Source organism: Herpetosiphon geysericola (assembly GCF_001306135.1).
Classification (GTDB): Bacteria; Chloroflexota; Chloroflexia; order Chloroflexales; family Herpetosiphonaceae; genus Herpetosiphon; species Herpetosiphon geysericola.
In genome coordinates, this window is the sequence record NZ_LGKP01000040.1 from 111,884 (window position 1) to 281,525 (window position 169,642).

Annotated in this window: 167 protein-coding genes, 6 tRNA genes and 2 pseudogenes (1 of these 175 only partly in view); 99 read left to right on the forward strand and 76 right to left on the reverse strand. The window is 50.8% G+C overall.

Annotated elements, in window-relative coordinates; all coding sequences use genetic code 11:
• From SE18_RS24475 to SE18_RS24535, 13 genes are all read left to right on the forward strand, one after another.
• A protein-coding gene (locus SE18_RS24475) for a terminase large subunit domain-containing protein (RefSeq protein WP_160319549.1) crosses the window boundary here: on the forward strand, positions 1-730 show its 3' portion. The gene continues 653 nt to the left of window position 1, outside the view; 730 of the gene's 1,383 nt are visible here — the last part of the coding sequence; its start codon lies off the left edge, out of view; its stop codon occupies positions 728-730.
• Positions 730-2,763: a phage portal protein gene (locus tag SE18_RS24480; RefSeq protein ID WP_083470142.1), complete on the forward strand. Its 2,034-nt coding sequence runs from the start codon at positions 730-732 to the stop codon at positions 2,761-2,763. Before SE18_RS24475 ends, SE18_RS24480 begins: the two co-directional genes overlap by 1 nt.
• Positions 2,760-3,206: a hypothetical protein gene (locus SE18_RS24485; protein ID WP_054537114.1), complete on the forward strand. Its 447-nt coding sequence runs from the start codon at positions 2,760-2,762 to the stop codon at positions 3,204-3,206. Before SE18_RS24480 ends, SE18_RS24485 begins: the two co-directional genes overlap by 4 nt.
• Positions 3,207-3,215: 9 nt before the next feature.
• A complete protein-coding gene (locus SE18_RS24490; RefSeq protein ID WP_054537115.1) occupies positions 3,216-5,342 on the forward strand; it encodes a phage major capsid protein in 2,127 nt (708 codons plus the stop codon).
• A gap of 61 nt (positions 5,343-5,403) precedes the next feature.
• Entirely contained in the window at positions 5,404-5,844 is a 441-nt protein-coding gene (locus SE18_RS24495; protein ID WP_054537116.1) for a hypothetical protein, read from the forward strand.
• A gap of 15 nt (positions 5,845-5,859) precedes the next feature.
• Positions 5,860-6,441 (forward strand): hypothetical protein, encoded by a 582-nt coding sequence (locus SE18_RS24500; protein ID WP_054537117.1) that lies wholly within the window; start codon positions 5,860-5,862, stop codon positions 6,439-6,441.
• The gene (locus SE18_RS24505) at positions 6,442-6,882 is read left to right on the forward strand and encodes a hypothetical protein (RefSeq protein WP_054537118.1); all 441 of its coding nucleotides are present in this window, start codon (positions 6,442-6,444) and stop codon (positions 6,880-6,882) included.
• Complete coding sequence (locus tag SE18_RS27865; protein ID WP_054537119.1) at positions 6,879-7,226, forward strand: hypothetical protein; 348 nt, start codon at positions 6,879-6,881, stop codon at positions 7,224-7,226. Before SE18_RS24505 ends, SE18_RS27865 begins: the two co-directional genes overlap by 4 nt.
• A gap of 3 nt (positions 7,227-7,229) precedes the next feature.
• The gene (locus SE18_RS24515) at positions 7,230-8,216 is read left to right on the forward strand and encodes a hypothetical protein (protein WP_054537120.1); all 987 of its coding nucleotides are present in this window, start codon (positions 7,230-7,232) and stop codon (positions 8,214-8,216) included.
• A gap of 13 nt (positions 8,217-8,229) precedes the next feature.
• Complete coding sequence (locus tag SE18_RS24520; protein ID WP_054537121.1) at positions 8,230-8,730, forward strand: hypothetical protein; 501 nt, start codon at positions 8,230-8,232, stop codon at positions 8,728-8,730.
• Positions 8,731-8,907: 177 nt separating this feature from the next.
• Positions 8,908-12,093 (forward strand): phage tail tape measure protein, encoded by a 3,186-nt coding sequence (locus SE18_RS24525; protein ID WP_054537122.1) that lies wholly within the window; start codon positions 8,908-8,910, stop codon positions 12,091-12,093.
• A 116-nt stretch (positions 12,094-12,209) separates the two neighbouring features.
• A complete protein-coding gene (locus SE18_RS24530; RefSeq protein WP_152976751.1) occupies positions 12,210-13,985 on the forward strand; it encodes a hypothetical protein in 1,776 nt (591 codons plus the stop codon).
• Positions 13,986-13,990: 5 nt separating this feature from the next.
• On the forward strand, positions 13,991-15,715 hold the full coding sequence (locus tag SE18_RS24535) for a hypothetical protein (protein ID WP_054537124.1): 1,725 nt from the start codon (positions 13,991-13,993) through the stop codon (positions 15,713-15,715).
• A 61-nt stretch (positions 15,716-15,776) separates the two neighbouring features.
• Here SE18_RS24535 and SE18_RS24540 read toward each other — a convergent pair whose 3' ends face one another.
• The 7 genes from SE18_RS24540 to SE18_RS24570 form a co-directional block, all read right to left on the reverse strand.
• Positions 15,777-16,202: a hypothetical protein gene (locus SE18_RS24540; RefSeq protein ID WP_054537125.1), complete on the reverse strand. Its 426-nt coding sequence runs from the start codon at positions 16,200-16,202 to the stop codon at positions 15,777-15,779.
• Positions 16,203-16,307: 105 nt separating this feature from the next.
• The gene (locus SE18_RS24545; protein WP_054537126.1) at positions 16,308-17,849 is read right to left on the reverse strand and encodes a DNA cytosine methyltransferase; all 1,542 of its coding nucleotides are present in this window, start codon (positions 17,847-17,849) and stop codon (positions 16,308-16,310) included.
• A gap of 85 nt (positions 17,850-17,934) precedes the next feature.
• Positions 17,935-18,291: a hypothetical protein gene (locus SE18_RS24550; protein WP_054537127.1), complete on the reverse strand. Its 357-nt coding sequence runs from the start codon at positions 18,289-18,291 to the stop codon at positions 17,935-17,937.
• 207 nt (positions 18,292-18,498) lie between these two features.
• The gene (locus SE18_RS24555; protein WP_152976752.1) at positions 18,499-18,729 is read right to left on the reverse strand and encodes a hypothetical protein; all 231 of its coding nucleotides are present in this window, start codon (positions 18,727-18,729) and stop codon (positions 18,499-18,501) included.
• 56 nt (positions 18,730-18,785) lie between these two features.
• Positions 18,786-19,145, reverse strand: coding sequence for a hypothetical protein (locus SE18_RS24560; RefSeq protein ID WP_152976753.1), 360 nt, complete (start codon positions 19,143-19,145; stop codon positions 18,786-18,788).
• A 71-nt stretch (positions 19,146-19,216) separates the two neighbouring features.
• The gene (locus SE18_RS24565; RefSeq protein ID WP_054537130.1) at positions 19,217-19,924 is read right to left on the reverse strand and encodes a hypothetical protein; all 708 of its coding nucleotides are present in this window, start codon (positions 19,922-19,924) and stop codon (positions 19,217-19,219) included.
• The gene (locus SE18_RS24570; RefSeq protein ID WP_054537131.1) at positions 19,921-20,136 is read right to left on the reverse strand and encodes a hypothetical protein; all 216 of its coding nucleotides are present in this window, start codon (positions 20,134-20,136) and stop codon (positions 19,921-19,923) included. Before SE18_RS24570 ends, SE18_RS24565 begins: the two co-directional genes overlap by 4 nt.
• Before the next feature lie 140 nt (positions 20,137-20,276).
• Here SE18_RS24570 and SE18_RS28210 point away from each other — a divergent pair.
• From SE18_RS28210 to lon, 4 genes and pseudogenes are all read left to right on the forward strand, one after another.
• Positions 20,277-20,393: pseudogene (locus SE18_RS28210) on the forward strand (ATP-binding protein); the annotation flags it as partial.
• 21 nt (positions 20,394-20,414) lie between these two features.
• Positions 20,415-20,732 carry a magnesium chelatase subunit ChlI family protein gene (locus SE18_RS24575; protein ID WP_269083568.1) on the forward strand — a complete coding sequence of 106 codons (318 nt, stop codon included), beginning with the start codon at positions 20,415-20,417 and terminating at the stop codon, positions 20,730-20,732.
• Between the two features lie 166 nt (positions 20,733-20,898).
• Positions 20,899-22,695 carry an ABC transporter ATP-binding protein gene (locus SE18_RS24580; RefSeq protein WP_054537133.1) on the forward strand — a complete coding sequence of 599 codons (1,797 nt, stop codon included), beginning with the start codon at positions 20,899-20,901 and terminating at the stop codon, positions 22,693-22,695.
• Positions 22,696-22,834: 139 nt separating this feature from the next.
• The gene (gene lon / locus SE18_RS24585; RefSeq protein ID WP_054537134.1) at positions 22,835-25,267 is read left to right on the forward strand and encodes an endopeptidase La; all 2,433 of its coding nucleotides are present in this window, start codon (positions 22,835-22,837) and stop codon (positions 25,265-25,267) included.
• Between the two features lie 603 nt (positions 25,268-25,870).
• Here the strand turns inward: lon and SE18_RS24590 are convergent.
• From SE18_RS24590 to zigA, 7 genes are all read right to left on the reverse strand, one after another.
• The gene (locus tag SE18_RS24590; RefSeq protein WP_054537135.1) at positions 25,871-27,346 is read right to left on the reverse strand and encodes an NADH-quinone oxidoreductase subunit N; all 1,476 of its coding nucleotides are present in this window, start codon (positions 27,344-27,346) and stop codon (positions 25,871-25,873) included.
• A gap of 18 nt (positions 27,347-27,364) precedes the next feature.
• Entirely contained in the window at positions 27,365-28,918 is a 1,554-nt protein-coding gene (locus SE18_RS24595; protein ID WP_054537136.1) for a complex I subunit 4 family protein, read from the reverse strand.
• 46 nt (positions 28,919-28,964) lie between these two features.
• Positions 28,965-31,016: an NADH-quinone oxidoreductase subunit L gene (gene nuoL / locus SE18_RS24600; RefSeq protein ID WP_054537137.1), complete on the reverse strand. Its 2,052-nt coding sequence runs from the start codon at positions 31,014-31,016 to the stop codon at positions 28,965-28,967.
• A gap of 42 nt (positions 31,017-31,058) precedes the next feature.
• On the reverse strand, positions 31,059-31,361 hold the full coding sequence (gene nuoK / locus SE18_RS24605; protein WP_054537138.1) for an NADH-quinone oxidoreductase subunit NuoK: 303 nt from the start codon (positions 31,359-31,361) through the stop codon (positions 31,059-31,061).
• On the reverse strand, positions 31,358-31,882 hold the full coding sequence (locus SE18_RS24610; protein ID WP_054537139.1) for an NADH-quinone oxidoreductase subunit J family protein: 525 nt from the start codon (positions 31,880-31,882) through the stop codon (positions 31,358-31,360). Before SE18_RS24610 ends, nuoK begins: the two co-directional genes overlap by 4 nt.
• A 179-nt stretch (positions 31,883-32,061) precedes the next feature.
• Positions 32,062-32,568: an NADH-quinone oxidoreductase subunit NuoI gene (gene nuoI, locus SE18_RS24615; protein WP_054537140.1), complete on the reverse strand. Its 507-nt coding sequence runs from the start codon at positions 32,566-32,568 to the stop codon at positions 32,062-32,064.
• 398 nt (positions 32,569-32,966) lie between these two features.
• The gene (gene zigA / locus SE18_RS24620; protein WP_054537141.1) at positions 32,967-34,175 is read right to left on the reverse strand and encodes a zinc metallochaperone GTPase ZigA; all 1,209 of its coding nucleotides are present in this window, start codon (positions 34,173-34,175) and stop codon (positions 32,967-32,969) included.
• Positions 34,176-34,323: 148 nt separating this feature from the next.
• On the opposite strand from zigA, the gene SE18_RS24625 reads away from it, so the two are divergent.
• A tRNA-Asn gene (locus tag SE18_RS24625) sits at positions 34,324-34,399 on the forward strand.
• Between the two features lie 21 nt (positions 34,400-34,420).
• Positions 34,421-34,496: transfer RNA gene (locus SE18_RS24630), tRNA-Asn, on the forward strand.
• A 332-nt stretch (positions 34,497-34,828) separates the two neighbouring features.
• Here the strand turns inward: SE18_RS24630 and SE18_RS24635 are convergent.
• The 4 genes from SE18_RS24635 to SE18_RS24650 all read right to left on the reverse strand — a co-directional run bounded on the left by SE18_RS24635 (position 34,829) and on the right by SE18_RS24650 (position 36,083).
• Positions 34,829-35,092 carry a helix-turn-helix domain-containing protein gene (locus SE18_RS24635; RefSeq protein ID WP_054537142.1) on the reverse strand — a complete coding sequence of 88 codons (264 nt, stop codon included), beginning with the start codon at positions 35,090-35,092 and terminating at the stop codon, positions 34,829-34,831.
• Positions 35,093-35,166: 74 nt separating this feature from the next.
• Complete coding sequence (locus SE18_RS24640) at positions 35,167-35,382, reverse strand: helix-turn-helix domain-containing protein (RefSeq protein WP_160319550.1); 216 nt, start codon at positions 35,380-35,382, stop codon at positions 35,167-35,169.
• A 39-nt stretch (positions 35,383-35,421) separates the two neighbouring features.
• Positions 35,422-35,850: a helix-turn-helix domain-containing protein gene (locus tag SE18_RS24645; protein ID WP_054537144.1), complete on the reverse strand. Its 429-nt coding sequence runs from the start codon at positions 35,848-35,850 to the stop codon at positions 35,422-35,424.
• 11 nt (positions 35,851-35,861) lie between these two features.
• The gene (locus SE18_RS24650) at positions 35,862-36,083 is read right to left on the reverse strand and encodes a helix-turn-helix domain-containing protein (RefSeq protein ID WP_054537145.1); all 222 of its coding nucleotides are present in this window, start codon (positions 36,081-36,083) and stop codon (positions 35,862-35,864) included.
• Between the two features lie 146 nt (positions 36,084-36,229).
• On the opposite strand from SE18_RS24650, the gene SE18_RS24655 reads away from it, so the two are divergent.
• The 29 genes from SE18_RS24655 to SE18_RS24785 all read left to right on the forward strand — a co-directional run bounded on the left by SE18_RS24655 (position 36,230) and on the right by SE18_RS24785 (position 62,569).
• Positions 36,230-36,778 (forward strand): hypothetical protein, encoded by a 549-nt coding sequence (locus tag SE18_RS24655; RefSeq protein WP_054537146.1) that lies wholly within the window; start codon positions 36,230-36,232, stop codon positions 36,776-36,778.
• A 93-nt stretch (positions 36,779-36,871) separates the two neighbouring features.
• A complete protein-coding gene (locus SE18_RS24660; RefSeq protein WP_054537147.1) occupies positions 36,872-37,183 on the forward strand; it encodes a hypothetical protein in 312 nt (103 codons plus the stop codon).
• A gap of 21 nt (positions 37,184-37,204) precedes the next feature.
• Positions 37,205-37,555: a hypothetical protein gene (locus SE18_RS24665; protein ID WP_054537148.1), complete on the forward strand. Its 351-nt coding sequence runs from the start codon at positions 37,205-37,207 to the stop codon at positions 37,553-37,555.
• Positions 37,556-37,565: 10 nt separating this feature from the next.
• On the forward strand, positions 37,566-37,796 hold the full coding sequence (locus SE18_RS24670) for a hypothetical protein (protein ID WP_054537149.1): 231 nt from the start codon (positions 37,566-37,568) through the stop codon (positions 37,794-37,796).
• A gap of 109 nt (positions 37,797-37,905) precedes the next feature.
• Positions 37,906-38,898: a tyrosine-type recombinase/integrase gene (locus SE18_RS24675; protein WP_054537150.1), complete on the forward strand. Its 993-nt coding sequence runs from the start codon at positions 37,906-37,908 to the stop codon at positions 38,896-38,898.
• A gap of 72 nt (positions 38,899-38,970) precedes the next feature.
• The gene (locus tag SE18_RS24680; protein WP_054537151.1) at positions 38,971-40,242 is read left to right on the forward strand and encodes an AAA family ATPase; all 1,272 of its coding nucleotides are present in this window, start codon (positions 38,971-38,973) and stop codon (positions 40,240-40,242) included.
• Positions 40,243-40,264: 22 nt separating this feature from the next.
• Positions 40,265-41,215: a DUF4435 domain-containing protein gene (locus SE18_RS24685; RefSeq protein ID WP_160319551.1), complete on the forward strand. Its 951-nt coding sequence runs from the start codon at positions 40,265-40,267 to the stop codon at positions 41,213-41,215.
• Between the two features lie 148 nt (positions 41,216-41,363).
• Positions 41,364-41,738 (forward strand): hypothetical protein, encoded by a 375-nt coding sequence (locus SE18_RS24690; RefSeq protein WP_054537153.1) that lies wholly within the window; start codon positions 41,364-41,366, stop codon positions 41,736-41,738.
• Between the two features lie 117 nt (positions 41,739-41,855).
• Positions 41,856-42,218: a hypothetical protein gene (locus SE18_RS24695; RefSeq protein ID WP_054537154.1), complete on the forward strand. Its 363-nt coding sequence runs from the start codon at positions 41,856-41,858 to the stop codon at positions 42,216-42,218.
• Positions 42,215-42,583: a hypothetical protein gene (locus tag SE18_RS24700; protein ID WP_054537155.1), complete on the forward strand. Its 369-nt coding sequence runs from the start codon at positions 42,215-42,217 to the stop codon at positions 42,581-42,583. The genes SE18_RS24695 and SE18_RS24700 overlap by 4 nt, the downstream gene beginning before the upstream one ends.
• Positions 42,580-43,332, forward strand: a complete 753-nt coding sequence (locus SE18_RS24705) for a peptidoglycan recognition protein family protein (protein WP_054537156.1) — start codon at positions 42,580-42,582, stop codon at positions 43,330-43,332. Before SE18_RS24700 ends, SE18_RS24705 begins: the two co-directional genes overlap by 4 nt.
• 109 nt (positions 43,333-43,441) lie before the next feature.
• A complete protein-coding gene (locus SE18_RS24710; RefSeq protein WP_054537157.1) occupies positions 43,442-43,744 on the forward strand; it encodes a hypothetical protein in 303 nt (100 codons plus the stop codon).
• Between the two features lie 41 nt (positions 43,745-43,785).
• Positions 43,786-44,313 carry a helix-turn-helix domain-containing protein gene (locus tag SE18_RS24715; RefSeq protein ID WP_054537158.1) on the forward strand — a complete coding sequence of 176 codons (528 nt, stop codon included), beginning with the start codon at positions 43,786-43,788 and terminating at the stop codon, positions 44,311-44,313.
• The gene (locus tag SE18_RS24720; protein WP_236706988.1) at positions 44,237-45,757 is read left to right on the forward strand and encodes a hypothetical protein; all 1,521 of its coding nucleotides are present in this window, start codon (positions 44,237-44,239) and stop codon (positions 45,755-45,757) included. The genes SE18_RS24715 and SE18_RS24720 overlap by 77 nt, the downstream gene beginning before the upstream one ends.
• Positions 45,758-45,776: 19 nt before the next feature.
• Positions 45,777-47,144, forward strand: coding sequence for a phage portal protein (locus SE18_RS24725; RefSeq protein ID WP_054537159.1), 1,368 nt, complete (start codon positions 45,777-45,779; stop codon positions 47,142-47,144).
• Complete coding sequence (locus tag SE18_RS24730; RefSeq protein WP_054537160.1) at positions 47,101-47,682, forward strand: hypothetical protein; 582 nt, start codon at positions 47,101-47,103, stop codon at positions 47,680-47,682. The genes SE18_RS24725 and SE18_RS24730 overlap by 44 nt, the downstream gene beginning before the upstream one ends.
• Before the next feature lie 39 nt (positions 47,683-47,721).
• Entirely contained in the window at positions 47,722-48,573 is an 852-nt protein-coding gene (locus SE18_RS24735) for a P22 phage major capsid protein family protein (RefSeq protein ID WP_054537161.1), read from the forward strand.
• A 33-nt stretch (positions 48,574-48,606) separates the two neighbouring features.
• Positions 48,607-48,765, forward strand: a complete 159-nt coding sequence (locus SE18_RS27750; protein WP_170206290.1) for a hypothetical protein — start codon at positions 48,607-48,609, stop codon at positions 48,763-48,765.
• Positions 48,766-48,777: 12 nt separating this feature from the next.
• The gene (locus tag SE18_RS24740) at positions 48,778-49,365 is read left to right on the forward strand and encodes a hypothetical protein (protein WP_054537162.1); all 588 of its coding nucleotides are present in this window, start codon (positions 48,778-48,780) and stop codon (positions 49,363-49,365) included.
• A gap of 11 nt (positions 49,366-49,376) precedes the next feature.
• Positions 49,377-49,826, forward strand: a complete 450-nt coding sequence (locus SE18_RS24745) for a hypothetical protein (protein WP_054537163.1) — start codon at positions 49,377-49,379, stop codon at positions 49,824-49,826.
• Positions 49,823-50,272 carry a hypothetical protein gene (locus tag SE18_RS24750; RefSeq protein WP_054537164.1) on the forward strand — a complete coding sequence of 150 codons (450 nt, stop codon included), beginning with the start codon at positions 49,823-49,825 and terminating at the stop codon, positions 50,270-50,272. Before SE18_RS24745 ends, SE18_RS24750 begins: the two co-directional genes overlap by 4 nt.
• A complete protein-coding gene (locus tag SE18_RS27640; RefSeq protein ID WP_054537165.1) occupies positions 50,269-50,637 on the forward strand; it encodes a hypothetical protein in 369 nt (122 codons plus the stop codon). Before SE18_RS24750 ends, SE18_RS27640 begins: the two co-directional genes overlap by 4 nt.
• Positions 50,634-51,650: a hypothetical protein gene (locus tag SE18_RS24760; protein WP_054537166.1), complete on the forward strand. Its 1,017-nt coding sequence runs from the start codon at positions 50,634-50,636 to the stop codon at positions 51,648-51,650. The genes SE18_RS27640 and SE18_RS24760 overlap by 4 nt, the downstream gene beginning before the upstream one ends.
• A 53-nt stretch (positions 51,651-51,703) precedes the next feature.
• On the forward strand, positions 51,704-52,087 hold the full coding sequence (locus tag SE18_RS24765) for a hypothetical protein (RefSeq protein WP_054537167.1): 384 nt from the start codon (positions 51,704-51,706) through the stop codon (positions 52,085-52,087).
• A gap of 53 nt (positions 52,088-52,140) precedes the next feature.
• Positions 52,141-52,272, forward strand: coding sequence for a hypothetical protein (locus SE18_RS28215; protein ID WP_269083567.1), 132 nt, complete (start codon positions 52,141-52,143; stop codon positions 52,270-52,272).
• Positions 52,253-55,642 carry a coiled-coil domain-containing protein gene (locus SE18_RS24770; protein WP_054537168.1) on the forward strand — a complete coding sequence of 1,130 codons (3,390 nt, stop codon included), beginning with the start codon at positions 52,253-52,255 and terminating at the stop codon, positions 55,640-55,642. Before SE18_RS28215 ends, SE18_RS24770 begins: the two co-directional genes overlap by 20 nt.
• Before the next feature lie 7 nt (positions 55,643-55,649).
• Positions 55,650-57,017 (forward strand): hypothetical protein, encoded by a 1,368-nt coding sequence (locus SE18_RS24775; protein ID WP_054537169.1) that lies wholly within the window; start codon positions 55,650-55,652, stop codon positions 57,015-57,017.
• 11 nt (positions 57,018-57,028) lie between these two features.
• Positions 57,029-58,792 (forward strand): hypothetical protein, encoded by a 1,764-nt coding sequence (locus SE18_RS24780; RefSeq protein WP_054537170.1) that lies wholly within the window; start codon positions 57,029-57,031, stop codon positions 58,790-58,792.
• Between the two features lie 543 nt (positions 58,793-59,335).
• Complete coding sequence (locus tag SE18_RS24785) at positions 59,336-62,569, forward strand: type ISP restriction/modification enzyme (protein ID WP_054537171.1); 3,234 nt, start codon at positions 59,336-59,338, stop codon at positions 62,567-62,569.
• A gap of 172 nt (positions 62,570-62,741) precedes the next feature.
• Here SE18_RS24785 and SE18_RS24790 read toward each other — a convergent pair whose 3' ends face one another.
• The 11 genes from SE18_RS24790 to SE18_RS24840 form a co-directional block, all read right to left on the reverse strand.
• Positions 62,742-63,680 carry a replication-relaxation family protein gene (locus SE18_RS24790; RefSeq protein ID WP_054537172.1) on the reverse strand — a complete coding sequence of 313 codons (939 nt, stop codon included), beginning with the start codon at positions 63,678-63,680 and terminating at the stop codon, positions 62,742-62,744.
• A 21-nt stretch (positions 63,681-63,701) separates the two neighbouring features.
• Positions 63,702-64,697: a hypothetical protein gene (locus tag SE18_RS24795; protein WP_054537173.1), complete on the reverse strand. Its 996-nt coding sequence runs from the start codon at positions 64,695-64,697 to the stop codon at positions 63,702-63,704.
• A 311-nt stretch (positions 64,698-65,008) separates the two neighbouring features.
• The gene (locus SE18_RS24800) at positions 65,009-65,548 is read right to left on the reverse strand and encodes a hypothetical protein (RefSeq protein WP_054537174.1); all 540 of its coding nucleotides are present in this window, start codon (positions 65,546-65,548) and stop codon (positions 65,009-65,011) included.
• 19 nt (positions 65,549-65,567) lie between these two features.
• On the reverse strand, positions 65,568-66,677 hold the full coding sequence (locus SE18_RS24805) for a hypothetical protein (protein ID WP_054537175.1): 1,110 nt from the start codon (positions 66,675-66,677) through the stop codon (positions 65,568-65,570).
• A complete protein-coding gene (locus SE18_RS24810) occupies positions 66,667-67,116 on the reverse strand; it encodes a hypothetical protein (protein ID WP_054537176.1) in 450 nt (149 codons plus the stop codon). The genes SE18_RS24805 and SE18_RS24810 overlap by 11 nt, the downstream gene beginning before the upstream one ends.
• Before the next feature lie 112 nt (positions 67,117-67,228).
• On the reverse strand, positions 67,229-67,621 hold the full coding sequence (locus SE18_RS24815; RefSeq protein ID WP_054537177.1) for a hypothetical protein: 393 nt from the start codon (positions 67,619-67,621) through the stop codon (positions 67,229-67,231).
• Positions 67,618-68,607 (reverse strand): ParM/StbA family protein, encoded by a 990-nt coding sequence (locus SE18_RS24820; RefSeq protein ID WP_054537178.1) that lies wholly within the window; start codon positions 68,605-68,607, stop codon positions 67,618-67,620. The genes SE18_RS24815 and SE18_RS24820 overlap by 4 nt, the downstream gene beginning before the upstream one ends.
• A gap of 76 nt (positions 68,608-68,683) precedes the next feature.
• Complete coding sequence (locus SE18_RS24825) at positions 68,684-69,823, reverse strand: primase-helicase zinc-binding domain-containing protein (protein WP_054537179.1); 1,140 nt, start codon at positions 69,821-69,823, stop codon at positions 68,684-68,686.
• A gap of 285 nt (positions 69,824-70,108) precedes the next feature.
• Positions 70,109-71,704, reverse strand: coding sequence for a DUF3987 domain-containing protein (locus tag SE18_RS24830; protein WP_054537180.1), 1,596 nt, complete (start codon positions 71,702-71,704; stop codon positions 70,109-70,111).
• Positions 71,705-71,854: 150 nt separating this feature from the next.
• A complete protein-coding gene (locus tag SE18_RS24835; protein WP_054537181.1) occupies positions 71,855-72,421 on the reverse strand; it encodes a hypothetical protein in 567 nt (188 codons plus the stop codon).
• A 96-nt stretch (positions 72,422-72,517) separates the two neighbouring features.
• The gene (locus SE18_RS24840; protein ID WP_054537182.1) at positions 72,518-73,381 is read right to left on the reverse strand and encodes a tyrosine-type recombinase/integrase; all 864 of its coding nucleotides are present in this window, start codon (positions 73,379-73,381) and stop codon (positions 72,518-72,520) included.
• A 988-nt stretch (positions 73,382-74,369) separates the two neighbouring features.
• On the opposite strand from SE18_RS24840, the gene SE18_RS24845 reads away from it, so the two are divergent.
• Positions 74,370-74,445: transfer RNA gene (locus SE18_RS24845), tRNA-Asn, on the forward strand.
• A 233-nt stretch (positions 74,446-74,678) separates the two neighbouring features.
• A complete protein-coding gene (locus SE18_RS24850) occupies positions 74,679-75,596 on the forward strand; it encodes a DMT family transporter (protein WP_054537183.1) in 918 nt (305 codons plus the stop codon).
• Between the two features lie 125 nt (positions 75,597-75,721).
• Here the strand turns inward: SE18_RS24850 and SE18_RS24855 are convergent, their stop codons facing one another.
• Positions 75,722-76,948, reverse strand: coding sequence for a hypothetical protein (locus SE18_RS24855; protein ID WP_054537184.1), 1,227 nt, complete (start codon positions 76,946-76,948; stop codon positions 75,722-75,724).
• A 281-nt stretch (positions 76,949-77,229) separates the two neighbouring features.
• Between SE18_RS24855 and SE18_RS24860 the strand changes: the two genes are divergently transcribed.
• The 4 genes from SE18_RS24860 (at position 77,230) to SE18_RS24875 (ending at position 80,708) form a co-directional block, all read left to right on the forward strand.
• On the forward strand, positions 77,230-79,011 hold the full coding sequence (locus SE18_RS24860; protein ID WP_054537185.1) for an ATP-dependent nuclease: 1,782 nt from the start codon (positions 77,230-77,232) through the stop codon (positions 79,009-79,011).
• A gap of 12 nt (positions 79,012-79,023) precedes the next feature.
• Positions 79,024-79,560: an NUDIX hydrolase gene (locus SE18_RS24865; RefSeq protein WP_054537186.1), complete on the forward strand. Its 537-nt coding sequence runs from the start codon at positions 79,024-79,026 to the stop codon at positions 79,558-79,560.
• Between the two features lie 349 nt (positions 79,561-79,909).
• Positions 79,910-80,320, forward strand: coding sequence for a MerR family DNA-binding transcriptional regulator (locus SE18_RS24870; RefSeq protein WP_054537187.1), 411 nt, complete (start codon positions 79,910-79,912; stop codon positions 80,318-80,320).
• Positions 80,313-80,708, forward strand: a complete 396-nt coding sequence (locus SE18_RS24875) for a hypothetical protein (protein ID WP_054537188.1) — start codon at positions 80,313-80,315, stop codon at positions 80,706-80,708. The genes SE18_RS24870 and SE18_RS24875 overlap by 8 nt, the downstream gene beginning before the upstream one ends.
• Before the next feature lie 5 nt (positions 80,709-80,713).
• On the opposite strand, the gene SE18_RS24880 is transcribed toward SE18_RS24875, so the two are convergent.
• The 6 genes from SE18_RS24880 to SE18_RS24905 form a co-directional block, all read right to left on the reverse strand.
• Positions 80,714-81,976: a glutamate-5-semialdehyde dehydrogenase gene (locus SE18_RS24880; RefSeq protein WP_054537189.1), complete on the reverse strand. Its 1,263-nt coding sequence runs from the start codon at positions 81,974-81,976 to the stop codon at positions 80,714-80,716.
• A 24-nt stretch (positions 81,977-82,000) separates the two neighbouring features.
• Positions 82,001-82,696 carry a histidine phosphatase family protein gene (locus tag SE18_RS24885; RefSeq protein ID WP_054537190.1) on the reverse strand — a complete coding sequence of 232 codons (696 nt, stop codon included), beginning with the start codon at positions 82,694-82,696 and terminating at the stop codon, positions 82,001-82,003.
• Positions 82,697-82,914: 218 nt separating this feature from the next.
• Positions 82,915-84,009, reverse strand: a complete 1,095-nt coding sequence (proB, locus tag SE18_RS24890) for a glutamate 5-kinase (protein ID WP_054537191.1) — start codon at positions 84,007-84,009, stop codon at positions 82,915-82,917.
• Positions 84,010-84,453: 444 nt separating this feature from the next.
• Positions 84,454-87,552, reverse strand: coding sequence for a preprotein translocase subunit SecA (secA, locus tag SE18_RS24895; RefSeq protein WP_054537192.1), 3,099 nt, complete (start codon positions 87,550-87,552; stop codon positions 84,454-84,456).
• Positions 87,553-87,656: 104 nt separating this feature from the next.
• Entirely contained in the window at positions 87,657-88,232 is a 576-nt protein-coding gene (locus SE18_RS24900) for an NUDIX hydrolase (protein ID WP_054537193.1), read from the reverse strand.
• 315 nt (positions 88,233-88,547) lie between these two features.
• The gene (locus tag SE18_RS24905) at positions 88,548-89,135 is read right to left on the reverse strand and encodes a TetR/AcrR family transcriptional regulator (protein ID WP_054537194.1); all 588 of its coding nucleotides are present in this window, start codon (positions 89,133-89,135) and stop codon (positions 88,548-88,550) included.
• A gap of 143 nt (positions 89,136-89,278) precedes the next feature.
• Here SE18_RS24905 and SE18_RS24910 point away from each other — a divergent pair, with 143 nt between their 5' ends.
• Positions 89,279-90,163 carry an NmrA family NAD(P)-binding protein gene (locus SE18_RS24910; protein WP_054537195.1) on the forward strand — a complete coding sequence of 295 codons (885 nt, stop codon included), beginning with the start codon at positions 89,279-89,281 and terminating at the stop codon, positions 90,161-90,163.
• A 210-nt stretch (positions 90,164-90,373) separates the two neighbouring features.
• On the opposite strand, the gene SE18_RS24915 is transcribed toward SE18_RS24910, so the two are convergent.
• From SE18_RS24915 to SE18_RS24960, 10 genes are all read right to left on the reverse strand, one after another.
• Positions 90,374-91,264: a sulfurtransferase gene (locus SE18_RS24915; protein ID WP_054537196.1), complete on the reverse strand. Its 891-nt coding sequence runs from the start codon at positions 91,262-91,264 to the stop codon at positions 90,374-90,376.
• A 27-nt stretch (positions 91,265-91,291) separates the two neighbouring features.
• Positions 91,292-91,603 carry a Rieske (2Fe-2S) protein gene (locus tag SE18_RS24920; RefSeq protein WP_054537197.1) on the reverse strand — a complete coding sequence of 104 codons (312 nt, stop codon included), beginning with the start codon at positions 91,601-91,603 and terminating at the stop codon, positions 91,292-91,294.
• Between the two features lie 98 nt (positions 91,604-91,701).
• Entirely contained in the window at positions 91,702-93,120 is a 1,419-nt protein-coding gene (gene sufB / locus SE18_RS24925) for a Fe-S cluster assembly protein SufB (RefSeq protein ID WP_054537198.1), read from the reverse strand.
• Between the two features lie 250 nt (positions 93,121-93,370).
• The gene (gene sufU / locus SE18_RS24930; RefSeq protein WP_012187967.1) at positions 93,371-93,766 is read right to left on the reverse strand and encodes a Fe-S cluster assembly sulfur transfer protein SufU; all 396 of its coding nucleotides are present in this window, start codon (positions 93,764-93,766) and stop codon (positions 93,371-93,373) included.
• Between the two features lie 6 nt (positions 93,767-93,772).
• Positions 93,773-95,011 carry a cysteine desulfurase gene (locus tag SE18_RS24935; RefSeq protein WP_054537199.1) on the reverse strand — a complete coding sequence of 413 codons (1,239 nt, stop codon included), beginning with the start codon at positions 95,009-95,011 and terminating at the stop codon, positions 93,773-93,775.
• A gap of 95 nt (positions 95,012-95,106) precedes the next feature.
• The gene (locus tag SE18_RS24940) at positions 95,107-95,493 is read right to left on the reverse strand and encodes a GxxExxY protein (RefSeq protein WP_054537200.1); all 387 of its coding nucleotides are present in this window, start codon (positions 95,491-95,493) and stop codon (positions 95,107-95,109) included.
• A gap of 161 nt (positions 95,494-95,654) precedes the next feature.
• Complete coding sequence (gene sufD / locus SE18_RS24945) at positions 95,655-96,845, reverse strand: Fe-S cluster assembly protein SufD (RefSeq protein WP_054537201.1); 1,191 nt, start codon at positions 96,843-96,845, stop codon at positions 95,655-95,657.
• Complete coding sequence (gene sufC / locus SE18_RS24950) at positions 96,835-97,626, reverse strand: Fe-S cluster assembly ATPase SufC (protein ID WP_054537202.1); 792 nt, start codon at positions 97,624-97,626, stop codon at positions 96,835-96,837. The genes sufD and sufC overlap by 11 nt, the downstream gene beginning before the upstream one ends.
• A 72-nt stretch (positions 97,627-97,698) precedes the next feature.
• On the reverse strand, positions 97,699-98,361 hold the full coding sequence (locus tag SE18_RS24955) for a helix-turn-helix transcriptional regulator (protein ID WP_054537203.1): 663 nt from the start codon (positions 98,359-98,361) through the stop codon (positions 97,699-97,701).
• A gap of 231 nt (positions 98,362-98,592) precedes the next feature.
• On the reverse strand, positions 98,593-98,988 hold the full coding sequence (locus SE18_RS24960; protein ID WP_054537204.1) for a hypothetical protein: 396 nt from the start codon (positions 98,986-98,988) through the stop codon (positions 98,593-98,595).
• A 136-nt stretch (positions 98,989-99,124) separates the two neighbouring features.
• On the opposite strand from SE18_RS24960, the gene SE18_RS24965 reads away from it, so the two are divergent.
• Positions 99,125-100,537, forward strand: coding sequence for a hypothetical protein (locus tag SE18_RS24965; RefSeq protein ID WP_054537205.1), 1,413 nt, complete (start codon positions 99,125-99,127; stop codon positions 100,535-100,537).
• Between the two features lie 41 nt (positions 100,538-100,578).
• Here the strand turns inward: SE18_RS24965 and SE18_RS24970 are convergent.
• From SE18_RS24970 to SE18_RS24990, 5 genes are all read right to left on the reverse strand, one after another.
• Positions 100,579-100,654: transfer RNA gene (locus SE18_RS24970), tRNA-Phe, on the reverse strand.
• Positions 100,655-100,656: 2 nt separating this feature from the next.
• Positions 100,657-100,732, reverse strand: a tRNA-Val gene (locus SE18_RS24975).
• 19 nt (positions 100,733-100,751) lie between these two features.
• Positions 100,752-100,838 (reverse strand) — tRNA-Leu (locus SE18_RS24980).
• Positions 100,839-100,977: 139 nt separating this feature from the next.
• Positions 100,978-101,409 carry a GNAT family N-acetyltransferase gene (locus SE18_RS24985; RefSeq protein ID WP_054537206.1) on the reverse strand — a complete coding sequence of 144 codons (432 nt, stop codon included), beginning with the start codon at positions 101,407-101,409 and terminating at the stop codon, positions 100,978-100,980.
• A 67-nt stretch (positions 101,410-101,476) separates the two neighbouring features.
• The gene (locus SE18_RS24990; RefSeq protein ID WP_152976755.1) at positions 101,477-103,123 is read right to left on the reverse strand and encodes a right-handed parallel beta-helix repeat-containing protein; all 1,647 of its coding nucleotides are present in this window, start codon (positions 103,121-103,123) and stop codon (positions 101,477-101,479) included.
• A 248-nt stretch (positions 103,124-103,371) separates the two neighbouring features.
• Between SE18_RS24990 and SE18_RS27035 the strand changes: the two genes are divergently transcribed.
• From SE18_RS27035 to SE18_RS25040, 10 genes are all read left to right on the forward strand, one after another.
• Positions 103,372-106,524 (forward strand): ExeM/NucH family extracellular endonuclease, encoded by a 3,153-nt coding sequence (locus tag SE18_RS27035; RefSeq protein ID WP_083470148.1) that lies wholly within the window; start codon positions 103,372-103,374, stop codon positions 106,522-106,524.
• A gap of 137 nt (positions 106,525-106,661) precedes the next feature.
• Positions 106,662-107,126: a hypothetical protein gene (locus SE18_RS25000; RefSeq protein ID WP_054537208.1), complete on the forward strand. Its 465-nt coding sequence runs from the start codon at positions 106,662-106,664 to the stop codon at positions 107,124-107,126.
• A gap of 88 nt (positions 107,127-107,214) precedes the next feature.
• Positions 107,215-108,306 carry a PQQ-dependent sugar dehydrogenase gene (locus SE18_RS25005; protein WP_054537209.1) on the forward strand — a complete coding sequence of 364 codons (1,092 nt, stop codon included), beginning with the start codon at positions 107,215-107,217 and terminating at the stop codon, positions 108,304-108,306.
• 21 nt (positions 108,307-108,327) lie between these two features.
• Complete coding sequence (locus SE18_RS25010) at positions 108,328-108,810, forward strand: hypothetical protein (protein WP_054537210.1); 483 nt, start codon at positions 108,328-108,330, stop codon at positions 108,808-108,810.
• A gap of 22 nt (positions 108,811-108,832) precedes the next feature.
• Positions 108,833-109,315 (forward strand): hypothetical protein, encoded by a 483-nt coding sequence (locus SE18_RS25015; protein WP_054537211.1) that lies wholly within the window; start codon positions 108,833-108,835, stop codon positions 109,313-109,315.
• Between the two features lie 19 nt (positions 109,316-109,334).
• Positions 109,335-109,826: a hypothetical protein gene (locus SE18_RS25020; protein WP_054537212.1), complete on the forward strand. Its 492-nt coding sequence runs from the start codon at positions 109,335-109,337 to the stop codon at positions 109,824-109,826.
• A 35-nt stretch (positions 109,827-109,861) separates the two neighbouring features.
• Positions 109,862-110,590 (forward strand): hypothetical protein, encoded by a 729-nt coding sequence (locus SE18_RS25025; protein WP_054537213.1) that lies wholly within the window; start codon positions 109,862-109,864, stop codon positions 110,588-110,590.
• Positions 110,591-110,726: 136 nt separating this feature from the next.
• Positions 110,727-113,039 carry a hypothetical protein gene (locus tag SE18_RS25030; protein WP_054537214.1) on the forward strand — a complete coding sequence of 771 codons (2,313 nt, stop codon included), beginning with the start codon at positions 110,727-110,729 and terminating at the stop codon, positions 113,037-113,039.
• Positions 113,036-113,989 carry an ABC transporter ATP-binding protein gene (locus SE18_RS25035; protein WP_054537215.1) on the forward strand — a complete coding sequence of 318 codons (954 nt, stop codon included), beginning with the start codon at positions 113,036-113,038 and terminating at the stop codon, positions 113,987-113,989. Before SE18_RS25030 ends, SE18_RS25035 begins: the two co-directional genes overlap by 4 nt.
• Positions 113,986-115,074, forward strand: a complete 1,089-nt coding sequence (locus tag SE18_RS25040; protein WP_054537216.1) for an ABC transporter permease — start codon at positions 113,986-113,988, stop codon at positions 115,072-115,074. Before SE18_RS25035 ends, SE18_RS25040 begins: the two co-directional genes overlap by 4 nt.
• A gap of 97 nt (positions 115,075-115,171) precedes the next feature.
• On the opposite strand, the gene SE18_RS25045 is transcribed toward SE18_RS25040, so the two are convergent.
• Entirely contained in the window at positions 115,172-116,419 is a 1,248-nt protein-coding gene (locus tag SE18_RS25045) for a Stp1/IreP family PP2C-type Ser/Thr phosphatase (RefSeq protein ID WP_054537217.1), read from the reverse strand.
• A 227-nt stretch (positions 116,420-116,646) separates the two neighbouring features.
• On the opposite strand from SE18_RS25045, the gene SE18_RS25050 reads away from it, so the two are divergent.
• The 3 genes from SE18_RS25050 (at position 116,647) to lepA (ending at position 120,482) form a co-directional block, all read left to right on the forward strand.
• On the forward strand, positions 116,647-117,603 hold the full coding sequence (locus tag SE18_RS25050) for an ROK family protein (protein WP_054537218.1): 957 nt from the start codon (positions 116,647-116,649) through the stop codon (positions 117,601-117,603).
• A gap of 90 nt (positions 117,604-117,693) precedes the next feature.
• Positions 117,694-118,593, forward strand: coding sequence for an HpcH/HpaI aldolase/citrate lyase family protein (locus SE18_RS25055; RefSeq protein WP_054537219.1), 900 nt, complete (start codon positions 117,694-117,696; stop codon positions 118,591-118,593).
• 86 nt (positions 118,594-118,679) lie between these two features.
• A complete protein-coding gene (gene lepA / locus SE18_RS25060) occupies positions 118,680-120,482 on the forward strand; it encodes a translation elongation factor 4 (RefSeq protein WP_054537220.1) in 1,803 nt (600 codons plus the stop codon).
• A 130-nt stretch (positions 120,483-120,612) separates the two neighbouring features.
• Here lepA and SE18_RS25065 read toward each other — a convergent pair whose 3' ends face one another.
• Both SE18_RS25065 and SE18_RS25070 read right to left on the reverse strand, forming a co-directional pair.
• Positions 120,613-121,218, reverse strand: coding sequence for a VanZ family protein (locus tag SE18_RS25065; RefSeq protein ID WP_054537221.1), 606 nt, complete (start codon positions 121,216-121,218; stop codon positions 120,613-120,615).
• A 91-nt stretch (positions 121,219-121,309) separates the two neighbouring features.
• Positions 121,310-122,086: a hypothetical protein gene (locus tag SE18_RS25070; protein WP_054537222.1), complete on the reverse strand. Its 777-nt coding sequence runs from the start codon at positions 122,084-122,086 to the stop codon at positions 121,310-121,312.
• A 12-nt stretch (positions 122,087-122,098) separates the two neighbouring features.
• Between SE18_RS25070 and SE18_RS25075 the strand changes: the two genes are divergently transcribed.
• A complete protein-coding gene (locus SE18_RS25075; protein ID WP_054537223.1) occupies positions 122,099-122,485 on the forward strand; it encodes a thiol-disulfide oxidoreductase DCC family protein in 387 nt (128 codons plus the stop codon).
• On the opposite strand, the gene SE18_RS25080 is transcribed toward SE18_RS25075, so the two are convergent.
• The 3 genes from SE18_RS25080 to SE18_RS28395 form a co-directional block, all read right to left on the reverse strand.
• A complete protein-coding gene (locus SE18_RS25080) occupies positions 122,482-122,952 on the reverse strand; it encodes a CinA family protein (protein ID WP_054537224.1) in 471 nt (156 codons plus the stop codon). The genes SE18_RS25075 and SE18_RS25080 overlap by 4 nt on opposite strands.
• 4 nt (positions 122,953-122,956) lie before the next feature.
• Positions 122,957-123,112 carry a hypothetical protein gene (locus tag SE18_RS27645; RefSeq protein ID WP_160319552.1) on the reverse strand — a complete coding sequence of 52 codons (156 nt, stop codon included), beginning with the start codon at positions 123,110-123,112 and terminating at the stop codon, positions 122,957-122,959.
• 207 nt (positions 123,113-123,319) lie between these two features.
• Positions 123,320-123,550 (reverse strand): helix-turn-helix domain-containing protein, encoded by a 231-nt coding sequence (locus SE18_RS28395; protein ID WP_083470149.1) that lies wholly within the window; start codon positions 123,548-123,550, stop codon positions 123,320-123,322.
• A 132-nt stretch (positions 123,551-123,682) separates the two neighbouring features.
• Here SE18_RS28395 and SE18_RS25090 point away from each other — a divergent pair, with 132 nt between their 5' ends.
• From SE18_RS25090 to SE18_RS28075, 4 genes and pseudogenes are all read left to right on the forward strand, one after another.
• On the forward strand, positions 123,683-124,255 hold the full coding sequence (locus SE18_RS25090) for a hypothetical protein (RefSeq protein WP_054537226.1): 573 nt from the start codon (positions 123,683-123,685) through the stop codon (positions 124,253-124,255).
• Positions 124,224-124,631: pseudogene (tnpA, locus tag SE18_RS28400) on the forward strand (IS200/IS605 family transposase). The gene SE18_RS25090 and the pseudogene tnpA overlap by 32 nt, the downstream one beginning before the upstream one ends.
• A gap of 2 nt (positions 124,632-124,633) precedes the next feature.
• On the forward strand, positions 124,634-125,140 hold the full coding sequence (locus tag SE18_RS28070) for an RNA-guided endonuclease InsQ/TnpB family protein (RefSeq protein ID WP_236706990.1): 507 nt from the start codon (positions 124,634-124,636) through the stop codon (positions 125,138-125,140).
• Positions 125,121-125,801 carry an RNA-guided endonuclease InsQ/TnpB family protein gene (locus tag SE18_RS28075; RefSeq protein WP_236706992.1) on the forward strand — a complete coding sequence of 227 codons (681 nt, stop codon included), beginning with the start codon at positions 125,121-125,123 and terminating at the stop codon, positions 125,799-125,801. Before SE18_RS28070 ends, SE18_RS28075 begins: the two co-directional genes overlap by 20 nt.
• 34 nt (positions 125,802-125,835) lie before the next feature.
• On the opposite strand, the gene SE18_RS25105 is transcribed toward SE18_RS28075, so the two are convergent.
• From SE18_RS25105 to SE18_RS25115, 3 genes are all read right to left on the reverse strand, one after another.
• Positions 125,836-126,114: an Lrp/AsnC family transcriptional regulator gene (locus SE18_RS25105; RefSeq protein ID WP_012190730.1), complete on the reverse strand. Its 279-nt coding sequence runs from the start codon at positions 126,112-126,114 to the stop codon at positions 125,836-125,838.
• Between the two features lie 107 nt (positions 126,115-126,221).
• Entirely contained in the window at positions 126,222-128,132 is a 1,911-nt protein-coding gene (locus SE18_RS25110; protein WP_054537227.1) for a hypothetical protein, read from the reverse strand.
• 83 nt (positions 128,133-128,215) lie between these two features.
• A complete protein-coding gene (locus SE18_RS25115) occupies positions 128,216-130,483 on the reverse strand; it encodes a S8 family serine peptidase (protein WP_160319553.1) in 2,268 nt (755 codons plus the stop codon).
• Positions 130,484-130,596: 113 nt separating this feature from the next.
• Here SE18_RS25115 and SE18_RS25120 point away from each other — a divergent pair, with 113 nt between their 5' ends.
• From SE18_RS25120 to SE18_RS25135, 4 genes are all read left to right on the forward strand, one after another.
• Positions 130,597-131,583 (forward strand): hypothetical protein, encoded by a 987-nt coding sequence (locus tag SE18_RS25120; protein WP_054537229.1) that lies wholly within the window; start codon positions 130,597-130,599, stop codon positions 131,581-131,583.
• A gap of 234 nt (positions 131,584-131,817) precedes the next feature.
• Positions 131,818-132,909, forward strand: a complete 1,092-nt coding sequence (locus SE18_RS25125; RefSeq protein ID WP_054537230.1) for an oxygenase MpaB family protein — start codon at positions 131,818-131,820, stop codon at positions 132,907-132,909.
• A 143-nt stretch (positions 132,910-133,052) separates the two neighbouring features.
• Positions 133,053-133,751 carry a TetR/AcrR family transcriptional regulator gene (locus tag SE18_RS25130; protein WP_054537231.1) on the forward strand — a complete coding sequence of 233 codons (699 nt, stop codon included), beginning with the start codon at positions 133,053-133,055 and terminating at the stop codon, positions 133,749-133,751.
• Positions 133,752-133,835: 84 nt separating this feature from the next.
• Positions 133,836-134,759, forward strand: a complete 924-nt coding sequence (locus SE18_RS25135; protein WP_054537232.1) for an NAD-dependent epimerase/dehydratase family protein — start codon at positions 133,836-133,838, stop codon at positions 134,757-134,759.
• A 16-nt stretch (positions 134,760-134,775) separates the two neighbouring features.
• On the opposite strand, the gene aat is transcribed toward SE18_RS25135, so the two are convergent.
• Positions 134,776-135,351, reverse strand: coding sequence for a leucyl/phenylalanyl-tRNA--protein transferase (gene aat / locus SE18_RS25140; protein ID WP_054537233.1), 576 nt, complete (start codon positions 135,349-135,351; stop codon positions 134,776-134,778).
• A gap of 36 nt (positions 135,352-135,387) precedes the next feature.
• Here aat and SE18_RS25145 point away from each other — a divergent pair, with 36 nt between their 5' ends.
• Positions 135,388-135,729 carry an ATP-dependent Clp protease adaptor ClpS gene (locus tag SE18_RS25145; RefSeq protein ID WP_083470152.1) on the forward strand — a complete coding sequence of 114 codons (342 nt, stop codon included), beginning with the start codon at positions 135,388-135,390 and terminating at the stop codon, positions 135,727-135,729.
• A gap of 419 nt (positions 135,730-136,148) precedes the next feature.
• Positions 136,149-137,537, forward strand: a complete 1,389-nt coding sequence (locus SE18_RS25150; protein WP_054537234.1) for an SPFH domain-containing protein — start codon at positions 136,149-136,151, stop codon at positions 137,535-137,537.
• 503 nt (positions 137,538-138,040) lie between these two features.
• Here SE18_RS25150 and SE18_RS25155 read toward each other — a convergent pair.
• The 4 genes from SE18_RS25155 to SE18_RS25170 form a co-directional block, all read right to left on the reverse strand.
• Entirely contained in the window at positions 138,041-139,234 is a 1,194-nt protein-coding gene (locus SE18_RS25155; RefSeq protein ID WP_054537235.1) for a glycosyltransferase family 2 protein, read from the reverse strand.
• Positions 139,227-140,393 (reverse strand): glycosyltransferase, encoded by a 1,167-nt coding sequence (locus SE18_RS25160; RefSeq protein WP_054537236.1) that lies wholly within the window; start codon positions 140,391-140,393, stop codon positions 139,227-139,229. Before SE18_RS25160 ends, SE18_RS25155 begins: the two co-directional genes overlap by 8 nt.
• Complete coding sequence (locus tag SE18_RS25165) at positions 140,393-141,244, reverse strand: alpha/beta fold hydrolase (protein ID WP_152976756.1); 852 nt, start codon at positions 141,242-141,244, stop codon at positions 140,393-140,395. Before SE18_RS25165 ends, SE18_RS25160 begins: the two co-directional genes overlap by 1 nt.
• Before the next feature lie 359 nt (positions 141,245-141,603).
• A complete protein-coding gene (locus tag SE18_RS25170; protein ID WP_160319554.1) occupies positions 141,604-142,989 on the reverse strand; it encodes a sensor histidine kinase in 1,386 nt (461 codons plus the stop codon).
• 111 nt (positions 142,990-143,100) lie between these two features.
• Here SE18_RS25170 and SE18_RS25175 point away from each other — a divergent pair, with 111 nt between their 5' ends.
• The 4 genes from SE18_RS25175 (at position 143,101) to SE18_RS25190 (ending at position 147,407) form a co-directional block, all read left to right on the forward strand.
• Entirely contained in the window at positions 143,101-144,843 is a 1,743-nt protein-coding gene (locus tag SE18_RS25175; RefSeq protein WP_054537239.1) for a VWA domain-containing protein, read from the forward strand.
• A gap of 116 nt (positions 144,844-144,959) precedes the next feature.
• Positions 144,960-145,862, forward strand: coding sequence for a LysR family transcriptional regulator (locus tag SE18_RS25180; RefSeq protein ID WP_054537240.1), 903 nt, complete (start codon positions 144,960-144,962; stop codon positions 145,860-145,862).
• An 84-nt stretch (positions 145,863-145,946) separates the two neighbouring features.
• On the forward strand, positions 145,947-146,534 hold the full coding sequence (locus SE18_RS25185) for a sigma-70 family RNA polymerase sigma factor (protein WP_054537241.1): 588 nt from the start codon (positions 145,947-145,949) through the stop codon (positions 146,532-146,534).
• 30 nt (positions 146,535-146,564) lie between these two features.
• Positions 146,565-147,407, forward strand: coding sequence for an anti-sigma factor family protein (locus SE18_RS25190; protein WP_054537242.1), 843 nt, complete (start codon positions 146,565-146,567; stop codon positions 147,405-147,407).
• 2 nt (positions 147,408-147,409) lie between these two features.
• Here SE18_RS25190 and SE18_RS25195 read toward each other — a convergent pair whose 3' ends face one another.
• Entirely contained in the window at positions 147,410-148,012 is a 603-nt protein-coding gene (locus tag SE18_RS25195; RefSeq protein WP_054537243.1) for an HD domain-containing protein, read from the reverse strand.
• A gap of 225 nt (positions 148,013-148,237) precedes the next feature.
• Here SE18_RS25195 and SE18_RS25200 point away from each other — a divergent pair, with 225 nt between their 5' ends.
• Genes SE18_RS25200 through SE18_RS25210 form a run of 3 tightly spaced genes read left to right on the forward strand, consistent with a single transcriptional unit; the run spans position 148,238 to position 150,401 of the window.
• Positions 148,238-149,059: an alpha/beta fold hydrolase gene (locus SE18_RS25200; protein WP_054537244.1), complete on the forward strand. Its 822-nt coding sequence runs from the start codon at positions 148,238-148,240 to the stop codon at positions 149,057-149,059.
• A 17-nt stretch (positions 149,060-149,076) separates the two neighbouring features.
• Positions 149,077-149,364, forward strand: a complete 288-nt coding sequence (locus tag SE18_RS25205) for a metal-sensitive transcriptional regulator (protein ID WP_054537245.1) — start codon at positions 149,077-149,079, stop codon at positions 149,362-149,364.
• Positions 149,365-149,372: 8 nt separating this feature from the next.
• The gene (locus SE18_RS25210; protein WP_054537246.1) at positions 149,373-150,401 is read left to right on the forward strand and encodes an ATP-binding protein; all 1,029 of its coding nucleotides are present in this window, start codon (positions 149,373-149,375) and stop codon (positions 150,399-150,401) included.
• On the opposite strand, the gene SE18_RS25215 is transcribed toward SE18_RS25210, so the two are convergent.
• The 6 genes from SE18_RS25215 to SE18_RS25240 form a co-directional block, all read right to left on the reverse strand.
• Entirely contained in the window at positions 150,398-150,793 is a 396-nt protein-coding gene (locus tag SE18_RS25215) for a hypothetical protein (RefSeq protein ID WP_054537247.1), read from the reverse strand. The two genes, SE18_RS25210 and SE18_RS25215, sit on opposite strands and share 4 nt — an antisense overlap.
• A gap of 13 nt (positions 150,794-150,806) precedes the next feature.
• Positions 150,807-152,027 (reverse strand): phospholipase D-like domain-containing protein, encoded by a 1,221-nt coding sequence (locus tag SE18_RS25220; protein ID WP_054537248.1) that lies wholly within the window; start codon positions 152,025-152,027, stop codon positions 150,807-150,809.
• Between the two features lie 17 nt (positions 152,028-152,044).
• Positions 152,045-153,280, reverse strand: a complete 1,236-nt coding sequence (locus SE18_RS25225) for a molybdopterin molybdotransferase MoeA (RefSeq protein WP_160319555.1) — start codon at positions 153,278-153,280, stop codon at positions 152,045-152,047.
• 57 nt (positions 153,281-153,337) lie between these two features.
• On the reverse strand, positions 153,338-153,715 hold the full coding sequence (gene panD, locus SE18_RS25230) for an aspartate 1-decarboxylase (RefSeq protein WP_054537250.1): 378 nt from the start codon (positions 153,713-153,715) through the stop codon (positions 153,338-153,340).
• A 299-nt stretch (positions 153,716-154,014) separates the two neighbouring features.
• Positions 154,015-154,236, reverse strand: coding sequence for a hypothetical protein (locus SE18_RS25235; RefSeq protein WP_054537251.1), 222 nt, complete (start codon positions 154,234-154,236; stop codon positions 154,015-154,017).
• 38 nt (positions 154,237-154,274) lie between these two features.
• Positions 154,275-154,946 (reverse strand): HAD family hydrolase, encoded by a 672-nt coding sequence (locus SE18_RS25240; RefSeq protein WP_054537252.1) that lies wholly within the window; start codon positions 154,944-154,946, stop codon positions 154,275-154,277.
• A gap of 208 nt (positions 154,947-155,154) precedes the next feature.
• Here SE18_RS25240 and SE18_RS25245 point away from each other — a divergent pair, with 208 nt between their 5' ends.
• Both SE18_RS25245 and SE18_RS25250 read left to right on the forward strand, forming a co-directional pair.
• A complete protein-coding gene (locus SE18_RS25245; protein ID WP_054537253.1) occupies positions 155,155-156,036 on the forward strand; it encodes an apurinic/apyrimidinic endonuclease family protein in 882 nt (293 codons plus the stop codon).
• A 3-nt stretch (positions 156,037-156,039) separates the two neighbouring features.
• Positions 156,040-156,678 carry a hypothetical protein gene (locus tag SE18_RS25250; protein WP_054537254.1) on the forward strand — a complete coding sequence of 213 codons (639 nt, stop codon included), beginning with the start codon at positions 156,040-156,042 and terminating at the stop codon, positions 156,676-156,678.
• A gap of 12 nt (positions 156,679-156,690) precedes the next feature.
• Here the strand turns inward: SE18_RS25250 and SE18_RS25255 are convergent, their stop codons facing one another.
• The 4 genes from SE18_RS25255 to SE18_RS25270 are packed head-to-tail and all read right to left on the reverse strand — an operon-like array spanning position 156,691 to position 158,904.
• A complete protein-coding gene (locus SE18_RS25255) occupies positions 156,691-157,236 on the reverse strand; it encodes a protoglobin domain-containing protein (protein WP_054537255.1) in 546 nt (181 codons plus the stop codon).
• A 15-nt stretch (positions 157,237-157,251) separates the two neighbouring features.
• Complete coding sequence (locus SE18_RS25260) at positions 157,252-157,629, reverse strand: roadblock/LC7 domain-containing protein (RefSeq protein ID WP_054537256.1); 378 nt, start codon at positions 157,627-157,629, stop codon at positions 157,252-157,254.
• The gene (locus tag SE18_RS25265) at positions 157,622-158,197 is read right to left on the reverse strand and encodes a GTP-binding protein (RefSeq protein ID WP_054537257.1); all 576 of its coding nucleotides are present in this window, start codon (positions 158,195-158,197) and stop codon (positions 157,622-157,624) included. The genes SE18_RS25260 and SE18_RS25265 overlap by 8 nt, the downstream gene beginning before the upstream one ends.
• A gap of 8 nt (positions 158,198-158,205) precedes the next feature.
• Entirely contained in the window at positions 158,206-158,904 is a 699-nt protein-coding gene (locus SE18_RS25270; protein WP_054537258.1) for a DUF4388 domain-containing protein, read from the reverse strand.
• A gap of 361 nt (positions 158,905-159,265) precedes the next feature.
• Here SE18_RS25270 and upp point away from each other — a divergent pair, with 361 nt between their 5' ends.
• From upp to SE18_RS25320, 10 genes are all read left to right on the forward strand, one after another.
• On the forward strand, positions 159,266-159,886 hold the full coding sequence (gene upp / locus SE18_RS25275; protein WP_054537274.1) for a uracil phosphoribosyltransferase: 621 nt from the start codon (positions 159,266-159,268) through the stop codon (positions 159,884-159,886).
• 6 nt (positions 159,887-159,892) lie between these two features.
• On the forward strand, positions 159,893-160,873 hold the full coding sequence (locus tag SE18_RS25280; protein ID WP_054537259.1) for an NAD-dependent epimerase/dehydratase family protein: 981 nt from the start codon (positions 159,893-159,895) through the stop codon (positions 160,871-160,873).
• Entirely contained in the window at positions 160,874-161,689 is an 816-nt protein-coding gene (locus tag SE18_RS25285) for an MBL fold metallo-hydrolase (RefSeq protein ID WP_054537260.1), read from the forward strand.
• Positions 161,686-162,987, forward strand: coding sequence for a F390 synthetase-related protein (locus SE18_RS25290; RefSeq protein WP_054537261.1), 1,302 nt, complete (start codon positions 161,686-161,688; stop codon positions 162,985-162,987). Before SE18_RS25285 ends, SE18_RS25290 begins: the two co-directional genes overlap by 4 nt.
• Complete coding sequence (locus SE18_RS25295) at positions 162,984-164,237, forward strand: glycosyltransferase (RefSeq protein WP_054537262.1); 1,254 nt, start codon at positions 162,984-162,986, stop codon at positions 164,235-164,237. Before SE18_RS25290 ends, SE18_RS25295 begins: the two co-directional genes overlap by 4 nt.
• Positions 164,238-164,261: 24 nt before the next feature.
• Entirely contained in the window at positions 164,262-165,248 is a 987-nt protein-coding gene (locus tag SE18_RS25300) for a 3-oxoacyl-ACP synthase III family protein (protein ID WP_054537263.1), read from the forward strand.
• A gap of 9 nt (positions 165,249-165,257) precedes the next feature.
• Positions 165,258-166,004: an SDR family NAD(P)-dependent oxidoreductase gene (locus SE18_RS25305; RefSeq protein WP_054537264.1), complete on the forward strand. Its 747-nt coding sequence runs from the start codon at positions 165,258-165,260 to the stop codon at positions 166,002-166,004.
• Positions 166,005-166,093: 89 nt separating this feature from the next.
• Positions 166,094-167,647, forward strand: coding sequence for an ABC transporter substrate-binding protein (locus SE18_RS25310; protein WP_054537265.1), 1,554 nt, complete (start codon positions 166,094-166,096; stop codon positions 167,645-167,647).
• Positions 167,644-168,594 carry an ABC transporter permease gene (locus SE18_RS25315; RefSeq protein ID WP_054537266.1) on the forward strand — a complete coding sequence of 317 codons (951 nt, stop codon included), beginning with the start codon at positions 167,644-167,646 and terminating at the stop codon, positions 168,592-168,594. The genes SE18_RS25310 and SE18_RS25315 overlap by 4 nt, the downstream gene beginning before the upstream one ends.
• On the forward strand, positions 168,518-169,426 hold the full coding sequence (locus SE18_RS25320; protein ID WP_054537267.1) for an ABC transporter permease: 909 nt from the start codon (positions 168,518-168,520) through the stop codon (positions 169,424-169,426). Before SE18_RS25315 ends, SE18_RS25320 begins: the two co-directional genes overlap by 77 nt.
• The last annotated feature ends 216 nt before the right edge of the window (positions 169,427-169,642 follow it).

Genomic DNA, 169,642 nt, shown 5'->3' on the forward strand with positions numbered 1-169,642 from the left:
GGCCACGGCTGATGATAATGCCTTCAATAATCCTGAGTATCGCGCAATCTTGGACAGTCTTACGGGGTGGCGGTTACGGGCATGGCGCTATGGCGATTGGGATATTGCCGCTGGCCAATTCTTTACCAACTTTCGCCGTGAGCTGCACGTTATCAAACCGTTTGTTATCCCTGATGACTGGACGGTCTGGGGTGCAATGGACTATGGGTTTCATCACTACACCATGGCCTACCTACTTGCCGAAGATGGCGATGGCAACATCTATCACGTTGCTGAGCATGGGGAGCGTGGGTGGTTGATTCCCGACAATGCTGCCAGTATCAATGCCATGTTCGAACGGCATGGGGTGACTGCAAATCGGTTGAAAACGTTTGTTGCTGGGACGGATGTGTTTGCCAAGAAAGAAGATGGCATCACCATCGCTGACAAATATCGCGCTCATAGCATTGTGCTGAAGCCAGCAACAACCAATCGGATCAATGGCGCAGCGGAGTATCTGGCACGACTAGGCAACCCTGATGCAGGCCGAGCACCACGCATGTTTATGTTCGATACCTGCACACGATTGATTAACTGTATTCCATCGCTGCAAGTTGATCCCAATCGCCCAGAGGATGTGCGCAAGGTCAATGTTGATGATGATGGCCGGGGTGGTGATGACCCGTATGACGCATCACGGTACGGAATTATGGCGGCCACAACGGCCAACTTAATGTGGAGCTTCGGCTAATGGGATTACTAGACCAACTGCGCAACTTACTTGGCATCAAGGCTACACCAGCCGTGGGGGAGTTTTACCCCATGGAGCGGAGCAGTGGCGGTGGCATGATCCCAACCTATCCCATGACCTTCCCAGGCTGGACGGATATGGGCGCGGATGGTGCGAATCCGCCCAAGCTTACGCCGGAGGCCCGTGCTCGGCTGGCCATGCAATCAGCCTGGGTGTTTAGCAATGTGCAAGTGATTGCGCAGGAATTGACCACCGCAACGCTGCGGGTTAGTGAAGCGTTGAGCAATACCGAAGAGCCACAACAGGTCATCAATCATGCGTTCGAGTTGCTGTGGAATACTCCCAATCCGTTCTTTAGCCGATCGCTCTTGATGCAAGTTTGGGCATGGTTTCTGTGCCTCAAAGGTGAAGCCTATCTTTACTTTGCGCCCGATGCCAGCAATGGCGATCTGATTGAAATCTGGCCCTTGCCAGCGTGGGCATGCCGTCCCGTGCCACACCCAACCAACTTCATCGAAAAATATGCCTTGCAACTGCGACCAGATGCCAAGCCCATCTACATTGATGCGGCCTACATCTGTTATAGCCGGCTGCCCAATCCGTTTGATCTGCGCCGTGGCTTATCCCCACTCGAAGCAGCCAGCTTGGCCCTGCAAACCGACGATGCGCAGAAGCGATGGAATTGGCGGTTTTTTGACAAAGAAAATGCCATGCCAACCAACGTCGTGAGCTTGCCACAGGAGACCAGCAACACCGACTTTGAACGCTTCCGTGCTGAGTTGTTCGACTTCTATGGGTCAGGCCAACGGCGCACGATGGTGGCGCGGGGTGGGCAGATTGATTTCAAGGCCTTAGCGGTGAGCCAGCGGGAAATGGATTTCATCACTTCACGCAGCTTTACCCGTGATGAGATTGACCGTGCGTTTGGCTTTCCCGGTGGCTACTGGACAGCCAACGCCACTGAGGCTAACCAACGCGGTGCGAAGGCCGTGGTCATTGAAAACGCGGTCTGGCCCAAGGCTGTGCTGCTGGCTGAAGACTTGACCACGCAGATTGTGCGCTTGTGGTATGGGCCAACGTATCGCGCCAGCTTCGATGATATCCGGCCACGCAATATTGAGTTGGATATTCGCGAGCGCCAAGCAAACGAAAGCACATGGACAGTCAACGAACTGCGCGAAGCCCAAGGTAAAGCGCCGCTCGACGACAACCCACTATGGGACACCGTGCCTGCGAAGGTCGCCTTGCAAAGCTATACCGTGAAGTCTGCCGAGCCTGCTGAACCTGAAGAGCAAGCCGAGCCAGTAGCACGAGAAGACAGCCTTGAGGATACCGATGAGGTTGAAGACCAGCAGGAGCCAGAGGAAGCCAAGGCCTATAAGAGCCGCTTGCTGCCCTATGAAGAGGCCTTAGCCAAGGCGTTGCACCCGTTGTTTGGCGCAATGACCAAGCAGATCGTCACGGCGATCACGGCAGGCGAAACCATGAACTGGGATCTGCTGTCGCTCCAACTGGGCACTGCGATGCATCCCGAATTGGTAAAGCATGCTATCTCAGGAATTATGGCGCTCACCGAGGAATTTGGCATTGCCATTGACCTACCCCAGGTCACGATCGGGCTGAATGCATGGGCTGATTCTGAAGTGCCGCAATTACTCGAGCGGATTCTCAAGCCAGCCAAAGACTTGGTAGAGCAAGTGACGCGGCGCTATCAGGTCACGCCGGGCATGACCCGTGGGCAACTTGAAACGGCCTTGAGCAGCTTAGCAGCACCTTATCGGGTTGAAATGGTAACCGTGAACGCAATCACGAAATCAGCATCACGGGCCACGCTGGAGTATCAATCGATCTTGGCTGGCTTTGAAATCAAGACCAAGCGCATTTGGCGCACGAGCAATGATGACAAGGTATGCAGAGTTTGCAGCCCGATGAACGGTAAGCCGGAAGAAGACTGGAAGGATCGCTTTCCTGCTGGCCCAGGCGCACACGACTTCTGCCGTTGCTTCACGACGCTGAAGGTGGTGCAGGAATGAGCTATACGATCAATTGCAATGCGAACGATGTAGCCCAGTGGCTGCGCAGCGACATTACACCAGCCTTCCAAGCCATTGGCTTGGGCGTGACTGAGGCCATTCGCAATGAGATTAGCCCCTATCCGGCACAGCCCGCAAAGCCCGTTGATCACTGGTATGAGCGCGGCTATGGGCAGCGATGGAAGCGCAAAGACGGCTCAATCGGTGGGCGCAAAACATCGCAGACATTAGGGCGGCGATGGATGATTGCGAGCCGTGGGCGCATGGTCATGGTGCTCATGAACACCAGCACCTACTCACCGTTTGTGCATCGGGCTGAAGACCAGACGGCGGCTCATGCCAATACGGGCTGGGTTACGGATACCGAAGCAATCAGCCGCGTGGTTGATTCGCCCTTGATTGATGGCCTTGTGGGCACGGCCTTAGGAACGATTTTACGCTAGGAGTAGCCAATGGCTTTAGCCCTTGATCAACAAGTAGAAGCAGTGCGGAGTGCCTTGTGGCGTTGCCGCGTTGCACTGCGCCCAAGCCGTGATGACGATTATGACGGTCGCATCTTCAGCATTGAAGCCGTGTATGCCACGCATGCGGTGATTCGATTGGGTAACACGTTCTACGAAATCGACTACACCGTTGATGCTGACTGTGTGACCTTAGCCGAGCGTGCCCAGTGGCGCGCTGTGGAGCTGACGTGGACACCAAGCCTTGAAGTGAAGTCACTCGGTGATGGTCGCGTGGGAGCCTACCTCGTGTTGTTTGGCTCAGCTGAGCAGCACGACTTGAGCGATGCTCGTGATTATTTCACCAAGTCTACCGACTTCTGGCTTGATCGATGGCCCACGATTCCCATGCTCTATGACCACACCCTTGGCCTACCCGCTGATTTTGAGCCAGTGGTTGGAGCATGGACAACCAAAACGATCGATAGCATCGGCGTTTGGGCTGAAGGTGAGCTTGAGAAAGCCCACAAATACAAGGCCATGATTCAGCGATTGATTGATGAGGGCAAACTCAAAACGTCCTCGGATAGTGCACCGCATCTGGTTCGCCGGAAACGTGCTGCCAAGAATACTCATGAAGTTGTTCGCTGGCCCTTGCTTGCAGGATCGTTGACCACAACGCCTGCTGAGCCACGGCTGCTGCCGGTTGCCACCATCAAGAGCGCCTACAAAGCGCTTGGCCTACCCGAACCATTAAAGGAGACTACCCCGATGACCCTACAAGAATTACTCGCTGCGGCCAAAACGGCAATCGCGAAAGGCGATCTTGACGAGGCTGCGCAACTGACCGCCCAAGCCGAAGCGTTGGAAAAAGTTCAAGCCTTGGAAGTGAAGAGCGCTGGCAACGTGCCTGCTGCTCAGCCAGTTCGGCCACCCTTCGCTGGTGATCAGCCAACAGGTGATGAGCCAGCTGAATTAAGTGCCAGCGTGAAAATGTTCGCCATCAAGCGCTTTGGCGAAATTGATAGCGCCTGCAAGCAAGTTTCACGCGAGTTATACGGCCAAGACTATGAACAAATCGCCTACGACAAAAATCGCGACTTCCGACGCTATATCAAAACAGGCCAATGCGATGCCAAGCTCTCACGCACGCTGTTGTTGACCCCTGCCCAAATCGCTGAAGGTGCCGAAGACTATACGGTATCTGAAGTCAAAGCCACGATGGTAGAAGCCTCGGATGAACTGGGCGGCTACTTAGTCCCTGAAGACCGTCGCCAAGAAATGATTGAGCGCTTGCCTGGTATGACGGCAATTCGGCCAAAAGCCACGGTGATTAATACCGTGCGTGATCGGGTGACCGCAATTCGCCCAACGGGTGGCAATACCCGCTATAAGGGCGCAACCCGCGTGAAGTGGGTCAATGAAAAACCAACTGCTGGCACTGCTCAAAGCAACATGACCTTTGAAGAAATTGGCATTCCCATTCACACCGTGATGGTCGAAGTCTTCTTGAGCCGCAACCTCTTGGAAGATGCCGGAGCCAATTTAACTGAGATGTTGATGAGCGAAATCACCACCGCCAACGCGCTCGATGAAGATGAGCAATTCTTGACTGGGAATGGCGTGGGCAAGCCTCGCGGGATTTTGAATGGCACGGGTGCGAATGGTGCACCATTCGATAGCGATATTGCCATCGTCAATAGTGGCAATGCAACCGTGCTCACCGCTGATGGCTTGGTCAATGTGCCATTTCAAATTGCCGCCCAATATCGCCAATCGGGCTGTAGCTGGATTTTCAACCGTTTAACCTTGAAAGATATTGCCTTGTTGAAGGATAGCCAAAACCGTTACCTCTTCACCGATAACAATAACCAACTTGCCAGTTCCCACGGCAGCAAGCTGCTCGGCTATGACTATGACGAAGTGGAAGTCATGCCCAGCATTGCCGCCAACAAATACCCTGTCTTGTTTGGCAATTGGAAGGGTTACACCATCGCTGATCGCATCGGCTTAGCCATTGAACGCTACTTGGATAGCTCAACCGCCCGCGAAAACACTGTACTGTTTATTGCCCGCCGCCGCTTGGGTGGTGATGTGACCGCTGGCTGGCAAATCGCTGCGCAAAAAGTCGCTGCCTAATTAATGTTGTTGCATGGGCCTAGACTTCACTAGGCCCATCCTGAAATAAAGGAATGCACCCATGCTTCATAACCTAACCCAAGATGTTCGCATCGATCAAGCCTTACCACCTGCTAGCCGTGCTGCTGGCACCGTCACCAGCACCTACCTCAGTATGGATGGTCACGAGATGGTTACCGCATTGTTGAGTGTTGGGGCCATCACAGCCTCTGGCACCATTGACATGAAACTGGTTCAGGCCACTGATACCAGTGGCACTGGCTCGAAGGATATTGCTGGCGCATCACTGGTACAAATCGCTGATACGGGTGGGGCCAAGATGTATGCAATTGATTTCCGCGGTGACTTGCTCGACCACACCAATGGCTTCACCTGCGTGGCGGTGGTGCTGACCACGGCAGCAGCGGCCAACGTGAGTAGCGTTACCTTCTTGCGCTATCGGGGTCGCCGTGGCAGTAATGCCAGTGGCTTGACCCAACGTGTGCTCAAAGTTACCCAATAAGCTGAGGTACTGGTCATGGCCTACGCAACAAAAGATGAGTTTCGCGCTTATAAGCTTCAACCCAATGGTGGCACAACACCGATTCCAACCACCGATGACCTGCTGATCACGCGTTTGCTTGGCGTGGCCCAAGCAGAGATTGATCTGTATTGTCACCGTTCGTTTGAGGCCGTGACCACCACGCGCTTTTATGATGAAGCCAATGCGCGGATGGTGGGCCAGCGCTTATACCTTGATACCGAGTTGTTGACCGTGACCAGCCTCATGAATGGTGATGGGCGGGAGATCCCGTTGACTGGCTTCCGATTGGAGCCGCGCAACGAACCGCCCTACACCATGATCACGCTCAAATCATCGTGGGTCTGGTTTCTGAACCTTGATGCTGAAATCGCGATCACGGGTACTTGGGGCTACAGCGCGACAGCACCAGCGCCGATTCAACAGGCCACGCTTGAGTTGACTGCCTACTTGTATGACCTGCGCAAGCAGCAAAACTACGATGTCACGGCGATGCCAGAGCTGGGCCAAGTCGTGATTCCAGGGGGCATGCCCAAGCACGTCAAGAACTTGATGGCTGAATACCGGAGGAAATGGTAGATGCTGACCGACATCATTGATGCCATGCAAACCATTCATCGGGCTGTAACGGGGGTGGTTACCGCGCCACCCTTAGCCGAATACCCCGATAGTCTTGAGCCAATGCAATGTCCGTTTGTTATGACGTGGGTTGGTGGTGGCTCGTGGGATGAAGCGGCCATGGGCTTACATAAAGACGAAACCACGTTCCGCGTGCTTGTGCTGATTGCGCCCGTTGCGCTTGGCATTATCGGGTCATTGCTCAGTAGTAGCACCCAGTTGCTTGATGCGTTTCGCCATCTCTATTTGGACTATGAAAACATTCAAACGCTTGGCGGCACGGTGGAGCAATGCGGAACCATCACGCACGAAGGCTTGCAAATCATCACCTATGCGGGTGTGGAGTGGCGTGGGTTTATGCTCACGATCCCCACGATCCTGAAGGAAATCAAAACACCATGATTGAATTTATTGGCGGTGATCACTCCTATTGGCGTGTTCCAGCCCGCGACTTAACGCCTGAGGAATATGCACAGGCAACTGAAGGTTTGAATGAAGAGGAATTGGCGTTAGTGGCAACGCTCTATGCAGCAACTGACGATCAATCCGAGCCAGAGCCAGAACCGGAACCAGAAGAGCCTGCGCCGGAGCCAGAGCCAGAAGAGCCTGCGCCGGAGCCAGAGCCAGAAGAGCCTGCGCCGGAGCCAGAGCCAGAACCGGAGCCAGAGCCAGAACCGGAGCCGATTGACCCTGAGCCTAGCCCTGAACCAGACCCTGATCCTGAAGAACCAGAACCGGAGGGATAACCAATGGCAATTACTCCAACAGGCAAAGCCTATAAATTGCGCCAGCTGCAAGCTGGCAAACAAACCGCATGGGATACCGCTGTTGCGGCCACCATTAAGTTGATGGAACTCACCGATGCAACCTTGACCATTGAAGCGGAAACTGAGATGCAGCAAGCCATGGGCACGTTAGCCCCTGCTACCTCTGCTGATATTGTGGGCGTTTCTGGGAAGGTCACCATTGAAGGCAGTTGGACATTTGAAGATGCGCCAATCTATTTGCAAGCCTTGTTTGGTGCCGTCGCGCCAAGCGGCGCTGGCCCCTATGTCCGCGCCTACACCAGCCCACACCAAGCCGCTTACAGTGCCGAGGCTTATACCTTCGAGTTTGGGATGGCTGGTGGCTTGTACCAAGCAATTAATTGCGTGCTGAGCATGCTTGAAATCAAGATCGTCAAGAAGAAAACCACCACCTTCAAGGCGGAATTCTTGTGCTCAAACATCCAAGTCTTGCCGAGCTTGACGGTGCTATCCGATCGCAATGTAACTCGTGTGCGCGCACGCGATACCGTCATCAGTCTGGACCCATGGGGCGGCACGATTGGCACCACTCCACTCACTGGCACCGTGCTAGAAGCAACGATCAAGATTCAATCTAATGCCCACTTGAAGGAATTTGTCGGGGCCTTATATGCCACTGGCTACGGTATTGATGCATGGTCAGGTGATATTGAAGTCAAAGCCGAATTTACTACGGTAATTAAAGCCGAAATTGATGCCATCTTGGCAGCCAATACCGTGCAACGCTTGCTGCAATTCAAGTCCACGCGTGGCACCCAGATCGACCAGTCCAATATCACAGCAGTGCTTGATGGCAGCGGCCAAGTGCTCTATGACGATAACGATGGCAACGTGGGTGTGACGATGAAATACAAGCCCATGCACAACATCGCGCTGGCCTATTGGCTTCAAATGACCAACACTAATACGGTTGCGGTCTTAGCGGTATAAGGATGATTTTCTGATGACCAAGATTTTGTTTCCAGACATCGACCCCAATGCACGTGGGTCATACACCAAAGACGCTGAGCGCCAAGCCATCCGCGCTGCCTACCAAGAAGCCGTGACCGAATTTAATGAAGCCGTGGATAGCTTCAATGCAGCTCGTGAAGCTGCTTCTATCAGTGCTGTGCAAGATGCTCAAGCTTTGCTTGAGCGGGCCATAGCCGCCAACGATGAAGAGGTCATTGCATCGGCCAAGCAATCCTTGATCGACTTGAACGAAGCGATTACCGCCGAGGCCGTGACGGCGCTGCAAGAGGCAACCAATGCCCTTGGTTTCGCGCGCAAAGACTTGAATGCCAAGCGTGCTGCATGGGAAGCCTATGTGCATGCCCATCTTGTCACTGATGATGGCAGTGACTTGAGCGCAGCGCTGAACGAGATCACGATCAACGAAATGAATGATCTGATTTATGGCGCTGCCAAAGAGGTAACAATCCCAAACTTGAACGGCGGCAACTGATTGGCTGGTTAGAAGGCTATGAAGATGAGCCGCCGCTCTGGGTGATTTATGCGCTGATGGCGGAGGACTATCACACCACGCCATGGCAGATTGAAGCAGAGGCTTCAGCGCTGTGGGTTGCACGCTGGCGCACGTTGAATTTTGAGCGATCACAGTATCGGAAACGGCAGGCAGGCGATGAGTGACAAAATTGTAACCGTCACAATTAAAGGGGACGATCAGCTCACGCCTGCAATGCGCGACGGCGCTGATGGTTTAGAGGCATTGCAAAAGGCTGCTGATGAGGCAGCCAAAGCCCAGCGCGAGCTTGAGCAAGAATCTAATAAGCAACGGCAGCAGCAGGAAAAAAGTACGGCAGCGGTGCGTTATACCCGTGGGGAGCTAGAGCAAGCAGGCGCTTCGACACTCAAATTTGAGGGGTCGGTCACCAAACTCTCGGATAAGTTGCAACGTGAAGTGCGCGAACTGGGCATCTTGACCAAAGAGTTAAACCAGCTGCAACAGGCCGAGAATGCTAGTGCTTCTGCCGTTGCGCGCAAGGAATTAGCCGTTGATAAAATGACGGCTGAATTGCAACAGGCGATTCAAAAAGAACGCGAATTAGCAACCGTTACTAAAGACACAGCAACGGCAACCCAAGATTCAGCCAGTAAGCTCGATGGCTTAGTTGATGGTATCAATAAGCTCAGCGGTGCAATGGCTGCTGTGCAAACAGGCAAACAAATCTTAGACTTTACCAAGGAAGGGGCTGCGGCGCTTGGCATATCGAAGTCCTTCGATGGCTTGTCCGCATCCGTGGGCAAGACCAGTGATACCTTCCTGAATGAATTGCGCACGGCCAGCAACGGCTATATCAAGGATACCCAGCTGATGCAGACCGCTAACAAGGCGGTGCTGCTCGGTGGGCAAGATATGGCCACGGCGCTGCCAACGTTGCTCAAGATTGCAGGTGCTTCAGCGCGTGCTACGGGCGAAGACTTTCAGTTTATCTTCGATAGCTTGGTCACTGGGATTAGTCGTGGCAGTGTTGAAATCTTAGATAACGCAGGCCTCACGATTAACCTAGCCAAGGTACAAGATGACTATGCCAAGTCACTGGGTAAAACTACTGATCAACTCACCGATGTAGAGAAGAAGCAAGCGCTGTTGAATGAGGTGATTGGCAAGGGCGAAGGATTCGTTGAGAAGATTGGCCCGAGCAGCGATGCTGCTGGTGGCGCATTGCAACGGCTTGAAACGCGTTTCCAAAACCTTGGCGATAAGATCAAGGCTCTCTCAGCGATTGGGCTAGAGAATTTCCTAACCGGTGGGCAGTTTGAGCGCGATCAAACTCAAAAAATCCTAGCTACTGGCCAAACCTACGAAAAATACATGCAAGGGGTTGATGCTGCTAACAAGGCGGCCAAACCTGGGCTTGTTGAAAATATGGCCCTTACCGGGCAATTTGGTGAGGCAGTTCGACAACTCACCATGACATATGGTGGTTTAGGCCAACAAGTTACGGCGTTAACTCCTCAGCAATGGGAGCTTAGCCAAACCTTCCAAGCCAATGGCATGAGCACCTTACAGGCTGATGCTGCTGCGCGCCAATTGGCAAGTGGTTCATCAGAGTTGAGTGGCGTGCTTAATCAATTGGTGGCTGAAGGCGACTTGACCAAGCAAACCATGGAAGTCATGGAGGAACGCATTACAGGGCTTGCTGTTGCGCACCCAGAACTGATTGACCAAATAAGCAATCTTATTACTCAGTTTCAGGATGGCACAATCTCAAGTGATGAATTTCGTATCAAGCTTGATGAGCTAACCAACAGCAATATGACGGCAGCGCCTGCAACGCAAGAGCAAGCTCTGGCAATGGGCTTCCTCAAGAGTGAAACCGATGCAGTAACAGCCAGTGTCTTTTTGCTTGATAGTGCCACCTATGAAAATACTGAACGCCAGTTTGCAGCTGCTGTTGCAGCCCAAGAGCAAGCAATGTGGCAACGCGATTTGCAATATGCGCTTGACCTTGCAGCAGAAAGTAGCGATGGACAGTCAGCAGCGGTTGCCTATCTCGTGAATGCCTATGGGATTGAAGAGTCTAAAGTTATTAGTCTCATCAATCTCTATGGTCGCCTGAACCAACTTAAAGGTGGCAAGGTTGCACGCGATATGGCTGACGTGCCGCGTGCTGAACAAAAAGTCTATGTACCACCACCCAAGAAAGTCAGCGGCGGTTCAGGCCGGAGCAAAGGCGCTGGCAGCAACGGCAAATCCGAGGCGGTGCGCGAAGCCGAGCGCGAAGCCAAAGAGCTAGAGAAAGTCCAAGATCGACTTAACAAGGAATTCGACAAGGCTAACAAGCAACGCGAGAAGATGGATCAATCGCACGTTGCTGAAGTCAAGAAGATTTGGGATCGCTGGCGTGCCGAGGAATTGGCCGCAACCGAGAAATTCAACACTGACAAGTTTCAAGATCGCGTGGCTAATGCCAAGTCATTGGTTGATGTTGACCAAGACCTCTGGGACGAAGCCCAGAAAATGCAAGTGGAATTCTGGGATAAGTCACAAAAGATTGCCCAAGAAGGTGATGCCCAAAAGGCTGACGAATTCCTAAAAGCTGCCAATGAGTACACGGCGATGAAAACGCAGCATGCCCAAGAGCTACGCGATCTCGATGCCAAGATTGCCGCTGAAGAGGATGCTGCCGAGAAGCAAAAGCTGCAACAAAAGCAACAACGGCTCAAGGACATCTACGCCGAAGAGGAAAAACTGGCAGGCGAAAATCTCGACAAGATTCTCCTTGGCCAAGAAGAGATCGACAAGGCGCGTGATGATGCGTTGGCCAAGGAGAATGCCGATTACACCAAGGCCCAACAAGACTTAGCAACTTCATTTGCTGAGAATGTGCAAGAGGTTGTGAAGTCAAGTGATAAGGTCAAAGACTCGATTAGCGGCTTAGCCGATCATTTGATTAGCGAGTTTGCTCGCATCAGCGCAGCGGCGGCAATGCCCGTGGCTGGCCCTGCTGCTGAGCCAGCGGTTGATGGGTCGCATGCCTTGGGCTTGAAGCGCGTGCCGTTCGATAACTACATTGCACGACTGCACAAAGATGAACGCATCTTGACCCGTGATGAGGCCAAGGCTCACGATCAGATGGTAGCAGGCAATCAGCAAAGCAAGCGCGTGCCGCTGACACCGAGCCGCTCGTCAATGCCAGTTGGCTCGTCAGTCAACATGAGCATGCCGCTGATCTTCAATGGCAATAAGCCAGCAGCGGCACCAGCGTTGACCACGATGCAACGGGAGCTTGAAGCTGCCGTGAAACCAATCGTTGATCGCTATATCGAACAAGACCGAAAACGCAAGATTATGCGAGGATAACCATGGGAGCAAGCGAACCCTTATACGTTGCGTTGCGCACGGCTGATAATCTCAAGAGCGTCAACCTAACGGATTCAACCAAATACTTCTGGCCCAAAGAGGGAGAATGGATACCTATGGTTGGGCTATCCAATAGCGACGGCTACAGCGATGTTACCGAGTCAATCCCGTTGCAGGCGATTGGCGCGACTGGCGCCATTGTGGCAGCGAACGTGCGCGCCGTGGTAGAGTTGCTGCATCAGGCCCAGCGTTGGAAGGATGGCGATGATGTAAGCCCCGTGATTATGGACATCATCATGCCTGGCTCGAACCCAGCGAAAATCTTGAGTCAGATCATCAAAGACTGGGATGGCAGTCTCTTTGGTGATACAACCTTTGATCATATCAACGTGCGCAAACAAGCCAACATGACCTTGAATCTCACACGAGCTGGTGTGTGGTATCACACCAGCTACCGCTATTCAAACCTGTGGACAGAAACCGATTTTGGCACCGTGGCACCAACCACGGTTAATAATGGCGTAACGGCTTCAGTAATCGCTATGTCTGGCTTCTATGGTGGCCGTGCCTACTTGCAGCTGACCAAAGCAAGCGTGGCAGCAGCCAATAGTTATCCCAGTAGTCTTGGCTATCCCGTTACCGCTGGCCAAACCTATACCTTGGTGTTTAGTCATAGCCATACCAATATCACGAGCGCAGACGTACAACTCGTGCGTGCTGGCCCTGTTGGCGTTTCTGGCGCACCAGTAACGATTAGTTTATCGACGACTGCCATTGATACTGATCCCCGGCGATTTGCGGCCACCTTTGTGAGCAGTTTTACGGGCACGGTCTACCCCTATTTTCAGTTTTCAGGGCCAAGTGGAGCAACCTTTCGCATTGCGGAAATAATGCTCTTGACTGGCTCACAACTCACTGAGCTGTGGCATCCCCAATATGGTGAATTGGTTAATGCAATCGCCTCAGCATCAAGCACGTCGCCAGACCTTGGGAATTTGCAATGGCGTTGGTCACATGCTGCTTATTCGCCCGTAGAAATGACCATACAGCGCACAAACGGACAGCTTGATTATCGTCACCCTGCCCAATTCCTAATATTTAGTGATAAGCAAACAGGGCTTACGCCTGGCTACAGTGTTGAATACACCTCATATACTGGCACCTATGGCGCGCCATTTACGCAGGCCTTAGAAGGTGATGCATTTGGCGGTGCCGTTTTGCGCTATACCCCAGTTGGGACAGCGGTGGCCAAGTCAGCATGGGCATGGCTACCCAATGCCTCTGGTGGATTCTCGGCATGGAATGGCCTGCTGAATATCCTTGCTGGCCTTCGCAACAATTCACCAAGCACCACCTTCACAGTATGGATAGAAATTGCAGACTATACCGATATTGTGATTGCAGAAACGCCCAAGCGCGTCATTGCTGCCAACGCAACAACCCCAACGTGGTACCTGCTCGGCGTGGCAAGTGTGGCACGGCGACGCACGGCGGCCAAATGGCGCTGGTGTGTACAAGCAAGCGCAGCAAGCGGCACGATTGATCTGAATCCAGCATTGTTTGCGAAGATTCAGCCAGGTGCAAAAGTCGTTCAAACCGATGTGCTTGACCTTGGATCAACCAAAAACTTTACCAAGATCGTCATCGATCACCAGCTGCTGGCTGATCGTGGGCCATCAGTCAGTACGTACAACGATGGCGTATCGCCTGTTATCGATACGCCATTTAGCTGGTGGACAAATCCAATGATTCAGATGACGGGCGATAAGCTCTATGGCTATATGTTGGCCATGAACGGCGCGAAGTGGAAGACCTATCTGACTGGCGGCTCAACCGTGCAAACATGGCAGATGACCGCGCGCCGCCTGCCAGCCTATCCAACAGCGGAGTAAGCGCCATGCAGCATTTTTCAGTTTTGATTTTCGATTTGCCAACATCCAAAGGTGGGCGCTTACTTGCTGATTATTCAAGTCGCTGTCAGCCAGTCTTTACCACGTCAGAAAAAGGCTTCGAGACCTGTACCTTCGAGCTGTCGATCGCTGAAGATGAGCAGTTGTTTTGGTATCGCCGCCGCCTGGCATGGTTGCGGATTGAAGCATTTGGGCTGGTCGTGTGGGAGGGGCAAATACGCGAGCCAAATGTTTCTCGGCGCTATCTCTCAGTTACCGCCTATGGCAGCGCCATTAGCTATACCGATATTCCATACACCGCACTGTGGAGCAGCACACGGTATAGTGATTGGCAACCAGTCACGCGGCAAATGGTTAATTCGCGCAACGATACGCGGTATAGCATTGATACCACCGATCGGCTCTACATTGCTGCCAATGGTGGCGATGGGATTGATTCATCGAATATTGGATCGCTGTATTTGAAAACACCTGATGGTGGCTCAAAGCCAATCATCGCTATCACAGCCGATTATGAAGTGCTCGGCAAGACCAACATATGGACAGCATCACTGTCTCGGTTTGATGCCAACTTCAATTTTCTATCAACGATCTGGACAGTCACCGGAACCGGAGCAGTAGCCACTGGCAACATCAACTTGTCTGGCCTTACACCATGTGACATGCTGATGTTTAATTTCTACTTGAATCGGCCAAGCACAACGCTTGGCACGACCATCATTGCAGGCACGCGCACGGTCACGCCGGGCAGTATGACTGGGATTGTGGTTGGCTCAAAACTCTCGATCGGTGGGGCTAATCCTGAGGAGGTCACCGTTACAGCGATAACAGGCACGACCTTCACCGCTATCTTCCAGTATGCCCATGCCAATACTGATGGCGTTTCGTTTATCTGGGAAGGTGAAACCGATGATTGCTATCTCAAGCTGACCAACGTGCGCGTGAAGACCACGAGTAGCACCAACTTGTACCCAGACGAGATCATCAGGGATATGATCGCCGCAACCGCAGCGCTGAACCCAAATTGGTGCAACACCAATGCCATGCTGATTAGCAGCTCGGCAATTGAAATGCGGGACGTGCTCTATGAAGATCAATATCCACTCGACATTGCAGACCAACTGATTGGCCTTGGTGATACAACCGGCAACAGTTGGGAATTCGCTGTGTGGGAGGACATGCAGGTTACGTATGGGCGGCGTGGGGTGAGAGGCCGGATTTGGTATGTTGATCAAACACCGGAGATTAGCAGAGCACTTGATCGGCTGTATAACTCTGCCTATGCCACCTATACCGATAGCGCGGGCATCGTTCGTCGCACAGCGATCAGCACCAACGCTGGTAACGTGGCAGCTTATGGCATCACACGGCGGGCAGCGGTACAGGCTGATACTGATAATAGTGTGGTTGCGGGACAAATTCGCGATACTGCGCTTGGGGATACGCTCGATGCAGGGGCGTATGGCGATGTGCCGATCATGGGGTTGTTTGATATTTATGGCAGCTATTATCCGCTCTGGATGTGCCGAGCTGGCGATACTGTGGTTATGAGAGGTGGGCCATTCGGCTACACATCAGCCAGCGACAAATCACGGGCCTTCATCATTGCGGCTACCAGCTATGATGCTGCTAGTGGGGAGCTGCATGTATCACCCGAAGCACGTGGGCCGAGGCTAGCGGGGTATGAGGCGCGGCGGCAGTTGGTTAAATGACAAAAAAGATAGCTTGATCTGATCAAGCTATCTTTTTTGTACAAATTCTAGCTATAAATAACTAGAAAAACATAGTCAAAATAAAATCTATAATTGGAGCTACAAATAGTCTTACTATCCAAAAACCTACCATCCCAAAGCCAAATCCCAGAATCACCGATAAAGGAAACTCAATATCTTTTGAACCCGTGCCATTTCCATAGTTTAATAAGCTAACAATAATAACAAACGCCCAATAAACTATGAATATAAATCCATCAATTTTATCTTCTCTCGTCCAAGAACTCGATGAAACAGAATTTCCCGTACTAAAGGATTCATAAGAAGTTGGTTTAGAATTTGATGACCCACTGCTATTTCTGCGCTCGTTCATTCCTTCCTGCAATCCCTCATAATATGCCTTTGAGTGAACAAAAGGAATTCCTGATTTACCATCTCGACCTGCAATTCTTCCTTCAATTCGATCTTGTTCTGTAAACTTTGACATAATTCCTCCAGGGGCGAGGTGAAGATTGGTAATCTATCCTATCATGCACGTCAAGCTAAATAGTGATGCAGCCCTAGCCAATCACGGCTAGGGCTGCATCACTATTTAGCTTAACGATGCCATCACCTGCCCAACCAGCCACTGCATGACTGGCGGCGTGACGGCATTACCGTATTGCTTCACCTGCTCACGCGCATTGCCCAGCACCACATACTCGCGCGGGAATGCCATTGCTGCGCCCACTTCATGCGGCTGCAACATGCGGAATCCACAATCATCAACACTAGGCGTTTGCGGCTGCGCCAAGTAATGCACGGCCATGCCAGGTACTGTTGGCAGCGCTTTGCCCAAGTCATTGGTACGATGATCGCCATCACCACCATAGTATGAAACCGTGAAGGGTGGCACCACAACAGCATGGCGATCGCGGGTTGTCACCGTGCCAAGGGCATCGCTCTGATGATTGGTTGTATCGTTGCCATAGTAACTGGTGATGAAGGGCATGACTAAACCCCGATTCCACCCTGCTGTCTGCGTGGGCATGGCATCAAGCACATTGGTTGCGCGTAAATCGCTGTGATTCGGACTCACCATAAACGGCGGGATACACAAGCCAAGCTCCTGCCGTGTGCTCTGCGTTGGCAATGGCTCGCCACTGGTTGTACTGCGCCGATCATGGGCTTCATGGGTGTAGCCCATCGGAATAAGCAAACTATGGTGGTCGCTCGTGGTGATTGCGCCTGTTGGCTCGGTCACTGGTTTGCAATAGCCTGGCGAATAGTTCATCATCAACAGGGCGTTTGGTGCAAAAGGATGATTGGCATATTTCTCTAACCCATAGCGAATACGCGCCATGGTCTTCTCTTTGAGTGGGCGCTTCCGATCCGCAATGCGCGTGATGGGCAATGACCAATCAATGGCGTTGGCTGCGCAGAAATAAAAGGGCTGCACGGCACTGGCACACTGTGGGCACAAGTAGCGATATTGGGCTTTGTATTTGCCAAAAGGCTTGGCCGGATTCTTCCACACTTGCACCGCTCGCACGTTCGTGACGCATTTTTCACAGCGTGCCACAGGGTGATAATCAAGCACCGGCGCTCGGTTGCCTTTGCGCCAAAACACCACGTACATACGATCCCGCGATTGCGGCGTGGGCCACACAAACATCGAATTCAAAAAGACTTCTTTGTGCGCATAGCCAAGGTCGTGCATGGCCTTGAGCCACGCATCATAGAGAATCCATGAGCGCGCATCGGGCACGTTCTCAACAATCACCACCTTATATTGATGATGCTCGGTGAAGCGCACTACGTCCCACATGGTGGCCCTGCTTCGCTCTGCCGATGGGTCAGGCTGGCCATTATCAAGCAATGAAATCTGGCGCGTTGGGCGCTTCACACCCTTGGCCAACGAATGATTGGTACATTCCGGCGATGCAATTAAGATGGTGGTTCGTGGGTAGCGGCGTGGATCGCAAGCCTGAATATCAGTGCAATCGTGGTCGGTGTCAGGGTGATTGGTGTTATGGGTTTCGATTGCGAGTTTCCAATGGTTCAACGCCATGCGCACGTTGGCCCCAGCGTTGACTGCGCCAGTTGAACTACCACCAGCTCCACAAAACAAGTCCGTAACAGTAATATCACTCATTGGCTGATTACTCCTAAAAACAAAACCGCGCCTCTGAGTGAAGCGCGGTTGCCACTAATTTATTGAGTGTTGCCACCAAGTGCCACTAGAGTTCTAGTAGATCATCAGGGGTATCAATTCCATCGAAGTGATGCCCAAGCTCGTGGCGTAGGTGGATAAACACATCGGCAATTGATGGTGGCGGGGTGGGTGTGCCATCCTCGAGGATTTCAATCCACCATAGCATCAAGGCAAAGTTGGCAATATCGGCCATTTGCTTAGCGCTCTGCGTATCTTTGGATAAATGCTCTTGCAGCAGGTTGCGAAACAGGATCTTGTTTTCGGGATTATTCCACCCACGAAAACCAGCGACTGCCTTGGCATGCAGCTTCTCGCGCATCGCAGCAACAAATCGAATAAGCGCAGCATCGATAGCAATGAGTTCTGTTGATAAATCACTCATGCCACCACCTCACGCCGTTGATTGTCCAATGGTGGTACATCATCAATTGGTGGCACTTCGTTGTGCCGTGTGTTGAATCGTTCAGCCGCTGATACAGACGACCCCACAAAGGTAAAGCTTGCGCTACACGGTGGGTTAGTACAATTGAATTGGGTGTAGTAGTAGCATATAAATTCTTGTACCACGCCACCACAAAACGGGCAGGGTTTAAGCTTCATATCGAAATGCCTCATCAATTAATAATTTGTAGCCAAGTCCAAGCCCTGCTAATCCAATCCATAACTGACCCAGTGCAGAGCCGATCATCAACGTTGCGAGGGCGATACTAGGGGCAATGAATCCAATGGGCTTAGGTGCCGTGAAGCGATCAACGTGCGCAACCCATGCCGATAAAATCGCCAGCACCACATAGAGAAAGATGCAGAGTTCAAGCATCATTCGCCGCCTTCACAACATCGCGCACGGCAAACCGCACGCCATCTAAATACACCCCATCAAGCTGAAGCAGTAAGCCCGCCTTGCTCATGCGGTAGTGCGCTTGCACTCCGCTCAGTTGCAGGTAGGCTAGGGCTGATCGCAGCATCTCCAACGCCTCGGTTTGCGTCACGGGTTTGAGTTGTCGTGCGCTTGCGTTTGTTCGCTTCGTAGGCCGCTTTGCGCTCGGTGCTGAGCTGGTCGAAGGTTCCACCGTAGCGGCTGGTGCGGTTGCTGCCGCTGCCTTTGCGCCATTGCCAATACTGCCCATTTTCTTTCACCTCGGTGCGCCAATCGAGGGGATTGAACGCATCTACTAAAAGAGGAAGTTGTAGGAACGTGCCACCATCATCAAGGTCATCTGCCACCAGTGGTGGCACCGTGTCCGCCAAGTCGTGCGTTGGTGGCAACGGTGGTAGCTCGGCACTACCACCAGTTGCACTGCTTGGCGTTAGGGGTTTGGGTTGGTAGCCGGTGGTGGTGTGATTGGTGGCAACACGGTGGGCAGCGCTGGTGGCACACTTGGTTGCTCATTGCCAAGGCGCATGGTTTCAAACGTCGCTTTCAACATGGCGATGGTTTGCCGTTGAATCTCAGCATCCACCAGTTCCTTGTATGCGGGACTATCAATGTTGCGCCGCACACCTTCTAAAGTGCTGAGCCGTAGCTCGGTTTCAATCTCCGCTTTCGTGATAGCCTCGGCAGTTCTGGCCTCATGCTTAGCCCGCTCCGCTTGGTCAATCGGGTCAAATAACCAAATGAGCAGGAAGCCCGCTGCCACGATGATCGGCGTAGCAGGGGCGATGTAGGTGGCATACACGGTTAGGAATTGGTCAGCCGCTGCCATATCACCAGCAGCCTCAGCAAACGCCACCACGGTATTCAAGATCATCAGGCCAAATTCGACCATCAGCACCGCGATCGCGATGCTTCGTTGCTGGCCATCTTTGATGTCGCCATTCTTGAGCTTGAGCGGCAGCATAATCACGCTGGCCCCAAGGGCGAATGCACCGCCCAAGGCCAGCAACGCAAGTAGGCCATCCACCACATTCCACACGAGCTGCACATACATCACATCGGCGAACAGCACCGCCAATACAAACACAAGCCATGTGACCTTGCTGGTGAGCGATGGCCCAGTGGTAAGAAATCGTTTCATGCTGCCACCTTCTTCAATTTCATCGTCACAATGGTGGTGGCACGCTGCCACATCGCAACGATGGGCAATTCAATCAACGCACCTGGGCGTGCCTGCGGGTAATGCGTTTCACCGGTAGTAGCATGAGTGGCCTTATGCGCTTTGTAATCCTCAATGGTGGCAGCGATATAACAGCAGTTGCTGCAATACCATTTGGCGGTTTTTTCTTTCATCGGTTGGTTGCTCCTAAACTGAACAGTGCCACCAATTGGTGGCACTGGGTTGATGGTTGGTCTATTCCTTGCTAACTAGGTTGATCGTCCCACAGGTATTTTGTCTGTGAGAATTAGGGTATACACGTCCTTGTGGCTATTTTAGCGACCCAACCCGCCAATGCGTCTGCCCACCAGCCGCAATTGCCCGCTATCAAAAACGCATCTCTGGGCCATTACTCGATCGCATCGATATTCATATTGAGGTGCCACGGCTTGAATATGAAAAGCTTGCGAGTGTGCGTAGTAGCGAATCATCGGAGCAAATTCGCGAGCGCGTCGTGTTAGCACGTCAACGGCAAGCAGAACGCTTTTGCAAGCAGCCAATTTTGACCAATAGCGATATGGGGCCAGCCCAATTGCGCCAAGCCTGCGAGCTTGATGCTGCCAGCCAAAGCCTGATGAAGGCGGCCATGCGCCAATTACAGCTTTCAGCCCGTAGTTATCATCGGGTGCTCAAATTGGCCCGTACCATTGCCGATTTGGCCAATCTTGAGCAAATTCAACCAGCGCATTTGGCTGAAGCGCTGCAATATCGACCCCGCAGAACCGAATAACGGCTGGTGGTAACATCTGCTAACCAACACAGCGATTGACATCACCCATCAGCCACGTACAATCATCATGAAACCGATCGATTGATCAATACGGCGCTTGCTGGTTGCTGGGCAAGCGTGTATATACGTGCCAATGATGCTATTTGTTGGCTGAAGGATGGACACGATGCTGGCACAAGCCCCGAAACAATTAAGTAACTTGCGTCATTTAGAATTACGACGCATGTTTCAGTATGTATATCCCTATCGCTGGCGCTTAGCCGTGGCGCTGCTCTGTTTGGCAATTTCAAGTGGCATCGGCCTGATTATGCCGCTGGCAATTCGCAATTTGGTCGAAACAGTCAAAGATGCTTCTAGCACCAGCGCCTTGGATAAGGTTGCGCTGGGCTTAATGGGTGTGTTTATCGCCCAAATGGTCTTTAACTATATTCAAGGCTATTTTCTGACCTACGTTGGCGAACGGGCGGTTGCTGATTTGCGCATTGAGGTTTATTCGCACTTACAGCGGCTCTCGTTGGCCTTTTTTAGCGAACGCCGCGTTGGCGAATTAACCTCGCGCGTCACCAACGATGTAACGGTGATTCAAGGCATCGGCACGAATGCGGTCGCAGCCTTTCTGCAAAATGGCATTACCTTCATCGGCAGCTTCATTATGATGATCAATCTCAGTTGGCAGCTGACCGCAATCACGCTGCTGCTGATTCCATTAATGATTGTGCTGGCGATTATTTATGGTCGCCGGATTCGCAATATGTCAACTGAAGTACAAGATCGCATGGCTGAAGCCTCGTCAGTGCTTGAAGAAACCATCTCCGGCGTGCGGATTGTGCAATCATTTGCCCGCGAACCCTATGAAGTTGAGCGATTTAGCGGCGCAATTGAACATGCCTTTTCAGCATCGATGCGGCGCACCAAAACTCGCGCTCAGTTTGTGCCAATTGTTTCATTTTCGGGCTTTGGAGCCTTAGTGTTTGTGCTGTGGTTTGGTGGCCGCCAAGTCTTAAATGGCACGATGCAGCTTGGCGATTTGATCGCCTTCTTGTTGTATGCTGCCGTGATTGCTGGCTCACTCGGCACGTTTACCAGCCTGTATAGCCAATTGCAAGAGGCGCTTGGCTCGACCGCGCGAGTATTTGGCATTTTGGATACCGCGCCTTCAATCGCCAGCAAAACCAACGCCATCACTTTGCCACCAATCGAAGGTGAGATTTATTTAGAGGATGTATCATTTAACTATGGTGAGAGTAATACTCCGGTTTTAAGCAATATCACTCTCAAAGTTGAACCAGGCGAAGTGATGGCGATTGTCGGGCCAAGTGGCTCTGGCAAATCGACCTTGGTCAACTTAATTCCGCGTTTTTATGATGTTACCAAAGGGCGAATTACGGTTGATGGCTTTGACATTCGCGATGTTGATTTGCCATCATTGCGCTCGCAAATTGGGATTGTGCCCCAAGAAACCTTGCTATTTAGCGGCACGATTGCCGATAATATTCGTTATGGCAACCTCGATGCGCCGATGGAAGCAGTCATCGAAGCGGCCAAAGCAGCCAATGCTCACGACTTTATCAGCAATTTCGAGGGTGGCTACGAATCAATCGTTGGCGAACGCGGGATCAAACTCTCCGGTGGTCAACGCCAGCGGGTTGCGATTGCCCGCGCCTTGCTCAAAAACCCACGCATCCTTATTTTGGATGAAGCGACCTCGGCAATGGATAGCGAATCGGAAGGCTTGGTACAAGAAGCCTTAGAACGCTTGATGCAAGACCGCACGACCTTCGTGATTGCCCATCGGCTTTCGACCGTCAAAAATGCCACCAGAATTGCCGTGATTGAGCATGGCCGCGTGACTGAACTTGGCAGCCATAGCGAACTTTTAGCTAAAGCAGGGACCTACGCTCGGTTGTATCATTTGCAATTTGAAACCAACGAAGCAGCCGCAACTGTGCTAACAGAGTATTAAAATTAAAAGGATTAGCGTAAAACAGGACGATCGAGGCTTGCCGTTAAGATAAGTTAGCGTATACTATAAAGACGTATTATGCTGCTTTTAACCCACTCTGTGTGGCCATTCTGCCACAGCGAAATGAGGGATTTTTGATATGACCCGAGAAAAAGACCGCCCTCGTACAGGAACCGAGCGCACTTTACCACTGGTGGTATTGGGCGAAATTGTGATCATGCCGCACATGACTGTGCCGCTCCAGGTTGGGCAGGGCAAGTCTTATCGGGCCATGGAACAAGCGATGGAAGATGATCAACACGTTTTGTTGATCTTTGTTTCCGAGGCCGAAATTGAAGCCTACAAAGGCCACGAACCCCAACAATTACCCAAAGTTGGCGTGGTCGCGCGCTTGGAAGATTTCTCCCAATTGCCCGATGGCACGGTAAAAATTGTCCTCGAAGGGATTACCCGCGCTGAGATTGTTGATTGTGTTCAGAGCGATCCCTTCTATCGCGTAGCCTGCCGCTACTTGCCAGACCAAGAACCAAAAGGCATCGAAGTCGATGCATTAATGGATACAGTCAAACAGCAAATTACTGAATTTGTCGATTATTTAGGCGAAATTCCCCAAGAAGCTGTTGCTTTTGTGCATCGCATTAACACGCCTGGCCACTTGGCCGACCTTGTGACCTACGGCCCTGCCTTCTCGTTCCAAGATCGCTTGGAATTGTTGAATGAGGCCGAGCCATTGGCTCGCTTGAATCGAGTCCAAGTTATTTTGGCCCGTCAATTAGAACTCTTGCGCCTGCGCGCCAAAATTCAATCCGACACCAAAGAAGTGCTCGATCAAGGCCAAAAAGAGTATTTCTTGCGCGAACAAATGCGCGTTATCCGCCGTGAACTCGGCGAAGATGACGATGGCGATGATCCAATTGATGAATTGCGCCGCAAAGTCAATGAACTGAATGCACCGCAATATGTCAAAGATCAAGCCTTGCACGAAATTAAGCGCTTGGCCCAACAAGGTATGAATTCGCCAGAAGCAGGCGTGATTCGCACCTATCTCGATTGGATTATTGCCCTGCCTTGGAATGCCGATCAAGTTGCGGCAATTTCATTGGTGCAATCGCGCCAAGTGCTCGACGAAGATCATTATGGCTTGGAAAAAGTCAAAGAGCGGATTTTGGAATATCTGGCGGTGCGCAAGCTCGCTGGGAGCAAAATGCGTTCGCCAATCTTGTGCTTCGTTGGCCCTCCAGGCGTTGGTAAAACCAGCCTTGGCCGCTCAATTGCCCGCGCCTTGGATCGGCCATTCGTGCGCCAATCATTGGGTGGCGTGCACGATGAAGCCGAAATTCGCGGCCACCGTCGCACATACATTGGCGCAATGCCAGGGCGAATTATTCAGGGCATGAAAACCGCCAAATCGCGCCAAGCTGTCTTTATGCTGGACGAAATCGACAAGATTGGCAATGACTTCCGTGGCGACCCAACTTCGGCCTTGCTAGAAGTGCTTGATCCTGAGCAAAACAACACCTTCTCAGATCACTATTTGGAAATTCCGTTTGATCTGAGCCAAGTGGTGTTTGTGGCAACCGCCAACCAACTTGAGCCAATTCCAGCACCGCTACGCGACCGCATGGAAATTATCGAGATTGGCGGCTATACCGAGGATGAAAAACTGGCGATTGCCCAAGGCTTCTTGTTGCCGAAGCAACGCGAGTTCCATGGCCTCGAAACCAGCCAATTAGAAGTGACCGATGCTGCAATCTTGAAGCTGATTCGCGAATATACCCGCGAAGCTGGCGTGCGTAACCTTGAGCGCGAAGTTGCAGCGTTATGTCGCAAAATTGCCCGCAAGGTTGCCGAATCGCAGGACGAGGAAGCACCACAAGAAGGTAAGAAACGGCGTAAGAAGGCTAAAAAAGCTGAGCCAATTAAATTCTTAATTGATGCTGCCGACGTGCCAACCTACCTTGGCCCCGAACACTTTAGCTTTGGCATGGCCGAAGCTGCAGATCAAGTTGGGGTTGCGACTGGGGTTGCTTGGACACCAACCGGTGGCGATATTCTCTCATTCGAAGTCCTGCCATTGACTGGAAAAGGCGAATTACGCCTAACTGGTCAATTGGGCGATGTGATGAAAGAATCGGCGCAAGCAGCAATGTCGTATGTGCGCTATCGAGCCAAAGAATTGGGTATTGAGCCAAATTACTTTGACGAGCACTCAATTCACATTCACGTTCCCGAAGGTGCAGTGCCCAAGGATGGCCCATCGGCAGGGATCACCTTAACGATCGCATTGATTTCGGCCATGACTGGGCGAGCGGTACGCCGTGATGTTGCCATGACTGGCGAAGTTACGCTGCGTGGCCGAGTTCTGCCAATTGGTGGCTTGAAAGAAAAAACCTTGGCAGCTCATCGGGCTGGGATCAAAACCTTCATTTTGCCCAAGGAAAATGCCAAAGATATTGTTGATCTGCCAGAAAAAGTGCGCCAAGATCTGCAATTGATTCCGGTCGAAACCATGGACGAAGTGCTAACAATTGCCCTAATGCCGTTTATTCGCCAAGACGTGATCGCCAGCTAAATAGGTTGATGTTTCACTCAACGCCCCTTTCCTTATCCTGAGGAGAGGGGTGTTTTTTGTAAAGTCAAAAATCAAAAGTCAAAAGTCAAAATAGCCGCTGAAACCACGAAGAACGCGAAGGGCACGAAAGTTCAGTTTTTAGCCACAGATTGCACAGATTGTTTGGATTCTGTTCCCACAAGCCCAGAGCCAATAGCCATATCTTCTCTGCGCCTCTGCGTTAAATGCCGATCCACGAAACATACAAAGGCTTTTATTTTTTCGCCACAGATTACCCAGATTAGCTAGATTATATTCTCCAATAGCCCAACGCCTAGAGCCAATAGCAATATCTTCTCTGCGCCTCTGCGTTAAATGCCGATCCACGAAACATACGAAGGCTTTTATTTTTTAGCCACAGATTGCACAGATTGTTTTGATTCTCTTCCCATAGCCTAATCCCTTTTTTGCCTTCTGCCTTTTAATTTTTGACCTCATCCCTATGTTCTATGCTCTTCGCTCTATGTTCTTCTTCATCCTTCATCCCTCATATTTCATCCTTTAAAAAACGCTTCCCCCACAAACCGATAGGTTCATGAGGGAAGCAAAACCAAGCAATAAACGTTATTGGGCGACGGTCAAGACCAAAGCTTTGGCCAAATCGGTGAAGATGTTTGGCAACAAGCCAACCGCGACGATCCCAATCACTGCGACGAGTACGCCCAAGGAGAGCGAGGCCGTGGCATAGGTTGGTTGTGGCTCAGTGGCTTCTGCATCGCGCATCCACATCGTCACAATCACCCGCAAGTAGAAGAAGGCTGAAACGACGCTGGTGATCACCCCGATAATCGCCAGATAATCGAGGTTCGCATCCCAGGCAGCGCGGAAAATGCCAAACTTGCTGGCAAAGCCTGCTGTTGGTGGCACGCCAGCCAACGAGAACATAAACACGGTCATCGCCAGCGCCAAGAGTGGGCTACGTTTGCCCAAGCCACGCAGATCCTTCAGTTCAAATACGGGCATGCCGCGATTTTCCAAAGCAATCAACACAGCAAACGCGCCGAGGTTGGTCAAGGTATAGGCCAAAAGATAAACCGTGAAGGCGCTGATGCCTTTTTCGCTGGCAGCCAACACGCCAAGCAACATATAGCCAGCGTGCGCAATCGACGAATAGGCCAACATGCGCTTGAGGTTGCTTTGGGCAACTGCCACGATATTGCCATACACCATGGTTGCCGCTGCAAACAAACCAAATAGCAATTGCCACTCTGGCTTGAGCGCAGGGAAGGCCACGTTCAAGAAGCGCAACATGGCGGCGAACGCAGCACCCTTGGTGGCAACCGACATATAGGCGGTTACTGGCGTGGGCGCGCCTTCATACACGTCAGGCGTCCAAGCGTGGAAGGGAAACATTGAAACCTTGAAGCCCAAGGCAATCAAGACAAAGCCCACTCCAGCCAACAAAATTGGATCATCAAGTGCTTTGCCTGTGCTTTGCCAGGTGCTCAATTCGGTGGCAATTTGGGCTAAGTTGGTTTTGCCAGTCATGCCATAGATTAAGGCGATGCCATAGACCAAAAAGCCCGCCGCAAAACCGCCAAGCAACAGATATTTAATCGCTGCTTCGCCCGATTTGAACTGGGGTACGGCAAAGCCGGTCAGCACATACAAGGCAATCGAAAGCGTTTCAACCCCAATAAAGATCGTTACAAGGTCGGTTGCTTGAACCAAGAACAACATCCCAGAGGTTGCAAACAACACCAAGGGATAAAACTCGCCTTGGTTGAGATTTTGGCGTGGCATGTAATCAAAGGCAATCAGCAAGGTCAATGCTGTACCTGCCAGCAAAATCCAATTTACTAACACCCCAAACTTATCAAACACCAACATGTCTGAAAAGCCTGAGACAGTTAAGCCATAATCCAGCGCACCAAGCGCCGCAGTCACGCCCAGCCCAATCAGGCATAGCGTGATCAGAACCCGCCGATCCGAGGTAAACATATCGACAATCAAGACCAACATCGCCCAAATCATCAGGAATGCTGGCATGCCTAAGACTGTCCAGTTAATCTCCGGCGTGATAAATGTTAAATCATTCATTCGAACTCACGCTCCGTCTTATTGGCCAGCAATCAGTGGCGCAGCATTAGCAACGAAGGCTTCAAGCGCCTTGATCGTTGTTTCCATTGGGCGAGTAAAGTATGGCGAGTAGAGACCAATTACCAACATCAGGATACAGAGTGGCAACAAAATCGCTACTTCGCGGCGAGTCAAATCGCTCAGGTGCGGCGTGCGGCGTTCGCTAAATGGCCCCGAAGCAATGCCTTGGAACATTTTGAGCAAATAGACCGCTGCCAAAATTACGCCAACTGCGGCAAACGCGGTAAACGTCCAGCCGATTGGCGAATCGAATGCGCCGAGCATAATCAAGAATTCGCCAACGAAGCCGTTCAAGCCAGGCAAGCCGACCGAGGCCATGGTGGCAAACAACAGAAAGTAGACAAACACAGGCACAACTTTCCACAAACCGCCGTAATCGGCCAGCTCGCGGGTGTGAGTGCGTTCGTAAACCATCCCAATCAGCAAGAACAATGCGCCAGTGCTCAACCCGTGGTTGATCATTTGCAACACTGCACCTTGCAAACCAACTTCATTCAGCGCGAAAATCCCCAACACGATAAAGCCCATGTGGCTGACTGATGAATAAGCCACCAGCTTTTTAATATCGCTTTGGGCATATGAAAGCACTGCGCCATAGATGATCCCAATCACTGCCAGCAAGGCAATTGGCCGTGCCCATTCTTGGGCAACTTGCGGGAACAACTGCACGCAGAAGCGAATCATGCCGTAGCCGCCCATTTTCAGCAGCACCGCTGCCAGAATTACCGAGCCAGCGGTTGGGGCTTCAACGTGGGCATCGGGCAACCATGTGTGGACAGGCCACAATGGAACTTTGACCGCAAACGCCACGAAGAATGAGAGGAACAGCAGTTTCAATTGGGTATCCGACAAGCCAAATTGATTAATATTGGCCATCAAGGTTTGCACTTGGAAGGCCGTATCAGTTGGCAAGCCTTGTTGCGCCAAATACTTGTAATTGAGCAAGCCCAAGGCAATAATGCCGATCAACATAAACACCGAGGCAGCGAAGGTATACAAGAAGAACTTCACTGTGGCATAAATGCGGCGCTTGCCACCCCAAATCCCAATCAAGAAATACATTGGAATCAGGGTAAATTCCCAGAAGATATAGAACAAGAACAGGTCTTGGGCGAGAAACACGCCCAACATGCCCGTTTCTTGCAACAGAATTAGCATCAAGAAGTTGTTGGTTTTGTCTTCAACATTCCAGGCACTCCAAATTGCCAATGGCGTGACGAAGGTTGTCAGCAGCACCAACCACAAACTAATGCCATCAAGACCCAGCTCGTAGCGCACGCCCCAATCAGGAATCCAGTTGAAATATTCGTAGAACTGAAGACCAGCGGCATCGTGCTTGAAATTGAACAAAAGTGGCAATGACACGGCGAAAACGAGTGTGCTCCAGCCCAAGGCAAAAATTCGGGCTGCTCCGCGTTGGCCGCGCATAAACGCCAGGATGATCGCACCGACGGCGGGTAAAAACACCACCAGCGATAAGATCGTAAAACCTAAGTCGTTTGTATTCGTCAAGGGTTACTCCTTGTGAAGAAACAAGCCGGAGCCTGCGCTTCACGTCCTAGCGCAACGCAAAGAAGCCAAGCACGATCACCACACCGATCACAAACATCAGTGCATACGAGCGTACATAGCCCGATTGGAACGTTCGCAAGCCGCGACCCGACAAGCCGACAAGCTCTGCCGTGCCATTAACGATGCCATCAATGATTTTGACATCGAAGAACTTACCAAAGAAGCTGGCCAAAGCCTTATATGGCTTGACTAACACCGCGTTATACAAGGCATCAAAGCCCCATTTTTCCTCAAGGATGGCGTAGAAATCGCCGCCCCAGTGGTGCAACAGGTCGCGTTGGTTGGGCTTGATGCGCTTGTGCTTGGCTGCCCAATTATAGAGATAGAAGCCAGCTGCAAAGGCAAGCAAACCTAAGATCGTCACAATTGCGGCGATGTTGAGGTGGAACTTGGCAGCTTCTTCTTCGACGATTGGCTCAAGCCAAGTGGTCAGTGGATGCCAGCCAGGTACGTTGATCAAACCACTGGCAAGCGTCAACAAGGCCAAGGCGATCAACGGGGCAGTCATCCAACGGCTGCTCTCGTGAGCGTGAATGTGTTGATCGCGTTGTTCGCCAAAGAAGACCATTGAGATTTGGCGACCCATGTAGAACGAGGTCAAAACCGCGCCCACAATCAACAATATGCCAACCGTGCGATGATCGTGATCGAAGGCATGGCCAATAATTTCATCTTTCGACCAGAAACCTGAAACCAACGGGAAGCCAATCAAGCCCATCGTCCCGACGATATACGTCCAGAAGGTGGTGGGCATTTTCTTGCGCAACCCACCCATTTTACGCATATCTTGCTCGTTGCCAAAGCCGTGAATCACCGAGCCAGAGCCAAGGAACAAGAGCGCTTTGAAAATCCCGTGGGTCAGCAGGTGGAACATCGCGGCAACGTATGCTCCCATACCCACTGCCGCCACCATAAAGCCCAATTGCGAAACAGTCGAGAAGGCCAACACCTTCTTGATGTCGTATTGACCAAGCGCAATCGAAGCAGCGACCAACGCCGTTGCAACCCCAATAAAGGTTACGGTGCTTTGAACAGATGGCGCTAATTCAAAGATGGGGTGGGTGCGGATCATCAAGTACACGCCAGCAGTAACCATCGTTGCGGCGTGAATCAAGGCAGAAACCGGGGTTGGGCCAGCCATTGCATCGGGCAACCAGACAAACAGCGGAATTTGCGCCGATTTCCCAGTTACGCCAAGCAACAGCATAAAGGCAATCGCCCCAGCTGCCGTGTATTGCGTGCCCAGAAAGAAAGTGCTGTATTGTTGCAGCGAGAAGACCGTGCCTTGATCCAAGACTTCGCGGAAGATCAATGAATGCAAAAACGTGCCATCGGGCTTACGCGCCAAGGCATAAATTGCAAACATTGCCATCAACAAGCCAAAGTCGCCAACCCGGTTGGTAACAAACGCTTTGACCGAAGCCCATGGTGGGTCGCGTTGTTCAAACCAGAAGCCAATCAGCAAGAACGAACACAAGCCCACGCCTTCCCAACCCAAGAACAGCATCACAAAGTTGTTGCCCATCACGAGCATCAACATTGCCACAATAAACAGGTTGAGGTAGACGAAGAAACGGGTCGGGCGTTCGTCGTGGCTCATATAGCCAATCGCATAGAGGTGAATCAACGTCCCTACGCCAGTGACCAAGAGCATCATGGTGACTGAAAGTTGGTCGATCAAAAACCCGAAGGGGATTTTCAAATCGCCAAAAGCCATCCAGTTCCAATAAGTTACGTCAAACCAACGGTTATTTTCGCCCAACGTGGTTGGGGCAGGCATGCCCAGCAACTCAACGAGGGTTACGAGGGTCAGCACAAAGCCCAAACCAACCATCAGGCTCGCGATCAAGCCAGAGCGTTTTGCTCTTGGGTTATCGCTGTGGCCGTGGTGCGCGTCAGCGTGGCCATGCCCGTGATCATGCCCATGGTCGTGGTGAGCGTTGGCACGGCTACGCCGCAAATCGTTCAACCCCAACAGGGTATTGATCACGACACCGAGCAGTGGCAGCAACGGCACAAGCCAAATTAATTCCGCCATAAGTTCTCCAGTAGACACTTCGGCAAGGTGCAAGGCCGTTGCCTAGCCCTTGAGCGTATTCACGTCATCGATATTGGTGGTCTTTTTGGCACGGAAAATCGACACCAACAGCGCCAAACCAACTGCGACTTCTGCCGCAGCGACTGCAATCACGAAAAATGTCATAATTTGGCCATCGCTTTCAGCACGTGCACGGCTAAACGCAATTAACGCCAAATTGGCCGAATTGAGCATCAACTCAACCGACATAAACATGATGATTACATTGCGGCGCACCAAGACCCCAACAACCCCAATCGTAAACAGAATTGCACTCAGCAATACATAGGCATTGGTTGAAATCACGATTGGCGCTCCTCGCGGGCAACCACCCGCCGACGGGTCAGCACAACTGTCCCGACTACTGCAATCAAGAGCAGAATAGAAATGACTTCAAAGGGCAAGAGATAGGTGCTGAAAAGCTTGGCACTGATCGTGGTTGGCGCGCCAATATTGGTCGCATCGGCCACAGGGGCGTCGATCAACTTGGTGCCGCGATAGGCCACATAGCCAATCTCAGCCAACAATGCGACCCCAAGGATCAGGCCAGCTGGTTTTTGCCAACCAATCTTCTCCTCGCCGAGCTCAGCATTTTCAGCGCCCAAAAGCATGATCACGAACAGGAAGAGCACCATAATCGCGCCAGCATAAACCGTCACTTGAACTGCACCGAGAAACGGCGCGCGCAGCAAAAAATATAAAATGGCGACCGAGCAGAAATTCAAAATCAAAAACAGCGCACTATGCACTGCATTGCTGCTCAGCACCATTGCCAAGGCTGCCCCCACCGCCACAATGGCCGTGGTGATAAACAAAAATGTTTCCATGGACACTCCCAGATAAAGGATGAAGGATGAGGGATGAAATTCAAACCCCGTTGGCACGCCCTTCACACTTTGAACCGTTGGCTACCCTAAGCTATAAAGTAGAAGCTTGGGCCCAGAGGAAGCAAATTCAGCCTCAATTAGCCCATCCTTCATACTTCGTCCTTCATACTTCATACCTTTTATAGGTCTATTTGGGCCGGTGGGTTAAGTTGTTTGCCAGTTTGTTGCAAGACTGGTGGCACTTCGCCGTGGCCTTTATCGACCGGCACCAACAACATATCTTGGGTATAGATCGAGGCGCGGCGATCGTAGAAGGCTAATTCATATTGGTGCTCAAGCACAATTGCGTTGGTCGGGCATGCATCTTCGCAGTAGCCACAAAAAATACAGCGCAACATATTAATTTCATACACCGCCGCATGACGCTCGCCTGCTGAGCGTGGATTCGCCGGATCGTTCTGGCCAGGCACCACATAAATTGCATCTGCCGGACAAGCAGCAGCACACAGCGAACACCCAATACACCGCTCTAAACCATTAGCAAAACGCTTCAGTTCATGCCGCCCTCGGAAGCGCTCGCGGACAGGCCGTTTGACCTCAGGATATTCAACGGTCACAGGCTTTTTGAAGAGATATTTCGCCGTGGTTTTGAGACCCTTAAAATAGGCCATCGTTCCTTTCAGCATTGGCGATTCCTTTCTCGGTGCGTGACTCCCATGGCGTTCACGCCAAAACCGCCACTGTGCGTCAAGCGGCGGTGCAATGTTTTTCGAATCGGTGCCGTCGCGGGCGTGTTTATTTTATCACAATCTCTTGATAAGCCAAACAGGATGAGAAAAGGATGAAAGATGAAGTATGAGGGAGGAAAAGAAGAACAAAGAGCATAGGAAAGGATGAGGGATGAAGGATGAAGAATGAAATACCAAATCAAAGGTCAAAGGTCAAAACTCAAAAGCGAGATCAAAAGGCTACTGGCTATCGGAACGTTTTCTCGTATGACACTCATTCGCGATAGCCAAAAGCCTGTAGCCTGTAGCCTTTCGTCACAGCTTCGTGGCCCTTCGTGTCCTTCGTGGATCAAAACCTAGCCAACAACTTCTTGCTCATTCCAGCCTGCAAACGGATCATCGATGTGCCAACATTCAGCTGGTTGCTGCCACTCTTGATCTGTCAGTAAACAAGCATCTAATTGCTGTTGCAACCAAGCCTGATCAAAAGCTTGGCCAATAAAGACTAATTCTTGGCGCCGATCGCCAACCTGTTCATTCCACAAGGCCTCGATTTCAGCCCGTTCCTCGGCGGTTTCCGGCCACTCGCTTTGATCGCTATCAGCCCACCATTCGCCAGCAGGCTCGACCCGACAATTTTGTCCCGCCTGCGAAAGCAAACCAGCAGTTGTTGGCTGCGAAATCACCCAAAAGAAACCTTTGGCCCGAATCACGCCATGCCAATCGCTATTCACAAATTCCCAAAAGCGTTGGGCAGAAAATGGTCGGCGTGCCCGATAAACCCAGCTACGAATGCCATATTCCTCAGTTTCGGGCGTGTGCTCGCCGCGTAATTCGGCCAGCCAGCCAGGCGCAGCACTCGCTTGATCAAAATCAAACAAGCCAGTATGCAGAATTTCGCTGAGCGGCACTTGACCATGTTGAGCATGAATAATCTTGGCCTGCGGGTTGAGTTTATTCAGCAATTCGTGTAAATGGGTTAATTGTTCGGCACTAACCAAATCAGTTTTATTAATGATCAACACATTGCAAAACTCAATCTGATCGATCAATAAATCGACCAGTGTCCGCTCATCGGCTTCGTCAATCGCCAAATCACGGTCGCGCAAATCGTGAGCAGCATTGAAATCGTGCAAAAAATTAAGTGCATCAACCACCGTCACTAGCGTATCGAGCTTGGCAATTTCAGCCAAACTAACGCCAGATTCATCCTCGAAGGTAAAGGTTTCAGCCACAGGCAAGGGTTCGGAGATGCCTGTTGATTCGATCAGCAGATAATCGAACCGCCCAGCGCGGGCCAATTTACCAACTTCAAGTAGCAAATCTTCGCGCAATGTACAGCAAATACAGCCATTGCTGAGTTCGATCAATTGTTCTTCAACCCGATTGAGCGCCAGATCGCCGTGGCCCACCAAGCGCGCATCGATATTTACTTCGCTCATATCATTAACGATCACTGCGACCCGCAGCCCATCGCGATTGGCCAAAATATGATTGAGTAAGGTGGTTTTTCCAGCCCCGAGAAAGCCCGAAAGTACAGTAACCGGAAGCGGCAACTTCGCCATTGAGTATAATCCTTGCTTATTTATTGATACCATGTATCATTATAATCGATTTTCAAATTCGTCAAGCAGCATTTGACAAAAGCGCCAAATTAGGCTATACTTCAGCACTGTTGAACGGCAAAATTGCCGAAAGCAGACAAACAAATAATCCCTGATAGCTCAGTTGGTAGAGCAATTGACTGTTAATCAATGGGTCCTAGGTTCGAGTCCTAGTCAGGGAGCCACTTTCTTTTACAAATTGATAATCCCTGATAGCTCAGTTGGTAGAGCGGTTGACTGTTAATCAGCATGTCCTAGGTTCGAGTCCTAGTCAGGGAGCCACAATCGACAAGCGTCCATCTGAGCAATCATTTGGGCGTTTGTCAATTAAGCACAAAAAATAAAGCACTGCGTGAAACACAGTCGCTTGGTATCAATAAATAATCAGGGATAACCACCTTATTCCTGATTGGTGCAACTGGCAGCGGTAGCATGAATAGCTACCATTCATAAAACTGTCTCAGTTTGCCAAGAATCTTGTCCCCTTTATCTATTCAATTGGTAAGGTGCGTTGCTCTTATAGGGGTAACTAGCTTATCGTGGTAAGACTGGTGAGCGTCGGCAAAACAACTTCAGTTTTTACCACAAATAGAACTAGCTCATCTTGCAGGTTTTTAGGCTGCTGTAAGATGAGCTAGTTCTATTTTAGATTCTGGATTTTCCTCAATTTCAACCAAGTCACCAAAATCGGCCAGCGAGATCCCTAAAGCCTCACAAAAACGAGCAATCGTATCGCTTGTTAGATTGATATAGGGATTGTTTTTGATAGCCGATATTCGAGATTGAGAGATATTTGTAAGCTTGGACAAATCGGTGACTTGAATTTTTCTCCGCCACATAATTTCATCCAAGTTGTTGCGAAATATCCGTTTGCTCATGGCTACCCCCTAATGGAATAGCTGAGATGATAGACTATAGTTGAGATATTGTCAATATAATGGATGAATAGTTACTATGAAAGGCCGTCAATAACTTCTACAAGTTCATCAGGTTTCACACCTAAAACTCTACCAATAGCAAGCAAGGTTGAGTAATTTGCATCATGGCGATCATTGTTCCAGAGAGAGTACGCAGTTGCTTGGCCAATCTTTGCCTCGCGAGCCAGCTCGGCAGCCGTTTTGATACCTTGTTGCTGGGCTAATTCATGAATTTTAAATCGTAATAGCATTAGCATTCTTCTCGTATAAATAATGATGTAAACAATTTCTTATTCATAGATGATTAAATCATCAATCTTAACACCTAATACATCAGCTATTGCTATTAAGGTATCGATATTTGGTTGATATGTTGATCCGTCCCATAACTTATACGCAGTTGTTTGACCTATTTTAGCCTCACGGGCTAATTCTGCGGCAGTTGTTATGCCATGTTGCTGTGCAAGCTCTTTGATTCTCAACTTTGCCATAGTTTGATACCCTGCATGTATGTCATCATCGGCTATCTGAGTTAATAGATCTCCTGGAGAAACCCCGAGGATTGTGCAAACCTTATCCAAAATAGGAAGATCTATGCGTGTTGTATAGCCACGATAGAGACCTTTGGCAGTGTTATAGGAAATCTCAGCTTTATCCGCGAGATCTTGGATTGATAATCCCTTAGATTTAGCCAATATTCCTATATTCAATATAATCATTCAATCCTCCGCTACTCTACAGGCTCCTTCGTTCTTGGCTCGCGTACAAAAACTTCACCAGGCTCTATACCCAACGCTTCGCAAATACTATCAAGGGTTTTTAAGTCTATTCTGTTTATTCTACCTTTATATAAGCCATATGCTGTCGGATAAGATAGATGAGTTTCATCAGCAAATCGTTGTATATTCCATCCTCGTTCATCAACAATCTCTCCAATACGCAAATAAATCATTGCTACTCCTGAATGTGTAAATCGTTATCTTGACTGTATAAAATATACCATATACTACGCAATCAATAAAAATAGTAATCTATTATATTGACATTCTATAAAGCTAGATTTATAATATTATATAAATCATCAAGGAGGTTAAATCAATGGCACACACAAAATCGGTCACCTACAACTTCAAGAATCGGGATTTCGATGCTTATGTGAACGGCGAATATGTTGGCTCATTCCCCACCGATCTGGATGCACGTATGGTCTGCAATCGCTTGGTATTGGAATTGATTGAACTGGATAATCGGGCCGTTGAGGAAGCTGAAGCAGTAATGGCCGTTACTGCTGTTCAATCAGCCACCGAAGCCAATGCTGATGCTGGTGAGGAATCGACTACCTTTTTAATGGATGAAGAAGCGCGCGCTGGAGTTGCTTCTTTCGAAGTCGTCGATTTGATTCCCATGCCTGTGGTCACGGCTACCACCTATGTGAATACGCCAATTGATGCACTTGCTCGCACCATGGTGATTTTGAGCCGCAACTGGCAACGCGCTATTCGCGCAGGCCGCTATGCTGATGCCGAACGTATCGAGGCCCATGAACAGGCCGTCCGCAGCCAATTCCGTTCCCTCTCCTGTCCCTCGCTCCCAATAACACTTGCTGCTCAGCAGCGGACAACGACCAGCCGCCGGATTAACTATTAAACCCTTTACTGCTCGTCAAAGCAGCAAAGGGCCACATATGACCGAGGTACAGATTCGACCCCTATGCCTCGGTCACGAAAAGGATGATAGCTGATGGCACAGAACTATGTCAATTCCGATCGCTGCCAACGCTTGGCTCGCGCCAGCGCTATTGTGCAGCTCGCGACCATTATTCAGGAAGAAGAAGGCATCGACGATAACACAGCCTACACCTTGGCCGAGCAAGAGCTGGATGCAATCGTTGCCACCGAAGCAGCATGGCGTGAACCGCAAGCTGTCGCAACGCTCCGCATGCTACCAACGACCTGGGGTGTCGTGCTCGTGCGCAACTGCTCGCGCTTGGTTGTCCATCGTGCTGATGTTCCGGCTATTCTGGAAACCTTGACCCGTTGGGTTGCATCCTAATTAATAGAGAGGATTATCGTTATGGCTGATACCGCTCCAACCCAGGCAACCATTAAAGTTGAGCACCAGATTCACTTCACGCTTGATGGCTTTCCCTGCACAACCTCGGTCGCCGGTGCAACTGCCGATCAACTAAAGGTGGTTATTGATCGGTTAAAAGCGATCGGTGCGCAACCACCAACTGCGCATACGCTTCAACCAGCCACAGCCGCTGCGCAACCCAGTGCTCCTGCACAACGAACATGCCCAACGCATGGGACAGCTTTGCAGCTGCGCCAAGGAACGCGGCGTGGCGGCAAGCCCTACAAATTTTGGAGCTGCAACCATACCGATGCTGATGGCAACTGGTGCGATCATACTGAGAAGCCCTAGCGGAGGATCTATGGAATTAACCGCTGCGGCGATTCGTCGCTATGTGGCCACCCGCTTGGCCGCGCACATTGCTGACATACACGCGTTCCCTGGTCCACATCCTGAATGGGATGCTGGCTATCTTGATGGCTATGGGACGGCCTTGACCGATCTGACAGAATGGATACGAGAAACTCTTGGTGAAGTTCTCCCGCCACTCGTTGATCGCGAAGCCGATGGACTCGATATCGCGATTGACTGACCGATGATGGATGACCCGCCAGCAGTTCAAATCAGGCTGTTGGCGGATGTTTTTTTAGCGCGAAACGGTTATGATAATGCACATTATACAAACCGCTGGAGAGTCGAGCATGAACGATGATTTTTCACTCGCCTTAACCACCCTTGCCACAACTACACCAACGGCAATCCAATCAACAACGAATCCTTTCATTGCCTATATTGCCAGTCTGCAAAGTGCCAATAGTCAACGCACCATGGAGAAGCAGCTGCATAGTTTGGCAACAATGATGGGCTTTACCGATGCGCATGTGGTTCCATGGGCGCAGCTGCGGGTTGAACATACCCAAGCCTTGTGGGCCAAGCTCGCCAGTAGCAAATCAGCAGCAACCGCCAACCTCATGCTCTCGGCATTACGCGGGGTGCTGAAAATGGCGTGGCGCATGGGTTTAATAAGTGGCGAGGACTACACCCGAGCGGTCGATCTTAAAACGGTTAAAGGCAATACCCCTGATGCCGCAGCGGGCCGATCGCTGACCGCTGCCGAACTCCGTGCCTTGTTCGCAGCGTGTGCTGCTGATTCATCACCGGTTGGGCGGCGTGACGCAGCGATTCTAGCATTGGCCTATGCAGCTGGAGGTTTGCGGCGCGCCGAGATCGTCAATCTCGATCTGGCAGACTTCAATCCTGAAACGGCGATGCTGACTATTCGTGGCAAGGGGAACAAGGTTCGAACAGCATATGTACGCGGTGGTGCGCGTGATGCCCTCGACGAGTGGCTGGCAGTACGCGGCGATGAATCAGGGCCACTGTTTTGGCGCTTACAAGCTGGTGGTGTGGCAGGCCAGATGTATGAGCGCCTTAGTGATCAGGCGATTTATATCTTGTGCCAGCGGCGGGGCAAGGAAGCGAATATCCGGCATTTCAGCCCACACGATATTCGGCGAACCTTTATTAGCGATCAACTCGATGCCGGAACCGATGTCTTGACCGTGGCTCGGCTCGCTGGCCATAGCAATGCCAACACCACCAGTCGCTATGATCGGCGGGGTGAGCGCGCAAAGCAAGCGGCGGCTGATGCATTGCATGTACCGTTTGTTTCCCTTATTGGTGATAATATATAACTGATTAAAGTATGTCTATCTATTGAGAGTCACTGGATCTCGAGAAATTTGTATTTATTAGGAGATAACAATATGTCGGTATATATTACTCAAATCGAAGCATATAATATTCATGATAGATTTACAATTAAACAGTCTTTTCAATCAGGGCTTAATATCATTTATGGAAATAATGGATCAGGAAAGACCACTTTATTGCATATAATAGCAAATATTCTTACAGGAGATCTTAGAAGATTGAAATATATTCAATTTTCTAGAATATTAATTGAATTCAGTAATTATAATCATATTATGATTTTGAATAATGAAAATTCTATTGATGTTTATATTAATAGCGATGATTTTATTAAGTTATCAAAAAGAGGAAGCAATATTAATTCAGAATTAATAAATAAATTATTATTCAACAATCTATTATTTGATGTAGGGTATTTTCCTGCATTTCGTACAATGATAGATGCATGGTTTTTTATGAATTTATCAGGAAATAATGAAAATAATAATAGTTCAAATTCAATAACAAAATTAGCAAGAGAAACTTTTAGCAATTTTATTCCCAATATAGATTATGTTTCTCCTATTGAAATCCAAGAAAAAATAAATGATGAAATAAAATCAGCAAGATTATCAATTTCTGATATAGAAAATGAATTATTAGTAAATGCATTTTATAAAATGATTGATTTAGTGGCTAATAAAGATATAAAATCCTTGGAAGGTAAAAATAAAATAATTATGGATATACTTAGAATTATTAATCATGATAATAAATCCGTACTTAGAAGTTCTTTTTATCCAGAAAAAATCACTAATAAACTTCGTAATATATCAGATATAATTAATTCAGAATATGATGAAAAAACGGATACAATAAATACAATTATACTTAGTATTTTCAGAGATATACTTAAGGATAGATCTAAGAAACAAACATTATTTTTACGACACATAGAAAATTATTTAAGTTCTGTCAATGAATTCTTTGAAGATAAAAAGTTAGAATTTATCATATCAAGCAATAAAGATGGTCATGATGAGTATAAGATATCTGTTACATCTAATAATAAAGTATATAATAATTTCCAATCTTTATCTTCAGGGGAGCGTCAAATTATTACTCTTCTATATACTGCAACATATATGAGTTCTAAAGAAATAATACTAATAGATGAACCTGAGATATCCTTACATGTTGACTGGCAAAGACTTTTGCTAAAGAAATTAATGAGTCAAATAAAGGATAAACGGCCAAAAAATAAACAGTTAATAGTATGTACACATTCTCCGTTTATATCTGCCGATCATATGGATCATATGAAAAAACTTGAAGTTGAAGGTTAATTATATGCAAAGAGATATAAGAATGGATATGGATGTATATTTAACGTATATTACAATGAGTAACAAGAAACATATCTTAGTTGAAGGAAATAGTGATCAAGAGATGATCTCTAAGTTTACCGAACGATTAGTTGAAAAATATAGTAATTTTTTAGGTAATATAGATATTGATATTGTTGGAGAACTTCTAAGGTCTTGTATAGAAAATGTTAGAGAAAGAGTGTTATTTATAAGTGATTTTGTTAATTATAAAATAAAACCAAAAAATTTTTTAAGTTTTATTGATCGTGAATTTTGGGGGTTTATTATTGAACCAAATATAGTTGATATTATCTCAAATCATAATGTTGATGGATTAACGATTTGTTCTAGAGGACATTCCATAGAAAATTATTTATTCAATTCTACTATATTAGGAGAAGTATTTTACAATCTCTCAAGTCTTAATAATAATCAAAAAAACATGGCGATTATATTATTCAAGAAAATATTTATTGATTCATTAAAAACAGCTTGCGCTATAAGTATAACAGCATTTCTTTTTAATAAAATCAATAAAATTAACAAAGACCCATTTCATAAATATATAGAAATAAATGATGATTTTTCATTCAATCTAGATAATTGGATTTTCTTTATTAAAAATAAATTCCAATTAGAAGATAAAGTTATTAATGAAATGAGTGAAAAATTTTTATATATTTATAGAAAGGTTTCAATTTTAGACGTTGATAAAATTCAATGGATTTGTCATGGTCATATAGGTTTACAATTCTTATGGGATACATTTAGTAAATGTGTTTATAGTATTACAAATGGATTATCTGAAGATAAAAGGCAGAAAGCATTTCAGAATTCACGCAAATTTGATACTAATACTATATTTAGTATTGGTACAATTATCTGGTCTTATCGGTATCTTAATAATCAAGAAGTATTCTGTGACGATGTTGTCAATTTCTGCTTACAATAACTATCTAAACTAATATATACTTATCAATAGAGCTACTTGACAATCGCTCATGACTACTGGTATAGTATTCGTACCGTAAGGACGGATGACCGCCTACGATGTGTGCAACACATCGGGGCGTTTTTTATTTCCCCACTGAGGAGGGGATATGCTTCCAGAGACGCTACGCACCATCTATGGCGATCCGGATGCGGATGCAACGGAATTTGGCACCAAGTACTTTGTCTGGGGAACACCGCTCGACACCAATCCAGCAACACCCAGCACACCCACGCAGCGGCGGCTCTGCGGCGCACGCTTCACCTATCGGATTCGCCCAGGCGAAAGCAATCATGAATTTGAAGCCCGAATCGATGCCGTAGCGTTGAAATTCCTGAGCGGCAGCGGGACGCTGTACATCGAAGGCGAGATGACCTTTAGTCGCCATCGCTATACCGAAGCAGCCCTGATGCTCTATCATCCGCCCATTGTTGCGCCGATCGAGGTGCCAAAAATGCTCCGTCGTCCATCCGCTGCGGCCTGAAGCGCCTCAGTCGGAACAATAGAATCATATGGATAGTCAGTAGTTACGAGACGCGGCTATCAACCCTCACCTGAGGGTTGGTGGCCGCTTTTTTTATGCCCGTTGGAGGAATCACCCATGACCGAAGGAGACTTGCTCAAACTCTATGGCCCCAGCCTCTTTTTGGTGGGGTGGTTCCTCTACCGCGAAGTCTGGCCATTACTCAAAGAACGGCTGCGCCCCGACCTCGTGGCCCAACGCCGCAAGGCCGAAGCCCAAGCCGAAGCCAAGGTCTTGACCGCCTTTATCGACAACACCGTCGCCATGACCGGGCTGAAGCACACCTTGGAAGTCGTGTCGGATGAAATGAGTCGCCTGCGCGCAGGCCAAGAAGTCCATACCCAGTTGTTAGCCGAGCTGTTTGGCTTTTTACGTCATCCACGCCCAAGTCCGAAACCCAGTACCCAACGCCAACCTAGCAAAAAAGGAGAGACCGTATGACCACCGCTGTTTCACCATCCCTCGTGACCACTCTCGTGCAGCTGCTCCTCGCCGTGCTCGTCCCGCTGGCGCTCGCCGTCGCCGCGCGGATCGGTCGCCGCATTGCCCGCGCGCTCGAAGATAAAGCCACGGCCCTGCTCAGTCACGAAGAGCGTGACACGCTCTATGGGGCAATTAAGGTTGGCTTGCGGGTAGCCCAAAGCTATGGCATTACGCCCGAGGGCGTGCGCCACCAGATCGAAGAAAAGGGTGTGGATGCGGCACGCCGCTACTTAGGCGAGCTGGGCCTGCGCTTTGATCCAAAGTTTCTCGTTGACTTGTTGCATGCCGAATATCAGAAGCAATTTGGAGCACCCACCTCATGACCTTCGTGATCGATTTGCGCTGGCGGAAGCATTATCGCCCAATTGGAACGGGCTGGGACTATCGTCCGAAAGGCATCAAGCCCAGTTCCGTCGTGATTCACACGACCAATGGCAATCGCGGCAGCAGCTTTGACGGCGAAGCCGACTACTTGGAAACCAGTAGCGGCGTGGGTGCGCACTATCTGGTTGGCCAACGCGGCCAGATTGCTGAGATTCTGCCGCCGATCTATCGGGCCTGGCATGCGGGAGCGGCGAAGGATGACTGGATCAACAGTCGCTCGATTGGAATCGAATGCCATCATGCGGTCGGCGAAGCATGGACACCGGAACAACGCGCCGCGCTCGCGTGGCTTTGCCAACGCCTGATGGCTGACTGGTCGATCGTGCTTGGCGCGATTGAAACCCATCGCTTTGTCGCCCTCCCTGCCGGACGCAAGCCCGATCCGTCCGACTGGACTGATCGCAGCTTCTATGCCTGGCGTGATAGCCTCATCGATCCGGTGCAACCAGCCGGAACCTATCCGGTGGCCCTAGAACTCAAGGTGGCATGGCAAACCAGTGGTGGGCTGTGGCATCCCTCGCAGTTCGCACCCGGCTATGCGTTGACTCCCTTCTTTCGCCATCCCGATGGCCAGCAGTATCAACTCTTCGAGCGCAGCGGCGCACGCTTTACGGCGCAGGGCACGATCGAATGGTTGTTTACCGAGGAAGTGGAACGCTTTAAACAGTGGTGGCGAACCCACCCATAATGTCGCTTTGGCGACGATCAGCGGCGGTGCGGCTGCGCCGTGGGCGGGGCTAGAGCAGCAACTTGGCTGTGTTCCCCCGCCCCACCGCATCATTTTTCAAGGAGTGTTCATGCCACGTCGCCTTCCAGCTGACCAACTCACGCTGTTTTGGCAGGCCTACGATGCCAGTGGCAATGCAAGTGCAGCGGGGCGCATTGCGGGCCTGAGCAAAGATCAAGCCCATCGCCTGCTCAAAAAACGGGGTGAGCGCCCCATGGCCACGGTCACGCGCGCGCAGCTCGAAGCGGTGCTTCAACAGGTCGACACACTCGCGACCGATGTGCAGACCGTCCGCCAACGGCTGCTGCGGTTGGTGGCCCTCGTGCCCGCAGCACCACTATCAGGTCACACATCCAATACATCGAATCACTAACGCATCATTTCGAATCAATTTCGGATCACCCTGAGGCTGCCATGGGACGCAAAAGCACGATTACCGATGACCTTGCCAACCAGCTGCTCGCCGCTGCCAAAGCGGGATCAAGCCAACGCCAAATCGCGCGGGACTTCGGCTTATCGGTCAGTACCGTGCAGCGTTTTTTCGAATCACTGCCGACGGCAACCGCGCCGACGCTCGTGCAGCATGCGGCGGTCGTCGAGCGGGCTGGCTCATCGCTCTGGGATAGTCGCTCAGCATTAAGTGAGAACTACCAACGGGTGCTCGATCTGGTGAGCAAGCTTGACGCGGGGATTGTCGAAGTCGATGGCGAGTACACCAGTCGCACGCCCATTGCCGTGCATGTCGCGGCGCTGCGGGAAGTGCGCGAGCACATCAAAACCAGCCTGGCCATTCTCAAGTTATTGATCGATGTCGACGAAGTACGGCGGTTTCAGCAAGCAGTGATCGATGCCATTGGAGAGGCGGATGAATCGACCAAACAACGCATCCTTGCCATCCTCCAGGCGCGACACGCTCTGGAATTCACTCTTTTCCGATCTTAGTCTGGCCTTTGGCGGCAAACGCACCGTCTTGCCCTATGCCCATGATCCCGTGGCCTATGCCCGCGAGGTGTTAGGGGAAGTCTGGTGGACAAAGCAGGAACTGATCGCGCGGTCGTTGCTCACGCCGCCGTATCGCACGTTGGTCAAAGCCTGCCATAAGGTTGGCAAAACCCACCTCGGTGGTGGCTTAGTCAACTGGTGGTACGACAGTTTTGATCCCGGGCTGGTGCTCACCACCGCGCCCACCGATCGCCAAGTGCGTGACCTGCTCTGGAAAGAAGTGCGGATGCAGCGGCGCGGACGATCGGGCTTTACCGGACCCAAGTCGCCGCGTTTGGAAAGTAGCCCTGATCACTTTGCCTATGGCTTCACGGCCAAAGATGGCGATTCGTTTCAAGGCCATCACTCGCCGCATACGCTGTTCATCTTTGACGAAGCCGTTGGCGTGGCCAGTGTATTTTGGGAAACCGCCGAATCGATGTTCAACGAAGGCGGCGCATGGCTGGCGATTTTCAATCCGACCGACACCAGCTCGCAAGCCTATGCTGAGGAATTGAGTGGCGGCTGGCATGTCATTTCGATGAGCGTGCTGGAACATCCCAACATTCTGGCCGAATTGCAGGGCTTCCCGCCGCCGTTTCCCTCGGCGATTCGCCTGAGCCGCGTCGATACCTTGCTCAAGAAGTGGTGTCGGGCACTCAGTCCCGAAGAGCCAAAACGGGCCACGGATATTTTATGGCGCGATGCCTGGTATCGCCCTGGACCGATCGCCGAAGCGCGGCTCTTGGGGCGCTGGCCATCGCAGGCCACAAACAATGTCTGGAGTGATGGCGCGTTTCAGGTAGCGGAAAGCCTGATCTTGCCCACCAATGACGAGCCATGCGAACTGGGCTGTGATGTGGCCCGCTATGGCGATGACTATACCGAGATTCATGTGCGCCGTGGTGGCCACAGTCTCTATCACGAAGCAGCCAATGGCTGGAGTACGGTCGAAACCGCTGGCCGCTTGAAACAGTTGGCCAACGAATATGGACGGCTATGTGGGGTCGATGGACGCGCCATCGCGGTCAAAATCGACGATGACGGCATCGGCGGCGGCGTGGTCGATCTCGCCGACGGCTACACCTTCCTTGGGGTAAGTGGGGCACGCACGGCCTACGATCCCGAGAAGTATCCGAATCGCCGGAGCGAGTTGTGGTTCAGCGTGGCCGATCGGGCCATGGAGCAGCGCCTCAGTTTCGTCGCACTTGATGCGGAGACGCGCCGCGAGTTACGGCGCCAAGCGATGGCTCCCACGTGGAAGCAGGATAGTCAGGGACGGCGGGTCGTCGAGCCAAAAGCCGATACAAAGAAACGGATTAAGCGCAGTCCCGATGGCATGGATGCCGTCAATCTGGCCTATGCACCAGCACCGATTGTCAGTTTTGGCCCAACGTTATGGTAAGAAAGCAGCAGGAACGGGTATGTTTCCACCAACCGCCACCAGTAGCATCATTAGCCAGCATCTGCATGGGCAGCGTTTGGCGGATGATTTTCAGCGCCTCCAGCAGTTTCGCGCGGCGTGGGAAGCCTATCGCAAACAGGATACCCCACCGCTGCCGATTGAAGCGGGGCGGCCCAACGACAACGTGCGGGTCAACCTGATTAAGCTGATTGTCCAAACCTCGGTCTCGTTCTTGTTTGGCGATCAGGTTGCCTTTACCGTGCCGGATGCCCAGCCGGATGATGCCCGTATCCAGTATCTTGAGCGTGTTTGGACTGCCGCGAAAAAGATGACCTGGCTCTATAAGCAAGGCATCAATGGCTGCTTATGCGGCCACATCTTTGCCCGCATCTACCCCGATCAGCCCACTCCACGCATTGTGATTCTCGATCCGGCGACCGTGACCGTGCGCTGGGCGGCGGACGATCTGGATCGGGTGGAATGCTACCTGATTGACTACACCGCCTACGAATGGCAGGGCAACCGCGAAGTGCTGGTCAGCATTCGCCAACGCATCGAGCGCACCGACACCGACTGGCGCATTCTTGACCAACGGAGTCAGCCGGATAAGCAGGCCTTTGATACCCTGCATGAAGCGCCATGGCCCTATCCCTTCCCGCCGATCGTCGATAGCCAGAACCTCGCCGCCCCGAATGAATACTGGGGTGAGGCGGATATCACGCCTGACCTGATTGCCCTGGTCAATGCCGGTGATTTCACCTTATCCAACCAACAACGGATTGTGCGCTTCTATGCCCAGCCGCTCACCGTGGCCAAGGGCATGGACCCCGCCCAACTCAAGCATGGGCGTGACCGCACGGTCTTCATTCCAGCGAATGCCGATTTAGGCATTGTCGAGATGCAAAGCGAGTTAGCGGGCAGCCTTGAGCATCATAGCCGAATCAAAAGCAGTATTCACGAGGTGGCCCAAACGCCCGAGATTGCCACCGGCAAGGTCGATGATTTGGGCAATCTGAGTGGCTTAGCCTTGAACATCCTCTATGGCCCCTTGCTGCAAAAGACCGTGCAAAAGCGCATGCTCTATGGCGATTTCCTGAGCGAACTCAATCGTCGCCTACTGATCATTGGTGGGTTTGCTGAGACCACCACCACCGTGGTATGGGATTCCATGCTGCCAACCGACCCACAGGCCGAACGCGCCGTTGCGCAGGCCGATCGTGCGCTCGGCGTGAGTGAGGCCACAATCTTGACCCAGCTCGGCTATGACCCCGCCCATGAACGTGAACAACGCCAGGCCGAAACGCCAGCGGACAACGACCCAATAACAAACCAAGGAGATGATGATGCGACGAATCCTGATTCCGAATCGCCTGCTGAACGCGGATGATGGCGGCGGCGATGGTGGTGATCCCACACCACCCGCTGCACCGCCAAGTCCCGCGCCAGCACCAGCACCGGTGCCTGCTCCAGCGCCCCAACCTGCCGCTGCACCCGCGCCGGTTGCACCGCCGGCTGCGGATACCGGGGTCGCAACCCTGCAAGCGCGCTTGGCCACGTTGGAAACACAACTCGAAGCCGACCGCGCGGCGTTGCGCACCGAGCGCGGCGCACGCCTGATTGAGCAAACCGCTGCGGCCCATGGGCTGGATTCTGAGTTATTAGCTCGCCTCGTTAAGGTGGAATTTGATGAGCATGGCCAACCGAAACCGCTTGATACGGCGATCGCCAGATTGCTCACAACCTATCCCTACTTGGCCAAGCAATCAGGCCCGGGTGGCGCGGCGGCACCAGCATCGATAGGAACCAGTCCCGCCAATCCGGCGCGGCCACCGGCGTTGACCAAGGCCGCGATTGAACGCATGACTCCTGAACAAATCAATACCAACTGGGAGGCGATTCAAGCCTTCTTAGCCCGCCAAAGCTAGGCACGAACTGCACGCACTGCGTGCCAGAAAGGAATCAGTATGGCCCTGAGTAATTTCATTCCTGTCGTCTGGAGTGCGCGGATTCTCTCAAATCTGCATCGCGCCCATGTGTATGGGCAAGCAGGCGTGGTCAATCGCGATTATGAAGGCGAGATTCGCGATGTCGGTGATACCGTCAAGATCAATAGCATTGGCCCGGTCACGATCGGGAATTACACCAAGAATACCAATATTGGTGATCCCGAAACCTTGACCGATGCCCAAATGACTTTGCTGATCAACCAAGCCAAATACTTCAACTTCCAAGTCGACGATATCGATCGTGCGCAACAAAAGCCCAGTGTGATGGATGAAGCCATGAAGGAAGCCAGCTATGGCTTGCGCGATGTCAGCGATACCTTCATCGCCTCGCTGTATACCGGCGTGGCCGCTGGCAATGTGATTGGCAATGACACCACCCCGGTCACACCCACCAGTGCTAATGCCTATGATTATCTGGTCGATTTGGGCACGCTGCTCGATGAAGCCAATGTCCCAACCGAAGGCCGCTGGTCGATTGTCCCGCCATGGTTTCACGGCTTATTGCTTAAAGATGATCGCTTCGTCGGTGTTGGCTCGGCGAGCAGCGATCAGGTGTTGCGCAATGGCGAAATTGGCACCGCAGCGGGCTTTCGCGTGTTGAAGTCGAATAGTGTGCCCAACGTGGCCGGAGCCAAATACAAGATTATGGCCGGTCACCCGATGGCCATCTCGTTTGCCGAACAAATCGTCAAGGTCGAAGGCTATCGCCCAGAAAAGCGGTTTGCCGATGCCGTGAAGGGTTTGCATGTCTATGGGGCCAAGGTCGTGCGGCCCACTGCCTTCGCCGTCATGACCGCAAATCGCAGCTAGCTACGCGCACGTGCGCAGCCCAAGGGGGTTTGAATGTGGGTCTTAAATACCGAAACTGGTGTGACTTGGGAAGTCGAAGGTGAACTGGCCGAGCGGCTCGCCGCCGATCCGGTCTATCGCGTCGTCGATGCGCCGATCGATCAGGCCGCTGCGGACGATGGGAAGCAGACCAAGAAAGCTTCCACCAAATAAGGATAGGCTGCCATGCTGTATGTGAGCGTTGCTGAAGTTCAAGCCCAATTAGACGATGCACCCGCCGATCCCGACCTTATTGAACCCTACGTGGTGCGGGCCTCGGATATTGTGCGCTCGGCATTGCGGGCGTTGCTGCGTGATCCATCGTTTGAGTTTGTCCCGAATCCGGTCACCACGATGCGCGTCGTGACCGGCCTCCCATTGCCCACCTTGACGCTCGAGGCGCATGTCATTGGCAGTATTAGCCTGATCGAGCAACGACTCCATGGGGCATGGCAGCCACTGCCCGTTGCTGCATGGCTCGAAGATGCACGCGGCATGCTGCACGCGGAATCCGTGTGGGATGGCTACTGGGCCATCAGTTGGACCGATCATGCACTCTATCGCATTACCGCAATCTGGGGCTATGGCGATGTTCCGCCAGCGGTGGCCGATGTGGCGCTGCAGCTAACAATTAATCTCTATCGCTCGCGCTCGACCGGCGGCATGATCGACAGCGTTGGGGTGCAGGGGCTGGGCATGACCCGCGTGGTTGCCGGCCTGACCAAGCAACAACTGGCGATTCTGGAGAGTGTGGTTGCCCCATGGCGAGCCTAAGAACCGTCGCCATGGCCCTCCAGCGCGGCGTGCCATCGGTTTGGCGCGCCGAAGTGTTGCAACGGGTGGTGCTCACGGTCAAAAGCGCGATCGAGCAGGCGACTCCCATCAAGGATGGACATCTCAAGGCTAATACGCGCCACGAGATTCTGACCACCGGGGTCAAGGGCCGGATTTACAACCGCACGCCCTATGCCGTGTTTGTCCACGAGGGCACCAAGCCGCACGTGATTTTGCCCAAATTCACCTCGCGCGATGCCGCACGCACGATCGGGGGCGGCGCGGCGCTGCTGGCTTTTCAGATTGGCGGGCGCTGGGTGCGCACCCCCATGGTTCGCCACCCCGGCACACGGGCCAACCCGTTCATGCGGCGCGGTTTGACGGAGGCACGGCCCAGTTTGTCCTTGCTGTTGAAGCTCGCCGCTGCCGACTTAATAAGCGAGTTACGAGGTCACGCATGACGATCACCTATCAAGCCATTATTGACCAGCTGCACCAGCGCTTTGCTACCCTGCCAAGTTTAGTGCGCCTGAATGCCAGTGGCCAGAATGTCGCGTTGTTGACTGAGGAACCCAAGACGATCAGCCAGTGCCCAACGCTCTACAGTTTGCTCGAGCACGTGACCTATGCGCCAAGCACCCCCGTGACGATCAGCGATGTCGTGATTCTCTCGCGACTGGTGGTTGCTGATGCAGGCAGCGATCGCTGTGAAGCAGCCTTGATGCCCTATGTCTTTGACCTGCCTGCCACCATCAACGGTTCATCCGAAGGGCGGCGCTTGGGCAACTGGAGTGCCATGCGGCGGGGGATAGCGACCGTCGAACGGGCGGAAGCGGTATGGGTGGCGATTGGGGGTAAGCAGCTCTATCGTGCCCTCGATGTGTATACAAGGATTACTCTGCAATGACTGTGATCTATTTTACCTATGTGGCCACGCCGGATGCCGGCTTTTTGCCTGGCATTCCCTTGGCCGATTTGACTGCAACTCACTGTGTGCAGATGGCGGATTGGCAGCTGCGCAGTGTGGCCGCCGCGCCGATGTATCAGCCAACGCCTGCGGGTGTCGCCTATGTGGCAGAACGCTTGCCCGAACCGGAGCCAGAACCAGAGCCACCCGTGGAGCCAGAACCACCGGCTGAGCCACCCGTTGACCCGGAGCCACCGGCTGAGCCACCCAGCGAGCCAGAGCCACCCGTGGAGCCAAAACCACCGAGTGAACCCGAGCCAACGCCGACGGCGACGACCGTGCGTCGCAAAGGAGGTGCTGCATGACCATTGCCCAACAAATTGCCTTTGAATCATTCGCCATGGCGCGGGAAGCCACCGCTGGCACACCCGCCAGTGCGCCAACTCATTATGTCACCGCCAAAGGACAAGTCGATCCTGAAATCACGCACGACGAGCCAGAAGAATCGCGCGGCACGTTGGCCAAAATCTACCGCTCGGCGGTGGTGAATCGCCAATCCAAGTGGAAAGCCAGTGGCGGTCTCGATCTCGATCTGATGCCGTTTCTGATGCAAATGCTGCACAACGGATCGCTCACTGCGCCAACAACTCCTGCTGGGGCAACGCTCGCACGGTTGTGGGAGTCCACCCGCGTGATGACCAGTGCCAATACCAAATTTGCCACGCTCTGGTTTGGTGATCCCAATGTCCAAACGTTTCGTGCTGCCTTTGGAGGGCTGAACAATTGCAAGCTCACGAGCAATGTGGTAGGGAATGCGGCCACCAAGTTCGACCTCGATGGCTTTGCCCAATTTATGGAGGCGGTCAGCACGCCCGCCTTGCCACCGCAAACCGCTGGCGATTTGGTAATTCCGAGTGACTTGGAATGCTGGATTGACCAAGGCAGCGATGCCATTGGGACCACTCCGGCAACCTTCCGCGTGATTCAGGTCGAGCACACCTTTCAACCAGGACTCGAACCCGATAAGTCGGCCAGCGGTCCGAGTGGCAACCGCACCTGGAATCGGGTCAATGTCGGCGTGAGTTCGCCGCAAACCATCCTGACCCTCTATTTTGATGACCTGATCGATTACGACCGCTGGCGCAACGGCGTGCGTTGTAAGGTGCGCGTGCGCCATAACGGCACCTTCATCGAGACCGTGGCGGGCAATCCCAGCTATCGCTATCTCGAAGTCGATGGCTATGGCGTGCTCAAAGCCATGACCTGGGGGGCGCAGAAGAACGCCCGCACCATCAAGCTCACCCTTGACCATGCCTATGAACCAACGATTGGCAGCGATTTGCGCATGGCCTGCCAGAATACCAAAACGACCGTCTAAGCCACGGTTTCGTAGCCAAGCTGAATCTTTTTATTCCGCGAAAGGATAGCCCCATGAGCCGTTTTACCCCAACCACCACCATCGCCCTGACCGATGCTGACGACACCATCACCATGCGCACCGGTTTGACCTATGGCCAACGGGCCGACTATGCCGATGCCTTGATGCAGATCGAAGGCGAGTATGTCACCACTTATCGCCGCCAGTTGCTGATGCTCGAAGCCACGATCGAGGACTGGTCAGGCCCATCGTTTGATGCCATGCCGATCACGCGCACCAGCATTGCGGCGCTCGATCCCCGTGATCCGTTGGTGCAACGTGCGGTTGCCCATGCGGAGGCGGTGATTTACCCAAAGGCCGCACCATTAACGGGCGACACCAGCAGCACACCATCAGCCACGCCGACCAGCTCTATTGGGGATGGTACAGCCAGCTAAGTGGTGGAGGGGCCGCACGAATCGGCGATTACGATGCTGAGGTCGCCTTGACCATGCGCTTTGGCTGGACCTATGAGCAAATTCGCCAGCAACCGGCTGGCTTTATCGATGAATTAATCGCGCGTGCCAATGCGGAAAGCGACTGGCATGCCGAGGAGCAGGGCCGTGGCGGAAGAAACCCTTGATCTGATTCTCTCCCTGCGCGATGAGGCCACCAGCAAACTCGCCGCTGCTGGTGGCCAGCTTGCGTCCCTGAACGAGCAATCGACCCGCGCCGCCGCGACCGTGCAGACCTTGGCGGATAAATATCGGTTAGCGGGACAATCCCAAGACCTCGTGGCCAAGTCCGTAACCGATCTCACGGGCAAGCAGGCCAAACTCGAAAGCACCATCGAGGCAACCACCCGCGCGCTGGAGCAGGAACGATCCAAAGCGGATAGCAATGCCACCACCATTGCCACCTTAGAACGATCGTTGGAAAAGCTCCAACAGCAAGCCCGCTCCACCAGTGATGCAATCGAGCGCAAGGTCATCAGTATTGAGAAGGCCAGCGTGAGCATGCGCCAGCTGGAGCAGCGCACCCTGACCGCCGCCGATGCCATGCGCCACGAAGACTCCGCCATGAGCGAAGCGAAAGGCTCGATGGGCGGTCTCGCTGATGGACTCATGGGCGTGGCCAAGGCCTATGTGGGGGTGGAAGCCGTCCGCAAAGCGGTGCAGTGGGGCAAAGAAGGGGCGGCAATCGAAGGGGTTGAAGAAGCCTTCGAGAACCTTGCCCGCAAATCGGGCATGTCCAGTACTACCTATCTCGCCGCCCTCAAAGACGCGAGTGCGGGCACGATTAGCGAAACCAATCTGATGATTGGGGCCAATAAGGCGGTGCTGCTCGCCGGTGATCGCCTGGCGAAAGATGTGCCGCAGCTTTTGGAAATTGCCCGGGCTGCGTCGAAAGCCACCGGCGAAGATATCAACTTCATGTTCGATTCGCTGGTGACGGGCCTCGCCCGCAACAGCAAGATGATCATCGATAACCTAGGGATCACGGTCGATGTGGCCAAGGCCAATGAGACCTACGCCGCATCGATTGGGAAAACTGCCGATGCCCTGAACGATCAAGAAAAGGCGCTGGCTTTCCAACAAGCGGTCATGCAGAGCGGCCAGCAGATGATCAACGATGTTGGGGTCGATGTTGACTCCAACGCCGCCAAGATTGCCCGCGCGGAAGCCCATTTGGAGAACTTTGGCAACAAATTGAAAGTCTTGGCTGGCGATATTGTGGGCTTCTTTGCTGAGGGCATTGATGTGCTGGATCGCCTCACCAGCCAAAACTTCACGGTCGCGCAGCGGCTGCATGAGGTCGACTATCTCGCTATCCAATCGGGCAAGAGCTTTGCCACCTATGAGCAGTCGCTTAAGGATCTGGATGCCACCGAGGGCATGGTCACCGAGCGTCAGTACCATTTGGCCGAAGCCTTCCTCAAAACGGGCATGGATGCCCAAACCGCCATGGATCGGGTGCGCAGCTTAGGCGATGCGTTTGTGCGCAAAGCCGAGGCGGTGGGACTCTCCAGTACCGCGATTGCCGATCTCGCGGTGCGCGCGGATACGCTGTCAGAAAAAAGTGAGCGGGCACGCGGGGCCGTCGAAGCCACCACCTTTGCCTTCAGTGCTGGATCAATCGATGCGACGATGTACCGCGATGCGCTCGATGCCATTGAGCAGCAAGTGGTACAGGATGAACTTGAGCTGACGCGCCTCGAATCGGCGACGTTGCTGGTCGCGGACAGCACGCGCGAGGCAACCGCCAGCACCGATGAGTTTACGGCGGCGGTTGAAGCCCATACCGATAGCCTCTATGCCAAAATCGATGCCACGATCGAAGCCAGCATGGAGCAAGAAACCCTTGCCCTCTTGACCCAAAACGCGCGCTTGGCCGCTGATGATCATATTGGCGCGCTGGCTGCCGAAACTGGCAGTCTTTATGACTTGGCCGCAGCGGCCCAAACCGCCGGCGATGCGCTCGCTTATAAAGCCTTGATGGAAGGGGCGGCCCAGCTGCCGCGCAATACCACCGCCGCCCGCAACGAACTGCGCGCCGAGGGGATCGACCCCCGTGATCAGCGCCAATACAAAGATGCGGTCGTTGATCGCTCACAGGATTTGGTCAATCCGGCAGGGGCCGCAGCGCGCCAACGGGAAGCCGAACGCCAAGCGGATGACTTCAATCGCCAAAACGCTGATCGTATCCGCACGACACGCGGCACGACGCGGCGGAGCAGTGGCGGCGGTGGGAGCCGTGGGAGTGGCGGCAGCCGTAGCAGTGGCAAAACTGCCAGCGAGCGCGAAGCCGAACAGCGCATCAAACAGGCCGAGCAAACCGAAGCCAAGATTGCCAAGGCGAAGGAGGATTTTCAGGAGAAGGCCGAACGCCTCACCCGTGATCACCATGCCGCCGTGCGCAAGATTGAGGATGACTACCACCGTAAGGCACTGGCTGCCGAACAATCTTTCAATCGTCAGAAGTTTGCCGGTCAAGCCGATTTCTTGGAATCCGTTGCTGGGATGAACAAAGCCGATCGGGCAGAGGCGCTGCGCAAGCAAACCGAGGCATGGGACAAAGCCCAGGTGATGGCCCAAGCCGGGCGTGCCAAAGAAGCCGATGCCTACCTCAAAGCAGCGGAAGAAGAAATTGAAGCGGATCAGCAACGCACCGATCGCATGCGCCAGCTGCGCCAACAGTTGTCCGATGACACGGCGGAATTGACCGCTGCCGATCGTGCCGATCTGGAAGAACAACTGCGGCTCTTGGATAAAGCCGACCAAATCAAAGATGACCTTGCCGCCAAACGCCTGAGCGACTTGGAAACGGCCAATGATAGCCTGAAAGCCGAGCGCGATGAAGCCTTGGCCAGTGAGAACGCCGACTATACCGAAGCCCAGGCCAAGCTGCGTGATGACTTTGCCGACACCATGCGCGGGATTGTCGACAAACAAACCGAGCAGTTGCACGCCCATCAAACGTGGGCCGATGCCACGATCGCCTTGTATGGCTTGGTGGCTTCAGCGGCAAGCAACGCCGCGAACGCCGCTAGTCGTGTCCCAAGTGGCACGTCTGCACCTGGTGATGACGCAATCTACACCACGCAGGATAAAGTCGAAGCCAGTTACGCCCTTGGCACCGGTGATCGGGGCTTGGCGCGCGATATGATCGTCCAAGCCCACGCCCGCGAAATTATTGTTGACCCAACCCGCTCCGATGTGATTCGCAAAGCCGGCGGGATTGATTATCTGATCAAATTGGGTGAAACCGAACGAGTCAATCGGTCGCGCCCCGATCGGCTGCCCACCGTCACGCCCGCGCCGCTGGTGCAACCAGCTCCACGTGACTATCCCCCAACAGCGGCTGCAGCTGGGCCAACCAGCGTGGCCATTCAGGCAGGCGGGTTGACCCTTGCCCAAGTCGAAGCACTTATGCGCCGGATTCTGGCCCAAAACAATCAAGGCATGGGGCAACAGAGCCAGGTCCGGCAACGTCTCGCCAGCCCCCGAAAGTGAGGATCGCATGCCAACTACCCAACGTACCTGTTCGTTGATTGCCGGAACTGATACCTTTACGATTGGCGACCCCAGCACGGGAGCCGATGCCACCTTTGTCTTGGGCGGCGGGGCCATTCCCAGCACCCACGATGATCGCCCGGTCGAAACCCAATGGCTGATTAATATTGTGGGGAGCACGGCAGCGGATGCCATGAGTCGGCTGCAAAAACTGGGGCGGATTCTGACCGCTGCCACCTACTACCGCACCGCCCCTGAGCTGTATGAAACGCTGCGGCCACGGGTGCTGTTTCAGCCCTTCGGCAGTAATCGCAGCACGCCGCTTGTGCGTAGCCTGCTTGATGCCGCAGTGCCTGATGTGCCCGCTGGCATGATTGATACCGATTTACAAGCCATTCCCCCAGGCATTAATGGCGTGGCCATCAGCTTCCAGTCGGGCGGCTGGTGGTTGCCCAGTGAATTGAATGACTACGATCGGGTGACTTCGAGCAGTGTGGCCAATGGCAATGTGATGACGCTGAACTTTGGCGCAACCATCCATGCCATTCCCTCGCCAGCCCGGGTTGTCGTTGCGGGCAATTTTCCACCCACTAGCAGTGGCTTTCTGAACATGCCGCTCTCGGCGTTGCTAATCAGCAAACAAGGTGGGGTTCAGATTGTCGCTGGCAATAGCTGGAGCAACGATGCGACGTGGATCAACAACAACCAGTCTGCCCAAAAAGCGCGTGATACAAACGTCTTGCGCGGGACGCTGAGTACCGGCATAACCAGCATCACCCCACAGCACAGCGGCAGCTTCACCGTCAGTGGGCGACAAACCGTGGTCACCAAGATTGCCGTGCGCACGGCGGGGGTGAGCGTGCGGATTGCGGCAGTCTTGGAGAATCTCGAGAATGGCCAAAGTCTCGTCTCGCCAGAAGAAGTGGTGAGTGGCGGCACGACCACCAATCCTCAGATCGTCATCTTTCGCGAGATTGCGATTAATAGTGTCAGCACGCGCTTGCGCTATCGGGTCACCGCCAGCGCTGCGGCGATCATGGATATTGAAACCAGCTACCTCGTCGATACCACGCGCACCGAGTATGGGGTGCGCATCCTTGAACCGTTTACCATTAATAGCAGCCCCACCGGCTTTGTGCTCGACTTCCAACCCACCTACCGCCCACGGGTTGCCATCACGGGCAAGTTTGTCGGCGCGCGGGGTCGCTTACCGGTGCAGGTGCCGGCCCAAACCGTTGCCGGAGCGGATGCCAATCTCGATGCCGTCTATGTCGGCACCTATAGCACCAACTGGCGGGTCGTCGACGCGGCCAGCGCAGTGACCAATTATGTCCTGACCCTTGACCGCTATCGGGCCTACCGGATTCCAGAGTAAGCGAGGCACCCATGCTTGATCCCCAATTCCAGATTCTGATTCAGGATCTGACGAGTAATCAAATCCTTGATATTTCCGATCGAGTGATCGCCGCCACGTGGCGCTATACCGAGCAAGGGTGTGGTGATTTGAATGTCACCATGCCCTGCACCATTGCCGAAGCCTATTGGTTCAAAACCGTGCCGTTTATCTATGTGAAAGTGTTCAACCGCTGCTCAAAGCGCATCTGGTGGGGCCGCGCGGCGGGCGATGATGTGGCGATTACCCGCACGGCGGATCGGGCCGTGTCAATCCAAATCGTGGCCTTGGGCTTAGTCAAAGCGCTCGAAGATATGCCGCATACCGGCTGGTGGAGCAGCACCCGCTATGGCGATTGGCAGGAAGTGACGACGGATCTGATTCCAAGCCGAACGCCCGAGCGCTATAGCATGGAAACCGAACGCCGCTTGCGGATTGCGCCATCGGGCGGCAATGGTTTTACCAGCAGTAGCATTGGCATGCTCTCGATTGCCCAGCCCGCTGCGGCGACTGTCCAATGGCAAACCATTGAGGCAGCCTACACCCTCAAAGCCCCGGCAGGTTGGCGTGCCAGCTTGAGCCGCTATGATGGCATCACCTTTTTGTCGTCGCTCTGGACGCTCGATGGGATTGGCACTGGCTCGACCGGTATGACCACCCAAAGCGGCACGCTGAGCTTCCTGAGCGGGGTCGGCTGCTCGCGATTAGGCTTCAATCTGTTCTGTACCCGTGCGGCCACCACGCTGCATACCGCCGCAATCACCGCTGGCACGCGGGTGGTCACGCCAGGAACGATGGCAGGAATTACCGTCAATGCCAAGCTGGCCATTGGCGGCGCGGAGCCAGAAGAAGTCGTCGTGACGGCCACGACCGCGACGACCTTTACCGCCGTGTTTCGCAATCCCCACCTGGGGAGCGATCTCGTTGAACCCATCTGGGATGGCAATGATGGCGATATTGAATTGATCATCACCAACTTGCGCGTGAAAGCGGTAACTCTGTCAACGGTCACGCTCGACCAAGTGGCGAAGTATGCGTTGGGCGACGTGCTGGCGGTGAATCCTTGGGCCATCGTCAATAGCGATGGCAAGGTGCAAAGTCCGCTCGTCGATCTTGCCAATCTGCTCGCCGAAGATCAGCCGTGGGCCACCATCTTGAGTGAGCAGGTGCAGCTGGGCGATACCGCCAACCGACCATGGGTGTGGGGGGTCGATGAGGACGGGGTGCTGTTCGTGCGGCCCCGTCAGTCCGGGCGGGTGTGGTATCTCAGCACTGAACAATGTAGCTATACCCAAGGCGGGAACAGCGATGGGCGCTGGACGAGTGGCTATGGGGTCTATGAAGATGAGCAAGGCCTACGCCAGCGCACACCCATCCAAACCGATGCCCAAGCCTTGGCGAATAGCGGCCTGGTGCGGCGCACGGCACTCGTAGTTGATAGTGGCACGCTTGCGGTGGCGACGCAGCGGACGAGCGTGTTTCTGGGTGATGCGGCCAAGGGTGAAGCCGCTGCGGGCGTGACCTGTGCCGTGCTCGAAACCGTGGATGGCATGGTCTATCCAGCTACTGAGGCCCGACCTGGCGACATGCTACTCTTTCGTGATGTGCTGCCGACCAGCAGCGCCGTGGCCAATCGCCTGAATGGCTTTGTATTGGCCGAAGTCCAGGTCGATGGATTCAATCTGGCGGCAGTGCAGCTCGTGCCGGAGGAGCCGCTGCCGCTACTGGAGATGGTGGTGGCGAAAGCTAAGCTATAAGTCCGGCAAGAGAACCGCTTCATTAATGAGGCGGTTCTCTTGTGTTCAAGATAAATGTCTATAGTCATGTGAGGGGATTCTTGCTATACTCATATGGTGCAGGTGATAAATAAGAGAATAAGACTACCTCGAGCTAAGTTTTGTCTTAATAATTCAGCCCAGTAACTATACCAATGTAAATCTAAATTACCTGTTGAATAATCACGACATGAACGAATCCGAGATAGCTCGGAATGAATTTTCAAGCTGAGTAGTGAGCAAACAGTAGCATTTCATATAAGCAAATAGATATCACTGATATACGAGTAAATCACGCTTGTAGTCATAGCTGTTTAGGCGATCAACTTGGAATTTATCCCTCTCTTGAAGTATTAGGAATCACTGGATGATCACGTCGGCTTCTGGTTAGTAAGAGGAGGGCCATCGACAAAACTGCACATCCATCAATTCATGGTGTCTATGCCCACCTTCTCCCTAACTACCGACCATAAAATTACTAGACAGAGCCTATTATTAGAAGCTATTTGGTTGTGAGGATCTTATATGTCAATTTCAACATTTTTAAAGAAGGTCGAAGAATTACTCCAGACTGGCGTTGCCACAGAACATAGCTATCGATCAGCACTAGAGGCACTTTTTCTTTCGATGAATCATGACATCACAGTTATTAATGAAGCAAAACGCGTATCTCAGGGATCACCTGATCTTATAATCATGAGACAGAATATCTTGATTGGTCATATAGAGGCGAAGGATGTTGGAAGAAATTTACATAGATTCATAAAAGATAGCGAGCGCTTATCGCCTAAAACATCAGAAGGATTACAACTTAATAGATATCGTAATGGATTTTCAAATTTACTTTATACAGATGGACTTTCATGGTATTGGTTTATTGATGGAAACTTACAAAATGATGAACCTATTACTATAGGAAAATGGGACGATAAGCAAAAGAAAATTACTATATTCTCAGATAAATTCACGCAACTTGAAGCTATTATAAAACATTTTCTGGAAAATACTATAGTTATTTCAAGTCCTAAGCATTTAGCACATCGACTTGCATCAATTACTCATTGGCTAAAAGATATTATTGAAAAAGAGGTTAAATTACAAAATTCTCAAGGAGATTTACGTCAACAATTAGAAGCATTTAAAAAAACACTTTTACCAAAACTAGAGCCAGAAGAATTTGCTGATATGTATGCTCAAACCATAGCATATGGCCTTTTTGCAGCACGTGCTGCCCAGCCTGAAAATAATTCATTTACACGATTCTATGCAGCACAATCAATACCAAAAACAAATCCTTTTTTACGTTCTTTATTTCAACAAATAGCTGGATACGATCTAGATGAATCAATTGCATGGTTAGTAGATGAGTGTGCTTCATTACTTGCACAAACCAATATGATCGAAGTAATGCATGATTTTGGAAAATCAACACGTCAAGAAGACCCAGTAATCCATTTCTATGAAACATTTCTACAATCATATGATCCTGCCTTAAAAGAAAAACGAGGAGTTTACTATACACCTGAACCAGTTGTTAATTTCATTGTTCGGTCAGTTAATTCAATACTCCAAACAGATTTTAATCGTACTATGGGTTTAGCAGATGATAATACAATAATTCTTGATCCTGCCACAGGTACTGCTACTTTTCTGTATAGTGCTATTCAACACATCTATCAAGAATTAGTATCTCATGGGTTGCAAGGATCATGGAATAGATATATTAGTGAAAATCTGTTTCCTAGAATCTTTGGATTTGAACTATTGATGGCTCCTTACACCATTGCACATTTAAAGTTAGGTATTTTACTTAAAGATTTAGGATACGATTTTGAAACATCTAATAGATTAGGAGTTTATCTTACAAATACCCTTGCCGATGCACCAGATTTACAATCATCATTTGCATTTGCTAATAAGATTGCAGAAGAGGGAGAGTCTGCCAATGAAGTAAAACATATGAAAAATGTTATGGTCATTTTAGGAAATCCACCTTATTCTGGACATTCGAGTAATAAGGGGGTATGGATCAATAATCTTCTTCACGGAAAACTTGCTGATGGAACATTAACGGAAAATTATTATCAATTTGAAGGAAAACGTCTCGCTGAACGAAATTCTAAGTGGCTTCAAGATGATTATGTTAAGTTTATTCGTTTTGGTGAATGGCGAATAAGCAAAACTGGAGAGGGTATACTTGCATACATCTGTAACAATTCCTTTCTGGATAATCGAACATTTCGTGGTATGAGAGAAAGTTTACTCAATGATTTTGATAAAATATATATTCTTAATCTACATGGTAACAGTAAAAAACGTGAAAAAACACCAGAAAGAAAAGTTGATGAAAATGTCTTTGACATACAACAAGGCGTTGCAATAAGTATTTTTATAAAGAAAAGAAGTTCTAGTAAGAATCGTGCAACCGTATACTATGCTGATGTTTGGGGTAAAAGTGAAGAAAAATACAATTTTCTTGATGAAACAAATTTTGATGATATCAATTGGATAGAAATAGATATGGATAAAAATAAAAAATCATATTGGTTTATACCAAGAAACTTTAATAATCAAAAAGAATATAATTTAATGACTTCCATATTAGAAATAATGAAAAACAGTGTTGTTGGTTTTCAGACTCATAGGGATAAATTAGCAATATCATTTAGTCAATCAGAAATGAAAGAGCGAATGAAAAGATTAATGGATGTTTCCATTAATGATAGTATCTTATTTGATGAGTTTAAATTAAGTAAAAAAAGTCCATGGAGTTTATCAGATGCAAGAATGAGAATAATAGAAAATTATGATGAAGGTGATATCATTCCTTGTTTATATAGACCATTTGATATAAGGTTTATATATTTCAATGATTATATTGTTGATCGCCCAAGAACAGAATTAAAAAAACATGTTAAAGATAAAGAAAATTTATGCTTGTTAGTAGCAAATCAAATGCAAGACGATATGGCTTATACTCATTTTTTTGTTTCAGAATTGGTTACCATAGATCGAACCTTCAGATGTTCGCGTGGTGCGGCAATAGTACTACCCCTTTATAACTATGAAAATCCCAGTAAGCCAAATGAAGTCTCAATGTTTGACAAAACTCGAAAATCTTCTTTCAAGCTTGATTACATAAATATCGTATGTCAGAAACTGAGATTAACATGGATTGATGATGGAAAAGGTGATCAAGATGCAACCCTTGGACCAGAAGATCTATTCCACTATATTTATGCCATATTCCATAGTGCAATATACCGTGATCGTTATATCGAATTTCTGGAGACTGATTACCCTCATATTCCACTAACAACTAATAAAACTTTATTTTTTTCTCTAATTCAGTTAGGTTCTGAATTGGTAGATTATCATCTTTTGAGACTTCCTGGTTCAGGAGGTGTTGGTGGAAATGGTGGATCAAAAAAACTAGCTCGTCCAAAAAGCGAAGGATTAAGCTTTCCTATTGATGGGAATAATGAGGTTGATGTTATTAGATATAATGCATCGAATGATGAAGAATTAGGCGAGGTATGGATTAATTCAAATCAAAAATTTATTGGAATCGATCAGGAAACATGGGATATGGAAATAGCAGGATATCATCCATTAGAGAACTGGCTTAAAGAACGAGAAAATCGTACTTTATCAATGAATGATATAGTCCATTTTATGCGAATGGTGATTTCCTTAAAAGAAACACGTCGTATTATAGATGAAATAGACGCAGCAATACCCAATTGGCCAATCGAATAACATCTCTATTGAAAGGTAATATACTGCGCAAGCAAGGAAATAATATACATTAGTTATCTTCTACACCACAAGCGCATCCCACAATCTAACCTATTGTGGTGTAGAGGATAATATTTGGCTTAATCAAATTAGCGAATTCAAAGTTGACTATTTTATACATTTAATATCTTGCTTATGCCAAAACCTTTTCAAACCATCCTCCCCGGAAAAAACGATGCGGCTGCTGAATTCGTTGGCCTTGCTTCGTATACTGCGTTGTCCAGATCGGCGCAAGCACGCCCGATTCGCGCACGTCGTCGATGGTCGCAATGAGGAGTTGACTGCCGGGCCAGCCGATTTCCCATGCATCGAGCACAGCGCGTTTCCGCCGTTCGTTCGGCACCGTAAAAGCAATCAATGGCCAGCTATAGCGCCCTTCCCAATAGCGTGATCGATATAATTCACGATACGAGTTGGCTTTGCCAGTAATGATACTCAGTTCCTCGGTGCCCCGATCGATTTCAATGGCATAGAGTTGATCGATCTGTCCTGGCTGTTGGCCAAGACCGAGCCATGGATACAACGATGACCGCTCACAATCGGGCAGTGTCGCATCAGCCCAGCGCCGCACCACGATAATGCCGTCGGCGCGTGGCCGCGCGGTTGGACCCAAATCCATCTCAATATAACTACTCATCCCCACAATTCCAGGAACATACGGTAGCGATTGAATCAAGCTGGTGATGACCTCGGCATATTCAATCTGGTGCTCAGCTTGATGTTGGGGATTGAACATCGTTGGAGCCAATCGTTCGCTCCCTTCTTCCAACAACGGAAAGGCCTGCTTGACGATTTCCCAGCCAAGCGGGGTGAGGCTATACAACCGGCCATGGCGCGTCCAGCCAATTGCACCACGCGGATCATAGCCATGCGATTGAAAGTGCTCACAGTAGGTCAGCAGCTTGGCATCAACCAGTTTGGCCAACGTGCGATTGACCGTTTGAATCGTCACGGTAAACGGATGGCCCCAGGCCGTGCGGAGGTGGCGCGAGAGCAATCGCCCGAGCCGAGCAATGAGTACAAGCACGTGCATCTCGATGGGATTCAAGCCAACGGGTGTATGGATAGTCATTCAATCACTCCTCACGACAAATTACGAAAGAACAAGCTTTTCTAAAAGTTTTTTCTTCTCAATTATTTCTAATTGTCGCTGTTGGAGGTGTACACGAATAGCATTTTGGGTCGATGAAGCAACGAAGGCTCGATAATATACGGATACACCAAACATTATTCCACTACCAAATAAGAAAGCAATAATACTGATGGTAAGAACGCTAGTTACTCCAACTGGTGATTGCTCTACAATACTGAAAAAAGAGAATATTTTATCGCCTGCGGCAAGAACACCAGCACCCATGGAAACAAGAATGCCCACAAGCGCAGCAACCGTCATTATTAGGCTAATGATGCTCACACTATGCATACGAGTTTCTCTTCGCTGAATGAGGAGATCTAAGGTTTGTTCCAACTGTATTGTCTCTATCGGATTCAATATTTCATTTAATTCGTCCTGCAAAAAAGTATAAATTTTTTCAACTGAATAATTATTTTTATTACTATTCATTTCAGCAATAGTAACAAAAATAAAATCCATACTTGTTATAAAGTATATACATATACTAATAAGTAATGAGACTATAAAACTTGATATTTCTATAAATATCAAACTAAATATTATAGGATTCATATTTTGAATGTTTATCAAAGAAAAACTGATAGACATTATGTAGAATAAATATAACTCTATAAGAAGAAATGATTTTATTGCTAATGATCTTTTTATAAAAGAGAAAATATGGTCTCTATAGTGTATAGGCTTGAATACCTTAAAGAAAGCTATTCCTATAGACACAAAGAAAAAGGTACCCACAAGTATATCTATATTAAAATTCTTGAAAATAGCTACAAATGAGGTTTGACGTGCTATTGAAAATGCCGAGAGTATCATTGCAATTACAAAAATCAAGGTATATATAATAATGAAATTACGCCCCTGACGAATTCCTCCTTTCCAGTCCTCATACATTTTTGAAATACCTTTTTCTACTTCGTTTTGAAACTGAATACAGAGTTCAAGATTTGTCGCCATAACGTCCTGCCCTTCATAAAACTATAGCGATCATACGCATGCGCTAATACATCGTTACACGCTTAATAGGTCTATCCTCTATTCAAAGCATCAAAGGTAGCTGCGCAGCCTGTTAAAGAATGTCGGCACGACCAAATAGCCAGTTTAGGCCATTCTAGTGGGCTATTTTCTACGTGGCGGTTTGTAGACCATCTGAACGCGATATGAATACGGTTTGAACACGATATGAATGGGCAAGAATGCCGCAAACATGCCGATCACTAAATGGCCGTGGCAGCGATATTAAGCAAGCCACGGCCTCGAATACTCGATTAAAGTCCACTGAGCCAGTATTCATCGGTTCGCACTGGTTCAGGTGGAACAGGACGCTGCCAGTCAGCTAACCGCCTAGCAAGAACACCATCACCCTCACCCATATATTCCCACCACGACGGCGCTCTAGGGGTGGAAAAGGCATGAATAAACACGGGGATGTGCGGTAAAACGAGCGCTGGCGGAACGGCCATGAGCGCAACCGTCCACAACTGGTGGGATTGTCCGTTAGCATCGACGACCGTTTCCGCAAGCAAGGTTTCGAGCGGCGTACTTTGGGGCACACGCAGATACAAACCAAGAAACGGGCAGACCAGCACACTACACAGTGCGCCGCACAGATAACGCGGTGGTTGCTGGACACGAATCAGAGCAGCATCCAGTTGCTGAAAAAGCGTCATCGTGGCGTGTTGGAGCAAGGGTGCAAGGTCGTGGGGCTGCATGCTGGGTGGCGACAGCGTAATTTGCACAGTATGCTGGCCGTTATTGGGCAAAGCCAACGTTTCGGTCAAGGTAATGGTCATGGGTATCGTGGTCATGAGCGAGATTCCTTTCTGCTTAAGCACCGAGATCAAGCACCTGCTTGACCTGGCGAATTTGAGTTAAACGGCGCGTGCGTTTGCCACCCAAGCTGTCAATAATTTCGTTGCCACTTTTGCCTGCAAGAACGAGCTTGGTAATCAGGATGACATCGGTCAGCATGGCCTCGTCAACCAGGTTCTCATCGCTAGTTCCCATGGTTCCAAGCGGGGAATCACCGGCTATATCGCCCATGGAATCGGGAACTTGCCAGAGGCGGCGCGGGTCAATCGGGCGAGTGGACAACATCCACGCGGGTTCACGATCGCACCAAAACCATTGACAATTCCATTCAATCGCTGCGGGCCACGGAGCGAGCAACGGCGACTTCATTTTCTCCAACGCTCGATCGCCAATGGCAATCCACAGCAGGTTATCGAGCGCTTCGCTATCGCCTTCAATGCCCAGCGGTTTGACCAAGGTGGTTTGGGTTACCAGAATCAGATGCATCCGATACTTAGCTGCTTGGCGCAGCATTTCGCCCACAAAGCGTTGGGCCACCGGCACTTTGGGTTTCGCTGCCGAGCCATCTTCACCATGCACCTTGCTCATCACATCGGGCGCTTCTTCCAACACCACCGTGATGGGGTCAAACGTTTCGACACCCGTGGCCGCAGCGGCCTTGCGTCGCCCCAGTTCGGCGAGCAGTGCTTTCATCACGCGATTGATCGCAGGATAGTCATAGACTTGCGGCAAACCACCATAGTCATTGGGTCGCGCATGGGAATTGAGAATCACCAGCTGGTGGCCCTCCAGGGCGCGTAAATAGGTCAACGCCATGCTCAGCACCGACTTACCTTGCCGCGAAGGGCCAGCAATCCCGATATGCGGACGCTTGGCCAAGGTGTCGAGCAACATGGGCCACGAATAGGTTGGCAAGTGTGCAACATCGGGTTCAACTGGTTCATCAACCACCGGTCGCGCCACGACCACTGTCCGCGCCGCAGCCGCAGAACGCGGGGCAGCGGGGGCAGCGGCAGGGCGGCGTTCGCTGGCCGGTGTGCGCGCGTGCCACCAGAGAAACGTCCCAACAAAACTACACGCAAAGAGAAAAATCAGCGGATATAGCCAAGGCGAATTAATATCCATGGGGATGCTCCTGTGGAGTGCGGCCAAAGGCCAAATATTCTGGCCACCGCGCCGAGACAATACCAAGGATGAGACCGGCTCCCCATGCCAGGGCAATGGCTGGCATGCCAGATGTCAGTTTGTAGGCGATGGGATAAAACAACCATTCGCACCACTTGTAGGCCGTAATCATGGCATCGGGAGCGAGGAAACACCCATAGCCCCACGCGGTTCGGCGCAAGGTATAGAGTTGGCCAAGGAAAAGAAAGAGCGCCAGCCCAAGACCCGCGAGGATGCCACGATAATCGCGAATACCCCAGAGCCAGTGTTGAAAGTCACTCAGCGTCGAGACCGTGGTGACAATGCTATTGCCCCAGCCCAACGTGCAGGCGATTCCTTTGACCAATTTGCGACTCGGTTCAAGGCGGCGAAGATCAAATAACACATTCGATGTGGTCATCGTGTTCTCCTTTGGTATACTAGCGCTGCATCACTTTCGTGTTCTCCGGTGATGCACGCCGCCGATGCTGATTTCATCGGCGGTTTGTGTGTCAAAAGAAGCGTGGTGGTTCCTAGACATCTTGATACTCGGGATCAGGCGGCAAATCGAGCGAATCGGGCAGCGGAACCGGAGTTTGTTCAACTGGTGGTGTACCACGGTTCAACCCATGGTCAACAACGGGTGCACTGCGGTTCAACCCATGGTCAACACTAGGGGAACGACTGTGCAACGCGTGTTCAACAGGTTTCATCAGGACTGCGAGTAAGGTGTCCCGCACGACGTGATCATCAAGCCGCGCAACGCTGGCCAACGCATCGGCAGTGAACAACTGGATGTCTTTGCCACAGGTATGCAGACCGATAATCACGAGGGCGCGGAGCACGGCAGACTCGTTGCCTAGGCTGGCAATCATCGCACTGAGCACGCTCGAGCTGCGGGTCGTCAGTCGTTCATCAAAACTCATTGGCCAAACTCCTCGTAGCGCCGCGCACGGCGGGCATAACCACGCGCGATCGCGGTTTGCGGATTGGGGGCAACGATCGTTTGGCGAAAACGCTGTTGAATCGCCTGAACCAGCATGGGCATTTCCGCACCACCCCCAGCCACGATAATCGCCGCCAGCTTCGCACCGCTGCCCCACGCCCGAACTAGCGCATCGGCGACTTGGTGGCCATTGGCCAACCATGGCCGATCCCAGCCGGTTGGCAGATCGCATTCCTCACCCGCGACCTCCACATAGCCAGCACGCACCGCGCGATCGACTTCGTGTAAGGTCAGATCAAGGTTGTAACGCCCACTAATTTTGGTTTGCAGCTGCTGGAGTGGATTGGCGCTTCCGAGTTCAAAGCTAATCGCACTTTCCGGCACAACATTCATCGCTTGCACAATGCAGGCATCGACGGTGTTATGGCCCAAGTCAATCACGCCAACGCGACTCAGCTCATAGCCGCTGCGGGCAATGGCTCCGCTCGGGTCGAGCAAGACCCCATACAACGCGCCGAGCGGTTCACTAATCACCCGAATACCGGTTTTGAGCGTCGTCCCGTGGTAATACTGGGTCACAACCGCATCCCGCAGCCGCGACCCCAAGGCCACCGCTAAGTCGCGTTCGCCGGACCAGGCGGCGGGCAGTCCGGTAACACATGCACCACCGCAGGGCTGCTTGAGGCGCTGTAAGGCTCCTTTGACGAGCGCAGGGATAATGTGGCGATCGTAGAGTCGTTGTTGCGAGCGGAGCGAGATCGGTGCGGGATGCAGCAAGGCATCCTCGCCCGTCCACCACAGCGTGCCGTGGACTTCAACCGTGGGCACATCGTGCAGATTGCCATCGGTGCTACTGGCCGGAGCCACCAGCGCAGGAAAGATAATGGTTTCTTCGTGATCGCCGGTATTGATCGTATATTTCACATAGCCATGGCCAATATTGGCCCCATGGGCAATAGCAGTCATAGAACACTCCTCTACGATGGATGGGCGTTGAATCCCATCCATCAAGAACACATCAGTGAATCGACCCGACGCAGCCTTAAGCAACCGATTGGATGGCACTGGTGGTGAGATCATGCGTCCACCAGTGATCAAGGTGCGTCGCAATCCACGACCGCAAATCCACGCCACACTGCACGGCCATCGTGCCAAAGTCGTGGGGATCGGGCCGCATGCGGGCAACCTCTTTGCCTTTGAAAATATCGAGCCAATACGCAGCGGCTTTATCACCGGCTGCATCGGCATCGGTTGCAATGAAGAGTGGCTGGCAGAGGCTGTACTGAACGAGCCAGCGAAAGCCACGACCTTGGGTGGTTCCAATCGCTGCCACCCCGCTGAGCGGCTGGCCATGGCGTTCAAATTGGCCAAGGGCTTGTTGGGCCACCAACGCATCGATGGGGCCTTCCACCAGAATGCCAGGGCGACCAGCGTGGAAGGTATCGATGCCATACGGCACATTGCTGCTTCCAGCAATCGTCACGTATTTCATACCCTCATCGCGGGGCGTGGTTTGGCGAATCGAGAGCTTCCAGAGCTGGCCATCACAAAACCATGGGATGACATAGCCAGCGGGCAACCACACGCCATCTTTATCGGGATCAGTCAATCCCCACTTGTGCAGTGGACGGTAGAGCGGCTTGGGGTTATAGCCAATTGCAGCGGTGCGAAGCGTGTGATCGGTCAGGCCACGCTGGTGTAAGTAGCTGCGTGGCGAGGACTGACTATCCCCATCCTTCCACAACATATCAACCGAGTAGCCAAGGAAACTCAGAGCGGCCTGCTGCCACGTCGCTGAGGGCGGCTCACAGGCATTCGGTGGCTCAGGATCAGGGACTGCTGCTGTAAGCGAAGTCGATTGGGTCAGCGTCAGCCCCAGTGTTGTAAAGACCCCTTTGATCAAGTTCTTCCAATCAGGATGATCCTTGGTAGGAATGCTGCCGTGGTCGCGCAGGAAAACAAAATCAACATCAGAGGCCCATGGCTGGCCATCGCGACAACTGCGACACCACCAGCGGCCACCATTGCTATCCCCATGTGGTTGCACCCGAAAGCGATCCTTGCCACCACAGAGCGGACAGGCTCCAGCCCATTCACCGCCATTGGTCGCGGCCACTTTGCGCAGGGCGGTGCGCTGGCCAACCAACGAAAGAAACGCATCGCCCGAAAGATGTTCAATCATTGAAACCTCCCAAGAGAAGTGTCATGAAGTGTCATAGAAGTGTCATGCTGCCTAAACTGTCGGTTTAGGGCTTTCCAATGGGATAAAACGGAGAAGTGTCATAGTGTCATAAGTGTCATGTATTTTTTCAGTCGTGTGGGTTCTCTCCAGCCTCGCGTACATGTTCCATATTAAATTGGACATGTCCCCTTATGACACTATGACACTTCTCAAGAAAGGCGCTCTGGGAGTGGATTTTTAGCGTCATAAACCGTTTATGACACTTCATGACACTTCTGACACTTCTCATGCGCTATATCTCCACAATTGCATCGTTCGACCATTGGCGGCTTTGGTCTCAAGCACGTCAATTTGGCCAGCGAGGCGTAAGACTTCTAAGATTTCGGTGATTTCTTTTTTGGATTGATTGGTCTGGCGACACAGATCGCGCACCGTCAATCCCGAAAGCGACTCTTTCAGAACGGCCAGCAGCTTATCGCCCAGCTTGGTTTCTTCACTCTGAATCCCATCGCTCCAAATGCGGTGCAAGTCGCTGCGCCAGCGCTCGACAATCGTGATCGCACGTTTGAGATGATCGAGCTGCATCACCACCGGTAATTCGGGGCAGTCCATCGCGGCCAGAATCATGGCCACCCGCAGGACGTGCCCAGGGAAACGGGCATAACTGGCATAGAGCGTGTCAGGTAGCCCATTGTTCGGCAGATCAAAGCGCAACACCTTGTCATAGCGCTTCCACAACGTCATCACGCCAGGCGCGAGCCGAATCGAACTGGGCGGATGCTCGTTATAAATCCGCACAAAGCGCTTGATATTCTCTTCCGGCACATCATCGACCAATTCGGCCTCTGGCTTCGGAAAGAGCGCATCGAGCGCCTGCAAGTCCTGAATCAAGCGTTCAGGCATCACCAGCTCGTCAGGAAACTCGGCATAGCATGGTGGGGCATCGGGAATCAGAATCGCGAAGCGACTCCACAACCCTTCGTCCCACAGCTTTTCGCTGCGCAAGTGATCTTCGATATTCTTGGGCGTGGTTGCGCCCAGAAACGAGAGACTGGCATCGCGAATCGTGGTGCGGCCATGGGTGATCGTTTCATGGGCCAAATACTCAGGGTTATCAAACAACTTGAGTAACAGCGAGAGCAGCTCGGCCATATACTCTTTTTTCATATCGCTGAACAAGAACCCTGCTTCGTCGAGTAGCCATGCCCGTTGAGCCGCTTGGGCACGGGCAAGCAGCCATTGCTCACGGTCATAATCACTGTAGCTGTCCAGCTTATCGGGAATGACGGTCGAAAACTGCTGAAGCAGCGACTGGGGCGTGCTTTTGTCGGGTAAGAGCAAGTGGCCAAGGCCAGCGCGCCGTAGCACCCGCTCGACAACCTTCATCGCGGTCGATTTGGCATAGCGCCCTGGTGGGGCAACAAATAGCGCATAAATATTCGGGTAATAGTAAGTTTCACCAATTTGGAGATACAACCGCCGCGCGATCACGGTGGCGGCAAGGAAGAGACCCGCCGCCTCATGGAAAATCGGTGGCGTGACCGGACTCGCTTGGCTGGCATAGTCGATAAATGTATCAAGCCACTGCCCACATACGCCCTGCTGCCGGATGGTTTTCGTAAGTTCACTCGGCAGCGGCGGCATAGTTCGTAAGACGGTTGGGGCAGGCTGGTCAACGAGCAAGGCCGCCACCCGACTATCCACCCGAATCGCGGTTTCCAGTGCGGTTTGCACGGCAGGCGCACCGCCATGCTCAAAGGCATACACTAAACTTTGCATCATGGCTAACCATTCGCCCCAATCACGGGTCAGGTCAATCGTCTGGCCTGCGAGCAACTGCTGCAGCGCAGTGCGCACCTGCACATAGAGTGGAGTTGTCATGTATCTATCCTCGGTGCTGCGGGAGGATACTCACCACAGCACACTACACTTACAAAACTGGGAAGGACTAGGATGCTGCCCCAATCACCGGCGGCGATTGGGGCACCTGATTACGTCGACTCTGGCGCTTTGTCTTCGCCTTGCGCTGCATCAATCAAGAGGCGTTGAATTCGTTCCTGGTTGGCCTCGATCTCTGCGAGCAGCAGGGCGATCTTGGTCAGGATAAGTTCGACGGCTTCGGGATTGTTCAAGTGGTAGCGTTGATGCACCACTTGGTTGAGCAACTCTTTGGCTCGGATAGCTTGCTTCGACGATTGCGCGGCGTTCGCCAGCGCTTCGAGTCGATGTTCGTTCACCACGTTCGGCCAACGCAGTCGTCGCCGTGGCATCCACATCCCTTTCTTGGTGGTCGCCATTCACGAGGTCAAAGACAACCGCACGGGTTTGCTGGCGACGTTTGATCATGCGCCAGACTTGCCACGTAATAATGACCCCACCACCAATGCCAAAGCTGGCGATGATCTGCTGCTCATACTGGGGCCAGCTGGCGTTCGGCGTAAGGCGGATGGCGATCCCTGCGGCAGTCACGCACAACAGGGTTCCGACAACCACTTCAATCCACGTCCAATCTGGTTCCAAGTAGTGCTTGTAATGCTCAAGCATCACGGCATACAGCATCGTGGCCATGGCCAAACCGATACCAATATTGATGGGCATAGATCCCCCTATCAGCAGGTTTTTTGTCAAAAACCTGCTGACTTTCTGTACACTTTTTCCCTTGTTTCTACCGGGATAGGTGGGCATACTGGAGGCTTATAAGCATGACTCCACCTTCTCGAGGAGGTTCACGCCTTGCCGATTTTGGGTCGCCTCATGGGATGAGAGTTGTGCATAGTGCAGAGACATTTGAATCGTTTCATGGCCCATCAATACCCGTAGACTTTCTGCATCAAGGCCTTTCTTGATCAGTTCGCGGGCGAAGGTGGCACGAAAGGAGTGAATCAAACGCCGCACATCATTGCGGATTTCCGCGTCGGAGGCTAAGCGATCGAAGCTCTGGTGTACGCCGCTAATCGTCAGCGTTTTTTGCTGGCGATGGCTGACAAACAACGCAGGGTTCGTATCCGTCCGACTGGCGATGTAGGTTCGAAGGACTTCTTGGGTCACGGATGAAATCCAGATATATCGATCCTTGCTGCCTTTGCCAAGAATCATGGCGCAGCCTTCCGAGTCAAAGCTGGTCCGACGGAGTTGAATCAGTTCACTGACCCGAACGCCGGTATCCAGTAAGACACAGAGCATGGCTTTTTCACGAAGCTCGGCAACCAGCAGGAGGCGCTTAATTTGATCCATCGTGTAATGGGCAGGTAAGCGCTTGGGTAATCGGGGTTTGAGTTTATCGGTATTTACTGGCTGAATATAGCCTTCTTCAGCAAGCCAGCGCACGAGGATGAGTGCATCGTTGAGATAGCTATAGTGGCTGGCAATGCTTAAGTTTTGTTGGGCTAAGTACGCACTGTAGGCCCGCAATAACGCCCGACTGAGCACCTGATTCGGTTGCTCAAGCACCCAAGCGCCAAAGCGTCCTAACCGAATTCGGTAGGTGGTGATGGTTGCAGGGCTGCGGCGTTCGGCGACTTTTGCGGACAAATATTCTTCAATCCATTGGCTAATCATACGAAATGACCTCGATCTATCGCGTTATCCCCGAAGGGATAGCGTGTGCGTTCGCAAATACTCGACTCGAGGCCGCGCGGAGCGGAAAGAGTATGTGATGGGATACCTCTGCAGGTGGTGCTAAAGGGGTATCTCATTACAGGTCTTCAGACACACTGCGTTAAGGGGTGCTTGCACAACCAGCAATGGCGGTCGCCATTTTTTGGGTATAGCAAAGCAACCTACACGTTTGGTATTGGCAAATGGCTTTGGCTAGGTTGATCTTCCAGAATTGGAAGCAACACAAAGCCAACCGTCATTCACCAATCGGTGTGAGGAAGACAGGAAACACACTGAGTCAAGGTCATTGGTATAACACTCATCCATCGTAACCTTGCTTTGTGTCGATGGAGAGTGATGATCGTCAATCTCCGAACGATCATCTTTATGTATTAGGAAATGCCGGAGCGCGTTAATGGTTGAAGGCCGCAAGCGGCGTTCAGGAATAGGGAAGTCGGTGGGCAGGATTCCCAAGACGACATATGGTAAGCTTCGTGGATTCAATGATCCTGAATGCCCATGAAGCGTGGTAGATAAGCAGCGTGTCTTTGCATCAGTCCTGCTTATCTAACAAGTGGCGTGTCTAGCATCAACCACTTGTATTGGGTTTCTAGCAACGAGTGCATGCCAGATCCAAGGGAAGGCTATTGCTTTAATAAAGCACCCGATAACAATAGCCATGTTGGAAAGCTCGATGTGTCGAGTCAAGTTCGGGGTTAGCGTACCATATGCCAACCATGCAGAACGTTAACGCTGTATAAGAAAATGCTTTTGTAGTGACAGTGCATTGCAGCAATGTGGTGTTGCTGGCGAGCAGAAGCCAATAATCCTCCTTCAAAGCAGCCTGGTGAAACAGGGTGCTTGCTTTGCATTTTAGGCAAACCTGTTAATCAATGGGTCCTAGGTTCGAGTCCTAGTCAGGGAGCCACTTCTTTTTACAACTTGATATTCCCTGATAGCTCAGTTGGTAGAGCGGTTGACTGTTAATCAGCATGTCCTAGGTTCGAGTCCTAGTCAGGGAGCCAAAAAGATCAACGCCCGCCTGAAATTTCAGCTGGGCGTTGATGATTTAAACCCATATGGTATCACTTAATAACTTCGCCACATCGCTGAACACCAATTAGCCAGCTGCCGATTGCGGTACACTATAACCCAGCATTATGCCCAATGATCAAAGATGCTAGGTTTTGCTGACGAGCGCTTAAAACCCTTGCTTCGCTGCATGGGCAATCGTCGGCTCGTACCAAGAAAGGATGTTATGAAGCAGGCTGTTGGTGATTCAGCTATTTCTACGCCGCCGCATCAAGCCGACCCATCGGCTCGCCGTCAACGTTGGTTTGGGATTGCGGCCATGCTGCTTTCGGCAACCGCCTTTGGCTGGCTCGGCGTATTTGCGCGGCTGGCCTACCAGGCTGGAGCCGAGCCGATTACGGTGTTATGTATGCGGTTTAGTATCGCCGCACTTGTTATGTTTGGGATTCTGCACGTGCGGGGCCAACGGCTGCCCCGTGGGAAAGTCCTCATTGGATTAATCCTCTTGGGAGGGATTGGCTATGTAGCTCAATCCATGGCCTATTTTGTGGCGCTTACCATGGCCTCGGCTGGCTTAGTCGCAGTCTTGCTGTATTTGTATCCAGGGCTTGTTACCTTATTGGCAGTCGTCTTTTTCAAGGAACGCCTGACTCCACGCATGGTTCTGGCCTTAGTGCTGGCCCTCATAGGCTCGGCTTTGGCAATTGGCCCAATTGGCGGCGGCAAGCCACTCGGCATCATTCTCGCCATCAGTGGAGCGGTGATCTATGCCATTTATATCACCGCTGGGAGCCAAATTACCGCTCGCGCTGGAGCAATCCCTTCATCGACCGTGATTATGAGTGCAGCAGCGGTCGTATATACAGGCATTATGCTGGCTCGCGGCCCGGTTTGGCCAGCGACCACAGGCGGTTGGCTGGCAATTGTGGGCATTGCTCTTGTTTCAACGGTGTTGGCAATTGTGATGTTCTTTGTGGGGATGGAACGGATTGGCCCAACCGCCGCCTCGACCATCTCGGCGTTGGAGCCGTTAGTCTCGGTTGGGGCGGCAGTTGTTGTGCTCCACGAGCCAATTAGCATTTGGCAACTTGCTGGTGGCCTGCTGATACTCACGGCAGTTGTGTTGTTAGCCCGAAGTTCATAGCGAGCACTGCTCCATACCTAAACCTTCAAGTATCAATGTTCTCAATAGGTTAAATGGCGAGCGATCGATAGCGAACCATCGATCGCTCTAGCAGTCATTTTAGAGCAGCATTATGCGCTAAGCTGCTACTGCACGTCACGCCCGACAAGCGGCAAATAGAGTTTCCAACTTGGCGGCGTTGTGGTTGGCGATGTGATGGTTACGGTTGTTGTTGGAGTGCTGGTTGGAGTGGTGGTAGTGGGCGTGGTTGATGGTGGAGTGCTGGTTGGAGTGGTGGTGGTTGGAGTCACGCTTGGTGGAGTGGTTGCTGTTGGCGTGATGGTTGCTGTCGGCGTAATTGTTACAATTGGCGTAATCGTTGCCGTTGGCGTGACGGTTGCTGTAATCGTTGCTGTTGGCGTAATTGTCACAATTGGCGTGACCGTTGCCGTTGGTGTAACAGTCGCCGTTGGTGTAACCGTTGCGGTTGGCGTGACGGTTGCGGTTGGTGTAATCGTTGCCGTTGGCGTGACGGTTGCCGTCGGTATGATCGTTGCGCTTGGCGTGACGGTTGCCGTTGGCACAGGAATGTCAGCAAACAAGATCATGTATAAGGCGCTATTGTCTCCAACTTGGCGTAAATCGTTTGCCAGGAAATTGAAGTCGGTTTGCCCATTAACATTGCGATAATAGCCATAAGTTGGAGCGCCTAACGGTACAGAACCAGCAGCAAAGGCAGGAGCACCTGTACCGCCACGAATTGCTGTAGTCAGGTTCGTCGTATCAACAAGGCCAGCACCGCTATCGCCACGAATATTAATCGTCACACCATGATTGCTGAGGCCACTCAGGGTCAGCGGGTTGGTCAACGGAATTGAGATATCGTAAAGTCCTCCCGCTACGAGGCTGCGACTCCCAAAATCAAAGCTTAGTAAGCCGCCAACAGGGCTTGTAAACACTGTTGTATTAGTAGCATTGAAACTATCCCAGAATTGAATCCGAACTTGGATATTGGTATAGGTAGTTGTGGAGAGCGAAACCAACCCAAACTGCAATGCAGTAATATCGCTTGCTGTTGCCAAATTGAATGGTTGCCCCATATAGGTATGGGGTGCGTTTGCAAAAGTAATAAAATCATCTGCCCCAGTGATTGTATCGAATATTGGAGTGATTACCTGCGGCAAACGAGCATTCGTCAGTAACGTGCCACTAGGCTTGAGTTGGCCCAGTGATGTGTCGAGCGCAGCTTCAGGCAAGCCTTGAGCTTGACGTGTAGCACTGGTTGTCGTTGGCGAAACTGCCAAGCTGGCAAGCAACGCTAACAGACACCCAACAGCACTCAGAATTCCCAACTGGCGATTGATTCGATCCATGGATACCTCCTGCATGTTACCTAGCTTCAACTGAAGCCACGTAACTAATTAGCAATGATGAGGCCATAGAGTCAATAGCATATGCGCAGCATAGACCATAAGTCCTTCTAGGAGGGCATCAATCCAACCAATTGGGCTGCTCGCGCTGAAGGTAAATCGATTCAAAATGATGATATGGTGCAATTGCAGTAGCCTTTACGATTACAATTTACCTAGTTGACATCCTATGTATGCCCCAATATAGTTAATAGTCAACATCCTTCAAGCTTTGGGGTAAATTTATGTATCAAATTGAAACCTTATATTTGCCAGATTCAATCAAAAGCAGTTATCAAAATGTCGAAAGTCAGCCACTTACTCAACTCGATAGCCTTTCAAGGGTTAATATTTTAGTTGGCGAAAATAATGCAGGTAAAAGTCGGTTTATGCGGTTATTGGCCGAAGAGTCTAATTTTAAACTAAAACATACTAAAATTAATGAATTCAACTACAAAATTGAACAAGAAATTAATAGATTAATTGATATATTTGATATTCATGAAGTTGATAGAATTGAGGCAATAACAAGGATTAATATAGAGAATTGTATTCATTATCTGAAGGAAATAAATAGTATTTATACAAATCCGAAATATACAACATACAATAATATTTTTAATATTATTGAGACCATAAAAAACGATAATAGAATATCTTCTATTGCAAATATAATTATAAATCTACTTAATCAAGTACAGATTAAGTTTAATAAAAATATATATATACCTACTCTTCGTAGTTTACGCCCTTTAGATAGTGAATATACGGATTTTTATCAAAATCAAACTATTGAGAGTTATTTTAAATCCGCAATTCATAAACCAGAAATTTATACAGGTTTAGGGATATATGCCAAACTAAGAATTTATCTACTTGGGGATAATGTAAAACGTAAAAAAATCAGAGAATATCAAGAATTTATTTCACATACTTTATTCGAAGACAAAGAAGTAACTTTGATTCCGAGAGATGAAGAAAAACATATTTTTGTAAAAATTGGTAATGAAAAAGAACGACCAATTTATGATCTTGGTGATGGAATTCAATCAGCAATCATTTTAACCTTTTTGCCATTTGTGAGCCTTGAAAATTGTATTTTCTTTATCGAAGAGCCAGAGCTTTTTCTACACCCAAGTATGCAGCGCAAAATTCTGGAGTTCTATCACTCGTTGGATCGTCATTTATTTTTTATGACAACTCACTCGAATCACTTGCTTGATATTACGATTGATATTCCTGAGATTTCAATCTATAACTTTCGAAAATCACTTACTAGTAGTGATGATGATGAAACACCTCATTTCATTGTTGAAAATGTTGATAACAATCAAACTAGTTCATTAGAATTATTGGGAGTACGAAATTCATCAGTCTTATTAGTCAATGCCACAATCTGGGTTGAAGGAATAACCGACCGTTGGTATTTACGTGAGATGCTCCAAATGTATATGGAGAGTCAAAAAGATTTGAAACAGTTTGTTGAAGATATGCATTATATGTTTGTTGAGTATGGCGGTGGAAATATTACTCATTTCTCATTTGTAGATATGGAAGATAAACTTATTACAATAGAACGACTATGTGCGAAAGCCTTTGTTATCATTGACCAAGATGGCGATGCTAAATTAAAACGTAAAGAAGAGCTTAAAGCTAAACTTGGCGATACTTTACTTATTTTACCTTGTCGGGAAATTGAAAATAGCCTACCATCCGAGGTCATTCGCTCAGTTGTAATTGAATATGAGACATCTATACAAAACCCAAACCCCGAAACAAATTCTTTTGTGTATGAGGATTACCAAAATGAATCGTTAGGGGAATTTATCGAAGATCATGTTATAAAAGGTGAGAAACATCGTCGAGGTTCTTATAAAGCTGATTCAGGAACTATTACCGATAAACTTGGTTTTTGTACAAAAGCCTTAGCATATTTGAAAAATCTTACATTCGATCAACTACCTTCTACAATTCAAAAAGAAATAGAGGGCATATATAAGTTTATTGCAAAGCTGAATCCTAGCTAAAGGTCTCACACTATGCAGCAACCTACGTGGCAGATTAATACTTATCAACAAAGATGGCATGTGCGTTGGCACCCAGCCGATAGCGAGCCAGCAGGCAAAGCTCATGGCTCAGCTGGTATTTGCCTCACGCCTGAACGCCACATTGTAGTGGTGAGCCAAAATGGGCGTGATTGGGATGTACCAGCTGGCCGCAGCGAGGCGGGCGAATCGTGGGCAGCAACCTTGCAGCGTGAGGTGGCCGAAGAAGCATGTGCGATAGTTCAAAGTGCCAGCTTATTGGGCTTTTGCCAAAGCCAATGTTTGGACGGGGCAGAACAAGGGCTAATCTTAGTGCGCGCATTTTGGTTGGCCCACGTTACAATCCAAGCATGGCAGCCTCAATTCGAAATGATCGAACGCCGGATTATTGCTCCAAGCCAAATTTGGAGCTACCTACCGCAGGCCTATCTACCAATCTATCGCCATGTATTGCAACTCGCCGCAGAATTCAGCTCGGCAACACAACAATCGCGAAGCTTATTTTCTAGCCCCGAAGCCCACAAAGGATAGGAACCGCGAAGAGCGCTAAGGACACGAAGATTATTTTCGCCACGAATTCCACGAATTGCACGAATCTATGATCACTAACCCAAAGCCACATTCCTCTACACCTCTGCTTAACATTGATCTATGAAGGCTCAGTTTTTAGCCACAGATTGTCACAGATTGTTTTGATTGCTGTTTCCCTAGCCCATAGCCCAGCCCCCAACAACCGATCCCCATCCCTTCTGACTTCTGACTTCTGACTTTTGATTTGGCATTTCATCCTTCATCCCTCATCCTTCATCCTTTCAAAATTGCCGCTTGACTCTATAGCATAGTATAGGGTTTATCCTAGGCAACAGAAAGGAATTGAGCGATGCAAATTGGCCAAGTAGCCCGCCGCTGTGGAGTAAGTGTCCAAACAGTCCGTTTGTATGAACGCATGAGCTTGATCGAAACCGCCCAACGCCGTGAATCAGGCTATCGCGATTATTCGAGCACAGTCATTGCGCGAATTTTGGCGATCAAGCAGGGCCAAGCGCTTGGCTTTAGCCTACGCGAGATGGGCATGTTTCTGCAACTCAGCCCACAAACCACAGATCAGCAGTTGATTGAGCAATTTGTTGGGCAAAAAATTAAGCAAATTGACCAGACGGTTCAACAATTTCAACGCTTGCGCTTGGCGCTCGAAGAATTTGCCACTCGTTCTGCCGATGACCCGGGTGAATGCCCAGTTATTTATGCCTTGGCCGAGATGGCCTGTGTACAAGGAGTTTCTGATGCGTAGAACAACGCAAAGTTTACGTTGGTTTGGGTGGTATGCGGTTAGTACAGGCTTGTTGGCGGCGCTCGCGCCAAATCTCATTTTGGGGCTTTTTGGCTTGCCAGCAACCAGCGAAGTTTGGCCACGGGTGGCGGGCATGCTGATTGGCTTTATCGGCATATTGCACATGAATGTTAGCCCAATCAATCTGCAACGCTATGCCTTAGCGACGGTGGTGTTAAGACTTAGCGTGCCATTGATCTTTGGTTGGTGGGTGCTGAGCGGGCTTGGCCCATGGCAGCTACTCTTTTTTGCTGGTGCTGATGTAGTTGGAGCGCTGGCGACGTTGTGGGGCTTGCGGGTTGATCAACAAACGGGCAATCCACGCCAAACTAGCGCAATTGCCCGCTAAAAAAGCTAATCGCGCACGTGACCAGCGCCACGCACAATCCATTTATACGAGGTCAATTCGCGCAAGGCCATCGGGCCACGAGCATGCAATTTTTGGGTGCTGATCGCAATTTCAGCGCCCAAACCCAATTGCGAGCCATCGGTGAAACGAGTTGAAGAATTGGCATAGACCACCGCCGAATCAACTTCATTCAAAAAGCGCTCGATTGCCATTGGATCTTGCGACAAAATCGTTTCTGAATGGTCGGTTCCATACTGATCAATATGCTCAAGCGCTTGATCAAGCCCATCAACTACCCGCACGGCCAAGATTAATGCAGAAAACTCTTGGCCAAAATCATCAGGCTGGGCCGCGACTAAATGCCACTCGCTGTTGCCAGCCTCGCGCAAAATCGCCAACGACTCGGGATCGCAGCGCAATTCGACCTTATGCTCTTGCAAGGCAGCACCCAAGCGCGGCAAGAGTTTGGCGGCAGCACTGCGTTCAATCAACAAGGTTTCAAGCGAATTGCAGACGCTTGGGCGTTGCACCTTCGCATTAACAATGATTGGCACAACTTGATCGAGCGGCGCAGTATGGTCAACATAGGCATGGCACACGCCAATCCCGCCAGTAATTACCGGAATCGTAGCAGTTTGGCGGCAAAACGCGTGCAAGCCCGAGCCACCACGCGGAATAATCATATCGACATAACGATCCAAGGTCAGCAAACCACGCACCAATTCACGATCAGGGTTATCGATCAATTGCAAGGCATCGGCGGGCAAATCGACGCGTTCTAAGGCGCGACGCAAGGCCTGCACCAACGCTGCTGCAGAACGGGTAATTTCCTTGCCACCACGCAAAATCACCGCGCTGCCAGCTTTGATGCACAAGGCGGCCACATCAGCGGTAACATTGGGCCGCGCCTCGTAGATGACGCCGACCACGCCCAGCGGCACACGGCGCTTTTCAATGCGCAAGCCATTGGGCAGCACGCCTTGCTCAAAAACCTCGCCAACAGGATCGGGTAACACCGCCACCGTGCGCACATCGTTGGCAATTGCTTCGAGCCGTTGTTCATTGAGTAATAAACGGTCAAGCAAAGCCGGAGTTAAGCCAGCCTCGCGCCCCAGCCGCATATCAGCAGCGTTAGCCGAAAGAATCGATTCGCGATCAAGGCTTAGTTCTTCGGCCATCGCCTCGACGGCTGCATTGCGTTGGGCCGTAGTTGTGCGGGCCAATAATCGGGCTGCCAGCTTTGCGCGCTGACCCATTGCCTCAAGCATTGTACACTCCTCATTGACTAGCCATCATAACTCGCCGAGTGGTGCTGCTGGATGATCTTCGCCTTCGAGATCGCCTTCGAGTTGCCAGCGAACTGCTGCATGCAAATGTACAGCATCGTTGTAGCCACCCAAAAACCAGCGCACCTGCCCACCCCGCTGATGCTGATACCAATGAGTCAAGGATGTATTGGTCACTTCTAGGTCAACATTCGGTTGCTCGCTGCGGGTATGTGGCCAAAAATAGCTTAATGATGATTCTATCACCCAACCATGGCAAACAATTACAATCGTTGCATCAGGATTTGCCTTCAGCACTCGTTCGAAATTGGTGTGAGTTCGTAGGCAAAAGCTTTGCCATGTCTCGCCACCTGGTGATAAGGGCTTACGCAAATCAAAATCAAATTTGCCATAGCGTTGATTATATTCTTTCCAGCTTAGGCCATCGGCCTCGCCAACATTGAACTCGCAAAATGTCTCATCATAAATCAAGGGTTGGGCAAACGCAGGCGCAATAATCTCGGCGGTTTGCATTGCCCGTGGCATCGTACTACAAATAAACAGATCGGGCACGATTTCGCGGGTCGCAATCAGCCGATCGCGCAAATGTTCAGCTTGTTGCACGCCCAAATCGGTCAAGCCCCGATCGCCTTTGATGCCACCAATAATTGGCTCGACATTCACCACAGCCTGCCCATGGCGTATCAAATACAGTTTAGCCATAAAACCCCACATAGAAAGGCAGAAGTCAAAAATCAAAAGTCAAAATGGCCTTTGCTATTAAACATAAAGCCAATCAGCATCCCAAATGAACTCAGAAGTCAAAAATCAAAAGTCAAAATAACGTATCGGTTGCTATTCAGTTAGCGGTAATCCTATCAACATTTTGAGAAATATCAAAGGACTAAGCATTTTTGCCTTTTGATTTCTGCCCTTTGACTTTAAAAGGCTACCATATCATCGCGGTGAATCACTTCATCGCCGTAGGAATAGCCGAGAATATGTTCGATGTCGCTGGTACGTGAGCCTTTGATTTGAGCAACTTCATGGGCGGCATATTGGCATAAACCACAGGCAATCGCCTGCCCATCGGGCGCGACAATCGCCACGGTCTGGCCACGGCGCCACTCGCCCTCGACCGCCACAATTCCTGCTGGCAACAGGCTGCGGCCTTGCTGAGTGAGGGCTTGCACCGCCCCAGCATCAACCGCAATATGCGCTTGGCGCACGCGCTCGGCCATAATCCAACGCTTGCGGCTCTCTAGGCGCGTACTCACAGGCCGAAAGCGCGTGCCAACATTCTCGCCAGCAGCTAAGCGCAACAGCACATCAGGCTCGTTGCCAGCAGCAATGATCATGCTTGTGCCAGCCCTGGTGGCCAATTCGGCAGCCTGAATTTTGGTAGCCATGCCACCAGTGCCTCGATGCGAGCCAGCCGCCCCAGCCAAGGCATAGATTTGTTCAGTAACCGCCGCCACATCGTCAATTAACTGGGCTTCGGGGTTATGGCGCGGATCAGCGCTATACAAGCCAGCAATATCGCTCAAAATAACCAAAAGCTGAGCGTCGACCAAATTTGCCACCAACGCTGAAAGTGTATCATTATCGCCAACCCGAATCTCATCAACCGCCACCGCATCGTTTTCGTTGATAATCGGCAGCACGCCAATTTCCAAGCAGGTTAATAAGGTTGCTCGGGCATTGAGGTAGCGCACCCGATCGCGCAAATCAGCGCGGGTCAGCAGGGTTTGGGCAACTGGCACATCGTAAATTTCAAATAATTGGCCATAAATGTGCATTAATCGGCCTTGCCCAACCGCCGCCAAGGCCTGTTTGTGGGTCAATTCGCGTCGCCGTTTGGGAAAACCCAAGCGCTCCCAGCCAGCCAAAACCGCCCCCGAGGAAACCAACACAACGTCGTGGCCAGCAGCGCGCAATTGGGCCATCTGGCGCGCCAAATCGACCATGCGCGGGCGATGCAAACGGTCGGTGCCATCGGTCAAAACGCTGGTGCCAAGTTTAATTACAATTCGCATAGCAAGCTCTATTCATCAAGATACCTATAAAAGCTATTTTAACGCCTAGCGTCAAATTGATTTTCACCAAACCCTAAAAAAAGCTGCATTTTGAAACCACGAAGCGCACGAAGGATAAGTTTTTAGCCACGAATTCCACGAATTCCACAAATGATCATTCTTTGAGCCACAGATTGCACAGATTATATTAATTCACTTCTTGCTCGCCCTAAGCCAAGAGCCCAAAGCTATATTTTTAGCCACAGATTGCACAGATTTGCTTGATTATATTTCGATATTCAATCATTTCATCGCTCATAATGCATCCTTCATCTTTGGTTTCTGCCTTTTGATTTTTGACTTCTGAATTTGCTCTATGCTCTATGTTCTATGTTCTTAAACGTTTGTAGGCCGTGGAGCATCAACACTCCACAGCCTACAAACGTTTACAGTTATGTCAAATGATTATTTTTTACCAACAGCTTGGGCATGGGTATGTTTGACCGCCAAAATTGCTTCAAGCTCGGCTTCTTTGCCTGGCAAGCCATGGCATGCTTTGAACTTCTTGCCGCTATCGCACGGGCAAGGGTCATTGCGTCCGATTTTGATAATAATTCGGCGGGCGGGAGCAGCTTGACCAGCAGCATTGCTGACGCGGCGTGCAGCGCCACCAACACCCCGTTTGGCTGGCTTGGGTGCTTCTTCAGTGGCGTTTTCTGAGCCACCAGCAGTTTGGGCCATTGCCAAACGAGCTTCCATTTCTAGCTCAACTTGGCGCAAGCGCACTTGCCAGTTGGCAGCATCGGTGAAGAAGTTGTAGACAATCCGGTTTTGAATATTGCCTTTGAGTTCATCGAACATCTTATAGGCTTCGCGTTTGAAGGCCACCAACGGATCTTGTTGGGCAATCGCGACGTTGCCAATCCCTTGGCGCAATTCATCAACCGCCGTCAGATAATCGATCCATTCGCGATCGATTGCGCCGAGCATTTCTTGGCGCTCGAAGTGGGCAAAGAAGGCTTCTGGGCCGCTAACCCCAGGAATTGGCTGCACGCCACGTTGCAACAAACCAGTGTATTGAGTTGCTAACTCTTGACCTAAGCGATTGTAGGCTTCTTCAACAACTTCGGTGGCAATTTCGCCAATTTCATCAGCTTGGCGGCCTTTGAAACGAGCAGCCAATTCAGCTTCTTGAGCCTTGAGTTGGGGCACAATCGCATACAACTGGCGCAAGAAGCCTTCCATATCTGGCTGATCAAGCTCTTTGTTATCAAGGAAGTCTTCGACATGGGCTTCGATTTCATCAACCACCATTTCAAGGATGCGGTCGCCCATATCTTCGCCACCAAGGATTGCATGGCGATCGGCGTAGATAACTTCGCGTTGTTTGTTCACCACGTCGTCGTATTCGACCACATGTTTACGGACATCGAAGTTATAGCCTTCAACCCGCGTTTGCGCGCTTTCGATTGCTTTATCGAGCAAGCCCGATTCGAGTGGCAATTCTTCCTCGCCATCAGACATGCGTTCCATTAAGCGCTTGATTGTGTCGATGCGTCCGAAGCGGGTCATCAACTCGTCTTCAAGCGAGATGAAGAAGCGCGATGAGCCAGGGTCGCCTTGACGGCCAGCTCGACCACGCAACTGATTGTCAATCCGGCGGGCTTCGTGGCGCTCAGTACCGATGATATGCAAGCCGCCAGCATCCATCACCGCTTTGCGTTCTGCTTCCACATCAGCTTTGGCTTTGGCAGTTGCTTCGGCTAATTGCTCAGGCGTAGCTTCGGTGATGGTTGTGCCAAGCGCTTTAAGATGCTCCTCGACCAAACCATCGGGATTGCCACCAAGCAAAATGTCGGTACCGCGACCAGCCATATTCGTTGCAATCGTAATTGCGCCAGTGCGGCCAGCTTGGGCCACAATATACGCTTCACGTTCGTGTTGCTTAGCGTTCAAGAGATAATGTTCAAGCCCTGATTGATTCAGCAAATTGCTGACAATTTCTGAGCTTTCAACCGAGGTTGTACCTACCAAGACTGGACGGCCAAGCTCGTGCATCTCTTTGATTTCGCGCAACACGGCGTTATATTTGGCTTTTTGGCTAGCATAAATATGGTCGCGATAATCTTCACGAATGACTTGGCGGTTGGTTGGGATAATCACCACTTCCAAATTGTAGATTTTGCTAAATTCTTCTGCTTCGGTGATTGCCGTCCCCGTCATACCGCCAAGTTTGTTGTACATGCGGAAGTAGTTTTGAAAGGTAATCGTTGCCAAGGTGACGTTTTCGCGCCGTACCTCGACCGATTCTTTGGCCTCAACCGCTTGGTGCAAGCCATCCGACCAGCGCCGACCAGGCATCGTCCGGCCAGTAAACTCATCGACAATCACGACTTCGCCATTTTGCACCACATAATCAACATCACGGTGGAAAACGTATTCGGCTTTGAGCGCGTTTTCCAAGTAGTGGGTTAATTCGAAGTTTTTGGCATCGTACATGTTCTCGCCTTCGGGCAAGTTGAGGCGTTTTTCCATCACCTCTAAGCCCGATTCGGTTAAGGTAATTGAGCGCGATTTTTCGTCGATCCAGTAATCGCCGTCGAAATCGTCTTTCAAGCCTTTGCGCACTTCATCAGGCGAGATGCTTGAGCGCTTGAGGCCACGCACCAATGAAGAAAAACGGCGATAGTTATCGCTGGATTCTTGGGCTGGGCCGGAGATAATCAACGGAGTTCGGGCTTCGTCGATCAAAATATTATCAACTTCGTCGACAATCGCATAGTGCAATTCACGCTGCACACATTGATCTTTGTGCTGCACCATGTTATCGCGCAGATAATCGAAGCCATATTCGTTGTTCGTGCCGTAGGTCATATCGGCCATATAGGCTTCGCGACGTGAGCAAGGCCGCCAGTGGACCAAACGGCTATCATCTTGCTTGGCGTTGGGATCGATATAATTGGGGTCGTAAATTGCTGAATAATCGTGGGCGATATAGCCAGTGCTCATGCCAAGGCTATGGAAAATTGGCCCCATCCAACCACCACCAACTTTGGCGAGGTAGTCGTTGACCGTGACTAAGTGTGCGCCACGGCCTGGAATTGCATTGAGAAACAAGGGCAAGGAAGCCACAAGGGTTTTACCTTCACCAGTTTTCATTTCCGCAATTCGGCCTTCGTGCAGCACAATCCCGCCGATCATCTGGACATCGTAGTGACGTTGGCCAATGACCCTGCTTGAGGCTTCGCGCACGAGGGCAAACGCTTCGGGCAACAATTCATCAAGTGCTGAATCTTCGATAATCCGTAATTCTTTTTGATACTCTTTTTCGACGGTTGAATCGTGGCGATTTTCGTCAGCGTAGCGATCGTCGAGCGCTTCACGATCCGCTTTGGTAAGCTCTGCGAACCGTGTGCGTAATTCAGCCGTTTTTTCACGGAGTTGTTCATCGCTAAGAGCCTTGAATGTTGGCTCAAGGGCATTAATTTCATCTAAGGTTGGCTGCATTTTCTTCACAACCTTAGCGTTGGGGTCGCCCAGTAGTTTCCCAAGCCATTTAAACATGTGGTACCTCGTGGTGTCTGAATATCGGCAGCACGGCTGCATCGCTAGATTATACCACGCAGCTTTGGCGCTTTGAATGGCTTAAAAGCTGCTTAAACGAAATGTTAACGCACTGCCAATAATCGTCGATCTTCGCGATTAAGCAGCTGTTGAAACTTACCAAGAAAGCGTCCGAGCTGGGGATCGCTGCGTTCCAACGGTACGTCAGCAAGCGCAAACCAACGAATTTGGGCGAATTCAGCCTGATCGTAATGCAATGCTTGTTGCGAATCGGCCTGCACCACATACCACAACGAAACATCAATATGGCCTGCGGTCAGGCCAACGGTTTCAGTTACGGTAATAAAGCATGGCTCCGGCCAATAAAACTGCGCTTCAATCCCCAATTCTTCGTAGATTTCGCGGCTGACGGTGCTGGCTGGATGTTCATCTGGCTCAACATGACCACCGCAAGGCAACCACAACTGAGCATTACGATGATCAACCAATAATATCTGGGCGGTCGCAGGATCATAGACCACAATATAAGAAACTAAGTGCATCGAGGGCGTAGCAGGCTTGGCGGTTCGAAACAACGGCGCATCACTATCGATCCAGGCCAAGGTTTCGTTACAATCTGCTTGCTCGCGTAAATCCAAGGGGGCAATTTGGGTCACTAAACTACGAATCGTCGAACGCATAACTTCCTCCAACTATCAATTCTCGGTTTGAACCACGAACGACACGAAGAACGGAAACCACGAAGGACACGAAGAGCATGAAGACTGTTTTTAGCCGCAGATGCTTATGTTCTCAGCTCTCTGTTCTTGAATTCATCCCTCATAATTCATAATCCATCCTTCGGTTGCTCTGCGCCTCTGCGTTAAAATCCGATCCCCAATTTTTAGCCACAGATTGCACAGATTGGCTCACATTATTATGTTCCCATAGCCAATAGCCAACAGCCCATAGCCATCCTTTTCTATGTTCTCTGCTCTCTGTTCTATGTTCTCGTTTCATCCTTTCAAGGCTTCGATGCTACCAACCAGCAAGGGTACGCTATCGTTGATAAAACTTTCGAGGTTTTGGCAGCGGTCGCTATAGAGCCAGCGGGCGGCCAAGGCATACACCGACCAACTGAGCATGGTCGCCAAAAGTTGGCGTTGCATGGCAGGCACGCTGCGCAAGGGCGAATAATGATCAAGCCATGTTTGAATGTGTTGCTCTAACATGCGTTTAATCTGGTTTTCAGCCAACGAATCAAAAAAGCGATGATACTGATTGCACTGGCCATGGACCATAGCCCAATGGTCAGCGATTGCCCACAGCAAGGCCTGCATATAGCGGGTTGGCGTGTCGGGATAATGCTGCATGCGCCGATCAAGGAACATCATAAAGCCATCGCGAATTAATTCATCAACCAAGGCATATTTATCGCTGAAATGGGCATAGAAGGTTGCCCGATTAATCGTCGCCGCTTCGGCAATCTCATTAACTGTTACTTCCTCGAAGGTACGGGTGCGCAAGAGCTGAATCAAGGCATCAAGAATTAATTTGCGGGTGCGTTTGGCGCGCGGGTCAATTTTTACAGCGTTTCCCAACATTTTAGCTCCTTATGTTGCCTAAGCAACACATTTTCGTTTTTGCTGGTTGACACTATAGCACGAGTTCTCTATGCTATTCAACAGATGTCAATTAAACAACGAGTGTTGTTTAGCTTTCAATCAAATTAGTGAGGTTTTTAATCATGGCTCATACTCAAGGTTTGGTCGCGATCACCGGTGCAGCAGGTCAATTAGGGCGCTTAGTGTTGCAACATGTGCTCGAACACGTTGGGGCACATCAAGTTGTGGCAATCACCCGTGATCCAGCCAAATTAGCCGATGTTGCCGCCCAAGGCGTCAAAGTTGCCGCTGGCGATTTCAACGATCCAGCAAGTTTGACTGCTGCCTTGGCCGGAGTCGAACGAGTGTTGCTTATCAGCATCGATGTTGTTGGCAGCGAACGGGTACGTTTGCAAAACGATGCGGTCAAGGCAATCGCCGAGGCTGGCGTAAAACACATCGTCTATACTTCGGCAATTAATCCAGCAGAAGCCCCAATGGAGTTCATTCGCGAACACGCTGCGACCGAGGAAGCAATTAAGGCCAGTGGTTTGAGCTACAGCTTCTTGCGCAATAACTTCTATTTTGAGACGATCACCGATAAGGTGAAAGGTGCCTTGGCAAGTGGCGCCATTGCTGCCGCCGCAGGCGATGCTGCTGCTGGCTTAGTTGCCCGCGCCGATTGTGCCGCTGCCGCCGCTGCCGCCTTGGTCAGCGCTAGCACCGCTTCAGAAGTGTACAACATTACTGGCCCAGTGAGCTTAACCCACAAAGCAATCGCCGAAACCGTCGCCGAATTCGCAGGCCGCGAGGTGGTTTATCAGCCAATCGATGCAGCCAGTGCCCAACAACAACTTGAGCACTATGGCCTGCCAGCGCCAGTTGCCGGTTTTGTCGTCGCCATCGATCACGATTTGATCGGCTCAAGCGCGTTGGATGTTGTGAGCAACGACGTTGAGCGCTTGACTGGCAAGCCAGCTCAATCGTTGGCCGAATATCTTAACGCGAATCGCGCGTTGTTTAGCTAAGATTAGATTATTCCCTAGCCATAGTTGGGTCACAGTATCCGGAAGGATGGTTAATCACCACCCTTCCGTCCCGCCTCAAGGCGGGAGACGCAGGGGGTTTTCATCCCCCTGCACCCCCTAAAATCGGATATATAGATTGCCTAAATTCTTTCTATATCCCGCTACATATTTACCAACAGGTTCACCCACCATACTGAGCAAACAAATTAGCTATTTACTAGTGGTTGGGTTATGAATTGGCAAGCCAACGACGTTGCCCCACTCAGTCCATGAGCCGTCGTAATTGCGCACGTTTTTGTAGCCTAGCAATTCGTGCAGCACAAACCACGTTAGCGATGAGCGCTCGCCAATTCTGCAATAAACCACGGTATCGCTTTCGGGCGTAACCCCAACCTCGCCATACAATTGGCGAATTTCGTCGGCGCTCTTGAAGGTGCCATCGTCGTTAACTGCTTTGGCCCAAGGCACATTGACCGCGCCTGGAATATGGCCGCCGCGCACAGCACCCTCTTGGGGATATTCGGGCATGTGCAATTTTTTGCCAGTAAATTCATCGGGCGAACGCACATCGACCAAACTATGGCCAGCTGGCAAGTCAATTGCGGTTTGGCGAGCATTTGGGCGGCCAATATGGGCCAATACATCATCGCGGAAAGCACGAATTTCGGGCTTTGGTTCGCCCACAACATACTGAGTTGGCTCGAAGCTTGGCACAACCCGCGTCAATTCGCGGCCTTCGTCAATCCATTTTTTGCGGCCACCGTTCATAATTTTGAGCTTTTCGTGGCCAAGCAATTGGAAAACCCAATAGGCATAGCAGGCCCACCAATTATTTTTATCGCCATAAAAAACGATCGTCGTGTCATTACTAATGCCAAAACGGCTCATCAGCGCAGCAAAGGCATCGCCATCAATATAATCGCGAATCTGCACATCATTTAAATCATCTTGCCAATTGATTTTGACCGCGTTGGCGATATGGCCCATTTCGTAGAGCAAAATATCTTCATCAGACTCAACCAAGCGCACATCTGCATCGTTCAAATGTTCGGCAACCCAATCTGTGCTCACCAAGACCTCAGGATTCACATAATCGCTCATCGATTGCTCCTTTATTGAGATTAATATTTAAGCTTCAAGCAAAATTTGATCGCCTTCAATTTTAAGGCTATAGACCTTCAATGGTTCGGTCGCTGGCAACGATCGCGGGCGACCACTAGCCAAATCAAAACGTGCGCCATGCAACGGACATTCGATTGTGCAATCATCAACATCCAACTCGCCCTCGTGCAATTCGGCATAGGCATGGGTGCAAATGTTGCTGGTGGCAAAATATTGGCTGCCACAGCGAAAAATCCCAACTTGCTCGCCAGCAAAATCAATTTGAATCGCTGGCGTGTCGGCCAAATCGTGCAGCGTTGCAACAACGTGAAAGCTCATCATTATTCCTTAATTTATTAACTAAATTGATTAACAATAATCTGACATAGAAAACGCCGAGGACGCAGTGGTTGCGCCTCGGCGTTGGTAGGCCAAGCCTAGCCGACCGAACCTTCCATTTCCATTTGGATCAAGCGGTTCAATTCGACCGCGTATTCCATGGGCAATTCGCGGGTAAATGGCTCCATAAAGCCCAGCACAATCATCGAAAGTGCTTCGGCTTCGTCGAGGCCACGGCTCATCAGATAGAACAATTGCTCTTCACCGATTTTGCCGACGGTTGCTTCGTGGGCCACGGTCGCTGAATCTTCCTCGATCTCGATGTACGGAATCGTATCCGAGGCTGAGCGATCGTCGAGAATCAAGGCATCACAGACCACATTGATTTTGGCGTTGTGGGCGCCGCGTTGAACTTTGGCCAAGCCACGATAGGTCGTGCGACCGCCGTTCTTCGAGACTGATTTGTTGGTGATGCGGCTGGTGGTGTCGGGAGCGCCGTGCACCATTTTGGCCCCAGCATCTTGATGTTGGCCTTCGCCAGCATAAGCGACTGAAAGCACCTCGCCCTTTGCGCCGCGACCCATCATATAAACTGCGGGATACTTCATGGTCAACTTCGAGCCAATGTTACCATCGACCCATTCCATTGAGGCATCTTCGTAGGCAACAGCGCGTTTGGTCACCAAATTGAAAATATTATTGGCCCAGTTTTGAATCGTGGTATAGCGGCATTTGCCACCTTTTTTGATGATAATTTCAACGACTGCTGAGTGCAGCGAGTTGGTGCTGTAAACTGGCGCAGTACAACCTTCGATATAGTGAACTTCTGCGCCTTCGTCGACGATAATCAAGGTGCGTTCGAACTGGCCCATGTTTTCAGCGTTGATGCGGAAATAGGCTTGCAATGGAATATCGACCTTGACACCCTTGGGCACGTACACGAACGAGCCACCAGACCAAACTGCTGTGTTCAAGGCAGCAAATTTGTTATCTGCTGAAGGAATGATCGTGCCGAAATATTCCTTGAACAACTCTGGATACTCTTTCAAACCAGTGTCGGTATCAAGGAAGATCACGCCCAGTTTTTCCCACTCTTCGCGCAATGAGTGGTAGACAACTTCTGATTCGTATTGAGCGCCAACGCCAGCCAAGAACTTGCGTTCAGCTTCAGGAATACCCAATTTTTCAAAGGTATTCTTGATATTTTCTGGCACATCGTCCCAGCTATTTTCGGCGCGTTCGCCAGGCCGCACATAGTAGTGAATATCTTGGAAATCCAACTCAGCCAAGCGTGGGTTGGCCCACACGCCACTGACTGGCAGTGGTTTTTTATGGAAAATTTCCAGCGCCTTCAAGCGGCGTTGCAACATCCATTCAGGTTCGCCCTTCATTTCCGAGATCGTGCGCACAATATCGGCATTCAGACCTTTTGAAGATTTGAATGTATAGTTCTCTTCGTCGCGAAAGCCGTACTTCGAGTAATCAAACTCGATCTCGTTTTGTGCAGGGTTGGACATGCCCTGAGCCTCCTATAGTGTGATCACGAATAAGTGATGAGATTACTTGATTCAGAATCTTGCAATTCTGTTTCTAAATGCTGCCATTCGTTAGCAGAAAATTCAGCTAGTGCCGTAGCAATTGATTGTTCATAGCGCTGCTTACGCAATCGTTCGAACAAGGCATAGATTGCCCAGAAAGCGAATCCGACTCCATCCAACTTAATCAATCGGATAATACTAATTAGTGCTGGATGTCGAACAGACTTGATCAAAGGCTATCCTCATCGTCGTCAACCAGATTGACCCCGTAGAGCCCAGCTTTGAGTGTTTTGAGCGAGAGCAAGGCACACTTGAGCCGCACAGGCCCAATCGGTATCCCCAATAAATCGAGGATGGTTTGTTTATCAAAAGCTTTGGCTTCATCAACGCTTTTGCCAGCAAGTTCTTCGCTGAGCATCGAGGCTGAAGCTTGGCTGATTGCGCAGCCTTTGCCTTTAAATTTTACATCAACAATCCGCTCATTTTCGACCAACAAATAAATGCTGAGTTGATCGCCACACAACGGATTGTGTTCGTGTTGCACAATCGTTGCTTGCTCGATCTCGCCGTAATTTCGCGGATGACGATAATGATCTAATATATTTTCACGATATAAATCGTCCACAAGGCCTCACAGTTGGAAGGTATCGCGAGCCAAAACCAAGGCTTCGGCCAAACGATCAATTTCTTCCTCAAGCGTGTATAGGTAGAATGATGCGCGTACCGTTGCTGGCACGCCAAAAATATCGTGCAACGGATGGGTACAATGATGCCCAGCCCGCACTGCAATCCCTTGGGTATCGAGAATCGCCGCCACATCATGGGCATGCACGCCTGCAAGGGTAAAGCTCAACAAGCCACCGCGCTCAGCAGCAGGCGGACCAAAAATAGTCAGCCCATCGATGGCACTGAGTTTATCCCAAGCGTAATGGGTCAACTGGCGTTCGCGCTCGTGAATCGCCTGCATCCCAAGTTCATTCAAGAAGTCAATCGCCGCGCCAAGGCCAATCGCCTCGGCAATCGCTGGCGTGCCTGCCTCGAATTTCCATGGAAGATCGTTCCATGAGCTTTCGCGTAGCCCGACCCGTTTGATCATATCGCCGCCACCCATAAACGGCGGCATGGCTTCAAGCAATTCGCGCCGCGCCCAGAGCACGCCAATGCCAGTAGGGCCGCACATTTTATGCCCCGAGAAGGCCAGGAAATCGCAGCCAAGCGCTTGCACATTGATGGGAAGATGTGGCACACTTTGCGCCCCATCCAGCAGTACCAAGGCTCCAACCTGCTTGGCCGCCGCAATCACCTGTTCAACCGGATTGATCGTGCCCAGTACATTCGACATGTGGGTCATGGCAACCAATTTGGTGCGTTTAGTCAATAGTTGATCAAGGTTGCCGAGATCAAGTCGGCCTTGCGCATCAAGCTCGATAAAATCAAGCTCCACACCAATTTGGGCTGCTAGCAATTGCCATGGCACTAAATTCGAATGATGTTCGCTGACTGTGAGCAAAATTCGATCGCCCGCTTGCAAATTAGCACGGCCCCAGCTTTGGGCAACCAAGTTAATCGCTTCGGTCGCGTTGCGAGTAAAAATAATTTCTTTAGTCGATTTAGCGCCGATAAAGCGGCCAATCGTGCGGCGCGTGCCTTCATAGGCTTCGGTGGCGGCTTCGCTAATCTGATACACACCTCGATGAACATTCGCATTAATCGTGCGATAATAGCGATCCATCGCGTCAAGCACTGCTAGCGGCTTTTGGGCAGTTGCGGTGCTATCCAAGTAGGCTAGGCGATGGCCGTTAATCGATTGATCCAAGAGCGGAAATTGCTCGCGAATGGCGTTAACATCAAGGGTTGTTTGTACAGACATAACTCACCAATATCCGATCGACAAAGAATTGCTTTTTGATCCACGAAGGACACGAAGAGCACGAAGAATAGAAACCGCGAAGGACGCGAAGATCGCTAAGTATCGTTACTCAAAATTAAGCGTTTCCATTCCAGTGTTGGCCGACTATGAAAATTCATTAAGATCCCTAGCGGTTTATGCGTCGCCTTGAGATAATTTAATAATTGAGCATGTTCAACCGATGTTAATTGTTGAATTGCCTTTATTTCAACAATAATCTGGTCGAAGCAAACCAAATCGGCAATATAGAGTTTATTTAAGATCGTTTGTTTATAGCGAATTGGCAATGGCTGTTGACGTATAAAAGGAATTTGACGTTGAGTGAATTCGAATTCAAGTGCCTCTTGATAGACAGCTTCTAGAAATCCGCTACCCAACTCACGATGTACTTCAATCGCCGCTCCAACTACTGCGAATGCTTCATCAGCTAACAATAAAGGCATAATTGTTTCTCCAAAATGAGTCAATGGATATCATTAGATACCTTTGTTATTCATTTTTGGCGAATCAATTCTGATCTTATAACTTATCAACCTTAGCGTTCTTCGTGCTCTTCGTGGTTTCAATCTTATACATTGACTGAAACCACGAAGATTTTTGATACTTAGACTTTTTCGGCGACGATGGTTTCGACCCGTTCGCGCACAGCTTCATCAGGAATCATATCGATGATTTCGCCGACAAAGCCCAAGACGATTGTTCGTTTGGCTTCAGCAAACGGCAAACCGCGCGATTGCAGATAGAACAACTGCTCTTCGTCGATTTGACCGCTAGTTGAGCCGTGGCCTGCCTTAACTTCATTGGCATCAATCTCCAAGCCTGGAATTGAATCCGAGCGTGAAGTTTTGCTCAAGTGCAAGGCATTTTCGCGCAAGTCGGAGTTGGTGCCTTGGCCAGTAGCCGGAATTTTGACCATGCCATCGAAAACGGCATAGGCTTCATCATCGACCACGGTTTTGAAGTTGATTTGGCCTTCGGTATTCAAGCCAATGTGATTGAGTTTGGGCGCAACCAGCAAGTTTTGCTTACCATTGCCATACAACAAACCATTCCAATTGACGCTTGAGCCGTTGCCACTCAAATTGGCTTCCAAGGTAACGTGCTGCACGGCGCTGCCAACCACCACGTTCAACCATTCTGCTTGGGCATCGCGGTTGATGCGAATTTGTTGGCTGCCGAGCACATAAACATTGTTGTTCAAGGTTTGTACGCTGCTGAAATTAACTTGGCCACCATCGCCAACCTCGATTTCAACCCCGGTCAAGACCACTGCACTCGCATCAAAATCAGCTGAGCTAATTTCTTCGATCACGTTGATCGAGCTATGGCGCTCGGTCACGATCAGCGTGCGAGGAGCGACAATTGTGCCAGCCTTGGCGACGTGATAGCGAATCCGCACCAATTCTTCGACTGCAACATCTTTGGCAACGTGGATAAAAAGCCCACCGTTGACCAAAGCATTATTGAGCGCTGAATAGGGATCGCGGCTGGTTTGCACGGCGCTACCAAGCACCCGTTGCACCAACTCGGCGTGGCTTTGAATCGCTTCGGCTAAAGGCAAAATCGTTACGCCTTCAGCGCCAGCAAATTCAACCGAAACTTCGGCCTCAGCCAGCGTGTAATCAGCGATATTGAAGCCCTTCAAATTGGTTCGGCGCCAATCTGGTTGCTCGGCGGTTTCGAATGCTTGCCATGCTTCGCGACGGCGGCTAGTCAGCCATTCTGGCTCGTTGCGGCTGGCCAGCAAGGCCTCAAATTGCGCCACATCAAAAGTAGATTGCAAATTAGCTGGCATTGCCAAACACTTCCTCTCGAATGAAATCGTAGCCTTTTTCTTCGAGTTCCAAAGCCATTTCTGGGCCACCTTCGCGCACGATTTGGCCGTTCATCAAAACGTGCACATAATCAGGCTTGATGTAGTTGAGCAAGCGTTGGTAGTGGGTGATGACCAACACGCCAAGTTCAGGCTTTTCGGCTTTAACTTTGTTGACACCTTCGGCCACAATTTTCAATGCGTCGATGTCAAGCCCTGAATCGGTTTCATCCATGATCGAGATTGAAGGCTGCAACATGGCCATTTGCAAAATTTCGAGCCGTTTCTTTTCGCCACCAGAGAAACCTTCGTTCAAATAGCGACGGGCAAAATCAGGCGCCATTTCCAACATATCCATGCGCGATTTGATCACTTTGCGATATTCGGCCATTGGAATGGCGGTCGACTTTGGATCAACGCCTTCTTGAGCGCGATGGGCGTTCAAGGCAGCGCGCAAGAAGTTGGCAACGGTTACACCAGCTACCGCAACGGGATATTGGAATGCAAGGAACAAGCCCAATTTTGAACGATCGTTTGGTTCGAGATCAAGCACATCTTGGCCTTTGTACCAAACTTCGCCTTCAGTCACTTCATAGCGTGGGTGACCAGCGAGGGTATACGCCAAGGTTGACTTGCCTGAGCCATTTGGCCCCATGATGGCGTGAATTTTGCCTTCTTCGATGGTCAGATTAATACCTTTGAGAATTTCTTTGCCATCGACCGCAACGTGCAAGTTGCGAATGACCAAATTGTTGGCGCTCATGACACTCCTATTCAAGATTGCTATTCAAGACAACAGCATGGCATGCCCTTGCATTACCAGCCGCCAAAGAACTTAGTTATGCTTCTCAATCCCAATCTCATCGGCCTTAATCACAAAGTGACAGCCGTTATGACCTTCGACCATGCGGCGTTGAATTTCAACTTCATGGCCGAGTGCAGTTTCCATCATTTGGCGTTCCATGCTACACAAACTATCGTGAGTTTGCGCGACCTCAAAATAGGGGCAGGCATACTCACTCACCACCCAACCACCACCAGGCGATTCGGCGACATTAATCGACATCCCTTTGCGGTTCATCGTGTAGACAAATTGCATCAAGCGCTCACGCAAGGCCACATTGGCTGGATGATCGCCCGTGTAGAGCGTTGCCAAACGGGTGCCAACCCGACTGAGCAATTGAGCCATGCCCTCTGGGCCTTCAGTCGCTAAAATTTCTTCGAGCAACACATTGAGCAACACATCGTAGCCCTTGGGAAAGAGCGATTGGGCCTTGGCAGTTAGGGTGTAGCGATAGGAAGGCCGGCCTGGGCCTTGGCGAATCTTGCTTGGCGTAATGAGGCCTTGGTTGGTGAGATGAGTTAGTTGCTCGCGCACCGCAGTTGTGCTCACAGCCAGCGCATCTTCCAATTCCTTGACAGTCGCTGAACCTTTACGCTGAATGTAGCTCACAATATCGCCGGCGGGCGTTCCTTCTCGGATACCAAACACGGTCATAGATACCTCGCATGTTGCCTTGACCATACCGTTGCATGGTTCGTTATTGAGAATGATTATAAATCGATAATCATTTTCTGTCAATAAAATCGGAAAAAACTGTGTTTATTCATACTTTAGGCCTGTTTTAAACCAAAACAAGCCCGTTTTAGGGCAGATTTGGGGCAATAACCATACCAATGAGTGCTCAATGCAGCATAGGCGGCTGCAAAAACGTTGATGAGAAGTTGATTAAGCAGCCAATAGTTCTTGGTGCAAGCGTTGGAGTTGGGCTAAAGTCCGTTGAGTACGGGGGTGTTGTTCGCCAAAACGGGCTAAATCGCCTTGCAAACGCACCTCGACAGTTTGCAAATTGCGGCGCCGATTGAGCCAGCGTTGATAGTGAGCGGTGGCTTGGCGATAGACAGCTTGGGCTTGAGCAAGCACAGGATTACCATACATCGCGCCAATCAAGCACCACAAATGTTTATCGCTGGCCAAAGGGCGCAGATTGGCTGGGTTATGCCTCCATGCTTTGAGCAAACGGGTATTGGCGTTGACCGCACTACGAATTTGGTCGGCCTCGCTTGAAGAATATTGTTCAGCAAACCATTGCAATACTGCTTCGATTCCCGTTACTGGATGCATTGCAGACCTCCTAACCAATGTTGGCTTGAGCATAGCAGCACCTTGTGACAACAACTGTCACAAGGTTTTGTCACAATTTCGATTCAGGGGTATAGTTGCGCTCTATTGAAGGCTTGCTGTTGAAAGGAAGATCGACATGGTTTGGTTGAGGGTCGCCCTTGTTGGGCTGATGCTAGCGCTGTTGCTGGGAAGTATCCCACAAACCCAAGCTGCGAACCCAGACTCTACAGAACGAATTTTTGGCGAAGGTGAGGGAGATCCAGCAGGCGCATTTCAGGTGCTGCGGATGCATTCCATTCCCACAACAATGAATTTTGGCGATGCTGTGCGTGGGGTCGCCAGTGGCGATAGTTGGTTGGTTGGGGTTGGTCAAAACACCTTTTTGACGCTTGATGCAGGCAATCATTGGCAACAGCTTGATCCACAAGCGCTGTTTCCGGTGGCGGCAGGCGGCTTGTGCTGCCAACAAGCGTTTGCTTACGATTATGGCCGTGATCTTTTTATTTGGTTGTTGCAGTATGCGCCTGATACTCAACGCGGCTTAGTGCGGATTGCATACACCGATAGCGCAGGTTTGGCCGGACACGAATGGGAATGGTATGACGTGCCAGCGGTCCAAGGCTACACTTGGGTAGAGCCACAGCTTGAGCTAAGCGCCAACCAAATTTGGCTAGCAATGGATCGCCAAGCGATCGGCGGGGCAATCGACAGCACTTGGGTCAGTCAGATTCAAACTGATACGCTTGAAGATGAACCAGTCTTTATGCGCAGTTATCCTTCTACAACGGAGCGGGCCTGGCACTTGGTGCGAGGCGCAAAAGATATGATGTATTTTGCAACCCACATCAATCAAACAACCCTGCGCATGTACGCTTGGGATGAAAACCAGCCAGTTCCAACCAGTAGCGACGTAACGGTAGCAGAGTGGACAGCAGGCGCGCGGATTTGCCCAACGCCTGATCAAGGTAACTGGTGCGCAGACGATGATGGCCGAATTCGCGCTGGCTGGGTAGCCAAAGGCACAGTCGGGTTTATGTGGAATGCTGTTTCCAGCAACACCATTACCTTTCCCTACATCGATGCAGTGCGAGTCTATGAACGTGACTTAAGCTTACTGCCATTTAGTTTAGCGCGGCCATTTATTTTCAATGCCCAAAATGGTTTTTCGCTGCCGAGTGCTGCGGTAAATGGCCGCGATGATGTGGCGGTGAGTTTTTACCATAGCAGCACCGAGCAATTTCCCACCCTTTCGAGCAGCATTTTTGATGATTTTAATGCGCCGCCCCCAGGCTGGGCCTATTACAACGTCCAAAGCAGCAGTACGACACCTCATCAACAGCAATGGGTTGGCCAACTTGATACCCAAGTATTCGGCCCAACCAACCTTGGCTGGAGCGTGACTGGCGCGAGCTTAAATGGTTGTGCTGAGGCCCGTTGTTTGCAGCCATTTATTGCCATCTTCAGCCGTGAGCGCGATCGCCCAGCGATTGAACGCTGGCTAAGCCCGATCAGCTATGAAGTATTCAGCCCAGTTGTTCAAATAAACTAAAACAACAAAAAACCACTGGTCATTCGACCAGTGGTTTGATTTGGTGCCACCTTCCGGGCTCGAACCGGAGACCCTACAATTTTCAGTCGTATGCTCTACCAACTGAGCTAAAGTGGCATTGGTGGGTGATGAGGGACTCGAACCCCCGACCTACTCGGTGTAAACGAGACGCTCTACCAACTGAGCTAATCACCCATATGTATGAAGAACGAATTGGTGCCCAGAGTGGGACTTGAACCCACACGAGATTGCTCCCACTACCCCCTCAAAGTAGCGCGTCTGCCAATTCCGCCACCTGGGCAGGTGGTTTGCAACATTTGGTTTGTGTTGCATTTCGTTATTCAATTGTTTAGTGCCGTGGTATTATAATCAGCTTTGGCATTCTTGTCAAATTTTAGCTTGCTGCGCCAAAATGCCAGAATTTAGCCCGCAAAACTAGCTCAATTCTCGGTTTGTTGCTTGAAGATTTCCATCCATGGTTCGGCTGATGCGAGTGGGCCAAAACCAACTTGGGCATACAGGCCTTGGGCGTTTCTGGTGGCCAACAGCCAGCGTCGCAAGCCTTGCAACTCAGGGTAAGCCAACATGGTTTGCACCAGCCACTTGCCAAGCCCCTGGCCCCGATGTTCAGCCAAAATATAGACATCATCAATATAGGCAAAAACCGCGTAATCGGTAATGACCCGTGCCAAGCCAATTTGCTGCTGGCCGTGATAGACCCCAAAACACAACGAATGCTCAACCGAGCGAATAATGATTGCTGGATCGCGTTCGGCGGCCCAATAGGTTTGATGCAGCCCAGCAACAATCGCCGCATAATCGAGCAATGCAGGATCGGTGCTAATTGTATAATCGCCACGTTGCCATTGCATAAACAGTGCTCCACAAAAAAACACCAGCCCCAGTTTCATTAACTGAGGCTGGTGCAAGAACGAAGATCTACGGGGCGCAGCTTGGTTTGGCATTCAGCCATGGACTGAAGGTCAAGTTTACACCGACCGCATCGCCAGTGCCAGCGCCATTTTGCTCAGGGTGATAGGGACCTGAGGCATCGCCCCACCAGTTGTTGCGGGCATCAAAGCCCACATCGCCAGTTAGGCCATAGTTTTTGTGGCTTTGGAAGCTATTGCCGCTAATCAAAATCCGTGAGCCATCTAAGGTGGGGTCGGTTGATTTGATTTGCAAGCCATAAGCGCCGCCGCTAAAGTTATTGCACTGGAAGACTGCATTCAACGATTGGTTGAATTGAGCGCGAACATTCGTACCGCTATTGCCACGGAAGCTATTCTTCTCCAGCACGATTTCAACATCATCGGCGGTTGCGCTGAGGCTTACGCCAGTTGCGCCATCGCTGGCTGTGTTGTTAATCACATTGCTGAATAGGCGCAAGCTCTTACCCCCGCGCACCTCAGCGCTAATTGGCGCATAGCCAACCACACGGCTGCGTTGCATATCGAAGTTGCCGCCGCTGATATACATGCGGCCTTGGTTTTCTTCAAAGACGCTATCTTGGATGACCGTATTGCCGCCGAGCGCTGAGATTAGCACGCCTTCGGCCCCGCCACCACGGACATCAACCCCGTTCAAATTGGCTTGACCGCCATTATTGACCACAATCGATTTCCACAAGCTTTGGCCACTTTTGCGGAAGCGCGCGCCATTGGCATTCAAGCTGCCATCGACCACCAACGACGTATTGGCATCCATTAACACTTCAACCCCATCGTCAATCGTCAGGGTTGCGCCTTTGGCGATGATCGTATCGCGGCGAACTTTGACTGGGCTTTGAGCGATTGACCAACGAGTATTGCCACGAATCATATCGTAGGGCAATGGGGTTGGAGTTGGCGTATTGGTTGGTGTTGCGGTTGGGCCTTCGGTTGCAGTAGCCGTTGGGGTTTCAAATGGCTCCTCAGTGCTGCTCGGAGTTTCCAAGGAATCTTCGGTTGGCTTAGGATCGTCATCTTCCTCAGTTGGGAACGGCAATTGATCGGTTGGCAACGGGATTGAATCAGTTGGCACAGGAATATTGGTTGGGGCTGGAGTGCTTTTTGTATCGGGAGTAGGATAATTGCTGCCAGAGCCTTGGGTTGGGGCAGTTGTACCCCGATTGGCCGTGCTACTGGTTGGGAAAAGCGGCATTGATGTGCCACCAACTGGCAACGTTGGAAAAGGATCAATTGTTGGGGTTGGCCCATCGCCCATTGGCGGCGGATAGGCCCCTTCAATTGTTGGGGTTGCCCGATTTGGGGCTGGAGGCCCGACTGGCCCGCCGCCTGCCACATCAGTTGCAGTTGGGCGATTGCTGGTTACTTCCGTGCTGCTAATCAGCGTTGGCGTAATTGAGCCATCAGCAGGCGCCAGCGTTGCTTGAGATAGCGTCGTTGGGCTAGAGCCAGTTGCAGGCGCTTCAATGGGCGCTTGCGAATTAAGCCCAAAAATTGCAGCCAACACAAAAAAGGTACCAGCCATAAGAATTGTCTGATACTGGCGGATTTTTTGCATCGCACGACTTGAACGCAGGGCGCTGAGCAACTTCGCTCGTTGAGTTGGTGGGCCACTTGGTGGCAGGTTTTGCATCTCCATAGTGCGCCATGGTAGCACAGCCTGAGCCATCGTGCAATGAAGATTGGTTAAGAAATTATACTTAGTTGCCCATTGATTATGTCTATGGTATAGTCAGTCTCTACGAGATTTAACCATCAGTTAAAGCAGCATTGACATGCGGTTTATCTTCTTTATGCAGCATGACATTCCAGAACTGAAGGTTCCGCTTTGGTTTAGCCGTCACAGTTGGTGTGAACGGCCTTTCTACATGAATCGTGGAGGATTCTGTGCAATTTAAGGGTTTACGACTCCTAACAGCGTTAACGATGCTGTTCACGTTGATTGGTACTTCGTTGTCCGCGACCTACACCAAGCCGACCAGTGCTGTTTCAACCTCTCTGGTTATTAGTCAATTCCAAATTGCTGGCGCTAATGCTAGCGATGAATTCATCGAACTGCATAACGTTAGTGCTAGCCCAATTGATCTGACCAACTATCGCATACTGTATCGTTCAGTTTCGGGAACTTCCGATATTTCAATTACTAGCTGGTCAACCTCAGTTGTGATTCCTGCTGGTGGTTTTTATCTCTTAACAAACAGCGGCTATGATGGCACTATTACTAGTGATCGATCATTTACAAGTGGGACTGGTTTGGCTGCTGCTGGTGGCGGGATCGCCATTTTTAACGGCACTACCAAAATTGATTCAGTTGGCTTTGGCACCAATGCTACCAACACCTTTGTTGAAGGCACACCTACTGATGTGCCTTCAGCCAACAATAGCTACCAACGCAATAATTCAAGCTGTGCTGATACCGACAACAACGCTGCTGATTTCAGCTTGTTGACTCCCTCAGCACCACGCAATAGCAGCAGCCCAGCCGCAACCTGTGGTGGCTCACCTGTTGATAACGCACCAACCGTTGCCAGCACTGTGCCAGCCAACGCTGCCAACAATGTTGCATTGAACGCCAACGTGACGATCACGTTCAGCGAACCAGTCACCACTACTGGCACATGGTACACCATCAGCTGCACCAGTGGCACCCGCACCGCGACCGTTACTGGCGGCCCAACCAGCTATGTGCTTGATCCAAGCAGCGATTTTGATGCTAGCGATGCTTGTACGGTGACGGTTGTTGCTAGCCAAGTAACCGATCGCGATGGCACGCCTGATCAACTGGCCCAAGACTACAGCTTCAGCTTCAACACTGCGAGCGGGGTTGCTTGTGTCGGCGGCACGGTTACGCCAATCGGCCAAGTGCAAGGCACTAGCGAAACCACCCCAGCGAATGGTACGGTTGTAACCGTTCAAGGCACCGTTGTTGCCGATTATGAAGGTGCTCAACCAGCCTTGCGCGGTTTCTACCTGCAAGATGCTGGCGATAACAACCCAGCCACCTCGGATGGTATTTTCGTGTTCAACGGTGGCACTGACCAAGTTGCCTTAGGTCAAGTCGTCCGCGTTACTGGTACTGCTGGTGAAAACCAAGGCCAAACCCAATTGAGCGGCAGCTTGACGGTTGAGCTTTGTGGCACAACCAACATAGTTACCCCAACTCAGGTGAACTTGCCATTCGCCTCAGCGACCGAAGCCGAGCGCTACGAAGGCATGGCCGTTCAGTTCAACCAAAAACTGGTTGTTTCAGAGCACTACTTGTTGGCCCGCTTCGGCCAAGTTACCTTGTCGCTCAACGAACGCTTGATGCAACCAACCAATGTGGTTTCACCAGGTGCGCCAGCTTTGGCCTTGCAAGCTGAAAACAACTTGCACAAAATCATCCTTGATGATCCATTCAACAACCAAAATGCTGATCCTATTCTGTTTGGACGGGGTGGCACTGGCTTGAGCGCCGAGAACACCCTGCGCGCTGGCGATAGCATCACTGGGTTGCAAGGCGTTATGACCTACACCTGGGGTGGCGCAACTGCAAGCCCCAATAGCTACCGCGTGCGGGTCAGCCAATCACCAAATTTCGTTGCTGAAAACCCACGTCCAACCTCGCTTGCGCTTGATGGCTCATTGCGCGTGGCTGGGGTTAACGTGTTGAACTACTTCAACACCTTTGGCACAAACGCTTGTACTGGCGGGGTTGGTGGCGCTGCTACCGATTGCCGTGGGGCTGAAAACGCCACCGAATTCACACGCCAAAGAGACAAAACGATTGCCGCAATCATTATGACCCAAGCCGACGTTATTGGCTTGATGGAAATTGAAAACGACGGCTTCGGCAGCACCAGCGCCATCCAAGATTTGGTTAATGGCTTGAACGCTGCCACAGCTCCAGGCACGTATGCCTTGGTCAATGTCGATGCTTTGACCGGCCAAACCAATCCATTGGGTACCGATGCAATCAAAGTTGCCTTGCTTTACAAACCAGGCAAAGTAAGTTTGACTGGCACAACCGCCGTGCTCAACACTGGCGCATTCGGTGAATTCAACACTGGCAGCGGCCCAACTGGCCGTAACCGCCCAGCGTTGACCCAATCGTTCACCGAAACCAGCAGCGGCGAAACCTTCACCGTCGTGGTCAACCACTTGAAGTCGAAGGGTAGCGCGTGTACCGATAACATTAGCCCAGTGCCAAGCGACCCAGATTTGGGCGATGGCCAAGGCAACTGTAACCTGACCCGCAAAACCGCCGCGCAAGAGTTGGTCACCTGGTTGAACACCGACCCAACCAACGTTGATGATAGCGATTATTTGATCATTGGCGACTTAAACTCATACGCCATGGAAGATCCAATTACCGTTATTCGCAATGCTGGCTATGTCAACGTGCCAAAAGCCTTGCTTGGCGACGAAGCCTACTCATACATTTTCGACGGCCAAACTGGCTCGCTCGACCATGCCTTGGCAAGCAATTCGTTGTTCGGCCAAGTTGCCGATGTGCAAGAGTTGCACATCAACGCCGACGAACCAATTGCCTTAGATTACAACACCAACTTCAAGAGCGCCAGCCAAATCGTCAGCTTGTATAGCAACAACGCCTACCGCGCGTCAGACCACGACCCAATCGTGGTTGGCTTGAACTTGGGTGCAGCTCCAACTGCCAACTTCGGCACCTCAACCAAGACGGTCAGCGACACCAGCGTCGAACAAGGCGAAGTCTTCACCTACACCTTGACGATTCGCAACACTGGTGCAGCAGAAGGCAGCTTCAGCTTGAGCGACGTGATCAATAGCAATTTGCAAATTGTGAGCGTCAGTGCTGGCTTGACCACCAGTGGTCAAACCGTCAGCACCAACAGCAGCTTGGCTCCAAATTCTATCAAAACCTACACGATTGCAGTGCGCAGTGTTGGTAACTTCGTTGGAACGGTCAGCAACACCGCTGTGCTCAATAGCGATATTGACTTGACTGCCGATGATGTGACGATTACCGCAACCTCAAACCCAAGCTTTACGGTCTACTTGCCATTCGTGAACAAAAACTAATTTGGCCTGAGACCAAGCGCCCAGCACCAATTGCGGTGTTGGGCGCTTTTTTGCTTAATCAGCCCAAAGCCTCTAGCCAACCAGAGGGTAGTTTTTATCATAAGCCCGATTGAAACAGCTTGGATGAGAAGCCAGTCATGGAGTATGTAGATCGTAGCGATTCAATCAGCGAATATCTCAATCGCTGTTCATTCCACGATACCATCACAATCACGAATCGATTAACTGCCGATGGCGATCGAATTATCACTATCCTCAACAATCACAGCATCGCAATTGAGATTTATTTGGCAAAATCAAATTATTGCCTGATTAATGCAGGGTTGGGGTTCAATGTTAATGATGTGTATTGGCCCAATTTCCCAGCAATTGCAGTGCTTGAATATTTGATTAACGGTAACCTGCGCGAAAAACTGCGCATGCTTGGCTCACGCTGCGTTGGCGTGAGCAGCAATGTGCTGATCAACAATGAAGAAATCTATAGCAATCGCACCAGATGCTTGCTTGGCGAAGCGCTGCATCTGGTCACAAAAACAACCAGCTATGTTCAGTATCCAAGCCTAGTCGATTCAAAAGCAAGTAATAATCAAGCATTGGCCTAAAGATCCAATAGGCCAAATTGGGGCTTGCATCAGCAAAACCAACCTTGTAAGCTACCAGCACCACATTCAACCACATTGGGAGCGAGAGATGCTTGTTTTTTGGCATACCTATCAACAGCTCAAACGAGTGAGTTGCCTATTCGTTTTAGGTTTGGGCTTGGTAGCATGCGCCATTCCAGGCAATTATTCCTCGGATAATCCACCGACCAGCCCACCAGCCGAATTGCAAATCGAAGCAGGCTTTACGATTAGCCCACTGATTACTGGCCTCGATCAGCCAACGGGGCTAGCCTTTGATCCCCAAGGGCGTCTGTACATTGCGCAACGATCAGGCAGCGTCCTGATCAAAGAGGGCGCTGATCCGCCGCGTGAGTATGCGACAGGCTTCAATAAACCGCTAAGTTTGCACTGGTTTGAGCAAGCTTTATATGTGGTTGAGCAAGGCCAAATTCAGCGCTTGAGCGATAACAATGGCGATGGAATAGTCGATCAGCAAACGATTTTATTAAGCGATCTGCCTGATCAGATTGAAGCAGCAACCCTTGTCTCCGATGCCCAAGGCTGGCTCTACCTTGGGGTTGGCACTCAAGCAGATCACACTGCAACCGCTGGAATTCAAGAGGGCTATATTCGACGTTTTCGAGCCGATGGCAGCGAAACCAGCGTTTATGCAACTGGTTTGCGCATGCCGTTTGGCTTGGCGTTCAATGCCCAACAGCAGTTGTATGCAACCGACAACGGACGCGAAGGCTTAGGCGATGATCTGCCGCCAGATGAGGTTAATCGGATTGAGGCGGGAGCCAATTATGGTTGGCCAGCATGTTGGGGCCAGCGCCAGCCGGATGCCGATGGCGGCGGAGATCAAGCAGTTTGTGCAACCACCAGCGAGCCAGTGGCCTTGTTGCCAGCCCATAGCGGCGTAACCGGAATTGTCTTCTATCAAGGCACAACGTTTCCTGCCAGCTATCACGGTGATGGATTTATTGGTTTATCAGGTTCGTGGTATAGCCAAGAATTGCGCGGCCATAGCATTGTGCGCCTGAATGCAGAAGACCAGCGCATTGTGCCATTTGCCAGTGGCTTTGCGCGGCCCGTTGGCTTAGTTATTAGCCCGCAAGGCGAGTTGCTGGTGGCAGATTATGACCGTGGCATGATCGTTATGATTGCAGCCAAACCCTAAACACAGAGAAAGTTGCCGAATATGCCTCAATTTATCAGCATTGCATGTGGTGTTACCCCGTGGGCCTTCGCGATCCAGCCAACTACTATTTGGTTATGGAGCGGAACGATCGTCGCGACAACCGTTTGGGCCAAAGCGATGGGATTAATCTACTACGATTGGTTTGCTGATCGCTCAGCATGGCGCGATAGCTTACGATTAATGGTTGGAAGCCTGCTCGTACTTGGGTTAAACTTTACTATTTTTCGCTCGTCGACCGCAATTTATAGCAGCGTCGTTAGCCTCATCGGCGTGGATTATGCCAACTTGAAGTGGCTTATCCACCAACGCAAGGCCAAAGCAATTACTCATGATTCGCTAGGCCAGCTTAAGGTCGTTGAGCATCAGCCCATGCTCTATCAAGCGCTCAGCAAAATAGTGATCATGATTAATCTGTTTGCGCTGATTGCGGCAATAATTGGAACATTCCTTTTATTATTTTTCATGTCGTTCTTTGCTCGTTAATGATTGAGAAGATGGAGAACCGATGCAACAACTTATCCTTGCTTGTGGAGTAAATCCATTGGCCCCAATTATTCTAATCTTTGGGACAGCAATGCTGCTATTTATCAGTAATATGACAATTAAATATTTCTTGCTTGCAAAAACACATCGTTCAAAACGTCGTTCATTAATAATCGATAGTTTGAGCTTGACTTTTATTGAAGGCTTTGTAATCGGCTTGGTTATTCTATCTGCGACACTTTTACCGAATGTTGTATTTATGACGGAAATTGGATTTTTATTTTCCTATCAAATCATTATTTGGGCACTGTTTTGCATCGTCGATACATTTTTTATCAAACGTTGGTCAATTCAAACCAAATTTCAAGCGATTAGGCTAGACGACAGTCAACAATTACAGGTTGCGCCAGCACAGCGCACTTATCTACCACCATGGGTTGTAGCATTCATATCAAATACATTAATCCTTGGCTTAATTGGCTTATTGTTTTGGATAGTCAATTAGTTTATAACGCGGAGCAGCAATGCAACAAGTAATCCTTGCTTGTGGCTATGGTTTATGGCCTCAATCATTTGGCTGGCTCTATTGGTTTATCGGTTTTTGGCTAACGATAGCGCTTGTTATCGTGGTGAAAGCGTGGGTCTTCCCGCGCAACCAATGGATTCAGCGGCGTGCGCCCATGCTTAAAAGTTTTTTGCTTTTTATGTCGGGGACGAGTGTGAGCATGCTTGTGTTAAGCGGCATCTATTTTCTTGCCCCAGCCATGTTCAGCAATCGACTTGGATTCGTCCCCACCTATCAACTGGTGTTGCTTGGGGCAATCTGTATTCACGATACGCTGATCGTGAACTATTGGCTCAAACAAGGCTATGCCCAAACCATCGGAGTTGATCCAAATCAGCAACTTCAGGTCGAGCCAGCCCAAAGCCATTGGTATCAACCGATCGTGCTTGGATTCGGCACTAATCTCATGCTCTTTCTGGTTATTCAGGCATTACTAAGCCTTGCTGGCTAATGCCATTTTTAGCATAGAGCAAACGGTTGTTGATTATGACTCTACTGAATAATGCACTTGTAGCCTCAATTGAACCAGATGAGTACGACCCTTGGCTTAGCCTGCACTATCAAACGCCACAGCAGCAAATCATGCTCTATCGCGGCTCAATCTATCACACTGGCCTATTTGATGACGATCAAACTGAATGTTGCTTAGATTTCAATTTTGGCCATAGCGACCTGATTCGACCCTATCGCCTCAGGCGGTTTGCAGAATGGCTTATTTTTGTGCCCATGATTGATAACGCTCCTGAGCTTGACAATGTTTGGGCGTATCACGCCCAGTTTGGGCAAGGGTTGCTGATTCCCCAACATAACTGGGATGCTGTTTGGCAAGCAGCCGGATTTGCTGTGCGCAGCGTGACAAGCATTCCTATCGCCACCAGCGCAGATCTGCAATTGCTTTGGTTGCTGACAAGCCAATTTAAACAAGCTTCACTAGCCATGACGAGGCTAAAAACCTATATCAAGGCACTTCAGCAGGCGATTCTTGCAGAGGAGCCAAACCATCAGCCGTCGATTAAACAGCTGCTGCAAGCAATGCTTGATCAGCAACTGTTGCTTGAGCCAATTCCAACTCCGCGTCTAGCAGCAGGCCTGCCGATTACGGCCTACTGGATTGACCACCAGCAACAGATTCAGGAGTGGCCAGCCCTTATCGTCCAGCAACAGCAGCCTTACCTGCTACTTTTTGGCACCCTGGTTAAAATCCTCGAAGCCTAAATTATGGGCAGTTTGCAGGCAAAAACTGATATCTTGCTGAAAATGCTGAGAGTTACTTGAAAAAGGGAACACAATTGGCCTCGTATCCGTTATGATAAGACAGCCGAAACGATTTTAGTGTGTGGAGTATTTGGGTATGCGCTGGATACGCTGGTGTTGGCTGCTGTTGCTGATAGCCCTACCGATCAGTGCAGCATCGGGCCAAGAACAATCAAATAATGGGCTAATTTGGCAAGTCGAGCCAGTGTTTGGCACCATCTATCGCCCTGGCGAGTGGATGGCCTTGCGGGTCAAGGTGAGCAATACTGGCGTTGATCGCACGGTTGAAATTCACGTTGGCAACTACAATGTTGAGCTTGATGTGCCTGGCGGTAGTCAAAAAGAAACCTTGTTGTATGGCCAGTTTGATCAAGCGTTTCGGGTGCCAATGGCGCTCTATTTAAATGGCGAAAAACGCGAAACCGCCACGCTTCAGTTGCGCTCAACCGATCGCCCGATGGTCGCAACCTTGTTGGAACAACCGCTGCCCCAATTGACCAAGGTGGTGTTGGTTGCAACTGACAGCAAGCAACTGCCAAACTCGGCGATTGGCCTCGATATGCTCAACGGCATTGCGCTCAATCAGCGGTCGTGGGGCGAGCTATCGCCAGAACAACAGCAAGCAATTAAACAATGGGTCAATAATGGCGGGATGTTGTTGGTTGAGCCTAATCTGCTTGAAGATTTGCCAGCCGACCTTCAGCCAGCCCAAGTTGCAGGCGCGCAAGCGATTGCCACCACAACCTTGAGCCAAGTATTTCTTCAACCGTTCAATGAAGCAAGCTTGGATATTGCCCTGCTTCAGCCAAATAATCAATCGGCTACAAGTTTGAAGCAAGATCAAACACCGATTTTTGTTAAACGCCCAGTTGGCAAAGGCTTTGTGATTGCTAGTGCGTTTACGCTAGATCAGCAGGAAATCGTCGCTTGGCGTGGCTATGAAAATATGCTGGTTTCGCTCTTTCCCCAAGAACAAAATACTGGCTGGATGGGGCCTGGCAGCAGCGAAAATATGATCCGCGATACGAATGCCCCAGCCTTGCTCAACAACTTACCAGCGCTTGACCTGCCACCCCTCAAAACCTTGTTAATTCTCTTAGGGATTTACATTGTGTTGGCAGGGCCAGTAACCTACCTTGTGCTGCGGCGGCTTGATCGCATGGCCTTGGCATGGCTGACAATTCCTGCATTAACGTTGATTTTTGCTGTGCTGGCTTATGGAATTGGCTCAAAACAACGGGGTACCGATATTTTGGTCCATGATGTGGCCTTAATCTACCCCGATGCTGATGCCAATGCGACTGTGCTTGGTTATGCAGGGATTTTCTCGCCTGTTCGCGACGAATATCAGGTAACAATCAAAAACGGAGCCTATCCACGGCCACTCTTGGTCAACCCCAATATGGGCGGCAATAATGGCGGGGTCAATGCAACGCGAGCGCTCTATAGCCATCAACCAGGCGATATTCGCAACCTGACGATCAATCAATGGTCGATGGAAATGTTTGCCTACGAACAAAGCATCAGTGATGCGCCACATGTGCAAATCGAAATCAGTATGAAAGAAAAGAACATCATTGGCACCGTGCGCAATACCAGCAAATATACGCTCAACGAAGCAGCATTTATTATGTTAGGCAACGCCCAAAAGTTTGGCACAATCGAGCCAGGCGCTGAAAAATCGATTGAATTGCAAATTAACAATAATCCTTCAATGTCGGGCGCAAGCTATTTGCTGTTTCAAAAAGAGCTTGATGCTGGCTACCAAACGCCATCCGGCCCACCACGCGACCTGTTGGCCAAAACCCAAGCGCTTGATATTGCCCTGCCCAACATTTATAGCTCGGTTGATCGCAACGCCGTGTTTGTAGCGTTCGTCGATTTCAATCAATCGGTGATCGATTTGCCGGAAAAACGCTTTGCAGCAACCCAACGTAGCCTGTTAGTACAATACCCACAATTAAGCTATAGCCAAAATGTGGTTGAACTCACCAACAATTGGTTCAGCTATACCATGGAAGAAGATCCCAATATGGGCATGGGTTCGGTGTGTACTACCAGCGCACGCGGCACAGGCACAAGCATTTCGCAAAAAACTGGAATCATCCAACTTAACTTACCAGCAACGCTTAGTTCAATCGAAGCTCAATCGCTGCGCTTTTTGCCAACGATCGATGGTGGCATGGTCGCGCCCAACAAAGTTAACTACGAACTTTATAATTGGGTTAATGGGCAATGGGATGGGCTAAGCTTCAAAAATGGCGCGCTTGATCTTACCACCAACCCAAGCGATTATTTACAACAAGGCAGTTTGCGGATGCGCTACAGCATCGATCCATCGATCGACACCACAGCTGGCTTGTGGGGCTGTTTCTCGGTTGGGCCTGTACTGACGGGGGTGGTCAAATGAGCGAATTAGCGATTCAAACTGTTGATTTACTGCGCCGCTATGGCAAATATACCGCCGTCAACAACCTTAATTTAAGCATCACGCCTGGCAGTATTTTTGGTTTTCTCGGCCCAAACGGCGCTGGCAAAACTACAACCTTGCGTATGTTGGCAGGCTTGCTTGAGCCAAGCAGCGGCCAAGTCTTTTTGCATGGTCAGCTGATTCAAAAAACCAGCACAGCGGCGGCAATCGTTGGCTATATGCCCGATTTCTTTGGGGTTTACGACGATCTGCGGGTTTGGGAATATCTCGATTTCTATGCCCGTTGCCATGGAATTGAGCCAGCCAAACGCAAAAGCACCGTCGATGGTCTGCTCGATTTGGTTGATCTGAGCGAAAAGCGCAATGCCTTTGTGCAACACCTGAGCCGTGGGATGCAACAGCGTTTATGCTTAGCTCATGCGCTTGTCCACGACCCTAAAATTTTGTTGCTCGACGAGCCAGCCAGCGGCCTCGATCCTCAAGCGCGGGTCGAATTACGTGAGTTGCTGCGCACGCTGCGCGATATGGGCAAGACGATTATTCTTAGTTCGCATATTTTGAATGAGCTAGAAGATATTTGTACCAATTTCGGGATTATGGCGCGTGGCCAATTGCTAGCCCAAGGCTCGCTTGAAACCTTGCGCCAACGCAGCCGCCCAGCCCTCCAAATTAAAGTGCTTGATGATTTAGAGCGGGCGATGCGCTTGATTGGCGCTCAAGCTGGGGTGTTGCGTGTACTTGAGCCAGCAGAAGAAACGCCCAACCTAATCGAAGTAGAATTTGATGGCAATGAACAGCAAGCAGCACAGTTGCTGCTCAATTTAGCGCGTGCCGAGTTGCCAATTGCCGATTTCCATCGCGAAGACGATTCGCTCGAACGGCTCTTTTTGCAGCTTGTCAATGACCATGTTACGGAGGAACAGCGATGAGCAATCGTGCGGCAAGCAGGCGTTGGCGCTTGCAACCAAACCCAATTGTGGTCAAAGAGCTGCGTTCGCGCATGCGTGGTGGCCGAGCTTTTATGTTGCTCACTGGTTTTTTGCTGGGCTTAGGCTTAGTTGGCTATGGCTTGTTTCTGCGCGCTACCACCGGCCAAAACAACGGCGCACCGATTTTTAGCGCTCAAGTTGGCCAAACCCTATTTGCAGGTTTAGCCTTTATGTTGCTGTTTTTGGTGATTCTAATTGCGCCAGCAGTAACGGTTGGAGCGATTAGCAGCGAGCGCGAACGCCTCACCTACGAAATGTTGATCGCCACCAATTTACCATCGCATCGCTTGTTGTGGGGCAAATTGATTTCAGCGCTATCGTACATTGCGCTCTTGCTTTTGGCCGCAATTCCGCTGGGCAGCATTGTCTTTTTATTTGGCGGGATCACCGTGCGCCATGTTATCCAAGCAGCAGTCATTATTGTGCTCAGTGCAATTACCAGCGCCATGCTTGGCATTTGGGCCTCGGCCATGACCGGCAAAACTGGACGAGCAGCGGTCGTTAGCTATGTGATTATTGGCTTAGTGCTTGGTGGATTTTTGTTTGGAGCAGAAATCTGGACTAATCGCAGCACCGATCCTGTTCCCACTGGGTTATTAGCACCCAACCCGATTAGCGCCTTGGCTTCGAGCCTTGGAACGTTATCAGGGCCAAATAGTAGCGGCATGGCATTTGAAGGAATCCCGAGAGCAGCTGGCGGTGGGCCTGGTTGGTGGCCAGGCAGCAACCCCTTCAGCAATGCAGGCCTCGATTTTCCTGGTTGGCAAACCTTTTCAATTGGCATTTACCCAGTAACCGATCAATTCGGGCCTGATGGCATGCCAATTATTGCCGAGCCACGTTCGGTTTGGCGCATTACACTTATCATTTTGATTATGGCATGTCTAGCCTTCTTTTGGATGGCGCTGCATGCAGTCAAACCACGCCGCCGTTGGATGCCAACCTGGGGCGATGCGGCGATGCTTTCAGTTACCTCGCTCAGCTTGCTTGGTTTGGGCTTTTGGATTGGCTGGTGGTTCCGCTAGGTTAGGTTCAGCATCAATCCATAGCTCCTAAAACACGATTAAACACCAACCCCGCGCCAATTGGCGCGGGGTTGATGCATTGGAAGAAAAGACCAGGTTATGGAGTTGCGGTTGGTTGTTGCAAGGTTGGCGTAATGCCAGTCGTTGCAGTTGCCAACGGCGCAGCAGTCAAGGGAGCTAAGGTTGTGGTTGGCTGGGTTGTTGGCATCAACGAAGGCACCGCCACCACATTTTGGCTTGGAGTTGCCGTCGTATCAGGAAACAGCAAGCTCATTGGGGGCAACTTGAAGAAATACAATACCCCTAAGAGCGCAGCCAATACGACCAATGAGCCTAAAATACCCCACCCAGATAAACCACCACTTTCGGCCTTGGCAGCAGCGCGAGGCGCAGATGCAACAGGGCGGGCATGGGCTTCGGCCATAGCCGGAGTCAAACGACCTGAAGCAGTCAATGGCACATGCTGGAGGGTTTCATCATCGTGCATGCCAACCACGGCCATGGGCTTGGTGCCCGTTGGCCCAGCAGGCAACTCAAATTCCTCGGTGATTGGGTCGGCACTGCGGGCTGGCGTTGTCAATGGCTGGTTTAATAATGTTTCCAACAATGGATCATTAGCTTCAAGCTCATCAAGCTCATCGACTTCGACCAACAAAGCAGTGATATTATCGTAGCCACCAACCCCATTGGCCAAATCAATCAGTTTTGGCACAATCTGATCGAATGGCAGGGTATTGATCGTGCGTAAAATGGTTGCCTCATCAACGAAGCCATGCAAGCCATCAGACGAGATCAAAAAACGATCGCCAACCTGAACAGGCTCGCGAAACACATCAACTTGAACCTCGCGTTGATGCCCAACGGCGCGAGTGATGATGTTTTTGATCTTCGACTGTGACGCTTGTTCGCGAGTCATTAACCCTGCGCGAACTTGCTCTTCCACAAATGAGTGATCAACCGTAATTTGGCGCATCGAGTTATTGCGAATCAAATAGGCTCGACTATCGCCAACATTGGCTAGAAACGCTACATTTTTGAAAACTAGCAAGGCCACCGAGGTGGTTCCCATATTGCCACGGCCACGATCGAACACAGCCTGATTAGCACTCACGATAGACGTAGTGAGGGCCTTGGGAATATCGGTTTGAACAACGTTCGGAAATGTTGCCAACATGGTTTGCACAGCCGTTTGACTGGCGACTTCGCCAGCTAAATGACCGCCCATGCCATCGCAAACAACAAAAAGTTGGATTCCGTTTGGTAGCGGGTCGCCCACGCCATAGGCATCTTGGTTAACTTCGCGTGAACGCCCAATATCGGTTTGTGCGCTGTGGCGTAGCTTCATCGATACTCCTGTCAATCCCGGGACGATTTACATCGTGAGTGTATCGGCGCGAGTATAGCATAGGCCGTACTATGCGGCAACAATGCAATCACGGCATCCACTTCGATTTGAGCTATTTTTGTTATTGTATTGATCATCTTGGTGAATGTCTATAGGCAGAAAGCCCAAAAAGCCCTGTGCTATAATTGCGCAATTAAAGATCCGCATGAAAGGTATTGGTTTTTTGTATGGCATTTGCAATCGGGATTGATCTCGGTGGCACCCACTTACGGGCTGCCTTAGTAGACCGAGAAGGTGAAATTCTTGCCCATGAACGGATTCGCACCGAAGCTCATGAAGGTGCCGAAGCAGTGGTTGGTCGGATTACTCAATTAATTAACGCCATGATCGCTGCGGCGAATGGTGAAACAATTATCGGCGCTGGGATCGCCGCCCCAGGCCCGCTTAATCCTTTTACCGGCACGGTCATTACCATGCCCAATTTGCCAGGCTGGGAGAACTTTCCAATCCGCGAACGGATCGCCGCTCACGTGCCCTTTCCGGTTGTGCTCGGCAACGATGCCAACCTAGCAGCGGTTGGCGAATGGCTGTTCGGTGGCGGGCGTGGCATGCAAAATATGATCTATGTCACAATTAGCACTGGCGTTGGCGGTGGCGTTATTTGCGATGGCCGCTTGTTGCTTGGCCATAATGGCTTTGCCGCCGAAGTTGGCCACATGGTGCTTGACCCCCATGGCTTTGCCCCGGCCACAGCAACCCCAGCAGGCTCGTGGGAAGCCTTGGCATCGGGCACGTTTTTGGCCTACCACGCTGCTGAAGCGATGCGCGCTGGCACAGAAACGGTGCTTAATCAATTAACCACCCCCGATGCAGTTACGACCCATCATTTGGATCTTGCGGCCCAACAAGGCGACGAATTGGCAATTCGTTTGATCGAAAATGCTGGTTTTTGGTCGGGCATCGCCTTTGTAAACCTCTTGCATATGTTCAGCCCCGAGGCCATTTTTGTGGGCGGCGGGGTCTCCAACTTAGGCGATCGCTTGCTCAACCCAGCGCGGGCCGAAATTACCAAACGCGCCTTGCCTGGCTATCGCAATGTGCCAATTCATCAAACCAAAATGGGCGATAACCTTGGGGTGCTCGGCGCCGCCGCCTATGCATTTAGCTCAGTCGAATTCGCCTAGTTCTCTGACAAGCCGCTCGGTTCCAAAGCATCCCGCCAACGCGGCTTTGGGTCTTGGCGGCTTGGCGTTTTTAGTACAAAGGATGTCAGCATGTCGCTCAGGATTCGCCGCAGTGAAATGACCTGCCCAGCACATAGCCTCGCCATGATCAGCAAAGCAGCTGTTTCTGAGGCCGATGAGGTCATTATCGATTTGGAAGATGCGTGTGCAGTTTCACAAAAAATTGCTGCCCGCGCTACGGTCATTCAGGCCTTGCAAACGCTTGATTTTGGTCAAAAGCTGGTGGCGGTGCGGCCAAATGCCGTCCAAACTCATTATCACTATCGCGATGTGGTCGAAATTGTCGAGGCTGCTGGTGATAAAATCGATGTGCTGGTCATTCCAAAAATCGAAACTGGCGATGATGTGCGCTTTGTTGATCGTTTGCTGAGCCAAATCGAAGCCAACATCGGCCTTGCGGTTGGTTCGATTAAGCTCGAAGTATTAATTGAAGGTACGCGGGCTTTACAAGCAGTTGACCACATTGCCAATGCCTCGCCACGCTTGGAGAGCCTGATTTTTGGCTTGGCCGATTATGCAGGCGATTTAGGCGCCCGTTCTGCTGACGATCAATGGGGCATGTTTGCCTATCCCAAGCACAAAATGCTGGTTGCTGCCAAAGCAGCAGGCCTAGCAGCGATTGATAATGTAACTTTTGCCTTCCGCGATCCTGAGGCTTGCCAACACGATGCTGAGCGGGCCGCTGCGATGGGCTTTGATGGCAAATGGGCAATTCATCCAGCCCAAGTGCCAATTATTAACCAAGCCTTTTTGCCAACTGCCGCCGAAATCGCCGAGGCCCAACGCTTGATCAACGCCTATGCAGAGGCCGATCAGGATGCAGGGTTGGGCGCAATTGCGATTGATGATCAGATGATCGATGCGGCGAGTTTGCGGGTGCATGCCAAAAAGTTGGCCCTCGCCAAACGCGCAGGGTTAATTGAAAATTGAGCAATAACCGCTCAATTTCGTGCCTCATGATATACTGTGAGCAGACTGACATTGCAAGCCCTCACACATAGGACATAAAAAACACAATGGCTGAACAGACGCACATTCGCAACTTTAGCATTATCGCCCACGTCGATCATGGCAAAACTACCCTCTCGGATCGCCTGTTGGAAGTGACCCAAACCCTTTCATCACGCGAGATGCGTGCCCAAACCCTTGATGCCATGGATTTGGAACGCGAAAAGGGCATCACAATCAAGATGCACCCCGTCCGGCTAGAATATACTGCCAAGGATGGTCAACAATATGCCTTGCATATGATCGACTGCCCTGGTCACGTTGACTTTAGCTACGAAGTTTCACGCTCGTTGCAAGCCTGTGAAGGCGCATTGTTGATCGTTGATGCTTCGCAAGGCATCGAAGCGCAAACCTTGGCCAACGTCTACCTGGCGCTCGAAAACAACCTCGAAATTATTCCAATCTTGAATAAAATCGACTTGCCTGGGGCTGAGGTCGAGCGGGTTTCCGAGGAAGTCGAGCATGTGCTGGGCTTGCCACGCGAAGAGATCATTTTGGCTTCGGGCAAGGAAGGCACCGGCGTGCCCGAAATTCTCGAAGCGATTGTCGCCCGCATTCCACCACCAAGAGGGAAGAACGAAGCGCCAGCTCGCGCGTTGATTTTCGATTCGCAATATAACGCCTACAAAGGGGTGATTGCCTATATTCGGGTCGTCGATGGCACAATTCGCACTGGCGATAAATTGCGCCTGATGGGCACCGACGTGCTGACCGAAGCGATGGAAATTGGCTTCTTCCGGCCTGGCATGGTTGCTGGGCAAGCGCTCAGCGCTGGCGAGGTTGGCTACATCGCTACGGGCTTGAAATCGGTGCGCGATTGCCAAGTTGGCGATACAATCACCCTGATTGATAACGCGGCAACCGAAAGCTTGGCTCCCTACGAACCAGCCAAACCAATGGTGTTTGCTGGCTTGTATCCAGTCGATTCAGGCGATTACACCTTGCTGCGCGATGCGCTCGATAAACTGCGCCTGAACGACGCAGCGCTTTCCTTCGAGCCAGAAACCTCAGCCGCTTTGGGTTTTGGCTTTCGGGCTGGCTTCTTGGGCTTGCTGCACATGGAAATTGTTCAAGAACGGCTTGAACGCGAATACAACATCGACTTGTTGATCACCGCGCCAAGCGTGGAATATCAAGTGCTGACCAATGCTGGCGAGATTTTGATCATCGATAATCCGTCGGAATTGCCTGATGTTGGTATGATTGATCAAATCGAAGAGCCAATGATGGCAATCAGCATTATCGTGCCAACCCGCTATATCGGCGTGGTGATGGAATTGGTCACTGGCAAGCGTGGCGTGTTCCAAAGCATGGATTATCTCGATAAAGAGCGGGTGGTGCTGAAGTACGAAATTCCACTTTCCGAAATTGTGGTCGATTTCTACGATTCGCTTAAATCGCGCACCCAAGGCTATGCCTCGCTGGATTATCATCTAAGCAGCTATCGTGCTTCAGATTTGGTTAAGCTCGACGTCTTGGTCAATGGCACGCCAGTTGATGCACTTTCGATGATTACCCACCGCGATAATGCCTATCGCCAAGGCCGCCAATTGGTCGAAAAGCTGCAAAAGCTGATTCCTCGCCAAATGTTCGAAGTGCCAATTCAAGCAGCGGTCGGCTCACGGGTGATCGCGCGCGAGACCATTCGCGCCATGCGTAAAGACGTGTTGTCGAAATGTTATGGTGGCGACATCAGCCGCAAGCGCAAGCTCTTGGAAAAGCAAAAAGAAGGCAAGAAGCGCATGAAGATGGTCGGCAATGTCGAAATTCCGCAAGATGCCTTTATGGCGGTCTTGAAGCTCGACAGCTAGACCAAAACAGCCGCCAATACCGACTCCACACTGAGCAAAAAGTGTGGAGTTTTTTTGTGCCCGTGATCCTTTGCCATGTTGAACGCGGTTGCAGCTGAGCTTAACGGCGCAGATTAGCGCGAGCCTAGCGCTATTCATCGATCAGTGCGCTGCGTAATTCGGTATGAGCTACAAAGCGCTTGTATTTACCTATTGCAAAATTAATCAGCCCATAGCCAAGCACAACACCAATTGCATTCATTAACACATCATCAATGTGGGTAATTCGAAAGTGATAGCCAACAATTAAACCAGTCAATAACTGAATTGTTTCTGTACTGAAGCCAACAAGCAGCGCAATAGCGAGCATAGTTTGTATGCGGAGCTTTTTGAATAAGCGCAAAAATATTCCAAACGGAATTGTAAGAAGTATATTGAGGATATATGATTTGAGTAATCTCAAGACAGCGTTATAATCATCCATCGCAAAGTATGGTTGCTTAAATGGAATCAGATATATCGATTTGCGATAAGGATAATTCTTGATATTATCCCATAACGCTATACCATGATAATTTATTGGTAAACAGATTTGGGCAATTACCCCAAAGATATAGACTATGAAAAGACAATATAGCATTATTTTATATTTAGGTTTATCATTTTTCAACATCCATAATGCTAAGGGAATAATGATAATCAGCGAATAGCCAAGAAATGCTAATGTTTCGCGTAGCATACCGTATAAATCATCCATGCTAAAACAGTCGATTCCATCAATATGTGCAAGATCATTGAGGCTGAGTGGAGTTGAACAATCTATGCGTGAAGCAATGGGGAGAAGGAGGCTAAATTGCGGCGTTTCTAAGCGCGCTGATGCTTAAATTGCGAATTTCTAAGGCTTGGGATTGGTGCGCTAGCAGGCCGCCGCGCACAATTCCGCGCGGTGAAATCTGAGCATATTGGTTATCGAGCCAGAGAATCAAGCCTAATTTGCTGGTTGGCAGATTGCGCGTTTTGAGCACCAATTGCTGATCCAGCCAAAACTCAACCCGATCTGCATACCAATCGATTTGATAGTGTTGCCAAGCATTCCATGCAAGCTGAATCGGCTGGCTGCGCACGCCCAAAGCCAATTGCAGCAAGGGCAAGCAACAGCGTTGACGCAACCAGCTATTTTGACTAAGCACAACAGCCAACGGGGCCAGCGGCAACAACGCCAAACAGAGCGCCAAACGCGGCACAAAACTCATCGCGAGCCAACCGTTGCTCGCGCCATTGGCGGTTAATTCAAGGTTGCTCGCGGCGCTTGCATAAAAAAACCACAACGCTTGGGGCAAGCGCAAACGGCGCAAGCCAGTGCCAGCAGGATCATTCCACCAACCAAAGCCTGCTGTGCCAACAAAATGCTCAGGATCGCCACAAAACTGCGCTTCAAGTTGCAAGCGGACTGGTGCTTGCCAACGTAAATCACCAGCAACATAATCATCCAATTGCGCATCGCTATAAACTATGCGATCATACTGAGTAAGGGCGAGGCGCACCCCAGCAGCAAGCGGCTGAATCTCAGCATTATTGGGTGTCCAAGCATGCCAGCGCCGACCCCAAAACGAGCGAAAAGTCATTAGGAGGCTCCTATGTCGCAAGCGTTGTTAATTTTTGATGGAACCTGCGATTTTTGCACCCGCGCCGCCCGTTGGATCAAAAAACTTGATCGTCAGCAACGAATTCGGATTGAGCCATTTCAAAAAGCTGGCATTCCCGAATCGGTTGGCTTAACCTATGCCCAATGCGAGCAAGCAGCATGGCTGCAAACTAGTGATGGTACATTGTGGCGCGGAGCAGGGTCGGTTAATGCGGCCCTGAGCATTGCAACTGGCAATCGTTTGCCTTTGAGTTTATACCAAACGTGGGGTATCCGCCAGATTCAAGATAGTGTCTACAAACTAATTGTCAAATATCGCCATCGGATTCCAGGCGATACCCCGCATTGCCAACAGTTTCCCGCCGATTGCGCGCGCTAAGCGTTCAGCTGTTCGAGCAGCCATTCAAGTGCTCGTTGCGCCGAAGCTTGCTTATTGCCCAGCCGATCGTAGGGCCAAACGTGCTGCTCGACCAAGGCTTGATTCGGCAAAGCCAAGCCTAAATACACTAAGCCGACTGGCTTTTCAAGGCTGCCTCCACCAGGCCCAGCAATGCCAGTCGTGCTTAGGCCAACCGTTGCCCCAAGCGCTTGGGCAGTGCCTTGGGCCATGGCTAAGGCCGTTTCTGCACTCACCGCGCCAACCGTTGCGAGGGTCGAAGCTGGCACATGCAAAAGCTGCTGTTTGGCACTATTGGCATAGGCAATGATGCCGCCCAAATAGACCTGCGAACTACCAGCGATATTGGTCAGCCAATCGCCCAACAGGCCACCAGTACATGACTCAGCGGTGGCGAGCGTCCATTGGCGTTGGGCCAAGGCCGTGATGACTGCTTGGGCTAAGGCCATGGATTTAGCCTGCACGCTGTTTGCCGAGTAACTGAAATGCAGTAAAGCCCAAATAAATAATAAAGCCAATAATTAAGAGCTTGATCAGGCCCTTAAACAGCATGCCAATAAACAACAAGGCCAGAATAGTCAAAATAATTTGCACAAGTTTACGATTCATTGTCGGTTCCTTCTATAAAAAACGCCGCAGAGAACCCCGACACTCGTGGGCGTGGGGTGAATGCGTGCCAGCGTTGGTGTAAGGGATATTAAAGAGAGAATCAGATTCGACTATTGAGGGAGATGACGTATACTAAACGACGCTATACCTTCCTAGTTCGGTATAGCCTCGCCCCCGACTGTTCGTAGCAGTGCGGGGGTATTGTTGTTAGACACTCCCATCTACCTCTCGCTGCGATTCCTCGCTTGCCTCCTCAAGTAATCGCCGAACCTCCTCAATCGGGATACGATGGGCGCGCCCAAACTTGTACGATTTGATCTTCCCCTGCTTGATCCATAACCGAATGGTCTGTTCTGACAGTTTCAGGTATTCGGCTAATTCCTCGGTTGTGTAGAACTCCGTTGGCATATCTCCCTCATGTTGCGATAAGGTTTTCATTTTCACAGTGTACGATGTTTTATATATATAGTCAATATCTATTGACAAATATATATAATAGTATATAAAATCGATATAAATAGATTATCTAGGTGCTACGAACACCTAGATATATTGAAAGGAACTAGGACTATGGAAACCACCATCTTCACCAAGACCATCAAGTATGACCGCACTACCCGCGACTTCGCCATGTACCTCAATGGTGAATTGATCGGCTATGTCGCCTCGTATCTCCAAGCCGAAATTGAATTCAACAGCTTGGTTCACGATATTTTGACCCGCACCGCTGTTGCTGATGCCAGTGATGTCGCGGATGAGGATGTTGAGGCGATATTGGTTGCAGGGAACGAACCACTACCCACATCCGCCGCTGCGGTGGCGAATGCACCCAGCATTGCGATCTACCGCGAATTAGGGCAAACCAACGCATCCAGCGAAACGAATGGGTCGCTGGTGTTCACCCCAAGCGGCATGGATGCACGGTTTATCACCCTCAAACCACGCGATACCTACGAACTGTACACCTTCCTTGCCAAACACCTCTTAGTGGCGACGATACGAGGCCGATTCCTGAATACGAACATCCTGCCTTTCGTCGGAGATGGACTGCCTCTCTTGCATTTATCAAGAACGAGGTTGCGCGTCGGTCTGAAACACCAGCGGCGTAGCCATGCAAACTCCAACCAAGCGTACATCGCATAGTGTGTACAACCTGAACTATCATCTGGTTTTCGTAACGAAGTATCGGCATGGCGTTCTTACGGGACGCATTGCCGATCACCTGAAAACCACCATCCCTGTGGTGTGTACCCGTTATGGATGAGAACAACTTGCACTCGAAGTGATGCCTGATCATGTTCACCTGTTCCTGTCGGCATCACCGACAACGGCCCCGATGGTGATTGGCAAGACCGTCAAGAGTATCCTTGCGGTAGATGTGTTTCGCACGTTCCCTACCCTCAAACGTCGCTATTTCTGGGAGAGTGGGTTGTGGACAGACGGGTGCTACTATGGTTCGGCTGGTACGGTGTCAGCCCACACCATTGCGATGTACATCGCCAACCAAAAGGAAGCCTAACGATGACCACCCTGACCCGTTGTTACAAGTACCGCATGTATCCGACCGATGACCAGCACACCACACTGGTGCGGTGGGCAGGGTGTCGGCGATATGTGTGGAACTGGGCCTTGCGCCAACGCAAAGACCACTACCGCGCAACGGGTCGGGGCTTAGGCTATGCGAAACTGGCGGCGGCATTGACTCGGTTAAAGCGCGATCCAGCCCATGCGTGGTTGCGCGAATGCGTCGCGCAAGTCTTGCAACAAACGTTGATGGATTTGGAACGGGCCTTTACCAACTTTTTTGAAAAACGGGCCAAGTATCCACGCTTCAAGGCACGCAAAACCACGCCGCACAGCCTGCGCTTTCCGCAATGCGTGCTGGTGGTGGATGCCCACACGATCAGCGTCCCAAAAATCGGTCTGATGCGGGCGGTGCCATCGTCCACTGGTGGGAATCACCAAAGGTGCAACTATCAAGCAAGACGCGACCGGGTCGTGGTGGGTGGTGTTCGTGTGCCACAGTGACCGCCCCGATACCACGCCGACCGCTGATCGACCTGTGGGGATCGATGTGGGCCTTGAATCCTTCACGACCCTGCACACGGGTGCGAAAACTGCACCCCCGAAGTTTTACCGTCGCGCCCACAAGAAATTGGCCCACGCCCAACGCAACCTTTCCCGCGTCCAAAAGGGTAGCAATAATCACAAAAAAGCCCGACAGCGCGTGGCAAAAATCCACCAGAAAATCAAGAACCAGCGCACCGATTGGTTGCACAAGCACGCGCTGGGGATTATCCAGAATCATGATACGGTGTGCATCGAAGATTTGAACGTGCGTGGCCTTGCGAGAACCAAGCTGGCGAAGTCGTTCATGGATACCGCCCTGAGTACCTTCATGCAGATGTTGCGCGAAAAAGCCGAATGGCACGGACGACAGGTGGTACAGGTTGGGCGGTTCTACGCCTCATCCAAGACCTGTCATGCGTGCCATACGAAAGCTGCCTTGACTCTTTCCGACCGCGTGTGGATGTGTCCCACTTGTGGCACGACCCACGACCGTGATGTGAACGCCGCCATCAATATCTTGCACGAAGGGGTACGCCTGCTTGCCGTTGGGACGACGGAAAGCCAAAACGCTGCTGGAGACCCTGGAAGTCCTGCGAAACGTAGGCGAGTCGGTCGCTGAAGGCAGAAGCCACGCCCCTTGTGGGCGTGGTAGTTCACGATAAGCCAATATCCCAGGTGGCGGCGATTTCTTCTTTGGTGAATGAACGGAAGGCTAAAACCGTCGAGGTGCGCACAATCCCCTTCAGGCTGCCAATTTGGTCGGGCACAGTTTTGGCCAGTTGATCATAATCGGCCAAGCGCACAATCGCGATAATATCCCATTCGCCTGTGACCGAATAGACCTCGGCCACGCCTTCAATCGCGGTCAAGCCAGCCGCTACTCCATTGGCGGCGCTTGGTTCTGTTTGAATATGCACAAATGCGGTGATCATCGCTGGTTCCTCGCCATAGCATGCAAAAAATTCAGCTTATTTTAACATAGTTGCCATGGGCCAAGCGTACAGTAGCTCAGCCCGCTCCACCAGCGGAATGGATGGGGTTAGGGCAGCAATCGCAGGCGTTGCAACGTCACTGTTTGTTGCTCAGCCCCAGCCACCACCGGATCAAGCCGTAGCATGCCAATCTGGCCTTGCCAAGTTGGAATTTGGCTGAGATCGAGGGTGTAGGTATGCAGCGCGCCATCGCCAATCACATCCCACGCAACCGAATGATCCTCGGTTGCGCCTTCGCCTGGAGCCATCCAATAGAGTTGACCATGTTGGTTGGGCAAGCTGGTGGCCATCGTAATTTCTAGTTTGCGCCATTGAGCGCTATCAAGCGTGATGCGGGGGCTAAGCAAATGCGGGTCTTGCTCGGGCACAAATTGCCAACCATCAACCCACGTCGTGCCAGCAATAAAATTCTCGCGCCAGCCCAAGCTCCAATCCTGCCAATGCCAATCGGGCGCACCTTGAGGAATGGGATCGAGCTTGAAGTAGCTGGCATGAGTCAGCGTCATTGGCTGTGCTTGGTGCAAAAACGGCGCAAAACATTCGGCCACTGCGTGCGGCTCTAAGCCATAGCGTTCGAGCAAAATTGGGCTGGGTGTAACCGCCTGCTGATCGAGCCAAACTGTATAGCCAGCACTGGTCGTATCCACAATTTTGGCGCTAATTTCCAAGCAGCCATGCTGCCAATCGCCGGGGCTTACACTGAGTGGCAGACTATTTGGGCGCGCAAATTCATATTCTGCATACAATGCTTGCAAGCCATTCGGCACAAGATAAAAATCATTGCTGCTGCCAGTTTGGGCCAATTCAGTAATCACCATGCGATCTTGATCGTTGGCAGCATCGCCGTTGGCGTTAATTTGCCAGCCATTGCTCAAGGCCATGCCAAGCAAAGCTGTACTGAGAGCTGGCTGCCACCAAGGCCAACGCAGTACGCTGATCGTATTCAGCGCCAGCGTGCTCAACAAAGCCCACGGCGGCAAGCAGGCAATCCAAAATTCAATATTATCTGGCTCCCACCAGCCAAAAAAGAGGCTATAGCTTACCAGCCAGGTTGTAGCCAGCAACACTAACGGGCGTGATTGCTGCCAAAGCTGCCGCCAACGCCAGCCAATTAGGCCAAGGCTTGCAAGCAACACTCCGCCACCAAGCCAGCCATGAATCGTATGTTGCCAACCGCTGAGCAAATTGCCAATACTCGTCGCGCTTGGCGTCGCGCCCCACAAACCAGTATTCGCATATTCAAATAGCCATTGTTGGATTTGCGCCCAGCTCCGAAAGCCGCTCAAGCCAAACATCACAATCGCATAGCTGCCGCCAACCACCAGCAACCCAACCATGGCATAGTGGATGAATGCTCGCCAGCGTTGGCTCCATGGCGTGGATTGCCAATTGGCACTCAGCCAAACCGCCAGCACTGGCAGTAACCACAACACATTTGTTTGATGAAACAGAATCGCGCCGCTATGCGCCAAACCAAGCCAGCGCCATAAATTCACATTTTGCGGAGTTTCAGCTAAGCGCAGCAACAAACCAGTGGCAATTATCAAAAATAGGCCAGCCAAGGTATAGACCTCGACCTCAACCGCGTAATACCACCAAGCATACGCGCCGCCAACCAGCAGACTGCCAATAGTCGCCAACCACGCTTGGTTGGTCAACCGATAGAGCAAACTCCACCAGATGATTACGCCGCTTGCGCCAGCCAGCACATTGAACAATTGCAACGGCCCGAAGGCCATGCCCCGATAACCCACAACCTGACTGAATCCATAGACAATTTCGCCAAGCGGCCCATACAACAAATGATGGGGATGAAACGATTCGCGCCACGGTTTGGCTTGCACCGCCGTCGCATACGAATAAGCATCGAAAGTATGAATTTGCGTGAGCGTTAGGCTATAGAACAGAACTAGGCCCAGCCACGCCAAACCAAGCTTTAAGCGAAATTGTTGCTGCATTGCGGTATCCAGAAAGCGCGCTAAAACAATGACACAGCCTGTTGTTACAGACTGTGCCATAGTACCATTGAATGACATTCAGCTTATTTGGTCGTCCAAGGCAGATAGACTTTATAGTTAACTGCTGGAGCTGTCACGACGACCGTACCTTGCATATTGCTGTGCAACGTACAGACATAGCTGAAGCTACCAACCTGATCAAAGGTTACTGCATACTCTTGGTTTTGGCTTAGGTTGCCCGACGCCCAGGTGAATGGGGTTTGGCTGCGGATTGTGTTGTGCGGAGCGCTATCAAGGTTGCGCCAGAGCACGCTCGTTCCCAAGGTAACTGTAATTGGGCTTGGGCTAAAGCGGAAGTTTTGAATGTTGACGGTTTGGGTCGCGGTGTAGGCAAAGTTTTGGGTCACGCTCTGATTGAGTGCAACCGTAACTGTTGCTACTTGGGTTTCCAAGGCCATCAAATCGCTCGCGATGGTGTAAGTGCCTGGCGCTAAGGTCAAGCTATAGACCCCTTGAGCGTTGGTTTCGGTCGTAACGTTGCCTGGGTTAGCGGTGATCACTGCGCCAGCGCGGCCAGTACCGTTGAGGGTCACTGTGCCGGTTGCCGTCCCAGTTGGGCCACCACTAAAAGCAAAATCCTCGGTAGCAACTTGGCCTTTGACAATCGTCACTTGGCGGATAATTGGATCTTGGCTTGGCACCGTGACAGTTGCGGTATAGACGCCTGATGGCAAGCTAGTGCTATAGACACCAGTCGTTTTGCCAAATTCAACCACGCCAACGCTATTTTCCAAGCGCACGGTGGCCGAGGTGGCGGCAGTGCCATTAACCGTGATGCTGCCTTGCAAGGTTGGGGCAATCGCGGTCAAGGCATTAACATAGCCATGGCCAAAGGTGTTGTTTGGAATGCTTGAGCCAGGTACGCCACCACAGGTTTCGGTTGAAGGCGCAGCGGTCGCGGTTTCTTGCAAGATGGCGCGAGTCAGATCAACTTGGCCTTGCAATTCTGGCCGAGCCGACCACAACAAGGCTACCACACCAACTACGTGCGGGCTAGCCATACTCGTGCCTGAGCTTGAGCCATAGCTGGTGTCGCTGCTGCGGGTAGCCGAACGAACACTAACCCCTGGAGCAGAAATATCAGGGCCAAGGCGGCTTACGCCGTTATTGGTAGCAGGGCCACGGCTGCTAAATGAGGCAATTGCACTAGTAGAATCATGTGCGCCAACTGTAAAGCTTTCTGGGTAAATTGCCACTGGTGTAGTAATTGTGGCACAACTACCACCCTCGTTACCAGCTGAGGCCACAAACATAATCCCAGCATTGGTTACGTTTTGAACTGAGGTCTGAATCCCATCAGCAGGCGTGTTGACACAACCTTCTTCTGGTGGGCAACCCCACGAGTTGTTGATCACGTGTGGGGCTTTGCTTGGGTCGCCTTCAGCACTGGTGCCAGCGCTTGGGAATGGAGCAAGCATCCAGTCGATACAGCGAATGTAGGTTGCAGGTGTCCCAACACCAGCATCCATGTTGCGGCAAGCGATCCACTTAGCACCTGGCGCAACCCCAATTTGTTCGCCCGTACCGTTATCGCCAACCACCGTCCCAACGGTGTGCGTCCCGTGTGAGTTATCGTCACATGGTACGTTAATCGCAATCCCACAGGGGTTGGTGCCACCACCTAACGAGGTGCGAATACCGTCATACCAGTTGTAATCGTGGCTAGCAGTTGTGCCATCCCAGCCGCGATATTTGTTCTTGATCGCAGCGTGGGTCCAGCGAACGCCAGTATCTTCGCCAGCAATCACAATCCCTTGACCTGTGATGCCCTTGGCCCAGACTTGAGGAGCTTTAACGTAATTCACACCCCAGGTTATTGCATTGACTGCTTGTGGTGCTGGGCTTGGGCTAGTTTCGGCAACAGGTTTTTCAACCTTAACCACAATCGTATCTTCGATCAACTGCTTGACGCTGGCTTGTTCGGCCAACCATTGAGCGCTGGCTAAATCAAGCGTTGCATACACGGCATTGACTGAAAGAAAGCCTTCTGATCGAATTCCACGGTTGCTGAGTTCGCTCAGGAGCGGGGTTTGATCGCGTTGGGCTTGTTGGCGCAAGGCAGCGACAACAGCAGCACCTTTGGCTTCTTTGCTTGCTAAGCGATCAGCGAAATTGGTGTCGACTTGGTTTTGCAACAATACCAAGGTTGGCACTTGTTGACCTGCATTCAGCTTGGCCAGTAAAGCTGAATCGGCCTTGGTGGCCAAGCGGTCGGGTGTGTTGGCGGAGGCGCTTGGCAGACAAAAGCCCGCTAACACCATCAGGAGGATGAATGGTTTGAACAGACGCATAGGCTCCCCACAACAGGTAAAAGATATTAACTTAGCTGCAAGTATAGCAAACTTTTGGGCATGGTAAAATAGCACGATGCTGATAGATTGCGACATGCTTGAAATGGACGATTATGGAAGATTTTTTGCGCCGAGCAGCGGCGGATTTACATATTGGGGTTGAACAAACCAGCCCAACCACCTGGACATTAACTATTCCCGGCAGCTTGGCTCGGGTTTTTGGCAAAGAAACGGTTTTGGTCACGACCGATAAACAGGTTGCTGCGCTCGACCCTGATCTGCAATTGCTTTCGCCAAACTCATCGTTAACCTTGCGCCTCGCTGAGCAGTTGCGTTCGCGCGGGCGGCCAACTCATCGCGCGCGCTTGGAATGGTATCCTGATCAAGCGAGCTTATTGGCCGATGTGCAGCAAGCGCAGCTGATTCAAGGCCCAGCTTTGCAGATTAGCGGCTTGCAACAGCATATCGTGCTGCGAATTACCTTCCGCATTCGCTTTGAACGTGAAGTGATCGAAGAAAAAATGGTGGCATGTTGTGTCGATTATGAAACTGGCCAAGTTTGGCCAACGATTACCGACATTACCAATTTGCGTGAGCAATTAACGCCCTTGCCCACAACTGGCCTAACCGAGGAGCACGTTAATGTCGCTTTGCACCATGCGCGGCGCTGGCTCGAACGCTTGCTCTACCCGCAAAAAGCCCTGCACGAAGCCCAACTTGCCCAATTGCTGGCGGTCGAAAAAGCGCGCATCAATGCCTTCTACGATGCCTTAGAGGAAGATTCAGGCTTGGCCTTAGGCGCAAAAGAGGGTGAATCGAACAAACAATATGCTCTCGAAGAAGAACGCAAACGCTTGCTTGATGAGCAAGAATATCGCTATGCGCTTTCGCTGGCCGCCGAAACCGTGAGCGTCGCCACCCTCCACGTGCCAGTCTTGCACATTGGCAGCAATCAACAAGCACAATTAATCGCGATCTCGCCCTTGTTTGAGCCAATGATTCAATTGCCCCACTGCCAAGCCTGTGGCCGGCAAGCAAGCTTAGTCCAGCACAAAAATCAACTTGTGTGCAACGTTTGCCATCAAGTGCTTGCTCAATAAGCTGTTTGGTGCATGCCCCTTGGGTTAATCAAGCCAAGGGGCATTTTTATTTAACTAGCCCAAGATTCATCAATGTTCATCAATTGATCAGCCTTCAGCAGCTTGCAGGCCACAGCAAACAGCTCTATGATACGAGCTAGGCATAGATCCTTTGGCCTAGCGCAAATCACCCTTTCTATGCAGATCAGTCCTAGGACCCAAGCGCCTGATCGTTGGAGCATTGAAAGGGGAAGTATGCGGTACAACCAAGCGTATCTTGAAGGCTTACGCCCAATTGGCGACCCTGCCGCCGATAGTTTAATTGCCGAATTGGCTGCGAACGGCGATTTAGCACGCGTCAGCCATGTGCTGCGCCAAATCACCAAGAACGATCAGCCATGGCCCCACGATCTGCCGCCGCTACTTAGTACATGGCTCGCACACCATTCCACGCTTCGTACAGCTATCGACTGGCAACGAATTAATAACGGGGCAGCTTTTTTTGCCCGCTACGGCATGGCGATTACGGTTGTGCTCTCAACTGCGGCCTTGGTTGGCTGTTATGCGGCCCAAAAAGGGGTCAAAGTGCTGACCCAAACCCAACGTTTGCAGGCCGAACCCTATCGCCGCGTCACCGAATCGGGCCATTTTGTGATGGCAGTATTGCAGCCAAATGCCTTACAGGCTAATGGCGAAGGCGTGCAGATCATTCAAAAAGTGCGCCTGATGCACGCCGCTGTGCGCTACCAAATTGCCCAAGCTGGGCAATGGAATCACAGCGAACTTGGGGTGCCAATTTGCCAAGAAGATATGTTGGGCACGCTGATGGTTTTTTCGTATGGTGTAATTTGGGGCTTGGAGCAACTTGGCTATCGCATCGCCAAGCAGCAAGCAGAGGATTTTCTGTATACCTGGAATCTCATTGGCAGCTTGATTGGGATCGATCCAGCTAGTTTGCCGTGCTCAATCGCCGAAGCCGAGGATCTCGCGTATAGCATTTCTAAGCGTCAGCATGGCCCATCGGATGAGGGTCGCGAACTGACCCAAGCGCTGCTGGCAATGCATACAGGGCTCTTACCAGGCCGTTTTTTCGATGGCATGGTTCCGGCATTAATCCAGCATTTGGCAGGCGCTGAGGTTGCGGAATGGATGGGCGTGCCCCAAACCCGTTGGAAATATGCGTTACGCTATCTCAAAACACTCAACAGCGCCATGCGAACCATCACCCAGCGTTTGCCTGGCCTCGATGAGCAATTTGATCGCTTAACATTTTTGTTGCTGCAACGCTGGACGGGCGCAATTCATCGTGGCGAATTGAGCGCAACCCTCAACGAACGCAGCGCTTAATTCAATCAACCCCTCCAGCTAATGCTAAACTAAAGCCAATCTGGCGATTGCCACGATTGGTCTTTTTTGGTTCTTGACAGTATTCGATTTACAGTGTAAATTCATTGATAAGATTTACACTGTAAATCTATTGAGGTTTTGGAATGGCGCGCACGCGGAATCATGTACTGAATGCTGAAACAATCGTTCAAATTAAGCAAGCGGCTCGGCAACTTATGGCGCAGCATGGCACAGCAGGCTTATCAATTCGAGGGATTGCCAAAGTGCTGTCGGTCAGTCCTCCGGCGCTGTATCACTACTTTGCCAACTTGGACGACCTGATTACGACCTTAATCGCTGATAGTTTTAATAGTTTGGCCGACCGCTTGGATGAAGTTGGGCTTAAAAGCCGAACTAAGACCAAAGCGGGCCGCTTATTAGCAGTCCTTGAAGCCTATCGCAGTTGGGCGTTTGAGCATCCAATCGACTTTCAACTTATCTATGGTAATCCGATTCCAGGCTATAACGCACCACGGGAAATTACTGTGCCAGCAGTGGTACGGACATTTGTTACCCCAGTCCGCTTGGCAGATTTAGCCATCAAAGCTGGCGAATCAAGCCTCAACGAATTTGTCATGACCGAGGCCTGTGCCGAACGCATGACCGACATGATTACCCAAAATAATTATCCGGTGTCACTTGAATCGATGTATGTTGTGATGACACTTTGGACGCAAATTCATGGCCTGATTATGCTGGATTTGTACGGGCATCTTAGTTCGAATGTTGGGAATGCTGAGGAATTCTATCGCCATCGGGTGATGGAAATGTTACGCAGTTTTGGCTTTCACGATCTAACTTAATTTCATGCTGGCAGTAACCTTATAAAGTGGCCTTGGCAACGAGGTTGAGCTTGCTATTGCCAAAAATTAACAAGGAATTTTCAAATGATAAGCGAATTACACGTTATTTTTGGGACTGGCCCGATTGGCAAAGCGACCGCCCGTTGTTTGGTTAGCGCAGGCAAACAGGTGCGAATGATCAATCGTTCGGGCAAGGCCAGCCATCTGCCAGCGAGCGTTGAAGTGCTAGCTGGCGATATTTACGATCAACAATTTGTCGCCCAGCAAACCCGCCATGCCGCCAGCGTGTACCAGTGCGCCCAGCCAGCCTATTACGAATGGACAAGCAAATTTTCCGCTATGCAAGCGGCTGTGATTGCAGGCGTAGCCCAAAGCGATGCGCGGCTGGTGGTGATGGAAAATTTGTATGGTTATGGCCGCAGCAAGCAGCCAATGACAGAGGCAACGCCATTTGCCGCCCACACCCGCAAAGGCAAGTTGCGCGCTCAAATGAGCGAGCAGCTGTTTGCTGCCCATCAGGCTGGCAGAATTCGCGCAACCAGCGTGCGGGCCTCAAATTTTTATGGCCCAGAATATCAACTGATGGGCGATCAGGTAGTAAAACCAGCATTGCAGGGCAAAAAAGTTAATTTGCTGGGTAAAGCCGATGTTGCGCACAGCTTTAGTTATGTCAATGACATTGGTGCAACCCTAGCCCTTTTGGGCAGCGATGATCGTGGTTTGGGTCGCCCATGGCATGCACCCAGCCCAGCTGCGCTCACTCAGCGCGAATTTGTGGCAATCTTGGCCAAGATTTTGGGCAAGCCAGTTGGCTATCGCACGATCAACACGGCGATGGTTTGGCTACTTGGGCGCTTTGTCAAAGAAATAGCCGAAACTGTTGAGATGATGTATGAGTGGCAAGCGCCGTTTGTGATGGATAGTAGCGCGTTTAGCCAAACCTTTGGGCTTGAAGCAACTCCCATCGAACAGGGGATCAAAGCGATGGTGGATTGGTTTCGCAATTAACCAGCAGCGCAGGCGTTTAAAAGCTTGCGCTGCATTCCAAGGCCTCGGCCAGCAGTTGTTTATAGTCGCTGCGCGGCATTTCATAGGCTCCAAAGGTTGCCAAATGCGGCGTGAGAAACTGGGTATCGAGCAATTGAAAGCCGCCAGCTCGTAAGCGCTCGACCAACGCCACCAAGGCAACTTTGCTGGCATCGCGCACCTTGCTCCACATACTTTCGCCAGCAAACAAGCCCGCCAAGCCAACCCCATACAAGCCGCCAACCATCTCGCCATTCTGCCATGCCTCAACGCTATGCGCCAAACCACCAGCGTGCAATTGACTATAAACCTCGATAAATTCTTGGCTGATCCAAGTTTCATCGCGTTCAGCGCAGGCTTGCATTGTTTCGCGAAACGCCGTATCAAAGCGAATTTCAAAGCTTTGGCGGCGAATCGTGCGTTGCAACGAATGCGCCACGTGAAAACGCTCATCAAGCGGAATAATCGCCCGTGGATCGGGATCATACCAATAAATTTGGCCATCCTCGGCCATGGGAAAGACCCCTTGGGCATAGCCATAAATTAATAATTGTGGTGAGAGTCGCTTGGTCATGCTATCATGTCTCCAAAAAGTGAGGTCAATCAACCAATGAATACACCACGGGATGTGGCAACCGCCGAACCACAAACGACCACTGATGTCGAGCTAGATTTTATCACGCTCAGCGATGAGGAATTGGAAAAACCCTATCGGGTGATTTTGCAAAACGATGATATAACCCCCATGGAAGTGGTGGTCTGGGTTTTGGAAAAGGTTTTTGAGCAATCGTTTGAAAAAGCCAACAGCATTATGCTCGAAGCCCATCTCAAGGGTCATGCCTTGGTCACGATTTTGCCCTTCAAAGAGGCCAGTTCGCGGGTGTATAGCGCCCAAAGCCGTGCCCGCGATCTGGGATTTCCGCTCGTCTTGTTCCTCGAACCAGATTTTTAACCGAAGGTTCAGTTGTTGGGGGCCAGGGGTCAGCGCGTTCGAAGGCTGAAGTGAATTATGCTTGAGCACGCAATTATTCAGCTAGCTGGCCCCTAATCCCAGAAACCTCATCCTTCATCCCTCATCTTTCATAATTTCGCAACTCTGCGCCTCTGCGTTAAAACTTTTTAGCCACGAATTGCACGAATTCCACGAATGATCATTTTTTGCCCCCGATTGCACAGATTATTGCGATTATGTTCCGCTAGCCCATAGCCATTTCCTTGATCCCGCTTCCCCTTTTGCTTTTGACTTCTGCCTTTTGCCCTTTGACTTTAGGTTTCATCCTTCATAATTCATCCTTCATTCTTGTAATACATGTCATAGCAATTGTCACAATCGCGGTGTATGCTAGCCCTAGCATAGTAGCGGAGGACACAATGATTATCCCTTGGATCTACTACGTTCAAGCTGATGAACAATTATTAGTTGAGAGTTTTAGCCGCCGTTGGACGGTCAATGGGCCGCAACGCTATACCGCCCGACCATTCGAACGCATTACGCGGCGTAGCGGTTTGGTACTTGGCCCAACCGAATATGTCTATGTCACCGATTCGTTGAGTGGCCAAGTGCGGCTCGAACGCGGCCCACAACTGCTCTTCCCTAACGCCTACGAAGAGCTTGGCAAAATTCTCTTGGCAATCCCGCTCAAGAAAAACCAATATGCCCGCATTTTGGATCGTAGCACTGGTCAATTGCGGGTTGAGCGCGGCGAGCAAAGCGTCTATCTCCAACCAAACGAAATTCAAATTGGCGCAATTGAGGCTGGCTACAATATCGATGAGCATCACGCTGTTTTGGTGCGCAGCACCACCGATGGCCAATTAAACCTGATTACCACGCCCCAAGTCTTTATTCCCACCGCCGAACAAGAAGTGATCGAGCATCGCCAACGGATTTTGCTCGAAAACCATGAAGTTGTGGTGATTAAAGATCGCGACGGACGCTATCAATTTCGGCGTGGCAGCCAGCGCGATCGCTCATTCTTCCTCGAACCATACACCGATTTGGTGACCTTTCGCTGGTCGTCGGGCTTGCACAAAGATAAACGCAATTTGGTCATTACGCATTTGGATATTCGGCCAAAATTTATGTGGTATGCCTTCGAGGCGCGCACCCAAGATAATGTCGAGATTTTGATCGATATTACTTTCTTCTGGCAATTGGCCGATGTTGAGGCCATGATTGTGAGCACCGATGATGCGCCAGGCGATATTTGCGCCCACGCTCGCAGCGCCATCATCCAAGCGGTTTCGCAAACCAGCCTTGAGCGCTTTTTATCCAATTTCAACAGCATTGTGCGCGATGCGGTGATTGTGCCCGAAGATGATTTTTATGCAGAACGTGGGGTCAAATTGCATTCGGTCGAAGTGCGCTCAATTACCTGCAAAGACCCTAATACCCAGCGTGTGCTGCAAGAAATTATTCAAGAAACCACCAATCGGCTCAATCGGCTGCAAAAGCAGGAGAGCGAGAACGAAATCAAGGTCAAGCAACTTGAGGGCGAAATTGTCGCCCAAGAAACCCGTAGCCGCTTGCTCGAATTGCAGCGCCGCATCGCCCAAGCAGAAGCTGAAACCCACGGTTTGGCCGAGGCCGAACGGGTTCATGCTTTTATCCAAGGCCTCGGCGACGATTTGCCAATCAGCGAAAAGCTGGCGATTTTCAATATTCTGCGCCGCCAAGAGGCAATTGCAAGCCTCAGCCAAGGTAAGGCCCAGTTGTATCTCACGCCCGCCGATATTAATTTGAGCCTTGAGCATCATTAGTTAGTAGTGGCGGTCGGGTATTAGGGATCGGGGATCAGATAGTGGGATTTATTTAACCACGAAGAACACGAAGCGCACGAAGGTTTAAGCTATTGAGTCCCAAATGTTTATTCGTGTCATTCGTGCAATTCGTGGCTAAAACGGCTGGTTTTTAACGCAGAGGCGCAGAGCAATGATTGCTTGTGGCTCGTGGCTATTTGAGCCTTGAGCATCATTAATTAGTAATGGAGGTCAGGGATTAGGGATAGGGGATCAGATAGTGGGATTTATTTAATCACGAAGAACACGAAGGTTTAAGCTATCGAGTCCCAAATCCTTATTCGTGTCATTCGTGCAATTCGTGGCTAAAACGGCTGGTTTTTAACGCAGAGGCACAAAGCATCGAAGGCTAAATTATGAGAGCTGAAGCATGAAAGTCAAAATCCAATAGCCCTTCTTCGTGCTCTTTGCGTTCTTCGCGGTTTCGCGCTTCGTGTTCCTTCGTGCTTTTCGTGGATCAAACCTTATTGCGCATCCCGACGCTGCACAAACCGAAATTCGCCGCCTTTTTCCACATCCATCACATGGCCGCGCCAAACAATGCGTTGCGGGGCCAGCAATGCCTGAATCAATTGCACTGGAATTAGCAATTCTAAAAATGGCACAAGCAGCCAATAACGCCGTGGCGTGGATTTAGCAAGATAGTGCTGATCGATTTGGATAAAATTCAATAGCCCAAGCAGCGTGTAGATTGCACTAAACCAGCGCTGGCGTTGGCTTGGGCGCACCACAGTCACCACTGCCAAAAGCAAGGGAAACAGGGTTGGCACAATTACCAAACAAAACAATAAACTACGTTCGCGCCGATTCAAATGGCGCAACAACGATTCGCGCGGAAAGATAAACCAGCGTTGAATTAAGCTGCGATAACGCTGAGCATTGGTCACGGTCGTGCGAATTGCATGGCGCATGCTGGTTTGCTGCAAGCCCAAGCCAGCCTGTTTAACCCGCTGGGCCACCGCAAAATCGTCGGCCAAAATATGCTCTAGGCCATTGAAACCATCCAATTGCTCTAGCACATCGCGCCGCAACGCATAGAACATGCCATTAATCGTAAATGGCTCGCTGACTTGAATATAGGGCACATAGGTCAGCAAACTATTGCTATTAACAAACAGCGCCACCAAACTCGACCACGCATTATCAAATGAGCGATAGTAGGGCAAGCCAAACGCCAAGCCAACCCCCGCTTGATCCAGCCATGGCAAACACGCTTCCAAGCCATAGGCTGGTAGGCTGGTATCATCATCGAGCACGCAAATGATCTGGCCTTGGGCTTGCGCCAAACCAGCAATCAACTTGAAGGTTTTGGGGTTTACGCGCTCTGCAGGAGCAGGCAAGCTGATAATGCGAATTGTTTGGTTGGCATATTCTGCTTGCAGTTCGTGGCAAAGTTGCTGCGCTACCGCATCGTTATCATCAATCAGCCACAACCATTCGCGCGCATAGCTGCTTGGCGCATCCAAGTTGGCGCGTAAACATGTAGATAAATGCGGGTCGCCGCTCAATATTGGCTGAAGCAAACTCACTAAGGTTGTCGCTGGCTCGCGCTGCGATTGAGGCGTAGGCTTGCGAAAAAAGCGCCAAACTTGCCACCACTTCCAGCAACGTTGACCAAGCATTAAGCCACATAACAGCAACCAAATCCGTTTAATCATGATTTTGCTCCTTGCCCAGCCACTGCGCTGCTGCCAAATGCCGCAACCGCATGCGCTCGCCACGCCAAACAATGGTGTCATCGCCAAGCAAGCCCCAGAGCATCAGCAATGGGTCAAGCAGTGTTCCCAAAATGCTCAAAGGCCAAGCCCACCACGGCGTTGCTTGTTGGCAATAACGCCGCATTTGCCAAACATGCAAGCTCAATTGCGCCGCCAAACAGGCCAGCAACCAAGGCCGCAGCTTTGGATTAGGCAGGCTTGCCAACGCCAACAGCGGCGGAATCGGCTGAGCAACGCTGGTCAGGCCAGTTACGAACTTGTCGCGCTGTTTAAGCTCAGGCAACATCGACACCCGCGGAATTGTAAACCAGCGCTCCATCTGCAAGCCATAGGCCTTGAGAGTGGCAAAATAATTATCGACTGTGTAGATTAATGGCGTTTGTAGATTGCGTAAGCCATGCGCTTGCACCCGCCGTGCCAACTCATGATCATCATCAATCCGCCCATCCATTGCTTCAAAACCACCAATTTGCTCAAATACGCTGCGTTGCAAGGCAAATTGATGCCCAGTAATCGTGTATGGCTCGGTCAACGCCGCCAAGCCCACGTAGCTTGGTAAGGCATTGGCGTTCACAAAATTGCTCATCAACGCAGAAGGCAAATTTTGCCAATTCGTATAACAAGCCAAGCCAAAAATCGCCCCAACCTGCGACTGCAACAAGTAGGGAATCGCTTGGCGCAAGCCATCAGGCGGCAAGGTTATATCATCATCAACAAACCAGACAACCTCTGCTTGGGCGTGGGCCAACGCTGCCCGCATTTTCCCCAATTTCGAGGCTAGGCGGCCCCAATCAGGCTCAATTTGCAAAATGGTAATTGCATGGGTTGGATTATTTTTCTGTAAGGCCGCGCAGATTGCAAATGTTGCCTGATCAGCGCGATCAACCACCCAGTAATGATTAAGCTGGCCAGAATAGCGCAACTTCAGCCGTTGCTCCAACGTTGTGGCCAAATCGAACACGCCATGAGTCAAAGGCTGAATTAAATCAATGCTTGGCCAAACAGCGGGTTCGGCAGGCTTGGGCTTGGCAAAAAAACGCCGCAACATCAACCAACGCCAGCAACGATCAAGCAAATACCACAGGGCCAACAATCGCATTATGTCGCCTCAATCTGCGCCAACGCATAATCAATATATTCATCAATTTGGGCTAGCGAAGCACAATGTTGAGCCTGCGGCACGCGATAATAGCTCGCTGTCGGGTAATACTGGCGCAATAATGCTTGATCGCGCCGCCCAAACAAGCCATCGTGTTCAGCCACAATCATGGCCAGTTTGCCATGCCAACGCGCCGCACCCAAATGCCAATCCAGCTCGCGCCACCAACCCAACAAGCTCAGATAATCGTGGCGTTGCATTTTTTGCAGATTTTGCTGCAACCGCTCAGCCCAAAAAGGCCGCAGCATGGTGGCCATTGGCTGCAAAAATTGCTGAGTGCCGCGCCAAAACAGCCAACGCACCAAGCCCAATGGCAAGATCGCGACCAGTGGATGCAGCAAACTGAGCCAAAGCCAACGCCCACGCCGCGGCACGCCAGTATCCGAAAGCAGCAAGCCTTGGGCCAATTGCGGGCGATAGTGCAACAGGGCTTGGGCAATCAAGCCGCTATACGAGCCAGCCACAATCCAGCCAGCTTCAAATTGCAAATAATCGAATAAGGCTTGCAGATTGGCCGCCAAATCTGCGAGATTATCAATTGTGTTGGGGTAGGCGAGGCTAAGTACCCGATAGCGCTGCTGGCAACGATCCAGCCAACGAAAAGCCAAATCGGCGCGCGCCAAGCCACCAGGCAAAATCAACAAGCCAGGCAAATTACCGCCAGTATCACAAATTTCCCATTCGTGGCCGTTGATGCACACCCGTTGCACTGGATAGCGCTCAAGGGTTTGCTGATAACAGGTTTGGCAATCGGCAGCGCTCATTAACTGCTCATACTCATGCTGAATCATTCAGGCTGCCTCTCAAGTTGCGCTACTGCTGCGCCTAAATTGCTGCAAAGTTGCTCTAGCTGCTCGCTTAGGCTTGCTACACTCATTCTAAGCCTTTTTATGCAGGAGTTTTGCAATGGATAGCGTCACAGTAGCAGACATTGATCGACCACAACCACGCTGGCAAAGCATGGTTTATGGCTGGTATTTGCCAGCATGTTTGACGCTCGTTTGATTCAGCATTGGGCTAGCCTTCAAGCCCACAACAATGTGCGCAGCATGATGTTGGCATGGCTCACGCTCACAATTGTCACAGCCTGTTACCTCACTCTAGAATTTGAGGCGAATGGCATTTTAAAACCTGTCACTTATTCAAAGCATTAAATTGGCAGGCTTAATTGAATATGTGCGCCTTGCTCGCTGGGAATCAGCACTGCATCGCCGCCGTGGGCGCGCAGAATCGCCCGCACAATCGCCAAGCCAAGGCCCGAACCGCCCTCAGCGCCACGCACGCCACGCTCCCAAATTGCTTCACGCATAGCCGCCGGAATACCCTCGCCAGTATCTTGAACATCGATCACAACTTGATCGGCGGTTAAGCTGACCCGCATAATAATTTGGCCGCCTGGAGGCGTGGCCCGCAAGGCATTATCAAACAAATTCAACAAGGCTTGCTTCAACCGATCACGATCAGCATCGATGATAATTGGACGCGGCGGAACTTGGGCCAGCAATTCAACTCCACTCCGTTGCGCCCGCCCACTCAAATTCTGCACCAATTCATAAATCATTTCGCCAAGATCAAGGCTTTGCTTGGGGCCGAGGGTCAGGCTTGGTTGGGCATCGGTGCGCAAAAGCTCATCGGCCAAACGAGCAAGCCGCGCAATTTCGGCCTGCATTGCCTGAATCGATTGCGCTTGTTCGTCGGCGTTCTCTGCATCCTCGATATTTTCCAAGTAGCCGCCCAAGGCCATCATCGGCGTGCGCAACTCGTGCGAAACATCACGGTAAAACCGCCGTTGCGCTTCCGATTGGTGCTCGATCCGCGATAAACGCTCGGCCAATTGGTCAGTCATGGTATTGATTGAACGGGCAAGTTGGATAATTTCCGAAGGGCCACGTTCAAGCGCCCGTTCGGTCAGATCACCATTGGCAACTTGCTCGGCAGTTGTGCGCAATTGGCCAATGAGCCGCGCCAACCAACGGGCTACCAACGACGACCCTAAAAAGGCAGCCGCAAAGGCCAAAGCAATCGAAATAAAGACAAAGCGGCCCAGCACGCGCAATAAGCGATCTTCGTCGGTAACACTTTGCGAAACCTCAACGACCCCCACAACCTTTTGCTGCCAACGCACTTGACCTGCCACATAACGTCGCCCACGAGCCTCGCCCACAAACACGGTTGGGATACTAGTTACAAATTGGCTAGCAGCAGCCCGACTTGGAAACGCCGAGTTCGAGCCATTGGCCCCAAAAATTTGGCCTGCGCTGCCAAAGACCCGAATTGCGCCATCGCCATTGCCAATTGGCCGACTCAGCAGAATATTAGTTGCCGATTGTAAATCGCCATCGCTGGCTATCAGTTGCTCAGCAAAGGCAATATACAACTCCAGCTGATTATTTAATTCAACACTGCGCCGATCTGCTTCGCTGATCCGAACACCCATGAGAATAATAATCGCGATTAATGCTAAAGGCACAACACTAACCGCCACCATCGTGATCGTGAGGCGTACAGCTAAGGTTACAATTTTAGGTCGATGCACTTTTTTCATAGCAGCATTATCGCATAGCTAGCCACTTGCATGGCATGATATAATCGCTTTTGAGAAAATTTCTCCCCTTAAATGAAACTTGATGTAGAAAGTGTAGAGGCAATGTCTACGTTAACCTATCCGCACCTGCCCGCGCCCTTCGAAATCATCGGTGCTTGTGGCAAGCAGTCGAGCCATCGGCGTTTTTTTATGGCCAAAAAAGCAGGTATTCCCTACCTCGTTTGGTGGGAAAGCCGCATTCCCGATGCCTTGCGCAAACAACAAATGGTGGTGCAAATTGCCGAGCAGGCAGGCAGCGAAGTTGCTATTTTAGATGTTCAGGCTTTGTCGCTGCAACAACTTTTGGATACAGCTGGCAGCCTTCCGGCCCCAGTTGCCGCCCAATATGCCTTAGGTCTGATCGAAACCGCCGAATTTAATCATCGCCAGCGTACTGCGCTAACCAGTAGCAATTTGTATGGGCCAAGTTTGCTCGACCTTGGCTCTCAAGGCACAATTGCACCTAAAATCGATCCCAGCCAAGGCCAAAAAGCCGGGCCGATTCCTGCTCAATTATTACCAGTCAACGAACAGCCAAGCCCGCAAAGCGATAGCTATTATATTGGGGCCTTGATTGCATGGATGCTTAGCGGCCAATTTGCCCCCCAAGGCAATCCTTTGGCCATGTTACCAGCAATTGATGGCCGCTTGGCGAGCATTTTACAACGAGCAACCGCCGCCAATCCAAAACAACGCCCAAACGCCCAAGAGCTTGGCCAACAAATTCAAGATTGGTTATCGGGCAAAGTTGCTCAACCTGCTAAAAAGAAACCTTCAAAGCTGAAATGGCTGGTCGGGGCAATTGGCACGGCAATCGTAACCTTATTAATCATCTATGGTTTATCGCAGAAGAACTCAGTGCCGGATACTGAGTTTGGCAAGGCCTCAGCAGGTGCTGGCCCAAGCACCGATTTCCAACCAGATAAACCTGGCACAGGCTTGGCCATCCTCAGCGATATCAATGAGGTTGAGGTTAATCGAATTGACGATACGCGCTATCCTGAAATTGATATGTATCTGAGCATCATGCGCCCGACTGGGGTTGTAACCGATGTTCCACGCCAAAATGTCAGCGTGTTTGAAAATAATAATAAAATTGAGAACTTCTCATGGGTCAATCTCTCGAAGATTCGCGATCCGCTCAATATTATGTTGGTGATTGATACCAGCGGGAGTATGGGGCCTAGCAAAGAAGGCTTGACTGACGGCGGCTTAGATGCAGCCAAAATAGCTGCCCTCGATTTTATTGAACGCCTGCCCTCAAACACCAAGCTTGGCTTAATTCACTTTGGCACAATGGTGACGGTTGATCACTCATTAACCGACGATATTGGCGCGGTGCGCCAAAGCATTACCGAGCTTAAAGCTGAAGGCCAAACCGCAATCTATGATGCTTTGGCAATTAGCTATACCCAATTACGCCGTGCAGAAGGCCGAACCTTCATCGTGCTCATTTCTGATGGCGCTGATACCGCCAGCAAAGGCGATAATTACGATAGCATTGTGACCAAAGCAGCCAAAGCCAAAATTCCAACCTATATTATTGGCCTAACCAGCCCAGAATTTGATGGCAAATTGCTGGAAGATTTACAACGCGATACCAAAGCGATGATCTACCAAACCCCATCTAAAGAGCAATTGACCGGCTTCTACGGGGAGGTTGCCCAAGAAGTCGCTGGCCAATATCGAGCCAGTTTCAGCGTGCCTGATAGTTATCCAAGCGGCGCTGAAATTAAGCTCAAGGTCGAGGTCGATGCTGGCGATGGCCGCTTAGTCACCAAAGAACGCACCTATAACAAGCCTTAACCTTCTCACCTACAGCATGTTTTCAATCGCAGCATCTTAACCAATGCTGCGATTTTTGTTTTGGGCTAAAATTGTGCTACAGTGCAAACCACAATCGCACCTATGAGAACACCCAAATGCTGGATTTACAAAAACTGCGCATGTTTGTGGCCGCTGCCCAAAGCCGCAATTTTACTCGCGCTGCTGAACAACTCGATCTCACACAGCCGACCGTTAGCCAACAAATTCAGACCCTTGAACGCGAGTTAGGCGTAAGTTTGTTCGAGCGGCTAAGCCGTGGCATCGAGCTAACCGCTGCTGGACGAGCGCTTTTACCCCATGCCGAACAAATGATTGCGCTCGAACGGATTGCAGAACAGGCGGTGCGTGCCGCTGCTGGCCAAAGCGAACGCACCTTGCTTTTAGGCGTTGGCAATACCTTGGCCACCTATGCGCTGCCCGATTTGCTGCAACGCTTCAACTGGGAACACCCAGAATTTGTCGTCCACATCGGCACTGGCAACACCGAGCAATTGCTGGCCCAAGTTATTTCTGGTGAATTTGAATTGGCCCTGGTTGGTTCGCCGATTAGCCATAATCAATTAATTGTGATGCCGTTTCTCAGCACCGAATTGGTGGTCATTGTTAGCCCTGATGATCCTTGGGCACGCTTGAAACAAATTAATCTCGAAGCCTTGCATGGGCGACGCATGCTTTTGCGTGAAGAAGGCTCTGCTTTGCAAGCGAGCGTCAGCGAGTTGCTCACCAAGCAGCAAATTCGCCCCAAACAGCCAATTGTGCTTGGCAATCTTGAGGCGATCAAGCGCTCGGTTGAAGTTGGCTTAGGCATCGCCTTAGTGCCAGCCATGGCCGTGCGCCGCGAAGTAGCGGCTGGGCGTTTGCGCCAATTGCATTTGGCCAATATGCTAACACGGCGGGTTTATAATGTGGTGCATCATCGCGATCGCCATATTACGAATGCAGCCCAATTGTTCCTCGATCTCTTGCGCAAACCGTTGGGGCCTGATACTAACGAATGAAGCCTTGATATGATATGATACGAGCTATTGCTTCCGACCACCTTTTGGAGCAGAACCCGTTATGGGCTTGGGGGAATGGCCTGCATGACCGATGCAGAACGACAATGGGTGAGCGCCGCCAAAGCTGGCGACGTTGAAGCCTTCAATCAATTAGTGCGTATGTACGAAGGGCGGGTCTATGGCTTGGCCTATCGCATGCTGGGCGATAGCGATAGCGCTGCCGATGTGGCCCAAGATACCTTTATCTCGGCATTTAAGGCAATTAAACGCTTTCGCGAAGGCTCATTTGCTGCTTGGTTGCTGCGCATTGCCACCAACGCGTGCTACGATGTGTTGCGCGCCCAAAAACGCCGCCGCACCAGCTCGATGGATCAAATGCTTGCTGGCGACGATGATAGCCCAGGCGAGCAATTTGAAGATCAATCGCTGCCACTCGATCAACATATGATCAATCGCGAGTTGCAAGCAGCAATCCAAGCAGGCTTGGCAACCTTGCCCGAAGATCAACGCGCAGTGTTAATTATGTGCGATATTCAAGGCTTTGCCTATGAGGAAATCGCAGCAGCTACTGATACCCAACTGGGCACAGTCAAATCGCGGCTCAGCAGAGCACGAGCAAAGTTGCGCGATTATCTTAAAAGTCGGGAACTTTTGCCAACTGCCGAACGTTAAGCTTGATATGACGACACAAGTGGGTATGCAATGACACCAATATCTGAACAACACCAAGAACTTCTTTCGGCAGCCCTCGATGGTCAGCTTAGCGCCGCCGAGCAAGCTCAGTTGGATCAACAGCTTGAGCACGACCCTAGTTTAGCTGCCGAATTTGCCGAGTTGCGCTCGATGCAGGCGTTGTTGCAAGACCTCCCGCCTGTTCGACCACCACGCAGCTTTACGCTCGATCCCGCTCTCCATGCGCCCAAACGCAGCTTCTGGCTCAGCGGCTGGACACGTTGGGTCACGGTGGTTGGCGTATTCGCTTTAATGCTGACCGTTGGCTTACAGCTCAGCAATCAGGCTGAGCAAGCAATGACCATGGCTCCTGAATCGCGCATAATGAGCACTGAATCAGCAGCTGTTCAATCCCAACAAGCCGAAAACGAGAGTCCTGTAGCGCCACCAATGAGCACGGGAAGAAGCGCAGCCATGCCAACCCCAGAGATGGCGCTGCTGCAAGAACCAACTGGTGGCGCTGCCGATGCAATGAGTGGAGCCTATCCACCGCCGGCCCAACCATACGCTGCTGGCTCAGGTCCAATGAGCGATACAAGCGATATGGCTCGGAGCATCAGCCCTGAGCAAGCAACCGCCATAGCAGGCAATAGCTTGAACCAACCATTGATCGAGCGCAATGATACCTCATCGCCTGATACAATCAGCTTGGAGCCGCCAGTGCTCAAGGATCAGGTGCTTGAGCAAACAGCTCCTGCACCAGCAGCCGAGTCTGAATCATCACTATTGCTCTGGTTCAGCATCGCACTCGTACTGGGGATTGGCTTAGCGTTCGCTATGGGCTACTGGTTCAAACTGCATAAACAAGCCTAAATCTACCACGGCTGTCCTTGCGCTTCTGCTTGGGCAGCCCTAATAAATTGGGCTAGCACCGCAATTCGCGCTTCCGCCAAACGCCGCGCACTGGCAAGGCGTAGTTGGCTCGGCAAATGGTGCAGATTGTGCTCTAAGGTCGCCAATGCATCACCAAATGTTCGATAGCGCGTATCACGGCCAACTTTGCTCACAATCCGCAAGATTCCTACCGCCCCTAGTTGCTCCAAGATATCGGCATCACGCAATAAACTGGCTTCAATACTGGTTGGCTCATCCTGTGGGAGATGTTGGCCAATCGCCGCCACTACCGCCGCAATTTTGGCGCTGGGGAATTGCCATTCTTGCAATAGCGCAGGCACTTGCTGCATAGCATAGGCCACATTATCCCAAGCAGCCAATGCTGCTGGGTCAGCAGGCCGATGGCCGATAAAGACCCCAAGATCGTGCAACCATGCTGCCGCATACACCACATCGTCATCATACGCCAAGCCTTCACCAAGGGTTGTCGCCAACTGATAAAGTCGTGGCTGATGGCTATATTTATCGATCGGCAGAGCTTGCTCACGAATATAGGCCTGAATTTGGGCCCGAAAATCTGGCATAAAACTATCTCCTGCAAGGCTAAAATGATCTGTTACCCACCAAAACCAACCCATCTGTCACCTGGGTAGACCCTACTTTTGAGAATTGACATAAACGTCTTATCGCAGGTACACTACAGCGACCACTCAACCACAACCCATTTTAGCAAGCAATGCTGCGTTGCCGAGCTTTAGGCGGTATGGTATAGTTTGGTTGACAGCAGTCTGCAACGTGAGAGCATCACCATGAGCGTAATCGTCATTGATGACCAAGTTGTGCATTACGAGACCTTTGGGCGTGGTCGTCCAGTCCTATTTCTCCACGGCTGGCTCGGTTCGTGGCGATACTGGATGCCGACGATGGAATTCGTTTCCAAAGATTTCCGCACATATTCGTTCGATTTTTGGGGTTTTGGTGATTCAGATAAAACAAGTACTGCCAAGAGCATTAGCATTACCAATTTCTCTGATCAAGTGATTCGATTTTTGGATGCCATGGGCATCGATAAGGTGCCGCTAGTCGGCCACTCCATGGGCGGAATGGTCGCGCTCAAAACTGCAATCCGCCACCCCAATCGGATTAGCCGAGTTGCGGCTATTGGTGCTCCCATCGTTGGTACATCGCTTTCAGGCTTGCTTAAACTCACCGATAATCAGTATGTTTCGCGAGCAATGGCGCGCGTGCCAGTCGTTACCAAGTTTTTGTTTCGCTGGTTCTTAGGCAATGTTAGCGATACCGCCTATAGCGAAATTCTCGACGATAGCGTTAAGCCAACCGAGGAAAGTTTGCGCCGCGCCGTTGGCTCGATGATGCGCACCGATCTGCGGCCTGAACTGGAACAATTGACGGTTCCAACCTTGGTCGTCCACGGCGCTCGCGACGATATTGTCAACCCAAATCAGGCCGATATTTTCTTACAACGCGATATGGCCAACACGCAAGTATTTGTGATGCCAGAAAGTCGCCATTTTCCCTTCCTTGACGAGCCAGCCCAATTTAACAAGGTGCTTCACGCCTTCTTAAAACGGCCAGTCAACGAAACCCGTGCTGCTGCTGAAGCAGCATAGGTAGTTAGGTCAAGTTCATGATTGATGAACAAACTGAAGCCTTAGTTCGGCGACTCAAAAGTATCGAAGGCCATGTGCGTGGCGTGCAACGCATGCTCGAAGAGGATGCCTACTGTATCGATGTGCTGCGCCAAACCTTAGCCATTCGTCGCGCACTCGAAAAAGTTGATGCCCTCGTGCTCGAACGCCATCTCGCAACCTGCGTTACCAACGCAATTCGCTCACCCAACGAGGGCGAACGCGAACAGGCCATTACCGAAATTCTCGAAATTTTTGCGGCAACCCGCAGCGTTAGCGAGAAATAACCACCCCTATGAATGAGTTACTACCCTATCCATTGCTGGGCATTGTCGGCCAAAGCGAGCTGAAAACCGCGCTTACCTTGGCTTTGGTCAATCCCGCTGTGGGTGGGGTTTTGTTAAGCGGCCCCTATGGCGTGGGTAAAACTACCGCCGTGCGCGGCTTGCTCGATATTATGCCCTTGGTCAAACGCTCGCGCTGCGAGAATAATTGCCCGCCCGACGACGATAGCGATCTCTGCCCAACTTGCCTCGACTACCTCGAACGCGGCGAATCGCGGCTCAAAGATGACCTCATGCGCTTAATCGAACTGCCACTCAACGCCCGCTTAGAGGATGTGGTCGGCGGTATGAACGAGCGCGTCGCCATCGAACAACAACGGGTGGTGCTCGAAGAAGGAATTTTGGCCCGCGCCAACAATAATTTGCTGTACGTCGATGAAATTAATTTGCTTGATCATGCGGTGATCGATGCGATTCTCGATGCAGCAGCCCAAGGCCAAACCTTTGTGCGCCGCGGCGCAATGGTCAAACTCTATCAAAGTCGCTTGGTCTTAATTGGCTCGATGAATCCAGAGGAAGGTCGGCTACGGCCCCAAATCTTGGATCGTTTGGGTTTACGGGTTTGGGTTGGTCCCCAACCAACCGCTCGCGAACGGCTTGAAATTTATCGCCGTGCAATCGCCTTTCGCCAAGATCGAACGGCGTTTCGGCTGGCCTATGCCCAAGCAACCACCCAACTGCGGCTCGATGTGCTCAAAGCGCGCGATTTGCTGCCCAACGTTCATTTAACCAAAGCTGCTGAACGCTATGCAATGCAGATCATCACTCAATTGGCAATTCCTTCGCATCGGGCCGAAATTGTGTTGCTCGAAGCTGCCCGCGCCCGCGCTGCCGCCGACGATCGCCTTCGCGCTACGCCCAACGACATCAAAGCAGTTGCCCCAATGGCCTTGCGCTGGCGCCAAAGCCCACATCTCAGCGATTTTCTGAAGCAGCACGAAACTGAGGAAGGCCTTATTGCCCAAGTCTTGCAAGCTTAATAATAGACTTCGCGGCCAAAAAATGCTTGCACATCACGCGAATTCATATAGGCCAGCACAATCACATTCCACAACATACCGCCCCAAGCCCAGCGCTCGCCCAATAAACCATCTAAAATGTAGCCACCAATCGAAACATAGGCGCTAACAATCACCACCCACCACATCACGCGCCAGCCTTGAAAGAGCGCCAACCCCATCACAACTTGAAAACATGCGGTCACAACCAGCACAATTGGATCTTCCGACAAGATAAATTGTTCCAAAAAAGCTGGCACACGCCCCAATAAGGCCACCCCAACCTCAACCATTGCGGTCAGCACATAGCCAATCGCAATCACCGTAATCAAAAATGGGCGGCCAAAAGCCAACGATTCATTGCGTTTGAGCATGCTTGCTCCATTTCTATAAAATCGGCCACAGCGGCGAAAGCACCAACTCGGCAGCTTTGGTATACCACGGCCGCTGAATCCATTCAGCCAAGGTTAATTCGCGGGCATTGGTCATATCGCAGGCAAAAATTGCTTCCATACGCTCAGCAAAGGCCGCATTGTAAATTTCAAGATTAATTTCGTGGTTGCCTGCCAAACTCAGCCGATCAAGATTGGCCGTGCCAACCGTCGACCAAATGCCATCAATCGTCGCGGTTTTGGCGTGAATCATGGCGTTTTCATATAGAAAAATTTTAATTCCATGGCGCAGGCAAAATTCAAAATAATGGCGCGCCAGCCAATCAGCCAATACATGGTTCGATTCAGCTGGGACCAAAATCCGCACATCAACCCCACGCCGCGCTGTGAGCACCAAAGCCTCTAAAATCGCCCGATCGGGAATGAAATAGGCGTTGCTAATGTAGACAAACCGCTCGGCCCGTTCAATTGCATCGAGATACATCGAACGAATTGGAAACACCAAGCGCCCAGCATCATTGCGCTGCACCCGCACTGTCGATTGCCATTCCAAATCAAGGTCGATGTTAAGCCGAGGCAGGCGTCGCCGATAGCGATTCCATTGCGAAGCAAACATCTCGGCCAAATTACTCACAATCGGCCCGCGCACTTGCACATGGGTGTCGCGCCACTCAGTGCGATACAATTCGCCCAAATTATAGCCACCAATAAAGGCCACATCGTTATCGACGACCAACAGTTTGCGATGGTCGCGGGCATACGAGCCAATATCAAAAATTTGCGATAGCTTTGGGAATGCAGGATAGGTCAAGAGCTGAATTTCAGCAGGAAACTTTTTGAATTTGCGCGGCACCACCAAATTCGCAAAACCATCGACAATCACATACACGGCCACGCCGCTATGGGCTTTGCGCATCAAGGCATCACGAAATTTTTGGCCTAATTCATCGCCTTTGAAGATAAAGGTTTCGAGCAAAATCAAGCGTTGCGCCGATTCGATAGCTTGCAGCATCGCCGGAAACAACTCTTCACCAGACATATACAACTGAAATTCATGGCGATCGTCGCTGGTTGGCGGCAGGCTAATCCGTGGATAGCGCTTATAGCTGGTTGGTCGCCATTTGCGCACGCCAATCAACAAAAAAGCCAAGCTCACTTGGAGTACGACGATCACCACCAGCATCGTTATCAGATCTTGAAATGATTCAAATGGCATCCGCCGTACTCCATCAACTAGTGCAGTTCGCCAAACAACACAATTTCGGCGTATTCACCACGAATAATGCCACGACTTGCCTCTGGCACAATCAACAAGCCGTTTGCTCGTGCCATCGAGCTAACCAAGCCTGATCCTTGGGCACCGGTTAATTCAGCGGTCAAGCCTTCAGCGCTGCTTTTAACAATCACCCGCAAATATTGGCGCCGTTCGTTGCTTTCTAAATCGGCATCAAGCAATTTGGCCCAAACGCTAGGCCGAAATAGCTGTTGATAGCCACCAATTTTGCGTAACGCAGGCCGCACAAATAGCTCAAAACAAACCATGGCCGAAACGGGATTACCAGGCAAGCCAAAAATTGGTTTGCCATTGATTGAGCCAAAGGCCAAAGGTTTGCCTGGGCGCATGCGCACGCGCCAAAATTCCAATTTGCCAACTTCGTTCAAAATCTGCTTGACCAAGTCATAATCGCCAACCGACACGCCGCCAGAGGTCAGCAATACATCTGCTTCGGCCACTGCTTGGGCTAAAATTGCGCGCAAGGCCTCAGCATTATCAGGCACAATTGGCATGATAATCGGAATTGCTCCCGCTTCGCGCACTTGAGCAGCATTCGCATAGCCGTTCGAGTTGCGAATTTGGCCAGGGTTTGGCTCAATGCCAACATCAACCAACTCATCGCCAGTTGCAATAATTGCCACCCGTGGTTGGCGAAACACTGGCACTTGGGCCGCGCCAATCGTAGCCAAAACCCCAATGCTACCAGCATGCAAGACCTGCCCAGCGTTTAAAACCAAGGCTCCAGCCTGCATATCCTCACCCGCTGGCCGAATATTACTGCCATGTTGGGTTGCTTGAAACATCCGCACAACATCGGGTTGGGCGTTGGGTTGGCCTTCGTCGGTTTCCTCAAAGGGCACAACTGCTTCAGCATTAGCCGGAACTTGGGCACCAGTCATAATCCGAATTGCGCTGCCAGCCCGCAATTCATGCGTTGGCACCGCTCCCGCCGCAACCCGCTCAATAATCTGCAAAGCCACAGGCTGATCGGCACTGGCTTGAGCCACATCGCCAACCAACACCGCATAGCCATCCATAGCCGAATTGGCAAACGGCGGTGCATCGCGATCGGCATACATTGGCCTGGCCAGCACCCGACCCAAGGCCGCAGTCAATTCAATTGATTCGCTGGCGAGGGTGGTCATACGCTCAAGAATCGCCGCTTGAGCATCAGCAACAGCAAGTAAGCTCATATAAAAAAAGGCCATGGATGGGCCAAAACCCAATCCATGGCACACTCCTCACAACAACTAACGACCACCAGCAGGCTGCAACGCCTTGACCTCGGTAATCGCGTTTTGTTCGTCAACAAAGACCACGGTTGGCTCCCATTCTTCGGGCTTGGCATCAACTTGGGCATAGGCCATGATAATCACCAAATCGCCAACATTGACTAAGTGCGCCGCAGCACCATTGAGTTGAATTGTGCCCGAGCCACGTTCGCCTACAATTGCATAGGTTTCGAGCCGCGCACCATTATTAACATCGACTACTTGAACCCGTTCAAATGGCCAAATTCCCGCTGCTTCCAAAAGATCCTCATCAATGGTTATCGAACCAACATAATTGAGGTCTGCCCCAGTGACGGTGGCGCGGTGAATTTTGGCATGCACGAGGGTACGAATCATCGTTGATTACTCCTTAGGTTGGTCGCCGCTGTTCATCCCATCGATCAACAGTCGCCGCCATACATCATGATACGGCTGTCAGTAGTCTAACGCAAGTCATTTTTGCTAATCTAAACATTGCATTTGTAGAATTTTTAGCCATCGGCGATCGATTGCCGCCCTCTAATCGCCCTCTAGTGGGTGCAGGGGTATGAAAACCTGCGTTTCCCTCCGGCGGAGGGACGGAAGGGTGGCGAAACACATCTAGCCAATCGATAAAATCAAGAACGCAGCAAAAATAGCGCATGAGCCAACAAGAGTTATTTTTGCGGATTAGGATAGCGTTCGAGCTTACCATCAAGATCAGCAATGCGTTCGCGCAATTGCTCAACGCTCAGGGCAGTGCCATCGTCATCGGTTGGCAACACAATTCCTTCAGCCTCAAGATCCCAATTTTGTTCGAGGCCTTCCAAGGCGCGGGCCAATTTGCGGCGTTCCGAAAGCCATTCCTTGCGATACATCCGATTTTTATATTGTGGCATACAATCCTCCAATTCAAGTAATAGCTCTATTGTACCATTCAGCGTTGCGCGCTTTGAGCCAACCAAGCTGGCAGTTCACGCAACTGGTTTAAAATTGCTGCTGGTTGGGCTGCGCTGAGCGTTGCCACATCATGCGTGCCTGTTGTAATCGCCACGCTGGCAACCTGGGCGTTATGGCCAAGCGTAATATCGTGGGTCGTGTCGCCAATCATCAGCGCTTGAGCTGAATTCAAGCCAAAATAGGCCAAGGTTTTTTCCAGCATCTCGGCATGCGGTTTTGGCTGAGTTACCGAATCGTTGCCCATCAGCAAATCAAAATACTCAAATAAGCCAACTTGCTGCAATACAGCAGCGCTCACTGGGGTAATTTTCGAGCTAGCAATCGTCAAACGATAGCCAGCCGATTTTAATTCGCTGATGGTTTCGGCCACGCCTACAAACAAGCGACTGCTCGGAATCGCAATTTCACGATAGATTGTACGATAGCGCTCGGTCAAAATGGCATAGTTTTCAGGCAGAAAATCGGTCAAGCGTTCCCAAAAAACCTGCAATGGCAAGCCAATCCATGGCGCAATCTGGCGATATTCAGCCCCAGCAAAGCCATGTTCAGCCAGCACTTGATTGACCGTATCTACAATCCCTTGCGCCGAATCGACCAACGTTCCATCTAAATCGAAAGCCAATAATTGAATCTGCTGCGAATTAACCACCGCCGACTCCTAGCGTAAGCAACGAATCTAAACAGCTATTATGCAACGTTTGAGCAGTTTCGCAAATTGCTCAGCAATCCATGCCAAAAATCGTGATCAAGTGTATCTAACCAAGGTGAGTGAATAGATTTACCAGCTATGTTTTGCATAGCATCCATTCCACAGAGGCTGGCAATCTTCACCCAAACCAGCCTTTGTGGAGTTACCCATGCGCTATCTTGGCCTAAGTGGCCGCATTTTAAAACGAGCTGATTTACAAGCGCCCAACCAGCAAGGCCTAAGCCAATGGGTTTTGTATCTTTACGATGTGCTGCGCTATCTCGACCAACAGCAAATTAATTGTTATCGCTTGCCAGCTTGGCCCTATGAATTGCTGAATAGCTGGCCCAAAGCCGTCGACCAACTCAAGTTAATTGGCAATTATGCTCAACAAGCCAAAATTCGCCTAACCTATCATGCGCCAAGCAATGTGCTGCTCAATAGCCATGATCAGCATATTCGCCAGTATGCGCTGAATTATTTAACTAGTGCAGCAGACTTTTTGATCCAGCTTGGCAGCCATGATCCAGTGATTGTGGTCCATATTGGGGCACAGTATGGTGATCGCGCTTGGGCTTTGGCCCAAACGGTTGCCAGTTTACAGCAGCTTGATTCTACAGTTCTCAATTGCTTAGCCCTAGAGGCCGATGGCCGCGTGTGGAGCTTGCTCGATGCATTGCACATTCATGCTCAAACCAGAATTCCGGTTATTTTCGATTGGCTGCATCATCAGCTTTACAACCCAGCCCAACTCAATGCTGCCGCTGGATTGGAATATGCGCTAGCGACTTGGCCAAGCCAACGCAAGCCCAAAGTGCATTTTAGCTCACCAAGAACCGAAATTCGGCTTAGTCAACGCCAGCAATTGCTGTTGCCAACCTGGCATGAACACAGCGATTTGGCCAATCCATTTGAATTAATCAGCCTGCTACGTTTGCCATTCCAGCGTGATTACGATCTAATGCTTGAGGTTAAGGCTGGAGATTTGGCGCTTGAACGAGCGCGCAGCGATCTCCAACGCTTTGCACCTGAAATAGTTGATGTGGAGTAGCGTATGCCAGAAGCCATTACGCCAGTTTTAGTTGCAGTTTTGAATAACCAAGCAGATTGGCAGCGAATTCAAGACCAACATTGGTATCGGGTTCCGTTGGCGCATGCGCCACGGCGGATGGCTGCTGGCATTTTGGCATGGTATCAAACCAAGGCGTTTGGCGCTGAGGGCGGCCAAATTCGCTGGTATGCAGAAATTAATCATGTAAGCCAAGCCACTCGTAGCCAGCTTATCCCTGAACAGCCAGAGCATCCGCGTGCTCAAGAGCGCTATTGGCGGCTGCAAATTGGCCCGTTGCAAAGCTTGCCTCAGCCAATTAAGGCCCAGCGCTTTCGGCGGATTACCTTTATTAGCACCAATTGGCAGCAATTCATTCACGCCAAACAGATCAACGATTTATGGCTAGGTGATAGCTTAATCGAGCAACTAAGCCAACAACTCATCAGCGAGGGCATGAACGTAGCGCGACGGCGCTTACACGATGGTAATACGCCGCCGCAAGGCACATGTATTCTGATTCCATTGCTCAATCAGCTTGAGATCCAGATTGGTGAGCGAGTTTTACGCCTCGAACATGAGGATTTAATTTGGGATTTTGCTGGCTGCTTAGCCCAAATTCGCGCCTTACAACGCCGCAATTGAGCTAGTTTCAATCTATTGACCAGCAAGCAACAAACGGGCAAGGCGCTCGCCGCCAACCAAATCGGCCAAATGGGCCAATTGGTTATCTTCGTAGGCTTGATTAAACAGCGCTACATCGAGGGCTAGCACTTTGCGGAAGGCAATAATTGCATTAGCGGGGTCGCTGCTAGTAGCGGCAATCTGCTCACCAAACGGCATAATAATATCCAGCATCGCCAACGGATAGCGCACAGGCAAGCCAATGCGCACATGAATTTCGCCAATTTTTAGGCGTTGTTGGGCATAGGCTTCATCATACGTCCCGCGAAACAAATCGCTAAACCATGTTCCCAGCATGCCCGTCAAGCGTTCGACCGAAACGCCATCGAGATATTCAGCGGTCGCGGCGTGACCAAGCAAGCGCTTGTAAAACGCATCAGTAAAATCCTTGGTTTGGGCTTTGGCTCGCTCGTGTAAGCCGCCGAGCAATTGCGCTTCAGCAGCAGAAACATCCATCATTTTGACCAACTCGGTGAGAATGGCCGTGCCCTTCACGCCCCAACTTTGACGATCTGCCATGAGCTACCTCCTTGATTAAGCACTCATCAGTTCGGCGATTGCCCGACCAGTTTCCCGCGCTTCAATCCGAATCATGCCAAGATTGGCATGTTGACGCAGAATGATCGCCAGAATCATTTGGGTAGCTACGGGCATGACCAAGAGATAGCCACTTTCGGCGTTAACAATGGCCTCGTTGGCCTTACCAATTTTCAAATCGTTAACCACGCGGGTCGTGACCCCCATCATGGTGGCTGCAATCGCTCCCATGCGGTCGGCATTAACATCAGCCGACATGCGCGAGCTAATCAAAATCCCATCTGAACTAATTAATGCGGCCCCATTAATATCGTTACCATTATTGGTAACCAATTGGCCTAAAATAGTATTAATTTGTTCCGAACGACTAGCCATGAGAATGCTCCTTGTGAGTTACAGGCGAGGAGGATGAAGCTTGGGCTAAAACGTCGATTCGATCTAATAAGGTTGAAATAACATCGCTTACCGCAGCATAATCAGTTGCAACGCAAGCGAGGATCGGAATATCGTTTGGTAGCCCTAAACGGCGGCGAATATACGTTGGCGGCAAGGCCCCAGGTAAATCTTGTTTGGTGGCGGCAACCACAAATGGCACGGGGGTCATGGCCGCGAAGCGTTCCAATACAACAATTGTCTCGTTAAAATGGGCTGGTCGACAGCTATCAACTAAAACAATATAGCCCAAACATCCTTCAGCTAAAATTTCCCACATAAAATCAAAACGTTCTTGACCAGGCGTGCCAAATAAAAGCAAGCGTTGTTCGGCATCAATCGTCAATGTGCCGAAATCCAAGCCAACCGTCGTATGATGTTTGAGTTCTTTTTCTTCGGTATGGGTCACGGGAACATCAGTATCAACAACCTCGATTTCGCTGACTGTGCGAATAAATTGCGATTTACCCGCCGCGTATGCTCCCGTGATAACAATTTTATAATTGACCATTGTCACTCCTACGCACTAGCGCTGGTACGACGCAGCCGCGCTTTGATAGCTTGAACCAACCCCCGCACCCGAGTTTCAACCATATGTTCAGGGTTTGGAGCCATCAAGACTGGGCTAAGCGAACGCTGAGAAACAACAATCTCGCTAGACACCTCCACCAAGTTCAAGGCGATCAAACGATGCAAGACATTGAGGGTTTGATCGTAATTCCAACCAGTGGCTTCAACGAGTTCGGCCACGCTTAATTCTTGGACCAATTGGCTCAGAATGCGCCAATCTTCGAGGGTCAGGGTGATGTCGCTGGCTTGGCTGAGCTTTGGCACCAAGCGCAAACGCGAGGTTGGCTGAAGTTTCGTTGTGCCAGCCAAGCGTTGTGGTTGGTCGCGGCGACGCAAGCCTTCAATAATCAGCCAATCAATTGAACGCTGAATTTGCACGCTGACCGTTTCTTGCGGGTTTGGTGGCAAAAAGACAAATTGGGCATCATCCCACGCCAGCATATCAAACACCGCTTGCTCACCACATGTTACTCGTTCGTGGGAGGTATTTTTGACCACCCCTGCATTGATGATCGCGCCATCAAAAAACCACAACATCGCCTTGAATGGAGCATTTGCAATCAGTAGACGACCAGTTTTGCGCCCATGATGAAATACATGCATCAAATCAATTAATGGCATATCAGCAAAATTACCTTCGAGAGCCATAGCCGTCTCCTTTTTGCGCAGTACAACCAGTCGATGTTGTCTAGGTTTTGTCCATATTCTGTACAAAAATAATACATAACTGGAACAAATATATTTTCTAGCAGGCTTAATTGCAGGCATCGACGTAAGAAAAATAACAACTCTATTATGGCCGCAACTGGATGTATCCGTCTATGATATGTCAATACTCTTTATGGCTATGCAGGGGTAAGGTTACGCTTGGGATGGAAGTACTAGAAGACGTTTCCATGGAGAGGAGCGAAGGTATAACGTGCTGGGTTGATTGAACCATGCCTAAGAGGGGTTTGTCAAGATGGGATACAATAGCCACGATCTGCAGTTTTTTAGTATTGAGGTTGTTATGGGCTTACATGTATCATCACATCCATTGGTCTTACATAAATTGGCGTTACTGCGGCGCGTTGAAAGCGAACCAAAGAAATTTCGCGAATTGGTGCGCGAAATCTCGCAATTTTTGGTTTATGAAGCAACTGCCGATATGCCGCTTGCACCTTATACAATTCAAACTCCTTTAGGCTCGATGGAAGGCCATGCAATCGGTGCTCGCATTGGTTTGATTCCAATTTTGCGTGCAGGCTTGGGCATGGTCGAGCCAGTGATTGACCTTTTGCCAACCGCCCATGTCTGGCACTTGGGCCTGTATCGCGACCATAATTCGCTTGAGCCAGTTACCTACTATAACAAATTGCCAGCTCAACCTGATATTGATGTATGTTTGATTCTCGACCCAATGTTGGCAACTGGTGGCTCGGCAGTTGCTGCGGTTGATATTTTGAAGGCTTGGGGCGCTGCCAAGATTAAATTCTTGGGGTTAATCGCCGCACCTGAAGGGGTAGAACGCTTGCAAACTGCTCACCCCGATGTGGAAATTCATTTGGCGGCACTTGACGAACGCTTGAACGAACAAGGCTATATTGTGCCAGGCTTGGGCGATGCAGGTGACCGCCAATTTGGAACGTAGGCAAGAATGCGTATTTTAGTCACTGGGGCAACTGGTTTTTTGGGTTCGCACACCGCTTTGGCCCTGCAAAAAGCTGGCCATACGGTGCTTGGCTTGGGGCGCCGTTGGCAGCAGGTTCCGCAGCTTGTGCGCGCTGGCATTGAGCCAATTACTGCTGATTTACGCGAGCGTGATGCAGTAATTGCGGCCTGCGCTGGTTGCGATCTGGTGGTGCATAGCGGGGCACTTTCGGCGCCGTGGGGCAGTCGGAGCGATTTTCAGGCAATTAATGTTGACGGAACCGCGCATGTGCTGGCTGGTTGTGCTGCGCACAATATTGGACGCTTGGTGTTTATTTCATCACCAAGCGTTCTTTCCAATGGCCGCGATCAGCTTGATTTAGTCGACACTGCGCCCTATCCGGCGCGACCAATCTCGCTGTATTCAGCCAGCAAACAGCAGGCCGAGCAATTGGTGCTGGCTCATCCAACCCCAAGCGTCATGTTGCGGCCCAAGGCGATTTTTGGCGAAGGCGACCAAGCCTTGTTGCCACGGATTATTGCTGCGGCACGAGCTGGGCGCTTACGTCAATTTGGTGCTGGCCAAAATTTGGTTGATTTAACCTATGTGGAAAACGTGGTGCATGCGATTGAGCTGGCGTTAACTGCACCAGCGGCGCTTGGCAAGGCCTATACAATCACCAACGCCGAACATCCGCAGCTGTGGGCGGTCATTCGGCGGGTGCTGGCAGAGTTGGGCGTGCAGAGCCAGTTGCGGCCAATGCCCTTACCTGTGGCATTGTTGATGGCGCGAATAATGGAAAGTATCAGTGCAGTAACCAAGCGCGAGCCATTATTGACCCGTTATAGCGTGTTGGCCTTGGCGCGTAGCCAAACCCATTCAATCGTTGCAGCTCAACACGATTTGGGCTATCAACCACAAATTAGCCTTGAGCTTGGCATTCAACGCACAATCGCCGCCCTCAAACAGCCAACAAAGGTGGATTAAATGCAGGTTTTCTTGCTGGATACGGGAATTTGCCGCGTGCCCGAATATCATATGTTGCGCGATGGCAGCAGCCAAATTATCGATTGCCATGCAGTTGTGGCCTTGATTGACCATCCTCAGCGTGGTTGGGGCTTGTTTGATGTTGGTTATAGCCAAGCGATGCTCAGTGCAACCGAGCATTTGCCGTGGTCGCTCTATCGGCGGGCTACGCCACTGCGCTTGTCGCCAGCACTAGAAGTGATCAATCAACTGCCAAACTATGGCTTGAGCGCCGCCGATATTAGCTGGATTGTGCTTTCGCATGCGCATGCCGACCACGTCGCCGCGTTGGCCGATTTTCCGCAGGCCGAGTTGTATCTTTCGGCGGCGGCGTTTGAGTTGGTTAGCCAAGTTCAGGGGATTAATGCCTTGCGGCGCGGGATTATCCCAAGCTTATTTCCCCAAAATTGGCACCAACGCCTGCATTTAATTCATACATTTAACGATCAGCCATTGTTTGCCTTGGGCAATAGCCACGATTTGTTTGGCGATGGACTATTGCGCTTGGTTGAATTGCCTGGCCATGCACGCGGCCAAATTGGCATGTATGTTGCCAATCAACGCCCAATCTTGCTGGCTGCTGATGGCGCGTGGCATTCGCGGGCAATTCGCGAACAAGTGTTGCCGCATCCAATCACCTATTTTATGATCGACGATGCTAAGGCCATGGCCACAACCTTGGCGCGCTTGAGTGCGTTTGCCCAAGCCTATCCCGAGGTGTTGATTGTGCCTTGCCATTGCCCAGAAATCTATGCCAGCGAGGTAGCCAACACATGAGCATCAGCGATATGTTAATCACAGGTGCGTATTTTGGGCGAGCGCGTTGGCGTTGGCAATGGCTGAATCGGCAGCGCTTGCGAGATTTTCAAGCTGCCAAGGCGCAACAATTAATTCCTTGGGTGGCCCAACATTCAGCCTTTTATCGCCAGCATTGGCAAGGCCACGACCTGCGCGATTGGCGCAATTTGCCTATGGTTGATAAACGCTTGATGATGGCCAATTTTCGTGAATTCAATACCTTGGAAGTGCCAGCAGCGGCGGCCTTCGATCTGGCGCAACAAGCAGAGCAAGAGCGCGATTTTGTGCCGCGTTTGGGCGATCTGACGGTTGGGCTTTCGTCGGGCACATCGGGGCATCGTGGCTTGTTTTTGCTGAGCCCCGCCGAGCAATTGCTGTGGGTTGGCACGATTTTGGCCCGCACCTTGCACCACATCAAGCCAACCAAAATCGCCTTTTTTCTGCGTGCCAACAGCAATCTTTACCAACAGTTGGGCGGGCGTTTGATTCAATTTCGCTATTTTGATTTGACCCAAGCGCTTGAGCCACAGCTTGCAATGCTAAATACCTACCAGCCAACAATTATCGTTGCGCCGCCTGGGTTGCTGTTGCAATTGCTCGCGGCGGCCCAAAACGGCAAATTGACCCATCGCCCTGAGCGCATGATCAGTGTGGCCGATGCACTAGCCCCAGATGAACAAACGCAGCTCAGCACGTTTTTTGGCATTCCAATCGAGCAAATCTATCAAGCAACCGAAGGTTTGCTGGCCATTTCGTGTGCTCACGGCAGCTTGCACATTCAAGAAGATTTGGTGGCGCTCGATTTTGAGGATTTGGGTCAAGGCCGAGTTACGCCGTATGTAACCGATTTGTGGCGGCGCACCCAGCCAATTATTCGCTATCGCTTGAACGATGTGTTGCGCCTAAGTTCGCAGGCGTGCAGCTGTGGCAGCAGCTTCAAAGTAATCGAGCAAATTGAGGGGCGACGCGATGACATTTGCTACTTTACAGCTCATGGTCAGCGCCAAGCAATGTTCCCTGATAGCTTGCGTCGCGCCATTCTCCTAGCCCATCCGGCAATTCAAGAATATCAAATCATCCAGCCAGCAGATGATCAGCTTCAGGTTCGATTAACCATAACAGATACGGCGGATGCTACATTGGTTAGTACAGCAGTTGAGCAGCAGATTCAGCGCCAACTAGCAGAATATGGTTGTAGCGCGTATCATTTGAGCATCCATTTTGCAGCAATCGATTATGGGACGCTGAATAAACGTCGGCGTGTAATTCGGCAATGAACTATTGCATCTTGGCGCTTGGCTCACGGGGCGATGTACAGCCGTTTATCGCTTTGGCGCTTGGTTTGCAGGCCCAAGGGCATCAGGTTGTTATCGCCGCCGCCCACGATTATTGGGCGCTGGTCGAAGGCTATGGTTGTCGCTTTGCACCCTTGATTGGCTCGATTCAAGCCTTGCTTGATCCTGAGCAAATGGCAGCGGGCTTGGCAGCAGGTCGCGGCGCGATTATCAAACAATTTCTGCACCAAACGCCGCCAATTATTCAGCAATTAATGACCGACGCGTTAGCCGCCTGTCGTGATGCAGATTGTTTGATTGTGGCGAGTTTAGGGTTCTGGCCTGCTTTACATCTCGCTGAGCATTTGCAAATTCCGGTGGTGGTGGTGCATATGCATCCGTATGGCGCTAGCAGCCAAACGGCGCATCATTTTACGCCGCAATTGGCGTGGCCTGCCTATCGCCGCATGAGCTATGCGCTAGCCGAACAAGTGCAATGGCAAGTGTTGCGCATGGCCTTCAATCAAGCGCGGCAACAGGTTTTGCAACGACCAGGCTTGAGTGTCGGTCAACTGTGGCAACGTAGCCGCCAGTTTGAGCCGCCAAGTTTGTATGCCTATAGCGCGTTGGTTGCGCCGCCGCCTGCACGTTGGCAGAACTCTGGCTCAATTACCGGCTATTGGATGCTCGAACCAGCGTCAGATTGGCAAGCGCCAGCGGCAGTGAGTGATTGGCTGGCAGCAGGCCCAGCCCCAATCGCCGTGAGTTTTGGCAGTATGATCCATGGCCAACAGCGGGGCGCGGAATTAAGCCAATTGCTGATTGCAGCCAGCCAAAAAGCCAAGGTGCGATTGATTATCAACCAAGGTTGGGGCGATTTGGCTCAGGGCCAGCTCCCAGCCAATTGCGTTGCAGCTAATGGCTTGGATTATGCTTGGCTGTTTGGGCAAGTTGCGGCGGTGGTGCATCATGGCGGGGCAGGCGTAACGGCAACCGCATTGCATGCCGCCAAGCCAGCGTTGGTCACGCCATTTTTGGGCGACCAATATTTTTGGGGCCAGCGGGTGTATGCTTTAAAAAATGGGCCAGCGCCTGTGCCAGCTAATCGATTGCAGATCGATCGTTTGGCGCAGCTATTGCGCAGCCTGAGCGAACGCACTGATTATCAACTCGCAGCCCAGCAGATCGCCAGCAAACTAGCCACTGAGCATGGCGTACAACAAGCAATCGCATGGCTAGACCAACGATTTTGAACTTTTTAATGACGAGGTAGTACTATGCAGTTTCCTCTGCGCATCGCCGGCATCGGCGCTTACGTTCCAGCAACCATCGTTACCACAAGCGAATTAGCCGAGCGCTTTGGGGTTGATCCAAGCATCATTGAGCGCACTACGGGCATTACCGAGCGCCGTTATGCGGTGGAAGAAACTGCCTTGACGATGGCAGTCCAAGCCTCGCAACAAGCGCTCGCCGATGCCAAGTATGAGCTTGATAGTATCGATTTGATTGTGGTGGCAGCGGCAGGCATGCATCAATACATTCCATGTACCGCCGCATTGTTGCAAAAGGCTTTACAAGCACCAGCGGGTCGGAGCGCATGTTTCGATTTAAACGCTACCTGTTTAAGTTTTCTGTTTGGCTTGCAATTGTTAGCGCCCTTGATTGCCAGCGGAGTATATCAACGGGTGCTGTTGGTCAGCACTGAACGCGCTTCGGTTGCGCTCAACCCCAACGAATGGCAATCGACAGCCTTGTTTGGCGATGCAGCGGCGGCAGTTATTTTGGAGCGTGGCGATGGCAGCAGCAGCCTCGAACGAAGCCAATTTACCACTTGGAGCAATGGTAGCGATTTGATTCAAATTCGCGGCGGCGGCTCTAACCAGCATCCCAATGCAGCCACCACCACGCCTGACATGAATTGGTTTTCGATGCAAGGGCCGTTGGCGTTTCGCTTTGTGTTTCGTGAGCTTCAGGAATTTGTAAAGCAATTTTTGCTCGATCTTGGCTGGCAAAATCACGAAGTCGATGCTTTGATTCCACATCAAGCCAACCGCCATGCAATTGAGCAAGTGCAAGTGCGCTTAGGCTTTACAGCTGATCAAGTGATTAGCAATTTTGCCAAACGTGGCAATTGTGTTGCTGCCTCAATTCCCTTGGCTTTGGCCGAAGCTGTGGCCGAGGGCCGCATCCAACGCGGCAATCGACTGGTGCTACTTGGCTCGGGCGCTGGCATCACCTTGGGCGTGGTGGCCTTAATTTACTAGGAATTGGCAATGGTTGTGTTGATTACTGGGGCTGGCACTGGCCTTGGTCAGGCCATGGCGCTGGCCTTGGCCAAACGGGGTGCGACAATTATTTTGGTTGGTCGGCGCCCAGAAAAGCTAGCCCATAGTGCTGGCTTGATTACCCAGGCAGGCGGCCAAGCGTGGCCAATTGTTTGCGATCTAAGTGATCAGCAGGCGGTGGAAACACTCGCCAACCAGATTAAACACCGCTATCTTCAGCTCGATTTAATCATTCATAATGCAGCAATTTTGGCTGGTGGCGTTTTTGAGCAGCTGCCTGAACAGAACATTTTAGCTGCAATTAATGCCAATCTGGTAGCCCCAATTTGGCTTACCCGCCAACTCTTGCCCAAAGCAATCTTGATTGTGGGCAGCACGGTCAGCAGGGTTGCCATGCCCGGCGCAAGCCTGTATAGCCTGAGCAAAGCGGCACTTGAGGCATGGGGCTTGGCGCTCGCCGCGGAAACCACAATCAGGGTTGTGCGGGCCTATCCGCCAGCCAGCAAAACCGCAATGACCGCTGCTATGGCCAAACAAAGCGGCCACCGTTTTCCCCTAGCCGAGCCAAACCACGTAGGCGAGCACATTATTCGGCACTATTTGGCAGGCGAAACCGAAATTATACTGAGTATCAATGATCGATTGCTTTTTTGGCTGCAACGCTACAGCCCAAAACTGCTCCAAGCATTACTCAAACGCTATCATCGCCAGCTAATCAAGCTTTGGAGCGCCTAGCCCAAGCATTTGACAAACCAAACCCAGCCAATTACAATTGTTGCCTTGTTGATACTTAATATCAATAATTACTAATGAAAGGTTTGGCAATGCGGCGTTTTGGTGCTCAGCTTTCAGGGCTGATTCTGCTTCTCAATCTGTTAATCGCCTGTGGCACAGCCAGCGAAACAACTCAAACAACAACTTCGACGAATGCAACGAGCGAGCAAACGGCCAATCCAAATGGCGTGTTGCGGATTGGTACTGGTATCAATCTGCCAGTTGGTTTGGATGTAGCTCAAGGCTCGACTGGCTACAACATGGTGACCTATGGCGCAGGCGAAACCCTCATGCGCTTTACAGCCGATAACCAGCTTAAGCCGTGGTTGGCCGAAAGCGTCAGCGCGCTCGATGCTACGACCTGGCAAATTAAACTGCGCCAAGGTGTGCGCTTTCACGATGGCAGCGAACTCAAGGCCAGCGATGTAGTTACCTCATTCAACAGTAGCTGGCAAAACTTGAGTGCCGCCAAAAACTTCATTCCTGCAGATAGCAAAACCACAGTGATTGATGATTACACCCTCAACTTGAGCACCAGCCAAGCTGAAGGCAGCATTCCCTATAGCCTTGCCAACTGGAATTTCGTCATTCACAAGCCTGCGCTGAATGGCGTTTCAGTTTTGACTGGCATGTATCAACCAATCAGCCTCGAAAAAGACCAAGAATTGGTGCTCGAACGCTTTGCCAATTATTGGGATGGTCAGGCAGGCCTGCAAAAAATCATTGTCAAGAAAATTCCCGATGCCAATGCCCGTTCTTTGGCGTTGCAAAGCGGCGATTTAGATCTGTTGACCAATGTTGCGCCTGATCTGGCCAGCGGCCTACCAGCAGATATTGAGCTTCAGAGCGTTGCTGGCACGCGTATGCATTATGTTATGTTGGATAGTGCAAATCCACCATTCGATGATCGTTTGGTGCGCCAAGCGCTGACATTGGCAATCGATCGCCAAGCATTGTTGCAAGCGACGCTTGATGGTCAAGGTGCAGTCGCAACCAATCTCTATCCAGCAAGTGTTGGGATTGAACTTGTCGAAGCCCAAATTTTTGATCCAGCCCAAGCAGCCACATTGCTTGACCAAGCAGGCTGGGTTGTCGGCAGCGATGGAATGCGCAGCAAAAATGGCCAACCACTGGCATTTACCTTGCACAGCTACCCAGGCCGCGCCGAACTAACCTTGATGGCAATCGCGATTCAAGCCCAATTAAAAGACCTCGGGATCACCGTCGAGGTCAAGGAAGTGACCGATATTGGCGAAATCGTCGAAAAAGGCAACTTCAACGCCAGTATGTATTCCATCGGCACTTCGCCAGATCCCCAATATACGGTTGGCACGACCCTAATTAAAGGTGCGGCCTACAACTACACTGGCTATAGCAACCCAGCAATTGAAAGCGCTTTTGCAGAGCTACGCGCCGAGCAAGACCATGCCAAACGAATCGCAATTGCCAAGCGGATTCAAACCGAGGTCAAAAACGATCCGGTGAATGTATACCTTGCCAGCCCGCCGCTGATTACGGCCTATCGTAAGGGCAGCCTCAGTGGCTATGTGCCAAATCCCAATGATGTGTATTTGATCACCAAGGAATTGAAACTCAATCAATGAGTACGCTGCTTCGCCACATTGCTGGGCGCTTGCTCAGCGGGCTGATCGTCTTATGGATGGTCAGCGTGCTGGCCTTTCTGATTATTCATGCAGCCCCAGGCGACCCAGCCCGCATGCTGTTGAATGCCAACGGCCTCGATGCGCCGCCAGTCGAAGCGGTCGAGGCCAAACGGCGCGAGCTTGGCCTCGACCAGCCGTTGATTAACCAATATAGCAATTGGATTGGCGGCATTCTACAGGGCAATGTTGGCAACAGCTACCATTCGGGCAAGCCTGTTTGGCTGATGTATCGCGAGCGTTTGCCAGCGACCTTGCTGATGGCAGGCTTGGCCTTGCTGCTCTCACTAAGCATTGCAATCCCCTTGGGCTTGCTCAGTGCTATCAAACGCCACAGTTTATTAGATCATGCGGCGCAACTGTTGGCAGTCATCGGGGCGGCAATTCCTGGCTTTTGGATTGGCTTGGTGCTGATTTTGGTCTTTGCTGCCAAACTGCGTTGGTTGCCAGCCTTGGGCAGTGCCACATTTAAAGGCATGCTTCTGCCAGCTATTATTTTGGCCTTGCCCAATATAGCCCTGACTTCGCGGCTCGTGCGTGCGACGACGCTCGATGTGCTGAATCAACAATACATCGTAACTGCGCGGGCCAAAGGGCGTTCGGAATATGGCTTGTTATTTGCCCATGCCCTGCCTAATGTTGCGGCCAGCCTGATCACCCCAATGAGCCTAGAAATAGCATTTTTGCTGACTGGGACAGTGATTATTGAGCATGTTTTTGCCTATCCTGGGATTGGGCGCATGGCGGTTGAGGCAGCGTTAATTGGCGATATGCCAGTTTTGGGTTTGGCGGTGTTGATTGCAGGAGGAATCTATGTTGTCGCTAACTGGTGCGCTGACCTCGGCATGGCAGCGCTTGACCCACGGCTCCGCCAACTTCACCAACGCTAAACAGGTTGAAGAGCAACGCACAAAGCCGCAATTAAGCAGCATTGGGCGCGTGGCCGCTGGAATGTTGCTGCTCATGGTTGTGGCAGTCAGTATTGGGCCATTATTTTGGCAGGTCGATCCGCTGGCGCAACATATTGGGCAACGGTTGAATCCGCCATCGTTGAGCAATCCGCTTGGCACCGATCAATTTGGGCGTGATGTTTTAGCTCGAATATTGATCGGCGGACGCTGGTCGTTAGCGGGAGCGGCATTAGTTTGCCTTGGCACAAGCTGTTTGGGCTTGTTCATTGGCGCATGTTGCGCCTTGGGGCCGCGCTGGCTGGATTATCTGCTGAGCCGAATCACTGAAACCTTGCAAGCAGTTCCGGCAGTATTATTGGCATTGGCGCTGAGTGCGATTCTGGCGCGCTCGTTTGGTAATTTGCTGCTGGCCTTGGTGTTGACCAATTGGACGTGGTATGCGCGAATGTATCGGGCCTTGATCATGAAAGAATTGGCAATGCCCTATATCGAAGGTGCGCAAGTAATTGGGGTCAAGCCGCTGGGGATATTAACCCGGCATGTGCTGCCCAACCTCTTTGGCGCGATTGTTGTGGTTGCCACGACCAACTTTGGCAGCGTGATTTTGAATCTTTCGGCCTTATCGTTTATTGGCTTTGGCCTCAACCCACCAACGCCTGAATGGGGTAATTTGATTAATGAATCGCGGACATTTTTTCAACGTGAGCCACGCCTGATGATAATTCCTGGCCTGTGCATCGCCACCACCGTGCTTTGGATTAATCTCTTGGGCAATGCCCTGCGCGATCGCGTAGATCATGATAGAAGGTAAGGAAATGGAGATCGGGGTTGGGGGATTAGGGGCATAGGTGGTAACTTAAGCCTCCAATGCACGATTCCATGCGGCGAACCACGCGACGACGGCGGATGCTTGGTGCGGTCGTCGCGTCGTGGATGCCCCAAACAGCCGCCGCATCTGCGGAATCCGCAGTGTCCAATCCGGTGGTAACACCCCCAGCACGCGCTCGCGCAGCACCGTCCATGCCCA

Bases quoted from the DNA above. Each gene is read 5' to 3' on its own strand.
- SE18_RS24480 (WP_083470142.1), top strand. From the start codon at position 730: ATGGGATTACTAGACCAACTGCGCAACTTACTTGGCATCAAGGCTACA.
- SE18_RS24485 (WP_054537114.1), top strand. From the start codon at position 2,760: ATGAGCTATACGATCAATTGCAATGCGAACGATGTAGCCCAGTGGCTG.
- SE18_RS24490 (WP_054537115.1), top strand. From the start codon at position 3,216: ATGGCTTTAGCCCTTGATCAACAAGTAGAAGCAGTGCGGAGTGCCTTG.
- SE18_RS24495 (WP_054537116.1), top strand. From the start codon at position 5,404: ATGCTTCATAACCTAACCCAAGATGTTCGCATCGATCAAGCCTTACCA.
- SE18_RS24500 (WP_054537117.1), top strand. From the start codon at position 5,860: ATGGCCTACGCAACAAAAGATGAGTTTCGCGCTTATAAGCTTCAACCC.
- SE18_RS24505 (WP_054537118.1), top strand. From the start codon at position 6,442: ATGCTGACCGACATCATTGATGCCATGCAAACCATTCATCGGGCTGTA.
- SE18_RS27865 (WP_054537119.1), top strand. From the start codon at position 6,879: ATGATTGAATTTATTGGCGGTGATCACTCCTATTGGCGTGTTCCAGCC.
- SE18_RS24515 (WP_054537120.1), top strand. From the start codon at position 7,230: ATGGCAATTACTCCAACAGGCAAAGCCTATAAATTGCGCCAGCTGCAA.
- SE18_RS24520 (WP_054537121.1), top strand. From the start codon at position 8,230: ATGACCAAGATTTTGTTTCCAGACATCGACCCCAATGCACGTGGGTCA.
- SE18_RS24525 (WP_054537122.1), top strand. From the start codon at position 8,908: ATGAGTGACAAAATTGTAACCGTCACAATTAAAGGGGACGATCAGCTC.
- SE18_RS24530 (WP_152976751.1), top strand. From the start codon at position 12,210: ATGGTTGGGCTATCCAATAGCGACGGCTACAGCGATGTTACCGAGTCA.
- SE18_RS24535 (WP_054537124.1), top strand. From the start codon at position 13,991: ATGCAGCATTTTTCAGTTTTGATTTTCGATTTGCCAACATCCAAAGGT.
- SE18_RS24540 (WP_054537125.1), bottom strand. From the start codon at position 16,202: ATGTCAAAGTTTACAGAACAAGATCGAATTGAAGGAAGAATTGCAGGT.
- SE18_RS24545 (WP_054537126.1), bottom strand. From the start codon at position 17,849: ATGAGTGATATTACTGTTACGGACTTGTTTTGTGGAGCTGGTGGTAGT.
- SE18_RS24550 (WP_054537127.1), bottom strand. From the start codon at position 18,291: ATGAGTGATTTATCAACAGAACTCATTGCTATCGATGCTGCGCTTATT.
- SE18_RS24555 (WP_152976752.1), bottom strand. From the start codon at position 18,729: ATGATGCTTGAACTCTGCATCTTTCTCTATGTGGTGCTGGCGATTTTA.
- SE18_RS24565 (WP_054537130.1), bottom strand. From the start codon at position 19,924: ATGAAACGATTTCTTACCACTGGGCCATCGCTCACCAGCAAGGTCACA.
- SE18_RS24570 (WP_054537131.1), bottom strand. From the start codon at position 20,136: ATGAAAGAAAAAACCGCCAAATGGTATTGCAGCAACTGCTGTTATATC.
- SE18_RS24580 (WP_054537133.1), top strand. From the start codon at position 20,899: ATGCTGGCACAAGCCCCGAAACAATTAAGTAACTTGCGTCATTTAGAA.
- lon (WP_054537134.1), top strand. From the start codon at position 22,835: ATGACCCGAGAAAAAGACCGCCCTCGTACAGGAACCGAGCGCACTTTA.
- SE18_RS24590 (WP_054537135.1), bottom strand. From the start codon at position 27,346: ATGAATGATTTAACATTTATCACGCCGGAGATTAACTGGACAGTCTTA.
- nuoL (WP_054537137.1), bottom strand. From the start codon at position 31,016: ATGGCGGAATTAATTTGGCTTGTGCCGTTGCTGCCACTGCTCGGTGTC.
- SE18_RS24610 (WP_054537139.1), bottom strand. From the start codon at position 31,882: ATGGAAACATTTTTGTTTATCACCACGGCCATTGTGGCGGTGGGGGCA.
- nuoI (WP_054537140.1), bottom strand. From the start codon at position 32,568: ATGCTGAAAGGAACGATGGCCTATTTTAAGGGTCTCAAAACCACGGCG.
- zigA (WP_054537141.1), bottom strand. From the start codon at position 34,175: ATGGCGAAGTTGCCGCTTCCGGTTACTGTACTTTCGGGCTTTCTCGGG.
- SE18_RS24635 (WP_054537142.1), bottom strand. From the start codon at position 35,092: ATGAGCAAACGGATATTTCGCAACAACTTGGATGAAATTATGTGGCGG.
- SE18_RS24640 (WP_160319550.1), bottom strand. From the start codon at position 35,382: ATGCTATTACGATTTAAAATTCATGAATTAGCCCAGCAACAAGGTATC.
- SE18_RS24645 (WP_054537144.1), bottom strand. From the start codon at position 35,850: ATGATTATATTGAATATAGGAATATTGGCTAAATCTAAGGGATTATCA.
- SE18_RS24650 (WP_054537145.1), bottom strand. From the start codon at position 36,083: ATGATTTATTTGCGTATTGGAGAGATTGTTGATGAACGAGGATGGAAT.
- SE18_RS24655 (WP_054537146.1), top strand. From the start codon at position 36,230: ATGGCACACACAAAATCGGTCACCTACAACTTCAAGAATCGGGATTTC.
- SE18_RS24660 (WP_054537147.1), top strand. From the start codon at position 36,872: ATGGCACAGAACTATGTCAATTCCGATCGCTGCCAACGCTTGGCTCGC.
- SE18_RS24665 (WP_054537148.1), top strand. From the start codon at position 37,205: ATGGCTGATACCGCTCCAACCCAGGCAACCATTAAAGTTGAGCACCAG.
- SE18_RS24670 (WP_054537149.1), top strand. From the start codon at position 37,566: ATGGAATTAACCGCTGCGGCGATTCGTCGCTATGTGGCCACCCGCTTG.
- SE18_RS24675 (WP_054537150.1), top strand. From the start codon at position 37,906: ATGAACGATGATTTTTCACTCGCCTTAACCACCCTTGCCACAACTACA.
- SE18_RS24680 (WP_054537151.1), top strand. From the start codon at position 38,971: ATGTCGGTATATATTACTCAAATCGAAGCATATAATATTCATGATAGA.
- SE18_RS24685 (WP_160319551.1), top strand. From the start codon at position 40,265: ATGGATATGGATGTATATTTAACGTATATTACAATGAGTAACAAGAAA.
- SE18_RS24690 (WP_054537153.1), top strand. From the start codon at position 41,364: ATGCTTCCAGAGACGCTACGCACCATCTATGGCGATCCGGATGCGGAT.
- SE18_RS24695 (WP_054537154.1), top strand. From the start codon at position 41,856: ATGACCGAAGGAGACTTGCTCAAACTCTATGGCCCCAGCCTCTTTTTG.
- SE18_RS24700 (WP_054537155.1), top strand. From the start codon at position 42,215: ATGACCACCGCTGTTTCACCATCCCTCGTGACCACTCTCGTGCAGCTG.
- SE18_RS24705 (WP_054537156.1), top strand. From the start codon at position 42,580: ATGACCTTCGTGATCGATTTGCGCTGGCGGAAGCATTATCGCCCAATT.
- SE18_RS24710 (WP_054537157.1), top strand. From the start codon at position 43,442: ATGCCACGTCGCCTTCCAGCTGACCAACTCACGCTGTTTTGGCAGGCC.
- SE18_RS24715 (WP_054537158.1), top strand. From the start codon at position 43,786: ATGGGACGCAAAAGCACGATTACCGATGACCTTGCCAACCAGCTGCTC.
- SE18_RS24720 (WP_236706988.1), top strand. From the start codon at position 44,237: ATGAATCGACCAAACAACGCATCCTTGCCATCCTCCAGGCGCGACACG.
- SE18_RS24725 (WP_054537159.1), top strand. From the start codon at position 45,777: ATGTTTCCACCAACCGCCACCAGTAGCATCATTAGCCAGCATCTGCAT.
- SE18_RS24730 (WP_054537160.1), top strand. From the start codon at position 47,101: ATGCGACGAATCCTGATTCCGAATCGCCTGCTGAACGCGGATGATGGC.
- SE18_RS24735 (WP_054537161.1), top strand. From the start codon at position 47,722: ATGGCCCTGAGTAATTTCATTCCTGTCGTCTGGAGTGCGCGGATTCTC.
- SE18_RS27750 (WP_170206290.1), top strand. From the start codon at position 48,607: ATGTGGGTCTTAAATACCGAAACTGGTGTGACTTGGGAAGTCGAAGGT.
- SE18_RS24740 (WP_054537162.1), top strand. From the start codon at position 48,778: ATGCTGTATGTGAGCGTTGCTGAAGTTCAAGCCCAATTAGACGATGCA.
- SE18_RS24745 (WP_054537163.1), top strand. From the start codon at position 49,377: ATGGCCCTCCAGCGCGGCGTGCCATCGGTTTGGCGCGCCGAAGTGTTG.
- SE18_RS24750 (WP_054537164.1), top strand. From the start codon at position 49,823: ATGACGATCACCTATCAAGCCATTATTGACCAGCTGCACCAGCGCTTT.
- SE18_RS27640 (WP_054537165.1), top strand. From the start codon at position 50,269: ATGACTGTGATCTATTTTACCTATGTGGCCACGCCGGATGCCGGCTTT.
- SE18_RS24760 (WP_054537166.1), top strand. From the start codon at position 50,634: ATGACCATTGCCCAACAAATTGCCTTTGAATCATTCGCCATGGCGCGG.
- SE18_RS24765 (WP_054537167.1), top strand. From the start codon at position 51,704: ATGAGCCGTTTTACCCCAACCACCACCATCGCCCTGACCGATGCTGAC.
- SE18_RS28215 (WP_269083567.1), top strand. From the start codon at position 52,141: ATGCGCTTTGGCTGGACCTATGAGCAAATTCGCCAGCAACCGGCTGGC.
- SE18_RS24775 (WP_054537169.1), top strand. From the start codon at position 55,650: ATGCCAACTACCCAACGTACCTGTTCGTTGATTGCCGGAACTGATACC.
- SE18_RS24780 (WP_054537170.1), top strand. From the start codon at position 57,029: ATGCTTGATCCCCAATTCCAGATTCTGATTCAGGATCTGACGAGTAAT.
- SE18_RS24785 (WP_054537171.1), top strand. From the start codon at position 59,336: ATGTCAATTTCAACATTTTTAAAGAAGGTCGAAGAATTACTCCAGACT.
- SE18_RS24790 (WP_054537172.1), bottom strand. From the start codon at position 63,680: ATGACTATCCATACACCCGTTGGCTTGAATCCCATCGAGATGCACGTG.
- SE18_RS24795 (WP_054537173.1), bottom strand. From the start codon at position 64,697: ATGGCGACAAATCTTGAACTCTGTATTCAGTTTCAAAACGAAGTAGAA.
- SE18_RS24800 (WP_054537174.1), bottom strand. From the start codon at position 65,548: ATGACCACGATACCCATGACCATTACCTTGACCGAAACGTTGGCTTTG.
- SE18_RS24805 (WP_054537175.1), bottom strand. From the start codon at position 66,677: ATGGATATTAATTCGCCTTGGCTATATCCGCTGATTTTTCTCTTTGCG.
- SE18_RS24810 (WP_054537176.1), bottom strand. From the start codon at position 67,116: ATGACCACATCGAATGTGTTATTTGATCTTCGCCGCCTTGAACCGAGT.
- SE18_RS24815 (WP_054537177.1), bottom strand. From the start codon at position 67,621: ATGAGTTTTGATGAACGACTGACGACCCGCAGCTCGAGCGTGCTCAGT.
- SE18_RS24820 (WP_054537178.1), bottom strand. From the start codon at position 68,607: ATGACTGCTATTGCCCATGGGGCCAATATTGGCCATGGCTATGTGAAA.
- SE18_RS24825 (WP_054537179.1), bottom strand. From the start codon at position 69,823: ATGATTGAACATCTTTCGGGCGATGCGTTTCTTTCGTTGGTTGGCCAG.
- SE18_RS24830 (WP_054537180.1), bottom strand. From the start codon at position 71,704: ATGACAACTCCACTCTATGTGCAGGTGCGCACTGCGCTGCAGCAGTTG.
- SE18_RS24835 (WP_054537181.1), bottom strand. From the start codon at position 72,421: ATGCCCATCAATATTGGTATCGGTTTGGCCATGGCCACGATGCTGTAT.
- SE18_RS24840 (WP_054537182.1), bottom strand. From the start codon at position 73,381: ATGATTAGCCAATGGATTGAAGAATATTTGTCCGCAAAAGTCGCCGAA.
- SE18_RS24850 (WP_054537183.1), top strand. From the start codon at position 74,679: ATGAAGCAGGCTGTTGGTGATTCAGCTATTTCTACGCCGCCGCATCAA.
- SE18_RS24855 (WP_054537184.1), bottom strand. From the start codon at position 76,948: ATGGATCGAATCAATCGCCAGTTGGGAATTCTGAGTGCTGTTGGGTGT.
- SE18_RS24860 (WP_054537185.1), top strand. From the start codon at position 77,230: ATGTATCAAATTGAAACCTTATATTTGCCAGATTCAATCAAAAGCAGT.
- SE18_RS24865 (WP_054537186.1), top strand. From the start codon at position 79,024: ATGCAGCAACCTACGTGGCAGATTAATACTTATCAACAAAGATGGCAT.
- SE18_RS24870 (WP_054537187.1), top strand. From the start codon at position 79,910: ATGCAAATTGGCCAAGTAGCCCGCCGCTGTGGAGTAAGTGTCCAAACA.
- SE18_RS24875 (WP_054537188.1), top strand. From the start codon at position 80,313: ATGCGTAGAACAACGCAAAGTTTACGTTGGTTTGGGTGGTATGCGGTT.
- SE18_RS24880 (WP_054537189.1), bottom strand. From the start codon at position 81,976: ATGCTTGAGGCAATGGGTCAGCGCGCAAAGCTGGCAGCCCGATTATTG.
- SE18_RS24885 (WP_054537190.1), bottom strand. From the start codon at position 82,696: ATGGCTAAACTGTATTTGATACGCCATGGGCAGGCTGTGGTGAATGTC.
- proB (WP_054537191.1), bottom strand. From the start codon at position 84,009: ATGCGAATTGTAATTAAACTTGGCACCAGCGTTTTGACCGATGGCACC.
- secA (WP_054537192.1), bottom strand. From the start codon at position 87,552: ATGTTTAAATGGCTTGGGAAACTACTGGGCGACCCCAACGCTAAGGTT.
- SE18_RS24900 (WP_054537193.1), bottom strand. From the start codon at position 88,232: ATGCGTTCGACGATTCGTAGTTTAGTGACCCAAATTGCCCCCTTGGAT.
- SE18_RS24905 (WP_054537194.1), bottom strand. From the start codon at position 89,135: ATGTTGGGAAACGCTGTAAAAATTGACCCGCGCGCCAAACGCACCCGC.
- SE18_RS24910 (WP_054537195.1), top strand. From the start codon at position 89,279: ATGGCTCATACTCAAGGTTTGGTCGCGATCACCGGTGCAGCAGGTCAA.
- SE18_RS24915 (WP_054537196.1), bottom strand. From the start codon at position 91,264: ATGAGCGATTATGTGAATCCTGAGGTCTTGGTGAGCACAGATTGGGTT.
- SE18_RS24920 (WP_054537197.1), bottom strand. From the start codon at position 91,603: ATGAGCTTTCACGTTGTTGCAACGCTGCACGATTTGGCCGACACGCCA.
- sufB (WP_054537198.1), bottom strand. From the start codon at position 93,120: ATGTCCAACCCTGCACAAAACGAGATCGAGTTTGATTACTCGAAGTAC.
- SE18_RS24935 (WP_054537199.1), bottom strand. From the start codon at position 95,011: ATGTCTGTACAAACAACCCTTGATGTTAACGCCATTCGCGAGCAATTT.
- SE18_RS24940 (WP_054537200.1), bottom strand. From the start codon at position 95,493: ATGCCTTTATTGTTAGCTGATGAAGCATTCGCAGTAGTTGGAGCGGCG.
- sufD (WP_054537201.1), bottom strand. From the start codon at position 96,845: ATGCCAGCTAATTTGCAATCTACTTTTGATGTGGCGCAATTTGAGGCC.
- sufC (WP_054537202.1), bottom strand. From the start codon at position 97,626: ATGAGCGCCAACAATTTGGTCATTCGCAACTTGCACGTTGCGGTCGAT.
- SE18_RS24955 (WP_054537203.1), bottom strand. From the start codon at position 98,361: ATGACCGTGTTTGGTATCCGAGAAGGAACGCCCGCCGGCGATATTGTG.
- SE18_RS24960 (WP_054537204.1), bottom strand. From the start codon at position 98,988: ATGCATCCAGTAACGGGAATCGAAGCAGTATTGCAATGGTTTGCTGAA.
- SE18_RS24965 (WP_054537205.1), top strand. From the start codon at position 99,125: ATGGTTTGGTTGAGGGTCGCCCTTGTTGGGCTGATGCTAGCGCTGTTG.
- SE18_RS24985 (WP_054537206.1), bottom strand. From the start codon at position 101,409: ATGCAATGGCAACGTGGCGATTATACAATTAGCACCGATCCTGCATTG.
- SE18_RS24990 (WP_152976755.1), bottom strand. From the start codon at position 103,123: ATGGAGATGCAAAACCTGCCACCAAGTGGCCCACCAACTCAACGAGCG.
- SE18_RS25000 (WP_054537208.1), top strand. From the start codon at position 106,662: ATGGAGTATGTAGATCGTAGCGATTCAATCAGCGAATATCTCAATCGC.
- SE18_RS25005 (WP_054537209.1), top strand. From the start codon at position 107,215: ATGCTTGTTTTTTGGCATACCTATCAACAGCTCAAACGAGTGAGTTGC.
- SE18_RS25010 (WP_054537210.1), top strand. From the start codon at position 108,328: ATGCCTCAATTTATCAGCATTGCATGTGGTGTTACCCCGTGGGCCTTC.
- SE18_RS25015 (WP_054537211.1), top strand. From the start codon at position 108,833: ATGCAACAACTTATCCTTGCTTGTGGAGTAAATCCATTGGCCCCAATT.
- SE18_RS25020 (WP_054537212.1), top strand. From the start codon at position 109,335: ATGCAACAAGTAATCCTTGCTTGTGGCTATGGTTTATGGCCTCAATCA.
- SE18_RS25025 (WP_054537213.1), top strand. From the start codon at position 109,862: ATGACTCTACTGAATAATGCACTTGTAGCCTCAATTGAACCAGATGAG.
- SE18_RS25030 (WP_054537214.1), top strand. From the start codon at position 110,727: ATGCGCTGGATACGCTGGTGTTGGCTGCTGTTGCTGATAGCCCTACCG.
- SE18_RS25035 (WP_054537215.1), top strand. From the start codon at position 113,036: ATGAGCGAATTAGCGATTCAAACTGTTGATTTACTGCGCCGCTATGGC.
- SE18_RS25040 (WP_054537216.1), top strand. From the start codon at position 113,986: ATGAGCAATCGTGCGGCAAGCAGGCGTTGGCGCTTGCAACCAAACCCA.
- SE18_RS25045 (WP_054537217.1), bottom strand. From the start codon at position 116,419: ATGAAGCTACGCCACAGCGCACAAACCGATATTGGGCGTTCACGCGAA.
- SE18_RS25050 (WP_054537218.1), top strand. From the start codon at position 116,647: ATGGCATTTGCAATCGGGATTGATCTCGGTGGCACCCACTTACGGGCT.
- SE18_RS25055 (WP_054537219.1), top strand. From the start codon at position 117,694: ATGTCGCTCAGGATTCGCCGCAGTGAAATGACCTGCCCAGCACATAGC.
- lepA (WP_054537220.1), top strand. From the start codon at position 118,680: ATGGCTGAACAGACGCACATTCGCAACTTTAGCATTATCGCCCACGTC.
- SE18_RS25065 (WP_054537221.1), bottom strand. From the start codon at position 121,218: ATGGATGATTTATACGGTATGCTACGCGAAACATTAGCATTTCTTGGC.
- SE18_RS25070 (WP_054537222.1), bottom strand. From the start codon at position 122,086: ATGACTTTTCGCTCGTTTTGGGGTCGGCGCTGGCATGCTTGGACACCC.
- SE18_RS25075 (WP_054537223.1), top strand. From the start codon at position 122,099: ATGTCGCAAGCGTTGTTAATTTTTGATGGAACCTGCGATTTTTGCACC.
- SE18_RS25080 (WP_054537224.1), bottom strand. From the start codon at position 122,952: ATGGCCTTAGCCCAAGCAGTCATCACGGCCTTGGCCCAACGCCAATGG.
- SE18_RS27645 (WP_160319552.1), bottom strand. From the start codon at position 123,112: ATGAATCGTAAACTTGTGCAAATTATTTTGACTATTCTGGCCTTGTTG.
- SE18_RS28395 (WP_083470149.1), bottom strand. From the start codon at position 123,550: ATGAAAACCTTATCGCAACATGAGGGAGATATGCCAACGGAGTTCTAC.
- SE18_RS25090 (WP_054537226.1), top strand. From the start codon at position 123,683: ATGGAAACCACCATCTTCACCAAGACCATCAAGTATGACCGCACTACC.
- SE18_RS28070 (WP_236706990.1), top strand. From the start codon at position 124,634: ATGACCACCCTGACCCGTTGTTACAAGTACCGCATGTATCCGACCGAT.
- SE18_RS25105 (WP_012190730.1), bottom strand. From the start codon at position 126,114: ATGATCACCGCATTTGTGCATATTCAAACAGAACCAAGCGCCGCCAAT.
- SE18_RS25110 (WP_054537227.1), bottom strand. From the start codon at position 128,132: ATGCAGCAACAATTTCGCTTAAAGCTTGGTTTGGCGTGGCTGGGCCTA.
- SE18_RS25115 (WP_160319553.1), bottom strand. From the start codon at position 130,483: ATGCGTCTGTTCAAACCATTCATCCTCCTGATGGTGTTAGCGGGCTTT.
- SE18_RS25120 (WP_054537229.1), top strand. From the start codon at position 130,597: ATGGAAGATTTTTTGCGCCGAGCAGCGGCGGATTTACATATTGGGGTT.
- SE18_RS25125 (WP_054537230.1), top strand. From the start codon at position 131,818: ATGCGGTACAACCAAGCGTATCTTGAAGGCTTACGCCCAATTGGCGAC.
- SE18_RS25130 (WP_054537231.1), top strand. From the start codon at position 133,053: ATGGCGCGCACGCGGAATCATGTACTGAATGCTGAAACAATCGTTCAA.
- SE18_RS25135 (WP_054537232.1), top strand. From the start codon at position 133,836: ATGATAAGCGAATTACACGTTATTTTTGGGACTGGCCCGATTGGCAAA.
- aat (WP_054537233.1), bottom strand. From the start codon at position 135,351: ATGACCAAGCGACTCTCACCACAATTATTAATTTATGGCTATGCCCAA.
- SE18_RS25145 (WP_083470152.1), top strand. From the start codon at position 135,388: ATGAATACACCACGGGATGTGGCAACCGCCGAACCACAAACGACCACT.
- SE18_RS25150 (WP_054537234.1), top strand. From the start codon at position 136,149: ATGATTATCCCTTGGATCTACTACGTTCAAGCTGATGAACAATTATTA.
- SE18_RS25155 (WP_054537235.1), bottom strand. From the start codon at position 139,234: ATGATTAAACGGATTTGGTTGCTGTTATGTGGCTTAATGCTTGGTCAA.
- SE18_RS25160 (WP_054537236.1), bottom strand. From the start codon at position 140,393: ATGCGATTGTTGGCCCTGTGGTATTTGCTTGATCGTTGCTGGCGTTGG.
- SE18_RS25165 (WP_152976756.1), bottom strand. From the start codon at position 141,244: ATGATTCAGCATGAGTATGAGCAGTTAATGAGCGCTGCCGATTGCCAA.
- SE18_RS25175 (WP_054537239.1), top strand. From the start codon at position 143,101: ATGTCTACGTTAACCTATCCGCACCTGCCCGCGCCCTTCGAAATCATC.
- SE18_RS25180 (WP_054537240.1), top strand. From the start codon at position 144,960: ATGCTGGATTTACAAAAACTGCGCATGTTTGTGGCCGCTGCCCAAAGC.
- SE18_RS25185 (WP_054537241.1), top strand. From the start codon at position 145,947: ATGACCGATGCAGAACGACAATGGGTGAGCGCCGCCAAAGCTGGCGAC.
- SE18_RS25190 (WP_054537242.1), top strand. From the start codon at position 146,565: ATGACACCAATATCTGAACAACACCAAGAACTTCTTTCGGCAGCCCTC.
- SE18_RS25195 (WP_054537243.1), bottom strand. From the start codon at position 148,012: ATGCCAGATTTTCGGGCCCAAATTCAGGCCTATATTCGTGAGCAAGCT.
- SE18_RS25200 (WP_054537244.1), top strand. From the start codon at position 148,238: ATGAGCGTAATCGTCATTGATGACCAAGTTGTGCATTACGAGACCTTT.
- SE18_RS25205 (WP_054537245.1), top strand. From the start codon at position 149,077: ATGATTGATGAACAAACTGAAGCCTTAGTTCGGCGACTCAAAAGTATC.
- SE18_RS25210 (WP_054537246.1), top strand. From the start codon at position 149,373: ATGAATGAGTTACTACCCTATCCATTGCTGGGCATTGTCGGCCAAAGC.
- SE18_RS25215 (WP_054537247.1), bottom strand. From the start codon at position 150,793: ATGCTCAAACGCAATGAATCGTTGGCTTTTGGCCGCCCATTTTTGATT.
- SE18_RS25220 (WP_054537248.1), bottom strand. From the start codon at position 152,027: ATGCCATTTGAATCATTTCAAGATCTGATAACGATGCTGGTGGTGATC.
- SE18_RS25225 (WP_160319555.1), bottom strand. From the start codon at position 153,280: ATGAGCTTACTTGCTGTTGCTGATGCTCAAGCGGCGATTCTTGAGCGT.
- panD (WP_054537250.1), bottom strand. From the start codon at position 153,715: ATGATTCGTACCCTCGTGCATGCCAAAATTCACCGCGCCACCGTCACT.
- SE18_RS25235 (WP_054537251.1), bottom strand. From the start codon at position 154,236: ATGCCACAATATAAAAATCGGATGTATCGCAAGGAATGGCTTTCGGAA.
- SE18_RS25245 (WP_054537253.1), top strand. From the start codon at position 155,155: ATGCGCTATCTTGGCCTAAGTGGCCGCATTTTAAAACGAGCTGATTTA.
- SE18_RS25250 (WP_054537254.1), top strand. From the start codon at position 156,040: ATGCCAGAAGCCATTACGCCAGTTTTAGTTGCAGTTTTGAATAACCAA.
- SE18_RS25255 (WP_054537255.1), bottom strand. From the start codon at position 157,236: ATGGCAGATCGTCAAAGTTGGGGCGTGAAGGGCACGGCCATTCTCACC.
- SE18_RS25260 (WP_054537256.1), bottom strand. From the start codon at position 157,629: ATGGCTAGTCGTTCGGAACAAATTAATACTATTTTAGGCCAATTGGTT.
- SE18_RS25265 (WP_054537257.1), bottom strand. From the start codon at position 158,197: ATGGTCAATTATAAAATTGTTATCACGGGAGCATACGCGGCGGGTAAA.
- SE18_RS25270 (WP_054537258.1), bottom strand. From the start codon at position 158,904: ATGGCTCTCGAAGGTAATTTTGCTGATATGCCATTAATTGATTTGATG.
- upp (WP_054537274.1), top strand. From the start codon at position 159,266: ATGGGCTTACATGTATCATCACATCCATTGGTCTTACATAAATTGGCG.
- SE18_RS25280 (WP_054537259.1), top strand. From the start codon at position 159,893: ATGCGTATTTTAGTCACTGGGGCAACTGGTTTTTTGGGTTCGCACACC.
- SE18_RS25285 (WP_054537260.1), top strand. From the start codon at position 160,874: ATGCAGGTTTTCTTGCTGGATACGGGAATTTGCCGCGTGCCCGAATAT.
- SE18_RS25290 (WP_054537261.1), top strand. From the start codon at position 161,686: ATGAGCATCAGCGATATGTTAATCACAGGTGCGTATTTTGGGCGAGCG.
- SE18_RS25295 (WP_054537262.1), top strand. From the start codon at position 162,984: ATGAACTATTGCATCTTGGCGCTTGGCTCACGGGGCGATGTACAGCCG.
- SE18_RS25300 (WP_054537263.1), top strand. From the start codon at position 164,262: ATGCAGTTTCCTCTGCGCATCGCCGGCATCGGCGCTTACGTTCCAGCA.
- SE18_RS25305 (WP_054537264.1), top strand. From the start codon at position 165,258: ATGGTTGTGTTGATTACTGGGGCTGGCACTGGCCTTGGTCAGGCCATG.
- SE18_RS25310 (WP_054537265.1), top strand. From the start codon at position 166,094: ATGCGGCGTTTTGGTGCTCAGCTTTCAGGGCTGATTCTGCTTCTCAAT.
- SE18_RS25315 (WP_054537266.1), top strand. From the start codon at position 167,644: ATGAGTACGCTGCTTCGCCACATTGCTGGGCGCTTGCTCAGCGGGCTG.
- SE18_RS25320 (WP_054537267.1), top strand. From the start codon at position 168,518: ATGTTGTCGCTAACTGGTGCGCTGACCTCGGCATGGCAGCGCTTGACC.